The sequence below is a fragment of the Microbacterium sp. 2216-1 genome, from assembly GCF_046507855.1.
Classification (GTDB): domain Bacteria; phylum Actinomycetota; class Actinomycetes; order Actinomycetales; family Microbacteriaceae; genus Microbacterium; species Microbacterium esteraromaticum_C.
The window spans coordinates 916,155-1,143,346 of the sequence record NZ_JBKFTM010000001.1 but is presented as its reverse complement, the minus strand read 5'-3'; the positions used below and the strand labels follow the sequence as shown (position 1 = coordinate 1,143,346).

Genomic DNA, 227,192 nt, shown 5'->3' with positions numbered 1-227,192 from the left:
GAGGACGGCGAACGGCTCGCTACCGCCGTGCTCGTCGGCGAGGATCGTCATGCTCGACAGGCGCAACGAGCGGATGATGTCGACCGCCGCATCACCGCTGATGTCGACCAGGATGTCTTCCAGTTCGTCGCCATACGCCTCCTGCTGCTGCAGGACGTACTCGGTGACTTCACTGGTGCGGTCATCGACCTCGGTGAGCATCGCGCGGCGCACGACGTCGTCGAGCCCTTCGATGCTGCCGATCAGTGCGGCCGCCGCGTCCAATGCCGCCGCGGAGACGTCGTCCTGGTCGGGCGCGGTGAGGTCGACCGTCACCGACTGGTCGCCGAACTCGACCCGCTCGGTCCAGAAGATGGCCCCGTCGGGTCCGGAAGAGAGAACTCCGAAGTAGTCGTGTTCGATCGCCATATCGCTATGAAACCAGCCTCTGTGTCGCCGCGGTAGTCCTACGCGCCGACCAGCGACTGGACGAACACGTGCGGGGTGAAACCGGTGAGGTCGTCGATGCCCTCACCCTGGCCGAGTAGCTTGACCGGGATGCCGGTGCGCTCCTGCACGGCCAGCACGAAGCCGCCCTTCGCAGAACCATCGAGCTTGGTGATCACCAGCCCCGTGACGCCGGCGTGCTGCAGGAAGGACTCGGCCTGCATGACGCCGTTCTGACCCGTGGTGGCGTCGAGCACGAGCAGCACCTCGCTGATCGGCGCCTGCTTCTCGACCACGCGGCGTACCTTGGACAGTTCGTCCATCAGCCCGCTCTTGGTGTGCAGACGGCCGGCCGTGTCGATGATGGCGATCTCGACGCCCTGGTTCTTCGCGTACTCGACGGTCTGGAAGGCGACCGAGGCGGGATCCTGCCCCTCGTGCTGGGGGCGCACGATCGCCGCTCCCCCGCGCTGCGCCCAGGTGGCGAGCTGTTCGACGGCCGCGGCGCGGAAGGTATCGGCGGCGCCGACGACCACGCTGCGCTCGTATCCGCGCAGGAACTTGGTGAACTTGCCGATCGTGGTCGTCTTGCCGACGCCATTGACACCGACGACGAGCACGACGGCCGGCCGCTCGGTGAGCTTGAGCGTCGTGTCGAACTTCGCGAAGCGCTCTTCGAGGGTTTCACGCAGCATCCGCTGCAGGTCGCGCGGGTCGGTCGTGCGGAAGCGCTCGACCTGCTCGCGCAGCTCATCGAGCAGCTGTTCGGTGATGTCCGGACCGAAGTCGGCCGTGATCAGCGCGGTCTCCAGGTCCTCCCATGTCGTCTCATCGATCGTGGGCTTGACGAACATGCCGCGCAGCGCGCGACCGAGGGACCAGGACTTCTCCGCCATGCCTCCAGCCTACGATGACGGCATGCCCCTCTGACGCCTGCACGTGGCTGCCCCGGGCGTGGCGCCGCCGACGTCTGGCCGTGCGCCCGCGAGCGGGCACTGGCCTGGCCCGCGCATCCACGCGTCGGAAATCTCAGACGCGCACGGCGCGTCGCAGGGCGGATGCTGCAGACACGCCGTCAGGCGAGCGAAGGCTCTGGGATTTCCGACAAGCGAAACCCCGCTGGCACGCGCCGGCGAACTCAGGCGCCGGCTGCGGCGCGGTCACCCACGCGCTGCCCGACCACGGCCGACACGCCATCCTGGCGCATGGAGACGCCGTAGAGCGCATCGGCGATCTCCATCGTGCGCTTCTGATGCGTGATCACCAGGAGCTGCGAACTCTCACGCAGCTGCTCGAACACGGTCAGCAGGCGGCCGAGGTTCGCGTCGTCGAGCGCCGCCTCGACCTCGTCGAGGATGTAGAACGGGCTCGGACGCGCCTTGAAGATCGCGACGAGCAACGCCACCGCGGCCAGTGACCGCTCGCCACCCGACAGCAGCGACAATCGCTCGATCTTCTTGCCCACGGGCCGCACAGCGACGTCGATGCCCGTGGTGAGCATGTCGTCCGGATTGGTCAGCGAGATGCTGCCGGTTCCTCCGGGGAACAGCAGCGGGAACACCTCGCTGAAGGCCTGCTTGGTGTCTTCGAAAGCGCTGGCGAAGATGGTCTCCATGCGTTCGTCGAGCTCGGCGATGATGGTCAGCAGGTCCTGCCGGGTCTTGGTGAGGTCGGCCAGTTGCTCGGTGAGGAACGCGTGCCGTTGCTCCAGCGCCGCGAACTCCTCCAGCGCCAGCGGGTTGACACGACCGAGTTGGGCGAGCTTGCGCTCGGCCTCCTTCAGCCGTCGCTCTTGGATGCGGCGGTCGAACGGAACAGCCGCATCATCGTCGCTGTCCTCAGCGCCCGGATCGCGCGGAACCGGCTGATCCGGACCGTATTCCGCAATCAGAATATCTTCGTCGAGCGCGAGTTCGGATGCGACGCGTTCGAGCAGCCCGTGCAGGTGCAGCTTCTTCTCGTGGATCTGCAGCTCGAGACCGTGGACGCTCTCGGTCAGGCCCGCGAGGCGTTCGCGCAGCGATCCTTCCTGGGAGCGCAGCACCGTGAGCTCCTCGTTCTGCGCGGAGCGCTCGGCCTCAGCGGATGCCAACGCGACGCGGGCCTCGCTGACCGAGCGGTCGATCGAGTCGAGCACCCGCGGCAGTTCGTCCGCCACCGCCGATGCAGCCTCGCGCTGAGCACGCCGGATCACAGCCCGTCGTGCGGCCTCAGCGGCGGCGTCGCGCTCCTGCTCACGTTGGCGTTCCAGCGACGCCACCCGGGCTTGAGCGGCACGCACGCGCTCGCGCAGCGTCTCGATCTCCAGTCGAGCGCGCACCTCGCCCTCGCGCGCGGTCTCGAGCGCTTCGAGTAGCCCGTCGCGCGCCGAGGCGTCGAGCACTGGGCGGGGTTCGGCCTCTGCTGTTGCGACTTCTGCCTTCGCCGTGTCGGCGTTCTGCTCAGCATCCGACACCGCGGACTGCGCCTGCGCGAGTGCGGCCTCCAGACGTTCGCACTCGGCGACTGCGGCCTCGTGCTGCACGGTGACGCGGTTGAGCTGCTCGGCGTGAGAGGCCAGCGCGGCGTCGTGTTCGCGCAGCGCTCGCAAGGCGTCCTTCGCCGTGCGCCTGGCCGCCTCGACGCGGTCGGTCGCATCGACGCGCGAGCCGCGCAGTTCCTCGACCGCGATCTGCACCTCGGCAAGTCGCTCGGTGGCCGCGTCGCGTTCGGCCGCCAGCTCGAGCCGCGAGGTCTCACCCGAACCGGCGCGCAGGGTGTGTGCCGTGATCACCTCACCGCTGCCGGTCACAATCGTCGTCAGCGTGTCGCCCGCGGCATCAAGCGCGCTTCGCGCGGCGCGCCCCGCATCCAGGTCATCGGCGATCAGCACAGGGGCGAGCAGCGCGAGCACGCCTGCGGGCGCTTCGACGACATCGACGGCGCGCGTGGTGCCTGTGATCTGAGAGACCACCTCACGGGCGACGCCGCCCTCGGCGATCACGAAGTCGACCGTGCCGCGCGCGCCGGCCGCGACGAGCGCGTAGGCCTGATCGGCACGATCTACCAGAACGCCCTCGGCCAGCGATCCCAGCACGGCGGCGATCGCCGCCTCGTAGCCCGCGCGCACCTGTACGGCGTCGCCGACGAGTCCGCGCACGCCTTCTGCGCCCGCCGCGACGATCTCGGCAGCACCGCCGGAGAGGGCCAGCGCACTGCCGAGGGCAGCGGCCTTCGCCATCAGGGCGTCGGCTTCGCGTTCGGAGTCGTGCAGTTTCTCGCGCAGCGCATCACGATCGGCTTCGGCGGCGGTCAGCGCCTTTTGTGCCTCGTCGTACGCGGCGGCGAACTCTGCCGCGGTGCCGTCCGGCGCCTCGGCATCGTCGATCGATTCCAGTGCGGCGGCGGCTTCTCGACGACGGCTATGCGCCGATTCGAGTGCCTGTTCCTGCCGCAAGACACCGCCGCGTACCGCGGCCAAGGCGGATGCTGCGGAATCGGCGTTGCCGCGGAGCGTGTTCATCCGCATGTCGTAGGCCGAGACCAGTGCGCTCTGCTCGGCGATATCGACGTCGAGCGTGTCCAGTTCGGCGCGCGCGGCGATGACGTCACGGCTCGCCGCTGCGGCGGCGTCCTGCGCGTCACCGAGCCCTTCAGAGATCCGCGTGATCTCGTCCTTGGCCTCGTCGATCGTGTCTTGTGTGACGGTGATCGCGGTCACGACGTCGTCCTCTTCGGCCCCCAGCAGCGCCAGACGCTGATTGGCGAGGGTGAACAGGCTGCGCATGCGCTCCTGCGTCTGCTCAAGGCCGAACGACACGCGCCGTGCCTCATCGACGGCGGCCGACGTCTGTTCCTTCTCGAGGCGCTGGATGCCCGCACGCACTGCATCCGCCTGCTCCGCGAGCACGAGCCGCTCGGTGTGACGCTCCTGCTCGGTGCGCGTATGGTCGGCCAGCGCGGTGCGCAGCGTGACCACGTCGTCGGCGAAGATCCGCGCCTTGGCATCACGCACCACCGCCGCGATCGTCTGCGCCTCGCGGGCGATCTCGGCCTGCCGTCCGAGTGGCTTGAGCTGACGCCTGATCTCGCCGGCGAGATCGCTGAGGCGCGTGAGGTTGGTCTCCATCGCGTCGAGCTTGCGCAGGGTCTTCTCTTTGCGCCGGCGGTGTTTGAGGATGCCCGCGGCCTCTTCGATGAAGCCGCGACGATCCTCGGGTGAGGCCTGCAACACGGTGTCCAGCCGGCCCTGCCCGACGATGACGTGCATCTCGCGTCCGAGCCCCGAGTCGCTCAGCAGTTCCTGCACATCGAGCAGTCGGCAGGTCGAGCCGTTGATGGCGTACTCGCTGGAGCCGTTCCGGAACAGTGTGCGGCTGATGGTGACTTCGGCGTAGTCGATGGGCAGAGCTCCATCGCTGTTGTCGATGGTGAGCTGCACCTCGGCACGCCCGAGCGGTCCGCGGGTCGAGGTGCCGGCGAAGATGACGTCTTCCATCTTTCCGCCGCGCAGGGTCTTGGCCCCTTGCTCGCCCATCACCCACGCGAGTGCATCGACGACGTTCGACTTGCCCGAGCCGTTGGGACCTACGATGCACGTCACACCAGGCTCGAAGACGAAGCTCGTCGGCTGCGCGAACGACTTGAAGCCCTTGAGCGTCAGGCTCTTCAGGTGCATGCGGGCGCCTTCGCGGTCGGGTGAATCACGCCCATACGCTACCGGAACGGTCGACGACGGCGTGGAGCCCGCGCGGTGTCAGGCGTGATGGATTTCGGTGCGACACGCCGAGAGAAGCGAAATTGTCTTGACGTCTCGCCTCAGCGTCACTAACGTGACACACCGGACTTATGAGAGGAGGCCGCCGATGATGATCACGAAGCTTGACGCCCGGTTCGATACCGCGTCGCACGTGTCAGCGCTTGTCGCCGTCTCCGCGGCCTCCGTCTACGTGCTCGGCTAGAACCGCACCGCCTCTCCCGATCTCTCGGGCCCTCGTGGCCTGATCGATGATCCGCATCCCTGTGCCCGTCGGGCGCTCACGATGCACCGCCCCGCCACGGGGTCGTCTCCCTCGCCATCTCGCGAGGTTCCTCGGCTCGCTGACGCAACTCTGCGTCGCCACCGGGCCATCATCCTCATCACCAGAAAGCACACGCATCGTGCGCATCACTGTGTTGACCGACCAAGGTCAGCGTTCCCTGTCCACCCACCCACCGATATCCCACGGTCGCGAGGTTCTCACCCTGCCCGGCAATGAAGAGCTGCGCCGGTTGACCCTCACCGACCGGCTCGGGCTGCGCTTCGCGCTCTGGTTGCTCGAGCGGAGCCTGCGGGGAAACCGCTCCCCTGCCGCCGGAGCACCCGACCTGCAGTACGCGCAGCTCCAGGCACTCAACGAGCGGCAGGCAGTCGCGTTGCTCACCTACGGCCTGCAACGCGGAATGTACTGAGGAGGCTGGCGATGAGCATCCTTCTCCCTGCCGGTGCCGTGCTGCGTCGGCTCGAGCTTCCTGCTCGGGTCGACGCAGCACCCACCCCTCTCATCCGCGAGTACACCGCCGTGCGCAACGCCTGTGTGGCTGAGGAGACCGGCCGCGACGACGAGGCGCAGACGCCCGAGGCGATGCTCGCGGTGCTGCGCGGCGACGCCGACGTCACACGCACGCAGTGGTATGTCGAGCTCGACGGCCGCATCGTCGGATGCGTGCCGCTGAACATCTCGCACGACGGCGACGGCGGCATGGCCGTCGGCACGATCGCCCTGCTCAAGGAGCACTGGGGGCGCGGCATCGGCACCGCGGTACTGCGGTTCGTCGAAGAGCAGGCCCGCACCGCGGGCGTGCGGCGGCTGCTGTGCTGGAATCAGCACCGCGGTGCGGATGCGCGCGGCGAGGTGGCCTCACCGACGGGTTTCGGTGCCGTGCCGAATGACCACGCGGCGCGCTTTCTGCAGCGTCACGACTTCCGCCTCGAGCAGGTCGAGCGCGCGAGCGAACTGCGTTGGACGTCTGACAGCGAGGATCACCTGCGCTCGCTGCAGCACGAGGCGCAGACGCACGCCCCCGACTACCGCGTCGTGCAGTGGATGCTGCCGACCCCGTCGGAGCATCTCGATGGCTACGCCTGGCTGAAGTCGCGGATGTCGACGGACGTGCCCGACGCGGCGCTGGACATGCCGGTCGAACGCTGGGATGCCGAGCGCGTGCACCGACACGACGCGCGGTACGCCGCACGCGGAGCCCGCGTGCTGGTGACGGCCGCGCAGCATATCGCCACGGGCGAGCTGTGCGCTTTCAACGAGCTCGCGATCATCGGCACCGACGCCGCGAAGACCGATCAAGAGGACACCCTCGTGCTCGCTGAGCATCGCGGGCGCCGCCTGGGAATGCTGGTGAAGACGGCGGGCTTGCTGTCGTGGCGCGCCCGCTACCCCGAATCACCGTACGTCGTGACGTACAACGCCGAGGAGAACCGGCCCATGCTCTCCATCAACGAAGCCATCGGCTTCACCCCGGTCGCCTACGAGGGCGCCTGGCGGAAGGATCTCACATGAGCACGATCGCCTCACCGGGCGTGACGATCTCACCGATGCACGTCCCTGCTCGGCTCGATGCCGACGATGCCGCGGACTTCCACGCGGTGGTGGCGTTGAGCAACGCCGTCTATCGGGCCGAAACCGGCTTGGACGACTACGACACCACTGCCGAAGAACTGCTGCCGCGCTGGCGGGAGAGCACCGATGCGGTCAATCGCACGCTGGTCGCGCGCGAGAACGCCGAGATCGTCGGTGCGGTGACGATCGGCCATGCGGTCGCCGAGCCGACCAGCGCCGAGATCGAGGTGCTCGTGCTGCCCGACCAGTGGGGGCGCGGAATCGAGCAGATGCTCGTCGACGCCGCCGAGGACGCAGTGCGGACCCTCGGGCGCCACGTCATGCAGACGTACTCCCTGCACCGTCCCGATCCCGGCACGTCACCGCTCACCCCGGCCACGGGGTGGGGACGCATCTCGACGTCGCCACTCGCTCGTCTGCTCGGTGGCAACGGATACGTGCTCGAGCAGGTCGAGCGCAGCAGCGCGTTCGATCTGCAGGCGGACCCGGCACCACTGCAGCGGATGCTCGCTGAGGCGACGGCCATTGCCGGCCAGGATTACCGGGTCGTTGCGTGGTCACTGCCGACGCCGAGTCATCTGCAAGACGGGTATGCGTGGGTGCTGTCACGGATGTCGACCGATGTGCCGAGCGGTGGTCTGGCCATCGACGAGGAGATCTGGGACGCGGAGCGCGTTGCCCGACGGGATCAGCAACTGCTCGACGGCGGTCAGACGGTCTCAGTCGTCGGGGTCGAACATGTTCCGACCGGCACCCTTGCCGCGTTCAACGAGCTCGTGATCGGCGACGATCCCGCGGGTGTGACGCACCAGTACAACACGCTGGTGCTCAAGGAGCACCGCGGGCACCGGCTGGGCCAGATCGTCAAGTGCGCGAACATCCTGCGCTGGCGCGAACTGGCGCCGCACTCTCCGCGCATCGTGACGTTCAACGCCGAGGAGAACCGGCCCATGCTCGGGATCAATGAGGCGATGGGCTTCCGACCGATCGCCTACGCCGGGGCGTGGCAGAAGAAGCTGTCGTGAGTGCAGGGCAAGATGGGGCGATGATCCTGAGCACGCCCCGTCTTGCCCTGCGCGAACTGACCGCGGACGACCTCCCGGCGCTGCGCGCCATCCTTCAGGATGCTGAGACGATGCGCGCCTACGAGGGTGCCTTCGACGAGCCGATGGTGCAGGCCTGGCTCGCACGCATGCACGATCGCTATCGCGAGGATGGCTTCGGCCTGTGGGCCGTGGTGCTGCGCGAGACCGGAGAGATGATCGGCCAGTGCGGGCTGACGATGCAGCACATTCTGGATCAGGACGTGATCGAGGTCGGCTACCTGTTCCAGCGGGCGTTCTGGCATCGGGGCTATGCGGTCGAGGCCGCCGCTGCGTGCCGTGACCATGCGTTCGACGTGCTCGGTGCCCAGCGGGTGTACGCGCAGATCCGTGACACGAACATCGCGTCGATGAACGTTGCGATCCGTCTCGGAATGACGGTGCGAGGACGCTTCATCAAGCACTACCGCGGAGTCGAGATGCCGCACCTGGCGTTCGCCGTCGACCGCCACGAGCGCACCCTCACGGCGCGCGCTGATCGGCGGGGATGAGTCAGCGTGCCTCGCGTCTGCGCTGGCACCGCGGGCAGTAGTGCGACGACCGGTTCATGAACGCGTCGCGCCTGATCGCTCCGCCGCAACGCGGACACGCTTCTCCCCCGCGCCCGTACGCGTTCAGCGAGTGCGCGAAGTACCCCGCCTGTCCGTTGACGTTGACGTACTGGGCGTCGAAGCTCGTTCCCCCCTCGGCCAGCGCCTTCTGCAGCACAAGCCGCACCTCGCCCAGCAGGCGGCGTACGGCCTGCGGAGATAGCGCTCGCCCGTGCGTCTCGGGGTGAATCCGTGCAGCCCAAAGCGCCTCATCGGCGTAGATGTTGCCGATACCGCTGACCAGAGTCTGGTCGAGCATGATGCGCTTGACCGCACTCGACCGGCGACGCACAGCGTCGACGAACAGACGATCATCGAAGGCCTGATCCAGCGGGTCTCTGGCGATGTGCGCCGCCTGAGACGGCACCAACGCGAGGTCGCTCCCCCAGCCGCCGGCCGCGCCGTCCGCGGTCGCCAGCAGGGCATCGACCGCGAGAGAACCGAAGGTGCGCTGGTCAGCAAATGCCACTGCGAGCCTGCCGTGACGCGGATGCTCGATGTGCACGCGAACGCGCTCATGGCGCTCGCGGTCGGCATCCGACTCACGCAACAGCATCTGCCCGCTCATGCCGAGATGCGCGATCAGCGCATCCGTTTCCCCTGCCAACGGCATCCAGAGGAACTTGCCACGACGGACGGCTGCGCGTACGCGTTGCCCTTCCAGACGCGCGACGAAGTCAGCCGCGCCCGCAGAATGGCGCGTGAGTGCGCGCTCGTCGAGCACCTCGACGGCCGCGATCGTCGCATCGACGATCGCCGGCGCCAGGCCGGCACGAACGACCTCGACCTCAGGCAGCTCCGGCACGCAGGGTCAGTCCCGGTCGCTGAGCTGACGCCATGCGGTCAGTGCAGCCGCCATCTCGGCGGTCTTCTTGCTGCTGCCGACACCCGTGCAGGCGAGTTCGCCAACGCGTACCGTCGCCGTGAACACACGATCGTGATCCGGACCGGCTGACTCGATGGAGTAGCTCGGCGGCGTCCTGCCCAGACGAGCTGCAAGCTCCTGCAGGCTGGTCTTAGGATCCATCGCCGCGCCGTACCGTTCCGGGTCGGCGAGCAAGGGCTTCGTCAGCCGCAGCACCAGATCGGTGGCCGCATCGGGACCTGCCGACAGGAAGACAGCACCGAACACCGCTTCCATGGTGTCGGCGAGGATCGAGTCCTTGTCTCGCCCACCGGTCTGTTCCTCACCCCTGCCGAGGCGGAGGTGCTCTCCCAGACCGATACCGCGAGCGACCTCGGCGAGGGCGACCGTGGAGACGACGCTTGCGCGCCGTTTTGCCAGATCACCCTCGTCGAGGTCGGGAAGCGTTGTGAAGAGCATCACGGTCACCGCAAGTCCGAGGACGGAGTCTCCAAGAAACTCCAGCCGCTCGTTGTTGGGGATGCCGCCGTGCTCGTATGCGTACGAACGGTGCGTGAGCGCCCGTTCCAGCAACGCAGAGTCGATCTCAACGCCGAGCTTCTCAGTGAGCGGAATTTCTCCCGTGAGAATCTCGGACATGAGTCAGCCGATCAGACGTCGGCGACCTTGCGGCCCTTGTACTCAAGGAACAGCTCGGTGCCCTGCGAGTCGGTGACGACCTTCGCCTGGTGGGGACGGCTGTAGACGACCTTGCCGTTCTCGACGGTCTTCACCAGAGCGGTGGGGGTCGCCTTCCACTGCGCGCGGCGCGAGCGGGTGTTCGAACGGGAGACCTTGCGCTTCGGGGGGTTACCGGCCATGACTAGCTCTCTTCTTTCTCGGCGGCGCGGCGCTCTGCCGTGCCGTCCTGGTCTGTGATCTGTCGGAGCGCACTCCACCGAGGATCGATGGGGGTGTCACTCTCTGCACCGGCGCTCTCGGTCAGCTTCTCGCCCGTCACAGGGTCGAGCCCCAGGCAGTCCGGCTGACACACCGGCTGAAATGGAAGCGACAATACGATCGCATCCCTGACAAGAGTTTCAAGATCCACGTGGTCGTCTTGAACTTCGAAGTCAGTTTCTTCCTCACCAGGATACGCGAAAAGCTCCTGGAACTCGACTTCGACAGGCGCAGAGATGTCGGTGAGGCAGCGACCGCACACTCCGACGTAGTCGGTATCTGCGGTTCCGGACACCAGGATGCCCTCGTGAACCGCCTCGAGTCGCACATCGAGGCCGAGCGACTCGCCGGCTTCGACCGTGACGATGCCCTCACCCCATTTGTCGGTGAGCGTCACCTCGAATCGATGCTCGCGCATCTCTCCCGGCTTGCGGATGATGTCGCGGACGGGCAGGAAAAACGGTCCGTTCACTCGGGATTTCACCCCGCCATGCTACCTGCCCTGACGATGCGTCGGGGCCGACCGGGTATCAGAGGCCGCGCGCGCCGGTGTCGAGGAAGGACGCGACGACAGGCGGGACGAAGGGAGACACGTCGCCGCCCAGCGCGGCCACCTGCCGCACCAGCGAGCTCGACACCAGGGCGTGTGCCGGGTCGGGCAGCAGGAACACCGTCTCGATGTCGGCAAGGTGACGGTTCACGATCGCCATGGGCGATTCGTACGCCACATCGACCTGTGAGCGGATGCCCTTGACCAGCACTCCGGCATTGACATCGCGCGCATAGTCGACGAGCAGGCCCATGCTCCATGAGCCCACGATGATGTGCCCTTCGAGCCCGGCCTCGGCGATCGACTGCTCCAGCAGCGTCATCCGCTGGGCGATCGGCAGCATCGCCTCTTTGCCCGGGTTGTGCACGACGAGCACATGCAGCTCGTCATACAGGCGCGCGGCACGCGCGATCACATCGAGGTGACCGAGCGTGGGTGGGTCGAAAGACCCCGGAACGACGGCGATTCGACTGTTCACTTCGACTCCCTCTGGTCGCTCAGTACGGCGCACTTCGACTCCCTCTGGTCGCTCAGTACGGCGCACTTCGACGAGCCCGTCCGCGCGACCCAACGCATGCGAACAGCCTACCGGTCAGTTCTTTCCCAACGCCGCGCGGTCGGCGTCGCTCACCCGCCGGTTAATCGCGCCGCGCAACCCCGGGTGCTCATCGAGCGACGGATCCGCGATGAGGATGCTCTCGGCGAGATCACGGGCATGGGCGATCAGTCCGGCATCCTTCACCACGCGGAGCAACCGCAGCGACGACTTGACCCCGGCCTGCGAGGCTCCGAGCACGTCGCCCTCGCCACGCAGGTCGAGATCGACCTCGGCGAGTTCGAAACCATCGAGAGTCGCGGCGACGGCTTCGACGCGCTCCCGTGCCGGGGTTCCTGCTTCTGCCTCGGTGACCAGCAGGCACAGCCCCGCATGCTCACCGCGTCCGACCCGACCGCGTACCTGGTGCAGTTGCGACACGCCGAAGCGATCGGCGTCCATGATGACCATCATCGAGGCGTTGGGCACGTCGACCCCGACCTCGATGACCGTCGTCGCGATCAGCAGGTCGAGCTCTCCTCGAGCGAAGGCCTGCATCACGGCATCCTTCTGCTCGGACGGCATCTTGCCGTGCAGTACCGCGCTGCGCACCTTCGACAGAGTCGGGTGCGTCGCCAGCGCCTCGGCGAGCTGCACCACACCCCATTTCGGCCCCTTGCCCTCGACGTCCGGCGGCGGTGCCTCATCGGATTCGACGGACTCCTTGGCCGTGTCGATGGCGGCACACACGGCGAAGACCTGGCGCCCCTGGGCGATCTCCTCGCCAGCACGTTCCCACACCCTCCCGAACCACTCGGGCTTCTCGGCGAGCGGCGCGACGAAAGTCTGGATGCCGGCCCGGCCCGCCGGCATCGAACGGATCACCGACGTGTCGAGGTCACCGAACACCGTCATGGCGACCGTGCGCGGAATCGGTGTCGCGGTGAGCACGATCGCGTGCGGCGCGGTGCCTTTGGCCCGCAGGCTCTCACGCTGTTCCACGCCGAAACGGTGCTGCTCGTCGACGACGACGAGGGCGAGGTCGGCGAACGTCGTCTTCTCGGAAAGCAGAGCGTGCGTGCCGATCACGATCAAGGACTGACCGGATGCCACGCGCAGCGCAGCCCGGCGCCGCTCGGGCACCGTCATCTGGCCCGTGAGCAGCGTCGGAATGACCTCGGCCGACAGGTCGGGCCCCAGCATGCGGGTGATCGACCGCAGGTGCTGCGCTGCGAGCACCTCGGTCGGGGCGATCAGCGCTGCCTGCCCGCCCGACTCTGCGACCTGCAGCATGGCGCGCAGCGCCACGAGCGTCTTGCCCGATCCGACTTCACCCTGGATCAGCCTGTTCATGGGGCGGTCTGCGACCAGATCGGTGGCGATCTCGTCCCCCACGCGCTGCTGATCGGGGGTCAGCGTGAACGGCAGCGCCGCGTCGAAACGCTCAAGCAACCCACCCTCAGTCGCACGACGCGGTGTGGCCGTCAGCGACCGCACCTGTTCGCGTTGCTGCAGCAGTGCGGTCTGCAGCACCAGCGCCTCGTGCATGCGCAGCGTGCGCACCGCGGGGTCGACATCGCCACGGCGCCTAGGACGGTGGATCTGCTCCAGTGCCTGGCGTGCCGTGAGCAGCCCCTCACGCTCGCGCAGGTGGTCCGGCAGCGGATCGGGCACCTCGCCGAGCTTGTCGAGCACCGACGCCACCATCTTGGCGAACTGCCAGCTCTGCACCGCCGATGTAGCCGGGTAGATGGTGATCGGCACGTCCTTGTGCGCGTCGGCCTGCCGGTACGCCGCCTCGGTGTCATCGAACAGCTCGTAGTCGGGGTGCGCGAACTGCAGGGTGTTGTTGAACACACTCACCTTGCCCGAGAAGATGCCGCGCCGGCCCACTGCCAGCTCTTTCGCGCGCCATTCCGCCTGCCCGACATTCTTCGCGAAGAAGGTCAGCGACATGCGGCCGATGCCGTCACCGATCGTGACCTCGGTCATCGCGCCGCGCCGGTTGCGCATCGGGCGCGCGCCCGACGAGAGCACTTCAGCGACGATCGTGACGGTTTCACCGATGGGCAACTGGATAATCGGCGTCAGTTCACCGCGGTCGGCATAGCGACGCGGGTAGTGACCGAGCAGCTGCCCGACCGTGCTCATACCGAACGCGCGTTGCAGAGAACGTGCGGTCGATGTGCCGAGAGCCTCGGTCAGCGGCGTGTCGAGCTCGAAGGACATGCTCCGAGTCTAGGGATGCCCACCGACGCGGCGACGCGTCGCGGGGCGGCCGTATGCGTGTCGTATCGTGAACGGATGACCAGGATCATCGCCGGCGGAGCCCGCGGCGCACGGCTCAGCGTTCCCGGCACCGGCACCCGCCCCACCAGTGATCGCGTGCGCGAATCGCTGTTCGGGGCGCTGGAGTCGATGGATGCCCTCGACGGGGCGCGCGTGCTCGATCTGTATGCCGGCAGCGGCGCACTCGGCCTGGAGGCCTGGAGCCGCGGCGCGGAGTCGGTCGAACTGGTCGAGCTGTCCCGCCCCGCGGCGACAGTCGCAGGACGCAACGCGGCGGTCGTGGCGAAAGCGCTCGGCACACCGACGACTGCGAAAGTCCACCAGAGCGCCGTGCACGCCTTCCTGACGCGTACACAGGGACCGTTCGACCTCGTCTTCATCGACCCGCCCTACGACCTCGACGATGCGGCGATGACCGCGGATCTGGTCGCGCTCACACCCGTGCTGAGCGATGACGCCGTGGTCGTCATCGAGCGCGGCAAGCGCGCCACTCCCCCTGACCTGGATGCCGCGGGCTTGGACCTGCTGCGCAGCAAGACCTACGGCGACACGACGCTGTGGTGGGCGACGCCCGCGATGTGAGCAAAGGCGGATGCCCGAGACGTCAGTGCTCCAGCATCCGCGCCGCGGCAACCCTGGCCTGCACGGCGGCGACTGGGTCGCCGTCGATCCCCGCGGTCACCATGCACCCTTCGGCGAGCAGGAAGACGGCGTCCGCGGCAGACCGGGGCGCGCCCGTCTCGCTCACCGCGCGGTCGATGAGCTCCCGCAGCCGAGCCTTGTGGCGGCGGACGGCGGCGACCACATCCGGTGATGTCCCACCGAGTTCGCCGAACGCGTTGATCCAGGCGCATCCGCGGTGCCCCTCGTCGGCAAGCCACTCGGCCAGCCAATCGAAGATCGCCAACACGCGTGCCTGCGGATCGGCGTGCTCGTCGACGTGGGCCGCCAGCGCCGCATGCCAGCGCTCGTCACGGCGGTCGAGCATCGCAACCGCGATAGCTTCCTTGCCGCCGAACAGCGCATAGATATGTTTCAGCGGCAGGCCTGACGCCGAACGCAGGGCGTCCATGCCGACGGCCTGGTATCCGCGCTCGTAGAACAGCTCTTCGGCCGCGTCGAGCAGTCGATCCGCGTCAGAGTCCTGTTTCATGGCCGCCACCTGTCCGATTTGGTGCGAGAACGATCGTTCTCTACGCTACCAGACGAGAAGAGAACGATCGTTCTCACACAGTGGAGGAAAGCACATGTCGTCGCACACCGGACTGATCCCCGCCAGCCAGGCACCCGCACGCCCCGGGCTGCCGACCGTACTGATGGCAACCCTGACGGCGGCCGCCGCCCTCGCCGCGCTCGTCGGCCTCGGTGCCGCCTCCGGCCAGTTGCTGCTGATCCCGCCCATGGCTGCCAGTATGGCGCTCATCGCCGGGGCCCCGACGCTGCCGCTCTCGCAACCCCGCCACGTCATCGGTGGCCAAGTGATCTCGGCAGTCGCGGGCGTACTCGTCGGCTTCGCCAGTCACTCGCTCTGGGCGGGCGCCATAGCCGGTGGCGTCGCCCTCGCCGCCATGATGCTCACGCGCACATCGCACTCACCGGCCGCGGCAACCGCGGTGATCGGGGCGATGACCGCCGAGGGGCGGGTCGAGTTCGTCATCTGCGCCGGACTCTCGGCGGTCGTGCTCGTGCTGTTCGGTGTGCTGCGCAGCGCACTCACGCGCACGGCATACCCGGCGTACTGGTGGTGAGCTACAGCGAGCCGTCCCAATCCCGATACGGATCCCATCCCCTGTGCTCGATCGGCTCACCGTCCAGCAGCACGCCGTCCGCCGCGCGGTCGGTGACGACACCGATCGGGCGGAAACCATTCGGCATGGTGCCGAGCGGGAAGGTCGCCAACAGGCCGTGATCCTCTCCCCCGCCGATCGCGCGAGAGATATCGATCCCACCGGTCAGTGCATCGAGCGCCGTCGTCGACAGCGCGATCGTCACGCCCGAGGCATCCGCCATGCGCGACGCATCGAGCGCGAGTCCGTCGGAGACATCCATCATCGCAGTCGCACCGGCATCCGCCGCCACCGCCCCCAGGGCGATCGGCGGAGACGGGCGCAGCTGCACGTCCAATGCCCGCTGCTCGGCAGCGTCCAGCATGCTCCGGTCCACCGCGATCGGCGTCTCGCCGTCGCGGAAGCGCCCGAACAGCAGCGCCAACCCCGCGGCCGCGGCCCCGAGGTCGCCGGCGAGGGCGACGACGTCGCCGGGACGTGCCCCGGCGCGCGTGACGGCCGTACGACCACCGAGATCGCCGAGCGCCGTCACAGCGATCATCAGCAGCTCCGAGACCGTCAAGTCACCGCCGATCACCGAACATCCGGGGGCGAGCTGCGCGCACGCCTCGCGGAAGCCATCGGCCATCTGCTCGACGAACGACAGACGCGTCTCGAGCGGTACGGCCAGCGAGACCAACAGGCCCGTCGGTACCGCCCCCATCGCCGCGACGTCGGCGAGGTTCACGGCCGCGGCCTTCCAGCCCAAGTCGTAGCCGCTCGACCAGGCGGCACGAAAATCAGGGCCCGACACGAGCGTGTCGGCCGTGGCGACCACCGAACCCGACGGCGCCGCGAGCACGGCGGCGTCATCACCCGGACCCAGCACCGAATGCGCTGCCGGTGCCGTGCGAGCGAGGATCGCCCGTAGCACCGTCCCCTCAGAGATATCGCCGATGCGCGGGTCGTCGTCCGAAGCGGATGCCATGCCGACAACGGTAGCCTGGAATCATGCTCCGTCGTCTCGCCCTCGTCGCTGGAGCCTTCTCGCTCCTCACCCTGACCGCCTGCTCGAGCACGGTCGCCCTGGAACCGGCGAAGGACGCGAACAACCCCCTGTGCGCCGAGGTGACCGTGCGCCTGCCCGATGCCGTCGCCGGCGAGGACCGCCGCTGGACCGACGCGCAGGCGACCGGCGCCTACGGCGACCCGGCAAGCGTCTTCGTCTCGTGCGGCGTGACGGTGCCCGGACCGACGAGCGAACTGCAGTGCATCACGCTCGAGGGCATCGACTGGCTCGTCGACGAGTCGCAGGCACCGATGATGCGCATGACGACCTACGGTCGCAACCCCGCCGTCCAGGTGTTCGTCGACACCGAGGTCGTCAGCGCGAACGACGCACTGTCGAACGCCGGCATCGTCTCAGGAGTGCGAATGATCCCCGCGACCAGCGCATGCACCGAACCGAACGAGCTGCCCGAATAGGGCAGCCCGCCGGCATCGATCAACGGTGCAGACCGGCCTCGATCAGCTCGGTGATGAGGTCGCGATAACTCAGCCCCGAGGCGATCCAGCACTTCGGGAACATCGAGATCGGCGTGAACCCGGGCATCGTGTTCAGCTCGTTGACGACCAACCGTCCTTCGGGCGTCACGAAGAAGTCCACCCGGGCCAACCCCCGGCCGTCGACCGCTTCGAACGCGCGGACCGCGGCTTCCTGGAGCTCAGCGATCAGCGACTCATCGACCTCGGCCGGGCAGACGATGTCGACACCGTCACCGCCGAGGTACTTGCCCTCGAAATCGTAGAAACTGCGCGTGGTCAGCACGACCTCACCAGGCAGAGAAGCCCGGGCCCGAGCGCCGTCTCGACCCGCGAGCACACCCACTTCGATCTCGCGGCCCGAAACCTGCTTCTCGATGAGCACCTTCGGGCTCTCGGCGAACGCGATGCGCAGAGCCTCGTCGAGCCCCTCACCGCCATCGACGCGTGAGACGCCCACGCTCGAACCGGCGTCGGACGGCTTGACGAACACGACATCGCCCAGCTCGGCCACCGCACGACGAATGCTCTCGGGATCGCTCTCCCAATCGCTCTGGCGCACGGTGATGCCCGGTGCCACTGCGATCCCCGCCGCCGACAGCGCGAGCTTGGTGAAGTGCTTGTCGAGGCACACGGCAGAATCAAGGATGCCACCGCCGGCGTAGGGCACGTCCAGAACGTCGAAGAAGCCCTGGATCGCGCCGTCCTCGCCGTGCAGACCGTGCAGCAGCGGCAGCACCACGTCGATCCGCCCGAGGTCGACCGTCGAGCCGTCCGGAGCGGCGACGCGCAGCATCCGATCTCCCCCCGGTTCGGGCCACCGCACCCGGGTGCCGTTGTCGACGACCTCGGGCAGGTGGTCGGCGTCGAGAGGGAACTTCTCGGGTCGGTCCTCTTCGAGCACGAAGGCGCCGTCGCGGGTGATCCCGACCGGGATCACCTCGTAGCGCTCGCGATCAATCGCGCCCAGCACTCCGCCCGCCGTTGCGGAACTGATCGAATGCTCGCTGGAGCGTCCGCCGAAGAGCACCACCACCGTCTGCTTGTCCATGATTGGTTCTCTCCTCCTGCGGAGTGTCGTCGTCCGTCGTCAGATGCGGGGCAATATCGCGGGGGTCCATGCGTCCGTCGAGCACCATCTTCACCTGCTCGACGATGGGCATGTGCACCTCGGACTCACGGGCCAACTGCAGCACGGGAGCCACCGAGGCGAGCCCTTCGGCGGTCTGCTCCATCTGCTTGATGACGTCCTGAAAGCTGTACCCCTGGCCGAGCAACCGGCCCGCGGTGTTGTTACGGCTGAGGGGTGACTGGCACGTGGCGATCAGATCGCCGAGCCCCGCGAGCCCCTGCAGCGTCTCGGGCCGGGCACCGTTGGCGACCGCGAAGTCGGTCATCTCGACGAGCCCGCGGGTGATGATCGATGCCTTGGTGTTCTCGCCGTATCCAACACCGTCGACGATGCCGATCGCCACGGCGATGAGGTTCTTCAGCACCCCGCCGAACTCGGTGCCGATGACATCGGTGTTCACGAAGGAGCGGAAGTACCGGTTGCGCGCCGTGCGCGCGACAGCATCCGCCGTCTCCTGACTACGCGAGGCGATGACAGCCGCGGTCGGGTGCTCGCGCGCGATCTCGAGCGCGAGGTTGGGTCCGGATGCCACGGCGATGCGTTCAGGATCGCAGCGCAGCTCTTGCTCGATCACCTGGCTCATACGCAGCCCCGACGAGCGTTCGACGCCCTTCATCAGACTGACGATCGGTGCGTCGCCCTCGGCCAGCAGCGGACGCAGCGCCTTGAGGTTCTCGCGCAACGACTGGCTCGGCACCGAGAGGTACACCTGGTCGGCGCCCTCGAGTGCCCGGGACAGATCGTGTGTGGCGAGCATCGTGCGCGGTAGGTTGATGCCCGGCAGGTACTTCGAGTTGCGCTTGGCCTCGGAGATCTCGTGTGCCAGCTCGGGACGACGCGCCCACATGGTGACCTGGGCCCCGCCGTCGGCGAGAATCTTGCCGAATGTCGTGCCCCAGCTTCCGGCACCGATGATGGTGGCGCGCGTGGCCGCGCCCGGTCTCTTACGGTTCAAGGCGCCCCGTCTCGTTCTGGCCGTGCTGCGCGGGGTTCCAGCGCTGCGCGGGTGCCTGCTCGCCGCGCAGCTCTTCGAGCAGCACCGTGATGGCGGCCATCAACCGGTCGGTGGCTTCGGCAAGCACGCCCGGCTCACCGGCGCGGCCCCGCAGATCCGAGAGGTCGACGGGGTCGCCGTACAGCACGTACACGGGCTTGCGCGGCGGCCACAGACTCAGGCCCTTCTGGTAGCGGCCCATGATCTTCTGCGTTCCCCAGTGCGCGACCGGGATCAGCGGGATGTCACCGGTCAGCGCCAGGCGCACCGCGCCCGACTTGCCGCGCATCGGCCACAGGTCGGGGTCACGCGTCAGCGTGCCTTCGGGATACACGATCACACCGCGGCCGTGTTCGACCAGCTCGCGTGACTGCGTCATCGTCTGCTTCGCCGCGGATGCCGACGACGTGCGCGCCACGGGGATCATGCCACTTTTGCGCAGGACCCACCCGACCACGGGCACCCGGAACAGGCTCTCTTTGGCCATGAACCGCGGCAAGCGACCTGTGCGGAACACCGCGAGCGCGATGATCAGCGGGTCGAACTCCGAGTAGTGGTTGGGCGCGAGCACGAAGGCTCCCTGCCGGGGCAGCTTCTCGTCGCCTCGCACGGTGACCTTGGCGATCAGACCGAGCACCGGCACCACGATCGCCGCGAGCGGCCAGAAGATGCTGGGACGACTGCGTTCGGATACTGCCATCAGATCACCGGACGACGTCGAAGTCCGCGCCCAGCGCCTCGAGCTTGTCGAGGAACTTCTCGTAGCCGCGGCTGAGGATGTCGACGCCGGAGACCTGCGACTCGCCCTCAGCGGTCAGCGCGGCGATGACATGGCTGTACCCGCCGCGCAGGTCGGGCACGACGATGTCGGCCGCGTGCAACGGCGTGGGGCCGGTGATGACCGCAGCCTGCTCCAGCTCACGACGCGGAACGCGACGGGGACCATCCTGCAGACCGTGCGGGTGCACGACGATGTCGGCGCCCATCTTCACGAGTGCCTGTGTGAAGCCGAAGCGGTTCTCGTACACGGTCTCGTGCACGGTGGAACGGCCGTGCGCCTGCGTCAGCGCGACGATCAGCGGCTGCTGCCAGTCGGTCATGAAGCCGGGGTGCACATCGGTCTCGACGATGACCGGCTTGATCTGCCCGTCGCGACGGAACAGGATGCCGTCCTCCTGCACATCGAACCAGCCGCCGGCCTTGCGGAACACATTCAGGAAGGTCAGCATCTCTTGCTGCTTCGCGCCGCCGACGAAGATCTCGCCGTCGGTGGCCAGCGCTGCGGCTGCCCACGAGGCGGCCTCGTTGCGGTCGAAGATGCAGCGGTGGTCGTAGCCGCGCAGGTGCTCGACGCCTTCGATCAGGATCACTCGGTTGGGCTCGTACGAGATGATCGCGCCCATCTTCTGCAGCACGGCGATCAGGTCCATGATCTCGGGCTCGATGGCCGCATTGCGCAGCTCGGTCACGCCCTTGGCACGTACAGCGGTCAGCAGCACCTGCTCGGTGGCGCCGACGCTCGGGTACGGCAGGTGGATGTTCGCGCCCTTGAGCCCGTTGGGAGCCGACAGACGGATACCGTTGGGCTCCTTCTCGACGACGGCGCCGAACTTGCGCAGCGCATCGAGGTGGAAGTCGATCGGACGATCACCGATGCGGCAACCTCCGAGGTCGGGGATGAACGCCTGACCGAGACGGTGCAGCAGCGGGCCGCAGAAGAGGATCGGGATGCGGGAGGCCCCGGCATGCGCGTCGATCTCTTCGTAGTGAGCGGACTCGACCGCACTCGGGTCGAGCACGATCGCACCGGGCTCGTCACCCTCGGTGACGGTCACTCCGTGCACCTCGAGCAGAGACCGCACCACGGCGACATCGCTGAGATCCGGCACATCACGCAGCGTGCTGGCGGTCTCGCCGAGCAGCGTCGCCACCATCGCCTTGGTGGCGAGGTTCTTCGCGCCCTTCACGTCGACCCGGCCGCGCAGCGGCCTGCCTCCTCGGATCGCGAGCACGGATGCGGTGGGAACCGTGGTCGGCTCAACTGCTGCTTCGTGCGCGGATGTCGTCATTCGGGCCTCTTCTTCGTCTGAGCAGACGCAGCGGTCGCCGCGTCCGGTTTGATCACGGCGGATGCCGCGGGGGCTTGTGACCCCCGGCCCACCCCGCTCCTCGTCTATCGGACGGGGAGCGTGCGTGGCCGCCACGACGCGCGGCGGGCCTCGAACTGAGCGATCTTGTCTTCGTTGCGCAGCGTGAGCCCGATGTCATCGAGCCCTTCGAGGAGCCGCCATCTAGTGTAATCGTCGATGCCGATGGAGGCCTGGAAGCCCCCGATCGTGGCGGTGCGCGCTTCGAGGTCGACCGTGATCTCACGACCGGGCTCCTCATCGATCAGCGCCCAGATGCGCTCGATATCCGCGTCATCGACAGTGGCGGCGAGCAGCCCCTGCTTTCCGGCGTTGCCGCGGAAGATGTCAGCGAACCGCGGGCTGAGCACGACCTTGAAACCGTAATCGCGCAGCGCCCACACGGCGTGCTCGCGGCTGGACCCGGTGCCGAAGTCCGGACCGGCGACGAGCACCGATGCCTGCTGGAAGGGCTGCTGGTTGAGCACGAACTCGGGGTCCTGGCGCCAGGCGTGGAACAGAGCGTCGTCGAAACCGGTCTTGGTGACCCGCTTGAGGAACACCGCCGGGATGATCTGGTCGGTGTCGACGTTGGAGCGCTTCAGGGGCGCTGCCACTCCGGTGTGCGTGGTGAACTTCTCCATCAGTTGCTCCCCTCCAGGTCTGCGGGACTCGACAATGTGCCTCGGACGGCGGTCGCGGCGGCGACCAGCGGCGACACGAGGTGGGTGCGCCCACCCTTGCCCTGGCGCCCCTCGAAGTTGCGGTTGGATGTCGACGCGCAGCGCTCGCCCGGCTCCAGCTGGTCGGGGTTCATCCCCAGGCACATCGAGCACCCGGCGAAGCGCCATTCGGCGCCGAACTCCTCGACGATCCGGTCGATGCCCTCAGCCTCGGCCTCCAGGCGCACGCGGGCCGAGCCCGGCACGACCATGACGCGCACACCGTCAGCCTTCTTCTTGCCCTTGATGACCGAGGCGAATGCGCGCAGGTCCTCGATCCGGCTGTTCGTGCACGACCCCATGAAGACCGCGTCGACCTTGACCTCCTTCAACGGAGTGCCCGGAGTGAGGTCCATGTACTCGAGCGCCCGCTCGGCGGCGGCGCGCTCGTTGGCATCCGAGATCGCGGCCGGGTCGGGAACCGCAGCCGACAGCGAACTGCCCTGACCGGGATTCGTTCCCCACGTCACGAACGGCTCCAGCTCGTTCGCGTCGATGAACACCTCGGCGTCGAAGACGGCACCCTCGTCGGTCGGCAGAGTGCGCCAGTACGCGACCGCGTCCTCCCAGTCCTGGCCCTGCGGCGCGTGCGGCTTGTCCTTGACGTATGCGAACGTCGTCTCGTCGGGGGCGACCATGCCGGCACGGGCGCCGGCCTCGATCGACATGTTGCAGATCGTCATGCGCCCCTCCATGGAGAGGGCGCGGATCGCGCTGCCGCGGAACTCGAGCACGTAGCCCTGACCGCCGCCCGTGCCGATCTTGGCGATGACGGCGAGGATGATGTCTTTTGCCGTGACGCCGGGGCGCAGCTCGCCCTCGACGGTGATCGCCATGGTCTTGAACGGCTTCAGCGGCAGCGTCTGCGTGGCCATGACGTGCTCGACCTCGCTGGTGCCGATTCCGAAGGCCATGGCGCCGAACGCCCCGTGCGTCGATGTGTGCGAGTCACCGCACACCACGGTGACACCGGGCATCGTCAGCCCCAGCTGCGGACCGACCACGTGCACGATGCCCTGCTCGGCGTCGCCCAGCGAATGCAGGCGCACACCGAACTCCTCCGCATTGCGGCGCAGCGTCTCGATCTGCGTGCGACTGGTGAGGTCGGCGATCGGCTTGTCGATGTTCAGCGTCGGCGTGTTGTGATCCTCGGTGGCGATGGTCAGATCCCGCCGCCGCAGGGGCCGCCCCTCGGTGCGCAGGCCGTCGAACGCCTGCGGGCTGGTGACCTCATGCAGCAGGTGCAGGTCGATGTAGATCAGATCGGGCTCGCCGTTCTCGCCCTGTACGACGAGGTGATCGTCCCAGACTTTCTGCGCGAGAGTCCTGGGCTGCGTAATGCTGGTCATGCGGTGTGTTCCTTCTGGCTCGATGGGTCGGCCCGCATTGAACGCCGCGACGAGGAAGGCCTGGATCAGATCCCGTCGCGGCTGCTAAGAAGAAGAACCACCCGCCGCATGCCGGTCAGTTTACACGGCGGCGACGGGTGGTTCTGCGCGTATGTCAGCGGGCCCGAGCGGGAACGATCAGCGCTTCAACGCTGCGCGCTTCTCACGGTTCGATGCGATCAGGCTCGCGATCGTGGCGACGGCCATCGACGAGATGATCACACCGAGCGAGACCCAGTTGCTGATCTCAGGTGCCCAGGCGATCGACTCGCCGCCGTTGATGAACGGCAACTCGTTCTCGTGCATGGCGTGCAGGATCAGCTTGATACCGATGAAGCCGAGGATGAAGGCGACGCCGTAGTGCAGGTACTTGAGCTTCTCGAGCAGGTCGCCGAGCAGGAAGTACAGCTGGCGCAGACCCATCAGCGCAAACAGGTTCGCCGTGAACACGATGAACGGGTCGGTGGTGACACCGAAGATGGCGGGGATCGAGTCGACGGCGAACATCAGGTCGGTGATGCCGAGTGAGACGAAGACGATCAGCATCGGCGTCCACATCTTCTTGCCGTTGACGACGGTGCGCAGCTTGGGTCCGTCGTACTCGTCGCTGATCGGGATGACGCGGCGCACCATGCGCACGATGAAGCCCTCGGTCTGCTGATCGTTGTCGTGCTTCTCGGGCAGCGCCTGCCGCACCGCCGTGAACACGAGGAACGCACCGAAGATGTAGAAGATCGGGCTGAGGTGCTCGACGGCGGCACCGACGATGATGATGAAGATCGCGCGGAGCACCAGCGCGATGATGATGCCCACCATCAGCGCCTCCTGCTGATAGCGACGCGGCACCGAGAACTGCGTCATGATCAGCACGAACACGAAGAGGTTGTCGATGGAGAGGCTGTATTCCATCGCCCAGCCGGTGAGGAAGTCCAGTGAGGTCTTCGAATCACCGATGAAGTAGAGCACGCCCGCGAAGATCAGCGCGAGCGAGACGTAGAACGCCACCCACAAGCTCGATTCCTTGGTCGAGGGGATGTGGGGGCGCTTGAGAATCAGCAGCAGGTCGGCGATGAGGATCACCGTCAGGACCACCAGGGCGGTGATCTCGAACCAGACAGGAATGGTCAAGGTCGAAGTGCCTTTCGAAAGGGTATGGCGTGAGCCGAAAGTCTCTCCCCGCACGATGTGCGTCGCGCGGCCGGAGCAGCTTTGATGGTGCTCGTGATGACGATCCGCGCGAAGACGGGATACTCCCTTTCGCTCGAACGATCGTACCCGAGTCTGAGACGATGAGTGCGCCGATGACACTCAGTCAGTGAGAGACAGTTCTGCACGACGACGATCGGATGGGATATGCCGGGCACCGACGACCGCGACCTGGCGGCACGAGCCGCATCCGGCGACCAGGACGCCTTCCGCGCGATCTTCCGCACCCATGTCAAGCCGGTGTACTGGATCGCGCACGGCATCCTCGGATCGCCGGCGGATGCTGAGGACGTCACCCAGGAGACGTTCGTGGTGGCGTGGCGCCGGTTGCCCGGGCTGGAGCTGGTCAACGACTCGCTGCTGCCCTGGTTGGCGACCATCTGCCGGTTCCAGGCCGCCAATCGCCTGCGCGTGCTGCGCCGGGATCGGCGGAACACCGCGGATGCCGTCGATGAGACGGTCGCCGACACCGTGAGCGTCGAGGATCAGGTCATCACCGCGACGCTCGCAGAGCGCATCGCCACGGAGGTGAACCTGCTCGATGACGTGGATCGCAAGATCTTCGCGCTGTGCGCCGTCGAGGGCTACAGCTATCAGGCGGCCGCCGAGCAGCTCGGTGTCAGCCATGCCGTCGTGCGCAACCGTCTCTCCCGAGTCCGCACGCGCCTGCGCGGTGCTGCGGGGGAAGTGAGAGACGCATGAACGACAACGACAACCCGACGCTTCCGCCCCTGAGCGACGCCGGTATCGCGCGCATCGAGCACGAGGTGTTCGCTCAGGTCGCCGATGAGCCGCGCGAGGCGCCCGCACCGCGGACGGACATGGATCGCGCGCGTCGACGCCGTCGCCGCTGGGTGACCGGCGTCTCCATCGCCGCGGCGTTCGTCGGTGGCATCCTGATCGCTCCCCCGTTGCTCACCGCCGTCTCGCCATTGGCGGTCAACGAATCCATGTCTGATGATGCGGGCTGGCAGGAAGGACCGGTTGCGGCGACCGACGAGATGGTGGCGTCGGATGCCGCCATGGAGTCCATGGACTCCGCGGCGGGGTCGGCTGACATGGCGACGGACGGCCGCGAGATCATCTCGATGGCCGATATCGGCCTGCAGGTGACCGATGTCGGCGCGTCGGTGGAATCGATCGGTGCGCTGGCGGCTGAGTACGGTGGGTACGTCGAGGCGACGGATGTCGGGATGTCGCCGGATGCTGCCATGACCGAGCCGGGAATGCCGAGCTTCGGCGGGAACGGCTGGATCAGCATCCGCGTTCCCGCCGAGGACCTCACCGCCGTCATGGAGGCTCTGGGTGATGAGGGCGAGGTGCTGCGCTCGTCGGTGTCGCGGCAGGACGTGACTTCGGTGGTCGTCGACCTGCAGGCCAGGGCGGATGCCGCTCGCGCCTCGGTCGAGCGTCTCACCGAGCTGATGGCGCAGTCCGGTTCGGTGGGCGATCTGATCGCTGCGGAGTCCGCGCTCAGCGAGCGCCAGGCGCAGCTGGAGAGCTATGAGCAGCAGCTGAAGGGTCTCGATGAGCAGGTGACGATGGCCACGGTGTCGATCTCGCTGACCGAGACGCCCCGGACGACCGCTGACCCGGCTGGATTCGTGGACGGTCTGATCGCCGGCTGGAACGGCCTGATCGTCTCGCTCAACGCGATCGTGGTGGCATTCGGCTTCATCCTGCCGTGGCTGGCGATCGTCGGCGTGGCGGGCCTGCTGATCTGGTGGGTGCTGCGGCGTCGGCGGACTCGCGCGGCGACCGGCGAGAAGGCAGAGACCGCAACCGAGTCCGCGTGATGCGACGCCCCGCCGCGTTTTCACGCGGCGGGGCGCGCGACCCTATCCCCCGGGCGCGCGCTTCGGTAGCGTTCCCCCATGGCAGCGCAGCTCTTCTCGCCACGGCGGGCGATCGTGACAGCATCCGACTCGGGCATCGGCGCGGCGACGGCCATCGCCCTCGCCGACGCGGGCATGGATGTCGGCATCACGTGGCACAGCGACGAGACCGGGGCGCAGCGGACCGCGGCGGCGGTGCGAGAGCGCGGCCGCCGCGCGGCCGTGTCACGCTTCGACGCGACCGATCTCGACCGGGTCGCGGGAGTGATCGACGGACTGGCCGATGAACTCGGCGGACTCGATGTGTTCGTCAACAACGCCGGCGCGAGCGTGCGCAGACCGGTGCTCGACGTGCCTCTCGCAGAATGGCGGCACACGATCGCGTTGAACCTCGATGGTGCCTTCGCGGGCTTGCAGGCAGCCGCACGTGGCATGGTCACGGCCGGTCGTGGCGGGCGGCTGATCGCTGTGACGAGTGTGCATGCGCAGCAGCCGCGTGTCGGCCTGTCGGCGTACATCGCCGCCAAGCACGGCCTGTCGGGGTTGATCAAGAACCTCGCGCAAGAGCTGGGCGCGCACGGCATCACGGCGAATGCGGTCGCGCCCGGCGAGATCGCCACACCCGCGACCGGCATGACGTCGGCCGATGCCGACCGCACGCACCGCCCCGGCGTTCCCCTGGGGCGACCGGGCAAGGCCGAGGAGGTCGCTGCGGTCGTCGCGTTCCTGGCCTCACCCGAAGCGTCGTACGTCACGGGTGCCGAGTGGGTCGTGGACGGCGGGATGCTGCAGATGGGCCCGCAGGGCGGCTCGCACCTTCTCGACGACGCCTGGCGCCGCGGCTGATCCGGATACGAAGAAAGCCCCCCGATGAATCGGGGGGCTTTCTTCGTGTTGTGACCCCAGCGGGATTCGAACCCGCGTTACCGCCGTGAGAGGGCGGCGTACTAGGCCGCTATACGATGGGGCCGTCCCGGCCCGTTTTTTCCGGGCCGTTCCTGCAACTGTTCAAGTATGACACGACGATTCCAGGCGATCCAAATCGGGGCCCTAATACCGTGCATCGCGGGCGTGTCGCACTGATGAACCTTGCCTGTCGAAGCGACTCGGAGTTGACTGCGGGCATGCGCATCACCAGACACGAGCACGCCGCGCTGCGCTTGGAGCACGACGGCCAGACCCTGCTGATCGACCCGGGAGCATTCACCGCTCCCCTGGACGGCCTGTCGGATGTCGTCGGCGTCGTCATCACTCATGAGCACCCGGATCATTGGACTGCGGTGCACCTGGATCGGATCCTGCAGGCGGCTCCCGGCACGCCGATCTTCAGCACGGCAGCCGTCGCCGCGGCCGCCGACCACCTCGTGACGACTGTTGCCCCCGGTCAGACGTACGCGGTCGGCGCGTTCTCGTTGCGCTTCTTCGGAGGGGAGCACGCGGTGATCCACTCGTCGCTCCCCACGATCGAGAACCTTGGGGTGCTCGTCAACGACACGTTCTACTATCCCGGCGACTCGTACGCTCTCCCCGACGACGTCGCCGTCGATATGCTCGCCGCACCCCTCGGAGCGCCCTGGCTCAAGATCGGCGAGGCAATGGACTTCGTGCTCGCTGTCGCTCCCCGGCGCTGCTTCGGCACCCATGACATGACGCTGTCGCCGATCGGGCGCAACATGCACCGCGAGAGACTGCGATGGGCCACCGAGCAGCACAACGGGGAGTTCTACGACCTCGATCCCGGGATGTCCGTCGACGCCTGACGACGCTACTGCGCGGCGCGCACGCGCAGATCGCGCGCGAGGCCGTCGCGCTGCTCGATCACGAGACGCCGCAGTGATGCCGGCGCCGCCGGGTGAGCCTCGAGCCACGCGTCGACGTCGTCGAGCGAGTCAGCCGCCGGGAACAGACCGATCACGAGACGCCGCGCGATCTCGATGCTGCGCTCCTGCCAGGCCGTCAGGATGCGCTCGAAGTAGCCGGCATCGAGCGCGCTGACAAGGTCGCGTCGGCCGCCCGCCTGCACCCCGTCGATCGTGGCGCTCAAGTGATCGTTGCTGAGCTCGTGGTCCTCCCACGCGGAGTGCCATGCGGCGGTGCGCGACTCGATGACAGGCTTCGACCACAGCGCGCGGATCGATGCCGTTCGGCCGCTCGCGGTGTCGTCTCGCTCGAGTTCGGCTTCGATCTCCTCCCCCGCCGCGTTGCCCGTCGTGCTCAGCGCTGTCAGCAGCGCCCAGCGCAGGTCCGGATCGACCGGCAGCCCCTCGGGTGCGTCACCGTCGAGGATGGCCCTGACCTGCGCGGCACGGGCGTCGTCGTACGCAGACGCCGAGGCGAAAGCCCGCGCCCAGGACTGCTGTGCGTCGCTTGCCGGATCTGCCGCGGTGAGAGCCTCCCACGTCGTGTCGAGCCATTCCCGACGCTGCTGAGGGCGCCGCGCGTCCGGCACGTAGTGGCCGATAGCGTAGGCAGTGTTGGCGAGTACGCCGGCGAGAAGGCCACCGTTGTGCTCCGCCGGCGCGTGCGCAGCGACGATCCGCAGATACCGTTCAACGGAAAGCTCGCCGTCGCGTGCGGCGTTCCACAGCGACGACCACACGAGCGCCCGCGGCAACGGTTCGAGCGTCGAGAGCGCCTGTTCGACAGCATCCAACGAACGCTCGTCGAGCCGCGCCTTCGCGTACGTGAGGTCGTCGTCGTTGAGCAGCACCAGGTCAGCGTTCGGGAAGCTCACGGGCGTGGACTCGTCGACGATGTCAAGCTCGACGATCTCGCGGCGCGTGAGCCGCCCCTCGACGAGGTCGTAGAGTCCGACGCGAAGACGATGCGGGCGCGGGTCGCTCTGCACGAGCACCCGCGAACCGTCGACAGCGGTCTCCAACCAGAGGGTCGACACTCCGCTGGTCTGCAACCACGCACGCGACCAGCTGCGCACGTCGCGACCCGAGACCTCCTCCAGCTGCACGAGCAGGTCCTCGAGCGTTGTGTTGCCGAAGGCGTGCGCGGCGAAGTAGCGGCGCGCCCCCTCGAAGAAGTGCTCTTCGCCGACGAATGCCACGAGCTGCTTGAGCACCGAGGCGCCCTTGGCGTACGTGATGCCATCGAAGTTGAGCTTCGCGGCCTCGAGGTCGGTGATATCAGCGACGATAGGATGCGTCGTGGGCAGCTGATCCTGCTGGTAGGCCCAGGCCTTGCGGTTGGCGGCGAAGCGCACCCAGGCATCGTCGTACCGCGTCGCGGCGGCCGATGCGTGTGCCCCCATGTAGTCGGCGAACGACTCTTTGAGCCACAGGTCGTCCCACCACCGCATGGTCACGAGGTCGCCGAACCACATGTGCGCCATCTCATGCAGGATCGTGTTCGCGCGACCACCGCGCTGTGCGTCGGTGGGTGCGCCGCGGTGGATGTAGGCCTCGGTGAACGTCACCAGCCCGGGGTTCTCCATGGCGCCGAGGTTGTACTCGGGTACGAAGATCTGGTCGTACTTGCCCCACGGGTAGGGGTAGGCGAACGCATCCGTGAAGAAATCAAGACCCTGCTGGGTGACCTCGATCACGTCGTCGGACTCGAGGTGTTCGAGCAGCGATGCGCGGCACAGCACGCCGAGCGCGATGCGCTGCTCGCCACGGGTCCACTCCGCGTCGATCCGCGCGTACGGACCGGCGGCGACCGAGGTGATGTAGCTGGAGATGGGGAGTGTCGGTGCGAACTCGACGCTCTGCACCCCGATGCCCTCGGTCACGGTCACCGGAGACTGGTTCGACAGCACCTGCCACCCGGCGGGAGCCGACACCTCGAACGTGAAGGCGGCCTTCATGTCGGGCTGCTCGAAGCAGGCCATCACCCGGCGCGAGTCGGCCGGCTCGTACTGCGTGTACAGGTAGGTCTGGCCGTCGACGGGGTCCTGAAAGCGGTGCATGCCCTCGCCGGAGCGACTGTACGTCGCGACCGCCTCGACGCGCACCGTGTTGCTGTCTGCCAGTCCGTCGACCTCGATGCGCGCACCGTCGTACCGCACCTCGCGCTGCTCGCCGTTGACCGTGACCGAGGTGACCGCTTCACCGATGAAGTCGAGCCAGGTCGAGTTCTCTCGGGCGTCGAAAGTCAGGGTCGTCACGGTCGGGAATCCGGTTCGCGCCTGTTCGGGCGCGCCGGTGAGGTCGAGTTCGACGCGCACCTCCCGCAGCGTGATCGACGCTGCGCGGTGGGCGGTCTCTTCCCTGGTGAGGTTGGCGGAGCTCATGCATCCATCGTGTCACGTCGCGGAACGCGCCACGGTCGCGCTCAGACGGCGGCGACCGCGGGCGCCTTGACGAGCGCCTGTTCGAGGTCGGCGATCAGATCGTCGACGTTCTCGAGCCCGATCGACAGGCGCACGATGTCGGCACCGGGCCGCGCCTCGGGCGCGACGGGTCGGTGCGTGAGCGCCGCCGGATGCTGGATGAGAGAGTCGACGCCACCGAGCGAGACGGCGTGCGTGAACAGGCGCACAGCGCCGGTGACCGCCTCGGCCGCCGCGTATCCACCGGCGAGCCGGATGGCGACCATGGCGCCGCCGCCGCGCATCTGACGGCCGATCAGGCCGCGCGTGTCGTCGAACTCGGGGTAGCGCACCTCGAGAACGGCCGGGTTGTCTTTGAGGCGCAGGGCGATCGCACGGGCCGCGGCCTGCTGGGTCTGCATGCGCACGGGCAGGGTGGGCAGTCCGCGGTGCAGCAGGTAGGCCCCCAGCGGATGCAGCAGCGCTCCGGTGATGGCACGGACCCGGCGGAGCGCCGCGGCCGTCTCTTCAGAGCACGCGATGACGCCCGCGATCACGTCGCCGTGACCACCGATGTACTTGGTGGCGCTGTGCAGCGACATCGCCGCCCCCAGATCGAGCGGATTCTGCAGCAGCGGTGTGGCGAAGGTGTTATCGACCATCACCGGCACGTCGCCCGCCTGGGCGACGACGGCGGCGATATCGGCGAGTTCCAGTGTGGGGTTGGCGGGTGTCTCGAGCACGACCAGACCCGTCTCGGGGCGGATGCTGGCGGCGACGGCGTTCTCATCGCAGAACGTCACTTCAGCACCGAGCAGTCCGGTGGCCAGCAGGTGGTCGGTGCCGCCGTAGAGCGGGCGCACCGCCACGATGTGACTCTTACCCGCACCCGTGGTGTGCGCCAGCACGGCCGCCGTGGTTGCGGCCATGCCCGAAGCGAACGCGACAGACGCCTCGGCGTGCTCCAGTTCGGCCAGCGCCTCTTCGAACCGTGCGACGGTCGGGTTCCACAGTCGCGCGTAGACGTTGCCGCCGTCAGGCAGCGGATGCCCGCCGTTCGCCATCGACTCGTACGAGTCGCCGCCGTGCAGGATGTCGGGCAGCGGGTTGGTCGACGACAGGTCGATGGGCGCGGCGTGCACGCCCAGGGCGCCGAAGTCGGAGCGTCCGGCGTGGACGGCGATGGTGTCGGGATGCAGCGGCTGGTCGGACATGACCCTATGGTGCGCCGTTTCGACAGTCCTTTCCAGATGGGTTGTCGAGGGAGGCGTAAGCTGGCGCTGATCTTGCTCGTTGAGCAACCAGCCATCCGGATGGGGAGTCGAACTTGGTCACAGCACAGCGGCCGGACAGCGGTGTCGACGCGCTCGACCTGCGCATCCTCGGCGCCCTCGTCGAACATCCCGAAGCCTCGGTGAAGGAACTCGCCGCGATCGTCGGCATTCCGGCATCCACATGCGCGTTCCGGCTGCGCACGCTGCGCGCGCGGGGCGTGGTCTCGCCGTCGCGGCCGCACATCGATCCGGCCGCCGTGGGCGCGCCGGTACAGGCGATGATCCGTGTGCGGCTCGGCAACCACAACAAGATCGGTGTCGAGGCGCTGTTCGACGCACTCACAGCGACGACGGGCGTGCTGCAGGTGTTTCACATCGCGGGTGCGGACGACTTCATCGTGCACGTGGCGGTGTCGGATGCCGCCGCGCTGCGCGACATCGTGCTCGAGCGGATCACCGTGCACGACGTCGTGCGCGCGACCGAGACACAACTGGTGTTCGAGTTGCGCGAAGGCGCCGGAGTCGTGCCGCGGCCCGGAATGTGATCGGATGCTGTTGACCCCCTCATGATTCAAGGAGAGAGCATGCGCCCGTACCTCGACAAGGCGTCCCCCGCGGCCTGGAAGGCAGCATCCGCGTATTCGGCGGCCATCGCCGAGGAGGCGGAGCGGCTGGGGCTGACCCTGCAGGAGGCCGAGCTGATCAAAGTGCGGGTCTCACAGCTCAACGCCTGCGCGTTCTGCCTCGATCTGCACTCGCGAGAAGCACGCAGCGCCGGCATCGTGCAGCAGCGCCTCGATCTGCTGCCCGCGTGGCGCGAGTCGGCGCTGTACTCCGAGCGTGAGCGCGCTGTGCTCGCGGTCGCCGAGGCGGCCACGCGCCTGCCGTTGAGCGAAGAGCTCAAGGCCGACCTCTCGGGCGCGCAGCACACGCTGGGCGACGAGTCGTTCGTCGCCGCCGAGTGGGTGGCGCTGACGATCAACATGTTCAACCGCGTATCGATCCTCAGCGAGCACCCGGTGCGTCCGCGCGATGCCGGTGGCGAGCCGATCACCCGGTCGTAGCCGGGTCGTGCCTCACGAGCGGGGTCGCAACCGTACGGTGGGGAGCGCCGGTGCCGGCAGCGGAGGTCGCTGTCCGTCGGCGAATGGTCCGAACAGCGAGGGCTTACCGGCATCCTGCGGGTCGACGGGGTCGAAGCCCAGTTCGGCCTGATACCGCCGACGGTACTCGGCGATCTCGTCGTGGCTGCGGCCCACGAAGTTCCACCACATCACGATCTGTTCCCCCAGCGGTACTCCGCCCAGCAGGATCGCCCGCGCGCCGTCCCGGCCCGCTGTGATGCGCAGCGTGTCTGCGCCGACCGGTGCATAGCCGAGCGAGCGATGAGCGACGGCGGTGCCGTTCAGGGTGATATCACCCGTCTCGGCGAGCACCGCGTGTTCGAAGTCACGGCGCGCGCTCAGCGTCACCTCGGCGTGTGGTGCGAGCACCAGTTCGGCGCCAAGCAGGTCGGGGGTGCGGGTATCGACTGGCGAGGTGGAACCGGCCAGGCTGCCGATGAACACGCGCACCGTCGCTCCGGGCAGTTCGACGGGCGGCGGCGCATAGTGCGTGAAGTGGTGCGGGGTGAACCGGGTGGCGTCGGGCAGTGCGTACCAGAGCTGCACACCGTGCAGCACATCCGTGTCGGGCGCGCTGATCTCTTGGTGGGTGATGCCCTGCCCCGCGATCATCAGATTCAGCTCACCCGGCAGCACCGCGGCGGACACACCGCTGGAGTCGAGATGGTCGATACGACCGGTGAACAGCCATGAAACGGTCGCCAGGCCGGTGTGCGGATGCCTGGGAACCACCATGCCGCCCGTGCGGGCCACGTCATCGGGCCCGTAATGATCGAGAAAGCACCAGGCCCCCACGAGGGAACGCTGCCGCTGCGGGAGCGTGCGGAACACCGTCATCGCACGGGGCCCGCCGAGCGGCACCTCGCGGGGCGTCAGCACCTCGACCTCGGTGCACGGCTCCCCCGCTGTGAGTACGGCCGGTTGCGGGTCCTGCTCGGGATTGGTCACCGGCGGCCTCCTCGATCTGCTGACGCCTGCGGTCAGCGTACCTCTCGTGGCGCGAGCCGCGGCAGGCTCATGGTGACGGCGGGTCGACGTGCGCGACGCTCTCGGCGGCATCCGTCCGATCGCCGCGCCCACGCAACAGGACGACGGCGGTGACCGAGGCGAGCACGACCAGCGCGCCGATCGCGAACCACCAGTCGGGGATGCTCGCCGCCATCGTCGATACGGACGACTCCAGCGCGAACTGGGTGTCGATGCCGACCAGTCCGCCGAGGTTGGCCGTGCCGTCGGTGAACAGCAGCAAGGCGCCCAGCGCGATCGACAGCGCTCCGGTGATGATCATGGTCCACGAGTTGCGCCACCTGCCGATGCGCAGCTCGCGCGGGCGCATCCAGGTCATCGCCTTCGCCCCGAACCGGCGCCACAGCAGCGCCAGGATCAGCAACGGCAGCACCATTCCGAGCGCATACACGGCAAGCAGCACGGCGCCGTAGACGGGCGAGCCACCGAGAGAGGCGATCAGCAGGACGGATCCGAGGATCGGCCCGGTGCACACGCCCGCGACCGCATACACGGCACCGAGCAGGAACACCGAGACCGCCGAGGTGCTGTCCTCTCCCCCGCGCCGCGAACGAGAGATCCCAGGTACGGGCACCCCCAGCAGCTGCACGAGACCGACCACGATCACCAGCACCGCCACCGTCGTGATCAACGCGCCGCGGTTCTCACCCAGCAGTGACCCGAACAGGCCCGAGAACACCCCGAGCGGGATCAGCGTGACCAGCAGCCCGAGAAAGAACACGCCGGTGCGCGAGATCAACTTCGTGGGCGAGGTGAAGGCGTAGGCGAAGAACGCGGGCAGCAGCATGACCGAGCACGGACTGAGCAATGAGAGGATGCCACCGAGAAACGCGCCGATGTAGCCGATGTCCACGGCGATCACTCCCCGACGCGTGCGAGTTCGCCGTCGATGACCTGGCGGAACACGTCGATGGGCTGGGCGCCCATCACGGGCGTCTGGCCGATCAGGAACGCCGGTGTGCTCTGCACACCGATGGCCTGGGCCTCTTGCGCATCGGCTGCGACGGCCTGCTGCAGCGCCGGGTCGTCGAGCGCCGTCTCGAATGCCGCCACGTCGGGCACACCGACCTCATCGGCGAGTGCGAGCAGCTGCTCGCGGGGCAGGTCTTTGCGCGAGTCGCCCTGGAACGCGTAGACGGCGTGGTGGTACTCCCAGAACAGGCCCTGCTGGCCGGCGGCACGGGCGGCGACGGCGGCGTTGAACGAGTCCTCGCCGAACAGCGGGACGTCGCGCCACTCGATGCGCAGCTTGCCGGTGTCGATGTAGTCGGCGACGAGCTGGGGCATGGTGTCGAGCGCGAACACACCGCAGTAGGGGCACCGGTAGTCGGCGTACTCGATCATCACGACCGGTGCGTCCACGGCGCCGAGTGCCGCCACGTCGCCATCGATGCGACGCGAGAGGTCGGGCACCCGGGGTGCTTCACTCTCTTCGGCTGATGGGGTCTGCTGGCCCGTCGGCGCCGTTGCGGTGGCATCGGGCTCTTCCTGACCCGGCCGGGTCAGTGAGGCGATCAGCAGCACGGCGATCAGCGCGACGCCCGCGAGGGCGATGATCAGAATCCGACGGCGGTTCCGCGGTGCGCGGGCGGTGGTCACGACAGCATCCTCCAGGGTTCGGATCAACCCTATCGGCGGATCACTATGGGGTGCCTGTCAGCACCCCGCCGTCGACGGGGATCACGCGAGATACGGCAGAGAGCGTCTCGCTTCGATGCGAGGCGATGAGCACCGTTCCGTGGTAGGCGGCGAGCGCATTCGAGATCACGCGCTCCGTTTCGGCGTCGAGGCTCGCGGTGACCTCATCGATGAGCAGGATGCGCGGCTGCCGTACCAGTGCCCTGGCCAGCGCGAGGCGTGCGCGCTGGCCGCCTGACAGTGCGAGGCCTCCCTGGCCGATCGACAGATCGAGCGGGGCCCAGCCGATGGCATCCACACGTTCGAGCGTGCGGCGCAGGGTGTCGTCCGAGACCGGAGCGGCGCCGCGCAGCAGGTTCTCGCGGACGGTTCCGTGGAACAGCGTCGCCTCCTGGTCGACGAAGGCGATGGTGTTGCGCAGTGCGTGTTCGTCGACGTCGCGCAGGGGCACGGTCTGACCATCGGCCGTGAACAGCTCGATCGTTCCCGACGTCGGCTGCCATAGGCGGGCGGCGAGCGCGATGAGTGTGCTTTTGCCCGACCCCGAGCGCCCGGCCAGCCCGACGTGCTCGCCGGGACCGATCTCGGCGGACCAGCCGCTGATCGCCTCGACCCGGTCGTCGTAGCTGAAAGTGATGTCGCGCAATCGCAGGCCGAGCGGACCGTTGGGGACGGGGCGCGCTTGCCCCGTGGCGGCGACGACGGGCGTGCGATGCAGGGCCCGGTCGACGCGCGCGGCGCTCGCGGTGAGCGGGTGCAGCTGGGTGAGGGTGGTCGCGGCATCTGCGACCGCGGCGACGCCGGCGAGGGCCAAGGCCACGAGCATCGGCAGGGTTGCGGGCGAGATGTGCGCGTCACCGCCGAGTACGCCCGCCGCTGTCGCGCTCACCAAGATGACGGCGAGCACGGTCGTGGTCACGATGAGGTCGCGGATGCCCGAGACGAGCTGCCCGATCGTGCCGCGTCGTCGTCCGGCGCGTGTCGCCCGGTGCGTGGTGCGCAGCGCCTGAGTCGTCACCGCTTCGGCGAGCCCGTAAGACAGAACCTCGCGCAGCGCCCCGAGCGCATCGACGATCTGGGTGGACAGTTCTGCGCGCTGCTGCTGTTCCTCGGCGCCGCGGCGGCGTGCAGCGCGCGCGAGCACCGGCACGGTGGCCACGACGAGCACGGCCCCGACCGCGAGCGCCGCACCGGCGGGCGGCAGTACGAGCAGGACGGCGACCAGCGCCGCGAGGAAGGCGGTCAGTGCGGCGGCGACCTGCGCGATGGTGTGGGCGTAGAAGAACTCGAGCTTCTCGATGTCGTCCATCGCGACCGCGGCAGCTCGACCGGAGTGCTCGCGCCGCCGGGCGGGCACGCTGCGGCTATAGGAGTCGAACAGCACCAGGCGCAGTCGCGCGAGAACACGGTAGGCGACGGCATGGGATCGATCCATCTCGTGCCAGGTGAGCACGGCCCGTGCGGCGACGAGCACCACCAGCCACACCCACCATGCCGTGCCGGGCAGAGTACGCTCGACAACGGCATGGCCGACTCCCCAGGCGGCGAGCGCGCCGAGCGCGCTGAGGGTCAGCGCGCTGGTCGTCGCACTGAGATAGACCGAGAAGATACGGCCGCGCTCGGGGGCCAGTGCGGGCAGCAGTGCGCTGAAGCTGCGTGGCGATCCGTCTGCGCTCACACCGGCACCTCCTGGGCGTAGTCGACGGGCGTGGTTCGCCCGTGTGCGAGTCGCACCACGGTGTCGGTCGACCGCAGGTCTTCGACCCGATGCGTGACCATCACCACGATGCGGACCTCGGCCACATGACGCAGCGTCGTCATCACGTCCGCCGCGCGGGCGGCATCCAACGCGCTCGTAGGTTCATCGACGAGCAGCACCGGGCGCCGCGCCAACAGGGCGCGCGCGAGCGCCAGCCGTTGCCTCTGCCCACCAGACAAGCTCATCCCCGCCTCGGACACCACGGCGTCGAACCCGCCGGGAAGCTCCCGCACTTCATCGAGCACCCCCGCGGCGCGGCAGGCATCCGCCAACTCTGCGTCGGTGCGCGCGCCGGTGACGCTCAGGTTCTCTCGCACCGTTCCGGCGAAGAGCACCGGACGTTGCGAAAGCACGGCCACGTCGTCGGGCCGTAGCGGACGCCCGTCGAGGGTGCTGCTGCCCTCATGGGGGCGGATCAGCCCAAGAAGCACGTCGAGCAGCGTCGACTTGCCGGCGCCGGATGCTCCGACGATCGCGGTCAGTGTCCCGGTACGGGCGACCAGGTCGACGCCGTCGAGCACATCGGCATCACCGCTCGGGTAGCGGTAGCGGACTCCGCGCACGTCGAGCCGATCGGCGGACCCGCGAAGCGCCGCCGGGCGCGGGCGATCGGATGCCAGCGGCTCGGCGGCCGGTGCGGTCGGGGGGTCTGCGTGGAAGGCGCCGAGGGACCGTAGCGCGGGTACCGCCGTCAGGCCGAGGAAGCCGGCATGCCACTGGCGGGACAAGTCACGGATCGGACGGAACGCCTCGGACACGAGAAGCAGGACGAGATAGGTCTCGAAGGCGGGTGGCTGACCCGATGCCGCCTGAACGACAGCGATCATGATGGCCGCAACAGTGCCACCCTGGATGGCGACATCGATCACGCCGGTCTCGGCGAGCGAGCCGCGCATCACCCGCTCGGTCGCCCTGCGAAGCGCCTCGGATCGCTCCTGCAGGCGGGCTCGGGTTCCGGGCACATCACCGAGAGCGCGCAGCATCGCCATGCCGCGGAGGGCATCGAGGTAGTCAGCACCCAGTGCCTCGTACGAGTCCCAGTGATCCAGCCCCCTGCGCGACATCATGCGCTTCCACGCCAGCGGCCCGATCAGCGCCAGTGCCACGGCGAGACCAGCGCTGAGCCCGGCCCAGGGGTTGACCGCGACGAGGATCGCAATGACCATCGGACATGCCAGGAACACGAGCGCCAGGGTCGGGATGTACTTCGACACATACGCGTCGGTCCCGTCCACGCCGTCCGTCAGTGCGCCGCGCAGCGCCCCATCCCGGCCGGTCGGATCATGCAGTCGTGTCGCCGTGAGCGCGGTCCGCAGCGTGCGCCGCCGCAGCACAACCCGCACGTGCCCGCCGAGGTGGGAGGCGAGCGCGTCCTGCAGCAGCATGAGCAGCATCCGCACCACTGCCAAGCCGACGATCGCGGCGAGGGCTGCGAGTACTCGCGAGCCATCGCCGGAGACGACGGCGGCGAGCGCCCCCGCGATGGCGAACGCCTGCGCGAGGTAGGTCGCCGAGGCGAGCAGCAGGCACAGTACGGTGCCCGCCAGAAGTGCGGGCGATCGGGCCGCCTCGCGCCACAGCTCGCGAACGATCATCATGCGGCGTGCTCCTGTTCGGTCGTCTGTGTGGTCGTTTGCTCGGTCGTCGATGGTGCCGTCATTGTTCGCTGCACCGTGTCGGAGCGTAGTTGAGAATGGTTCTCATTCGCAATAGGATCCGAGACCATGCCCCCTTCGCGTACCGAGACCCGTCAGCCGAGCCGTCCCGGCACCAAGGCCGCGACCATACTCGTTCCCGTGCTCTCGGTCGCTCTGCTGGGTGTGCTTCTGATCTCGGTGAGCATCGGCGCGATCAGCGTTTCTGCGCTGGACGCGCTGAAGATCGTCACCGGCCATCTGCTACCCGGCATGCCCTGGATGAGCGACGGATCGCTCACCACGATGCAGGACAACGCGGTGTGGCAGTTCCGTCTGCCGCGCGCTGCACTGGCTGCGCTGACGGGAGCCTCTCTGGCCTTGGCGGGGGCCCTCATCCAGGCCGTGGTGCACAATCCGCTCGCCGAGCCATACATCCTCGGCGTCTCGGCCGGAGCGGGGGTCGGTGCGGTCTCGTTCATCGTGCTCGGGCTGGGCATCAGCGCCCTCGGCATCAGCGCATCCGCCTTCGCCGGAGCGATGATCGCCACCGCCGCCGTCTACCTGCTGGCACGCAAGGCCGGGCGGATCGCCCCGCAGCGGCTCATCCTGGCCGGCGTCGCCCTGGGCGCCCTGTTCAGCGCGATCACCAGCTATCTGACGATCTCAACCGACGCGCAGAACGTCTACAGCATCATGTTCTTCCTGCTCGGCTCGGTCTCGGCCGCGACCATGCCGCAACTGCTGCTGCCGGCCCTGGCGCTGCTCACCGTCGCCGCCTTCGCAATGACCCACGCACGACAGCTCAACGCGCTGCTGGCCGGCGATGATGCGGCGCGCGCACTGGGCATCGACGTCAACCGGCTGCGTACGACGACACTCATCGCCACGGCGCTGTTGACGGGTGCGGTCGTCGCCGTCTCGGGCGGCATCGGCTTCGTCGGCCTGGTGGTGCCGCACGTGGCGCGGATCATCGTCGGCTCCGACCACCGCAGGATGCTGCCGGTGGCCGTGCTCGGCGGGGCCGTCTTCCTGGCCACGTGCGATCTGCTGGCGCGCACGCTGGCCGCGCCCTCCGAGATCCCCCTGGGCGTGCTGACGGCGCTCGTCGGAGCCCCGTTCTTCTTATGGCTGCTGCGTCGCGAACGCGCCGACCGGATGGGGATGAACCGATGAGGGTGCAGGTCGAGAAGCTCCAAGCCCGGCGCGGAGCGCGCACCGTGGTGCACGGCGTCTCGTTCGACGTGGCATCCGGATCCGTCCTGGGGCTATTGGGCCCGAACGGCAGCGGCAAGTCGAGCCTGCTGCGCGCGATCGCCGGCATCGATGCGCCGGCAGCGGGAGACGTGCGGTTCGACGGCGTCTCGGCGCACGACCTGACGCGCCGGCAGGTCGCACAGCGCGTCGCGGTGATGATGCAGGAGCACAGCGAGGAGTTCGAGATCCCCGTGCTCGAGCTCGTGCTGCTCGGGCGGATCCCGCACGGCAGTGGCTTCGGTCGCGACTCCGCCGCAGACGTCGCGATCGCGCTCGACGCACTGGAGCGGGTGGGCGCGCAGCATCTGGCATCCCGTGCGTTCTCGGCGTTGTCGGGCGGCGAGCGTCAACGCGTGCTGTTCGCGCGTGCGCTGACGCAGGACACCCCGGTGCTGGTGCTCGACGAGCCGACCAATCACCTCGACATCGCGCACCAACTGGAACTGCTCGAGTTGGTGCGTTCCAGCGGACGCACCGTTCTCGTCGCCCTGCACGATCTCAATCTCGCCGCGACCCACTGCGACGCGGTCGGCGTACTGGCGGCCGGAGAACTCGTCGCGTTCGGATCCCCCGACAGCATCCTCACCCCCGACCTGATCCGCACCGTCTTCGCGGTCGAGTCGACCGCCATCACCCACCCGGCGACAGCGCAACGCCATCTGCTGTTCGATGCACTCGCCCGCACGCCGGAACACCGTGCATCCACACGCACAGTGCATCCCTGATGCACAGCGCATCCCTGAGAAAGGAAACCACCCGATGAACACTCCCCCCTCGCACCCGCCGCGCGCTCGCTCCCGCGGCGGGCGCCGCACGGCACTGCTGGGTCTGCTCGTGATGACACCGATCGTGCTGACCGCCTGCGGATCGGCCGTCGCTCCTGCGGGTGACGACGCGCCGGAATCGCACGGAGAGGCGGTGACGATTGACAACTGCGGGCGTGAGCTCACGTTCGCGCACGCACCCGAAGCGGTCGTCGGGCTGATGCCGTCGCAGACCGATCTGCTGCTGCGCCTCGGTGCGCAGGATCAGCTGGCCGGGCAAGCGCAGGTGGCGACGTCAGAACTGCCCGCGGATGTCGCTTCGCTGGCCGCCGACGTTCCGGTGCTCAGCACCGATGCCCCGCCCGCGCGTGAGGATCTGCTGTCGGTCGCCCCCGATCTGGTGGTCTCACCCACCGAGTACGAGTTCACCGCCGAGCAGGGCTTCGCGAGCATCGAACAGCTCGCCGACAATGGCGCGCAGGCCTACGTGGCGACCGGCGGCTGCGCCGAACGCCGGTCGAGCGCCGAGGTCACCGATCTGCTCACCGACATCGAGAACCTGGGCAAGATTCTGCGCGCCGAGGATCTCGCCGCCGACCTCGCCGCCGACGCACAGGCGCGCCTGGATGCTGTCACTGAGGCTGTGCGCGATCAGGAGCCGTTGACGGTCGCCGAGATCTGGTCGGAGGGGAACATGCTCGGCGCGATCGGAGCCGGCATCGAGTACGACATCATCCGCACCGCCGGCGGAGACAACGTCTTCAACCCCGATGGCCCCGAGTTCGCCGACTTCTTCTCGGCCGAGATCACCCCTGAAGAGATCGTCAGCCGCAACCCCGACGCCATCGTGTTCGGCGTCACCAGCGACGCGCAACATGAACGTGTCGTCGAGTACCTGCGTGCGACGTTCCCCGACGTCACTGCCGTGCAGAACGACCTGCTGATCGCGGTGCCGCAGAGCGACTTCTACCCGGGCACGATCGGCAACATCGACGCCGTCGAGACGATCGCCCACCAGCTCTACCCCGACGCGTTCTGACACGTCGTGCGGGCGGCCCGGTGCCTGTGGCGTCGGGGCGCCCGCGCGGTGGTAGGTCGGCTAGATGCGGATCTCTGTGGCTCGGTCGGTGCATCGCCACGGCACGGGGAAGAGCGAGAGAAGAGCGCCCTGCTCGTACTCGGGTGCTATGCGTTCCTGGAACTCGTACGCCTCTGCTTCGTCGTCAAACACACCCAGAATATTGTTGTCGGGACTGCTGTCGTGGTAGACGATCCACACCTTCTTCATGACTTCCGAAGCTACCAACGATCGATCGCCATAGGAGAGCGCGCCCAGACGGCAGAATGTGGTTCGGTCGAGACACGCGAAGGCAACGTTGATCACCGTCGAGGTTCTCTCAGATGGGGAAGCTAGAGACTCCCCCCTGACGGAGACCTGGACACCCCCAATGGCCAACAACCCTGAGCCCCTAAGCCCTCATCGGCGAAGAGCCACGGACGTGATCAAGTCGGTTCCGGTAGCTCGCAGAGTCGTGACGCCCCAGTCCGATGTCACGCGTAGATTGTCGGCATGTCCGCCCCGCAGCTCTCTTACCGCATCTTCCCCGTCGTAGACAACGAACCAACGTTCACATGGGCCGCATACCGAGTCCTCCACGCCGGTGACCGTCTCAATGAACTCGAAGCGCTCCACGAGCAGACTGCTCAGGAGTGGCAGAGTCGCCTCACCGTGAGCGTGAACCCGAGCGACCCCGCCGCCGGTGTCGAGCTTGACTTCGCCGGCGTGCAAGACGACTTCGAAACGTTTGGGCATTCGTTAGCGGCGCATGCAAGCGAAGTCATTCACCATCTGCGCTCGGCGCTCGACTTCCTGGCATACAACGCAGCGTGGCGCGACTCAGGCGAGCAAAACAAGGACGCCTTGTTCCCACTCGATCTAAAGTCGGGCGAATGGAATAGGCGCGAGAAACGCCACACGCGCGGAATCAGCACGGAACACCGCGAGTGGATCCGCGAGGTCCAACCGTTCACAGGCGTGCTGTGGTCGCGACAACTCAAGTTGCTCAGCAACTCCGACAAGCACTTTCAACGTGTGCGTGTAGTACCCGCCTTGGAGACCATCGCGAGCGCAAACGTTCTGACCGGGCCGCACCCCAATCGGGCCGGTTTCTTCTTGCTCGAAGTCCAATCAGAGAGCATCCACCTTCTGATCGCTGACCCTCTGCGTGAGGAAGGGGGCGACGACGAGTACGTTGACGCCTCTCATTTCCTCTGGAACCTGATCGACAATGTCCGCAAGCTAGTGAATCGTTTCCTGGTCGACGAAGGTCACGAACCGGTTCAGCTTGTGTCCATGCCTCGTGCGACGCCCTAGAGAACCGTCACCGGGGACGGGTTCCGCTTGCACCACTAGCGGTCATGGCCAGTCGAACCAAATCCAAGCAGCCCCCAGGTAAGTCCCACGGCGCACAGGACAGACGAAGCTGAGAAACAGAAAACCCCCGCCGGAGCGGGGGTTCTTCTCTGCTGGGGTACCTGGACTCGAACCAAGAACAACTGAACCAGAATCAGCCGTGTTGCCAATTACACCATACCCCAAGGGCGGAACCTGGGCCCCGCACCGAGATACAAGCTTACCCGAGCTATGCCCGGATGGCGAATCGGTGCGCACAGCCCGGGCGCGTCGCGCGTGTGCGGCAACCACAGGCCATCACAGCTCCCCCATGCGGGCGGGGCGCACCCAGTATCGGAACACCGTCGAACGCGTGATCCGTGCCAGGTCGGCCAGCAGTGCGCCGACCTTCGTGCCGATGCACAGGCTCAAGAACATCATCGGCGCCGACGCCAGCGCCTGCGCGTCGAAGCTCGCCAGCGAGACCAACCCGATCGTTCCGGGCACCAGCAGCAGGAACGCCGGCTGGAACGACACGGTGGCCGGAATCGCCAGCGTCACACGCTCCAGCACACGCGCCGCGACGAACAAAATCGCCGCAGCGATACCCATCGCCACCACGTTGCCCACCTGCGCACTGAACGCGGCGAGCACCGCATACGTGCCGGTCATCACCACGATGCACACCACCGTCAGTCGCACGCCCGACCCGAAGGCCAGGCCGATGCCGATCGCCAGCACCACGACGGCGAACCACGACATCCACAGCGGCGGCAATGCCGTCCATCCCCCACCATCACCCGAAAGCTGCACGGCGTCGCCGACCAGCGCAGCCGACGCCGAATCGACACTCAGCCCCGTCAGCGCGGCACCCGAATAGACACCGGCCGCCATGAAGGCGAGCATGATGAGCCCGTACATCAGGCGCGACGCCCCGGTCACGATGTCGGTCGAGGTCAGCTCCAGCAGGGCGTTCGTGATCAGTGCGCCCGGCACGAGGATCGCGATCGGCGCGCACACCGCGAACAGCGGTACCGGCCCGAGATCCAGCAGCCCCGCCGCCCACCCCACGAGCACCGTCGACACGAACGCCGACACGAACGGGGCCACGGCCGCGGCCGCACGCACCCGCATCATCACCAGCATCAGGCCGCCGACGATGGCGCCAACGAGCATCGCCAGCACCGCCGCCCACCACGGGCAGCGGAACAGCACCGCCAGCCCCAACGACAGCAGCCCACAGCCCAGCACGCTCTGCACACCAGGCAGATGCCGGGGCGTCGCGCGGATGGCAGCGATACGCTGCGGGGCATCCTCCAACGCGACGGCACCCGACTCGAGGTCGCGCACCAGGCGGCTCGCCCGCGCCGACTGACGGAACGTCAGGGCCTCACCCTTGCCGATCACGGTCGTGGTCGCCGCAGAAGAACCCGGCCGGCTCACCATCACCATCTCCGGCAAGATGGCGAACTCCACCGACACCCCGGGCGCTGCAATACGGCTCACCTGTTCCAAGGTGCCGCGCACATCCGTGACGGACGTACCGCACTCCAGAAGCAGAACCCCCAGCTCACCGAGGATGACATCCGCCTCGGCCGTGGGAATCATGAGCTGCGCCGTCTCGTGCGTCACGCCAGGTGATCGGCGAGAGCGCGCAGTCGACGCAGCGTCTCGTCCTTGCCCAGCAGCTCCATCGACTCGAACAACGGCGGCGACACCCGGCGACCGCTCAGCGCGACCCGCGGCGGACCGTACGCCACGCGCGGCTTCAGCCCGAGCCCGTCGATCAGCGCCTCCGAGAGCGCCTGCTGCACAGCATCCGGAGTGAACTCCTCGACCGGCTCGAGAGCCGCGACGCACGCGGTCAGCACCTCGGCGGCGTTCGCCGGAAGCCCCTTCATGGCGTCGGGCTCATACGTCACCTCGTCGGTGAACAGGAAGCCGAGCATGCCCGGCGCGTCACCCAGCAGCTGCATGCGCTCCTGAACCAGCGGCGCCGCGCGGAAGGCCAGCACGATCTGCTCGTGCGTCGGCTCGGCACCACCGAACACACCGGCGTCGGCCAGGTACGGCAGCATCCGCTCGGCGAAGTCCTTGCCCTCGAGCATGCGGATGTGGTCGCCGTTGATCGACTCAGCCTTCTTCTGGTCGAAGCGTGCCGGGTTCGGGTTGACGTCGACGATGTCGAACGCCTCGATGAACTCGCTCAGCGAGAACACGTCGCGGTCGGGTGCGATCGACCAGCCCAGCAGCGCCAGGTAGTTCAGCAGGCCCTCGTGGATGAACCCACGCTCACGGTGCAGGAACAGATCTGCCTGCGGGTCACGCTTGGAGAGCTTCTTGTTGCCGGTCTCACCGAGCACCAGCGGCATGTGCGCGAAGCGCGGCACGAAAGCGGTGACGCCGGCCTGGATCAGCGCGTCGTACAGCGCCAGCTGACGGGCCGTCGACGGCATCAGGTCTTCACCGCGCAGCACGTGCGTGATGCCCATCAGGGCGTCGTCGACCGGGTTCACGAACGTGTACAGCGGCACACCGTTGGGGCGCACGACGACGAAGTCGGGGAACGAGCCGGCCGGGAAGGTCACCTCGCCGCGGATCAGGTCGTCGTAGGTCAGGTCCTCATCGGGCACGCGCAGGCGCAGGGCCGGCTGACGGCCCTCGGCACGGAACGCCGCGCGCTGCTCGTCCGTGAGATCGCGGTCGAAGTTGTCGTAGCCGAGCTGCTTGGCGCGGCCCGCCGCCTCGTTACGCGCGTCGATCTCTTCGGCCGTCGAGTAGCTCTCGTACAGCGCGCCCGTCGCCAGCAGCTTGTCGATGACCTCACGGTAGATGTCGTGGCGCTGCGACTGCCGATACGGGGCGTGCGGCCCGCCGACCTCGACCCCCTCATCCCAGTCGATCTTCATCCAGGTGAGCGCGTCGACCAGCTGGCGGAAGCTCTCCTCGCTGTCACGGGCCGCGTCGGTGTCTTCGATGCGGAAGATCAGCTTGCCGCCGTTGTGGCGCGCGTATGCCCAGTTGTACAGCGCCGTGCGCACCATGCCGACATGCGGCAGGCCGGTCGGCGAAGGACAGAAGCGCACGCGGACGTCGGAACCGGTCGCGGTGGTGGTGAGGGGATGCACAGTAGCCATATCCCCTCGATTCTATCCGTGCCCGATGCCTCTCACCGGGCCTGCCCGCCCCGATGATCCACCGCAACGGCCGCGGTCTGCACGTGCGGGATCACCTCACCGTCGCGGCGTTCGTCGATGACCGCGTCGAACGCCTGGCGATAGCGCCGACGGTCGGCATCCGACAGCGTCGCGTAGAGCGCGCCGGCCCCGGCAACTCCCCCGACGACCGATCGCCACAGCATCTCGGGCGTGGGACGCCACGTCCAGGTGTGCTCGGCAACGACGGGCTCCCAGCCCGCGCCGCGCAGCATGCGCTCGAAACCGGATGCCGTGCGCTCGAAGTCCTTGTCGGCAGGCAGCCGCGCCCCCGCCAGTGGCATCACCCCGGCCCGCGTGGTCACCTCGCCCCACAGCGACGCCGGCGACGCCGACCAGATCGACGCGGCCACGGTTCCCGCAGCCACACGGCGCAGCTCAGACGCCGCAGCAGACGGATCAGACACATGGTTCAGCACGAAGTTCGCGACGACGACGTCGAACGCGCCGTCGTCGAACGGCAGCGCGGGCAGGGCGTCCGCCGTGATCGTCAGGGTCGGATGCTGCCGCTCGGCCGCCCGGCGCATGCTCGCCTCAGGCTCCGCCGCGGTGACCCGCCATCCGGCATCCGACCAGGCCGCCGCGAGCGTACCGTCACCGGCGCCGACGTCGAGCAGCGACCGCCCGCCGGGCACACCGAGGTGCGCACGCAGCACTTCCCCCGTGCCCGCGCAGAGCTGCGCGTACGAGGCGGCGTACGCGTCGCCGGTTCCGACCCAGCTCACCGGCGTGGGTCCCCATGGAGGTCTGCGTAGCGACGGAGTTCGGCACAACATCGGATGCCACAGGCGTGGCGGTCCGAAGATATGCAGATCTCCGAAGCTGTGCCACGCCCCGCGGTGCGTGCCATCACGCCTCGCGGATCCGCCCGAGCGGCGAGAGCACGATGATCGCGATGACGATCACCAGCGCCACCACGCCGAGCCCGCCATACCCGAACTGCGTCAGCACGAGACCCGCACCCGCGGCGCCAGCCGCGGCGGTAAGGCTCATCAGCGAGTCGCTGAGCCCCTGACGACGCGGACGCATCTGCACGGTCGATGACTCGGTCAGCAAGGCCGCACCGGCCACCGTCGCCGCGCTCCATCCGAGCCCGAGCAGGATCAACGCGACGATCACACCGGCGGCATGCTCGCCCGCGAAGATCGCGAACAGCAACGAGACCACGAACATCCCCTGGCCGAGCAGCACCACCCGCACACGGCCCCACCTATCGGCGAGGATGCCGAACACCGGCGACAGGCCGTACATGCCGGCCACGTGCAACGCGATCGTCACGCCGACAAGCAATGTGACATCGGTGCTCGTCGTGGCATCACCACCGGCACGGTGCGCCATGTGCGAAAGGTGGATCGGCGTCATCGCCATCACCGACGCCATCACCGCATGCGACCCCGACACGGCGAAGATCGCGTAGCGCGCCGTGACCGGCCGATCAATGTCAGAGCCGAGCGCGGCGGCCTTCGAGGGCATCGCCGCCAGGTTCAGGGCCGTCAGCAGCGGGTCGGGCCGCAACGCGACCAGGTACAGCACGAGCGCCGCGGCCTGCGCCACGAGCGAGAACAGATATGCGCCGGTGAGCGGAGGCATGCCCACCATCTGCCCGAGCGCCTCACCGGGGGTCAGCAGCAGCGGCCCGGTCACGCCGCCGATCGTCGTCGACCAGACCACGATCGACAGATCGCGTCCGCGGTGCTCGGGCGCCGCCAGATCGGTCGCCGCGAAGCGGGACTGCAGATTGCCGGCGTTGCCCATGCCGATCATGATGATTCCCACGAGCAGCAGCGGGAACACCCGAAGCGCCGCCGCGAGGATCACCACCCCGATGCCGATCAGGGCGAACAGATTGCCGGCCGTCAGCGACAGTCGGCGCCCCCGACGCGCGGCGAAACGCGCCAGCGGGATCGCGAACGCAGCCGCCCCCAGAGTCACGGATGCCGTCGCCAGGCCCGACAGCGCATCATCGCCCGACAGGTCGGCAGCCAGCAGAGCACCGAGCGATACGGTCGCTCCGAAGGCGATGCCGCCGAGCACCTGGCCGAGCGAGAGGATGAGAACTGTACGGCGCTGCAGTCCCGGCAGCGCCTCGGCGGTGATCGCGCTCACGATCGGGGCGCCGCGTCGCGCACCGTGTTGCGCATGACACCCAGGCCGCTGATGTCCACCTCGACGACATCGCCCGCCACCAGCTCGCCGACGCCGGCCGGTGTGCCGGTCATGATGGCGTCACCGGGCAGCAGCGTGAATGCCGCCGACGCGTAGGCGATGATGTCGGCGACCGAGTGGATCATGTCGGTCAGCGGCGCCTGCTGGCGCACCTCACCATTCACCCGCGTCTCGAGCCGTGACGACGCCACATCGAGCTCGGTCTCGATCACGGGCCCGAGCGGGCAGAACGTGTCGAACCCCTTGCCCCGGGTCCACTGGCCGTCCTTGCGCTGCAGGTCGCGCGCCGTCACGTCGTTGCCCACGGTGTAACCGAACACGTAGTCGAGGGCATCCGCCGCGTCGACGTTCTTCGCGATGCGTCCGATCACAGCAACCAGCTCACCCTCGAACTCCACCCGCTCCGAGAGCGACGGGCGCACGATCGCGTCGCCCGGACCGATCACCGCCGTGTTCGGCTTGAGAAACAGCAACGGCTCCTCGGGGGCGACGTTGCCGAACTCGGCGGCGTGGTCGTGGTAGTTGCGCCCGACGCAGACGATCTTCGACCGCGGGATCACTGGCGCCAGCAGCGCGACGTCGGCGAGCGGGATGCGCTCGCCCGTCGGTTCGTAACCGGCGAACATCGGGTCGCCGTCGAGCACGACCAGGTCTGAATCGTCGAGGATGCCGTAGCGGATGCCATCGTTGTGGCTGAAGCGCGCGATCTTCACTCCGTCAGCCTATCCGCCACCCTCGCGCGCGGCGCGCCCCGCCCTCTCCTGGCCGGTCCCCGCTGTCCACCGCTCCCGCGTTCCACCGCCGACACCCCCACTTCGCGTCGACACCCCCAGTTATTGGCGCCCGCAGGTGGGGGTGTCGACGCCAGATGGGGGTGTCGGCGAACCCGGCGCGGCGGGGCGCGGCGGGGCGGGGTGCGACGAGCCGGGGCGCGGCGGGGCCGGCCTCACCCGGGCGGACGGACACCGAAGGCCGCGAGACGCGCCCCCAGAACATCCGCGGTGCGAATGTGATCGTGACCCCACCGGGCGAACCGCCACCCGGTGACGCCGCGCACGTCATCTTCGCGGCTCTTCTCGTCAAGCACCGCCTACTGTGCCGACGGAGCAGCTCTGAGCGCAGGCTCGGTGTACTTCGCCGCCCCGTCGAACTCGCCGAAGCACCGTGCACGCGGAAAGGCGAAGTCGAGCCAGTACTGCTGACCTTCCGAGCCGGTGACGGGTACCTGCAGGTCAAAGCCACGGAACCCGAGCGTGTGCAGGTGCGCCCTGCTGACGCTCTCGCCCGGCAGATCCGCGCGCCCGTCGGCGAACTCCAGCGCGCGACGAGCCTGCCGCACGCCGCGCAGCCCAGGGGTCGCGAGCCGCGCGGCGTCCTCACGCCATGCGGCGTCGGCTTCAGCATCCACGATGTATCCGTCGACCGCCGCACGGCGCAACGCGGCGTCGGCGCAGGCGACCGCCGTCGGGAACGGATACGTGCGCGCGACGTCCATCGCGGTGCGGGTCGGCGATGTGACGCGGATGCCGTCGATCTCGACGATGTCGGCGGGATCCACCTTCATGTCGCGGCGGATGACGTCCGCGATCACGCGACTGTGGCGTTGCCCGTCAACCAGCACCTGCACCGGTGCGGCCCCGACACGGTACAGCGGCAGACCCCACAGCGCCGCGGCCGAGGCATGGGTGAATACCGGGCCGGGCCCCGGGCTCGCGGCGTGCACCGCGAGCACGCGGAGCAGATGACGTCCCTCCCACCACAGTTCGTCCCAGATTTGCGCAGACACGTAGCTGCCACGGTGCAGACGAAGCAGCCGACCGGAGTCGAGATCCGAGCGCATCTGACGCTCGCTATAGACGGAGGCCAGCACCTGATGTCGAGACAGCACCAGCGCTCGTGCCTGCGGAATGTCGATACGGCGACGCATCCCCACAGGATGTACGCCGGTCTCCCCGAATCACGCGCTCTCCACAGCCGCTCACGCGATCCGCGCGAATCGGTGGATTGTGCAGAACGAGTCGCCACGCGCCGACACCCCCACTTCGCGCCGACACCCCCACCTGCGGGCGTCCACACCTGGGGGTGTGGGCGGCAAGTAGGGGTGTCGGCGAATCAGGCGCGCAATGCGAGACAGGCGAGCGCGCGTCAGGCACGCAGCGCGCGCTCAGTCCAGGCGGGTCAACCAGCCGTGCTTGTCTTCGCGGCGGCCGTACTGGATGTCGGTGAGCTCCTCGCGCAGCGACATCGCCAGCTCACCGAGAGGCTGCTCGTCCTCGAACTCGTCCGAGACGAGCGCGCCGATCGGAGTGACCACCGCGGCCGTGCCGCACGCGAACACCTCGACGATGTCGCCCGAGGCGACCCCCTGCCGCCACTCATCGAGCGAGACCGCTCGGCGCTCGACGGTCAGACCGCGATCCTCGGCAAGCTGCAGCAGTGAGTCGCGCGTGATTCCCTCGAGGATGCTGTCGGACTGCGGCGTGACCACGCGTCCGTCCTTGTACACGAACACGACGTTCATACCGCCGAGCTCCTCGACGTTGCCGTCCTGGTCAAGGAAGACCACCTGGTCGCAGCCCTTGGCGCTGGCCTCGGCCTGAGGCAGCAGGCTCGACGCGTAGTTGCCGCCGGTCTTGGCCGCGCCGGTGCCACCCTTGCCCGCACGGGCGTAGTTCGTCGACAGCCAAATGCGCACCGGCTTGACGCCACCGCTGAAGTAGGCGCCGGCGGGAGAGGCGATCACGTAGTACGCGACCTTCTTGGCGGGGCGCACACCGAGGAAGGCCTCTTTGGCGAACATGAACGGCCGCAGGTACAGGCTCTGGTCGGCACCCGATGGCACCCAGGCACCGTCGACGGCGATCAGCTCACGCAGCGACTGCACGAAGTACTCGGTGGGCAGTTCGGGCAGCGCGAGCCGGCGAGCACTGCGCTGCAGCCGGGCCGCATTGCGGTCGGGGCGGAACGTGTGCACCGACCCGTCGGCGTGGCGATACGCCTTGATGCCCTCGAAGATCTCCTGACCGTAGTGCAGCACGGCCGCGGCCGGGTCGAGCGGGATCGGCCCGTAGGGCTGCACCCGCGGACGGTGCCAGCCGCCCTTCTCAGACCAGCAGATGTCAACCATGTGGTCGGTGAAGTCGGTGCCGAACCCCGGGTTGGCCAGCACCTCGTCGCGCTGAGCAGGGCTCTTCGCGGCCAGGTTCTTGGTCACCGTGAACGTGAGCGCTGCGGTGTCGGCGGGAGTGGAGCTGTCGGTCATGTTCGTCCTCTGTCGGGAAGCCGCGGGATCGTCGGATGCTGCGGCGGTGCGCATAGTGTCAGATTACGCCTGCAGCAGCGCGATGATGGCGTCGCCGGTCTCGGTGGTGCTGCGGGCGCGGTCACGGCTCGCGATGTCGGCCTCGACCGCACGCTGCACGCGCGCCGCCTCGTCGCTGAGTCCGAGGTGGTCGAGCAGCATGGCGACCGAGAGGATCGCGGCCGTCGGATCCGCCTTCTGCTGACCGGCGATGTCGGGCGCCGAACCGTGCACGGGCTCGAACATCGACGGGAAGGCGCCGTCGGGGTTGATGTTTCCCGAGGCTGCGAGGCCGATACCGCCGGTGACGGCGCCTGCCAGATCCGTGATGATGTCGCCGAAGAGGTTGTCGGTGACGATCACGTCGAAGCGAGAGGGGTCCGTCACGAGGAAGATCGTGGCCGCATCGACGTGCAGGTAGTCTACGGCCACATCGGGGTGCTCTGCGGCGACGGCGTCGACGACGCGCCGCCAGATCGCGCCGGCGTGCACGAGCACGTTGGTCTTGTGCACGAGCGTGAGCTTCTGGCGCCGGCGCTCGGCCAGCTCGAACGCGTAGCGCACGACGCGCTCGACGCCGAAGGCCGTGTTGACGCTGGTCTCATTGGCGACCTCATGCGGGGTGCCGGTGCGGATGCTGCCGCCATTGCCGACATACGGCCCTTCGGTGCCCTCGCGCACGACGACGAAGTCGATCTCGCCGGGGTTGGCGAGCGGACCGGATGCGCCCGCGAACAGCTTGGCCGGACGCAGGTTGACGTAGTGGTCGAGTCCGAACCGCAGCTTGAGCAGCAGACCGCGCTCGATGTTGGCGTTCTTCAGACGCGGGTCTCCGGGGACACCGCCGACCGCGCCGACGAGGATCGCGTCGTGCGCGCGGATGGCGTCGAAGTCCTCGTCCGAGAGGGTGTCACCGGTGGCGAGGTAGCGGTCCGCGCCGAGCGAGAACGGCGTCTTCTCGAACGTCACCTCGCTGTCGGCGGTGACAGTGTCGAGCACTCGCTCGGCCTGTGCGATGACCTCACGGCCGATCCCGTCGCCGGGGATGACAGCCAACTTCACGACGCGCGACATGTGTCTCCTTGACAGTGCGGGTCGGCGACGCGGGTCGCCGCCGACACTGCTTCCCAGCGTAGCGCCGGCGACGACACTCCCCTGTCCTCATGTCGCCCGGTTGGCATGTCGCGTGATCAGCGCTTGACGTCGCGGCTCGGTCGCAGGGTGATCGCGCTGATCACCATTGCGGATGCCACCAGCAGGGCGCCGATCAGCGAGGTCGTCACGATGCCGCTGTCGAACGCATGGATCGCCGCCTGCCAGAGGGAATCGCCCACGGCCGGCGGCAGGCCCTCTGCCGCCGCGTATGCCCCGGCAAGGGTCTCACGCGCCTGGTCCGCCGTCTCGGCGGGCACGTTCTCGGGAATCACCAGCGCACCACGGTAGAAGGCCGTGATGATGCCACCGAGCACGGCGGTGCCGAGCACGGCGCCGAGCTCATAGGCGGTCTCGGAGACGGCGCTGGCCGCTCCCGCCTTCGCCGGAGGGGCGTGCGAGAGGATCAGCTCATTCGACACGGTCTCGGCGGCGCCGATGCCCATCCCGAGCACCACGAACGCCGCCATCAGCCATGCGACGCTGTTCAGCTGTGCCGTCATGGCGACGATCACGTACCCGAGTACCGAGAGCGAGAGCCCGACGGGAACGACGATGTGCGGTGACACCCGGCGCGAGATCGGCACCACGCTGAGCCCCGCGACGATCATCATCGCCATACCGGGCACCAACGCGAGCCCGGCGACCATCGGCGACAGCCCGAGCACGAGCTGCAGTTGCTGAGGCACGAAGTAGAGGAAGCCCACCAGCGCGACGACGCTGAGCAGGTTCACAAGGATCGCACCGCTGAACCCACCGCGTCGGAAGAGCGCCATGTCGAGCATCGGCACCTCGGCGCGCAGCTGGCGCCGCACGAACAGGAAGCCCACGAAGACACCCACCAGCGCGAGCACGCCGGCAAGTGCATTGGGGCCGTCGACGGCGAACGACTTGATCGCGTAGACAACGGGCACCATCGCACCCATCGACATGAGGATGCCGAGCGGGTCGATCCGGCCCGGGTTCGGGTCGCGGCTCTCGGGCAGCAGCCAGAAGCCTCCGATCAGGAGCGGGATGAGCATCGGCACGGCGAGCAGGAACACGGAGCCCCAGGCGAAGTGCTCGAGCAGGAATCCACCGACCACCGGACCGAGTGCCGAACCGGCAGAGAAGGCCGAGGCCCAGATGGCGATCGCCAGTCGACGCTGATCACGGTTGGGGAACACCGACCGCAGCAGCGAGAGCGTCGAGGGCATCAGCATGGCGCCGAAGAATCCGAGCCCGACACGGGCGGCGATGAGCAACCCCGCCGTCGGCGCGAACGCGGCCAGCACCGAGACTGTGGCGAACCCTGTGGCGCCGATGAACAGCATCCGACGGCGACCGAAGCGATCGCCCAGCACTCCCATGGTGACCAGGAGGCCGGCCAGCACCAGCGCGTATGAATCGATGATCCAGAGCTGCTCTGCACCCGTCGGGGCGAGCGCAAGCGAGATCTCGGGCAGCGCGAAGCTCAGCACTGTGTTGTCGATCGAGACCAGCAGCACCGGCAGCATCAGCACGGCGAGCGCGGCCCAGCCGCGGACGCCGACGCGCGGGCCGTCCTCGGAAGTGAGTCGGATCGTCGCGGTTGTGGACATGAGGTGCCTTTCGATTACTGAACCGTCCGGATGGTACAGTAACACGTATCGCCCCACCGACGCACGCTGAGGAGAGAGAAATGTCCCGCCCCCCTTTGGCCCGAGAGCGCGTCCTCGACGCGTACGTGCAGATCCTGATCGCCGACGGTGAACGCGCTGCGACGCTCGATGCCGTCGCCCGGGCTGCCGGCGTCTCGAAGGGCGGACTCCTCTACCACTTCGCCTCGAAGGATGACCTCGCCGCCGCGCTGATCGAGCGGCTGCTGAGCCTGACCGATGACGATCTCGACCGCATGCGTCAGTCACCCGAGCACCCGATCGCGTACTACGTGCGCACCTCGGTGATGGAGGACGACGCCCTCGACCGGGCATTGATCGCTGTGACCCGCCTGGCTCAGGGCGGCTCAGTCCCAGCATCCGACGCCCTGCGCGAGTCCCGCCGGCTGTGGACCGAGGCCATCCGCCCGCACGTGCGTGACGACACCGCGCTCGAGCTGGTCATGCTGCTCAGCGATGGGCTCTATTTCAACAACTCACTGATGAACCACAGCAACGCACCCGAGCACTTCAGCGACTTCGTGCCCACCGGGCGGGCTCTTGCCGATCTCGTCGAGCGTGTCACAACGACGACGCGGGCCCCGGAAGCCCCGGAGCCCGCGTGACATACGCCGTGAGAGGGTTTATGCCTCGACGATCTCGATCTGACGGAACAGGTCGGCCTCGATCGCGGCACTGACGTCTTCGAGCAGTTCGTCCGAGACGGGCGAATCGAGCGTCAGCACGCTCAGCGCCTGCGCACCGGCGGCCTCGCGCGCGATCTGCATACCCGCGATGTTGATGCCCGCCTCGCCGAACTTCTGCCCGTACACGGCCACGATGCCGGGCCGGTCGGTGTACATCATCACGACGTGGTGCTTCTCGATCGGCAGTTCGATGCCGTGGCCGTTGATCGCGACGAGCTTCTCGATCTGCTTCGGTCCGGTGAGCGTTCCCGAGACCGAGAGCTGCGTGCCGTCGGAGAGCGCGCCGCGCAGGGTGATGACGTTGCGGTACTCCTCGCTGATGTCATCCTGCAGCATCCGCACCGCGACGCCACGCTGCTCTGCCAACAGCGGCGCGTTCACGTACGAGACGGTGTCGCCGACGATGTTGGTGAACACTCCCTTCAGCGCTGCCAGACGCAGCACGCTGACGTCATAGTTGTTGAGTTCGCCGTGCACCTCGATGTCGAGGCTGGTCAGCGGCGCCTGCGCGAGGGCCGAGAAGATCTGACCGAGCTTCTCGACGAGCGGGATGCCGGGGCGCACGTACGGGTCGATGACTCCCCCGGCGACGTTGACCGCGTCCGGCACAAGGTCTCCGCCGAGCGCGAGCCGCACCGATCGGGCGACCGAGACGCCCGCCTTCTCCTGCGCCTCTTCGGTGCTCGCACCCAGGTGGGGGGTCACCACGACATTGGGCAGACCGAGAAGCGCCTGCGCGGTGCTGCCCTCGGCGGGCGGCTCCGAGGTGAAGACGTCGAGTCCGGCGCCGGCGATCTCGCCGGCGACGAGGGCCTCGTGCAGATCGGCCTCGTCAATCAGACCGCCGCGGGCGACGTTGATCACGAACGCCGTCGACTTCATCGCGGCGAACTGCTCGGCGCCGATCATTCCCGTCGTCTCGGGGGTCTTCGGCATGTGGATGGTCAGGAAGTCCGCCTCGGCGACCAGTTCGTCGAGCGTGACCAGCTGCACCCCGAGCTGCTGCGCACGGGCGCTGGTCACGTAGGGGTCGTAGGCGATCACACGCATGTCGAACGCGTTCAGCCGGGCCGCGACGAGAGCGCCGATCCGGCCGAGCCCGACGATGCCGACGGTCTTCTCGAACAGTTCCGCACCCGTGAACGAGCTGCGCTTCCAGGCGCCGGCCGACAGCGAGGCATGGGCGGCGGGGATGCGGCGGGCGAGGCTCAGCACGTGTCCGACGGTGAGCTCGGCGGCCGAGACGATGTTCGACGTCGGTGCGTTCACCACCATCACACCGGCCGTCGTGGCCGCCTTGATGTCGACGTTGTCCAGGCCGACACCGGCACGGGCGACGACCTTCAGCTTCGGAGCGTGCGCCAGCGCCTCGGCATCGATGCGGGTCGCGGAGCGGACCAGAACCGCGTCGGCATCGGCGAGCGCCGCGAACAGCGCCTCTCGATCGGTGCCGTCGACCTCACGTACATCGAAATCGGGCCCGAGCGCCGCGACCGTCGCAGGCGAGAGGACTTCGGCGAGCAGGACGACGGGCTTGGTGATTGTCTGATTCGGCACGGGGATCCTTCGGGGCAGCGCGGCAGGGAGGGGTCAGACGATGCGCCGCACGCCTTCGGGGCGCAATCGGGACACACTTTACCCGAGCAACCGAGTGCGTCCCGACCGTGTGACACGACGTCCGCCCCGGCTCTGGCCGCGGCACAGGTCGGGTCAGGTCAGCGGTCAGCGGTCAGCTCAGCAACGAAGCACCGTTGCGCAGCGCGTAGCTGAGTGTGTCGAGCCAGAACACTGCGCTCAGGCCGAGACCGGCGAGCATCACGAGGGTGAATGCGCCGAGTGAGCGCCGTCGACTGAGCGACAAAGCGATGACGAAGACGACCATGGGCACCAGTGCGGGCAGCAGCAGCACCGCCCATCCATAGCCGCTGAGCCCGGCCTGCGCCATCTGTGTCAGGTAGAAGATCGCGGTCCACACCAGAAACGCGTAGGCCATACCGAACAGCCCGACGAGGGCGCCGTGCATCGCCGACCTGAGCTTGCCCGGCGCGGTCTGCTGAGGTGTCGTGCTCTCGCTCACAGCGCAGCACCTCCCCCGGCGACGACGAACGGCCACGGCACCAGCAGCAGCGCTCCCACGATCAGGCCCGTGAAACGCACCCAGGTCTTGGAGTCGCGCGTCAGGACGAGCACGGCGGCGAACCACAGCGCCGGCGCGAGCACGGCGATCCCCAGACTGCCGAAGTAGAACGGCGCGGGCAGCATGAACATGGCTTTCGACAGCATCCCGGCACCGCCGACGAACCAGCCCACCGAGTACAGCAGGTAGACACCGCCGAGGATGCCGAGCATGAGCAGCGCGACGGTTCCGATGCTCTCGTCGCCGTCATCCTCCATCGCGTCCGCAGACGTCGCCGGGTCGGATGCCACCGCCGACGCTTCTGCGGACTTCGGTCGGCCTGCCGGCGTCGCCTTCGGCGTGCGCTGCTCCGGGCGTCGCGCTTCGAGCGCGTCGTCTCCGGCCCAGCTGAGGGCGTCGTCCTCGGGATCGGAACTCATGGCTCCAGCGTACCGATCCGCACCACCTCTCCCCACTAAACTCGGGGCGACACCCCTGGGAGGCACGCGTGACCGACAGCGCTGACGAGACGACGAACACCGAGGCGCCGGCGCGCTCCGAGCACCGCGAGTGGACGCCCTCCCCCGCGGGGAAGAAGAAGGCGACCACATTCCGATGGATCGCGATGGCGCTGTGGATCGTGGCCATCGCCGGCGAGGCCATGGCGATCTTCTGGCTTCTGCCGCAGCGCGTGGTCACCGGCGCTGACGGCACTCTGCTGCGCGATGCCGACACCGGCCTGCTCGAGCAGCAGGGTGCGACGGTCGAGTTCCCGCAGTGGGCGTTCATCACCCTGCTGGTGATGCTGGTCGTGATCGCGGCTCTCGCCATCACCGGTTCGGTGCTGTGGAAGAAGGCCAACCGCCTCGACCCCGCGCGGCGCTCCGACACCGTGCGCTTCTTCGTGCAGAACCAGCTCGGCGCGATCATCGCGATCATCGCCTTCCTGCCGCTGGTGATCCTGATCTTCCTGAACAAGGACATGGACAAGGGCCAGAAGGCCACCGCCGGCATCCTCGGTGTCGTGCTCGCGGGTGTCGCCGTGTTCGTCGGCGCCGACTTCAACCCATCGTCGGTCGAGCAGTACACCGCGGACCAGTCGACGGTCATCATGCTGCTCGGCGAGGACGAGGTCACGTGGGTGGACGGCGGCTCGGTGTACCACGTGTGCGACACGGTCTCGGATATCCAGACCGGCAGCGAGATCCGCTACGGCACCACCGGCGAGGCCATCGAAGCGCGAAAGGAGCGCCTGACGCTGAAGTTCGTGTCGGAGCTGCAGAAGTGCGGCCTGCCCGTTCCTGAGAACGCCGACGAGATCACCGACGCACTCCGCTCCATTCAGGCCGGCGACGTCGTGACGCTGCCCGCGCCGGTCTGGGCAGACGGCGACGCACCGGTGATGATCGAGGATGCCCCCGCGGGCGAGTGATCGGCTACGCCGCACTCACCGCACGGTCGAGAGCGGCACGCGCCGCGGAGGCGATGGCGGGGTCGGTCACGTCGTACCCCGCCGTTCCGCCGCCCGGACCGCTCGGCGATGCATCGGTCGAGCGCCCTCGCGCCGACAGGTGCACAGCATCGGCTCCCGCCGCCACGAAAGCGGCGATGTCGTCGGCACGGACGCCCCCACCCGGCATGATCTGCATCCGCCCCGCCGACTGACGCACGAGCGCGGTGATCGTGTCGAGTCCGTCGATGCTGCGCGCGGCGCCGCCGCTGGTCAGCACTCGGCGCACGCCGAGATCGATCAGCTGCTCGACGACCGACACCGGATCAGCAAGCGTGTCGATGGCGCGGTGGAACACGACATCCGCGTCACCTGCGGCATCCGCCCACCGCGACATCGCTTCGACGTCGATCTCACCCCGACGGTCGAGAGCGCCGACGACGACCGCGCCGGCGCCGCGACGCACGGCATCGCGAACGTCGGAGGCAACCAGTGCGATCTCTTCCGCGTCGTAGACGAACCCACCCGACCGGGGCCGCACCAGGACGGCCAGTCGTTCGGGCCGACCGGCCGCCGCCAGCACGGCATCCACCGTGCCGGCCGACGGCGTGAGACCGCCCGTCTCCGCGAGCGCCTGACACAGCTCGACCCGATCGGCGCCGGCCGCGAACGCCGCACGGGCGCCCGCGGCGTCCTGCACCGCGATCTCGAGCTGAACGGCCGATCCGCCAGGCTCAGCCGTCATCGCAGAGTCGCGACCGCGACGGCGTCACCACGCAGCGCGTCGGGGATGACCAGCGTCGACGTGCCGTCGCTTGCCGGCACGCTCTCGGCAATCGAACCGTCCGCCCAGCGAGCCTCGCGTTCGGCCAGCTCTGCGGGCACGATCAGCTCACCGGATGCCGGCTCGAGGGCGTGCACGTGCACTCCCTCCGACGAGGTCGTGTAACGCACCGGGCGCAGCGGTTCGCCGAAGCGCACCCACGGCCGCGTGCCGTAGATCACGCTGCCATTCTCTGTCAGCCACGCGCCCATGGCGCGCATCGCCTCCAGCTGCAGCGCCGGGATCGAGCCGTCGGCGGCAGGTCCGACGTTGATGAGCAGGTTGCCGTTCTTGGAGACGACATCGACGAGCATGCGGATCAGCTCGGCGCCGGAGAGCGAGTGCCGATCGTCTTCGGCCTGGTTGAAACCGAACGAATACCCCAGACCGCGCGTGGACTCCCACGGGTGCTCGAGGATGTCGGGGATGTGGCGGTACTCGCGGGTCAGGAAGCCGTGGTACGGCACTCCCCAACGGTCGTTCACGACCCCCTCGGGCACAGCATCGAAGTATCGGCTCAGCAGTGCGGCGACGGCGTAGTCGTCAGCGCCCTTTCCCCCATCGGGCCACTCGATGTCGTTCCAGAGCACGTCGGGCGAGAACTTCTCGACCAGTTCCTCCAGCTGGGCGGCCGAGTAGCGGGAGAAGTGCTCGTCGTGACGACGGAAGCGGAACAGATCGGTGTCGGACTCGATCGCGGGAAAGTCGCTGACGTGCCAGTCGAGCGCCCCCGAGTAGTAGACCCCGAACCGCGCGCCGGCACGACGCGTCGCATCGTGGAACTCGGAGATGAGGTCACGCTTCGGACCGCGGGCCACCGAGTTGAACCCTGTGGTCGCGGTGTTCCAGAGGCAGAAGCCCTCGTGGTGCTTGGTGGTGGGGATCACGTACTTCGCGCCGGCACCGACCAGCTCGCCGACGAACGCATCAGCGTCGAACGCCGAGGCATCCCAGAGGTCCGCGAGGTCTTCGTACGACGTTCCGGGGCCGTAGACCTGCTGGTGACGTTCCCAGGTTGGGCTGCCGGCGATCCGCACGGTGTTTCCGTACCATTCGGCGTACTGGTGCCACGCGTACGCATCCTCAGCGGGGATGTTCACGCCCTCACCGTGCTGCACCGCCCATGCAGGGACCGAGTACAGGCCCCAGTGCACGAAGAACCCGAGCTTCGCGTCGCGGTACCACTCGGGAACGCCCTGGGTCGGGTACGACGGGGCAGCGGCGCCGAAGTCGGGGCCGGTACGGGTCTCGAAGTTCAACATGCTCAGCTCTCCTGACGTCGGCTCACGTGCGCCGTGAGTGCGGGGTTTCCGGTGGTGTCAAACGGGTAGACGCCGGGTGCGAGGTCGCTGTGTCCAAGGCGCAGCAGATCCTGGTCGACCCCGCCCGGTGTGAGCGCCAGCGTCCAGTCCGCGGCGAGGTCATAGAGCTCCGGCTCCAGATAGCCGATCTTGACCACGACGATGTCGGCGTTCTCGGGGTCGAGCCCCAGCATGCGGAAGTCGTCGAGGTGATGGAACGGCTTGCGGCGAGAGGTGATGATCGCGTGCAGACCGCCGACGCTGATGACCGCCTGGGTGCCGGCATCCGCGTCGCCCTCGGTGATCGAGAAGACCTCACCGCTGATGCGCACCGGGCCCGCCGGGCCCGCGTCGACCCCGGCACCGGCCTCGAGCACGATCTCAGCGCCGACGCCGGCCGCCTCGGCGGCTTTGACCGCGTCCGCGTCGAAGATCGAGGCGACGAGCGTCGTGACCGATCCGTCGGTGAGTTCTGGACGCCCCAGCAGTTCGGTGAGCGTCCAGGTGACATCTCCTGCGCCGCCGGCCGTCGGGTTGTCGCCCGAGTCCGAGATCAGGTACGGACGGGCGGCGCCCGGTGCGAGCGCCTTCTGCAGCGCACCGTCGAGCGTCGCCGTCGGTGCGACGAACACGAAGTCCTCGCGCGCGTCCCAGAACATGCGAGCGACGCGCTCGGCCTCCTGGGCGATGAGCTGCTGGTCGTCGCCCATCACCATCACGTACGCCTGGCAGCGCGGTTCGTCGGCCCACGCGTATCCGATCCAGACCGACGCGTCGATCACGCCATCCATGGCCTCGATCCCGGGCAGCTCGGCGTAGATGCCGGCGGCGGGCTCCAGGCGCGTGCTGGTCTTCTCACCGGGCAGCAGCACCGGAACCGGCACCCAGGCCCGATACGGGCGACGCCGCAGCGGGTCGGCACCATGCTCGCCGCGCAGACGCGCGAGCAGGTTCCACACCGCTCGCTCCTTCGTGTTCATCCAGTCCTCGTGCGGCGCCATGCGGTAGCAGGTGAGCATGTCGACCTCGTCACGCAGGACCTCCGACACGTTGCCGTGCAGATCCATCGACGATGAGATCAGCGTCGCGGGACCGAGCGCCTCGCGGACGGCGACGGCGAGGTCGCCTTCGGCGTCCTTCATGCCGATCACACTCATCGCGCCGTGGATGTCGAAGAAGAAGCCATCGAAGGGTCCGTCACGACGGATGCTGTCGCGGATGCCCTCAACGATCGCATCCTTCATCCGCTGGTACGTCTGCGGTGCCACCGCTCCCCCGGGAAGGGATCGCCCGTGGTAGATCGGGGTCCACCGTGCCGCCGCCCTGAGCTCGCGTCCCTCGTCGAGGAACGGGTAGTACCCGAGGAGGTCCTCATCCGTGCGGATCGTGAACGCCTCGTCACCCGAGACGTGCGGCGAGAAGGTGCTGGACTCGATGGAGATGCCGGCGATGCCGATGCGGGGCGCGGTGAGTCCGCGCTCGTGCGCATCGGGCAGCGCGCCCATCCAGATCTGACTGGCGTCGAGACGGTCGGTCATGGTGCTCTTTCTGTACGGGTGGAGGACGGATCAGGCGACGGGAACGAGGGCCAGGGCTCGCGCCGAGGCGATCGCGCCGAGCGCGACGGCATCGGCACCGTGGGTGGCGGGGCGGATGCGCAACGGGATGCCCGTGACAGGGGCATCGGTGCGCAGGGCATCGTCGATCCCCGGCTGCAGCAGGTGCCACGCGCGTGCCACACCACCGCCGACGATCGCGTCGGAGATATCGAGCAACGCCGCGGCACTGGCACACGCCGTACCGAGCGCGCGCCCCGCATCATGGAATACCGCCAGCGCATCGGCATCCCCCGCATCCGCCAGCGCGGCGACCTCACGCGAACCGGCAACAGTTCGCCCGGTGCGCGCCGTGTAGCGCAATGCGATGGACGTGCCCGATGCCAGGGTCTCGAGGTGCCCGGTCTGACCGCACGTGCAGAGGAGGTCTCCGTAACCAGGCGTGTGACCGATCTCTCCGGCCGCGCCATGCGGCCCTCGACGCAGTTCGCCGTCCATCAGCACAGCGCCGCCCACTCCGGTGCCGAGCATCACACCGAGCACGTCCTGCTCGTGCGGCGATGCCTCACCGAGCAGGAAGGCGTTGACGTCGTTCTCGACCGTGACCACACAACCGAGACGATCCGCGAGCTCGCTGGCGAGCGGAAAGCCGACCCAGTCGGTGAACGTGGCGGATGCCGCACGAATGGAGCCGGACTCATGGTCGATCACTCCCGCGGCGCCCACCCCGGCCGCACGAACGGTGCGGCCGGATGTGAGCTGGTGCACCAGACGCGCGGCAGCGTCGGCCACGGCCGATCCCCCGTCGGCGACGGGAGCCGGTGCCTCGCCGCGGGCGAGCACGCGTCTGCTCTCATCGCAGACGAGGACGGCGATCTTGGTACCGCCGATATCGATACCGACGAGCAGCGGCCCCTCGAAAGAAGGCATGGTTGTGCCGTGATGGTCTGTCATAACAGTGTCAGCGTCCTCCGAGGCCGGCCATGGCGATGCCCTTGACCAGGTGCTTCTGCAGCGCGATCACGAGGATCGTCGTCGGGATCATCGAGATGATCGACGCGGCCATCTGCAGATCCCATCGAGTTCCGGTCAGGCCCGAGAAGCTCGCCAGACCCACAGGCAGGGTGCCGAGGTTGTTGTAGTCGACCGTGACGATCAGCGGCCACAGGTACGAGTTCCAGAACGAGAGGAAGGTGAACACCGCCAGCACAGCGACCGCCGACTTCGACAGCGGCAGGATGATCTGCAGGAATGTGCGCACGGGGCCGGCACCATCGACGCGAGCGGCTTCTTCGAGCTCATACGGGATGCCGCGGAAGAACTGCCGCATCAAGAACGTACCGAACGCGCCGAACGCGAACGGGAAGATCAGTGCTTGGTACGTGTCGACCCAACCGAACCACTGCATGACCTGGAACATGGGGATGACCAGCACCTCGGCCGGCACCATCAGCGTCGCCAGGAACAGGACGAAGACCGCGTCGCGGCCCTTCCACCGCAAGCGCCCGAAGGCGTAGCCGGCGGTCGTCGACACCACCAGGACGACGAGGGTTCCGGCGACCGAGGTGAACAGCGAGTTGCCGATGTAGGTCCAGAACGGACCGTACTCGAAAACCTCGGCGAAGTTCGACCAGCGGATCTCAGAACCGAACAGCGACGGCGGCATCGCGAACATCTCGCCATTGGGTTTGAGCGCCGAGAAGAACGCGTAGACCAGAGGCAACATGAACAGCAGCGCAGCCACGTAGATGGTGATGTGTGCGAGCACCAGGCGCACGCGCTCCCAGGGTGTCATCGGCGCACGCCCCGAGCGACGCTCGACCTCGACGTGCTCTTCGCCGTCGCGGGTCACCAGCGTCCGGGTGTCGGACTCTGCGACGTCAATGCTCATAGTGCACCCACCTCTTCTGCGCCTTGAACTGGATCGCGGTGACGGTGATGATCAGCGCGAACAGGATCCACGCGCCGGCAGCGGCCAGACCGAGGTCCTGGAACTTGAAGCCCTGGTTGTAGATCCACATCACCAGCGGTTGTGTGGCATTGCCAGGGCCACCACCGGTGAGCATCTGGGGTTGGACGAACACCTGCAACGAGGTGATCATCGTCATGATCGTGGCGAAGAAGATCGCCGGCGAGATCATCGGAACCATGATGCTCCACGTCATCCGGAACCCGCGGGCACCGTCGATACGCGCGGCCTCCATCACGCTTTCGGGCAGCTGCTCCAGGGCAGCCGAGAAGATCAGCATGTTGTAGCCGATCCCCTGCCAGACGCTCATGACGACGACCATGATCATCGCCCAGTTCTTGTCTGCCAGGAAGTTCGGCAGCTCGACGCCGAACCAGGTCTGCGCCAGGCCGTTGAACAGCCCCTGCGGTTGCAGCAGCATCTTCCACACCAGCACGTTGGCCACCATCGGGGTGACGACGGGGATGAAGAAGAGCACACGCAGCGCACCGCGTCCGCGAATGCGGGGTCCGAGGCCGATGGCCAGCGCCAGCGAGAACACAACGCTCAACGGCACGTACAGCAACGTGAACACAATCGTGTTGCGCAGTGCGGGGAGGAAGTTGGGGTCCTCGAAGAGGCGGGCGTAGTTCGCCCCGCCGTTGAAGGTGCGCTCGCCGAACGTCGGCCAGTCGAAGAAGCTCATCACGATGGACAAGACGACCGGCACGATCGTGAAAAGGGCGAGGCCCACCAGGGCTGGGCTTGCGAAGCCCAGCGCCTGGCGCGCCTCGACCTTGGCGAGCGACCCCGAGCGCCGCTTGGGCGCGTTCGTGATCGTCATCTCTCGCTGTTTCTGTTGGGTGTGGTCAGTTGCCGAACTGCTGCTGAGCGGACTCGAGCACTGCCGACATGGACTCCTGGCCGTTGTAGATGCTCACCAGCGACGGCTGGACGAACGTGCCGACCTTGGCCCAGTTGTCAGACACGTACTGACCCTGGACGTTCTCGAAGGCGGCGACGAAGGTGGCCTCGACCTGCTCACGGTATGCCTCGTCGAGCGACTCGAAGTAGAGCGGCTGGCTCTCGGCGCGTGCCGGGTAGCTGCGGCCCGAGGAAGCGATGTAGTCCTGTGCGTCCTTGCTGAGCAGGGAACCGAGCACCTTCAACGCGTCTTCCTTGTTCTCGCAGCTCTCGGCGATGCCGTAGCCCGAGCCGAGGATCAGGCTGAGGTTGCCGTTCTCACCCGTCGGCAGCGGTGCCATACCAGCGGCGAACCCCGCGTCGTTGGTGAGGTATCCGACGGCGTTCCAGGTGCCGTCGACGGCCATCGCGGCGTTCTCGCTGGTGAACTGGTTCTCGCCCCAGCCACCATCCGAGGCGGATGCCACGGGCGCGGCGACCTTCTGCTCGGTCACCAGACCGGCGTACCACTCCGCGGCGTCCGCGAAGGCGGGGTCGGTGAGCTGCAGCGTGCCATCCTGTGCGACCGGCTGCACGCCGCCCTTGGCGATCGGGAGCGCCTGCCACTGGAAGTCGCCCATGCCGATGCCGAAGCCGTACTTGCCATCGGTGGTGGCCTTGGCCGCGATCGCTTCGAAGTCGTCGAAGGTCCAGCCGATGCTCGGCAGGTCGGCGCCCGCGGCGGTGAGCTGGTCCTCGTTGTAGTACGTCAGCATCGTTGCGACATCGAAGGGCACACCGTACATGTCGCCCTTGTTCGAGAGGATCTCGAGGCTGCCCTCTGCGAAGTCAGACGCGGCCAGGCCGGCAGTGGCGAGGTCGTCGTCGGTCAGCTTGGTGAAGCCCGAGGTGTAGCTGGCGAGCATGCCGGAGTTCATGCCGGTGACGCAGGCCATGTTGCCGGAGGCCATGTTGGTGGTGAGCTTGGTGAAGAAGTCACCCCACGGTGCCGTGCGCAGCTCGACCTTGATGTCCGGGTTCTGCTCGCGCACGACATCCATCTGCGCCTCCAGCGCAGCCGTGTCGTCCTCGCTGCCGGCCCACATGTCGACGACGATCGTGTCGCCGTCCGCTGCACCACCACCTGCACTGGTGCAACCCGTCAGTGCAACCGCTACGCCAGCAACGGCGACCACTGCACCCACACGCATCTTCTTCATTGAATGTCTCCTCGCGGAAAGGTCATTTGATTCGGGTATCGAAACAACTTAGTGTTTCTCTGTACGAAGATACGCTGTCATAGTTCGCGACATGCCGCAACCCGAACATCCGATCTTTAGCCCCCGCACGCGGCATCCGCGTTGCCGGTAGCCTGACCAGCACCGACTCCAGAAAGCGAGCACATGAGCCCCACTCCTGACCACACGTCGGAGGATGCCGCCGTCCGGCTGATCCTCGACCTCGTCGCCCGCGGCGAGGCCGATTCCCGCAGCGAGCTCGCTGCGCGGCTCGGGATCGCCCCCTCGACGGTAGGGCTGCGCGTGCAGCGCCTGCTCGATGCCGGCCTTCTCGTCGAGGCCGGCGACGGCGCCTCGCGCGGTGGACGCCGCCCGCGCGTTCTGCGGCTCGCCCCCGACAGCGGCGTCGTGCTCTCGGTCGATCTCGGCGGTGGTCACGCCCGCATCGGCCGACACGACCTCAGCGGCGCGCTGCAGCAGGTGCACACCTTCGACATCGATCTCTCCGACGGCCCCGTCGCCACCCTTGACACGCTCGTGCCCGCCCTGCGTGAGCTGACGGGCGAACATCGACTGCACGCCGTCGGTGTCGGTCTGCCCGGCCCGGTGGACATCACCACCGGCTCCGTCGATCAGCCCTCGCGCATGCCCGGCTGGCCCGCGTTCCGAGTCGGCGAACACCTGCGGGCGAGCCTAGACGTGCCGGTCGTCGTCGACAACGACGCCAACCTCGCGGCGCTCGGCGAACATCGCGCACAGCTGGGCACCACGGGGCACAGCATCACCGTGAAGGCCGGAACCGCCGTTGGCAGTGGGATCATCGTGGCCGGCGACGTGCACCGCGGCGCGACGTCCGCAGCCGGAGACATCACCCATACGCGCATCGACGGCAGCGGCGACATCCCCTGTTCCTGCGGCAACACGGGGTGCCTGGAGACGGTCGCGAGCGGCGCCAGCCTCGTTCGCCAAATGCGCGAGCGCGGGCGGTCCGATGTCGCCACCACGAACGACGTACTCCTGCTCGCACGCGATGCCGACCCGGTCGCGACCACGCTCGTGCGCACGGCGGGCACGCATCTCGGCCAGGCACTGTCCGGCGTGGTGAACTTCTTCAACCCGCATGCGGTCTTCCTCACCGGCAGCATGAGCGCCTCAGAGCCCTTCATCGCCGCGGTGCGCAGCCGCGTGTACGAGGCGTGCCACCCCCTGGCGACGCAGACCCTGCGCATCGAGGCCGCCGTCACGGGCGCCGACGCGATCCTGCACGGCGCCGCACGCCTCGCGCTCGATAGCCTGGAGTTCTCGGCCACCGCCGCCTGAGCGGCGCTCAGAGCCCTTTCAAGGTGAGCTCGATCACGGGCATCAGTACGTCGGGGCGCCGTACCGGAAGGTGCACGGTGAGAGTGCCCGCCGCCTCACCCGCGGGCGTCATGTGCGACGCCTGCTGCTCCGGATCGGAGACGGTTGTCTTCAACCACGAACCATCGTTGAGCAGACGCGCGAACGAAACCTTGTCACCGAGGTCGGGCAGGTGCACGAAGCCGAGCGGCCAGCTGAACAGATGCAGGTACAACCGGTCGCCACGCCGGGTGTACACACCCTCACGAGGGGGCGTGAAGTCGGCGTGCCCGGCACCGACGATGGCGTCACGATGCAGCAGCATCCACTGCCCGATCTCGTCGAGCGTGTGCGCGTCGCGCGGCGCGATCGCACCGCGTCCGTCCGGCCCGATGTTCAGCAGCATGTTGCCGTCCATCGACACCGAATCGGCGAGCATCTGAACCAGCAGCGTCGGCGACTTCTGGTCCATGTTGTCGCGGTGGTAGCCCCACGATCCGTTGAGCGTCTGGCAGGCCTCCCAGACCTGCGGCACACCACCCACGGTCAGCGGAGCCGTCGGCTGGTACTGCTCGGGAGTGACGAAGTCGGCCGGGATGCCCAACCGGTCATTCACCAGCATGTCCGGCTGCAGCTCTCGGCACATCGCCAGCAGCTCGGACGCCGCCCAGTCCTCAGGGCCCTTGCCCGCCCAGCCGTCCTTGTGCTCCGGGTAGGTGAAGTCGAAGAACAGGTAGTCGATCTGCCCGTACTCGGTCAGCAGCTCCCGCACCTGCCCGTGCAGGTACGCGCGATACCGTGCCATGTCGCGGCCCGCGTTGAGCTCGCCGGCGTTCGGGTCATCGCGTCGGGGGTGCACCCAGTCCACCGTGAAGTCGGGGTGATGCCAGTCGATCAACGAGTGATACAGCCCCACCTTGAGGCCCTCGGCGCGTAGCGCGCCGACGTACTCGCGCACCAGATCACGTCCACACGCGTCGACCGATGTGAAGTCCGTGAGCTTCGAGTCCCACAGGCAGAAGCCGTCGTGGTGCTTCGTGGTGAGCACCACATAGCCCATGCCGGCCTCTTTGGCGGTGCGGGCGATCTGCGCAGCATCGAATCGGTCGGGATCGAAATGATCGAAGTACGGCCGGTAGTCGGCGTCGGTGATCCGCTCGTAGTTCTGGACCCACTCGTGGCGCGCTGCCACGCTGTAGATGCCGAAGTGCACGAACAAGCCGAACCGGGCGTCATCGAACCATTGCTGTCGCATGCCTCAAGTCTGGCACAGACATCCGATGTCTATGCCCGCAGAGACAGAAATGGGCACCCCGCGGGGTGCCCATTTCTGTGGTTGAAGGATCAGCGTGCGGCGCTGCCCTCGACGTAGTCCTCGTCCTGCGACTTCCAGGCGAACAGCGAACGCAGTTCCTTGCCGGTGACCTCAATGGGGTGACCCTGCTCCTTCTCACGAAGGGCCAGGAACTCCTCGGCACCGTTGTCCTGGTCGTCGATGAAGCGCTTCGCGAACGCACCCGACTGGATGTCGGACAGCACGGCCTTCATGCTCTCCTTGACGCGCTCGTCCACGACGCGCGGGCCCGAGACGTAGTCACCGAACTCAGCGGTGTCGGAGATCGACCAGCGCTGCTTGGCGATGCCGCCCTCCCACATCAGGTCGACGATGAGCTTGAGCTCGTGCAGCACCTCGAAGTACGCGATCTGCGGCTGGTAGCCCGCCTCGACGAGCGTCTCGAAACCGGCCTGCACGAGGTGGCTCATGCCACCGCAGAGAACGGCCTGCTCGCCGAACAGGTCGGTCTCGGTCTCTTCGGTGAAGGTCGTCTTGATCACACCGGCGCGGGTGCCGCCGATCGCCTTCGCGTACGACAGCGCGGTCTGCCAGGCCGAACCCGACGCGTCGCGCTCGACGGCGATGATGTCCGGGATGCCACGACCTGCGACGAACTCACGGCGCACGGTGTGGCCGGGCGCCTTCGGGGCGATCAGGATCACGTCGACGCCCTCGGGCGCGTCGATGTAGCCGAAGCGGATGTTGAAGCCGTGCGCGAAGGCAAGCGTCTTGCCCGCGGTCAGCTTGTCCTTGATCGAGTCGGTGTAGATCGTGCGCTGGTGCTGGTCCGGCGCGAGGATCATGATGACGTCCGCCCACTCGGCAGCGTCGGCGACCGTCTTGACGGCGAAGCCGGCCTCTTCGGCCTTGGCGATCGACTTCGAGCCCTCCTTGAGGGCGATCGCGACCTCGACGCCCGAGTCGCGCAGGTTCATCGCGTGCGCGTGGCCCTGCGAGCCGTAGCCGACGATGGCGACCTTCTTGCCCTGGATGATCGAGAGGTCGGCGTCGTCGTCGTAGAAGATCTCGGTGCTCACTTGTGTTTCTCCTTGATAGTGGTTCGGATGTGGGCCCGGCACGGGACGTCGGGCCCTGAGTCGGTTGTCTAGCCGCGCAGGACGCGCTCGGTGATGCTCTTGCTTCCGCGGCCGATGGCCAGAAGGCCGGACTGCGCCAGTTCCTTGATGCCGAACGGCTCGAGCGCCCGCAGCAGTGCCTGCACCTTGCCCTTGTCGCCGGTGACCTCGATCACCACGGCGTCGGGTGCGTAGTCGACGACCGAGGCGCGGAAGAGGTTGACGACCTCGAGAACGTTGGAGCGGGTGTTGTTGTCGGTGCGCACCTTCACGAGCATGTGCTCGCGCTGCACCGACGACGACTGCTCCAGCTCGACGATCTTGATCACGTTCACGAGCTTGTTCAACTGCTTCGTGACCTGCTCCAGCGGCAGTGCGTCGACATCCACGACGACGGTGATGCGCGAGATGCCGGGCACCTCGGTCACGCCCACCGCGAGGGACTCGATGTTGAACCCGCGACGGGCGAACAGGCCCGCCACCCGGGTCAGCAGACCAGGCGTGTCCTCGACCAGGAGGCTCAGCACGTGTGTCGACATGGCTCAGATCTCCTCATCGAAGGCGGGGGCGTGATCACGGGCGTACTGCACGTAGCTGTTGCTGACGCCCTGCGGCACCATCGGCCAGACCATGGCGTCGGCGCTCACCACGAAGTCGATGACGACGGGGCGGTCGTTGGTCTCCAGTGCGGTCTGGATGGCGGCATCCACGTCCTCCTCCTTCTCAACGCGCAACGCGAGGCAGCCGTACGCCTCGGCGAGCTTGACGAAGTCGGGGATGCGCACCGTGCCGTGGCCGGTGTTCAGGTCGGTGTTCGAGTGCCGACCGTCGTAGAACAGCGTCTGCCACTGCCGCACCATGCCCAGGGACGAGTTGTTGATGATCGCGACCTTGATCGGGATGTTGTTGATGACGCAGGTCGCCAGCTCCTGGTTGGTCATCTGGAAACACCCGTCGCCGTCGATCGCCCACACGACACGATCCGGCTCGGCGACCTTTGCCCCCATGGCGGCCGGCACCGAGTAGCCCATCGTGCCCGCGCCGCCCGAGTTGAGCCACGAGTTCGGGCGCTCGTACTTGATGAACTGCGCCGCCCACATCTGGTGCTGGCCGACGCCCGCCGCGTAGATCGCGTCCGGCCCGGTCAGCTCGCCGATGCGCTGGATCACGTGCTGAGGCGCCAGCAGACCATCATCCGTCGACGCGTAGCCGAGGGGGAACTCAGCCTTCAGCCCATCGAGATACGACCACCACTCCTCGGTGTCGGGACGGCTGCCCGAGATCGCACCGCGGAAAGCGGTGTCGAGGTCGACCAGCACGTCACGCACGTCGCCGACGATGGGCACATCCGCCGTGCGGATCTTCGAGATCTCGGCCGGGTCGATGTCGACGTGCACGACCTGGGCATTCGGCGCGAACAGCGACGCCTTGCCGGTGACGCGGTCGTCGAAGCGGGCACCGAGCGACACGATCAGATCGGACTCCTGCAGCGCCAGCACGGCAGGAACCGTGCCATGCATGCCGGGCATGCCCAGGTGCTGCGGGTGCGAGTCAGGGAAAGCACCCCGCGCCATCAGCGTGGTGACCACGGGGGCCCCCGTCGACTCGGCGAGCACACGCAGCTCGGCTGCGGCGCCACCGCGGATCACACCGCCGCCGACGTACAGCACCGGCTTCTTCGCGTCGGCGAGCAGCCGGGCCGCGGCCTGGATCTGCTTGCCGTGCGCCTTGGTGACCGGGCGGTAGCCGGGCAGATCGATCTTGGGCGGCCAGATGAAGGGGGCGACCGTCTGCTGAGCGTCCTTCGTGATATCGACCAGCACCGGACCAGGACGGCCCGTCGAGGCGATCTCGAACGCCGCCGCGATCGCACCCGGGATGTCTTCGGCACGCCGCACCAGGAACGAGTGCTTCGTGACGGGCATCGTGATCCCCACGATGTCGGCTTCCTGGAAGGCGTCGGTTCCCATCAGCGTCGAGAACACCTGGCCGGTGATCGCGACCAGCGGCACCGAGTCCATGTAGGCGTCGGCGATCGCCGTGACGAGGTTCGTCGCGCCGGGGCCCGATGTCGCGATGCACACGCCCACCTTGCCGGTGGCCGCGGCATACCCCTCGGCCGCGTGTCCGGCACCCTGCTCGTGGCGCACAAGCACGTGCCGCAGGCCCGAGGCGTCCATCAGCGGGTCGTAGACCGGCATGATGGCGCCGCCGGGAATGCCGAACACGTCGGTCACGCCGAGCTTCTCGAGCGAGCGGACAACCGCCTCAGCACCGGAGATCTCGGGCGCCGAGGCAGCGCGTGCGGGTGGCCGGGGCACGGCCGGAGCGGAATCAGCAGTCATGTCATTCCTTGTGATCGATATGCCCGAAGAGCGGTTGCGTCCCTGAACTCGTCGCAGGGTCAACCGGTCGTCGCGCCCTCCGCTGCGGAGCGCACGAGACGGGAGTACTTGGCGAGGACGCCACGGGTATAGCGCGGGGGTAGGGGCTCCCAGCCAGAGCGGCGGGAGCTCAACTCGTCCTCCTCGACGAGTAGCTCGAGGGAGCGAGCCGCGATATCGACCCGTATCAGATCACCATCGCGCACGAAGGCGATGGGACCAGCGTCCACCGCTTCGGGTGCTATGTGGCCGATGCACAGGCCGGTTGTGCCGCCTGAGAATCGTCCGTCCGTCAAGAGTAGTACATCTTTTCCGAGGCCCGCGCCCTTGATGGCTCCGGTGATGGCGAGCATCTCGCGCATACCCGGCCCACCCTTGGGTCCCTCGTAGCGGATGACCACCACGTCACCGGCGCTGATCTCGCCGGCCGCCAGCGCATCCATGGCCGCGCGCTCGCGCTCGAACACGCGGGCGGGCCCCTCGAACACGTCGGCGTCGAAGCCGGCTGACTTCACCACGGCACCTTCGGGAGCCATCGAGCCGTGCAGGATCGTGATGCCACCCGAGGCGTGGATCGGGTTGTCGAACGTGTGGATGACGTCACCGTCGACGGGGTCGGGGTTCAGGTCGCGCAGGTTCTCGGCGACCGTCTTGCCGGTGACGGTCAGTGCGTCGCCGTGGATGAGGCCCTCGTCGAGCATGGCCTTCATCACGACGGGGATGCCACCGTGACGGTCGACGTCGTTCATGACGTACTTGCCGAAGGGCTTCATGTCGGCGATGTGCGGCGTCTTGTCACCGATGCGGTTGAAGTCGTGCAGGGTCAGGTCGACGCCCGCCTCGCGGGCGATCGCCAGAAGGTGCAGCACGACGTTGGTCGATCCGCCCAGTGCCATCGCCAGGGCGACGGCGTTCTCGAACGACTCCTTGGTGAGGATGTCCTTGGTGGTGATGCCCTGGCGCAGCAGTTCGACGACGGCCTCACCCGAGCGGTGCGCGAAGTAGTCGCGGCGGCGGTCGGCCGAGGGCGGCGCCGCCGAGCCCGGCAGGCTCAGTCCGAGTGCCTCGGCGACGGATGCCATCGTGTTGGCCGTGTACATGCCGCCGCAGGCGCCTTCGCCGGGCGCGAAGGCGCATTCGATGCGCTTGAGGTCCTCTTCGGTCATGCGACCCGCTCGACAGGCACCAACGCCCTCGAACGAGTCGATGATCGTGATCTCTTTCTCGGTGCCGTCCGAGAGCTTGACCCAGCCGGGTGCGATCGACCCGGCGTACAGGAAGACGCTCGACAGGCCGAGGCGGGCGCTGGCCATGAGCATGCCGGGGATGGACTTGTCGCAGCCGGCGAGCAGCACGCTGCCGTCGAGGCGCTCGGCCATCATCACCGTCTCGACGGAGTCGGCGATGACCTCGCGCGAGACGAGCGAGAAGTGCATGCCCTCGTGCCCCATCGAGATGCCGTCCGACACCGAGATGGTGCCGAACTGCAGCGGGTAACCGCCACCCGAGTGCACGCCTTCTTTGGCGCCCTGTGCGAGCCGGTCAAGGCTCAGGTTGCAGGGGGTGATCTCGTTCCAGCTCGAGGCGATGCCGATCTGGGGCTTGTCCCAGTCGGCGTCGCCCATGCCGACGGCACGGAGCATGCCTCGCGAGGTGGTCGCCTCGATGCCGTCGGTCACGACGCGGCTGCGGGGCTTGATGTCGATGTCAGAGGTGGCGCCGGGCGCGCCGGTGTGAGCTTCGGGGGTGGCCATGACGGCAGTCTATTCCCGACTGGCGCCCCGCTCGGTCGCGATGACGCGCAGAAGCTCCGCGATCTGCTGCGGAGACTCCACCCGAAGGGTTGCTGCGCTCGGTCCGGCGCCGACCCGAACGCCCAGATCACCCGTCTGCAGCACCTGCAGCGCATCCTCGTCGGTGACGTCGTCACCGGCGAACAGCACCCCCGTCGCACCGGTGTGCGCGCGCAGCACGCCGATGGCGGCGTCCTTCCCCTCGTCGCGCGACGAGAACTCGAGGATCCGATCGCCGGTGCGGCGTCGCCAGTGCGGCGCGCGGCGTGCGAGCACCTCATCCGCCTGTGAGAACGCCGCGCGCTCGACGGTGGGCTCGGCGGGGCGTCCGTGGATGCCGATGCCGAAGGTCTTGGTCTCCAGCGCGACTCCTGCGTATTGAGCCATCAGCGGCGCGAGCTCGTCGAGCAGCGCGTCGCGCAACGCGGTCTCGTCGGCGGTCGGCACGATGTCCTGCTCGCCCTCGCCGGGGTACCAGTACTGCGCGCCGTGGGATCCGGCGAGCACGACCGGCGAGTCGTCGAGGTGTTCGGCGATCTCGCGCAGGTGCGCGAGGCTTCGGCCTGAGACGAACGCCACCGTGGTGTGCGGCAGTGCCGTCAGGCGCGCGATGGCATCCGATACCTCGGGAACGGCGCGGGCCGACATCGGTTCGTGCACCAGCTCGGATGCCGTGCCGTCGAAGTCCAGAGCGACCAGCAGCCGCGGGGTGCGCGCGATCGCGACGACGTCCGGGTCGGTCGAAGCAGGGTCCCAGGTGCGCGTCATCGGCTCGCCGCCGCTCCGTCGCGCTCGCGCGAGGCCTCGTCCAGGGCCGACAGGAACGACTGCGACCAGGCGCTGACGTCGTGCTCGAGCACGCGCCTGCGCAGCGAGCGCATGCGCTTGGACTGTTCAGAGCGCGGCATCTCGATCGCGGTCATGATCGCGTCCTTCAGCCCCTCGATGTCATGCGGATTGACGCGCACCGCCTGGCGCAGCTCGTCGGCAGCCCCGGTGAACTCACTGAGCACGAGAACGCCCCGATTGTCGCCGCGTGTGGCGATGTACTCCTTGGCCACCAGGTTCATGCCGTCGCGCAACGCCGTGACGAGCATGACGTCGGCCGCCAGGTACATCGCGACCATCTCCTCGCGCGGATACCCCTGGTGCAGGTAGCGGATGGCGGTGTGGCCGAGAGTGTCGTGGTCTCCGTTGATGCGGCCGATGGCGAGCTCGACCTCGTCGCGAAGGTGCATGTACGCGTCGACACGTTCACGGCTGGGACTGGCGACCTGGATGAACGCCGCGTCCTCGACCGAGATATGGCCCTGATCGAGCAGTTCGCCGTATGCCTTGATGCGATGGCGGATGCCCTTGGTGTAGTCGAGCCGGTCAACACCGAGCAGAATGCGCTTCGGGTTCCCCAGTCCCTCGCGGATCTCCTGCGCGCGCGCCTGGATGTCGGGCCGTGCTGCGAGCTCGCGGTACGGGGTGGTGTCGATCGAGATCGGGAAGGCCTTGACCAACGGGCGACGCCCATCGGGCAGTGCGATCGTCGTGGCCTTGGTCTCGTAGCCCAGTCTGCGCTTGGCCGCCGCGAGAAAGTTGGTGGCATCCTGCGCGCGCTGGAAACCGATCACGTCGGCACCCAGCAGGCCGCGCAGCACTTGGTCGCGCCACGGCAGCTGTGCGTACAACCCGTGGGCCGGGAACGGAATGTGGTGGAAGTAGCCGATCGTGACGTCGGGTCGCAGGTTGCGCACCATCTCGGGAACGAGCTGCAGCTGATAGTCGTGCACCCAGACGGTACCGCCCTTCGACACCGCCGTCGCGGCGGCCTCGGCGAAGCGCAGGTTCACCGACACGTACGCCTCCCACCACTCCCGGTGGTACTGGGGCGGGGCGATCACATCGTGGTACAGGGGCCAGATGGTGTCGTTCGAGAAACCTTCGTAGTACTGCTCGACCTCGTCAGCGCTCAGCCGCACCGGCAGCAGCCGGATGCCGTCGGCGGTGAACGGTGAGATGTCGAGGTCGGGCTGACCGGCCCAGCCGACCCAGGCACCGTCGACACTGCGCATCATCGGCTCGAGCGCCGCGACCAGACCGCCCGGGGAGGTGCGCCAGATCTCGTCGCCGTCGGGGGTCAGAATCCGATCCACGGGCAGACGGTTGGCTACGACGACGAACTCTGCGGTGGTCACTGGGCGACTCCTCTGCTCGGAGCCTCCAGGCTACCCAGTGCCGCCGATCAGCGTCGGATCGGTGTCATGAAGCGATTCGCGATACCCGCGGCCAGGACGATCGACGACGCCACCAACGGCATCATCAGCGCCGCCTGCGTGCCGACGGACTCAGCGAGCTCGCCCGTCACGGCCGACGCCAGGGCCTGCCCGACCACGACCCCCGAGCCGAGCATGGTCATGACGGTCGCAGAGCGTCCGAGAGGGCTGCGCGAGGCGCCGAGACTGTACTGCGTGACCAGGGTCGGCCCGACGCCGATCCCCAGCAACGCGAGCGCGAGCGTCATCATGCCCACGCTCGACGCGGTGACGACCAGCGCCGACCCGGCGAGCAGGATGCCACCGAAGACGAGCCATCTCGCGGCCAGGGTGAACCGTGCCGGTAGCCACGCGACCCCCAGGGCGAGGATGGCCGAGCCGATGCCCATCACGCCATAGAGCAAGCCGGCCTGCTCGGGCGCACCGCGGTCGGCCATGAACGCGGTCAAAGCGGTCAGCGTCGATCCGAAGAACAGCCCGACGCCGAAGATCCCGACCACGACCGTCAGCAGTGCCGGGTGGAACAGTTCCGACACGGCGGATGGCGCCGCTCCCCCCGGCGTCCGCGTCGCCGACACATGCCGGCCGGTCGGGTGCAGGGCGAACGCTCCCACGAACACGAGCGTCAGCACTGCGGCGAGCACGATCGGCGCCCACGGTGCGATGAACGAAGCCAGGATGCCGACGAGGAACGGCCCGAAGACGAAGACCGTCTCATCCGCCGCTGACTCGTACGACATCGTCGCCGAGGTGGTTCGGGCGCGGCGCGCCTCGGGCATCCGCTCGTCGATGATGGTGACCAGGCGCGAACGCGACATCGGCGACACCTGCGGGGCGCTCGCGCCGATCGCGAAGCCGGCGGCGAGCACCGCGACGTCGGTGGCGGGGCTGTAGACCACCAGCGCGAACACCGCGAGCATGGCGGAGTTGACGACGGCCGCTGCCACCAGCACCGGTCGCTGACCATACCGGTCAGCCGCAGCGCCCAGAAACGGACCGATCAGCGCGGTACCCGCGCCGACCGCCGCCGACGACAGGCCACCGAGCGACAGCGATCCGCGGGCGGTGACCACCATCGTGAGCACGCCGACCACCATCATCGCGAAAGGCAGTCGGGCCACGAAGGCGATGAGGAAGTATGGCCAGCCTGCCATCGTGAACAGGCTCGGTGACGTCGTAGGAGATGTCTGTGTCATGGCTCTCGCGCGTCGAGGACGCGGGTCGGGTGCCGCCGATTTCCGCCGGGATGCCGACGGCCGGTAGATACACAGGTGAAGGCGCGGAGGCGCCGTACAGAAGTGTAGTCGAGCCGACCGATATTAACCTGAAGGCCAGGATAGGTTAGGCTCACCTAGCCCCACCCGATGCAAGAAGAAGCGACACCCGTGAGCACCGCCTCCCCCACCACCGTCGTCGACCTGCTCCGCGGCCACCCGACGGCCACCGCCGTGTGCACGGACGACGGCGATCTCACCTACGCAGAACTCGCCAACCTGGTCGGCGCCGCACGCGAAGCGCTCGGCACGACACGACGACTCGTGCTCGTCAAGGGCGCGAACACAGTGTCCGCGCTCACCGCGTACCTGGGTGCTCTCGCCGGCGGCCACCCGGTGCTGCTGGCCCCCGGTGGCGACGATGAATCGGCCGTGCGCACGCGGCAGACGCTCATCGAGCGTTTCGACCCGGACATCCTCACCGGCGACGGGACGATCATCGAGCGCAGGCCGGGCACCGCGCACACCCTGCACGAAGATCTCGCGCTCCTCACCAGCACATCCGGTTCCACGGGCTCGCCGAAGCTCGTCCGCATCTCAGCCGACGCTCTGCTGTCCAACGCCGCCGCGATCGCCGAGTACCTGCGACTCGAGCACGACGACCGCGCGATCACCACCCTCCCGATGCACTACTGCTACGGACTGTCGGTCATCAACAGTCACCTGCTCGCCGGAGGCAGCCTGGTGCTCTCGGACCTCTCCGTCACCGACGAGCGATTCTGGCCACGCGCAGCGCAGACGAGCATCACCGGTCTCGCCGGCGTGCCCTACACATTCGATCTGATCGACGCCGTCGGCGGTACCGAAAGGCTGCCCCGCAGCATCCGCTATCTGACGCAGGCCGGCGGGCGTCTGCCCGCCGAGCGCGTGCGCGCGCTCGCCCGGGCCGGACGCGCGCAGGGCTTCGAGTTCTTCAGCATGTACGGGCAGACCGAGGCAACGGCCCGGATGTCGTACGTGCCGTCCGAGGACGCCGAACGGGCAGCGGGCTCGATCGGCCGACCGATCCCCGGCGGATCATTCCGTATCGACGCCCACGACGGCGAGTCGGGTGAACTGGTGTACTCCGGCCCGAACGTCATGCTCGGCTACGCCGAACAACCTGCCGACCTCGCGCTGGGTCGGTCGGTGCACGAGCTGCGCACCGGCGATCTCGCGCGATGGCGACCGGATGGCTATGTCGAGATCGTCGGCCGGATGAACCGCTTCGTGAAGGTCTTCGGGCTGCGCGTGGATCTCGACGCCGTACAGAGTCACCTCGACGACGTCGGGATTCCGTCGCGCGCTGCGGCCGACGGCGAGGAACTGCTCGTCTTCGTCCGACACGGTCGCGACGCGACCCGAGCGCGCGACGAGGTGTCACAGCGTGTCGGTCTGCCCGCGACGGCGGTGACCGTGCACGTCGTGGACGCGTTCCCGGTGACCTCATCGGGCAAGCCTGACAATGCTGCGCTCGTCGCGCACCACCGCGCCGAGCGCGCCGCCGCGCCGTCGTCGGAGGCGCGCTCGGCTGAGGAGATCACTCCCGCTCGCGTGCGCGACGTCCTCGCCGTGTGCACGGGCAGAGCGGATGCCACGATCGACGACAGCTTCGCCGGGCTCAGCGGCGACTCCTTGAGCTACGTCGAGGCCGCCGTGCGCCTGGAGGATCTGCTCGGTCCGCTCCCCCGCGACTGGCCGTCGCGATCAGGCACCGAGCTCGCCGCCCTCGGCGCGACGGGCCGCGCACCCGGCACGGATGCTGCCCGCGTGGCAGACTCCGCCCAGGGCGGCCCCACTGCGCAAGAGGCGACGCCCCGCCGCGCCATCGCCGCGCTCGAGACGCCCGTGCTTCTGCGCGCGATCGCGATCGTCCTGGTCGTGGGCACGCACGCGGACCTGTTCCTCGGCGACGGCTTCTCGCTCAAGGGCGGCGCTCATCTGCTGCTCGTGGTCGCCGGGTACAACCTCGCCCGGTTCGCACTGTCACCGTCGGCACGGGACCGCCCGCGCCGACTGCTCACCGCGGTGGCGCAGATCGCTGTCCCGGCCGTGCTGTGGATCGGCGCCGTCGGACTGCTCAGTGGCAAGTACGACCCGACGACCGCCCTGCTCGTGAACAACGCCGTGCCCGCGGACGGCCTGTGGAACGAACAGTGGCAGTTCTGGTTCCTCGAGGCGGTGGTGTGGACCATGCTGCTGCTCTCAGCGGCCTTCGCGATACCGGCCGTCGATCGGCTCGAACGTCGAACCCCCTGGGCCTTCGCGCTGGGTGCTCTCTTCGTGACCGTCGCCGTGCGCTTCGCACTGCTCGGCCTGGACCCCGCTCAGCACGTGGAACGATATGCCATCGCCACCGTGCTCTGGTGCATCGCGCTCGGGGCCGTCATCGCGCGTGCCGACAGCACACGCCGGCGCGCTCTGGCGACGGTGATCGCGGTCGCCCTCATCCCCGGGTTCTTCGGCGATCCACTGCGCGAGGCCATCGTGGCCCTCGGTGTGCTCGCGCTGATCTGGGTGCCGGCCGTACCGGTGCCGACCGCGGTGCGTCCCGTGCTCACCACACTCGCCTCGGCCTCGCTGTTCATCTACCTCACCCACTGGGTGGTGTACCCGCCGTTCGAGCTGACCGCGCCCGCGGTCGGGACGGTCCTCTCCCTCGCGGTCGGTGTCGTCGTCTGGGCCCTGTACCGCCGCGCGCAGCGCGCCGTCAGCGCGCGGGATAGAGCACAGCGCCACCGCCGACGCGCAGGGTGATGACGTCGCCGTCGTTGGTCTCGGCAGCGCGGTGCGTAGGCACCTGCAACCAGACGCGGGTGCGGTCCTCCCCCATGATGTCGACACGCAGCTCCGTGCGGGCGCCGACGGCGCGCCGTGCCGTGATCGTCGCCGAGCCCGCGATGGTCCCCTCGGCGCCGGTCGCGTCAGAGACCATCTCCAGCTGGCTGGGGCGCACCATGGCGAGGATCTCGGGGGCACCTGCCGACAGATCATGCCGCACGGACACCGTTCCGAGCGCGCACGTGATCGTGCCGGAATTCTCCCTGCGCGCGCGCAGGTACAGCGCGTCTCCGAGGAAGTCCGCCGTGGCCCGATCGGCCGGCGCATCGAACACGGCCCCGGGCTCACCGTGCTGAGCGAGTCTGCCCGCCGTGACCACACCGATAAGGTTCCCGAACGACAGCGCTTCGTCCTGATCGTGGGTGACCAGCACCGTAGTCACCCGGGCGTGCTCGAGGATGTCGATCGTCGCCTCACGCGTCTGCGCGCGCAGGCCCGCATCGAGGGCGCTGAACGGCTCGTCCAGCAGCAGCACGCCGGGCGCGGGCGCGAGCGCTCGGGCCAGTGCCACCCGCTGCTGTTGACCGCCCGACAGCTCGTGCGGACGGCGATCGGCGAGTTCCGGCGCCAGCGAGGTGAGCTCCATCATCTCGCGCACCCGCTGCGCCCGCCCCGGTCCACGCGACAGGCCGAAGGCGATGTTGGCGGCCACCGTGAGGTGCGGAAAGAGCGCACCGTCCTGCGGCACGTATCCGATGCCTCGGCGGTGGGCGGGCACCGAGGTGCGGGGGTCGGCGAGCAGCGTGTCACCGAGCACGATGCTGCCTCTGTCGGGCCGCTCGAATCCGGCGATCAGCCGCAACAGCGTGCTCTTGCCGCTGCCGGATGCTCCCACGAGTGCCATCCGCGCACCGTCCGGTACGGCGAAGTCGACGTCTCGGAGTACCTCGGTCGCACCGAAGGACTTGCCCACACGTTCGAGTCGAAGAGTCATGCACGCCCCGTCGCTTCAGAGAACATCAGATGCACGGCCGGTACCGACAGTGCGATCAGCGTCAGCGCGTAGGGAGCGGCCGACACGTAGTCGAGGGCTGAGGCTGCCGACCAGAACCCGGTCGCAACGGTCTCGGTGCCGATCGGCGCGAGGAGCAGCGTGGCCGTCAGCTCGTTCGAGGCGCCGAGCGCCACCAGCGCCGCTCCGCTGGCGGCGGCGGGCACGAGCAACGGCACGGTGACGCGCAGGCGGGCCCGCCAGGGCGGGACGCCCAACGAACGGGCTGACTCTTCCCAGGCGGGCGAGATCTGGGCGAGCCCGGCGCGCAACGGCACGAGTAGCCGCGGCAGGAACAGGATCGCGTACGCCACGATCACGGTGACGGCCGTTTGGTACAGCATCGGGGCGACCGTGAGTGTGACCCCCACCAGTGCCAGCGCCACGATGATTGCAGGAAAGCTCCCGGCGACATAGAAGGCGCCCTCCAGCGTGCCGCTGATCCGTCCGCGGTGACGTACCGCCAGCCAAACGACAGGCAGTGCCACGAGCAGGCACACCAGCGCTCCACCCACCGATAGCAGCACCGTCTGGCCGGCCGCGGGCACGACCGACGTCCAGTCGTCGAGTCCGCTGCTCAGCGACCATCGCAGCACCGAAGACAGCGGGACGAGCACCGCTGCACTGAGGAAGACGAGCAGGGCGAGCACCGCCGGCGCGGTCCAGCGACCGAGGTCCGCGCGTCCGCCGGGGCGGGATGCGGCGCTGCGCGACAGCCGCGACGTGCCCCGCAGGCGGTTCTCACCGATCACGAGCAGAAGGCACAGAGCGGCAAGCACTACTCCGAGGGCGGCCGCGAGAGCACCGCCGAAGTTCGCACGGTAGGCGTCCATGATCGCGGTGGTGAACGTGCCGAACTCGAGGAACGCGAACGCGCCGTACTCCGCGAGGAGGTGCAGTCCGACCACGAGGCCACCGCCGATGGCGGCCATCCTCAGCTGTGGCAGCACCACACGCGCGAACACCCGCCATGGACCGAGCCCGAGCGAGCGAGCGCTCTCTTCGAGCGCAGGGTCAAGGCCGCGCAGGGCCGCGACCGCCGGCAGGTACACCAGCGGTGAGTACGCGCAGGCGGCGATCAGCACCGCACCGCCGAGCCCGCCCAGCCAGGGGGCGACGCTCGCCCAGCCGTAGCTGGTCACGAACGCGGGGATCGCCAAGGGCGCCGCCAACGCGATCGCGAAGAACCGGCGCAGCGGCAACGACGTTCGCTCGACCAGCCATGCCCCGCCGATGCCCACGACGAGCGTGGCGGCCACTCCCAGAACCACGAGCAGCACCGTGTTGACGGTCAGCTCGGCGACTTTCGGGCGCACGAGCAGCTCGACCAGTCGAGGAAGGCCCGTCTGGATCGACGACACGACCACATAACCGACGGGGATCAGTGCGATCGCAGCGGCCGCGGCGACGCCGATTGCCAGCATCCAGGGGTACGACCGTGCGCCGCGCGGACGCACTGTACCCGCCTGGCGCTCGGCTGTGGGTGTCAGAGCAGTCCCGCCTCGGTCATGAGGTCGATCACGGTCGGGCCGTTCAGCGTGGACGGGTCGATCTCGGGCGCACCGAGCGAATCGAGCGCGGGAAGGGGTGCGCGGGCGGGGATGCCGGTGGCCACCGGGTACTCGTAGCTGTAGCCCTCGCCCAGGATCGTCTGCCCTTGCTCTCCGACCAGCCAGGTGAGGAACTGCTGCGCCTCGTCGGAGCGATCGCTGGATGCCAGGACGCCGCCGCCCGAGATGCTGACGAAGGCTCCCGGATCGCCCGGCTCGAACAGATGCAGCGCCGTATTGCCGCTGTTCTCCTTGGTGCTCGCCTGGTCGCGGTACCAGTAGTAGTGGTAGATGATGCCCATCGGCACCTCGCCGGCGTTGACAGCCTTCATCGTCACGATGTTGTTGCGGTAGATCTCGGCGTTGCGCTGCATACCGGCGAGCCAGTCGGCGGTCGCGTCGTCGCCCTCCGACGCGAGGATGGCCGAGACGATGGCCTGGAAGTCGGCGCCACCGGGCGCGGCTCCCCACTGGCCCTGCCACTTCTCATCCTGCAGCTCGAGGATCGACGCGGGCAGCTCGTCCTCAGAGATCAGCTCGGGGTTGTAGACGAGTACCGTGTCGCGTGCGGCGATGCCGGTCCAGGAGCCGGTGCTGGGCCGGAACTGCTCGGGCACCCGCTGCAGCGTCGCCTCGTCGATGGGGGCGAAGAGTCCGGCATCCTCGACGAGTGCCATCGCGGGCGAGTTCTCGGTGAGGAACACATCGGCGGGCGAGGCGTCGCCCTCCTGCACGATCTGGTTCGCGAGTTCGCTGTCGCCACCGTGACGCAGTTTGACCTCGATACCCGTCTCTGCGGTGAACGCGGCCGTCCACTCCTCAGTGAGCTGCTCGTGCTGAGCGTTGTAGATGATCAACGCGTCGTCACCGCCGCCGGGAGTGCATCCGACGAGCAGCGCGGCGACGGCGATTCCGACGACGGGTGCGATCCGGCGCGTGCGGATGACAGGCATATGGTTCCCTTCGGGCAGGTTAGGCTCACCTATTTTACGCGACGAGCCGCCGCCCGCGTGACGCGATCCGTTTGACGCCCCCTTCGCCGTCTGCGCGAGTGCTCGACTACCGTAGACGCATGCGCTACCTCTTCGGATCCGGACTCATCGGCGCGATCACCGCCGGCCTCTCTCTGTTGCGCGGCACCCGCGATGCCCCGATCACGTGGCGTGCGGTTCTCGCCTGGATCAGCTGGGGCATCACCCTCGCATTGGCGATCGGCGCGGTCGTCGACATGCGCCGCGACGCCAACGGAATCACCGTCGCCGCGGATTCGCCACTGGCGCCCAAGCAGAACAAGCGCGCCGATAAGCAGCTCAAGGCCATCGAAAAAGCCGCCAAGGCCACCCAGCGCTGACACGCTCCTCGTGTCAGCGGGGCACCCCTCGGCGACCACCTTCGCCGAGACCCCCATCTATCGCCGAGACCCCCAGGTGCGGATGTCCGCACCTGGGGGTCTCGGCGATACGTAGGGGTGTCGGCGACGCGATCTGACTCAGCAGGCCAGGACCTCAACCGGCCAGGACGTCAACGGGTCAGGACCAGAGCCTCTCCCTGACCGCCGCCGCCGCACAGCGCGGCCACCGCGGTACCGGATCCGCGCGCGGCGAGCTGGTGCGCGAGGTGCACCACGAGGCGAGCGCCGCTCGCACCGATCGGATGCCCGATGGCGATGCCGCCGCCGTGCGCATTGACGATGTCGCTGGAGAGGCCGAGCTCCTGCTGCGAGCGGGCCACGACGGCCCCGAAGGCCTCGTTGATCTCGACCAGGTCGAGGTCGTCGGTCGTGAGACCCTGCTTCTCGAGGGCGCGTTCGATGGCACGCGCGGGCTGAGCCTGCAGCGAGTTGTCGGGGCCGGCGGTCTGGCCGTTGGCTCCGATTACGGCCAGTACCGGCCAGCCACGGGCATCCGCATTCTCGCGCGTCGTGACGATGACCGCGGCCGCACCGTCGGAGATCTGCGAGGCGTTGCCCGCGGTGATCGTGCCACCCTCGGCGAACGCGGGGCGCAGGCCGGCGAGCGACTCGACCGTGGTGTCGGGGCGCACGCCCTCGTCCTGCGTGAGCACCACCGGGTCGCCCTTGCGCTGCGGAACGGTGACCTCGACGATCTCGGCGAAGAACGCCCCGTCGCGCTGGCCGGCGGCGGCGCGCTGGTGCGACAGCGCGGCAACCGTGTCCTGCAGCTCGCGCGTCATCTCGTAGCGCGGGTTGTGGCGCTCGGTCGACGCACCCATGCTCTCGCGGTCGTACGCGTCGGTGAGGCCGTCGTGAGCCATGTGGTCGAGCACCTCGACGCTGCCGTAGGTCCAGCCGTCGCGCGACCCCATCAGCAGGTGAGGTGCGCGGGTCATCGACTCCATGCCGCCGGCGACGACGGTCGTCGCATCACCCGTGCGGATCATGCGGGCGGCATCGATGATGGCCGTCAGACCCGACAGGCACACCTTGTTGACCGAGCTGGCCGGAACGTCCCAGCCGATGCCCGCGCCGATGGCGGCCTGGCGGGCCGCGTTCTGGCCGGAGCCCGCCGCGAGCACCTGGCCCATGATCACCGCGTCGATGTCGGTGGGCGAGATGGCGGACTGCTCCATGGCGCCGCGGATGGCGAACGCGCCGAGCTGGGGTGCGGTGAACGAGGCCAGTTGCCCCTTCAGACGTCCCTGCGGAGTGCGTGCTGCGGCGACGATGACGATGTCGCTCATGAGTTCTCCTTCAGTGATTCCGAGATGGTGAGCGGCGGCTCGGTGGCGTCGATGACGTCCTGCACGCTCACGCCGGGTGCCGTCTCGACGAGCACGAGTCCCTGCTCGGTGACGTCGATCACGGCGAGATCGGTGATGATGCGGTCGACCACTCCCCTGCCGGTGAGGGGCAGAGAGCACTCGTTGACGATCTTGGCGCTGCCGTTCTTGGCGACGTGCTCCATCAGCACGATGAGTCGACCTGCGCCGTGCACCAGGTCCATCGCGCCACCGGGGCCCTTGACCATTTTTCCGGGGATCATCCAGTTGGCCAGGTCGCCGCCGACCGACACCTGCATCGCACCCAGGATCGCCGCGTCGATCTTGCCGCCGCGAATCATGCCGAAGCTGGTTGCAGAGTCGAAGAACGCCGCGCCCGGCAGCAGGGTGATGGTCTCCTTACCGGCATTGATCAGGTCGGGGTCGACGTTCTGCTCGGTCGGGTACGGGCCGACGCCGAGGATGCCGTTCTCGGACTGCAGCACGACCGTGACGTCGGCCGGCACATGGTTGGGCACCAGCGTCGGAAGGCCGATACCAAGGTTGACGTGCGAGCCGTCGGTGAGCTCCTGAGCGGCACGTGCCGCCATCTGGTCACGGGTGAGCGCCATGTTCAGGCCCCTTCCTGGCGTACGGTGCGTCGTTCGATGCGCTTCTCGATGTCGGTGCCGACCTCGACCACGCGGTGCACGAAGACGCCGGGCAGGTGGATGCAGTCGGGGTCGAGCTCGCCGGGTTCGACGAGTTCCTCGACCTGGGCGACGCACACGCGGCCGGCCATGGCGGCGAGCGGGTTGAAGTTGCGGGCCGCCTTGTTGAAGATCAGGTTGCCGTGGCGGTCGCCCTTCATGGCGTGCACGAGCGCGAAGTCGGTGGTGATCGCCTCCTCGAGCACGAACTCGCTCGGCTTGCCGAGGAAGTCGAAGGTGCGCACCTCCTTGACCGGCGAGGCGACGGCGATGGTGCCATCGGCGTTGTAGCGACGCGGCAGACCGCCTTCGGCGACCTGCGTGCCCACACCCGTCTGCGTGAAGAACGCGGCGATGCCCGAGCCACCGGCGCGGAGCTTCTCGGCGAGGGTGCCCTGCGGGGTGAGCTCGAGTTCGAGATCGCCCTCGAGGAACTGACGCTCGAACTCCTTGTTCTCGCCGACGTACGACGAGGTCATCTTGCGGATGCGCTGCGAGGCGAGCAGGATGCCCAGGCCCCAGTCGTCGACGCCGCAGTTGTTGCTGACGACGCTCAGATCGGCGGTGCCCTGTGCGTGCAGGGCCTCGATCAGCTTCATGGGATTGCCGGAGAGTCCGAAGCCGCCGACGGCCAGCGACGCTCCGTCCGGGATGTCGGCGACGGCCTCGGCCGCGGATGCGAACTGTTTGTCGATCAAGACCACTCCTTCGTGACGGGTCATCTCCAGCATCCGCCCGTGCCGTGCGCGCGGCAACCCGATGCTTGCGATGTGGTCGCACGAACCGCTAGCGTCCACATTATGGAACAGCAGGATGATCGCCGTCGCAGCGTGCCCGGCGCGCAGGCCATCGCCCGCGCCTCTTCGCTGCTGCGGCTGGTGACGGCGTCTCCCGACGGTGCCTCGTTGCAGTCCCTGGCGCAGCGTGCCGAGTTGAGCCGCTCGACCGCACACCGACTGCTGACCGCGCTGCGGGTGGAGGGACTCGTCGACCAGGACGAGACGTCGGCGCGATGGATGCCCGGCCCTGAGCTCTATCTGATGGGAACCGTCGCCGCGGCGCGTTATGACGTGACTGAGCTGTCGCGCGACATCGTGCGCTCACTCGCGGTGAAGACCGAGGAGAGCGCGTTCCTGTCGACGCGCCGCGCGGATGAGACCGTGTGCCTCGTACGCGAAGAGGGATCCTTCCCCATCCGCTCGTTCGTCCTCAGCGAGGGCGTGCGGTTCCCCCTCGGCGTCGCCAGCGCCGGTCTCGCGATCCTGGCATTCCTACCTGACCACGATGTGGATGCCTACCTGGAGCGGCACCCCGAGATCGAGGAGCGCTGGGGGCACGCGCACGGCACGGCACCGATGCGGCGCCGCCTGCACGAGACGAAGGCGCGCGGCTATGCCGTCAACCCGGGGCTGGTGGTCGAGGGGTCGTTCGGCATCGGCGCCGCGGTCTTCGATCGACATGGACGCCCGGAGTGGGCGCTGAGCCTGACCGGCGTCGAGTTCCGTTTCGGCCCCGACCGTCTGCCGCAACTCGGACGCACGCTGCTCGCGCACGCCCACCAGCTGTCGTCGCGTCTCGCCGGCGCGCGTCGCTGACCCGCCGGCGAGACGCCGCGGTCAGACGAGGACCGGCCGCACCAGGTCGGCGAGCGCGACAGCACCGCGCGGACTCATCACGACCGTGTAGTGGTTGAGGTCGTCAAGGTGCACGTGTTCCACCGCGGGGTACCTCTGCAGCAGATCCGCGAGGTGCGCCGGCGCGTACAACCCCGGCGTCTCGTTCTGCAGCCCCCGGGGCACGGTGATGAAGAGCGTCGGCACCGACAACGCCGCCAGCGCATCGGGCAGCGCAGAACCGGTGTTCATGTCGATGACGTCGTCGGCCATGATGTCCGAGCTCGTCGCCGCGCGAAGCACATCGCCATCCGGCACGAGGTCGTAGGCGATGTACGCGTCGAGCTCGGCACTCCAGTCGTCTGCGAAGGCCGGATGCCGGCGCCAGAACTCCTCGGTGTACGCCTCGACGTGCGGCCAACGGCGCGAGAGCCGTTCGGCGACCGGGCCGAGGATCAGCGGGACGAGTTGTTCGGGGTCGACCCCGGCGGGCACGTTCAGCGGCAGGCCGCCGTCGACGAGCACAAGGCGGCTCACACGCTGCGGATGCCGGTGCGCGAGCACGACGGCCACGAAGGCGCCCATCGAGTGCCCGACGACGCTGACGGCGTCGACATCGAATGCGTCGAGCACGGCAGCCAGGTCATCGGCGTGTGCCGCCATGCCCGCGGGACCGGGCAGCGTGTTGCTGGCGCCGCGACCGCGCAGGTCGGGGGCGATCACGCGCACACCCGGCAGTTGCTGCACGACGAACGGCCAAGCCAGGTGCGACGACGTCACCCCGTGGATGGCAAGCACCGTGTGCTGCACCTCACCCTGTGGCTCCCAGACGGCCACCCGAAGGTCGCCTCCGGCGACAGGCACATCCGTGGTGCGGTAGTCGTGGTGGGTCATCGTGCGCTCCAGCCGCCGTCCATCGTGTACGAGGCGCCCGTGACCATGCCGGCGGCGTCCGACACCAGCCAGCCGGCCAGCGAGGCGACCTCGTCGGCTTCGACGAGCCGCTTGATCGCGCTCTCGGTGAGCATGATCGTCTCAACGACCTCGCTCTCGGGGATGCCGTGCACCTTCGCCTGGTCGGCGATCTGCTTCTCGACCAGGGGCGTGCGCACGTAGCCGGGGTTGATGCAGTTGCTGGTGACGCCGTGCGGGCCGCCCTCCAGTGCGGTGACCTTCGACAGGCCTTCCAGTCCGTGCTTGGCAGCCACATAAGCGGACTTGAACGGGCTGGCGCGCAGACCGTGCACGCTGGAGATGTTGATGATTCGCCCCCAGCCGCGCTCGTACATTCCGGGGAGTACCGCGCGGATGAGCAGGAACGGTGCCTCGAGCATGATCCGCTGGATCAGACGGAAGGCATCGGGGTCGAAATCCACGATCGGGCTGACGCGCTGGATCCCGGCGTTGTTGACCAGGATGTCGGCGTCGAGGGCGAGGTCGTCCAGTGCCGCGGTGTCGGACAGGTCGACGGCCCAGGCCTCTCCCCCGATCTGCTCTGCTGCGGCAGCGGCCGCAGCAGCGTCGATGTCGGCGATCACCACGTGTGCCCCACGGCGCACGAACTCGGCGGCGCAGGCATGCCCGATACCGCTCGCTCCCCCGGTGATCACTGCACGCCGACCGGCGAGATCCTGTTCAGACATCGTTCTCTTCCTCTCTGAGGCTCTCTGTGACGTGCGGCCGCGCACCCGGCGCGGGGTTCTCCGCGTGGTCGGGGCGCAGCGCGCGGGTGATGAAGTCCGACATGCCGTCGAGCACTGCGGGGTTGATCTGCGCGGGCGGTTTTCCTGCGGCATCCCGCTCCCAGAGCAGGTAGCGCATGCCGATCAGCTCACCGGCACCCATCAGCGCCCAGGCGACGACGTCGGTGTCGAGCTCGGCTGCGATCTCGCCGTCGCGCTGCGCGGCCGCAAGTCCGGCGCGGTAGCCATCGACGATGCGCTCGTAGTGCAGGCGCAGCATGGTCGGCGAGACGAACTCGGCCTCGCGGACGACACGGTACAGCGCCGGATGCGCGGCAGTGAACCGGAAGAATCCCTCGAACCCGAGGCGTTCGGCCTCGATACGGTTCGTGGCGGATGCCATCGACTCGGACATCGAGTGGCGCACCCGGCTGTTGAGGTCGAGCACGAGCTCATCGAAGATCGCCTGCTTGCCGTCGAAGTACAGGTAGAAGGTGCCCAGTGCAACGCCGGCGTGCTCGGTGATCTTGACGATCGAGGCCTCGTGATATCCGAGGTCTGCGAAGACCTGCTCGGCCGCTTCGAGCAGGCGACGCCGGGTCTGCTGTCCGCGTTTGGTGAGGGGACGTCCGGTCGCGGACGAAACGGGCGGTTCCTCTGCTGGTGGGTTCTCAGTGGGCAGCATCCTGGTGCTCCTCCCTCAGCGCCATCCGGCGCAGTCGTGCGCGGGCGACCTTCTCGATCGTGGATCTGGGCAGCTCGTCGAGAAACTCGATCCGCGACGGCAGTTTGAACGTCGCCAGCCGTTCGGCGGCGAATGCGCGCAGCTCTTCGCGCGACACCGGTCCCCCCGGAACGATGAAAGCCACCCCGCGCTCTCCCCACACCGGGTCGGGTACGCCGACGACAGCGCATTCCGCGACCAGCGGATGGGCAGCGAAAGCGCGCTCCACCTCGGCGGGGGCGACGTTCTCACCTCCGGAGACGTAGATGTCCTTGAGTCGATCGACGACGCGGTGGATGCCGTCGGCGTCGCGGTGCACGAGATCGCCGGTGCGCAGCCATTCGCCGTGCATCGCACGCTGGGTCGCTTCATGATCATCGAGGTAGCCGGCGAAGACGCTCGCGCCACGCACCCAGAGCTCGCCGGTGGCCGCTCCCTGCAGTTCAAGTCCGGTCTCGGGGTCGGTGATGCGCACGTCGACGCCCGGGTAGGGGCGTCCGACCGCCCCCGGGTGCGCGGCGACGAGGTCTGCGGCCAGGTGCAGCACGTTGGGTCCTGCTTCGGTCAGCCCGTATCCCTGGGTGAAGGCGAGACCGCGCGTCGCCCATGTGCGCACCAGATCCTCTGGGATGGTGGCCCCGCCGACCACAACGCGGTTCAGGGCGGTGAGGTCGGCACTCTCCCACAGCGGATGCTGCTGCAGCATGCGGTACTGCGTGGGCACACCCATCATCGCGGTGACGCCACGGTCGGCGATGAGCTGCAGCACGCGACCGGGGTCGAATCCGCGCTCGAGGACGACCGTTGCTCCTCGCCACCAGGCCTGCAGTGGCTGCACGTTCCACGCGGCGACGTGGTACTGCGGCAGCATCGCCAGCACCACGTCGTCGGCGTCGAGCGGCATGGCTCGATCGAGAGCGAGGTTGTTCCAGAAGCAGTTCTCGTGCGTGAGCACGACGCCCTTCGGCGCCGCCTCACTGCCCGAGGTGTAGATCACCAGCAGCGGATCGGTGTCGCGCGCCGCGCGGCGGTGCGCGCTCTCCCGCGCGGCCGGTGCCTCGGCCTCGACGCCGGCGACGCCGAGAGCGGCGTGCACGGGGGCATCCGCAATGTTCTCCAGCGCCGCCGACGCGAGGGCCGCGTGCTCATCCTCGATCAGCAGCAGGTCCGGCCCGGTGCGGGAGATCAGGTCGGCCAGCTCGGTCGGAGTCAGCCGCCACGACAGCGGCACCAACGCGATGCCCAGCTGCGCGCAGGCGAAGAACACCACGACCTGGTCGGTCGAGTTGCCCGAGATCGTCGCGACCCGCTGCCCCGCACCGTACCCGGCGTCGCTCAGACGCTCCGCCAGTCGCGTCACACGCGCCGCGAGCGCGCGGTAATCGGTACGCACACCGCGGTCGTCGACGGCGACGCGCGCCGGATCCGACACGGCCCGGTCGTGCAACCACCGTCCGATGGTGTGCGCGCCGGCGGCGTCTGTCATCGCGCCATCTCCGGCACCTGCTCCGCCTCGTCCATCGCGGCGAGCCCGCTCTCGGGCGCACCGCGTCCGCGACGACGACGGACCCAGGAGTCCACGGTTCCGGCGATGCCGCCGGGAAGGAACATCACGACGAGAATGAACAGGACACCGAGGATGAACAGCGGCTCCGACAGCGGCACGCGCAGCACATCGGGAAGCTGCTGGATGCCCTCGGCGCGGGCGAGCACCGTCAGGCGCTGGTCAAGGATCGTGTAAAGCACACCTCCGAGGATCGCACCCCAACGGAACCCGACGCCACCGAGCACCACCATCACCAGGACCGTGATCGTCAGATCTGCGCTGACCGCAGTGGGCTGTGTGCCCGACTGCAGCAGCAGGTAGGCGATGCCCGCAAGCGATGCGCACAGCGCGGCGATCACGAAGACGATGAGCTTGGCCCGGGTGGGCTGCAGCCCGAGAACGCGCACGCGCAGGTCGTTCTCGCGGGCGGCCGCGGCGAGATGCCCCAGGCGCGAACGATCGACCCACAGCACGATCAGATAGACGATGACGACCACGGCGAGCGAGATCCAGTACAGGTTGCGCGTGTTCACGACGCCGACGAGCCAGTCGGGCACACCCTCGGTGTGCAGGCTGAGCCCCTCTTCACCGCCCGTGATCGCCTGGTTGCGTCGTACGAGCACCGAGCCCGCCTGGGCGAAGGCGAGTGTCACCATCGCGAACGGGATGCCGTTGACGCGCATGGCCACGGCGCCGGTGACGACGGCGATCACCAGTCCCCCCAGCAGCGCGACGAAGATTCCCGGTACGAGCGGAAGTCGCGCAGCCTCCAGCACGATACCCAGACCGTACGCCCCGGCACCGAAGTACAGTGCGTGCCCGAACGAGAGCATGCCGGCCGTGCCGAGCAGCAGGTTGTACGACAGCGCGAGCGCGGCGAACACCATGCACAGCGACATCAGCGCGAGCGAACCCGGCGTGTACGTCGCACCGGGCAGGATGCCCGGCAATGACAGGTTGAGCATCGGCAGCAGCGCCAGGACGGTGACGAGGACGACACCGACGCCGACCGGGAGCCAGCGGTTGCGGTTCGTGGCGTTCATGTCAGGCCTTCCTTCCCATGAGACCGGCCGGACGCACCAGCAGGACGACAGCCAGCAGGATCACGACGATGAAGTCACCGGTTCCGCCGAGGTATGTGTTGGCGACCTGCTGCATCACCGCGACCAGCACCGAGGCGATCGCCGCGCCGGTCAGCGACCCGAGTCCACCGACCACAGTGACGATGAATGCGAAGATCAGCAGCGTCGACCCCAGATGGGCCGAGACGTAGGTCAGGGCGTGCATGGCGAGCACACCACCGATGCCGGCGGCCGCACCGCCGATGGCGAAGACGAGCGTGAACGAGCGTCGCACGTCGATGCCGAGCGCGGTGACCATGGACCGGTTCTCGACACCGGCGCGGATGATCATGCCGTAGCGCGTCTTCTTGAGGAACAGCACGAGCCCGGCGAGCACGAGTGCCGCGGCGATGATGAGCACCCAGTACTTGTTCGGGATGCTGGCGCCGAGCACCGGGGTGGTCTCGCTCAGCCACGCCGGGCCGCGCACGTTGACCGGGTCAGTGCCCCAGATTCCCTCGAACAGGGCGATCGCTGCGAAGGACAGACCGACGGTGACCAGCACCTGTTCGATATGGCGCTCGTAGAGCGGCCTGATCAGCAAGAGCTCGGTGGCCGCCGCGAACGCCGCGCCGACCGCGCCGCCGACCAGAACCGACAGCACGAAGCCGCCCCAGCTGTCGACGCCGACGGCCTGCGCGACCGCCCAGCCGACGAAGGCGCTGAGAGTGAGGAACGCGCCGTGGGCGAAGTTCAGCACATGCATGAGGCCGTAGATCAGGCTCAGGCCGCTGGCGACGAGGAAGTACAGTGCGCCGAGTCCGAGCCCGATGACGAGGGTGAGTACCAGGGTGCTCATACGTGCTCCTCCGCACTGACGCCGAGCAGGCGTCTGGTCAGGTCGGCATCGTCGAGGATGTCGACGGCGCGTCCGGTGTGCACGACTCGTCCGTCGGCGATCACGATCGCCTGGTCGGCCAGGCGCCGCACGACATCGAGGTTCTGTTCCACGAGCAGCATCGGCACTGTCGTAGCGGCCTCGGCGAGAGCATCCGCCACCTCAGTGACGATCTTGGGCGCGAGGCCCTTGGTCGGTTCGTCCACGAGAAGCAGGCGGTTGTCGTTGAGCATGGCGCGAGCGACCGAGACCATCTGCTGCTGGCCGCCCGAGAGGGTTCCGGCGCGCTGGTCACGGCGGGCGACCAGGTCGGGGAACAGCTGATCCACGAACTCGCGTCGCGGATTGCGCTGCCGTTCGGCGAGGGCAAGGTTCTCGGCGACGGTGAGGCCGGCGAAGACCTCACGGTCCTCGGGCACGTACCCGACGCCGCGCTGGACGATGCGGTGCGTGCTGAGCGCATCGATGCGCTCGCCGTCGAGGATCACCTCGCCCTTGCGTGAGATGAGTCCGAGGATGCCGCGCAGGGTCGAGGTCTTTCCTGCACCGTTGCGACCGAGCACGGCTGTGATGCCGACGGCGGGCACATCGAAGGTGACGCTCTCGACGACCTGCTGTCCGGCGATGGATGCGCGCAGGTTCTTCACCTGCAGGATCGGGGCGCTCACTTCGACTCCCTTCGGTCGCTCAGCGCACCGCATGCGCCGGTCCCGAGATAGGCGCTCTGCACGGTGGGGTTCTCCATGATCTGCTGCGGGGTGTCGACAGCGATGATGCTGCCGAAGTACATCACCGCGACGAGGTCGACGAAGCCCATCAGGACTTCGATGTGGTGTTCGACCATCAGCACGGTGCATCCGGTCTCGGCCTGCAGTCCGCGGATGTTCTCGACGAGCCCGGCGACGTCGCCCGAGGCGACGCCTGCCATCGGCTCGTCGAGAAGGACGAGCCGTGAACGAGTGGCCAGCAGCACGGCGATCTCGAGCTTGCGCTTGTCACCGTGGCTGATGTCGCCGGCTCTGGCATCCAGACGATGTCCGAGGCCGACGGAGCGCAGCAGTTCCTCGGCGCGGATGCTGATCGCGTCAGATCGCTTCGGGAAGTGCAGCAGCGAGTAGCTGCCGCCTTCGGCCGCCTGCACCGCGATGCGCACGTTCTCGTGGACGGTGAGCTGCGGGAACAGGCTGGATGTCTGGAAGGTGCGTCCCAGCCCCGCCCTGGCGCGCTGGGGCACGCTGGTGCGGGTGATGTCGGTGCCGTCCATCAGGATGCGGCCGGCGGTGGGCCTGATCACACCCGAGATGGCGTTGAACAGCGTGGTCTTGCCGGCGCCGTTCGGCCCGATCACTCCGACCAGCGAGCCGGGCTCGACAGCGAGGTCGACGTCCTTGAGGATCGTCGCTCCTCCGATGTCGAGGCCGAGTCCTTCGACGCGGAGCGATGCGCCTGCGGTGGGCGGGGCTGGGATGTTCACTTCTTCGACCTCCTGGTCATGATGCCCGGGGTCACGGTGCGACGTCGGCGGCCGGAACCGTCGCGACCAGCTCAGGGGTGAACGTGTCACCGTCGGCGATGAGCTTGGCCTGGTACATGTCCTGCAGGAGCGCGTGGTCATCGGCGCGCACGGTGTTCGTGCCCTTGGGGCCCTCGAACTCGAAGCCCTCCAGTGCCGCGATCATCGCGTCGACGTCACCCTTGCCCTCCTTGACCGCCTGGACGAGCATGATCGCAGCGTTGAAGCCGTCGGGGCTGAACAGATCAGCCTCGGCACCAGCGGCCTCGAGTCCCTCGAGCATCGCCGTGTTCACCGCGTTGTCGGGCGCGGCGCCGAAGTAGTGGTTCAGGAAGTTGATCTGCTCGGAGGCGACGCCGTAGGCGCCGAACGTGGCACGGTCGCCGAGGCCGGTGACGACGGGAATCTCGTCGAGAACGGCCTGCTGGCTCATGGCCTGCCACATCGCACCCGAGGTGGCACCGGCCCAGGCGACGAAGACCAGGTCGGGCTCGGCGGTCAGCACCTGCTGGGCGAACGGGGTGAACTCGGTGACGTCTTCGGCCACGAGCAGCGGCTCGACCGTTGCACCCTTGCCGCCGAGGATCGCCTCGACGGCCGCGACGTTGCCCTGGCCGAACGCGTTGTTCTGACCGAACACGACGATCTTCTTGCCCTCGATGTCATCGAGGAACATTCCGGCCGTGGCGACGTCCTGCGCCGACTGGCGTCCGGAACGGAACGTGTAGTCGTTGATGCCCGTGACGGCGTCGGCCGCCGCGGGACCCGAGATGAAGAGCACCTTGTTCTGCTCCGCCTGCTCGGCCATCGCGAGTGCGACACCGGACGAGGCGCTGCCCATCAGGATGTTCACGCCGTCGCCGATCAGCTCTTTGGCGGCGGTCACCGCGGTGTCGGCGTCGCCGGCGTCGTCGCGGTTCTCGATGACGATCTTGATGCCGTCGACTTCACCGGTGCCGTCGGTTGCGTAGTCGAGCCCAACCGCGAACGCGTCGAGGTACTGCTTGCCGTAGCCGCCCAGCGGCCCGGTCTCGCTGGTGATCATGCCAACGCGCACCTCCGCGGGCGCGCTGTCGCCGGAGTCAGCCCCACTGACATCCGACTGCGGCGCACAGGCCGACATGACAAGGGCGGCGGTTGCGAGAACCGACCCCAGGAGCAACTTCTTCGTAACCCGCATCTGGATGCCTTTCATCGATGGAAGGTCGGGAACATGAAACCCGATTCAGGTATTGGAATGCTAAGCCCGCCGCCCCACGACGTCAAGTGGGCGACGGAGAGGCACGCGGCGCCGGAACCGCGCCGGTTATCCTCGTGATGGCTGCGACCCGCAGCATCCGAGCGAAGGAGCCCGACCCCCGTGACCGCCGCAGACTCCCTTCCGGCCCGCAGCCGCATCGTGCACGACCAGCTCGCCGACGCAGGAATCGAGGGACGCATCGTCATCCTTCCCGACTCCGCCCGCACGGCCGCGCTCGCCGCAGCGGCCATCGGATGCCCGGTAGGAGCCATCGCGAACAGCCTCGTCCTCGTCGCCGACGGGGACCCCCTCCTGGTGATGACGAGCGGCGCCCATCGCGTCGACTTCGGCGTACTGGCGGCGAGCATCGGCGCGGCCGAGGTCGCCATGGCACCCGCCGCGGTCGTGCGCTCCGCAACCGGGCAGGCGATCGGCGGCGTCGCGCCGATCGGGCATCCGACGCGGTTGCGCACCTACATCGATGAGGATCTGCGCGACTTCGCTGAGGTGTGGACCGCGGGCGGCACCCCCGACACGGTCATGCCGCTGAGTTTCGCTCAGCTGCAGCACCTGACCGCGGGCCGCGTCATCCGCGTCGCGTAGCGCTATTCGACCATCAGATCGTCGATCTCGAGATCCTCGTCGAGCAGGCAGTAGATCACGAGGTCGGGAAACTCGCTCGCTGCGACGTAGAGCAGTGTGAGCCCTCCGTCTCCGAACACGATCACGCCGTCGAGCACCAGGTCTTCCCTGATCGCCTGAAGCAGCTCGTCGTAGTCCAGATCCTCGTCATCCTCCTGCGCCGCATCCGCGAGCTCTTCTGCGACGTCGATCTCGCGGCCATCGAGGATCTCCTCGGTCAAGCGCGCCAGAGCGTGCTGAACCGTGTCCTGCATCGCATCCAGGTCGGGAAGGTCCTCGGGCTCGACGCCCTCGTCGTCGTCGTCGACCTCATCGACGTCGCCATCGTCGGGTCGCTCCAGCTCTTCATCGAACTCGTACTCGACAGTCACGCGGCGCTCGCCGGGCAACACCGCGGTGGCCGTCAATGCGCCGTCCTCGTCGGTGTCGACATCGTCCAGGTCGATCATGAGAACCTCCCTGTCGACATGCTCCCACCACGAGCCGCGGGATGGAAGGGCACCGACCGTGACCGAATCGTGAACATGAGAAAGCCCCGGAATCCGAGAGGGATTCCGGGGCTTCATCTGGTGCGCCCCCAGGGACTTGAACCCTGAACCCATTGATTAAGAGTCAATTGCTCTGCCGATTGAGCTAGAGGCGCATTTTTCGGTGAACCCGAACGAGGAATTACATTACCAGCGGCTGGGGGTCGCACCAAATCCAGGTCATCCCGGGCGCGTTGCAGCGCCCGTCACGGCCGGCCACCCCGTCTATCCTGGACAGGTGACCGTCTCCCCCACAGCCACGGACCACGCCGACGACCTCGCCCTCGCCCTGCGCCTGGCCGACGCGGCAGACGCGCAGTCCCTCCCCCGTTTCGACGCCGCCGACCTGCAGGTGTCGCTCAAGGCCGACCGCTCGCACGTCACCGATGCCGACCTCGCAACGGAGCGCGCGATCCGCACGCTGCTGGCCGAGGAACGCCCCCGCGATGGAATCTTCGGCGAGGAGTTCGGCGCCGAGGGCGACACGCATCGTCAGTGGATCATCGATCCGATCGACGGCACGGCGAACTTCCTGCGCGGCGTCCCGCTGTGGGGCACCATGATCGCGCTGGCCATCGACGGCATCCCCCAGGTCTCGGTGGTCAGCATGCCGGCACTCGGTCGCCGCTGGTGGGCCGCCACCTCGCACGGCGCCTGGACCGCGACCCCGCAGGGCCATCGACGTCTTCAGGTATCCACGGTCGACGCGCTCGAAGACGCGAGCGTCAGCTTTCAGAGCATCGGCCAGTGGGCGGATGCCGGGAGGCTCCCCGAGCTGATGGCCGTGGCCGATGCCGTGTGGCGCGATCGCGCCTACGGCGACGTCTACAGCTACATGCTGCTCGCTGAAGGCCGCATCGACATGGTCGCCGAGTTCGACGTCAAAGAGTACGACATCGCCGCGGCCGTGCCGATCGTACGAGAAGCCGGCGGCCGGATGACGGCATTCGACGGCACCGAGACCCTGTCGGCCCTGTCGACGCTCGCCACAAACGGCGCTCTGCACGACCCGTTCCTGTCCCTGTTCCGCGCCGCCCGCCGCCCCTGAGCGACGCGCGCACCCCTCCTCCCCAAGAGTCCTATGCGTATCCGTCTTCCCCTCGCCGCCGGCGCCCTGCTGGCATCACTGTCCCTCGCCTCGTGCGCCGCCGACGCGTCGCCGCAGAGCGCACCCACGTCCCCTGCTGCCCCCCAGACGACCGAGCCCGCCCCTGCTGCCACCGCGACGTCTGCACCCCCTGAAGAGTCGACGCCCGAGCCGGTCGCCGACCCGACGTGCGAAACGATCATCTCGTCGGGCACGGCCGAGGCTCTGACCGAGCAGGGCTGGACGTCCGAGCAGGAGGAGTTCCGCATCGGCGAGACCCTCGTCGAGGAGGGACTGCTGTGCATGTGGGCCGACTTCAGCACGGCATCCGACCATGGTCAGATGTACGCCTGGGGGCCGATCAGCGCACCGTCTGCGGAGACCGCTATGGCGGGTCTGCAACGCGACGGCTGGCTGCGTTCATCCGCAGGCGGGCGGCAGTACTTCACGGAGGATCCGGCCTACGCGCTGGCAACCGACTCCGACGGGTTCGGAATGACCTACGAGTTCGGCGACGGCTGGGTGAAGTTCGCCGACACCAAGCAGAGCCTGCTGCTCATCGATTGGGAGGGCTGAGGCAGGCCGAAGTGGCGCCGCCTGACGGCGGCGCCACGAGGCTCACTGCTGGTTCTGGTTCCAGTTGTCGGCGCGCTTGGTCGCCGACCCGCGCTGACGCATGACGTACGCCATGGCAAGGCTCACCAGAAGGATGCCCGCCGTGAAGGCGTATGCCTGACCGGTCGGGAGTTCGTGCGAGATCCCGAAGAGGACGAACCCTCCGAGGAACAGAACCAGGAACACGATGAAGTCGACCACGTCGAAGCCCTCCAGATCGTCGGATAACCTCTCCAGCTTAGTCTGCGCACCACCTGCCGGATGCCGCTCCACCGCACCCGACCGCAGTATCTTTGACGATATGCCGAAGAGGATGCCATGGGTGTGACCGGTGCGCGCCCCGCCCGTCGCGGGCGCCCGGGCCATGATCGTGCCGACGTGATCCGCGCCGGTGTGGAACTGTTCAACGAGCAAGGGTACGACGCGACCTCGGTCGCCGATCTGACCGGCCGGCTCGGGGTCACCAAGTCGGCGCTGTACCACCACGTCGATTCGAAGGCGCAGATCCTGCAGATCGCCCTCGATGAAGCACTCGGTGGGCTCGAGGAGGCGTTGGCGACCGCGTTGGACCAGCCCACGGCCGAGGATCGCCTGACCGCGATCATCGGCGGCGCCGTTCGCGTGCTGACCGCCCGTCAACCGCAGGTCACGCTGCTGTTGCGTCTGCGCGGCAACAGTGAGATCGAGATGAACGCCCTGGCTCGCCGACGACGCTTCGATCACACCGTGACCGAACTCGTCCGCGAGGCGCAGGCCGAAGGGCTCGTGCGCAAGGATCTGGACGCCGGCGTCGCCACCAGGCTCATCTTCGGGATGATCAACTCGGTCGTCGAGTGGTACCGACCCGACGGCGCGGTGGATCCAGACCTGCTCGCCCGTGAAGTGATCGCCGTCACGCTGGACGGGATCCGCCCGCGGACGTGAGACCCCTGCGAATGGCTGCGCAGACGAAAAAGCCCCGCGCCGCCGAAGGATCTCGGTGACGCGGGGCTTCCACAGTGACAGCGGTTGGTGGAGCTGGGGGGAATCGAACCCCCGTCCGACGCTGAAAATCCACGTCTTCTCCGGGCGCAGTCTGTAAGAGCGTTCTGCTCGGCTCCGACCTTTGTCACAGACACCTAAGTCGACGAGCCCAGCCTGGGAAGAGTCCCACGTGACGTCCAGACGCCATCACGCAGCAAGATCCCTAGATGACGCCAGGGTCCGTATCGGGATCACATACGGTCTGACGGACTATCGGGCTCGCTTAGGCAGCGAGGGCGAAGTCGTTGCGCTTGGATTCGGCAACTATGGTTTTGCAGGGAGCGTTCACGAGATAACCCTGCATCCTCGGCCCGCTTCTCGTCGATGTACAGGCGCCGTCGAAACCGATCAGCCCCGTGAACCTTCTCGCGAAGGAGCCGCTGTCACACTGTGGAGTTACCAACCGGGTACCGAAGCACCCGAGCATCAAAGAGTACAACGAATCCGACCCAGCCGCCATTCCTGCAGTTGCGTTCCCTCTTTGCACACCCGCGTGTCGTACAGTCACTGGCATGGCTGAAGTCACCATCACGGTCCGCGGCGAACACGAACTGCGCGTCGCGCCCGAGCGCGCGACGCTGCACCTCACCGTCTCCTGCGACGGCCCCGATCGCGCAACGGTCGTCGAGCACGCTCTGGCCCAGGCCACCCCTGTGCGCGACGGCATCACGACGCGCGAGCAGTCCGGCAGCATCACGGCCTGGACCAGCCAGCGGCTGAACGTCTATGCCGAACGCCCCTGGAACAGCGAAGGTAAGCGGCTCGCTCCGGTGTACCGCGCGAGCATCGACTTCACCGCCACCTTCTCGGACTTCCCGGAGCTGTCGGTCTGGGTCACCGAGCTATCGGTCACCGACGGCGTGGCGGTGGGCGACGTCGACTGGCATCTCACCCCCGAGACCGAACGCGAGGTCGAGCGCGAGGTCGCCACCCAGGCCGTCGCCGTCGCCGTCTCGCGCGCCCGCGCCTACGCCGAGGCCCTTGGTTTGCACGAGGTGACACCGGTCGAGATCGCCGACCGCGGCCTGATCTCGGCCGGTACTCCGCCGATGCCCATGGCCACGGCCCTGCGTGGCGGCGCCATGGCCATGGAGGCCGCCCCCGGCATGGAGTTCCAGGGTGAGGAGATCACCGTCGCCGCCGAGGTGGAGGGGCGCTTCACCGCGTCCTGAGGCGCACCGGAGCGGCTCAGGACATCGCGAACGGAGCCAATTCCGCAGCCAGCCGCTCGGATACGTGCGCATGCACCTCGGTACCCGTCTCGCGGTGCTCGGCCGAGATCAAGACACCGGTCTCGTGCACGGCTGCGACCAGGTCGCCGCGGTCGTACGGCACGAGGGCCTGAACCTCGACGGCCGGCATCGGCAGCATCCGCTCGATCGTCGCGCGCAGCTCATCGATGCCCTCGCCGGAGCGAGAGGAGACGAAGTGCGCGTCGGGCGCCAGCCCGCGCAGCACGAGCCGCTCGTCCTCACGGATCAGATCGGCCTTGTTGAAGACCACGATCTCGGGGATCTCACGACCACCGACGTCGCCGATCACATCCCGCACCGTCTGCAACTGAGCGGACGGGTCGGGGTGCGACCCGTCGACGACGTGCACCAACAGGTCGGCCTGCCCGACCTCCTCCAGGGTGGAACGGAACGCCTCGACCAGCTGATGCGGCAGGTTGCGCACGAACCCGACCGTGTCGGTGAGCGTATAGACACGCCCGTCGGCGGTCTCGGAACGGCGCACTGTGGCATCCAACGTCGCGAACAACGCGTTCTCGACGAGCACGCCGGCGCTGGTGAGAGCGTTGAGCAGGCTCGATTTGCCGGCGTTGGTGTAGCCGGCGATCGCCACAGACGGAATGGTGTTGCGCTTGCGTTCTGCCCGCTTCGCATCACGCGCCGGGGCGAAATCGCGGATCTGCTTGCGCAACTGCGCCATGCGGGTGCGGATGCGGCGGCGATCCAGCTCGATCTTCGTCTCACCAGGACCGCGCGAGCCCATACCCGCACCGCCGGCACCGACCTGGCCACCAGCCTGGCGGCTCATGGACTCACCCCAACCGCGCAGGCGCGGAAGCAGGTACTCAAGCTGGGCGAGTTCGACCTGGGCCTTGCCCTCGCGGCTCTTCGCATGCTGGCTGAAGATGTCGAGGATCACCGTCGTGCGGTCGATCACCTTGACCTTCACCACGTCTTCCAGAGCACGCCTCTGGCTGGAGGCCAACTCGGTGTCGGCGATCACGGTGTCGGCACCGACGGCAGCGACGATGTCTTTGAGTTCCTGCGCCTTGCCGCGGCCGAGGTAGGTGGCCGGATCGGGGTGCGGCCGTCGTTGCAGAAGCCCGTCGAGCACCACCGCACCGGCGGTCTCGGCCAGAGCGGCCAGCTCGCGCAGCGAGTTCTCGGCGTCATCGTGCGCGCCCTGCGGATACACGCCGATCAGCACGACGTTCTCCAGCCGCAGCGCGCGGTACTCGACCTCGGTGACATCCTCGAGCTCGGTGGACAGACCCACGACGCGCCGTAGCGCGTGCCGGTCATCCAGATCCCACTGCGCACCGTCCGCGTCGGTGTGCGCGGCGGTCGCGGTGTCCTGCAGCGCCTGCGCGGAGCCGAACACTCTCGGCTGCACACGCGGCTCTGCGTGCGACAGCACGCGATCCAGTGCGTCGTGTGCGGTGTTCTCGTCGTTGGTGTTCGTCATTCGGTACTGAACTCTGCCCTCTCTGAAACGGCGCCTTAACCTTAGCCCGCCCTATCCGGTACGCTCACTGAATGGCGTCCGACCACTACTTCACTGCGGCCCCGGCGAGCCCCGAGAACCTGCGGACGATCCGGGTGAACCTCGCCGGTCGCGATCTCGAACTCACCACTGCCGGCGGTGTGTTCAGCCCCGACCGTTTGGACGTCGGCACCTCGGTGCTTTTCGCCAACATGCCGCCGCTTCCGCCCGGCGGCGACTTCCTGGACCTCGGCTGCGGATGGGGGCCGATCAGCCTCACCATGGCGCTCTCCGCACCGCATGCCACGATCTGGGCAGTCGACGTCAACGAGCGCGCTCTTGACCTCACCCGCCGCAATGCGGCCAAGCTCGGGCTCACAAATGTCAACGCGGTGCTGCCCGAAGATGTTCCCGACGACGTGCGTTTCCGTACGATCCGGTCGAACCCACCGATCCGCATCGGCAAAGAGGCGCTGCACGGCATGCTCGAACGGTGGATACCCCGCCTCGACGAGCGCAGCGACGCCTGGATGGTCGTGCAGCGCAACCTGGGGTCGGACTCTCTGCAGCGTTGGATGGCAACCACGTTCGGTGCGGGCTACAGCGTGCAGCGGGCCGCGACGGGCAAGGGCTTCCGTGTGTTGAAGGTGCGCCGACACGGCACCCCGCCCACCGAGCCGATCGACGTGCCCGCGTAGCGCAACCGCGCCGCGCACATCCTGGGCACTCAGGCCAGGTCGATCTCACCTCGGTAGACCAGCTGTGCCGGACCGGACAGCCCTACGTGCTCGCCGTCCTCGGCGGCGAACATGCGAACGCCGAGCACACCACCGGGCACTTCGACCCACCACTGGTCGGGCGCGCGCGTGCCTGCCCAGTGCCGCACCGCCAGAGCCGTGGCTGCAGCGCCCGTGCCGCAGCTGAGCGTCTCGCCCACGCCCCGTTCGTGCACGCGCATCCGCACATGTCCGATGCCGTCGCGCACGAGCGGTTCTCCGGGCACGACGAATTCGACGTTCGCCCCGCCGACCGGAGCCGGCTCCAGCAGCGGCGACGGGTTCAGGTCGAGGCCATCCAGCTCCTCGTCGGATGCCAACGCCACGACCACGTGGGGGTTACCCAGGTCGAGACCGAGCCCCGGACGCGCGATCGAGAGACCGGCCGCGCGTGCGAGCGGTTCACCGCCGGCGAGATGCCAGCGCCCCAAGTCGACCTGGTAGCCGGTCTCGCTACGCATCACATCGCGGACACCGGCGCGAGTGCCGATGGGCACCGTCGACCCCGGTTCGAGAGTCGCAAGGCCGGCCCGCAAGAGGTAGTGCACGAAGACGCGGATGCCGTTGCCGCACATCTGCGCCGGGGAACCATCGGCGTTGCGGTAGTCCATGAACCACTCGGCGTCGGGCTCCTCAGCCAGCGAAGCAGCGCCCTCATCGATCGCGGCGGAACGCACCACTCGGAGCACACCATCTGCACCAATGCCGAAATTGCGGTCGCACAGCGCCTGCACTTGGGTCGCCGTGAGGTCGTTCTCGCCGTTGACGTCCTCGATGATCACGAAGTCGTTGCCGGTGCCGTGTCCCTTGGTGAATGCGACCATGGTCCCAGTCTATTCAGCGCGCCGCACACGATGACGCGCGCACACGAACGAACGGTTACGGGCGACGTCGATCAGTTCGAGGTCGAGCGCCCGCGGCAGCACGGGTGCTCCGGCGCCGAGCGTCACCGGCGCGTACTGAATCCATACTTCGTCGAGCAGGCCCGCGTCGGCGAACTGACCCGCCAGATCTCCCCCACCGACGATCCACACGTCCCGGCCACCTGCCGCCTCGACCATCTGTGCATGCACGTCGCGGACGTCCGCTCGGGTGAGACGCACGTCGGCACCCTCCGGCACATCAAGCTCACGCGTAGTGAACACCCAGGCCGGCTGCTCATACCCCCACCGTCCCTCATCGTTATCCATCACCCACTCGAACGTGTGCGCGCCCATCGCCAACGCACCGATCGAGGCGATGAACTCTCCGTACGCCATCGGCCCGTCCTCGTCGATCTCCTGCGCGAAGAGCCAGTCGAGCGAGTGGTCTTCGGTGGCGATGAAACCGTCGAGGCTGGAGGCAGTGTAGAAGTGCGTGGTCATGTAGCCATCATCACGCCGACCACCGACATGGCGGCGCTCAGCGCAGAACAGCCCCGCCGGAGGTGCCTGATTCGAGCCACTCGATGTCCGGATAGCGCTTGAACCATGACACCTGGCGCCGCGCGTAACGTCGCGTGAGCGCCTGAGTCTCGGCGATGGCATCCGCCTCGCTCTTCTCTCCGCGCACCTGCGCGAGCGCCTGGGCGTACCCGATGGCCCGCGCAGCCGTGGCGCCGCGCTCGAGGCCTCTCTCACGCAGCGCTTCGACCTCCTGCAGCATGCCGTCCCGCCACATCCGCTCCACGCGACGGTCAAGGCGCTCCACGAGCACCTCGCGCGGCGCATGCAATCCGATGATGCGGGTGTGCGGATGCCACATCTCGGGGCGTTCGGGAAGAGCCGCACCGTGAGTCTGCTCGCCCTGTTCAAGCACTTCCAGGGCGCGCACGATGCGCCGCGGATTCTTCGGATCGATCCGCGCGGCGGCGGCCGGATCCCGCTGAGTCAGACGCTCCAGGAGCACTCCGGGGCCGCGTTCGGCGAGTTCGGACTCCAGGCGCGCGCGCACGGCGGGGTCGCGGGGCGGGAACCGGAAGTCGAAGATCACGCTGGAGACGTACAGTCCAGACCCGCCGACGAGAATCGCATCGCCACCGCGGGAGTGGATATCAGCGACCGCCGCGCGCGCCAACGGCTGATACCAGGCGACGGCCGCCTCCTCGGTGACGTCGCGGACGTCGAACAGGTGATGCGGGATCCCCCGCCGCTCGGCCGGCGGCAGCTTCGCCGTGCCGATGTCCATGCCGCGATACAGCTGCATCGCGTCGACGTTCACGATCTCGGCAGGGTTGCCCTGCTGCCGCAGGGCCTCGGCGAGCTCAAGCGCGAACTCGCTCTTGCCGGTGCCGGTCGCGCCGACAACGGCCCACACCCGCGGGGATCGGATGCCCGTCACCCGTCGACGCGGAGCGTCGGCAGCCCCAGCGAGACGGCGCGCGGTGCACCTGACTGTCCGGACGGCGCCGGCACACCGCAGGTCTCGGCCTGGGCGCGGTCCCATGCGTCGCCGCCGCGCGTGCGACGGATGCGCAACGGCGCACCGGTCGGATCGTCCGCGAGCAGATGGAAGGGAGCACCGTGGGTGATCGTCACGGTCACCATGTCTCCGGGGCGTGGCAGCTCCGAACCGGGTGTCACCTCGAAGTGCACCAGGCGGTTGTCTTCCGCACGTCCCGTGAGGCGGTGGGTCTCGGCGTCCTTCTTGCCCTCGCCCACCGAGACCAGTACCTCGATCTCGCGACCGACCTGCTTCTCGTTCTCTTCGAGCGAGATGCGCTCCTGCAGCGCGATCAGCCGCTCGTAGCGCTCCTGCACGACGGCCTTGGGGACCTGGTTCTCCATCGTCGCGGCCGGCGTGCCCTCACGGATGGAGTACTGGAACGTGAACGCGCTCGAGAAGCGGGACTGCTCGACGACGCGCATGGTGTCTTCGAAGTCCTCGTCGGTCTCACCCGGGAAGCCCACGATGATGTCGGTGGTGATGGCTGCATGCGGGATCCGCTCGCGCACCCGATCGAGAATGCCGAGGTACTTCGAGCTGCGGTACGAGCGTCGCATGGACCGCAGGATGCTGTCACTTCCCGACTGCAACGGCATGTGCAATTGCGGCATCACGTTGGGCGTTTCGGCCATTGCGTCGATCACATCGTCGGTGAATGCGGCCGGGTGCGGGCTGGTGAAGCGGATGCGCTCCAGTCCTTCGATCTCGCCCGCGGCGCGCAGCAGCTTGCTGAACGCCTGTCGGTCGCCGAACTCCACACCGTACGAGTTCACGTTCTGCCCCAGCAGCGTGACCTCGATCGCGCCGTCCTCGACGAGCAGACGGATCTCGTTCAGGATGTCACCCGGTCGGCGGTCCTTCTCCTTGCCACGGAGGCTCGGGACGATGCAGAACGTGCAGGTGTTGTTGCAGCCGACCGAGATCGACACCCAGCCGCTGTGCGCCGAGTCGCGCTTGGTGGGCAGCGTCGAGGGGAAGATCTCGAGCGACTCGAGGATCTCGAGCTCGGCCTCGCCGTTGTGACGCGCGCGCTCGAGCAGACCGGGCAGCGATCCCATGTTGTGCGTGCCGAAGACCACGTCGACCCACGGCGCCTTGTCGAGGACGGCCTGCTGGTCCATCTGAGCGAGGCAGCCGCCGACGGCGATCTGCATGCCCTCATGCTTGTCCTTGCGGGACTTCAAGTGACCAAGCGTGCCGTAGAGCTTGCCCGCTGCGTTGTCGCGCACCGCGCAGGTGTTGATGATGACGACGTCGGCGTCCTCACCGGCATCCGAGCGAACATACCCCGCACTCTCCAGGGAACCCGAGAGTCGTTCGGAGTCGTGCACGTTCATCTGGCAACCGAAAGTACGCACCTCGTACGAGCGCCGGCGGCCGTCGGCGCCGACCGCCGCCGCCGAGGGCGCGATGATGGTCGGTTCACTGCGCGGAGTAGTCATGGTGACAGCTATTCTACGAGGCCTCGCGCCTATTGGGATCGGGGCCCGCCGTCTGCCGGCGCGCGCTCACTCCGAGTCCACGAAGCGCACACCCGAGCGGGCACCGCTCGCACCCCTGCCCGCTTCACGGAGCGCAGTACGAGCAGCGTTCATCGCCACCGATCCCCCGTACCCACGACGCGCGAGTTGGCCCAGCAGTCGGCGCAGGGCGGTGTCGGGCTCGAGCCGCGTCATGCCCGGTGCCTTGCTGCGTGCGAACTCCAGAGCCCGTTCGGCATCGTCATCAGGCAACTCCGACAGAGCCTCCTCGGCGATGTCGCGGGGAATCCCCCGCTGCGACAGCACCCGCGCGAGCGCGACCCGTCCCTGCCCTTTACGCTCTGCACCCGAGGTGACCAGTAGCTCGGCGAGTGTTCGATCGTCGATGTATCCGCGATCGCTGAACTCGTCGATGATCTCGTCGATGGTCTCCCGGTCGAGATCGTGCTCGCGCAGAACCGCCCGGGACTCGGCGACCGAGAGCGCCTTGGAGCGCAGCTTGCGTACAAGCGCCTCTTCGGCTCTCTCGCGCAGCTTCACGGACTCATCGTCCATGCTTTCCCGAGCGTCGTCCCGCGCGTCCCGCGCGTGCGCCGCGTTCAGAGCACGCAGCGCGACGGTGCGTTCCGCGTGGTCGAGTGCAGCGGCGGCGCGCGCCGCCGGAGACGTCTCGTCCAGCTGAGGGGCTGCAGGCTCTCGCGCGGGGCGTCCACGCTCGGCCCCGGCGGTGGGCCTGCCGACATCGACAGACCCACCGAAGATCGGGATGACCGGGGCCAGGTGTTCGCGGCCGTCGTCCTGACCAGTGCCGTTCATGATGATTAGGCCGGGCGACGCTCGGCGAGCTCATCGGCGGGCGCTTCAGCCTTGCCTCCGATACCGAGCTTCTGCTTGATCTGCTCTTCGATCGCCAGGGCGATGTCGTCGTTGTTGCGCAAGAAGTTCCGGGCGTTCTCCTTGCCCTGTCCGAGCTGATCCCCGTCGTAGGTGTACCACGATCCGGACTTCTTCACGATACCGTGCTCGACGCCGAAATCGATCAGGCTGCCTTCGCGCGAGATGCCGACGCCGTAGAGGATGTCGAACTCGGCCTGCTTGAACGGCGGCGCCATCTTGTTCTTGACGACCTTCACCCTGGTGCGGTTTCCGACCGCCTCGGTGCCATCCTTCAGTGTCTCGATGCGGCGAATGTCGAGGCGTACCGACGCGTAGAACTTCAGCGCCTTTCCACCCGCGGTGGTCTCGGGAGAGCCGAAGAACACACCGATCTTCTCGCGCAGCTGGTTGATGAAGATCGCGGTGGTCTTCGTCTGGTTCAGCCCACCAGTGAGCTTTCGCAGCGCCTGCGACATCAGTCGAGCCTGCAGACCGACGTGCGAATCACCCATGTCGCCCTTGATCTCAGCCTCGGGCACCAGCGCGGCGACGGAGTCGATCACGACCAGGTCGATGGCTCCGGAGCGGATCAGCATGTCGGCGATCTCGAGCGCTTGCTCACCCGTGTCGGGCTGCGAGACCAGCAGCTGATCGATGTCGACGCCGAGCTTGCGTGCGTACTCGGGGTCGAGCGCGTGCTCAGCGTCAATGAAGGCGGCGATACCACCGGCGCGCTGCGCGTTGGCGATCGCGTGCAGGGTCAACGTGGTCTTACCGGACGATTCCGGACCGTAGATCTCGATGATGCGCCCGCGGGGCAGCCCTCCGATTCCGAGGGCGCTGTCCAGCGCGATGGATCCGGTCGGGATGATCTCGACGGGTGCGCGCTCTTCGCTGCCCAGTCGCATGATCGATCCCTTGCCGAACTGGCGCTCGATGTGCGCGAGAGCGGAATCCAGGGCCTTCTCGCGGTCGTCGGTGGATGGCATGACGTGCTCCTCAGAATCTCGATTGCTGCCGCCTGTAGGCTGTCGCGGCCTCCCCCTCTGGGGCGGCTCTCCGACAAGGCGAGTGGTTCGTAACCACCTCTCACACCGTAGGCGGGGCCACCGACATCGCGTCGGCTATCCCGCGCACTGTGAAAAGAAAGCGCATCGGAACCACTTGTGCAGAACGATACGCCCTCATCGAACAGAGATTCGACGACACGCCGGAAAAGGCGCGGACATCTGTTCAGTGACGGCGTGGTTCGACCCTGCCCACGCCGTAGCGGCGCTCCGGCGGGACATCCGCCTCAGCGCACAGCGCGAGCCAGATCTGCCGAGGCGGAATGCCGGCTTCCAACGCATCATGCGCCGTCATTCCGACATCGCCGAGGAACAGATCGTGGGTCAACGCGTTCGCGCGCGCGCCGAACTCCTCGTCGACCGCGCGCAGGAACTCACTGCGTCGCACGCTTCGCCTCGTCGCTCAGTGCAGCGACAGCTCGGGCTCGACCGATGCCACCAGGTCGTCGGGAACGACGTCGGGGAAGGGGCTGAGTCCCTCGAGGACCGAGATCCGGTCGCCGACTTCGCGCATGATCGTCGAGATGGGCACATCGAGTGCTTCTGCCACCGACGCGAGGATCTCGCTGGATGCCTCTTTCTGGCCCCGCTCCACCTCGCTCAGGTAACCGAGCGCCACGGAGGCCTTGCCTGCGACCTGACGCAGAGTGCGCCCCTTCTGCAGGCGGAAGTCCCGCAGCACTTCGCCGATCTCTTGTCTGACAAGAATCATCGGAACCTCCCCTCCCACACATTCTCTGAATCCGAGTGGATCGCCAGTCTAACGCCACCGGGTACTGCTGAATCTACTGTTTCTGCCTGTGCCTCGGTTGTGAACCTTCGGCTGTGCAACGGATAGTCGCGTCGTGTGTTGCGCACATCACGTGGAACCCCACAACGAGCCGTGCTATTCCCGCACCGCCTCCAGCGCGGCGGCCAGGGCGGCATCCCGAGCCTGAGCACGGATCTGCGACCGATCCCCCGCGAACACGAACGAGCGCACCAGACGAACGACAGGCGTGACGACGCCCACATGCACGGTCCCGACGGGCTGACCGTCGGGCGAGTCGGGGCCCGCGATGCCGGTGGTGCTTACCCCCACCTCAGTGGCTCGTCCGTCGACGGCGACGGCGCGACGCACCCCGTCGGCCATCTGCTCCGCCACCTCGGGGTGCACCGGCCCGTGCTGCTCCAGCAGTTTCGCATCCACCCCGAGAAGCGTCTGCTTGACCGGCGTGGCGTACGCCACGACCGCTCCGTTGAGCACCCCAGATGCTCCGGGCACCGTCACGAGCTCCGCCGAGACGGCGCCGCCGGTCAGCGACTCAGCGACGCCTAGTCGCCATCCGCGCTCTGCCAAGAGAGTCAGCAGCTCGGCGGCGACCGTCATCTCCGGCGGCTTCCTCGCACCTGCGCCACCACGTAGTCGATCCCGCTGGCCACGGTGAGCACCAGGGCCACCACCATCAGCACCTGTGTCACGACGACCCACGGCTCAATGCCGATCACCGTGTGCAACGGCAGCAGCGCCCAACTCAGCGCCACGCCCTGCACCGCGGTCTTGAGCTTGCCCATCCATGCCGCGGCGACGACATGCTCGTGCACGATCACGAATCGGTGAACGGTGATCGCCCATTCCCGGACCAGGATGATGATCACGAGCCACCAGCCCACCTCGCCGAGGATGGCCAGGCCCAGAAATCCTGCGCCGGTGAGCAACTTGTCGGCGATCGGGTCCCACAACTTGCCGAAGTCGCTCACGATGTCGTACTTGCGGGCGAGATAGCCATCGACCCAGTCGGTCGAGATCGCGATCACGAACAACGCGCCTGCGATCCAGCGCATCACGATGTCGTCTTCGCCGAAGGGACCGGCGACCAGCAGCATCACGAAGAAGACGATCGCCAGAGGGATCCGCGCGATCGTGATCGCGTTGGGAAGCTGTCGTGGAATGCTCATCAGTCGCGTCCTGTCAATCCCCAGGCGTCTTCGTCGCCGTCGTCTTCGCTCTCCACTACGGGGAGCCCTTCGAACTGCTGCTCGATCGGATCGATCGGAGCGGCAGCAGTCTCGGCAGCCGCGGGTGCGGACGGTACGTCATCGCCGCGCAGCTTGGCGATCACCGCGGGCAGCTGCTCGGAGGTGACCAGAACGTCGCGCGCCTTCGAGCCCTCCGAGGGGCCGACGATCTCGCGCGATTCGAGCAGGTCCATCAACCGTCCCGCCTTCGCGAATCCGACCCGCAGCTTGCGTTGCAGCATCGACGTCGATCCGAACTGCGATGACACGATGAGCTCGGCGGCGGCCAGCAACAGCTCGAGATCGTCGCCGATGTCCTCGTCGACCTCTTTCTTCTTCGCCTCCGCGGACTCCTGCACGTCGGGCCGGTACTCGGGCCGCGCCTGTTGCGTCACGTGCTTGACGACCGACGAGATCTCGCTCTCATCGACCCACGCGCCCTGCAGACGGAACGGCTTGGACGAACCCATCGGCGAGAACAGGGCGTCACCCTGACCGATCAGCTTGTCAGCGCCCGGGGCGTCGAGGATCACGCGGCTATCGGTCACGCTGGTGACCGCGAAGGCCAGTCGCGATGGCACGTTCGCCTTGATCAATCCGGTGACCACGTCGACGCTGGGTCGCTGCGTGGCAAGAACCAGGTGGATGCCCGATGCACGTGCGAGCTGCGTGATACGCACGATCGAGTCTTCGACGTCTCGCGGCGCGACCATCATCAGGTCGGCGAGCTCATCGACGACGACCAGCAGGTACGGGTAGGGCTTGAGCACGCGCTCGCTGCCGACGGGGACCTCGACCTCACCGGCACGGACGGCCTTGTTGAAGTCGTCGATGTGGCGGAACCCGAACGACGCCAGGTCGTCGTAGCGCATGTCCATCTCTTTCACGACCCACTGCAGCGCCTCAGCCGCCTTCTTGGGGTTGGTGATGATGGGTGTGATCAGATGCGGAACACCCGCGTAGCTGGTCAACTCGACGCGTTTCGGGTCGATCAGCACCATGCGCACGTCGGCCGGACGAGCCCGCATCAGCAGGCTCGTGATCATCGAGTTGACGAAGCTCGACTTACCAGAGCCCGTGGAACCTGCCACGAGCAGGTGCGGCATCTTCGCGAGGTTGGCGACGACGATGTTGCCGCCGACATCCTTGCCGACGCCGATCGTGAGCGGATGCGTGCTCTTCTGCGCGGCCGACGACCGAAGCACGTCACCCAGGGCGACGGTCTCTTTGTCGACGTTGGGGATCTCGATACCGATCGCGCTCTTCCCCGGAATGGGCGACAGGATGCGCACGTCGTTGGACGCCACCGCGTAGGCGAAGTTGTTGCTGAGCTGCGTGATCTTCTCGACCTTGACGCCGTGTCCGACCTCGATCTCGTACTGCGTGACCGTCGGGCCGCGCGAAAACCCCGTGACCTTGGCATCCACCTTGAACTGCGTCAGCACGCTCGTGATCTGCTCGATCGTGCGGTCTGTGGCATCCGAACGCACCACCGGCGGCGGGCCAACCTTCAGCGCGGACGGGGACGGGAGCACGTACGGGGCCGCCGGCGGCTGCGGCGCGGACGCGCCGGGGCCGGCCGTGCCGAAACCATCCATGCCGGGCAGCTCACCGGTGTCGCCGTCATCGTCGAGCAGTGCAGTGGCACCCTGCTCACCCAGCTGCCCGGTGAGCGCGCTGAGATCGGTGAGCACCTCGGTGGCCGCGTCGTGCGGATCCGGCTGCGGCGTCTCGTCGACAATGACGGCCTGCTCGTAGGCCGCGTTACTGTCGCTCGGTTCATCGAACAGCGCGGTGATCGCCTGGGAGTCGACACCGTCGTCGGGGTCTTCCTCGCGGCCGGTCTTGTTGCGCCGCCACCACGGGAGCGAATCGTCGTTGGGCTCCGCGTCCTGCGGCGCCTCATCGACCGCCGGTGCGCGCATGGGGCGCTCGGCGCCGAACATCCAGGCGTACAGGTCACCCAACCGCTCGCCGATGCGATTCGGTGGAGTCTTCGTGAGAATCAGGATGCTGAGCACCATGAGCAGTGCAAGCACGATGTACGCGACCACGGGCGTCAGGAACGCCAATGGCTCGCCCAGCAGCCAGCCGAACAGCCCACCGGCCTCGCTCAGCGCCGGCATTCCGTCACGCGGTTGCGGACGGCTGCCGTCTGCGGCGCCGGACGCGACATGGCAGATGCCCGCGATCGACAGGACGAGTGTGCCGAAGCCGATGCCAATACGTCCGTTGTCGTGCACTGACGGAGGATGCCGGAACAGCCAGCCCGCCAGGAGCACCAGCAGCACCGGCATGAAGAACGCCGTGCGCCCCACCATCAAGCCAAAGCTGTAGGCGGAGATCTGCGCGGCGACCTCGTTGCCGATGAAGAACCACTCCACCACGGCGCCCATGCACGCCAGCAGCACGAGCAGGAACGGGAAACCGTCGCGACGCTGATCCTTCTCAAGGTTCTCAGGTCCGAACGCGCGGAAGAGACCGCCGACGCCGTGCGCGAGGCCAAGCCACATGCGCACAGCGAGCGGCGGTCTGTCGACCTCGTCGACGTACTTCTTCGGCGTCGGTGCGGCCTTCGCGGTCGACCGAGGTGTCGTCTGCCGTTTCGGGCGCGACGACGAGGCGCCCCCAGACGCGCGCTCGGACTTGGTAGTGCTCCTGGCCATGGGATCCAGGCTACGGCCGAGCGCCGACATCGGGCCGCAATGACGCGGCCTTGCGCGGTTTCCGCGGGGTCGTCAAGCCTCGATCACCAGCGGAACGATCATCGGACGACGACGCAGCTTCTGGTTCACCCAGCGACCGATCGTACGTCGGATGATCTGCGACAGCGCGTGGTTGTCGCGCACGCCGTTGCCGGCGGCCTCCTTCAGCGCCGCCACGATCTTCGGCGTGATGTCGTCGAACACCGCGTCGTCCTCCGCGACACCGCGGGCGTGGATCTCGGGCCCCGAGATGATCCGACCGGTCGAGGAGTCGACCACGACGATGACCGAGACGAAGCCCTCCTCACCGAGGATGCGGCGGTCCTTGAGGTCGGCATCCGTGATGCCGCCGACGGTCGATCCGTCGACGTAGACGAAGCCGATGTCGAGCTGGCCCGCGACGCGTGCCTCACCATCGCGCAGGTCGATGATCGTCCCGTTCCCGGCGATGATCGTGCGCTCCTCGGGGATGCCGGTGTCTTGCGCCAGCTTGGCGTTGGCGATGAGGTGGCGATACTCGCCGTGCACCGGGAGGACGTTCCTCGGACGCAGGATGTTGTAGCAGTAGATCAGCTCGCCGGCCGCCGCGTGACCTGAGACGTGCACCTTGGCGTTGGCCTTGTGAACGACGTTCGCGCCAAGCTTGGTCAGGCCGTCGATGACCCGGTAGACCGCGTTCTCGTTGCCGGGGATGAGACTCGACGCGAGGATGACGGTGTCGCCCTCGCCGGGCTCGATCGCGTGGTCGAGGTTCGCCATCCGACTGAGCACGGCCATCGGCTCACCCTGCGAACCGGTCGACATGTAGACGATCTGGTCCTCGGGGAGGTCGCGCGCCTTCTTGTAGTCGATCAGGAGCCCCTTGGGCACCTGCAGATACCCGAGCTGCTCGGCGATGGTCATGTTGCGCACCATGCTGCGGCCGAGGAACGCCACCCGCCGGCCGTGCGCGTGGGCGGCGTCGATGACCTGCTGCACACGGTGCACGTGGCTCGAGAAGCTGGCCACGATGACCCGGCGCGGCGCCTTGCCGATCACCTGGTCGAGCACGGGCCCGATCGAGCGTTCGGTGGGCGTGAAGCCGGGCACGTCGGCGTTGGTCGAATCGACCAGGAACAGGTCGACTCCCTCTTCGCCGAGCCGCGCGAAAGCGCGCAGGTCGGTGATGCGGCCGTCCAGCGGCAGCTGGTCCATCTTGAAGTCACCGGTGGCCAGCACCAGACCGGCCGGTGCGCGGATCGCGACGGCGAGGGCATCCGGGATCGAGTGGTTGACCGCGATGAACTCGAGGTCGAACGGGCCCACCTTCTCGTGCTGCCCCTCCTTCACCGTGAGGGTGAAGGGCTTGATGCGATGTTCCTTGAGCTTCGCCTCGACCAGTGCGAGGGTCAGTCCCGATCCGATCAGGGGGATGTCGGGCTTCAGGCGCAGCAGGTACGGCACGGCGCCGATGTGGTCTTCGTGGCCGTGCGTCAGCACCACGCCGACGATGTCATCGAGGCGGTCCTTGATGGGCTCGAAGTCGGGCAGGATCAGGTCGACACCCGGCTGGTGCTCCTCGGGGAAGAGCACACCACAGTCGACGATCAGGATCTTGCCGTCGAACTCGAACGTGGTCATGTTGCGGCCGACTTCGCCCAGGCCGCCCAGCGGGGTGACGCGGAGCGTGCCCTGTGCGAGCGGTTCGGGATCGGCGAGGGGAATGGACATGGATGTCTCCTCCGTCGGACACCTCGTGTCCGGTCTTGACGTGTCAGCGCATGGCAGCGCTCATCGTGTGGTGCCTGGCACCTTGGGCAGCGCGCCGCCGGCCGCAGCGTTGCGGTCGGGGCGGAAGTTCGAGAAGTCGGCGCCCGGTACGTCCTTCACCAGCGCGAGCTCGTCCTCGATGATGGCGGCTTCCCACTCCTCCGGGCCCACCAGAGGCAGACGCACGCGCGGGCTGCCGATGCGGCCGAGCCCGTGCAGGATGTACTTGGCCGAGACGGTTCCGGGCACGTGCGTCATGGTGGCGCGCACGAGGGGCTCCAGGCGGCGATGCTCGGCCGTCGCCGTGGCGAGGTCGCCACGGTTGACCGCGTCGACGATGGTGCGGTAGGGGGCCGAGGTGATGTTCGCCGTGACGCCGATCAGCCCGGTCGCACCGATCGCCAGGTGCGGGAGGACGTTCGCGTCGTCGCCGGAGAAGTACATCAGGTCGGTCTGGTTGAGCACACGGCTCACTTCGGAGAAGTCGCCCTTGGCGTCCTTGACGGCGAGGATGTTGGGGTGCTTGGCCAGCCGGAGGATGGTCTCGTACTTGATCGGCACGCCGGTGCGACCCGGGATGTCGTAGAGGATCACCGGCAGGTCGGTGGCGTCGGCGACGAGACGGAAGTGCGTGAGGATGCCCGCCTGTGTCGGCTTGTTGTAGTACGGGGTGACGATCATGATGCCGTCGGCTCCGGCCTTCTCGCTGGCGCGGTACAGCTCGATGGCGTGGGCGGTCTCGTTCGACCCACCGCCGGTGATGATCTTGGCGCGGCCCGCGGAGACGTCCTTGCCGACCTCGACGAGACGGATCTTCTCGGGGTCGGTGAGAGTCGAGGTCTCACCGGTGGTGCCGGTGACGACGATGCCGTCGGCCCCGTCGGAGATCACACGGTCCATGTGCTTCTCGACGGCGGGCCAGTCGACCTCGCCGTCGGCGGTCATCGGTGTGACCAGCGCGACAAGAACCTGTCCGAAGGGATTGTCGGTGTGCGTCATCCTCTCAGCGTAGCGTTTCGCAGGTCGTGCTCGGCACCCGTCGGATGCCCGTCACACCCGGCCTCGGCGCGCCACGCCCGATGTGAGCGACGGCGGCAGCACCTTGGTGATAGCGACGATCGCCTTGTACCGCCAGGACGGGATCGACACCGCCGTGCCCCGTGCCGCGTCGCGCAGCGCCTCGCGGACGACGTCGGAGGCGTTGAGCCACAGGATCGACGGGATCCCCTCGTGCCCCGGGGCCAGCCCCATCCGCTCATGGAATGTCGTGTGTGTGAAGCCGGGGCACACTGCGGTCACCGTGACGCCGTCACGCGCATACTCGGCATTCGCCCACCGGCTGAAGCCGATCAGCCATGACTTGCAGGCCGAGTAGGTGGACCGCGAGATGAAGCCGGCGACCGAGGAGACGTTGATGATGCGTCCGCCGCGGCCGCGCATCGCGCGGATGGCCGCGTGCATCAGCCGCATCGAGGCTTCCACGTGCACGCGCAGGTGACGCACCTCGTCGTCGATGTCGTTGTCGGCGAACTGCAGCGGCAGTCCGAACCCCGCGTTGTTGATCAACAGATCGATCGGCTGCCCGGCATCCGCGATACGGTCGGCGACGCGAGTGATGTCGTCCTCACTCGCCAGGTCGGCGGTGATCACCTCGACGGCGACGCCGTGATCATCGCGCAGCTGCTCCGCCAGGCTGTCGAGCGCCTCGGTGCTGCGGGCGACGAGCACGAGGTCGGCGCACCTGGCGGCCAGTTGACGGGCGAACTCCGCGCCGAGTCCCGCGCTGGCGCCGGTGATGAGTGCGGTGGGCATCAGCGCTCGTATCCCAGGAAGCGATAGCGGATGCCGGTGCTCGACGTCTGCCACTCCCCCTCGTCGACCAGACGCCAGCCGGTGCGCGCGGGCGCGAACGCATCGCCGTCGACGTCGAGGTCGAGTTCCGTGACCTCCAGCCGATCGGCCTGCCCGATCAGCTGGCGGAAGATCTCGGATCCACCGATGACCCATGCGCGTTCGAGGCCGCGCAACGCGTCGTGCACGGTGGCCGCCCGGCGGGCGCCTTCTGCGCTCCATCCCTGCTGTCGGGTGATGACGACGTTCTCGCGGCCGGGCAGCGGGCGGAAGCGCTCGGGAAGTGAGTCCCACGTCTTGCGTCCCATGACGACCGGGTCGCCGAGGGTCGTGCGCTTGAAGTGCGCGAGATCCTCGGGCACGTGCCAAGGCATACCACCCGCTGCACCGATGACTCCCCCGTTCGCCTCGGCCCAGATCAGCCCCACCCAGGGAACGACGGTAGCGGCGCTCATACGGCCACCGCCGCCCGGATCGCCGGGTGGTGCTGATAGTCGTCGACCGAGAAGTCCTCATAGACGTAGTCGAGGATCGACGCCGGCGTGCGGGTGATCCGCAACGTCGGATACGGGTAGGCATCGCGGCTGAGCTGCTCGCGCACCTGGTCGACGTGGTTGTCGTAGATGTGACAGTCGCCGCCGGTCCAGACGAAGTCACCGGGCTGTAGGCCGGCCTGCTGCGCGACCATCAGCGTCAGCAGCGCATAGGAGGCGATGTTGAACGGCACCCCGAGGAAAAGGTCGGCGCTGCGCTGGTACAACTGGCACGAGAGCTTGCCGTCGGCCACGTAGAACTGGAACAGTGCGTGGCAGGGGGCGAGCGCCATATCGGGGATATCGGCCGGGTTCCAGGCCGAGACGATCAGGCGCCTCGAATCGGGCGACGCCTTGATCTGCTCGATCACCTGCGAGAGCTGGTCGATGCTGCCGCCGTCCGGCGTCGGCCACGACCGCCATTGCACGCCGTAGACCGGGCCGAGATCTCCGTCGGCATCCGCCCACTCGTCCCAGATCGTCACGCCGTTCTGCTGCAGCCACCGCACGTTCGAGTCGCCCCGCAGGAACCACAGCAGTTCGTACGCGATCGACTTGAAGTGCACGCGCTTGGTAGTGATCAGCGGAAAGCCCTGCGACAGGTCGAAACGAATCTGACGTCCGAAGACGCTCGTCGTGCCGGTACCGGTGCGGTCGTCCTTGTGCGTGCCGTTCTCGAGCACGTCGCGGAGCAGATCTTCGTACGGCGTGGGGACAGCACTCATGACTGCAACGATACCTTTCGCTCCGGCATCCGTCGCCGTCATCCGGCGTCACATCCGGCCCGATTCCCACCTTCGGGACGTACCCTCGTCGCGTGCCCCTCTCCTCCGCCCTGATCGTGATCGTCGCCCTCGTCGCGACCGCCGTCGCCGCCGGCCTGGTGTGGCGCGCCCGCGACGGTCGCCGTCGCGACGCCCACGGCGAGCGGGTGGACGCCGCGGATGCCGGCATTCTCGGCGCCCGCGCCACACTCGTGCAGTTCAGCACCGAGATGTGCGCGCGCTGCCCGCAGGTGCGCCGGATGCTCGGCGGCGTGGCAGACGGACTCGACGGGGTCGAGCACGTCGACATCGACCTGACCCACCGCACCGACCTGGCAACGAAGTACCGGGTGCTGCAAACCCCGACCCTGCTGGTCGTGGATGGCGATGGCACCGTGCGGGCCCGGTTCAACGGCGTCCCGCACCGCTCCGACATCGAAAACGCGCTGGGCGATCTGCCCATGCTGCAGGAGGCATGATGAACACCCCGGTCGGCATAGATCCCCGTGGTCCGCGGTTCGCGGCATCCATCACTTCGTTGCTGCTGCTGCTCGCGGTGCTGCTCGGACTCACCGGCGCGGATGCCGCATTCGCGCTTCTCATCGCCATCGCGGTGCTCTTCGTGTGGGGCGTGGTCTCGCCGCGGACCCACCCGTGGAGCGTGCTGTTCCGCGCTCTCGTGCGGCCTCGACTCGCGCCGCCGACGGAACTGGAAGATCCCCGCCCGCCGCGCTTCGCGCAGGGTGTCGGACTCGTCGTGGTGGGCATCGGTCTCGCGCTGCACGCGCTGGGCGTGCCGGGAGCCCTGCCGATCGCCGCGGCCGCCGCTTTCTTCGCGGCATTCCTGAACGCCGCGTTCGGCTACTGCCTCGGATGCCAGATGTACCTTCTTCTGCGGCGCGCGGGGCTGTTCGGCCGCAGCACGGCGTAGCCGTATCGACGTTCCGCGCGGCTGAGTAGGCTGGCGGGACGACGCCGACACCCGGCGCTCGCGAGATGCGACCTGCGGAGGAACCATGCCCATCACCAGCGAAGCCACCACCACCTGGACCGGTTCCCTCATCGAGGGGTCGGGCACAGTCGCGTTCTCGTCGTCCAATCTCGGCACGTTCCCGATCGACTGGAAGGCACGGTCCGAGGGCTCGGACACCACCACGACGCCCGAAGAGCTGATCGCCGCGGCACACGCCTCGTGCTTCAGCATGGCCTTCTCGAACATGCTGGCGCAGAACGGCACCCCGCCCGAGCGGGTGAACACATCGGCCTCGGTGACCTTCAAGCCGGGCACCGGCATCACCGGCAGCCACCTCAACGTCAACGCGACCGTGCCGGGCATCACGCCGGAGCGGTTCCAGGAGATCGCCGATGAGGCCAAGGCCGGATGCCCGGTGTCGCAGGCACTCGCCGGCATCGAGATCACTCTCGAGGCCAGCCTGGCCTGAGATCCGGCCCGTCTGAGACGTCAGGCGCGGGCCCGTGAGAGCCGGATGGCCTCACGGATGCTCGCCCTGGCGTCTTTGCGTTGCCCCGCAGCGTCGAAGACGACGCCCAGGCGGTAATGCCGGCGCCAATCCTGCGGTGCGGCGTCGACCGCCTCCGAGTACTGCGCGACCAGGGGTTCGACGTCCTCGCGCCGTAGCCGTCCGCTCGGCATGAGCTCGTCGGGTGCCTCGGGCATGCCTCCCTCGGCGTCAAGTGTGCGCCCGAGTCGATCGGCAGCGAAGCCGAAGAGCAGTTCGCGGATCAGCGCCCACGCCCCGATCGGTGCGAGCACGATCAGGGCGATACCCATTCCAATGGCGACCGGCGTACCGACGGCGAAGAACATCACCGCGAGCCACACGGTCGCCAAGATGTACAGCAGCAGCGCGCCACCCATGACGCTGACGCCGACGCGCGAGGTCATGAACGCGGCCCGACGCCGATGTCGATGACGTTCTCGAGACCGACGACGATCCCGCGCACGTCGCGCGCGAACGGCACCGCCAGTCGGATGCCAGGGGCGTACGCCGCCGCAGAGTCCACCGTATCGTGCACGATCGACAACGACTCCCCCGCGCCCGACAGGATCGTCTCCTGACGCGCGATCACGCCGGGACGTCGCAGCGAGTGCACCGGGACACCGGCGACCTGCTGTCCCCGCGCACGCTGATCGACATGGGGTGCCTGGAACGGTCCCTGCGCCTCGCGGGCATCCGACATCAACTCAGCGGTGCGCACGGCCGTGCCGCTGGGCGAGTCGATCTTGCGGTCGTGGTGCGCTTCGATGATCTCGGCCGAGGCGAAGAACGGGGCGGCCGCCGCCGCGAGTGCCGATCCGAGCGCCGAGCCGAGCGAGAAGTTGGGAATGAAGAGGATTCCCGTTCCGGAGGCCGCCACCAGCGGGCGCACCAGCGCGATGCGCTCCTGCGACCAGCCGGAGGTGCCGACGAGTACGTTGATGCCGCGGTCGATGGCGCCACGCACGACATCGACGCTGACGGCGGGTGTGGACGCGTCGACCACGAGATCAGCACCGTCGAGTTCGCTCATCTCGCTGGTCGAGCCGAGCACGTTGCGCACCTCGAAGCCGTCGAGTCCGTCGATCACCTCGTTGATGATGCGTCCGAGCCTGCCTGTACCGCCGACGAGGGCAACCTGAGTGGTCATGTACCCAGTCTAGATTCGCCCGAGAGCGGTGACGCCCGCGTGTCAGACCAGCGGCGCGTCGGGCAGGCCGGTGCGCAGCTCCATCGGCAGGTGACCGAGGTCGTTGTGGCTCAGCAGTGTCCAGGGGCGCCCCTGCTTCTGTGCAATGACGGTCAGCCCGGCGTGAGCCTGGTTGAGTGTCATCCACCGCCAGTCGGGAGCGCCGAGCACCTCGCGCACGAACCAGGCGATCACGAAGTTGTGCGTGATGAGCACCTCGTGTACCTCACCGTTGCGGCGTCGCAGGAACTCGCCGACGGCATCCGCCATCTGCGCGGAGCCCGCCTCGATCTCAGCGTCGCTGACCGACCCGAAGAACGACTCGTACGCGGCCGGTGTCTCCTCTTCCATCCCGCTCGGCACGCAGTCGAACAGCAATGCCGACGGTTGGGGGTCGACCGACGGAAGACGTTCGGCGACGCTGCGGGCGGTCTCGGCGGCCCGCAGGAGCGGCGAATGCCAGATCGCGTCGAGCGGGAGTCCGGAGAGGCGGTCCGCGATGAGCTCGGCCTGTCGTTGTCCTCTCGGAGAGAGGGGTCCGTCGTCTACGCCGTGCTCGGCGTCCTGATGCTCGCCGTGTCTGACCAGATATATGTAATGCGTCACTGCCTGCTCACTCCATCCCCCGCTCTGGAGGGAGCTTCCAGCATAGTCAGTCGCTCGCGTGGGCGAGTTCGGCAAGCTGCGACCGCACCAAGGTGATTCCTGCCCCCTGCATGAGCTCTTCGATCTGCTGAGGCGAGAAGGTGTTCACGATGGGTGCGACGATGGTGCGTTGCGCGAGCAGCCAGGCGATGGACACCGCCGCAACCGGCACCGAGGTCTCATCGGCGATGCGGTCGAGCACGCGCAGCACGCGGATGCCCCGGCGATTGAGGTGCGCCCGCATCTGTTCGCCACGCACGCCCGACACCCGCGACCGGCTGCGGTGCTGGCCGGAGAGGAAGCCGTGCTCAAGCGCGTGTGAGGGCGTCACGGCGAGTCCCTGCGCGGCCGCGACCAAACGAAGGTCGCCTTCGAACCCGGTGCGCCGCACGAGGTTGTAGGGCTCATCGAGCACCTCGATGCGCGGATACCCCGCGGACGCCAGGATGCGTGCCTCGACAAGCCGCTCCGGCGTGAACCCGAAGCTACCGACCGCGTTGATCTTGCCGGCCTCACGCAACCACTCGACCGTGGCGAGAGTGTCTTCGAGATGCGTCGTGGCGTCGAGACTCGCATCGAGGTACAGCACGTCGATGCGATCGGTGCCCAGGCGCGTCAGCGATGCCTCCACGGCACGGACGAGGTTCACCGATCCGAGACCGGGGTTGTCCGGGTGCGATCCGACGCGGGCTGCCAGCACGACCCGTTCCCGCTGTCCGCGCGCCCGGAGCCACTGACCGACGATGTGCTCGCTGCGTCCCGCCGAGAAGCCGTCCGCGGTGTGGATCGCGTTGCCGCCGAACTCGACGTAGCGGTCGAGGATTCCGTGACTGGTAGGCAGATCGACGTTCCACCCGAACTCGGCGGCGCCGAGCATGAGCGGGAACACCGTGAGCTCGGACTCGCCGAGCGGGACGCGGATGCCCTCTCCCACCCCCGGGCCGACGATGGGAATCGGTGCCGACGGATGCTCCGAGGACGCGGTCTCTGCGCGCTCCTGGGGTTCAGCGGTGCCTACGCCGAACAGCCTCATGGTCTCACCCCCGCGGATCTTCGATCCGGTCCACCACACCCCCCGGTGCGTACCTCGAGCGTAAGGGAGCAGACGACAGCGGACGCGCTCTGCGACGGTCCGGCGTCCGATCTTTGCGTAACGATCCGATCACATCGGATACGACAGCGACCCGGTGCCCGTGATCGCTCACGGGCACCGGGTCGCTGTCAGAAGTCGGATGCCGGTGACCCGGCATCCGTGGGATCACGCCTCGGCGGTCTCCGCTGCGGCTTCGCCGTCGGCGGCGGCCTCTTCCAGCACCGGCTCCAGCGACAGCTTGCCGCGGTCGTCGATCTTGGTGATACGCACCAGCAGCTTCTGGCCGACCGAGAGCACGTCGTCGACGTTCTCGACGCGCTTGCCACCGGCGAGCTTGCGCACCTCGGTGACGTGCAGCAGGCCGTCCTTGCCGGGCAGCAGCGAGATGAAGGCGCCGAACGAGGCGATCTTCACGACGGTGCCGAGGAACTGCTCGCCGACCTCCGGGTTGGTGGGGTTGGCGATCGCGTTGACCTGCGCGCGGGCGGCCTCGGCCGACGGGCCGTCGGTCGCGCCGATGTAGACGGTGCCGTCCTCCTCGATGGAGATCTGCGCGCCGGTCTCATCCTGGATCGCGTTGATCGTCTTGCCCTTCGGGCCGATCAGCTCACCGATCTTGTCGACGGGGATCTGCACGCTGATCACGCGCGGAGCCGTCGGCGCCATCTCGTCGGGGACGTCGATGGCTGCGTTGAGCACGCCGAGGATCGTCAGACGCGCGTCGCGCGCCTGCGTCAGCGCGCCGGCGAGAACCGACGAGGGGATGCCGTCGAGCTTGGTGTCGAGCTGGATCGCGGTGATGAACTCGCTGGTACCGGCGACCTTGAAGTCCATGTCGCCCAGCGCGTCCTCGGCGCCCAGGATGTCGGTGAGCGCCGCGTAGCGGGTCTCACCGTCGACCTCGTCGGTGACCAGACCCATCGCGATACCGGCGACGGCCGCGCGCAGCGGCACACCGGCGTTCAGCAGCGACAGGGTCGAGGCGCACACCGAGCCCATCGACGTCGAACCGTTGGATCCGAGTGCCTCGGAGACCTGGCGGATCGCGTAGGGGAACTCCTCGCGGCTGGGCAGCACCGGCACGAGTGCGCGCTCGGCGAGGAAGCCGTGCCCGATCTCGCGACGCTTCGGCGACCCGACACGGCCGGTCTCACCGGTCGAGTAGGGCGGGAAGTTGTAGTGGTGCATGTAGCGCTTGCTCGTGGTGGGCGACAGCGAGTCGATCTGCTGCTCCATCTTGAGCATGTTCAGCGTGGTGACACCCATGATCTGGGTCTCGCCACGCTGGAAGATCGCCGATCCGTGCACGCGCGGGATGACCTGCACCTCGGCGTCGAGCGGGCGGATGTCGGCGAGACCGCGACCATCCATGCGGACGTTCTCGGAGAGGATGCGTCCGCGGACGATCTTCTTGGTGACGGACTTGTACGCGGCCGAGAACTCCAGCGGGGCACCGGCGGGCAGCTCGCCCGCCTCGACTGCGGCGATCAGCTCGGCCTTGACGCGGTCCTTGACCACGTCGTCAGCGTTCTGACGCTCGAGCTTGTCGGCGATCTGGTAGACGTCGCTGAGCTCGGCGAAGGCGCGCGACGAGACGAAGTCGTAGACCTCGTCGCTGTACGCGGGGAAGACCGGGTAGACGCCGGGCTCCTTCGACGCGGTCGCGGCCATCTCCTGCTGAGCCTTCACCAGCTGGGTCAGGAACGGCTTGGCAGCCTCGAGGCCCTGCGCGACGATGTCCTCGCTGGGCTTGGTGGCGCCGGCCTTGATCAGGTTCCAGCTGTTCTCGGTGGCCTCGGCCTCGACCATCATGATCGCGACGTCCTCGGTGCCGTCGGACTTGGTGACGACGCGGCCCGCGACAACGAGGTCGAAGACGGCCTGGTTGACCTGCTCGGCGTTGGGGAACGCGACCCACTGGTCGGCGTGCTCACCCTCGCCGGGGATGAACGCGAGGCGCACACCGGCGATCGGACCCGAGAACGGCAGGCCCGAGATCTGGGTGGATGCGGAGGCCGCATTGATGGCCAGCGCGTCGTAGTACTCACCGGGCGCGATCGAGAGCACGGTGATGACGATCTGTACCTCGTTGCGCAGACCTTCGACGAACGACGGGCGCAGCGGACGGTCAATCAGACGGCAGACGAGGATCGCCTCGGTCGAGGGACGCCCCTCGCGGCGGAAGAACGAGCCCGGGATCTTTCCGGCGGCGTACGAGCGCTCCTCGACGTCGACCGTCAGAGGGAAGAAGTCGAAGCCCTCACGCGGGTGCTTGCCCGCGCTGGTGGCCGAGAGGAGCATGGTCTCGTCGTCGAGGTAGGCCGCGACCGATCCCTGGGCCTGCTGTGCAAGGCGGCCGGTCTCGAAGCGGACGGTGCGGGTGCCGAAGCGGCCGTTGTCGAGAACGGCTTCAGCAGCAGTGATTTCAGGACCTTCCAAGAGGTCTCTCCTTCTTTGTTTAGGCTCGCACGCCCGTGTGGCGCGCGAGTTCTCGCGAAGAAGCGGATGCGGGCGGATACAGGCGCGCGGGCATCCCGCGAATCTCGCCTGTGCGCTGGCCACCAGTGGACGATCACTCGGCGTGCCGAGGAACCCACCACAGGGGACCAGCTTCTGCGCCGATCGCTCCGTGAATCGATGTTCGATTGTGCGGTCGACAGAAGGCGACCGCAATGATCCTATCAGCGCAGGCCTTCCCCTCCCCCGTCGCTCGCGCAAACCGCCCTGCCACCACCGTCCTGACACGCATCGGCCATGACGCGTTCACCCGACGGACGCGGATCGGAGAAGGCTGTCCGCTGTGGTGGCCTGATGCGCATGTCGGTGATCGGTTGTGGGTACTTGGGTGCTGTGCACGCGGCGGCGATGGCGTCGCTCGGACACGACGTCATCGGCATCGACGTCGACCGCGAGCGCGTCGAAACGCTCAGCGCAGGAGTCGCACCGTTCTACGAACCGCAGCTGACGGAGCTGCTGCGGGCCGGCCTGGAGGCGGGACGCCTGCGCTTCAGCACGTCGATGGCGGATGCCGCTGATGCCGCCGTGCACTTCCTCGCCGTCGGGACCCCTCAGGCGCAGAACGCGGATGCCGCGGATCTGCGCTACGTCGACGCCGCCATAGACGCACTGCTGCCGTATCTGCGCCCCGGCGGTGTTCTCGCGGGCAAGTCCACCGTGCCGGTCGGCACGGCCGCCCGTCTCGCAGAACGCGTCGCGGGCACCGGCGCGACGGTCGTGTGGAATCCTGAGTTCCTGCGCGAGGGGTGGGCTGTGCACGACACGATCACGCCGGATCGCATCGTGGTCGGCGCGGCCGACGACCCTGCGGGGCGACGCGCCGTCGACCTGCTCCGCGACGTGTACCGGGTCTCGACGGAGGCAGGTACGCCCTTTCTCGTCACCGATCTCGCCACGGCAGAACTCGTGAAGGGCGCCGCGAATGCCTTCCTCGCGACGAAGATCTCATTCATCAACGCGATGGCAGAGATCGCCGAAGCCTCAGGTGCGGATGTGACCCTGCTCGCGGATGCTCTCGGACACGACACTCGCATCGGGCGCCGCTATCTGGGCTCGGGCATCGGATTCGGCGGCGGTTGCCTGCCCAAGGACATCCGCGCCTTCGCCGCTCGGGCCGAGGAGCTTGGGCGCGGCTCGGCCGTCGGATTCCTGCGCGAGGTCGACGCGATCAACCTGCGGCGCCGCGACCGGGCCGTGCAGTTGGTGGTCGACGCGCTCGACGGCCAGGTGGTGGGCCGGCGCATCGCCGTGCTCGGCGCCGCATTCAAGCCCTTCAGTGACGACATCCGCGACTCCCCCGCTCTCGACGTCGCTGTGCGGTTGCGGGGGCTGGGCGCGGATGTGGTCGTCACCGACCCCGCCGCGCTCGACAACGCCGCTACCGCGCACCCGCAGCTGAACTACCGGGTGGAACGCGACGAGGCACTTCGCGATGCTGACGCCGTCGTCGTGGTGACCGAATGGGACGAGTACCGGCGCGAGATGTCACCCCAGCACGCCGCAGAACTGGTGACGGGTCGGATCATCGTCGACGGCCGCAACTGCCTCGATGCGGCCGCGTGGCGGGACGCCGGGTGGACGTACTACGGCATGGGGCGCCGCTGAACGTCAGCGGCTGTGGACATCGTGCGAGACGGCTGACCGTCCCACCCGCACGTACCCCGAGTGCTTCGCAGCGAGGCCGTCGCCTGCGGTGCGTCCGCGCATGCGGCGCCACAGCCACGGCAGTGCGTGCCGGCGCCACCACAGCCCCCGACTGAGTACCTCATCGGCATGCAGGACGGCGTCGAGCGCTCCCAGCTCATCCGCGAAGGGAACCCCGAGCAGTTCGCCGGCTCGATAGGCCAGAAAGCGATGCCCGCGACTGCTCAGATGCACCAGATCGTCGCCCCAGTTCGGCCGCTCGGGCAGCGATGGGTGCAAGTCGGAGTCCAACAGCACGGCACCGGTGCGCTCCGCCACCCGGGCGAGTTCGCTGGAGAACTGAGCGAATCGATGCGCGAAGATCGAGGCGGCCCACCGGCGCGGCAGGAACGGGGTGACCAGGAGCACATCGGCACCGGTCTCACGCAGACGCCGCACTGCCCTCTCGACCTCCGCGGCGAGCGCGACGGTGTCGGGGCGGGCGCCGACGAGGTCGTTCGCGCCGATGAGGATCGACACCAGGTCGGGTCGGAGTTCGACAGCGCGATCGAGCTGAGGTCCGCAGACGTCTCTGACACGTCGGGAACGGACCGCGAGGTTCGCGTAACGCAGTTCTCCTGAACCCGCCAGCAGCAGGGCGAGCCGATCGGCCCACCCGCGGAGCGTGCCGTCCGGGGCGGGGTCGCACAGCCCCTCGGTGAGCGAGTCACCCAGGGCGACGTAGCGCCGGGGGCGGTGCCGGGCAGGCGGCGCCGATGGCTCCGGGCGGATCGAGCGGCGCACCCGAGAGGCAGCATCGATCCGGCGGAGTGACCGTGCCTCGTCGAAGTAGCCGATCAACGTATCGCACACACTCGCCCAGCTTCGTGACTGGACCGCGTCGTGGCCGGCCGCCCCGTAGGCACGGCGCCGTCCTGCATCCGCGACGAGCGCGCCGACGCGGGAACGCAGGTCGTTCACGTCGCCGGGTGTGTACAGCCATCCGTCGATCCCAGGACGCACCAGATCGAGTGGACCGCCGCGGCCGGTTGCGACGACGGGGACGCCGCTGGCGTGCGCCTCCTGCAGCGTCTGTCCGAAGGTCTCGCTCTCGCCGGGGTGCACGAAGACGTCGAGGGAGGCCATCGCCGCCGCGAGCGCTTCGCCGCTCAGATGCCCGAGGAACAACGCGTTCGGCATCAGTGCCTGCAGGCGCCCTCGACTGGGGCCGTCTCCGATGATGATCAATCGGGCGCCGGGGATATCCTGCAGCACGGCGAGGTCCTCGACCTGTTTCTCCGGCGCGAGACGCCCGACGTAGCCGATCGCGACGCCCGCGCCCCATTCGGCGCGCATGGCGATGCTGCGCCGTGCAGGGTGGAACCTCTCGGCATCCACGCCCCGGCCCCAGCGTCGCACGCGGTCCACGCCCCAGGACTGCAGCTGGCGCGCGGACTCCTCAGAGGGTGCGAGGTTCAGCGTCGCGCGACGGTGAAGTCGCGCGATCCGCGCGACGGCTGCACCCGTGGTCAGGGGAACGCCGTACCGCTGCGTGTAGGCCGAGATGTCGGTCTGATATGCCGCCACGGCCCCGATTCCGAGGCGGTCTGCGGCGAGCGCGCCATGCCAGCCGAGCGCGAATGGGGATGCGAGGTGGATGACGTCGGGTCGGAAGCGCCGCAACGCGTTCTCGACCCGGTGGCCCGAGGCCGTGGCCACGCGCACGTCACGATACCCCGGCAGGGGCAGGCTCGGAAGCGCGTGCACGGGCGCACCGTGCGCGGCAGCCGGCATGCCTGCTGCTGCCGGTGCCAGCACCTGCGCCTCGTGGCCGTTTCGCTCGAGGTGCGTCAGGATCTGCAGCACAGATCCGGTGACTCCGTTCATGTGCGGCAGGAAGGACTCCGTCACGATCGCGACTCTCACGAGATCAGGATGGCGCGCGCCGCGTGTCGCGCACGCCGGAAACGAGCGGATGCACCGGATGTTGACCGGATGTTGGATCGGCGGTCACCGCATGGGCACGTGGTCGTTCCGCAACGGTCTGGACGCGGCAGTCAAGAGACCTGACCATGAGCGGTCGCAGTGGCTTAGGCTGACGGGCATGAGCACCGAAGAAGGCGCCGACTCCGCTGAGGAGATGAAGCGCAAGTTCAAGGAAGCACTCGACAAGAAGAACGCGCACCATCGCGATGGTGAGGCTCACCTGGACGGCGACTCCGCCGTGCACGCGACCCACGCCCCGCAGATGAAGCGCGAGTTCCGCCGCAAGAGCGGCTGAACCGATCGCAACGGGAGCACATCATGATCGATCGCAAGCCGGCCGAGTCCGACGACACGCAGGACGAGCAGGAGATCCTGCGTGAGGAACAGGCGTACCAGGACGCCCAGCGAGAGGCCGGCGCGGCGCTGGACGTGCAGAACGGCTTCGGAGTGGAATCGTTCGAAACGGGTCTGGAGGGCTGACCGCCACGACGCATGCAACGGGCCGGGTGACCTGAGGGCCACCCGGCCCGTTTGCGTTCACTCGCCCGACAGGCCACCCAGCAGGTGGCCGAACGAGCGTCCCTCCCCGAGGTAGCTCGCCGGGTCGAACGGATCGGTGTGCACTGTGGCTTCCCGCTGTGCAACGGCGTCGGCCAGTTCTTTCGCTCCGCGCTCGACTCTGGCGCCGAGCGGAGCCACCTCGTCGGCCGATGCTCCCCAGTCGCTGGAGGCCGCGAAGACCCCCGTGCTGACCGGCTCGGCGTGCAGATACGTGAACAGCGGGCGGATCGCATAGTCGATCGCCAAGGAGTGCCGGGCGGTTCCCGCATTGGCGCCGATCAGCACGGGCTTGCCGGTCAGTGCGTCCGGATCGATCACGTCGATGAACGATTTGAACAGTCCGCTGTAGCTCGTCGAGAAGATCGGAGTCACGGCGATCAGGGCATCCGCCGACACGACGCGGTTGATCGCTTCCTCCAGCGGTGCCGGGGCGAAGCCGGTCAAAAGATTGTTGGTGATGTCGTGCGCGAGATCGCGCAGTTCGATCACGTCGACCTTCGCGTCGATGCCACGGTCGGCGAGCGCGCCGAGGGTACTCGCCGCGAGCCGATCTGCCAGCATCCGCGTCGAGGAGGGGTTCGACAGGCCCGCCGAGACCACGGCGATACGACGTTCGCGCATGTCAGGCCCCCGTCCGGGTCGCGGCGCTGCCGAAGGCGGAACCCGTGCGCAGCGGGGTGTCCTGGTAGGGACCGCCCGCGGTGAGGTTGTCGCCCCGGTTGACTCCGGGGCGGGCCTCGCGCCCGGGGCCGTCGCCGAACATTGCCTTGACCCGTGCCGCATGAGTCGGGGCATTCGGTACGCTCGCCGGTCGGTTCTGCGCGAGTTCCTTGCGCAGAACCGGGACGACCTCGGAGCCGAGGATGTCGAGCTGCTCGAGCACCGTCTTCAGCGGCAGACCCGCGTGATCGATCAGGAACAGCTGACGCTGGAAGTCACCGTAGTGCTCGCGCATGCCCGCGTAGCGGTCGATGACCTGCTGCGGCGAACCGACCGTCAGCGGAGTCATCTCAGAGAAGTCCTCCATCGACGGACCGTGACCGTACACCGGGGCGTTGTCGAAGTACGGGCGGAACGTCTTGACCGCATCCTGCGAGTTCGCAGCCATGAACACCTGCCCTCCGATGCCGACGATCGCCTGCTCGGGTGTGCCGTGGCCGTAGTGGGCGTAGCGCTGACGGTACAGCTCGATCAGGCGCTGGTAGTGCTCCTTTGGCCAGAAGATGTTGTTCGCGAAGAAGCCGTCGCCGTAGTACGCCGCCTGCTCGGCGATCTCCGGTGTGCGAATCGAACCGTGCCAGACGAACGGTGCGACACCATCGAGCGGGCGCGGTGTCGAGGTGAAGCCCTGCAGGGGCGTGCGGAACTTGCCCTCCCAGTCGACGACGTCGTGCTCCCACAGCTGGCGTAGGAGTGCATAGTTCTCGATCGCCAGCGGCAGTCCCTGACGGATGTCCTGACCGAACCACGGGTAGACCGGCCCGGTGTTTCCTCGGCCGAGCATGAGATCGGTGCGACCGCCGGAGAGGTGCTGCAGCATCGCGTAGTCCTCGGCGATCTTGACCGGGTCGTTGGTCGTGATCAGCGTGGTCGACGTCGACAGCACCAGGCGTTCGGTCTGCGCGGCGATGTAGGCCAGTGTCGTCGTCGGGCTCGACGACCAGAACGGCGGATTGTGGTGCTCGCCGATGGCGAAGACGTCGAGCCCGACCTCCTCGGCGTGCTTGGCCATGGTGACCGTCGCCTGAATGCGCTCGCGCTCGCTGGGCGTGACGCCCGTGGTCGGGTCCTGCGTGATGTCGCTGACCGACATGACACCGAACTGGATCTGGCCCTGCTCGTTCATTTCTCTCCGCTCCGGATGCCGACAGCATCCGTTCTATTCAAGTGAATGTAATTGATGCAACGCCGCACGCGCAAACCTATTCCCCATGTCCGACCGATACCCTCTCCGAATGAGCAGTGCCGAGCAACACCCTCCCGCCACGACGACGGGAGCCATCCCCCGCCCGCGCCGCCGCGTCCCGTTCTGGGACAACGCCAGGTTCGCGTGCGTGATCCTGGTCGTCTTGGGGCATGGCATCCAGCGGTTGACCTACGACTCCGAGATCGCCGAGTCGCTGTACCTGGTGATCTACGCGTTCCACATGCCGGCGTTCGCGATCATCTCGGGGTACTTCTCGAAGTCCATCAGCCCGAATCGACGGCAGATGGCACGCGTGATCACCGACATCCTCGTTCCCTACGTCATCTTCGAGATGCTGTGGATGCTGACCAAATGGCTCGTCGAGGGTCAGGCCGACCCCAACCTCACGCAGCCGTCATGGACCCTGTGGTTCTTGCTCGCACTGGGGATCTTCCGGCTGGTGCTCCCCTACCTCGCCCTATTGCGCTGGCCGCTGGTGTGGGCGCTCGCCATCTCGATCGGCGTCGGCTACATGAGCAACGTCGACAGCACGTTCTCGCTCTCGCGCACCCTCGGGCTGCTGTTCTTCTTCACCCTCGGCTGGTGGCTCAGCGAACACGACATCGTGCAACGGTTCCAGCTGATCGACTACCGGCCGTGGTGGCTGCGCGCGGGAGCGGTCGCTGTGCTCGCCGCCTGGTCGTTCGTGGTGTGGAACTGGGTCGACGTCTGGCATGCGGTCGATCTGCGGCAGTGGTTCTTCTACGACGACTCCTACGCGGAGCTCACCGGCGGACTGACCTGGTGGGCCGGCGGCGTGCGGCTCGTGGTCATGACGTTGGCGATCGTGCTCAGCGCAGCGTTCTTCGTGCTGATCCCGCGCCGCGGCCAGTGGTGGACGACGCTGGGCCAGTACACGATGTACGTCTATCTGCTGCACTCGTTCGTGCTGTATCCGTTCCGCGAGTCGGGCGTGCTGCGCGGTCTCGACCCCACCTGGTTCTGGCTGCCGGCCGTGACTCTGCTGTCGGTGGCGACGACGTTCGTGCTGGCCTCGAAGCCGGTGCGCAGACTGTTCCGCCCGCTCATCGAGCCGCGACCGCGGTGGATGTTCGCCGATCCTGATGTGATCGGGTCAGGCCACCGCAACGATCCGACGGGTTCCCGGCGCAGCGGGTGAGGTAAGACAGCGCAACATTCCTGTACGGCGAGGGCTGCAGCACCTACCGTCGACGCATGGTCGCTTCCACCCTTCCTGTTCTGGATCTCTCGCAGCTCGATCGCGGTCCTGATGCGGCAGCGCGCTTTCGCGATGATCTGCGTGCCGCCACCCGGGACGTCGGCTTCTTCTACCTCACCGGAACCGGCGTTTCCGCCGGACTCGAGCAGCGTCTGCATCGCACCGCTCGCGCGTTCTTCGCACTGCCCGAGACCGAGAAGCTCGCCATCGAGAACGTCAAGAGTCCGCACTTCCGCGGGTACACGCGCGTTGGCGGTGAACGCACCGGAGGGCGCGTGGACTGGCGCGAGCAGATCGATATCGGCCCCGAGCGCGAGGCGGTCACCGGCGGCCCCGGCTATCAGCGGCTGATCGGCCCGAATCTGTGGCCGTCGGCGCAGCCGGAGCTGCGCGAGGTCGTCAGCGAGTGGCACGCCGCACTGTCGGATGTCTCCCGGCGGCTGTTGCGTGCGTGGGCGCAGTCGTTGGGGGCGGATGCCGGATACTTCGACGAACACTTCGGCGAACCGTCGACGCTGATCAAGATCATCCGCTACCCGGGCACCGACGAGCCAGAGCCTCAGCAGGGTGTCGGAGCACACAAGGATTCCGGCGTGCTGACCCTGCTCTGGGTCGAACCCGGCGCGGGCGGATTGCAGGTCGAGCAGGATGGTGCCTGGGTGGATGCGCCGCCCGTGCCGGGGGCATTCGTCGTCAACATCGGCGAGCTGCTCGAGTACGCGACCGGCGGGTATCTGCGCGCGACGAACCATCGCGTGCTGTCGCCGAGGGCGCCACACGACCGCATCTCGATCCCGTTCTTCTTCAATCCCGCACTGGATCGCACGCTGCCACTCATCGACCTGCCGGCCGAACTCGCGCAGCACGCCCGGGGCATGACCGAGGATCCGTCTAATCCGATCCACAGTCTCTACGGCGAGAACGCGCTCAAGTCGCGCCTGCGCGCCCACCCCGATGTCGCGGCGATCCATCACACCGATCTGGTGGGTGCCTAAGCGCTATCAGTCGCTCTGACCGGTACCGAAGTCGACGATCGCCTGCAGCGCGGCGAGGTGGGCGCGGAAGGCGTCGCGCCCGACTGTCGTGCTGCTCACCCACGTGCGACGACGGATTCCATCATTGAACGCCTTGCGCACTCGGACGTAACCGACGCTCTCCAGCGCGGCGATCCCCTTACTCAGCGCCGAGTCACCGGCCTGCAGAATGCTCGCGAGGGTGCCGAAGTCGAGCTCCAGATCGTCCGATAACGCGGCCATCAGTGAGAACCGGATCGGGCTGGCGAAACTGTCGTCGAGCCGCAGCCGCGGGTGGTCGCGCGGGGACTCAGTCACGCCTGCCTCCTCGGAGTGCGATCAGGACGAACCCGACAGCAACGAGCGCGCCCAGCACGATGCGCACGACCAGACCCACCGGATGCCCGAGGTACTCCAGCATCATCAAGACGACGAGAGTTATGGCGCTGGCAGTGTAGAGCGACCAGGCCCGCGGCCCCCACGCTGCCCCCCACCGCGGGCGCGGTTCCCGACATCACCTTAACGCTCCAGATGACGAAGCCGCACATGACGACCGCGTAGACGAGATACGCCAGCGCCTCCCACTCAGCACCGACCAGCACGACCGACCCACCAAACGCCAGGCCGATCGCCGCGGTGACCACCCTGGTCGGGCGATCGAATGGGGCGCGCTGACGCGTGACCTTTCGTGCCGGAACATCTCGCCGCCACTCCTGCACAGCGAGAACCGTGAACAGGATCAGCCCTACCGCACCCGGCAGTACCCGCACCCACGCTGTGATCTCAACTCCTGCGAGCACCGCCGCAATAACCCCGAAGACGGCCACCAGCAAGGTGAGCATGACGGCAGTGCGGACGCGTGCTTCCCTCCCCCGAGGCAGGTATCCGTAGCGGTCGCGCAGCGACCCGGCCAGCACACTCCAGCTCAGCAGAGTCAGCATCAGCGGCATGGCTGCCGAGAGGCTCAAGGGGAACAGGAAGAGAAGCACCGTGGTTCCCAGTGCGAACACGATGCCGTCGAGCAACAGCATCCGCGCGGTCGCCCGACGGTCGATGTGTGCGGCGCGGCGCTGCGCGACGTCGTCCCTCTCGGCCAGGTACTGCCTCGCGAGCTGCGCGGACGGCGGCTGGTACGCGGGTTGCCCCGGCTCGGATCGCTGTTCCATCATTCTCACTTTCCTCTCGGAAACCATGCGACTTTCCTGCTGGAAAGTCATCCTGGGGATCTGAAGAGAAACAACGAAGGCCTCCCCACACCGTGGGGAGGCCTTCTCAAGAATGTTCTGCGCGATTGAACGCTGGTCGATGCCTTATCGACGCAGTCCGAGTCGCTCGATGAGCGAACGGTACCGGTTGATGTCGACGTCCTGCAGGTAACCCAGCAGGCGGCGGCGCTGACCGACGAGCAGGAACAGACCACGACGCGAGTGGTGGTCGTGCTTGTGCTCCTTCAGGTGCTCGGTGAGGTCCTTGATGCGCTGCGACAGCATAGCGACCTGCACCTCGGGGGATCCGGTGTCACCGGGGTGCGTCGCGTACTCTTCGATGATCGCCTTCTTGACGTCTGCTTCGAGTGCCATAGATTCGATCCCCTTTCTGGTTGCTGCGCGGTGCAGGTCGCCGATTGCGCCTGCTCTCTTCATCCGCGGCCGATCTAACGGCAACTGCTCAAGCTTACCAGCCGTTCAGGCCTGCAGTGCACCCTGCAGGTCGAGTCCGATCGTGATCTCCTTGCCGACCAGCACTCCCCCGGTCTCGAGCGCGGCATTCCAGGTGAGCCCGAAGTCCTCGCGGTTGATCACGGTCTTGGCCGAGGCGCCCGCCTTGTAGTTGCCGTACGGGTCCTGGGCGAACCCGCCGAAGTCGAACTCGAACGTGACCGGCTTGGTGATCCCGCGGATCGTCAGGTCGCCGTCGACGAGGAAGTCACCGTTCTCGACGCGCGTCGCCGTTGACCGGAACTCCATCGTCGGGTGATTGTCGGCGTCGAAGAAGTCGGCCGAGCGCAGGTGCGCATCCCGGTTCTCGTCGCTGGTGTCAATGGATGCGACATCCACGTTCGCCTCGACGGTGGCCTCCAGCGGGTTCTCCGGCGCGACGAAGGTGGCGCTCTTGATGCCGAACGAGCCGCGCACCTTCGAGATCATCATGTGCCGCACACTGAAGGTGACCTCACTGTGCGCGGGGTCAAGGGTCCAGGTGCCGGGACGGTAGCCGGGGATATCGATCGTCATGGGGCTTCTCCTCAGAGTCTTCGGTGGGAGCAGGTGCTCCACGGAAGGGAACTTACATTCAGGTGAATCTATTCCCTGGTTCGGAAAAACCCCCTCCGCGATACGCGAAGGGGGTTCCGATCACCGGGTTCGGGTCAGCCGACCGCCACCAGATCGATGATGAAGATGAGGGTCTTGCCCGACAGGAAGTGCCCGGCACCGGCGGGACCGTATGCGAGGTGCGGCGGGATGACCAGCTCGCGACGTCCACCGACCTTCATGCCGGGGATGCCCTCCTGCCAGCCCTGGATCAGACCGCGCAGCGGGAACTGAATGGTCTCGCCGCGGCCCCACGAGGAGTCGAACTCCTCGCCGGAGTCGAACTCGACGCCCGCGTAGTGAACGGTGACGGTGTCACCGGGCTTGGCCTCGGCACCGTCGCCCGCGATCAGGTCGCGGATGACGAGCTCAGCGGGTGCGGGTCCGGTGGGTGCGTCGAACTCGGGCTTTGTGCGATCAGTCATGATTACATCCAACCCGAGGCGCGGACCGCGGTCAACGTGGCCACGCCGATCAGTCCCGCTCGCTGACATCGCGGGAGAGCCGTTGCGAAACCCACACCGGGATGAACGACAGCACGATCACCACGGTGGCGACGACGTTGACGACGTTCGCCTCGTTCGGACGCGCCATCTGATTCATGATCCACAGCGGCAGCGTGTCGACCCCTGGCGGTGCCGTGAAGATCGTCACGTACACCTCGTCGAAACTCAACGCGAACGCGAGGATCGCACCGGCCACGAGCGCACTGCGGAACTGCGGGAAGGTCACCATGCGGAACGTCTGCCATGGCGTCGCACCGAGATCCTTCGAGGCCTCCTCGAGACTCGGGTTCATCCGACGCAACCGCGCCAGCACGTTGTTGAAGACCATCACGATGCAGAAGGTGCCATGCGCGATGATCATCCCCCAGAACCCGACGTGAATCCCGATCGGCTCCAGCAGCCGGTTGTAGGTGTTGTTCAGGGCGACACCGGTGACGATGCCGGGCAACGCGATCGGGAGCACCACGAGCAGGTTCACCGCGCGCTGCCCGAAGAACCGGTACCGCTGGAGCGCGAACGACACCAGCGTTCCCAGAATGATCGCGATGACCGTGGCTCCCGTCGCCACCAGCACCGAGTTCAGCAGGGCGTCGCGCACCGGTTGACTGGTGAACGCCTTCACCCACCACTCCAGCGAGAAGCCCGACACCGGCCAGCTGGCGATGCGCGCAGAGTTGAAGGAGTTCAGCACGACGAGCATCAGCGGGATGTACAGGAACGCGAGGATGATCGCGACCACGACCCCCAGCACGATCTTGGATGAGCGGGACAATCTCAGCATCCGAGCTCACATCCTTTCGAGTGCGCCGGTGCGCTGCACGCTGACGAGGTAGATCACGACGAACGCGATCGGCACGAGCGAGAAGGCGGCCGCCAGCGGCGGGTTGAGGTTGATGTTGGAGGCGATGACGCTGCCGATCATCTGCGTGTCGCCGCCGACGAACTTCGCCACCAGGTAGTCGCCCAGGCTGAGCGAGAAGGTGAAGACCGACCCGGCGATCACGGCCGGCTTGATCAGCGGCAGCACCACCGTGCGGATCGTGCGCCATGCGCCCGCCCCGAGGTCGGCCGCAGCATCGAAGAGGTTCGGCGGCAGCTGACGGATGGCGGTGTACACCGGCACCGCCATGTAGGGCAGCCAGAGATACGTCAGCGTCAACACCACGGTGAAGGTCGAGAAACCCGGCCCCTCGATCCCGAGCGGGCCGACCAGCCAGTTGAAGAAGCCCTCCTGTGTGAACGTGATGCGCATGGCGATCACCTTCACGAGGTATCCCGCCCACAACGGCAGGGTGATCGAGACGGCGAGCACGGCACGCAGCCAGGGCGAGGCGACCTTCGCCATGAAGATGCCCAGCGGGATCGAGATCGCGATGGCCAGCGCAGTCACCCCGAGAGCGATCGCGAGGGTGCGCACCGAGGTGGTCAGATATGCGGGGTTGGTGATCAGCTGCTCGAAGTTGCGCAGGGTGAAACCCGGCTTCACCTTGGAGGTGAACGGGTCAGTGACCCAGAACGCAGTCACCAGCAACATGACCAGCGAGAAGATGTAGATGCCGATGAGCCAGGTCATCGGCAGGGCCAGCAGGCCTGCGATCCGTGCACGACGGTTCATGTCGATCCTGTCTTCGTGAGGGGATGCCGGAGGCGGGAGATGGCCCCACCCCCGGCATGCGGGGTCAGCCCTTGACCGTCACCCAGGCGTCGGTCCACTGCTGGAAGTTGGTGCAGGTCACGTCGGTGCGTCCGTCGATGCACTGCTCGATCGGCGTGGTCCAGAACCAGACCTTCTCGAAGTACTCCTCGTCCGTGGCGTTGTAGTAGTCGCAGTGCGCCTTCGCCTCATCGCTGGTGTCGCAGAAGGCGGCGTTGGCCGGTGCCATGCCGAAGTTCATGGCGATGGCACCATTGACCTCGGGAGAGGACGCGTAGTCCATCCACGCGTACGCGCAGTTGGGGTTGTTCGACTCGGTCGCCAGCATCCAGGCATCCGACCACCCGGTCGAGCCCTCTTCGGGCAGCACGCTCTTGAAACGCTCGTCCTCGGAGAGCTTGCGCAGCACCTCCCACGACGTGCCGAGCACGGTCGTGCCCCCTGCGAACGACGTGATCTGCGCGGCGGGGTCCGACCAGTACTCCGAGACGATGCCGTTCTGCTGCTTGAGCAGGTCGATCGCCGCAGCCAGCTGGTCCTCGTCGAGCGCGTACGGGTTGGTGATGCCCAGGTCGGGCTCGTGCGCCATCAGGTAGACGGCCGCGTCGGCGATGTAGATCGGAGCGTCGTAGGCGATGACCTTGCCGGCGTACGGGGTGTCCGCCTCCCACGCGACGTCCCAGCTGGTGGGCTCCTCGGTGACGACCTCGCTGTTGTACTGCAGGATGTTCGCGCCGCGCCCGATCGGGATGCCGTAGGACTGACCGTTGATGGTGTCGTAGATCTGCCCCTTCATGCCCTCGACGATGTCGTCGCCGAAGTTCGGGATCAGGTCGAGGTTGAGCGGCTGCACATCACCACCGGCGATGAGGCGCAGGCTGGCGTCGCCAGATGCCGAGACGAGATCGTAGTCACCGGTGCGCATGAGCTGCACCATCTCGTCGCTGGTACCGGCGACGCGGCGGTTCACGGTGCATCCGGTCTGCTCGGTGAAGGCATCCGTCCACGCCGGCTCGACGAAGCCCGACCACGCGACGATGTTCACCTCGCTCTCGGTGTCGCCGAGCTCGGCGAGCATGGGGACGTCGGGAACGTCGATGGCGAGTCCGCCGCCGGAGTCGGATGCCCCGGAGCATCCGGTCAGGGCCAGTGCGGTCGCTGCAGAGATGGCCGTGACGGCCAGGATCTTCTTACGCATGTGATCTCTCCTTCGTGATCAGTGGGTACTGCGATAGGTGCTGCGATGGGACGGGTGGAACAGTTTCAGGGCAGGCGTGCGGCGTCGGCCGGACTCCATGCGGCACGCACGCGATCACCACGGCGGAGTCCCGCGCCGGCGAGGTCGCGGGCGTTGGGCTGCTCGGCGAGCAGATCGACACCGGCGTCGGTGGTGATCAGAAAGCGCGTCGCCGGGCCTGTGTAGACGACCTCGGAGATCGTCCCGACGAGGCCGATCTCACCGTCGGCGAGCGCATCGGTGTCCGATTGCAGGCGCACCCGCTCGGGGCGGATGCTCATCGTGTGCCGATCACCGGTGAGCTCATGGGCGAGGTCTGCGGCGATGAGGTTCGACAAGCCGAGGAAGCGTGCGACGAACTCGGTCTGCGGGCTTTCGTAGACCTCCCGCGCGCTGCCGACCTGCTCGATGCGGCCATTGTTGAAGACGGCGACGCGGTCGCTGAGAGTCAGCGCCTCTTCCTGATCGTGGGTGACGAAGATGAACGTGATGCCGACCTCACGCTGGATCTGCTTGAGCTCGATCTGCATCTGCTCGCGCAGCTGCTTGTCGAGCGCGCCGAGCGGCTCGTCGAGCAGCAGCACCTGCGGACGCATGATCAGCGCTCGCGCGAGGGCGATCCGCTGACGCTGTCCACCCGAGAGCTGGTGCGGGAGCCGGTCGGCGACATGGTCCAGCCGCACACGGCGCAGCGAATCCCCCACCTGCTGCGCCCGCTCGGCCTTGCCCGCACCCTGGACGCGCAGTCCGTAGCCGACGTTGTCGGCAATGCTCATGTGCGGGAACAGGGCGTAGTCCTGGAACACCGTATTGACGTCGCGGGAGTGCGGTGGCGTGCGGGTGACGTCCTTGCCGGACAGGCGCACGGTTCCGGATGTCGCCTCTTCGAAACCGGCGATGATCCGCAGAACCGTGGTCTTTCCCGACCCGGACGGGCCGAGCATCGAGACGAACTCCCCCGGTTCGACACGGAGGTCGAGGTCGCGCACAGCGGTGAACTCGCCGAACGACTTGGTCAAGCCCGTCAGCGTCACGCTGCCACGGTCGGCGATCTCGCCGTTCGCGCTCTGCGCCGTGGGTGCGGCAATGCTCATGTCGTGCTCCTGGATCTTCGTCGAACTCGGGAAGGATTCGGTAAACATATAAAACCGTAGGACATATTTCAAGTCTTCCCCTCATCGGGATCCAGATGAGAGAATCGGGCCATGGAGTCGCTGACGTCACCCACCGGGGCCCTCCCCGTCGTCGGGGCGTCCGTCGCCGAGCCCGCCGGCCACCGTGGCACCCGCCCGCACAGGCTGCACGGCGCACTCTTCCAATCGATCGGTGACGAAGGGCGCGCCGAACTCGTCGAACGCCGCCTCGTCGATGCGATCCACCGCGGACACCTGCGCGCCGGGGAGCGACTCCCCTCTGAATCCGAACTCGCCCGCAGTTTCGGCGTCGCACCGGTCACCGTGCGCGAAGCTCTGCTTGCCGTCCGCGGACGTGGCCTCATCGTCACCAAGCGCGGCCGCAACGGCGGGAGCTTCGTCGTCGACGATGCCGACCCGCTGGTGTTCGCGCGCCGCACACTGGCGGCGACATCGCGCCTGACTCTGCGCGATCTCGGCGCGCACTACGCCGCCATCACCGCGTCCGCCGTGCGCCTGGCCGCGCGACGTGCCGACAGCAGCGAGACCTTGCGCGTACTGCGGCGCCTGGACCGCCTCGACGATCTCGATGCGGATCAGCAACGTCGGCTGCTCGACGACGTTCAGGTCGAACTCGTCTCACTCAGCCAGTCCGCACGACTCACCCGCGAGCAGATGCGTCTGCAAGCCGAGTTCTCGCCCTATCTGCGTCTGGCCGCACCGGACACCCCGAGCATGCACCAGCAGGCGCAGACACTCACCGGCATCATCTGGGCCGTCGAGGCGGGCGACCCCGATGAGGCGGGCCGCCGCACCGAAGCGATGACAACGGACGTGATCGACACACTCATCCATCTGCAGAGCTCACCCGAGACCTCTGCCTGACACGGCAACATCGACGTGCACTGGAGGACGCGATGACAACTACCCTGACCACGGCCCCCGCCGAGGCCGCCCGAATCGTCGAGGCTTACTTTGACGCGCCCATCCGCTGTCTGCAGAACTGGGTCGAGCCGTGCGCGCACAGACTCTCGTCCACGCTGCGATCCGAACCGCTCGTGCGTGCAACGCTGGATGCCGTCGTCGAACCGTACGCGGCGCAGACGCTGAGCCTTCCGGGCGTTCCGGTGTTCGGCGCCGGATTCATCGCCGCGATCGACCTGCTGTCGGACGCGCACAGCCACCTCGCCTGGTGGCAGGGCGACGACCACCGCAAGCTGGTGCTCGCCTCGCAGTCCGTCAACAAGGAGCACATCGACTACAGCGAGCTGGAATGGTATCGGGTGCCGATGCAGACGTTCCAGCCGCACGTCGCCGGCCCCTACGTCGACTACCTGTGCAGCGACGAGTACACCATCACGATCGCGGTCCCCGCCCTCGCCGACGGACGCTTCCTGGGCGTCGCAGGACTCGACCTGCTCGTCGCGGCCGTCGAACGAGAGCTCACTCCCCGCTTCGCGGCTCTCAACCAGCAGGTCACCCTCGTCAACGGCGTCGGCCGCGTCGTGGTGTCGACCGATCCGCGCGTCGCGACCGGCGACTCGGTGCGCGGAACACGCCTAGCCGAACTGACGCGCATCTCGTGCGCCGGTATCGCTCTCGATGTGATCGTCGAGGACCGCTGAGCAGTAGATGCACGACGGCCGACTCTTGACTTACCCGGCCCGTCGGTGCACCCTTGCATTAGGCCAACTCAGCGCTCGGGAGACTCGCAGGCATTGCCGCAGCACCGGGCGCTGAGTTCTGTTGTCACCCCTGCCGCACGCGCTCAGTACGCCAGCAATTGCGCACGCGTGTTGCGGGAACGCATGAGCAGGGCGTACTCGTCGGCGGCCGCGTGCGGATCGCGCCCGGTGAGCGAGCGTTGACGCACGGCGGCGAGCTCAGTCGCATCCTTGATGAACGAGCGCATCAGCGGGCGCCGATCCCCGCGCAGGCCGGCAGCCCACTGCAGCCCCGCCTTGCGCCCCGCGGGTGTCGCGAGCATGACGATCTCCTGCGGCGTGAACCACCCCGCAGCCGCATAGTCGCCGAGGCGATGCCGGGTCAGACGCGCTTCTTCCCTGCGCAGGCCGATGATCGCCAGGATGAACCCCACGAACAAAGGGATCTGCGTCGTCAGATACAGGAACAGAAAGTCTCCCAACAGCGACGAGCCGTTCCAATAGGCGTGCAACGCGATCGCGCCGATCAGGCCGAGGACGCCCGACCTCAGGGCCTGCCCCGCCGTGGCTCCCCGGCGTGCTGCCAGACCGATCGCGAAGCCAGTGAGCGCTGTGAACATGGCATGCGCGAACGGCGAGACCAACCCGCGCAGGATGAACGTCAGCGTCAAGTCGCTCGCGCCACCGGTGAGCAGGCTGATACCGAAGTACTGGATGTTCTCGGTGAACGCGAAGCCCGCGCCGATCAGCGCCCCGTAGACGACCCCGTCGACCGGGCCATCGAACGCCCGACGTCCGATCACGAAGATCAGAAAGACACCGAGGCCCTTCGCTATCTCCTCGACCACGGGCGCCTGGATCACGGCGCCGAAGAACTCGGAGCGCGCACCGACCGCCATGGCCAGCAGCAGGTCGACGAGAAGGGTGATGCCCACCGATACGACGGCTCCCCAACCGAGCGCGAACACGACCAGGCTCTTCGGCTCGGGCTCCCAGCGGTCGATCAGTCGCACGCCGAACAGCACGATCCCCAGGGGGATCAGCGCGAGCACCAGTCCGACGGCCGATGCGCCGGCGCCGATGAACACCGTGAAATAGGCGATCAGCGCGATCAGCGCGAACACAAGCACGCCGTACACCCAGATCGAGACCGTCCGCCCCTTGCGCACCGGCATCGGCAGCTCGGGCATCGCCGGCGCCGGTGAAGGCGCAGCCGGGGCGGACGAGGCGTGGGCGGCGGGTCGATCGAGCGCCGATGCGAACTCCGCGCGGCGGTCGGCTCCAAAGGTCATGCCAAAAGCCTAGAGGGAGCCTCGGTCGTGACCGTCATCGCTGCCGGTAGCGTAGAGACATGCGTTTCGCCCATCTGAGCACACGCGCTTCCGAGACCCCGCACCTCGCCGTCATCGACGGTGACCATGCTGTCCTCGTCAGCGATCTCCTCTCCCCCGCCCCGGACACGCTCCAGCAACTCATCGAGGGCGGTGATGAGCTGCTCGATCGTGTACGCGCGGCACTCTCTGCGAGCACGGCACCGCGGCATCCGCTCGATGCCCTCCAGTTCGGCTCCGCCGTCCTCGCGCCGCCCGCGATCCTCGCGGTCGGCCTGAACTACGCCGCCCACTCCAGCGAACTCGGTCTTAAGACCGACACGGCACCGACCGTGTTCACCCTGTGGCCCAATTCGCTCACCGGGCACGGCTGCACCACGTCATGGCCGCGCTCGCTCAGCGAGTCGATCGACTACGAGGCCGAGCTCGGGGTCATCATCGGCCGTCCCACCAAGGACGTTTCCGCCGAAGACGCCCTGGACTCCGTATGGGGCTACACCGTCGTCAACGACATCACGGCACGCGACATCCAGTTCGCCGAGGCGCAGTGGTCGCGGTGCAAGTCGTTCGACGGGTTCACACCCACCGGGCCCGTCGTCGTGACCGCCGACGAGATCGCCGATCCGCAGGACCTGCACATCTGGGCGGTCGTCGACGGCCACACGGTGCAGGATGCCAGCACCGGGCAGATGGTGCGCTCTGTCGCGACACTGATCGCCCACCTGTCGACGTCAGTCACTCTGCAGCCCGGCACGCTGATCTCAACGGGCAGCCCCGGCGGAGCCGGCTACTCGCGCGACCCGCAGATCTTCCTGCGCGACCGTTCCACGGTGACTGTCGGCATCGCCGGAATCGGCGAACTGACAACACACTGCCGCATTCTGGACTGATCGCGAAGACGACGAAGGCGGTACCCCGGCTGGGGTACCGCCTTCGTCGTCTCTGCGATCAGTTCTCGGGCAGATCCTCGGCCGCGATCACGGGGATCGCCGCCGTCACGGTCTCAAGACCCGACAGGCGTGCGGGCGAGATCTGCTTCATGACCTCTTCGCGCGTCATCAGGCCCGCCTCGACCACGAGGTCGGCGACGTTGCGGTTCGTCAGCAATGCCGTCTTGGCGAGCGCAGCCGACGCGGCGTAGCCGATGAAGGGCGTCAGCGCGGTCACGACACCGACCGACGCACCGACCATCGCGCCGAGCCGGTCGCGGTTGGCGGTGATGCCGTCGACGCAGTTGACGCGCAGCGTCCACATCGCCTGCTGCATCCAGGTGATCGACTGGAAGATCGAGTGCGCGATCACGGGCTCGAAGGCGTTGAGCTGCAACTGCCCGCCCTCGACGGCCATCGTCACCGTGGTGTCGGCACCGGCGACGGCGAACGCCACCTGGTTGACGACCTCCGGGATCACCGGATTGACCTTGCCCGGCATGATGCTGGAACCCGCCTGCTTGGCCGGCAGGTTGATCTCACCCAGGCCCGCCTGCGGACCCGACGAGAGCAGGCGCAGGTCGTTGCAGATCTTCGACAGCTTGATGGCGTTGCGCTTGAGGCTCGACGAGAAAGACATGAACGAGCCGGTGTCACTGGTCGACTCGACCAGGTCGTCGGCGGTCTTCAGGTCGAGTCCGGAGATCTCGCGCAGGTGGTACAGCACCGCCGACGCGTACGCGGGGTGCGTGGTGATGCCCGTGCCGATGGCCGTGGCGCCCATGTTGATCTCGAACAGCAGCGAGGCGTTCTCGGTCAGGCGCTTGTGGTCGTAGCCGAGGGTCGAAGCGAAGCCGTTGAACTCCTGGCCGAGCGTCATCGGAACGGCGTCCTGCAGCTGCGTGCGACCGACCTTGAGCACGTCGTGGAACTCCGCCGCCTTGCCGAGGAACGAGCGGCGCAGCAGGTCGAGCTCGTCCAACAGCGACCGCAGGTTCAGCGACAGGCCGATCTTGATCGCCGTCGGGTAGACGTCGTTGGTCGACTGGCTGCGGTTGGTGTGGTCGATCGGCGACAGGTACGCGTAGTCGCCCTTCTGCCGGCCGGCCATCTCGAGCGCGATATTGGTGATGACCTCGTTCGCGTTCATGTTGGTCGACGTCCCGGCGCCGCCCTGGATGACGCCGACGATGAACTGGTCGTGGAACTCACCGTCGATCACGCGCTGAGCGGCAGCGTCGATGAGGTCCGCGCGCTCGGCGTCGAGGGTGCCGATCTGCTTGTTGGCGCGGGCGCTGGCCTGCTTGACCATCGCCAGGCCCCGGATCATGTCCGGATAGACCGAGATCGGACGCTTGGTGATCGGGAAGTTCTCTTCAGCGCGAGCCGTGTGCACCCCCCAGTACGCGTCTGCCGGGATCTCGAGGCTTCCCAGCGAATCGGTCTCGGTGCGGGTCGGAGCGGGCGCGTCAGCGGCCATGTCACTTCCTTGTGGGTGGTGGCGAAAGGGAAATCGGGGGATGCCACCAGTCTACGCCGAATGGGGATCGGGCTTTCTTGAGAACGCCTCCAGACGCTCCTGCGGTGAGAGCCGGGCCATCCGCTCTGCCCAGTCCGGACCGAAGAACGCGCCCGTGGGAGCGTCCGTGACCGGGACGACAGTGTGCGTGATGGTGTCGGGATGCACGTGCACCAGCTGGAATGCCTGCGCGGCGTCCATCCCGTTGACCGCAGCCGCCGGTCGCGCGACGTTCATCGTGTAGCAGGTGGCAGATGCCACGCTGACCGGCACGCCGGCGAACACGCCGTGCGCCGAGTAGTGCAGGTGGCCGGCGAGGATGCCGCGCACATCCGTTCCGCGGATGACATCGGCGAGCTCGTCCTGATGCCGCAGCTCGAGGATGTCGAACAGCGGTACATGACTCGGCAAGGGCGGGTGATGCATCGCCAACAGGGTGCCGTGTGGAGCGGGCTTCCGCAGCTGGTCGCGCAGCCAGTCCAGCTGCTCTCGATCGAGATCCCCGTGATGCCATCCGGGAACGCTCGTATCGAGCGCGATAACGCGCAGGCCGTCCAGATCCCAGGTGCCCGTGACGGGCATCTGGGTGGGTGCGAGATCGAGCAGGTGCTCACGCATCGCCGGGCGCTCGTCGTGATTGCCGGCCACCCAGATGACGGGGCAGTCGAGCTCAGCCGCGAGCGGCTCAACGGCGGACCGCAACCGAAGGTACGCGTCAGGTTCGCCGAGGTCGGCGAGGTCGCCGGTCATGACGATCGCAGACGGTCGCGCCTGCGTATCGCGGATGGCCGCCAGCGTTCGCGCCAGACCGGCATCGACGTCGTAACGCTCCCCCAGCCGTTCACCCCCGGCGAGCAGATGCGGATCGCTGACGTGCACCAGCACGTGGGATGCCGGAGCGTGCCGACCGAACGCGTAGGAAGCGGGCATGCGTCCAGCGTAGGTCCGCGTTCGGTCCCGAACGCCTGTGCCGCGGCGCGTCGTGTCAGTGCGCGATGACGATCACCAGCACGCCGCCGATCACTGCGGCCCCGCAGACCGCGAAGCACGTGTACGCGCCCACGCGCGCCAGCATCCGCTGTCCCTCTGTCAGAGGGCTGCGCTTGGCTGCCTTCGCAGCCGCTTTCTCGGCGCGGCGGATCTCCTTGTCAGAGACGATCGTGATGGCATCCGTGAACTCCACCGGCCCGACAACGGGCGCGCGCCCGCCGCGCACGAGCAGACGCAGCCCCAGCGCGTAGAAGGTGACGACGATACCGGCCCCGGCCAGTGCGGCCAGGAACACACTCAGGAACGCACCCCAATCGATGTCGACGCTCATCGCTGCACCTCCTCATCGGCAGAAGAATCCCACTCGGCGAGTTCGGCCCGAGCACGCCGGCTGGCGCTGAGCACCTCCCACTCCTGAGCCGCCTGCTGCGCTTCGGCGTGTTTGGACGCTGCGCGATCGGCCGCCTTCCGCGCCGCCTTGAGCTCAGAGGGCGAGCCGCCGTTCTTCTTCAGCTTCTTGGCTCGGCGCGCGGCCTTCTCGGCCTCATCGGCCTTGCGCTCGGCACGGTCGAGAGCACGGACCAGCTCCATGCGGCTGGCACGGCGTGTGGGGCCGGGCACCTCGGGAACGTCCACGGCGTGACCGGAGTCGGCGACGTCGCTCATGGCATTCGAGGCGTTGACCTCGTCGCGGCGCGAGTACAGATAGAGACCCACGATGATCACGAGGGCGAGAATCGCGTCGATCAGCACGCCGACGTTGCCCCAGAGCACGACCAGCCAGGCGGCAAGGCCGCCGACGGCGCCGGCCGCAGGGAGCGTGAGCAGCCACCCGATGCCGATGCGACCGACGGTGCGCCAGCGCACGATCGCGCCGCGACGCCCCAGACCAGAACCGATCACCGAACCGGAGGCGACCTGCGTGGTCGAGAGCGCGAAACCGAGCGCGCTCGAGGCGAGGATCGTCGCGGACGTGGAACTCTCGGCCGCGAAGCCCTGCGCGGGCTTGACCTCGGTCAGCCCCTTGCCGAGCGTGCGGATGATGCGCCATCCGCCCAGGTAGGTACCGAGCGCGATCGTGAACGCGCATGCCGCGATCACCCAGAACTCGGGGTTGTGATAGTCGTCGGACGTCGGGTCGCCCGTCTGCCAGCCCACCGTGATCAGAGCGAGGGTGATGACACCCATCGTCTTCTGCGCGTCGTTGGTGCCGTGGGCGAGGGCGACCAGCGACGAGGTGAAGATCTGCCCCCACCGGAATCCATCGCGCCCGTCGGGCTTGCCGTCGTAGCGGCGCGTGATCGAGTACGCGATCTTGGTCGCGAGGAACGCGATGATGCCGGCGGTCAGCGGGGCGATCAGCGCGGGCAGGATGACCTTCGACATCACGACGCCGAAGTTGATTCCGCTCAGGCCGACACCCACGAGCGTCGAGCCGATGAGACCGCCGAACAGGGCGTGCGACGAGCTGGAGGGCAACCCCAGCAGCCAGGTGAGCATGTTCCACGTGATCGCGCCGATCAGGCCGGCGAAGATCAATTGCGGCATGATCGACAAGTCGATCTGGTCCTCGCGCACGATGCCACCCGAGACGGTCTTGGCGACCTCCGTCGACAAGAACGCGCCGACGAGGTTGAGCAGCGCCGCCAGGAGCACCGCTGTCTTCGGCTTGAGCGCTCCGGTGGCGATCGGTGTCGCCATGGCGTTCGCGGTGTCGTGGAATCCGTTCGTGAAGTCGAAGAACAGTGCCAGCGCGATGACCAGCACGACGATGAGGGCTGCGGTTTCCACCGGTCTCTTTCGTTGGGGCTTGAGGGACGTGCCGAGGAGTCGGCGTGACGAACGAAGAGTTCACCGTGGGTTCAGCGTGTGTTAACCCGTGAGAATCCTCCCACCCCGACCGGAGCCGGTCAACTCGCCTCCGGTAGCGTGGAGCGGTGAGCGAATCCAGCATCCAGCCGCCGGTCGCGGCCCGACGCCCCATCACCCGCACTCATCACGGCGACGTCTTCGTCGACGACTACGAATGGCTCCGCGCAAAGGACGACGCCGAGGTGCGCAACCACCTCGACGCCGAGAACGCGCACACCGACGCCCGTACCGCGCACCTCGCGCCACTGCGTGAGCGCCTGTTCGACGAGGTTCGCGCCCGCGTACTCGAGACCGATCTGTCGGTGCCGACACGGCGTGGCGACTGGTGGTTCTACGGCCGCACCGAAGAGGGCGCGCAATACGGCATCCAGTGCCGTACCGCGGCGACCGGCGACGACTGGACTCCCCCGGTACTCGAACCCGGCGTACCGGTCCCCGGCGAAGAGGTGCTGCTCGACGGCAACGCCGAGGCCGAAGGGCACGACTTCTTCTCGTTGGGCGCCTTCGACGCCTCTGACGATGGCCGCAGGCTGCTGTGGTCAGTCGACGTCGAGGGCTCCGAGCTCTACACCGTGCATGTGCGTGACCTCGCCACCGGTGAGGCGCTCATCACGCCGATCGAGAACACCGCGCAGGCGTTCTTCACGCCCGACGGCACCGGCGTCCTGTACACCACTCGCGACGAGGCGTGGCGTCCGGACGCGCTGTGGCTGCGCCGGATCGGCACGGACGCTGATGCGGATGTGCGGCTGTTCCACGAGCCCGACGAGAGGTTCTGGCTGGGCGCCGGGATCACGCGCAGCAAGAAGTACCTGCTGATCGACGTCGGCTCGAAGATCTCCTCGGAGGAACTGCTGGTCGACCTCGCCGACCTCACCGCCGAGCCGCGCGTGATCTGGCCACGACGCGACGGCGTCGAGTACGCCGCCGACCACGCTGTCGTCGACGGCGAGGACCGGCTGCTGATCCTGCACAATGACGGCGCCCTCGATTTCGAGCTTGTCTCGGTGGCCGTCGATGCTCCCGACGGTGCACGTCAGGTGCTGCTTCCGCACACCCCGGGGCGACGCCTGCTGGATGTCGACTGCTTCCGCGATTTCGCGACCGTCGAGTACCGCAGCGAGGGTCTGCCCCGCACCGCGCTGATGGACCTGCGCACCGGCGAACTGCAGCAGATCACCTTCGAAGAGCCGCTGTACGCGGCCTATTTCGGCGGCAATCCCGAATGGCACCAGCCGTTCCTGCGAATGGGCTACACCTCGTTCGTGACGCCGTCGACGGTGCTCGAACTCGACGTCGCGACCGGTGAGCAGCACATCCGCAAGCAGCAGCCTGTGCTCGGCGGGTACGACGCCGAGCAGTACGGCCAGCGTCGGGTGTGGGCCACCGCGCCCGATGGTGTGCAGGTGCCGATCTCGCTGGTGTGGAAACGCTCGTTCGGCGAACCCGGCGACGGCATCCGCCCCGTGCACCTGTACGGCTACGGATCGTACGAGCACTCCATCGACCCCGGATTCTCATCCATGCGCCTGTCGATGCTGGACCGCGGTGTGGTCTTCGCCGTGGCGCACGTGCGCGGCGGCGGCGAGATGGGACGGCACTGGTACGAGGACGGCAAGGAGCTGCACAAGCGCAACACCTTCACCGACTTCGTCGCGTGCGCCCGGCACCTGATCGACACGGACGTGACGACGCCCGAGCGCATGGTCGCCGAGGGCGGCAGCGCCGGCGGCCTGCTGATGGGCGCCGTCGCCAACCTGGCGCCCGAGCTGTTCGCCGGCATCGTGGCGGGCGTGCCGTTCGTCGACGCGCTGACGTCGATCCTCGACCCGTCGCTGCCGCTCACCGTGGTGGAGTGGGACGAGTGGGGCGACCCGCTGCACAACGCCGATGTGTACGCGTACATGAAGTCGTACACGCCCTACGAGAACGTCCGCGACGGTATCGACTACCCGCGCATCCTTGCGGTGACCTCGTTGAACGACACCCGCGTGCTCTACGTCGAGCCCGCTAAGTGGGTGGCTCGGCTGCGCGAGGCGGGCGCCTCGGACGTGCTGATGCGCTGTGAGATGTCCGCCGGCCACGGCGGCGTCAGCGGCCGCTACAACGCGTGGAAGGATCGTGCGTTCGAACTGGCGTGGATGCTGGACGTACTCGGCCTGGCCGATACCGACCAGGCCGGCACCGACCAGGAGGACTGAGACCCGACGACGGGGCGGCGGATGCTGGAACGCCAGGCGCTCAGCCGAACAGCGCCGCCGCCTCTTCGTAGCGGGCCACCGGAACGGTGTTGAGCTCACCGAGAGCCTCTGCGAACGGCACCCGGACGATGTCGGTGCCGCGCAGCGCAACCATCTGCCCCCAGTCGCCGTCGACCAGGGCGTCTGCGGTGTGCAGGCCCAGTCGCGTGGCGAGCACCCGGTCGAAGCCGGACGGCGAACCTCCGCGCTGGATGTGCCCGAGCACGGTCGACCGCGTCTCGATGCCCGTGCGTCGCTCGATCTCGGGAGCCAGAATCTCGCTGATGCCGCCGAGACGCGGCCGGTTGAACGCGTCAAGACCCTTGTCGCTGTAGGCCTCTTCCATGCCCGTCAGGGTGAACCCCTCCGAGACGACGACGAGCGGAGCGCGGCCGCGATCGGAGGCGCTGGTGACCAGGGCGCAGATCTCGTCCATCGACATCGGCACCTCGGGGATGCAGATGACATGCGCACCCGCCGCCATGCCGGCGTGCAGCGCGATCCAGCCCACGTGGCGGCCCATCACCTCGGCCACCATGCAGCGCTGGTGCGAGTCACCCGTGGTGCGCAGCCGATCCATCGCATCGGTGGCGATGTTCACGGCCGTGTCGAAGCCGAACGAGTAATCGGTGGCGCGTAGATCGTTGTCGATGGTCTTCGGGACGCCGAGTACGTTGATGCCGTCCTTGGCGAGGCGGTCGGCCGCGGCGAGCGTGCCCTCACCGCCGATCGCGACGATGCCGTCGATCCCGTGATCGGCAAGGGTGCGGGCGATGTTCTCCGCACCGCCACGCGGTCCTTCGTAGGGGTTGGTGCGGCTGGTGCCGAGGATCGTGCCGCCGACCTTGGACAGGCCTTTGACCTCATGACGGGTGAGCGGGAACATGTCGCCGTCGACGACGCCGCGCCAGCCGTCGCGGATACCCACGAACTCGAGGTCGTACGCGGTCGTGCCTTTGAGGACGATTCCACGGATGACGGCGTTCAGGCCGGGGCAGTCGCCGCCACTGGTGAGAATACCGATCTTCATGCTGCCGCCTTCGCGCTTCAGGAATGGAAAAGAGATGAGGCGACGCTGCCCGCTCTCGACACTAGTGGGCAGAACGGGTGGATGCCATTCCAGAGGCGATGAAAACCGATGATCTTGCACGACAACATGCATCGATCCCCACTTCTTGAGCGAATCCTCCGCATGAGACGCAAAGAGGGCGTCAAGAACAATTGTTCTTAACGCCCTCTCGGAGTGCTGTGACGATCAGGCGGCGCCGAGCGCCTCGCGCAGCAGATGCATCAGCGCGGCCATCTGCACCGACTCGCTCGGCTCGGCGGATGCCGCCTCGCCGTCGAGAGCCCTGGCAGCCAGCCCCTGCTTCTGGTCGATCAGCTCAGCGATCTTCGTGTCGAGAGTGTGGGCGGCGATGATGCGCCATGCCGTCACCGGTTCGTCCTGACCGATGCGGTGCACGCGGTCGATCGCCTGGGTCTGCTCGGCAGCCGTCCAGCTCAGTTCAGCCAGCACGACGTTCGATGCCACCTGGAGGTTCACACCGACACCCGCCGCAGTCAGCGAACACACGGCGATGCCGACCTCCGGGTCGGTGTTGAACGCATCGATCGCCTGCTGCCGCGCCGGAGTGCTCTGGTCACCGCGGATCGAAACGGCCTTGATGCCCGACGCGGCGAAGTGCGCCTCTGCCTGGTCCATGACGTCGACGTGCTTGGCGAAGAAGACGACCTTCTGCACCGAGCGCTGCAGCTGTGCGGCGTAGTCGGCCGCCAGCTGCGCCTTGGCCTGGCCGATCCGCCGCACCATCGTGAAGACGTTGTCGCCGCCGGTGCCGGCGGCCTTCGACTCTTCGAGCTCATTGTGGGCGACCAGGCGCACGATGTCGTCATCGATCTCGCCGTGCGCGACGGCGCCGGGCCGGTCTCCGCGCGCCTCAATGATGCGCCGGTACTTCGCGGCCATCCGCTCGCCCAGCTCACGTTCGGCCTGGCGGATGCTGCGGCCGAACTCGTCGTCCAGCTGCACGGGCAGATCGGCGACGAGCTTGTCGGGCAGGTCCGCTGCGACGTCCTTCTTCTTGCGGCGGACGATACCCATCGAGATCACGGCCTCGCGTGCCTCGGCGTAGAAGGTCTTGTCGGCGGGCGTCAGGCCCGTGGCGTCCAGCTTCTCCATCAGCTCGGGTCCCGGCTTCTCACCGTTCGTCCAGCCGAGGAAGCGCCAGATCGCGTCGAAGTCCTCGACGTCGTTGATCAGCGGGGTACCGGTCAGTGCCAGCGTCAGCGGGTTGCGCTCGCGCTCACGGATGCGCGAGGCCAGGGCCAGCACGTTCTGGGAACGCTGTGACGAGAGGTTCTTGATGAAGTGCGCCTCGTCGACCACCATGCCCTTCAGCCCGATGGAGCCCAGCCAGGAGAGGTGGCGGTCGAGGATCTCGTAGTTGACGATGAACACATCGGCGAAGGCATCGATGTCGGCACCGTCACCCGCGATCACGGTCGCACGCCGCTGCGGCGTCCACCGCTCGACTTCACGGGCCCAGTTCATCTTCACCACGTTCGGCACGACGACCAGCAACGGATACGCGCCCGCCACCGACGCGGCGAGCACCGATTGCGCGGTCTTGCCCAGTCCGGGTTCGTCGGCAAGCAAGAAGCTGCGGTGTCCCGCGCGCACGGCCTCGACGAAGCGAGATTGGTGCACCATCACCTCGCGCCCCTTCGGCGAGATGTGATCGTACTCGGGCGTGGGCGGCAGATCCATGGTCGCCGCTCCCCCGCCGGCCCCGGACTCGAACGCCTTGTACAGCGGGCCCATGAGCTCCCAGCCGTCCAGCCGCCGACGCGGCACCGCGGCGGGGCGCGGCGTCAGGTCGGGCGCGAGGAACGGGTTGGCGAGTTGGCGCGACTCGACCGAGGGCGGCGTCACCTGCTTCTCGGCGATCGCCGCGGGCACGATGGGCGCGCGCGTCGGCGCCACGTCGGTGATGACGAGCTCCTCGGGCGCCAGCTCGGCGCCCGACTCCAGCAACCAATCGCGACGCATGCGCTTTGCCACCGGGGACGTCGCCTGGTCGGCCTCCAGCAGCTGGATCAGCGAGGTGTCACGAGCCGCGGTCTTCGCCAGGATCGTGGCCACGCCGTCGAGGCGCTTGAGCAGTTCGACACGGGCCGCGTCGGTCAGTTCCGCATCAGCCTTGACCCGGGCGCGCTCCTCGCGCACCAGAAAGGCTATGACCTGGAACTTGACGCGGTTAGTGGGGCCGAGCTTCGAACGCTGGGCCTTCGCCTCGATCTCGCGCACCTTGCGCGCCAGGATCGGGATCAGTGGTGCCTCGTCGTCGCGACGAGAGGTCTTCTTGCGCCGCGGTGCGGCGGTTGCCGTGGTCGGCATGCTCCTCCTGAGCGTGTGTGCCGAAGCGCCGAAGGGGCCTTCGGTTCCGTTGCGGTCATCCGCGTGTGGCGCCAGCCAGGACCGTGCGGATGCAGGTGCTCGATCTGCGCGTTGCGCGTCCGTCGATCAGCACCGGTACCAAGTTTACGACATGTGCGCCGGATATCGACAGAACTGACACCGCGCCGCCCATGGAACCACGGCTCAGAACGTGATCAGAGGCCGAGGCGCGCTCGTGCGTCCGCGACGTCCGCTGCGATCTGATCGATCAGCGCGGCCATGCCCTCGAAGGCGACCATGCCGCGCAGATGAGCGGTGAACTCCACCGTGACGCGATGACCGTACAAATCGAGACCGTCCTGGTCGAGCACGTGCGCCTCGACCTGCCGGCGCGACACGTCGTCGAAGGTCGGATTGGTGCCCACCGAGATCGCGGCGGGATACCGCACCCCGGTCGTATGGTCTGTCATCCAGCCGGCGTAGATCCCGTCTGCGGGGATCAGCGCATCCACCGTCTCGGACAGGTTCGCCGTCGGGAAGCCGAGCTCGCGCCCGCGCTTGAGACCGTGCACGACCTCACCCGAGACGGCGATCGGGCGTCCGAGCACGTTCGCAGCCTGCGCCACGTCGCCGGCCGCGAGCAGTTCGCGGATCCACGTCGACGAGACCCGTCGCCCCTCCCCCTGCGGGAACACATCGCCGATGACATCCACCGAGAAGTCGTGCTCCGGCCCCATGTGCTTCAGCAGCTCGGGTGTTCCCGCACCGCCGTTGCCGAATCGGAAGTCCTCGCCGACGAGCACCGTGGCGACGCGCAGCGCATCGACGAGGATCGTGCGGACGAACTCGTCGGCAGGGACCGACGCCAGTGCGCTGTCGAAGGTCAGCACGAGCGTTGCGTCCAGCCCGCTCTCTCCGAGCAGTTCGAGCTTGCGATCCAGCGACACCACATTGTCGGGGCAGAGCTGGGGGCGCAGGACCTCGAGGGGGTTGCGGTCGAAGGTCACCGCGACGGCACGTGCGCCGATGGCGCGGGCATCCTCTTGCACCTTGCGGATGATCGCCTGGTGTCCGACGTGCACGCCATCGAACTTGCCGATGGCGACGACGGTGCGACCGAAATCGGCCGGAACCTCGGCGGGGTCACGGAAGACGATCACGAATGCTCCTCACCGACCGCGACGGGGCGCTGACGGCTGCGTCGCAACCACCAGATACCGAAGACCGGCAGCACGAGCGGGACAAACACGTATCCCATGCCGAAGTACGACCACACGCTGTCGTGTCCGAACAGCGACGGCACGAGCAGACTCAACGCTCCCACCACAAGCACGCCGGTGAGTTCGAAGACGATAGCCACCCACGCCACCTGGTACCACCCGGGTCGATCCGCGAGCACGAGAGCGAGGGTGGCAAGGATGTAGACCGCCGCGGCAACGGCGGAAAGGGTATAGGCGAGCGGGGCCTCGTCGAAGCGGCGGACGATCTGGACGAAGCTGCGCCCGGTGGCCGCCAGCGCCATCACGGCGTACACGATGACGAGCACTCGGCCGACGCCCGTCATGCGGTTGCGTGTGGCGGTGTGGGACATTGCGTGCTCCATTCTAGGCGGCCGGCAGCGTCCAGATCGTCTGCATGCGCCAGAGCATGATCGCCAGCGAGACGGCGACGACACCGAGCACGACGGTGCTCCAGCGCCCGCGCTCCAGCAGCGCCCAGGCGATCCCGCCGATCGGCAGCAGCACCGCGGCGATCAGGTAGACCCAGAACTCCAGCAGATCGCCGGTGGGCGGGTTCCCCGCGAACGGGGCGATGATCGCGATCACCACTTGCGCGATCAGCAGCACCTCGACCAGCAGCAGGCTGCCGACCGTGTAGTCACTCGGACGACGACCGGCGAACCCGGCGATCAGGCAGAACAGCCCCGCCGCGAGCGCCACGACGATCTGGACCACGGTGAACCACAGGATCATCCCTGCACCTCCGGCATGTTCATTGCACTCTTGATATCGGCACCGCGCGTCTCGACGACGCCGATCAACGCACCGTGCGGGTCGATTGCGGCGACTTCGGATGCCGTCAGCCGGGACGACTGCCCGTGCAGGCGCTTCCCGTGTCTGAGGTCCCGCGCCTCCTGTTCAGTGACGTGCAGCACGGGCATCACGCGGGCCGCCGCTGCGGCTGCGGTCAGGGTTGAGGCTCCTTCCAACGCGTCGATGCCCACGGCATCCGCCACGTCGAACTCGCCGACGCGCGTGCGCCGAAGTGCCGTGAGGTGCCCGCCGACGCCGAGAGCCGCACCGAGGTCCCGCGCGAGCGCGCGGATGTACGTGCCCGACGAGCAATCGACGATGACGTCGAGATCGATGAAGCCGTCGGTGTCACGGCGCGCAAGCACGTCGAAGCGCGACACAGTCACCTGACGCGCTGCCAGCTCGACCTCCTCGCCCGCGCGTACACGGTCATAGGCGCGCTTGCCGTCGACCTTGATCGCCGAGACGGCGCTCGGCACCTGTGCGATCGGGCCCGTCAGATCCGCGATGCCCGCCGCGATGCGTTCCGCGGTGATAGCCGCGACGGCGTCGTGAGCTGCACGTTCGAGCATCTCGCCCTCGGCGTCGTCGGTGGTGGTCGCCGCGCCCAGACGGATGGTCGCCGAGTATGTCTTGTCAGCCCCGACGATGTAGGTCAGCAGACGCGTCGCGCCCTCGATGCCGATCACGAGCAGCCCGGTCGCCATCGGATCCAGCGTTCCGGCGTGCCCCACCTTCCTCGTGCCGAATGCGCGTCGCGTGCGGGCGACGACGTCGTGGCTGGTGAGGCCACCGGGCTTGTCGACGAGCAGGATGCCGGGGGTGAGCATCCCTCCAGTTTAGGCCGCGTCGCTGACCCTCCCCGCCGCAGCAACGCCCCGTGACCGCAATAGGCTGAGAGGATGCCCGCACCGACCTCGCCGCCTGCCTGGAGCGATGCTCTCTCCGACTGGTACGGGCGTACCGCACGGGACCTGCCCTGGCGCCGCGCGGACTTCTCCGAACAGTACGGCGCGTGGGGAACGCTGGTGAGCGAGTTCATGCTGCAGCAGACGCCTGTCGCGCGCGTGATCCCGCATCTGGAGGCCTGGTTGGAGCGCTGGCCCACGCCGGCGGCGATGGCGACGGCCACCCCGGCGCAGGTCGTGCACCAGTGGGCGAACCTCGGCTACCCGCGCAGGGCGCTGTGGCTGCACCGCGCAGCCGTGCAGGTCGTGGAGCATCACGACGGGGTCGTGCCCCGAGAGGTGTCGAAGCTGCTGGAGCTGTCCGGGATCGGTGACTACACCGCGCGCGCCGTGGCCGTCTTTCACTACGGCGACCGCCACCCCGTCGTCGACACCAACACCCGCCGGGTGATCGCTCGTCTCGTCGAGGGGCTGTCTGCTCCGGAACCTCCGTCCGCGCGCGACCTGACGCGGATGAGCACGCTGCTGCCCGAAGCGCGCGCCGCATCCGCGGTGTTCAACGCCGCCATGATGGAGCTCGGCGCAGTCGTCTGCACGGCACGCTCCCCGAAGTGCGAGGTCTGCCCACTGGCATCCGACTGCGCCTGGCTCAGAGCGGGTCAGCCGCAAACGGGCGATCGTCGGCGCCGGCAGGCGCGCTACGAAGGCTCGGATCGCCAGGCGCGCGGCGCACTGCTGCGCATGTTGCGCGAGGCGCCCGAGCACCGCGTACCCGCGGGTGTCGCCGCCGAGTATTGGCCCGATGGCGGTCAGCGTGACCGGGCGATCGACTCGCTCGTCGCAGATGGACTCATCGAGGCATCCGACGGCGAGTTGCGCCTCCCGGCGTGAGACGCGTCAGGACTCGTCGTCCTCGTCCCGGCGATACGGGTCGGTCTCGCCTGCGTGGGTTGCGGACGACGCGAGCTTGGCCACCTCGGCGTCGCGCTCGCGGGCTTCGCGCAGCAGGTCGGCGATGTGCCCGGCGTTCTCGGGCAACGCGTCCGGGATGAACTCCAACGTCGGCACGAGGCGGATGTTCAGCTGGCGGCCGACCTCCTTGCGCAGCAGGCCCGTGGCCGAGGTCAGCGCCGCGCCGCTGGACGCACGCTCCTCGTCGGTGCCGAGCACGGTGTAGAACACCGATGCGTGCTGCAGGTCACCGGAGACGCGCACGTCGGTGATCGTGACGAACCCGAGGCGCGGGTCACGCAGCCCCTTTTCAAGACGCTCGGCGAGGATGACGCGGATGCGATCCGCAAGTCGTGCCTGTCGTTCTCCGGCCATGTCCGGTTCTCTTTTCCGTGTGAGGGGTGAGGGGCACCCGCAGGCGCCCCTCACCGTTCAGATCAGCCTCGCGGCTTCTCGACCATCTCGGTGGTCTCGATCTCGTCGCCCACCTGGATGTCGTTGTACTTGCCCAGGCCGATACCGGCTTCGAAGTCGGTACGGACCTCGGTGACGTCATCCTTGAAGCGACGCAGCGACTCGATGGCCAGGCCATCGGCGATGACGACACCGTCGCGGATGACGCGCGCCTTGGCGTTGCGCGTGATCGTGCCGGAACGGACGATGACACCGGCGATGTTGCCGAACTTCGAGGAACGGAACACCTCGCGGATCTCGGCGACGCCCGACTGGACCTCTTCGAACTCGGGCTTGAGCATGCCCTTGAGCGAGTTCTCGATCTCGTCGATCGCCGAGTAGATGACCGAGTAGAACCGCACGTCGACGCCCTCGCGGGACGCAGCCTCGCGGGCCTTGGTGTCGGGACGGACGTTGAAGCCCACGATGATCGCGTTGTCGATCGTCGCCAGGTTCACATCCGACTCGGTGATCGCACCCACACCGCGGTGGATGATGCGCAGCTGCACCGAGTCGTCGACCTCGATCTTGAGCAGCGACTCCTCCAGCGCCTCAACGGCACCCGAGACGTCACCCTTGATGATGAGGTTGAGCGTCTCGACCTTGCCCTCTTCGAGCGCACGGGTGAAGTCCTCGAGCGAGATGCGCTTGCGTGCCTTGGCCAGCTGAGCGTTGCGCTCCACGGCCTCACGCTTCTCGGCGATCTGACGGGCCATGCGGTCCTCTTCAGTGACGATGAAGACGTCACCGGCGCGGGGCACCGAGTTCAGACCCTGCACCTGCACGGGACGCGACGGAGCAGCAGCCGAAACAGACTCGCCGTTCTCGTCGAGCATCGCACGCACACGGCCGTAGGCGGTGCCGGCGACGATCGCGTCACCGACGCGCAGCGTTCCGGACTGGATGAGCACCGTAGCGACCGAACCGCGGCCCTTGTCGAGCTTGGCCTCGATCGCGACACCACGGGCAGCCTTGTTCGGGTTGGCCGTGAGGTCGAGACCAGCGTCCGCGGTGAGCAGCACCGCGTCGATGAGCTCCTGGATTCCGGTACCGCCGCGAGCCGAGACGTCGACGAACATGACGTCGCCGCCGTACTCCTCGGCGACGAGACCGTACTCGGTGAGCTGCTGACGCACCTTGGCCGGGTTGGCCTCCGGCTTGTCGACCTTGTTGACCGCGACCACGATCGGCACGTCGGCCGCCTGTGCGTGGTTCAGCGCCTCGACCGTCTGCGGCATGATGCCGTCGTCGGCCGCGACGACGAGGATCGCGATGTCGGTGACCTGCGCACCACGGGCACGCATGGCGGTGAACGCCTCGTGACCGGGGGTGTCGATGAAGGTCACCGCGCGCTCGACGCCGTCGTGCTCGGTCCAGATCTGGTACGCACCGATGTGCTGGGTGATACCGCCGGCCTCGCCCTCGATGACGTTCGTCTGACGGATCGCGTCGAGCAGTCGGGTCTTACCGTGGTCGACGTGACCCATGACGGTGACCACCGGCGGGCGGATCTCGAGGTCTTCGTCGTCTTCTTCAGCGAGCTCCTGCTCGAGGTTGAGACCGAAGCCCTCGAGGAGCTCCTTGTCCTCGTCCTCGGGCGAGACCATCTGAATCTTGTAGCCGAGCTCGGCACCGAGGACCTCGAAGGTGGCCTCGTCCAGCGACTCGGTGGCCGTAGCCATCTCGCCGAGGTTGAAGAGGATGGTGACGAGCGTTCCGGGCTGAACCGTGTAACCGTTCAGTGCTTCGAGCTTGTCGGCGAAGTCTGCGATCGAGGCGCCACGACGCAGACGGATCGTCTCGCCGTTGCCCTTCTGAACATTGACGCCGCCGACGATCGGCGCCGACCGCATCTCGAACTCTTGACGCTTCGCCCGCCGCGACTTGCGCTGCTTGCTCTTGCCGCCGCCCTTACCGAACGCACCCGCGGTACCACCGCCGGGTCCGCGACCACGGCCACCGCCGCCACCGGGACGACCTGCGAAGCCGCCACCGGGACGTGCACCGGGACCGGCACCGGGGGCACCGGCACCGCCGGGACGACCGGGACCGCCCGTGCGCTGCTGGAACGGTGCGCCGGGACGACCGCCCTGGCCACCGCGACCGCCACCACCGGGACGACCCGGACGGGGTGCGCCGACGCGCGGCGAACCGGGACGCGGCGCCTGCGGCCGGGGGATGTTGCCAGGCGTGGGACGCTGGCCCATACCCTGCTGCGAAGCGAAGGGGTTGTTGCCCGGGCGGGGGCCGGCGGGGCGCTGTCCCATGCCCTGCTGGTTCGAGAACGGGCTGTTGCCGGGGCGCGGCGCGCCGGGCTTGGGGGCGTTGCCTCCGGGCTTGGGGGCATTGCCTCCGGGCTTGGGGGCATTACTACCGGGCTTGGGAGCGGTACCGCCCGGCTTGGGGGCGTTACCGCCGGGCTTCGGAGCCTCTGCACCCGGCTTCGGCGTGCTCGCCGCGGGCGCAGCGGTCTCGGGCTTCGCCGCAGGGGCGGGTGCCTCGGGAGTCTTGGCGGGTCCCGGCTTGGGACCGGGCGTCGGTGCCTTCGGCGCTGCGGGGCCGGGCTTGGGTGCGGCCTTCGCGGCCGGCTTGGCCTCGGCCTTGTCGCCGCCCTTTGCGGTGGGGTCGGCCTCGATCGCAGCGCGCAGCTTGCGCGCCACCGGGGGCTCGACCGTCGAGGACGGACTCTTCACGAACTCGCCGAGCTCCTTGAGCTTGGCGAGCGCGAACTTGCTGTCGACACCGAGTTCGGCAGCGATCTCATGCACACGTGGTTTGGCAGCCACAATTCTCCTGTCTGGGTCGGTCCACCCAGGCAGGGCAGACCACTAGTCGCGGACGGGTCTCATTTCGAGCCGTTCACTTTGTTTCCATAGCCGTTCAGCCTTTGTTTCTCGGACTGTGTCGTTCGACGTTCCTCACGTCCGACGCCTGCGGGAATCCGAAGGTGGCCGGTACGCGAAGTGCACGTGCGAAGGCCCGCCGCCGCAGAGCGGCTTGCAGGCATTCGACTGTCGGATGCAACCACGCCCCTCGCCCCGGCAGAACCGCTCGCTCGTCGAAGACGAGTTCACCGTTCTGCGCTGCCACCCTGATGAGGGCGGATCGAGAGGCACGAGCGCGACAACCGACACACGTTCGTACGGGTTCCATCTTACACCTCGCCCCTGAACAGCCGAATCAGCGCGCCGGGTGTCGCGTGCTCAGGAATCACCCATCACGCTGTCGGGCTGAATGTCGATCTTCGCCCCGGTCAGCTTGGCAGCGAGGCGGGCGTTCTGCCCCTCCTTGCCGATCGCCAGCGACAGCTGGTAATCGGGAACCAGTGCACGCACGGCCTTGGTGCTGGCATCCAGCACGAACGCCGAGGTGACCTTGGCGGGCGAGAGCGCGTGGGCCACGAACGTGGCAAGGTCGGGGTGGTGGTCGACGATGTCGATCTTCTCACCGGCCAGCTCCTCGGTCACCGCGCGCACGCGTCGACCCATCTCACCGATGCACGAGCCCTTGGCGTTGACCGACGGGTCGTTCGCCTTGACCGCGATCTTGGTGCGATGGCCGGCCTCACGGGCCAGCGAGACGATCTCGACGAGGCCGCCGGCGATCTCGGGAACCTCGAGTGCGAACAGCTTGCGCACGAGCCCCGGGTGCGTGCGCGAGACGGTGATCTGCGGGCCCTTCATGCCCTTCGCCACACTCGTGACGTACACACGCATGCGCTTGCCGTGCGTGTACTCCTCGCCGGGCACCTGCTCCTCGGGCGGCAGGATGGCCTCGACAGCGCCGAGGTCGACGTGGATCATGCGCGGGTTCGGGCCCTGCTGGATGACACCGGCGACGATGTCGCCCTCCTTGCCGCGGAACTCGCCCAGCACCGCGTCGTCGGCGATGTCACGCAGGCGCTGGCCGATAACCTGCTTGGCGGCGTACGCGGCGATGCGGCCGAAGTCTTCGGGGGTGGTCTCTTCCTCACCGATGATCGCGCCCTCTTCGTCGCGCACCGGCTGCAGCACCGACACACCACCGCTGACGCGGTCGAGCTCGACGCGGACCCCCTCGGGTACGGCGCCGTCCTCAGAGACGTGCTTGCCGTAGGCGGTCAGGATCGCCTGTTCGATGATCGAAACGAGTTCATCGAAGGGGATCGCCTTCTCCTTCTCGATTCCGCGCAGCAGTGCGAGTTCGATCTTCATCAGCGGCCTCCCTATTCAGCTCTCCCCGCGTGAGAACGCTCCGCGGGCATCAGAACAGAATAGCGGAAACCCAGGCGGATGCGGATGCTGGACGCAATGTCGCGGTTGCCCGCATACTGACCACATGCAGCAAGTGGATACCGTCATCATCGGCGCCGGCATGGCCGGGGTCACCTGCGCACGGCTGCTGACCGACGCCGGGCAGCGTGTCGTCGTGCTCGAGGCGCGCGACCGCGTGGGTGGGCGGATGCTCACCGAACGGTCGCCGGGCTTCCCGGTCGACCTCGGTGCGTCATGGATCCACGGCATCGACGACTCACCGTTGTGGGAACTGGTGCAGACGTTGCGCATCCCCACGCTGGAGTACACGGTCGGGAGTTTTCAGGCCGGCGGACGCCCGATGATGCACTTCGACGGCGAGGGCCGGCCGATGTCGGCCGCGGAAAGCGCCCGCTGGGTCGACGACGTTGCGTCCGTCGATCATGCACTGCACGCCGAGATCGCGCGCTCCTCCCCCGGCGATACCTACCTGGATGTCACCGAACGCGCCCTCGACGCATCCGGTCTCGACGCGGAGCGCATCGACGAGGTCCGCGAGTTCTTCCGTCATCGTGTTGAGGAGCAGTGCGGCGCGTGGATCGGAGACCTTGACGCGCACGGGCTCGACGAGGATGCCATCGACGGCGACGAGGTGATCTTCCCTCGCGGCTACGACGAGATCCCCGCACGCCTCGCCGCCGGACTCGACGTCCGGTTCGCGCACGAGGTCTCGCGGGTGGATCGTGACGCCGACGGTGTGACGGTCACGACCGAGCAGGGCGTCTTCACCGGGGCATCCGCTGTTGTCACGGTGCCGCTCGGCGTACTCAAAGCGGGGGACATCGCGTTCACTCCCCCGTTGCCGACCGACGTCTCCGGCCCAATCGAACGACTGGGCATGGGGGTGTTCAACAAGATCTTCCTGCAGTTCCCCGAACGGTTCTGGCCCGACGACAGCTATCTGCTGCGCGCCCTCGGCGAAGCCGGTGAACGCTGGCACTCGTGGTACGACGTCTCGGCGATCAGCGGGCTCCCCACCCTGCTGACCTTCGCGGCCGGCCCCCTGGGACGGCACATGCAGACGCTGACCGACGACGAGATCGTCGCCGATGTTCTGCTGGCGCTGCGCGCCCTCTACGGTGACGCCGTGCGGCAGCCGATCGCCCACTGGGTGACGCGCTGGGGGCTCGATCCCCACGCACGCGGTTCGTACTCGCACCTCGCATTGGGCTCCAGCCACGACGACCACGACGCCCTCGCGGGCCCCGTCGATGGCATCCTGCACTTCGCCGGCGAGGCCACGTGGGGCGCGGAGCCCGCCACCGTGGGCGCCGCCTACTATTCCGGGCACCGCGCCGCGGAACGCGTGCTCGGACGCCCCGTCGACCTCACGGCAGCAGCAGCCGCCGCTGTCATCGCACGCGAGCGCGCCCGCTGACGAAGCGGACGCCGGCGGCTCAGCCCGCCGACGGAAGATCGTTGATCGCGCGGATCAGCCGGAACAGCGAGCCCACCCGACGCTGCTCGAGGTGCAGGGCCAGACGCGGGAGCTCGATGACGTCATCATCGGCGCGCTCCACCTCCAGCGCCTCGATGCGTTCTATCCGGCCGTGCTCGCAGAGGTCCCCGAAACGGTCGTTGAGGTCGGCGACCTCGGCATCGGTCGGCGGGTGCACGAGCCGCAGCACAAGCCGGTCGCCGACCCACCGCAGCGAGTCGTAGTTGTGCCAGAACCCGGTGATGTTCGCGACGGCGTCGCTGACCGAGTCGGTGATCAGCACCCGGTCCATGTCGCCGGGTGAGATCACGCCGGCCGGCACGAGATGGTCATCGACGTAGGTCTTCAGCCCCTGCCAGAACGACCCGCCCGGCGAGTCGAGCAGAACGATCGGCGTGGGCTCGGCCTTGCCCGTCTGCTGCAGGGTGAGCAGTTCGAACATCTCGTCCATCGTGCCGAACCCCCCGGGCAGGCAGATGAACCCCCGTGACTCCTTGACGAGCATCAGCTTGCGCGTGAAGAAGTACTTCATCGCGACGACCTGCGCGTCCTCCGAAACGATCGCGTTCGCGCGTTCCTCGAACGGCAGACGGATCGATACACCGAGCGACATCTTCGACCCTGCGCCTTCGGCTGCGGCCTGCATGATGCCGGGCCCGGCGCCGGTGACGACCATCCATCCCTCGGCCGACAGCGCCGCGGCGACGTCCCGAGCGTGCAGGTACAACGGATCGTCGTGCTGGGTGCGGGCCGATCCGAACACCGTGACCTTGGGCACCGTCTCGAACGGACGGAACAGCCGGAAGGCCTGGTGCATCTCGCGCAGCGCCGCCGACGCGATCTTCAGGTCCAGCCGATCCATGTCCTCGATGCCCAGCAGAAGCGAAGTCTGCAGCATCCGCGTGATGAGGCCGCGCTCGGCGACGATTCCCGCGTCGTCGAGGAGGGCGGAGATCCGGTCGCGAAGGTCGGGGTCGAGCGATGCGTCGGTCATGCTGACAGCCTGTCATGTCTGCGACGATGGGATGCGCGCGCCGCGCGCACACCCGAGGAGGCACGATGGTTCCGAAGCCGCGAACGCAACGCCCGCCGCGCACGCACAGCAGCGAGCTGAAGGGCACCGCGTACGAGATCTTCATCGGCATCCTCTCGGTGATGTCGATCGTGAACCTGGTACTCGTGCTCGTGTTCACCGGCTACGAAGCCCTTCAGCTGGTCCTCGCGCTGATGAACGGTCTGTTCAACGTCATCTTCCTGATCGACTTCATCTATCGATTCACCACGTCAGAGGCCCGAGGTCGCTACTTCTTCCGACGGTTCGGATGGGCTGATCTGCTCGCGAGCGTTCCCCTGCCGCAGTTCAACATCCTGCGGGTGTTCCGCTTGCATCGCGTCTACCAGCTGTTGCGGGCACTCGGCTGGCGCGAGATCGTGCGCACCCTCATCCACGACCGCGCGAACAGCACGCTGATGAGCTTGCTGATGATGGGCATCCTGGTGCTGCAGTTGGGCAGCCTGGCAATCCTCGCCGTCGAAGACGGCGCGGAGGGCGCCAACATCGACACGGCTTCCGACGCCATCTGGTACACGCTCGTGACCATCTCGACGGTCGGATACGGCGATCAGTACCCGGTGACCAACGCCGGCCGCCTGATCGGCGTGGTCATCATCATCGTGGGCGTCGGCATCTTCGGAACGTTCACCGGCTACCTCGCCAATCTCTTCCTCGGCCCGTCGAAGAAGAACTCCGAAGCACCGGATGAGACGGCACCTGATACGTCGGCGGATGCCGCGGGCACAGCCAGCGCGAAGGACTCCTCCGATATCGGCAAGAGCGCCGCTGCCGGCGTCGCCGCGGGTGCGGCGTCGGGCGCGGTGAGGAAGGGTGCCGCGCATGCAGCATCCGGCGGCGCGGCTGCAGACGACGGGGGCAGTTCTTCGGACAGCGAGGACGATCGGGAGCGTCTGGAACGCCTGCTCGCGCAGTCCGAGCGCCTGAGCGCCGAGCTGCGCCAGCTGCTCGAGGAACGACGCTGAGATCGCGTTGAGCCGCCCCGGGGACCGGGGCGGCTCAACGCGTTGCGAGGGTTCGCAGGTGGGCTTGATTCAGCGGGTCAGGCGCGCGATGGCATCCGCCGCGGACATCGCCTCGCGGTCGCCACTCGCGCGGTCCCAGAGCTCAACCTGGCCGTCGGCGGCGCCGCGCCCGACGATGACGATCTTCGGCACGCCGACGAGTTCGGCGTCACCGAACTTCACGCCCGGCGATACCTTCACGCGGTCGTCGTACAGCACATCGAGTCGGGCTGCCTCCAACTGGTTCGCGATGTCCTCGGCCACGTCGAAGGCGACCTGGTCGCGCCCCGCGGCCACGACCTGCACGTCGAACGGCGCCACCGACGCCGGCCAGATCAGACCGCGATCGTCGTTGTTGAGCTCGGCGATGATCGCGAGGATGCGCGTGACGCCGATGCCGTACGAGCCCATCGTGACGGTGACGAGCTTGCCGTTCTGATCGAGCACCTTGAGACCCAGCGCCTCGGCGTACTTGCGCCCGAGCTGGAACACGTGTCCGATCTCCATGCCGCGTGCGATGGTGACGGGGCCCGAGCCGTCGGGGGCCGGGTCGCCGTCGCGCACGTTCGCGACCTCGGCGGTGCCGTCGGCGACGAAGTCGCGCCCGGCGACCACCGAGTGCGCGTGCTTCTGATCGATGTTGGCGCCGGTGATCCACCGGGTTCCGTCGGCGACGCGCGGGTCGACGACGTAGCGGATGCCGGTGGCCGACTCCTCACCGAGCACCGCGCCGGTCTGCGACCAGGGACCGATGTACCCGCGCACCAGCAGCGGGTGGCGCTCGAAGTCGGCATCCGTGGCCGGCTCGACCTCGGCCGGCGCGAAGGCCACCTCGGCGCGCTTCATGTCGACGTCGCGGTCACCGGGCATGCCGACGACGACCACCTCGCGGGTGCCGTCGAGGTGGGTCAGCGCGAGAACGACGTTCTTCAACGTGTCAGCGGCGGTGTACTCGCCGTCCAGGACGGCGTTCGAGTGCGCCACGAGCGTGTCGATCGTGGGCGTGTTCGGCGAGTCGAACACCGTGGCCGCGGGCGCGTCATCCCACGAGACGGCCGCGGGGGCCGTGGTCGTGTAGGCCTCGACGTTGGCGGCGTAGCCGCCCTCGCTGCGCACGAAGGTGTCTTCACCGACGGGCGTCGGGTGCAGGAACTCCTCGCTCCGCGAACCGCCCATGGCGCCGGCATCCGCCTGCACGATGACGTACTCGAGTCCGAGGCGCTGGAAGATCCGCTCGTAGGCGTCGCGCTGGGCCGCGTAGCTCGCGTCGAGCCCCTCGTCCGACGCGTCGAACGAGTAGGCGTCCTTCATCGTGAACTCGCGGCCGCGCAGCAGGCCGGCGCGGGGGCGCGCCTCGTCGCGGTACTTGTCCTGGATCTGGTAGATCGTCAGGGGCAGGTCCTTGTAGGACGAGTAGAGGTCCTTGACCAGCAGCGTGAACGCCTCTTCGTGCGTGGGCGCGAGCAGGTAGTCGCCGCCCTTGCGGTCCTGCAGACGGAACAGCAGATCGCCGTACTCGCCCCACCGGCCGCTCTGCTCGTAGGGCTCGCGCGGCATGAGCGCCGGGAAGTGCACCTCCTGGGCACCCGCGGCCGACATCTCCTCGCGCACGATGCGCTCGATCCGCTCCTTCACCCGGAGGCCCAGTGGCAGCCAGGCGAAGATGCCGGCTGCCTGCGGCCGGATGTACCCGGCGCGGATCAGCAGCTTGTGACTGATGACCTCGGCGCCGGCGGGGTCTTCACGGAGCGTACGGAGGAAGAAGTTCGAAAGACGAGTGACCACGGGTCGATCCTAGTTGAGCGCCCGCCGCGGTGAGCGCCCACGTTTCGCGCGCAACACCACCGCACTGACGGCGACATGTACGCGGATGCGTAGGGTGGGTGGCATGCCGCAGCGCCGATCCCACGTCGCCCCATCCGCCGCGCAGAGCGAGTTGGCCGCCGCCCTGGCCGATCTCCGCACCGACATCGACGCGCCGACGGAGTTCTCACCGGAGGTGCTGGCCGAAGCCGAGACGGCGAGCGCGCCTGCACCCGACCTCGACCTGCGCGACGTGCCCTTCGTCACCCTCGACCCGGTGGGATCCCGCGACCTCGATCAGGCCTTCCACCTGGAAGCGCGTGGCAGCGGATACCAGGTGCGGTACGCGATCGCCGACGTGCCGGCGTTCGTCGAGCCGGGTGGCGCGATGGATGCCGAGGCACGCCGCCGCGGACAGACCCTGTATCTCGCCGACGGGGCCATCCCCTTGCATCCGCGGGTGCTGTCCGAGGACCGCGCCTCTCTGCTCGCCGGGCAGAAACGCCCCGCTCTGGTGTGGACGTTCGCGCTGGACGACGCGGGAATCGTGTCATCGCATCGGGTGGAACGCGCGCTGATCCGTTCGCGGGAGCAGTTGGACTACACATCGGCGCAACGGATGCTGGATGCCGGCGACCCCGGCCCGCTCGCGCTGCTCCCCCGGATCGGCGCCGCGCGACTCGCTCAAGAACAGGACCGCGGCGGGGCGAGCCTGAACCTGCCCGACGACGAAGTCGTGCAGCGCCCGGATGGGCGCTACGACATCGAACGGCGCGAGCCACTGCCCGTCGAGGAGTGGAACGCGCAGCTGTCACTCATGACGGGCATGGCGGCGGCCGAGCGGATGCTCGATGCGAAAGTGGGTGTGCTGCGCACCATGCCAGCGCCCGATGAGCAGGCGTTCGAGCGATTCCGCTTGCAGACCGAGGCCCTGGGGCGTCCGTGGCGACAGGGACGCTACGGCGACTACCTGCGGGAGCTCGACCGCTCGGATCCGCTGACCCTCCCTGTGCTGGAGGCCGCGGCGTCGTTGTTCCGCGGTGCGGGCTACGTCGTCTTCGACGGACAGGTGCCGACCGATATCGAGCAGGCCGCGATCGCCGCGCCCTACGCGCACGCGACCGCTCCCCTGCGCCGATTGGTCGATCGGTGGGCGCTCGCGATCTGCCTGGCCGTCTCGAACGGGGCTCCCGCACCGAGCTGGGCCCGGGACTCGCTGTCGGAGCTCCCTGGCCTCATGCAGCAGTCCGGGCAACGCGCTTCGCGGCTGAACGCCGACACGGTGAACCGCGTCGAAGCGGCTCTGTTGCATCCGTTGATCGGGCAGCCCGTGGAGGCGACCGTGATCGAACTGCGCGGCGAGAACCGCGCCGCCGTTCAGATCGCCGACCCCGCCGTGACCGCGACCGCACCCGTTCCGCCCGGCACGCGGCCCGGCGAGACGGTGCGCCTGCGGCTCACCGGTACCGACATCGCCGCCGGCACCGTCGAGTTCGCCGCGTGAACGCGCTGCTGAGCGACCGGTTGTCGGTCCCGCAGGCCGCTTGGGTACAACAGCGGATGCCGGACGCCGTGATCGTGCGAGACATGTCGTGGCACCTGGTCGCGTCGATTGTGCTGCATGTTCGCGGCTCGCTGGGCGGCGAGACGATTGATGCGGTCGTGAAAGCGGGCGATGTGACGAATCATCACATCGCCCGGGAGATCGCCGCGCACACACGATGGACGCACGACCTCGTGTCCACACAGCACAGCGCACGCCTGATCGATGCCGACTCCGACGAACGCGTGATGCTGTTCGAATTCCTGCCCGGTGCGCTCGTGGAGGCGACCAATGCGGAGGGGGAAACCGGCACATATACGCAGGCCGGGGCGCTGTTGCGGCGTCTGCATAGTCAAGACCGCCGCATGGATGCAGAGCACGAGGCACGCGCGAACGCCCGGGCGATCCAGTGGCTCGACGGAGAGCACCGGGTGACTCCGGCCATCGCCACGCGGGCGCGCGGCATCCTCGCCGATGATCCGGCGCCGCCGGTCGAGGTCGTGCCGACCCACGGCGATTGGCAGCCACGCAACTGGCTGATCCACGACGCTGTCGTTCGGGTGATCGACTTCGGACGCTTCGCGTTCCGTCCGCCATCGACGGACCTCCTGCGTCTTGCCGCGCAGCAGTGGCGCGGGCGCCCTGATCTGGAGTCCGCGTTCTTCGAAGCGTACGGGCCAGATCCGCGAGAGCCGGATCGCTCACGCATCAGTGCGCTGCGCGAAGCCGTTGGCACCGCGTGCTGGGCACATCACGTAGGCGAGGAGCGATTCGAGGCGCAGGGGCATCGGATGCTGGCAGAGGCCCTACGGGCGTTCTGAACTCAACCGGAACCGGCGCGTCTGCGCACGTGACTCCGGAAATCTGGCGAGAAGCGGCGGGAAAAGGGACCTAACCGCCCGCGTACTGCGAGTTTTTCCGGAGTTGTGTACGTGTTGCCTTTGTATCAACTCATCGGTACATTGTGGGCCACGACAGCCCGACAGGAGAGGCGACGCGATGGTCATGATGTGGGTGTTGCTCTGGGGGCCGCTCGTCTTGGCGGCGATGGTCGGCCTCGCGATCCATCTGAGCGCCCGGCGGGTCATTCCCCGCCAGCTGGGCGTGATCGGCGTCTTCTGTGCGATCGCCGGCGGTGTGCCCATTCTCGTGATCGGTTCCCTGCGTGTAGCGCACCTCATGCCGTGGGGTCCGATCGGATTCGATCTCGGAATGCGCGCGGCGCTGCCCATCACCCTCGGCATCGGAGCGATTGCGCTTCTGCTGATCCGGCCCAGTACGCCTCGCCCAGCCGCGACCGCCAGCCTCGCGCCGCGCACGATGCGCACGTTCACCTCACTGGCTTGGATCATCACCCTCGCGGGTTTGGTGCTGGTGATCGTCGCTCTCACGTGGGCAGCAGGCGCCGCTTCGGTCTCTGACCACGAGGGCTATCGAACGATGTACGAGGTCACCGTGGGTACCGCGGGATCGGTCGGCACGACAATCTACGGCTGGTACTACTCGTTGCCCTCGCTCTTGCTGCTCACGGCGCTGGTCGCGCTCACGATCTTCGCGTGGTGGTGGATTCCTCGTCGAGCCTGGGACGGTGACGTCGAACGGGACACCGCGTTCCGACGTCTGCAGGCATCCAACATCGGGCGCGCTGCGTGCGGCGCGCTGCTCGTACATCTTGGCGTCGTCTTGTCATCACTCGCTGCGACGTCAGAGCTGGGGGGCGTATTCTCGTCCGATGATCTCGGCACGGTCCGTGTCGGTGCATCATTCGCGGCGATCGGTACATTGCTGTGGTGGTCCGGTGAGATCGCGCGCGTCGCGGGACTCGCGATGTGGGTCGTCATCGCGCTCACCGGCATGCCCACGGCCGAACGGCGTGCCAGCGCCCATCATCGGACACTCAGGCCATGAGAATCACCATCTCGACCTCAGGCGGCACGCCGGCCGAACAGGTGTACGACCAGCTGAGGGGGCTGATCACCACCGGCGGCCTCGCCGCCGACGAACGGTTGCCCTCTGTACGCCGCTTGGCAGCCGATCTCGGTGTGGCCCCCGGGACCATCGCAAAGGCGTACAGGCGACTCGAAGAAGACGAGCTCGTCGTCTCACGCACGGGGGCGGGCACTCGCGTCAGCCCACAGGCATCGGCTGTCTCCCGGAGCGTCGCCCGGGCTGCGCGTTCCTTGATCGTCGCGGCGAAACACGACGGGCTCACATACGAGGACACCCAGCGCGCACTACGCGCGATGTGGATGTCGGATCGGTGATCGGGCCGTCTGCATCCCGTCGCCCGCTGCAGTTCCTCGGAGATCTGCGCAGGCTCGGACGGGATCTGTCCGGGTCTCCGAGACTGAGCAGATTCCCGAAGGTGCGCAGCCGGTTCGCGGCGGATGCGCTCAGTTCCCGCCGAAGAACTCGGGCAACGCCGCGCAGAACTCGTCGAAGTGGCTGTACCAGACGGAGTGTGCCGCGTCAGCGATGTCGCGCACGAGGACGCCGCGCGACGCGGCCTGCGCCGCGTCCTTATCGGAGACGAAGCCGCTCGGCCTCGCGCGTACGAGTATCGATCCTGGTTCGAGCTCATGCGCGACGTCGCCGCCTGCAGAGATCGACGCCGCCGTCATCGGATCGAAACGTTCGGCCGCGCGCGACTCGACGACCGCATCCGTCGCGCTGTAGAACGGGCGGGTACGACGCAACCAGGCCGGGTCCGTCCGTCTGCGACGATCGACCTCGTACTCGGCGGCCAGCGCGCGCTGATCAGCACCACCGGTGAAGGCACAGGCCGTGTCGACATACGCGGCGACTGTCACCGGCATCCGCTCGGCGACGGCGGCGAGAACGGTACCGCCGTACGAGTGGCCAATCCCCCGAACCGACGCGCCCGGCGCACGCGACACAAGGGTCTCGACGACGTCGTCGGCGGCGGATGCCACCGTGCAGCGCTCATCGCGGGGCGACAGCCCGTGGCCCGGCAGATCGACCGCGATGACCCGGTTCCCGTTCGCGGCCAACGGCGACATGACCCGCCACCAGCTCTCGGCCGACCCCATCATGCCGTGCAGGAGCAGCACGACCCGATCGCCGGCACCGGCCTCGATGGCGTTCAAGAGCATTCCGACAGTCAAGCAGACCCGGTCAGGACGCTCCTGATGCCGGCGCGTCAGCGCACGTAACTCCGGAGATCTGGCGAGAAGCGGCGGGAAAAGGGGCCCAACCGCCCGCGTACTGCCCGTTTTTCCGGAGTTATGAACGTCTTGTCCACCCCTCCTGCGGCGCACTGCAGTTCCGCGGAGATCTGCGCAGGATCGGACGAGTTCTGTCCGGGTCTCCGAGATTGTGCAGATCTCCGACGCTGTGCACCTCCGAAGGCGCGCGATCAGTCGCGCGGCGGTGTGACGCGCGTGGTCATCACCAGCAGCTGCGGGTCCGACAGGTCGAGGGTCACGCTGACCGCGCCGAGCTCCGACAGCGCGTGCACATGCGTACCACCGCAGGGGAAGCCGACCTCGCCCTCGGGCAGCGCGCAGCGCCATGCCCGACGATCGATGATCGTCTCACCTTCGGTGTCGACCCGGCTCTCGGCATCGGATGCCACCCACGTCGCCAGCTGCTCATTGATGCGCGCCTGACGTTCGGCCAGTGTCGCCGCGAAGCCCTCCGAGTCGAACCCCGCCTTGCGCAGGCTCTTGCCCAGCCGGTACTCGTCGACGCTGCCGTCCTCGACGATGCGGCTGGACTGGTTCGCCCGCCCCTCGAAGTCGGGATTGCCCAGCGGGTCGGTGCCGATCTCCTTGCGCCACAGATCAGCCAGTGCGGCGTCCAGTGCGAGCGACGCGAGGTGGCATGCCGAGTGGCCACGGCTCAGAGCGGCCCGGCGGTCAGCATCCGCCTCCAGCACGGCGGCAGCGCCGACGGTGACCTCCGCGGGGATCTCGCCCTCGATACGGTGCCCCACCAGCCACGTCCACCCCTCACCACCGCGCTTGACGGGGATGTCCGAGCCCACGGCCAACGCTCCGTCATCGCTGACGGCGGCCATGACTGCTTCGCCGACGGCGAGCGTGACGTCGCCGGCGCGGATGGTCCCGCTGTCGCCGGGCTGGTCGGGCCAGGTGTGATCGACCGGGTGGAACGGAGTGGCATCGACGACGACGATAGAGGCCTCCCGATCGATCAGGAGCACCTCACCCTCGCCCGTCGTGGAACCGTCAGAGAACGACACGCGCGTGGACTGCATACGCCCACGCTACGCGAACCGGGCTCAGCCGGTGATCACCTGAGCGGTACCGATCGGCGCGTCGACGCCCATCTCGGCGGCGATGCGGTTCGCCTCCTCGATCAGCGTCTGCACGATGTCTTCCTCGGGCACCGTCTTGATGACCTCGCCCTTGACGAAGATCTGTCCCTTGCCGTTGCCGGAGGCGACACCGAGGTCGGCCTCGCGGGCCTCGCCCGGGCCATTGACGACACAGCCCATGACGGCGACGCGCAGCGGCACGGTCATGTCCTTGAGTCCCTCGGTCACACTGTCGGCGAGCGAGTACACGTCGACCTGAGCGCGGCCGCACGACGGGCACGACACGATCTCGAGCGTGCGCTCGCGCAGGTTCAGCGACTGCAAGATCTGGTGACCGACCTTGACCTCTTCGGCCGGCGGAGCCGACAGCGACACGCGGATGGTGTCGCCGATGCCCTCGCTGAGCAGGATGCCGAATGCCGTGGCGCTCTTGATCGTGCCCTGGAAGGCGGGGCCTGCCTCGGTGACACCCAAGTGCAGCGGCCAGTCACCACGCTCAGCGAGCTGACGGTAGGCCTTGACCATGACGATCGGGTCGTTGTGCTTGACCGAGATCTTGAAGTCGTGGAAGTCGTGCTCCTCGAACAGCGAGGCCTCCCAGACAGCGCTCTCGACGAGTGCCTCGGCGGTCGCCTTGCCGTACTTCTGCAGCAGACGGGGGTCGAGCGAGCCCGCGTTCACGCCGATGCGCAGTGACACACCCGCGGCCTTCGCCGCAGCGGCGATCGCTCCCACCTGATCGTCGAACTTGCGGATGTTGCCCGGGTTGACGCGCACCGCGCCGCAGCCGGCGTCAATGGCCTGGAAGACGTACTTCGGCTGGAAGTGGATGTCGGCGATCACGGGGATCTGACTCTTCTTCGCGATGATGTGCAGCACATCGGCGTCGTCCTGGCTGGGGACGGCGACGCGCACGATCTCGCAGCCGGATGCCGTCAACTCGGCGATCTGCTGCAGAGTGCCGTTGATGTCGGTGGTCTTCGTCGTGGTCATCGATTGCACGCTGACCGGTGCATCGCCGCCGACGAGCACCTTGCCGACCCGGATCTGACGGGACTTGCGACGAGGGGCGAGGACTTCGGGGACGCGCGGCATCCCAAGATTCACTGCGGGCACGACTCCAGGCTACCCCGGTCGGATCGGCCCCGGCTGGAAGTCCGTAGGATGTGCGGGTGTCCACGATCCTGCTCACCGGCTTCGAGCCCTTCGGGGGTGACTCGCGCAATCCCTCGGCAGAAGCCGTGAACCGCGTTGCCGCCGCGTACGACGGACCGCACGAACTCGTCACCGCGACGCTTCCCGTCTCTTTCGCCGGCTCTGCAGCCGAGCTCGGCCGGCTCATCGATGCGCACCGCCCCGACGCCGTCGTCGCGACCGGGCTCGCCGGCGGCAGCGCCCGCATCGCCGTGGAGCGCATCGGGGTGAATCTGATGGATGCCCGGATCGCCGACAACGACGGGCACCAGCCCACCGACGAGGCCTGCGAGCCCGGCGGACCGGCCGCGCGCTTCGCAACCCTTCCCGTCAAGCGCATCGTGCAGGCGCTGAGCGACGGGGGTATCCCCGCCCACGCCTCGCTGACAGCGGGCTCGTTCGTCTGCAACCACGTGCTGTACACGGCTCTCGCCGCCGCAGAACGCGCCGCGGCCGGAACCGTCCCGGTCGGCTTCGTGCACGTGCCCTGGTCGACGCCCACGGCACCCGAGGGGGCGCCGCATCTGTCTGAGAGCGACATCGCCCGTGGCATCCGCATCGTCCTCGATCAGGTCTTCGAAACGGAGCAGCGCGCCGTCGGCGGCACCGTCTGGTGACGTCATCGCGCCGAGCCGCCGAGCGCGGATGTGGTAATTTCGGCGCATGTCCGTGAACCGCACCTGGTGGCCCGCCTGTTAGGCGGTGTGTTCGCGAACCCAGAACCAGACCGCCTTCCGGGGCGGTCTTCGTCTTTCCGTGCCGGATGCTCGAAATCAGGAGACATCGATGACCTCTGCCGCGCCCGACCGCATCCGGGACCTCGCCGCTGATCCGCACGCTTCGTTCGTGCTGATCGCCCGTGACGGCGGCGCCGAGCTGCTCACCGGTGACGTCATCGACGTCGATGCCCTCGCCGACATCCCGCTCGACGGGCCGGAGGGGCCGCGCGAGGTGTTCGCCATGGTGCCGTACCGCCAAGTGCGCGAGCGCGGTTTCGATGCGCAGGACGACGGCACGCCGCTGCGCTGCCTGCTCGTCGACGCGCACGACCGCCTCGACGTCGCCGAGCTGATGGCATCACTGCCGACGGATGCCATCGCACTGCGCGATGGCGGGTTCGACATCTCCGACGACGAGTACGGGCAGATCGTGGAACGCGTGATCGCCGAAGAGATCGGCCGCGGCGAGGGGGCCAACTTCGTCATCCGCCGTGACTATCGCGCAGGCTTCGATGTCGACGACCGCACCGCCGCGCTCACCTGGTTCCGCGCCCTGCTGCAGCACGAACGCGGGGCGTACTGGACCTTCGCCGTCGTCACGCCGGGGCACATCGCGGTCGGCGCCAGTCCCGAGGCCCATGTCGTCGCGCAGGACGGCATCGTCACCATGAACCCGATCTCGGGGACGTTCCGTCACCCGGCCGGTGGCGCGACCCGGGCCTCACTGATCGAGTTCCTGTCCTCCACGAAGGAGACCGAAGAACTGTTCATGGTGGTCGACGAGGAGCTCAAGATGATGAGCCAGGTGTGTTCGGACGGTGGACGCATCACCGGCCCACATCTGAAAGAGATGTCGCGCCTCACCCACACCGAGTACATGCTGCGCGGCCGCAGCCGCCTCGACCCGCGCGACATCCTGCGCGAGACGATGTTCGCCCCGACCGTCACCGGCTCACCCATGCAGAACGCCTGCGCCGTGATCGGACGCCACGAGCGGACGCCCCGCGGATACTACTCCGGCGTCGCCGCCCTGTTCTCACCCAATGCCGACGGCGGGCACGACCTGGACGCCCCGATCCTGATCCGCACCCTGTACATCGACCAGGGTCACGTGCGCGTGCCCGTGGGCGCCACGCTCGTGCGGCACTCCGACCCTCTCGGCGAGGTCGGCGAGACCCACGGCAAGGCCGCCGGCGTGCTCGGCGCGATCGGGGCGATCGACCGAGACGTCGCCGCCGAGACGCGCGACGATGACGCCCCCGGTGGCGCCTCGCTCGCCGACGATCCCGAGATCGCGGCGCTGCTGGCTTCGCGCAACACGCGCCTCGCCGATTTCTGGATCCAGCCGCAGGACTCCCACGTGTCGCACCACTTCGACGGGCGGCGCGCACTCGTCGTGGATGCCGAGGACCGGTTCACCACGATGCTGGCGCACCAGTTGCGCCACCTCGGCCTCGACGTCGAGATCGCCGCGTGGGACGCCGTGACCGATGATGCCGTGGATGCTGCGGACCTCGTCGTCGCCGGCCCTGGACCCGGAGACCCGCGCGACACCGCATCGCCGCGCATCGCCCGGATGCGTGAGGTCGTCGCTCGACGCCGCGCGACCGGAGCGCCCCTGCTGGCCGTCTGCTTGAGCCATCAGATCCTCGCCGACAGCCTCGGTATCGGCCTGGCTCCACTGGATGCCCCGCACCAGGGCGTGCAGAAGACGGTGCCGGTGTTCGAGCACGACGCGTCGATCGGCTTCTACAACACCTTCACCGCACGCGTGGCTCCGGGAACGACGCGCGTCGGCGATGCAGAGATCTCTGCCGAGACCGACACCGGCGATGTGCATGCGCTCCGCGGCGATCGCTTCGCATCGATCCAGGGGCACCTGGAGTCGATCCTGTCTCGCGACGGCATCGCGACGCTCGAGCGCCTGGTCGCCCACACGCTGGCCTGAGTCACGCAGGCCCAGCCACCCGACTGCGCAGCAATCGCCGCTCCGCCTCGTTGTCGGCGAGGGCGAGGGCCGCGCGATCGGACACGTCCGCTGCGGCGACGTCTCCGATGCGTCGCAGCAACGCGGCGCGCACAGCGTGCCAGAGGCGGTCCTCCCGAAGTTCATCGGCCAACGCCTCGGTTTCACGCAGTGCGGCCTCCGCGCCGGCCACCTCGGCGAGCGCGACCACACGGTTCAGCCGCACGATCGGCGATCGGTCGAACGTCAGCAGCATGTCGTACAGCACCAGGATCTGCGGCCAGTCCGTCGCCGCCGCTTCGGTGGCATCCGCGTGGCAGGCCGCGATCGCGGCGTGCAGTTGCCATCGACCGGGGTCACGTAGCCTCGCCGCCTGCTCAAGCACGTCGCGCGCCCGTCGAATGAGCGCGTCGTCCCACAGCCGGCGCTCCTGCGCCGGCAGGGGCACCAGTTCGCCCCCGGCGGTGCGCGCGGCATCGCGGGCACGATGGAACAGCAGCAGCGCCTGCAGCCCGTATGCCTCGGCCGCTGCGGACTGATACGCGACGACGGCGGCGAGCCAGAGCGCGTCCTCGGCGACGTCGCGGTCGGTGGCGGCGTCCGCGCCGTCCCGCAAGTGCGCCGCGTCGTACATCACCGAGATCGCGGTGAGCACCAGGTCGAGCCGAGCGGCGCGGTCGGCACCGACCGGCACCCGCAGCGGGATGCCGGACGTGGCGATCTTGCGCTTCGCGCGCGAGATGCGCTGCCCCACCGTCGCCGTAGGCTCCCGCATGGCCCGGGCGATCTGGGCCGTGGTCATCCCGACCACGGCCCGCAGCATGAGCGCCAGCTGCGCCTCGGGCGACAGCGCCGGGTGACAGCATCCGAAGATCAGTGCAAGTCGCTCGTCGGGACCGGCGACGGCCGGGACGGGCTCGCGCTCAAGGAGCGCCAGCCTGTCCCGGAGCCGCGCATCGCGACGCACCGCGTCGAGAGCGTTGTGCCGTGCCGCCGTCATCAGCCAGGCACCGGGACGCGGGGGTACTCCCCCGCGCCGCCAGTCGCGCAGCGCCTCTTCGATCGCTGCGGCCACCGCCTCCTCTGCGATGTCGAAACGACCGAACGCCCGGGTGAGCGCGGCGACGATCCGCCCGGTCTCCTCACGCACCACGGCGCCGAGCACCGCATCGGATGCGGTCACTGGCCGAACAGCTCCTCGTCGTCGTACATCGCGCGGATCTCCACGGCGTTGCCGGGGAGGTCCAGCGACGGCCAGGTGCGCGCCAGCGCGATGGCGGCGTCAAGATCGGGCACGTCGATGATCGAGAACCCGCCGATCACCTCTTTCGCCTCCGAGAACGGGCCGTCGATCACGACCGGCGCTCCTCGATCGGCGCGAACCGTCGTCGCCGTGTCCGCACCGTGCAGAGCGGCGCCGCCGTCGACGATGTGCGCGTCGTTGGTCGTGAACCACTCGTACATGCGCTCCATGTCGGCCTGCGAGCGCTCCTCCGGCACGGCGGCGTCGAGTTCGGGGTTGGACGTGAACATCAGGACGTACTTCATTGCGGTCTTCCTCTCAGATGGATCGATGCGGCGAGTTCGTGTGAACCGTCGCATGATGACAGCGATCAGACAAGACGTTCTTCGACATCCATGCGAAAAATCGATCGGCGATTCGTTCGCCCCGGCGCGAGCCTCGGCTCAGCCGAACAGCCGCATCGGTTTGAAGATGTCCGCCATCAGCAGCAGCGCCCCCATGCCGATCAGCAACACCGCGACGACGATCGTCAACGGCACCAGCCGTGTCGCGTCCACCGGTCGCGGCTCCGGCCGGCGCGTGAGCTTCGCCCAGAAGCGTCGGATGCCATCCCACAGCGCCACGACGATGTGCCCGCCATCCAGCGGCAGCAACGGCACGAGGTTGAATACGAACAGGGCGATGTTCAGGGCCGCCAGCAGGTTCATCAACACGACCAGGCGGTTCAGCACCGAGGCATCCGCCGCCGCGACCTCCCCCGCGATCCGGCCGACGCCGACCACGCTCAGCGGCCCGTTCGGGTCGCGCTCCTGGTCGGTGAACAGCGCGGTGCCGACATCCCAGAGCTTTTCGGGAAGGTGCACGATCAGCGAGGTCACGGCTCCCGCCTGCTGCATCGCCAGGTCGGTACCCGTACCGATCGGCTGCTGCACATACTCGAGCTGCGCGGTGATGCCCGCGTATCCGACGGTGTGGGTGACCGGCTCACCATCGGCATCCGTCACCACCTGCCCGTTCGCGTCGAGCTGCGCGCGTTCGGCGGGCTCGGGCGTGAGGCTCAGCAGCACCTCGGTGTCGTCCCGCTGGACGACGACGTCGATCGCCTCATTCGGGGACGCCTGAATGATCGCCGAGGCATCGGCGAACGTCTGAACAGACTGCCCATCCAGACTCACCAGCACGTCGCCGGGCTCGAAACCGGCCGCGGCCGCCGGAGAGGCGGGGTCGGCCGGCGTGCACTCCTGCTGGGTCGACCCCGCCGGCAGCATGCACTCGCTGACGGAGCTGACCGTCGTACTGGCCTGCTGCACGCCGATACCCGAAGCCATCAGGGTGAAGATGAAGATCGCCAGCAGCAGGTTCATCACGGGCCCGCCGAGCATCACGATGATCCGCTTCCAGACCGGGAGGCGGTAGAACACCCGTTTCTCGTCGCCATCGGCGATGGTCTCGTCGTTGGCGGATCGGGCATCCTGAACGAGCGAGGCGAACACGCCCTTGGCGGGTCCGGTCTTCGACGAGGGCGGGTACATGCCCGACATCGAGATGAAACCGCCGAGCGGCAACGCCTTGAACCCGTACTCGGTCTCGCCGAAGCGCTTCGACCACACACGCGGCCCGAAGCCGATCATGTACTGGCCTACGCGCACGCCGAACAGCTTCGCGGGCACCAGATGGCCCACCTCATGCAACCCGATCGACACGCCGAGACCGACGAGCATGAACAGGATGCCGCCCAGATACAGCAGGATCTCCACCCGACCACGCTACTGGCACCGCTGAGGAATCGGCTGTACCGGCGTGAGATCATGGAGGCGATATGACCACCTCATCGCTTCCCCCTGTGCTCCGTCCGGCCGACCCACCCCGTCGTGCGCTGACCGAGCTGGCAGATCGCTTCGCCCGTGACGTCCGCGGTGACCTCGAAGGCGTCCATCTCAGCGGCATCACCCTCGCCACGGCCGATCTGCGCGCCGGCGAGGCCTTCGTCGCCATTCAGGGCGTGAACCGGCACGGCGCCGAATTCGCCCCGACCGCCGCCGAGCAGGGTGCGGTCGCGATCATCACCGATGCCGCCGGTGCCGATATCGCCGCATCCGCCGGCCTGCCGATCATCGTCGTCGACGACCCGCGCGCCGTGCTCGGTGACCTCAGCGCCTGGGTTTACGGCACCGGTGCCGCCGACCGCCTTCCGGTGCTGCTGGGCACCACGGGAACCAACGGCAAGACCAGCGTGTCGCACCTGCTGCAGGGCATCCTCGATCAGATCGGCGTCGTGTCGGGGTTGTCCTCCACCGCCGAACGCCACATCGCCGGTCAGGTGATCGTCTCGCGGCTGACCACGCCCGAGGCATCCGAGATGCACGCGCTGCTCGCGCTGATGCGCGAGCGCGATGTCGAGGCGGTCGCGGTCGAGGTCAGCGCTCAGGCGCTGTCGCGTCACCGCGTCGACGGCATCGTCTTCGACGTCGCCGGATTCACGAACCTCTCGCACGATCATCTCGATGACTACGCCGACATGACCGAGTACTTCGAGGCGAAGCTGCCGCTGTTCACGCCCGAGCGCGCGCGTCGTGGCGTGATCAGCCTGGACTCGCCGTTCGGCGCCCGTGTGGTCGAGCACGCGTCGATCCCGGTCGTCACCGTGGGTACGCCGGCGATCGCTCCCGATGCGGATGCCGCCGAGCGCGCCGACTGGGTCGTCACGATCGACGACGAGCGCCAGAACGGCACGGTGTTCACCCTCGCCGGGCCCGAGGGTCGCACGCTGACGACGCTCGTGCCGGTGATCGGCCCGCACATGGCGGCCAACGCCGGGCTGGCGATCGTGATGCTGCTCGAAGGTGGCTACGACTGGGATCGCATCGTGTCGGCGCTCGCCCGCGACGGACAGATCATGGCGCATCTACCGGGTCGCACGCAGTTCGTCTCGGGCGACTCGGGCCCTGCCGTGTATGTCGATTTCGGGCACACGCCCGATGCGTTCGAGAAGACCCTCGCCGCGGTGCGCCGCGTGACGCCCGGCAAGGTGCTCATGCTGTTCGGCGCCGACGGCGACCGTGACGCGACCAAGCGGCTCGATATGGGCGGTGCCGCAGCCCGGGGCAGCGACATCGTGGTCGTCACCGACCACCACCCGCGTTTTGAGGATCCCACCTCGATCCGGCAGACGCTGCTGGAGGGTGCGCGCCGTGCCCGACCGGATGTCGAGATCCACGAGTTCTCGCCGCCCGAGGACGCGATCGTCGCGGCCGTCGGCATGGTCGGCGACGGCGACGCCATTCTGTGGGCGGGTCCCGGACACCAGGACTACCGCGATATCCGCGGTCAGCGCACCCCGTACTCGGCGCGCGAGCTCGCGCGCCGCGCTCTGCAGGCGGCCGGCTGGCCGGTGCCCGCCGAGCGCCACTGGCTCAACCCCTACACCGACTGACCCCCGCGCATCCCGCATCCGTCTATTTGTCACAAACCGGTGCTATTCCGGACCGGAAGCCCCGGTTTGTGACGAATAGACGGGAGCGTCGCGAGAGGCGAGGCGGGCGTGGGAGCGTCAGGCGGATGCTGCGATCAGGGCGTCCGCCTTCTCGCGCGCCCAGCGCTCGGCCTCGGCGAGCGTCTCGGGAGTCAGCTCACCGGGAGCGTCATGCGCGTCGACCACGCGAGCGATCGTGTCGACGATGCCCAGGAACGGCAGGCGCCCGTCGTGGAACGCGTGCACGGCCTGCTCATTCGCCGCGTTGTACACCGCGGGGAACGTCGCCCCGGCACGTCCGACGGCCTTCGCCAGGGCCACAGCCGGGAACACCTCATCGTCGAGCGGCGAGAACTCCCAGCTGCTGGCCTGTCGCCAATCCAGCGGGCGCCCGACGCCGCCGACCCGGTTCGGCCAATCCAGACCGAGTGAGATCGGCAGCCGCATGTCCGGCGGAGAAGCCTGCGCGATCGTCGACCCGTCGACGAACTCGACCATCGAGTGCACGATCGACTGCGGATGAACGACCACCTCGATGTCGTCATAGGTCACGTCGAACAGCAGGTGCGCCTCAATCACCTCAAGGCCCTTGTTCACGAGCGTCGCAGAGTTCGTCGTGACCATGCGCCCCATGTCCCACGTCGGGTGCGCCAGCGCCTGTGCGGGCGTCACGTCAGCCAGCTCGTCACGACCGCGCCCGCGGAACGGACCACCGGATGCTGTCACGATGAGCCTGCGGACTTCACCGGCCGCTCCTGCGCGCAATGCCTGCGCGATCGCCGAGTGCTCGGAGTCGACCGGGACGATCTGGTCCTTCGCGGCGGCGGAACGCACGAGCTCACCGCCGACGATCAGAGATTCCTTGTTGGCGAGCGCCAGAGTGCGCCCTGCCTTCAGGGTGGCCAAGGTGGCGCCCAATCCGATCGAACCGGTGATGGCGTTGAGGACGACGTCGGCCTCGACGTCGCGCACGAGTTGTTCGGCTTCGGTCGCACCGAGCGCGGTGTGCTCGACGTGGAACTCCGCAGCCTGCTCGGCGACGAGTTCGGCATTGCTGCCCGCCGCGATCCCGACCAGATCGAACCGTCGAGGATTGGCGCGGATCACATCCAGCGCCTGAGTGCCGATAGAGCCAGTGGAGCCGAGGACGATGACGCGACGCATGCCCTCAGCCTATGCCGAGGGCATGCGTCGTTCGCTCACATCCGGCGGCCGGTCACTGCGCGGCCGGAGCGTGCTGTGTCGCGAGGATGTCGATGACGAAGACGAGGGTCTTGCCGCCGAGGTCGTGCGCCTCGGGGTCTTCGCCGTAGCCGAGTGCCGGCGGAATGACGACGAGCACCTGGGAACCGACCTTCTGCCCGGCCAGCGCCTCGACGAAACCGGGGACGTAGGTGTTGCCGGGGATCGAGATCGGCGCGCCGCGCGACCAGGAGGAGTCGAAGCTCTCGCCGCTCTCCCAGTCCACACCGTAGTAGTGCAGCAGGGTCGTGTCGCCGTCGGCGACGGCGGCGCCATCCCCCTCCTTGAGCACGGCGACCTGCAGCTCAGTGGGAGCGTCGCCGTCCGGAATGGCGATGTCGGGCTCACCGTCTGCGGCGAGCGTCACCTCGGGCATCCCCTCGACGGCGGCCTTGGTCTCGCCCCACGCCGAGGTGGGAACGGTCTGCAGGATGTCGAGGATGTACACCTGACCCGGTGCACCGTTCTCTGCGGGGAAGGCCACGGACAGGCGCGAGCCCACGTTGGCGCAACCGATCACCTGCGTCAGGGTGGGGTTGGCCAGCACGTCCTGCGGCAGCGCCTCACCCTCGGCGTATCCGATGTCGACAACCCGCTCGCCCGACGTCGCGTCGAACACGCTGAGCGCGTAGCTGACGAGGTCGCCCTCTGAGATCGCGTCGCCGTCGCCCTCGCTGACGACGGTGCGCTGCAGCTCTGTCAGTTCCTGGGCGAGTTCGAAGGTCGCCTCTGACGGCGTGCCGAACTCGCCCTCGATCGTGACGCTGTCCGAAACGGCGCCGGGTGCGGCGACCTGCGCGCACAGGTCCGGATTCGCACTCGCGTCCTCCGAGGGCGATGCCTCGGGGTCGCCGGCGCAACCAGCGAGCATCAGCGCCGACACGGCGATGGTGGATACAACGGCAAGGGGGCGCAGGCGCACGATAGAACCTCGAAGCTCGTGGACGGGAGACCTCCATCCTGGCCCACCCGGCTTTGTCGCCGCTGAACGCGCCGCTGAACGCGCACGGCAGGCGTCATTCCCGGTTCGGCATACGCGCTGGGTAGGATCATTCGAGTGAGTTCTGAGCAGACGGCATCGTCCCCCGAAGAATCGGAGTCCTCAGAAGAGGCGGAGAACAGCTCCCCGAGGCACGCGGGATTCAAGTACGCCGTCGGGCGTTCCATCGCCGCGCCACTGGCGCGACTGATCTACCGCCCCCGCATCGAGGGACGTGAGAACGTGCCCCGTGACGGCGCGGTGATCCTCGCGAGCAACCACCTCTCATTCATCGATTCGATGGCCATTCCCGTCGCGGCCCCTCGCCCGGTGCACTTCCTCGCGAAGTCCAGCTACTTCGAGGGCACCGGGTTCAAGGGAGCCCTGTCCCGGGAGTTCTTCACTTCGGTCGGTGCGATCCCGGTACGCCGCGGAGCCGGACAGGCGGCGCTGGACGCACTGGATCAGCAGCGCCAGCTGCTGGACGAGGGGCTGGCCGTCGCCCTGTACCCCGAGGGCACCCGCTCGACCGACGGGCGCCTGTACAAGGGCCGCACCGGCGTCGCTTTCCTTGCTCTGCAGACCGGCGCTCCTGTCGTACCCGTGGGCTTGATCGGCACCGACCGGGTGATGCCCGTCGGCGCCACGATGCCGTCCGTGAAGGAGCGCGTCACGGTCAAGTTCGGTGAACCGCTGGACCTGTCCAAGCACGGCCCAGCCACCAGTGGCAAGGCCCGGCGTCATGCGACCGACGAGATCATGGCGGCGATCCACGCGCTGAGTGGTCAGGAACTGGCGGGCGTGTACAACGAGCCGCCCGCGGCCACCCCGATCGAGAAGATCAAGCAGGCGCTCCCCCACGAGCGGCGCTGAGCGCACTCACGCTGTCACGACGGCTTCGTGGAGCACGGGGAAGTTGACCGAGTTCGCGATGAAGCACCACTGGTTGGCCTGATGGTGGGCCTGCTGCGCGGCTTCGATCATCGATGGGTCGGCCACGCGCACGTGCGGGCGCAGCGTCACTTCGACGAACGCGCCGCCGCCCCGGCCGTCCTCGCGCATGAGTCCGGTCGCCTCATCGCGGTACTCGGTCACGACGACTCCGGCGGACACACAGGCGTGCAGGTATGAGAGCAGGTGGCATTCCGACAGTGCCGCCAAGAGAAGGTCCTCGGGGTTCCAGCGGCTGCGGTCGCCGCGAAACGGCCGATCGGCGGATGCCAGCAGTTCGGGCTTTCCGTCGATGCTGATCGTGACGTCGCGCGCGTAGTCGCGGTAGCCGGACGTACCTGTGCCGCGGTTGCCGGTCCAGGTGGCGGTCAGTGCGTAGCGGTGATCTCCGAGGGGCATGCAGTCAGTCTGCCACCGACCGAGAGTCGCAGCGCGAGCCCGCGTTAGGCTGGTGTGGTGCTGGAGACTCTGACTGTTCGTGATGCTGTCGAACTCGCCGTCGTGGAGCGCAGCGGCTTCGTGGAATCCCGCCATGCGGGCGCCGCGGTCGTGCTCTCCCCCGATGGCGACGTCGTCGCCGTCCACGGCGCCGCGGATGCCCTCATCCTCCCCCGTTCGAGCCTGAAGCCCCTGCAGGCGATCGCCGCCGTCACGGCGGGCGCCGCGCTGAGCGGTGATGAGCTCGCGCTGGGTACGGCGAGCCACAGCGGCACCGACCGCCACGTCGAGGTGGTGCGTGAGATGCTCGCTGCCGGCGGACTCACCGAGGATGACCTCGGATGCCCGCCCGCCTGGCCGTCGGATGCCGCCACGCGCCGCGACATGGTGCGCGACCACGGCGAGGCGTCTCGCATCCGGATGAACTGCTCGGGTAAGCACGCCCTGATGCTGCGTGCGTGCGTCGCGACCGGCTGGCCGACCCAGGGGTACCTGGACGCCGAGCATCCGCTGCAGGTGCACATCCGCGAGGTCGTCGAACGACTCGCCGGCGAGAAGGTCGCACACACCTCGGTGGACGGCTGCGGCGCACCGGTGCACGCGATCACGCTCACGGGGCTGGCGCGCGCCATCCATCGCATCGGTTCAGCCTCGGAACGCTCACCGTTCGCCCTGCACCGGGTGGCCGGCACGCTGGTACGCGCCGTGCGCGAGAGCCCGTGGACCATCGCCGGTCCGGGCGAGCCAGACACGATCGCCATCGAGACGCTCGGTGTCTTCGCCAAGGGCGGCGCGGAGGGAATCATGGTCATGGTCGCCCCGAACGGCACGACCGTGGCGTTGAAGATGCTCGATGGCAACGGACGCGCGGCGACCCTCGTCGCGGCTCACCTGCTTTCCCGCGCCGGCGCACTCACCGAGTCGGATGTGCAGACACTGGCATCCGCTCTTCCGCTTTCCGTGCTCGGTGGCGGCCAGCCGGTCGGCATGCTCCGGGTGGCTCCCGGCCTCTGACCCGGACTCCTACCCGAGCAGGACACGCCGCGGTCGTTGTCCGGCACTGACCGTCCAGGCGCGATCGGCGTGCATCCGCGCGAACGGCGGCAGCTCACGTGCTCCCGCCAGCTGTCGCAGTTCGGCGGCGTGTTCGGCCGCCACGACCAGTTCGCCGCCGGTGCGCACGTTCTGCAGCAGCGCCCACTTCGCCCGCCATTCCTCCGGATCGCCGATGAGGATCGTCGGCGACGCCGGGTCGCCGGGCATCGGATGCCCGAGTGCGTCGGCGTCGGCCAGACCGAGCACGCGGTGGTCGGGGTGCGCTGCGGTGAGCATCCGTCTGGTCGCATCGACTGCCCCGGTGACGACCCCGGCGAGGATTCCCGAGGACCGCCAGGTCGGCGGCTCTCCCGTGTGGCCGCCGTGCTCGTTGCGCCCTTCCCCGCTCTGCGGCGGGACGCACAACTGCACCTCTCGTCCCTCCAACCACGCGCGTCCCGCCGGTCGGGCGCGGTCGAAGGCATCCGGTTCTCCCCCGGACGCGATGTGCTCGACCTTGCTCGTCATGCGCAGCAACGCGCGCTTCGGCAGCGCGTCGACGAGCCGACCCACCGGGCCCGACACCCGCGACAGTGTGATCACCGCGCCGTGCGGCAACCGGACGATACGCTCCCACCTGCTGAGGAACAGCTGCGCATAGTCCGGCGGATACGACGACACGAGCACGTCGAGGTCGTCACACAGCACAGGTCCCGCTGCCCCTGCCGTCGCCTCGGCGAGCCGCTCCACGTGGTCCCATGCCTGCTCGGGATCGGAAGAGATCACCGCGGCTCGGCTCGACTGCGCGGCCAGCATGGCGACCGCGCTGCTCTTGCCCGCACCGGGTCCGCCGATCACCGCCAGCCCATCGCCCGGTCGGAGAGTCACCCACGGCTGACGCTGCCGTTCAGGTTCATCGGCCACGCCCAGCACGATGGCATCCGCCGGCGGCGACGCAGGCAGCGCGAGCGTCGATGGAAGCGGCGGCAGCCACGGACTCACGGGCGCGACGTGCCCGGCCCAGTGCTCGGTCGCCTCACGCAGGTCATCGGGCGCGGTCAGCGCGATGCGCGCAGCGTGCGCCTCGCCGTCGCTGGGGCGCCGCACGAACGCGAGCCCCCGTGAAGCGGTGCCACCGGGCAACTGGGCGGCATCGTCGGACCCGATGACGAATCTGCTGTCGGCGGACTCGGCCACCCGCAGGCTCATCCGCAGCGGACAATTCGCAGCCAGCGCATCACGGATCACGCCGCTCGCGCGCTGCGTGCCCAGCACGAGATGCATGCCCAGCGCGCGGCCGCGCGCCGCGACATCGGTGAACACCGCGCCGAGGTCGGGATGCTCCGACATCAGAAAGCACAGTCTCTTTGAAGATCGCCCTCCACGCCCGTATGAGAAAAGAGGAGGCAGTGATGAACCAGACGAAGACAGCCGCGATCTACGCGAGAATCAGCCTGAAGGATCGCGACGTACCCAAGACCGCACAGCAGGTAGAACAGTGTCGCAAGATGGCTGAGACGTTCGGCTACGACGTGACGCGAGTCTACGAGGATGACGGGATCAGCGGCTACTCTGCCGATGTCGAGCGGCAGGGGTACGAAGAACTTCTGGCCGACATCCGCGCCGGTCACTACCAAGTAGTTCTTGCCGTGGAAGAGTCTCGTTTCACCCGTCAAGGCGTAGCCGACAAGGAACGTCTGATCCTCGCGTGCATCCAAGGCGGGGCATGTTGGCACACCACCCGCGAAGGATTTCTTGATCCCTCCACAGACTCGGGGGAGTTCATGGCCGGTCTGCGTGCCCTCATGGATCAGCAGGAGATCCGAAAGAAAACCCGACGCCAGAAAGACCGCTATGCGGAGGAGCGCGCCAAGGGTCGGCCTCTGTGGGGAGGGAGGCCGTTCGGGTACCAGGGCGACCGCATCACGATTGAGCCTGTAGAGGCCGATGCGATCCGCGATTGCGTGCGCATGATCCTGGAGGAGGACGCCAGCATCTACCGTTGCGTGCGATACCTAAACGATGAGCTAGGGCTGAAGACCCCCCGAGGTAACAACTGGGGCACCAACACGGTCAAGGAACTTCTGACGCGACCGCGCAATGCGGGAATCTACATCGTGGACGGGCACGAATTGGATGTAGCGGCCGCATGGGAACCTATCGTGAGCCGGGACACGCATGAAGCCCTTCTTGCCCATCTCGGCGCTAAGAACAACAGCACGCCGGGGAGAAAGCCTAGGCACGTCGGAAACATGCTCATCTTGTGCGGGGTCTGCGGCGAACGGATGCGCTCTGCCAGTGATGGACGTGGGATCGCGCTGTACCGGTGCAAATCCAAGGCCGTGGACTCTCACCCCAACTACACCGACAACGTGCGGCACAGTTGCATTCGCGCGAAGTTCGTAGAAGAAGTTCTTCGCGAGGAGATCGTCAACGCGTTCTTCGTCGGGCACAGCCTTCTGTCTTCATCGACTGCGATAGGGAAAGACCTGAGCACACTGCACAAGAAAATCTCTACTCTCAGGGTCAAGCGGCAGAGCCTTGTCGATGCCGTGGCCGATGAGGATTCTCCCCTGACGGCGGCTGACATCGCCGGGGCGGTCAAGCGGCTGGATGCGTCGCTGAAGGATGCGGAAAGTACGCTTCAGAGTCTTCTTGCCGAGAAAGCCCATGCTCAGATGCTCGACGAAATCAGAAGGTCGATGGGGTACCTGAACCTCACTACTCATCGTGTGGATGAGGATCGGGCTGTAGACGTTCGGAAGGCTCTTACAGAGCGCTATGACGCCCTTACGCTGGACACGAAGAGAGTACTCATCGAAGACCTTCTTGAGGTCAGAATCGGGGCGGGGCGGGGCCGCAAGAAGGTGCTCGTGCGGCACAAGGTCGTTACTACCCTGAACTGCGACGAGGATCCCGCGTAAGAGTAGGAGAGGTTCCGCCGTGCGCCGTTTGGATTTATCGCGGCAAGTCTGGACGGAACCTCTCAACCCTGAGGATACCCCCTAAGCCAGCCTGACGGCTCCACAACTAGGACACTCCCAGCGCTCGCCACGTGGCGTCGCACGGGCGTCCATGGCAACGAGGCACTTGTCACAGTTCGGCGCGGCTCCGTCGAAATCATCCGCGTCTGACATCGGGATATCGGCATCGATGGGTGGAAGGATCATCGTCGACACGGTACCCGTTGAGCTTCCCTGCAATCGATGAGTTGGGCATAGCCTGTGGATAACTACACAGATGTAGTTCCCGTTACCAAATCGTTAAGCTTGGACGCTGATCCGCATGATTCCGTACCGCTGGGAGCTACTGGGAACCGCTGGGAGACTATGGGAACCGCTTAGCGGGTCGGACATATCCGATATTTCGCCCTTGAGCCATCGCAACAGCACTCCTCCCCCACCACGAGAAACTCAATCGCACGTAGAATGGGTGACAGCGAGAAAGCCCCCTTCTCTTCGCGGGATCGGGGGGCTTCTCGTCAACATAGGTGTCACTGCCTTTACAGTGACTGGCGACCTCTGCCTTAGCGGCGGGGCCAAGAGCCGTCCGTAGCTACCAACTGCGGGCGGCTCTTTACAGTCTACGGCACCAGATGCGTCGAGAGTACCCCAACGGCTACCTACCGAGATCACTAGTTGGCGACGTTCTAGCTACATAGATGCCCACTACCTCAAGCGCTCGGCTCCAGTGCCCGGTAGATCGTGGGGCGGCTCACCTTGAAATCCTCGGCAAGCTCAGAAACGGTCGTGCCGCTCGCGTACAGCGCGCGAATGCGCCCGGCTTGCTTGGCGGCCAGGGTCGGCTTCCCCCCCCACCTGAAAACGCTGGCCAGCCGAACACACTCCGCACTAAGCGCCGGGGTCGGTTGCAAGAGCCTCTAGGTTGGCGACTATCTGTGAAGCAAATCTAGACTCGCAAAGGATCAAGCCGTTGCGCGCCGAGTACTTCTTGACTTCACCGCTAACGTCATGGCCAACTTTTCCAGTCACACAAACCACAACGGCGTCGCTCGGCAACCCCTGTATCGTGTCCTTGAGATTACGCGCGCGTTTGTTCTTCTCACTCTTGATCCACCTCAGCCGTTCCGCGGTAACCCCAAGCTCAGATTCGAGCGATGCCTCCACGGCACCATCTCGTTGCCCTCCGACAATGAGAACACGGCGGCCATCAAACCAACTCACTCGCCGAGATTTCAGCTCTTCACGAGTTGGCAAATGAGGGTGGGCGTGCAGTGCGATGTCGGTCGGCGGTGGCGGTAGACACGAAAGCTTCGATAACCCGCTCTCCCAAAACTCGCTATCTGTGCCGAGAGCGCCGTCTACTCCTGAAACATGGATCCCGATCAAGTCTGCGATGATCATTGATCGGTGTGCTTCAACTCCGCCGTAGTCAGCGGATAACTCGGCATCCGAGCTGGACACAGAATGGACGAAAGGCTCTCGTGTCAGCAAGTCACCGTACGTTCGATGCGAGATCTGTTTAAGAGGCCCTGGCATCTCTGAGCACCCTGTGGCGTACAAATCCGCCAACTTTTGCCAGGTCTGTTCCCCCAATCGCACACGCCCGTCGGTAACCCATTCCTGGAGCCGCTTGAGCCCGTTGCCACTCGAATCGAGGGCCACACCGGGATCGAGCACTACAACCGCCGTCAAAGTCGCTCTTTCGTCAGTCGGTCCGCAACAGCTCGAACGATGTATCGCGTGTCCGTTTCTTGCGCGTCGAAGAAGCCAACTGGCCACTCATCGAAGTCCCCTCCGTTGCTTAGCGGGAGGGTGCGAACTACGGTGGCTCCGCTTCGGCGTTCGGCAAACATCACCTGCACGGAAGCAGGCTGAATTCTTCGCTCCGCAATTCGCCGTCGAAGACGTGTGATGAGGTACTCGCTATGAGTCTCAACGATGAACCTGACGTCGGGCCGTGCGAAGGCGAAGAAATCTGCCAAACGAGACTGAACACTCGGGTGAAGATGCAACTCTGGCTGCTCGATGAGGACTATCGATCCACGCGCAACCGCGAGGCACGCGACAAGGATCGGAAGCAACTGGCTCGCTCCGACGCCGATCCTGGTTAGGTCACGGTCAGCACCGTTGACGCGAAGCGTGATACCCCGACCGAGCTTTCCGAGGTCGAGAACCGTGATCTTGTCGCCCATCTCGAAGTAGTCACACCAAAGTGCGACCGCATCGGGGAGTGATTCCTGTCGAGGCTGATCGTCCCAATCTCTGAAACTAATGCGCCGGTCCTTCTCGCGCGTCAGAACCTCCGCAGTGAGTTCACCTCGAATGCCCACGGGAAGTGCATCGACACGCTCATCCCAAGCGCCCTGCACTACCCGGGGTTCCTCTCGGAGTGGACCAAGGTATCGGATACTGGTCCCGAACTCCTCAATCGCGACAGCAGCGGACGTCAGATATTGAAGATCTACAGCATATTCGTCAGACAGGTGCGATTCAATCAGTCCGCCTTCATGATAGGATCGGCGTCCGATCCGATTCGACACTCCGAGATATCCAAACCCTGGCCCCACGACGGCCCAGTCATCTTCTGCACGCTTCTTTGATGCCGCGTCGATGAGCTCTCCGAGGTGTTCACTGGAGAGTCCCCCTATTTCTCGTTTCGTCCAGAAGCTCCGGCTAAGAGGAACACCGGTTGAGCGTTCGGGTTGAGAGATGTATCCGTTCTGGTGCAGGAAGTCAGCCTTCGGCACCAATTGCGCAAGCTCGCGGGACAGCTCATACGCCAGCCGATCCTGGTGAATGGCTTCAGTCAGCGCTTGACGCGTCTTGTTCTCGATAGTTCGGGGATCAATATGTCGTGCAAGAAGAACCGGCGTCAGCCCCAGGAATCCTACATACATACGGTTTGGGGCCCGACGGCCACCCAAGACCGTGACCCGCAGGAACGACGTATCGAACCCTGGCAAACGCTGATTCAATGCGTCAAGGTCTGCGCCCTTCATTCGGTCGGACGTGGCTGCGAGCGCAAGGTCACCGTCGCCGTCGATCACCTCGAATGAGGAAGGGCGCAAAGTTGTAGCATCGGGCGACGGAACCAACGACATCGATACATTGATGTTCGGCGTTCGAGGCGGTAAGGCCGAATGGCTCATCTGAACTTCAAATGAGAGTTCGACCGCGGACTGCCCTTCTCGAACGACGTCCCGCGGCTCACCTAGGCGCACCAGCGCGCCGTTCATCACAAGAGGACCACCTCGGTTGGTGGACTGAGCAAGGAGGAGCAATGATTGGAGGAGCGATGACTTGCCGGAGCTGTTGGCCCCCGCCAGGACAGTCAAAGGAGCCAGGGTCAGATCTGCGCTGCCGAGGGACTTGAAGTCGGCGATGCTCCAACTTTGGATGCTAACCATCGATACTCCGCGAGTTCTATTCTGGGTCCAGGGGGCGGTTGCAACCCTATGGCACTCGGGACACTCTCAGCTACCAGATTTGACTCCGCCAGGCCGGTCGAGGGTGGGGACGCTGTAGCCATTCCGAAGCCCCCGTCCTTCGTTGGCTGCACGAGTTGCACTCGCCCACCGGCGCAGTGTCCGCTGAAGACAGCTACGTTCGCGGGACAGAAACTGTCACAGAGGCCGAGGCGGCGAGCCCAAACGCTGTCAAGCTGACGGCTCCCACGCTTCTCTGCATGCCCAGCGCTCGCCGCGTGGCGTCGTACGGGCGTCCATCGATACAAGGCATCGGTCACAGTTGGGCACGGCTTCGTCGAGATCATCCCTCGCCGGTCCGGGGAGGCCACCGAGCAGACGCGGCAGGCTCACGCGGGGAGAACGGACGCCCTAGGCTGTGCTCATGCGCACCAAGACGTGTGACAGTTGCGGAAGAACGTTCACAGCTAAGCGCAAGGATGCGCGCACCTGTACACCCAACTGCCGAAAGGCCATACAGAGGGCCAAGAAAGCGGCGAGTCAACCAATAGAGCCGCGCCTGAGCGGCGCTGTATCGAGGTTGGACACGGCATCGCGGGTTCTGCTCAAGCTCAGCACTGACAGCCGGTTTCCTGCATGGTCGGCGTCGATGTCAGGGAAGCTCTCGCACGCCCAGCTTGAGGAGAGCTACAAGGCACTGGGCTTGGTGCTGGAGGTGATGCGTCCCGAAAAACAAGAAAAGGAAGTGTGACACCTGTTCCCAGTTGGTCACACTTCATTTTCTAGAATCTGACGTCAGGCGCTCACCTTGCCCTTTGTGATCCTGTAAACGGTCGCAATGCTGACCCCCAACGTCTTGGCGATCTCAGGCACGCTTTCGCCGGAATCCCTGAGCGCCTGCGCCTGTCGAGCCTGCTTAGAGTCGGTGACCTTCGGACGGCCACCTGTGCGCCCCTGAGCCTTAGCGGCGGCGAGTCCTGCGGTCGTCCGTTCTTGGATGAAGGACCGCTCCATCTCCGCGAAGATGGCGAGCATCTGGAGCATGGCGCGCCCGGTTGGCGTGGATGAGTTGAGGCCATCGCTCACGCTCTCGATGTCGATACCGCGCTCGGTAAGGTCTGCGATCAGCGCGGCTACGTGAGCCGTGGAGCGCCCAAGGCGGTCGAGCTTGTAGACGACGATGGAATCCCCCGACTGAGCGTCTGCGAGGAGGTCAGCGAGCGCGGGGCGCTCGGTCTTGGCACCGGAGACGCCGTGATCGGTGTACCTGTTCCGCTTAAGCACCCCCGCCGCGTCGAGGGCGTCATGCTGGAGTTGCTCGTCTTGCTTGCCCGTCGAGACGCGAACGTAGCCGAGCCGGGTGCCTGTCGAGGATGTCATGGCCACAGGTTCTCATAAACCCATAGGTTTTCGCAACTCACTAAGGCATGGGTTTTGAGGATTAAGAATCGCGCGAGCTTGCTTGGTTTCTCGGCACCCGCTCGCGCTCGCCGCATCTCTCATCTGAGCATCGTTTTTGACAGAGCAACGCCCCTTCCGGAGATCCGACAGAAGGGGCGTTGTGGCCTCGCGTTGTCCTGCTGTTGGGCGCGAGGGGTTCGGGGGTCAGCGGTGGCGCTGGGATTCGTTCTGCTGAGCAACAAGGGCGGCGATGCGCTCGTCGTCGCTACCGTGAACGCGGGCGACGTACTCGGCCTCCTGCTGGGGCGTCCACTGCGCCGGGGCGTGCTCGGTGTCGGCGCTCACCGCCGGGTTTGTACGTGCGTTCCGTAGTGAATCGTTGACTACGGCCAGTAGTCGGTCATCGTTGTTCATTTAGTTGCTCCTCGTCGGCTTCGGCGTCGCGTTCCCACGCGGCCCAATGGGAAAGATGGGCGGCCACCACTACATACGACTCTCGGACGCTTTCTGTCGTCCAAAAGCGGCCAGGCATCGCCCTGAGGGCGTCCCTCAGGCCCCTGCTCAGCTCGGCCAGTTGTTTTGCGTTCATCGTTCAGTTTCCGCTCAGCGTCCATTGGGTCTGCGCGACATGCTCCGGAAAATCCTTCTTCACCTGTTTCAGCGCGGCGGCGCGTTCGGCGGGGTCGCTCGTCGCCTCGGCCAGTTTGCGCGCGCGCTGCCATTGCCTGTACCTACGGCCATGGGTGTCGTCCTCGCCAACGACGATGCCCTCGCTACGATCACCAAGCGCAAACTTGACCCCGCCCCATCGCGTTCGCTGGGCGTCGTCGTCCAGGTCGAGCCATGTCTGCCCGTCGCGGTCGCGGGTGTCGTCCACTTGCTCGGGGGTCAACGTGATGACCTCGCCGCGAAAGGCGACGCGATTTGAGTACCGGTCGTGCGGCACCGTGAAACCGGTTTCAAGCACCGTAATCACTACAGCTTCGGTCGTCTTACTCATTTCGTACTCCTGTTCTGCGCCTTCAGCGCCTCGCGTAGATCATCTAGTTCTGGGTGCTCGCTCAAGGCGGCATAGACCTCGCGAGGGTGGGTGCGAGCGAGCGCTTGAATCACCTTGACCATGAGACCGGCGGCCTGCGTGAGTCGCACGATTTCCGTGTCCGTGATGGCGAGCTTTGTTAGACGGTCAAGCACTGCGAGTTCGGCTGAGATCGCCCGTGCCCTCACCTGAGGGGAGGATGAGGTGTCCGCAAGTTTTCGAGTGATGCGGGCGCTCTCGGCCAGGTCTGCGAGTCTTCCCAAAATCTCGGTCGGGTCGTCGGCGTCTTGATTGAGAACCTGTGTGAGCATGGTCTGCCGCGAGATCTTGTATCTAGAAATTGCGGATTGGGAGACACCGTATTGTCGCGCGATCTCGGCACCACTTGCACCATTGCCAATCATTTCTACGATCCGCTCACGGTCAGGGTGCCGGTCGATACTGGATTTCGTGCCCATCGGTTTCTCCACTAAGTTCTAGGGGGAAATGCAGGGAACCAAATTTTTCGAAAAGCACACCCCAAGGAAGTCCGCTAAAACTAAGTGTGCTCCACGCCCTGCATTTCCTTACTACTTACTATCGGTCGTTATCCCGCACGATGTGCGAGAAAGTGGAAGAAATCTCCAAGTTTTTTCAAGTTTTTCCGCTAATTCAAGAAATAGCCTGGATGTCGAGTCCTGACGTGTCCACGATGTACTCTGACAGACTTCCTCCCACGTAAATCACGGCCAGGAGTCCAGACGGGGGAACATCTGCCGTAAACATCCGGCGATCACCTGGGAACCCTAAAGTGTGTAGCTTGGCTTCCCATTTCGATTTCGCCCAAAAGATGCCCTCTCCATCTTCAGCGTGCCGAAATAGTTGTTTTTGGGCGAAGGTACGCGGCGATGCCGCTTCGACGGGGCGTGCCACGCTCATAATGCATGCTCAAGTCTGCTACAACGATGCGATGCTGACGAAGGGCGGCCACGGCTTCGCCGTGATTCCCCATCTCGCGCGTCTCGTTTTTTAGAACTTCCACTGCCACACTTAGTTTCATAGCTCACCATCGAAAAGGTCTAGATTCTCCAAGATAAATTCGTCCACGTCAAAATCATCTTCCTTAGTTACCTCTGTCGCGCCGTCGCTCGCCGTAGGCGGAGCGACGACAGGCGCGCGTGAGGGCGATTCTTCGACCTCACTTTCCTTTCTTTCCTTATGGTTCCTATTGTGGTTCTCCGCTTTCCCCTCAGTGGTTCTCTGCTTTCCACTGAGTGGCTCTCTGCTTTCCCCTGAGGGCGTTGCAGTGGTTCCCTGCTTTCCACTCCTAACGTTGCGATCCTTCAAGCTGAGCACCTCGTCAACTACGCCCGAACGGTAAAGGCGGTACTCCGTCACTGGCGATCCGCCGCCTGCGTTGCGATGCTCGCCCGTTTTTACGATGGCGTCAAGTTTTTTCAAGAATGCCAGCACTCGCCTTACCGTGGGTTTACTGACGCCCGCTTCATCGGCAAGAGTCCCAACGCTGGGACGCACACGCATTCCGGTCGCAAAATCGCCGTGTCGGGATAACATCATTGCAACGGACACGAAGGCAGAGCGCTTAAGTTGCGCCTTCGTGAGCGCCGCATCGGGAAAGTGCTGGACGAATTCTTGGAATTCGAAAGGCAGAAGGGTTCCGGGGTCGGCAGGTCTTTTCTTCGGGGTTGGTTTGTAAACCATTTCTTGATCCATCTTCTCTATCCCGTGTCGGCGGGAGTGGAGCCGGTCGGTGCGGAGAAAAATGGAAAACGCAACCCGACCGGCTCACACTTGCACGGTTTCCGACATCCGCTGACGTACTTATACGTCTGATTTTTACTATCGTCCAAAAAGTCACCGACTTTTTCGGGCACGGCTTGCGGCGCGTTTGCAGTCATCGCACCTGCAACCTCTCCTGTACGCGCGAGTCGTGCGAGAGTCCAAACAAAGTTCCTTGCAGGCTTCCTACAACTGTGCTTCTCACCCGACTGTCAGGGCGTTAAGCTGTCCAATCAGAGCTTGGAGTGCTCCTGAAGCAGCGCCGCGAACTCGTCGACGACGATCACGAGCCGCGCGAGATCCGGACATTCGTTGACATCCCGCGCGCCACTGTCGGCGAGGGCCGCCTCGCGCCGGCGCAGCTCCGCAGAGAGACTGCCGACACCGCGCCGGGCCCCGTCCGCATCAAGATCGGTGACGACCGCGACGACATGCGGGAGCACACGCAGTGGATCGAATGCCGTACCGCCCTTGAAGTCGATCAGGACGAACGCGACCTGCTCGGGCGGATGCGCGGCCGCGATCGCCGCCACCCAGCTGATCAACAGCTCGCTCTTGCCCGTTCCCGTCATACCGGTGACGATCGCGTGCGGGCCGTCATCGATCAGATCGATCACGAGGTCACCGCGCTCGCCACGGCCGAAGATCGCGGCGAGCCCGCGCTGGTGTGCCGTGTCGAGCTCATCGAGCGCGACACGGTCGGGTACCTGTGCCTCGGTATACGCACGGGCGGCGATGCCAGCCCCCAACGCGAGCGCCTGCTGCGCCGACAGCGCTTCCGTCACCAACTCGATGCTGCCCTGCGGCGTGCGGGCACGTGCTCGCGCCGGCACCCCGCAATCGATCACGGTGGTCACGCCGTCCGGTGGCTCCTCCCCCGGAGCGCGAACGCAGATCATCGCGTCCGCCCGGTCGCCGTCCTCTCCCAGACGCAGCCGGAACCGCGCTCGGCGACGCCCGGCATGCGGGAGCTCCGCGAGCCCCCAACGGCTGACACCGTCTCCGGTGAGGCCGAGCTGAGCCGGCCCGAATCGCAGGCACAACTGCATCACCAGCGCGCGCACCACCGCGGCTGCCACGGGCTCCGCCGCCCGCACGCAGATCCCACCGCCGAGCGGTACGCAGATGGGGGCGTCGTCGAGCCGCGCCGCGCGTTCCCGAAACGACCGCGAGCGATCATCGTCGCCGCCCGTGGCGCGCACCCGACTGCGGGCCTGTCCCCGACCGATCACGACCGCCGTGTCGCAGTCAAGATCCGTGTGCCCACGCAAGGGCGGTTCGTCCACAGCACTCGCGACATCCGGGTCGCTGCGCCACACCGAGGTGTGCTCCTCGAGGTGCAGACGCTCCAGTTCCGCCTCGGCGCGCTCCCAGGCGGCATCCGCCTCGAGCTGCGCCCGCTTGCGCTCCCGGCCCCGCGACCGCAGCCCATCGAAGAACGACGCCACCAGCATCAGCGGCCCCAGCGCGGCGAAGCACAGCGCGAACAACGACCCCGTCACGAGCCACAGCACGACGCCGGCGATCACGGGGACGATGGCCGCCAGCAACGGCAGCGACGGCTTGCGCGGCGGGGCGGGATCCGAGGGCAGAACGATGGTGGTGGCATCCATGCTCCCCATTCGAGCGCATCGGATGCCCGAGAAACGGCCTGTCCACAGGCCGATGGCGCTACGGCTGGATGTCGTCCTCTGTGGACGACGAGTCGGCAGCATCCGCCGAGGTCATCTCAACACGCACGATGATCATGGTGACGTTGTCGCGACCGCCGTTCTCGAGCGCGGCATCGACCATCGCATCAACAGCGGCGGCCGGGTCGGTGTTCTCGCGCAAGAAGTGCAGGATGCCGTAATCGGTGAGCTCCTTGGTGAGCCCGTCCGAGCAGATCACCAGACGGTCCTGGTCTTGAAGGGGAACCGTCACGTAGTCCGGCGGAACAAGCTCGCTCGCCCCGACTGCGCGGGTGATGACGTTGCTGTAGGGATGTCCATCCGCTTCTTCCGGGCTGATCTTGCCCGACGCGATCAGCTCCTGCACCACCGAGTGATCCGTCGTGACCTGCAGCAAACGGTTCTCGCGCTCCAGATACACACGGGAATCGCCGATGTTCAACACGACCCACTGCCACCGGTCGTCCTCATCGTGCGTGAGGTAGGCGCCGGTCAGGGTCGTTCCCGTGCCCTCATCGGTGGTCTCCGGATGGGAGCGGATGTCGTCGACCGCGCTGTGCAGCGACTGCTCGATGGCCTCCGGCGATACATCTCCGGCGTCAACCATCTCGCCCAGTCGCGCGACCGTGCTCTGGCTCGCGATCTCTCCCCCGGCATGGCCACCCATGCCATCCGCCACCACGAAGAGAGGGTACTTGACCAGGAACGCATCCTGATTGTTGTCCCGCCGGCGGCCACGGTCGGTGGTTCCCGCCCACGAGAGCTGCAGGTCGTCGCTGACGCGATACGTCTGCGTTGTCGTCTCAGGCACGAGTGTCTCCGTCAGGCCGGCGGGCGGCACCTGGCCGCGGGGCATTCATCCATCGTATCGGTGCTGCCGGTCACATCCGCGCCGCAGGATCCTCCGGCAACGGGAAGAGTGCGTCGATTATGGCGAGATCGGCTGCATCCGGCGTCCATGCGTCCGCAGCCGCGGCATTGGCCTCGACCTGCGCCGGAGTCGTCGCGCCCGCGATTACGCTCGCGACGGCAGGGCGCGCCAGCAGCCATCCAAACGTCGCTTGAAGCATCGTGATGCCGCGCTCGTCGCAGAACCGCTGATACCCCTCCAGTGCATCCCACGGCGCATCGGCCCAGATATGCCGGCGCGTCTCCATGATGCGGGTCCCCGCAGGCCCGCCTTCGCGGGTGAATTTGCCCGTGAGAAGCCCGTTCTTCAGCGGGAAGTACGGAAAGAAGCCCAGCCCGAAGCGCTCGGCAGCCGGAAGCACCTCACGTTCGGCGGCTCTCGCGAGCAGTGAGTAATGGTTCTGCGCCGAGATGAACCGACCGGTCGAGCGGGTCGCGGCGGTGAAATCGGCCTCGGCGATCTGCCAGCCGTCGAAGTTGGAGTGCCCGTAGTACCGGATCTTGCCCTCCGCGACAAGCTCGTCAAGGGCATCGATCGTCTCGGCGATCGGCGTCTGCGGATCCGGCAGATGCAGCTGGTACAGATCGATCCAGTCGGTGCGCAGCCGTCGCAGTGACTGCTCGACGGCATGCCGCACATAGCGTCGCGAACCTCGTCCACCGGGGAAGCCGTAGCCCATGTCGCGCTCATGCCCGAACTTGGTCGCGAGCACGGCCCGGTCGCGGCGCCCTTCGAGCACCTGCCCCATCAGGTCTTCGCTGCGGCCGGCCTCGGCGCCGTACATGTCGGCGGTGTCGAAGAAGAACACACCATTGGCCAGAGCGGCATCGATCACGGCCCGGGTGCCATCCAGCGTCTCAGTCACCGTGCCGGCACGACCGAAGTTGTTGCATCCGAGTCCTGCCGCCGACACGACCAGACCGGATGCGCCGACGTGGCGCTGCGAAGTTGCCATGGCTCCACCGTATCGAATCACGTGCCCGCAAAGACAAAACGCCCCCGAACGAATCGGGGGCGTCTTGCTGATCAAGCCTGGGGCTGATTCGGGTCGCGGGGCTCTTCGGGAGCGGCTGCGGGAGGAGCAGGCGGCGCGGCCGGGGGTGCGGGCGGTGCCGTCGGAGGTGCCGGCGGCGCGGCGGGCGGCGGCACGGGTGCACCGGGCGCGGGCGGCACCGGAGCGCCGTACCCGGGCTGCGCAGGAGCTGCCTGACCGGGCTGCGGCGGAGCCGAGTAGCCGGGCTGAGCGGGCGGCTGGTAGCCCTGCGGGGGCGCGTACCCCTGGGGCGCAGCACCGTAGCCAGGAGCCGGCGGAGCGATGTTCTGCCCAGGCTGAGCGGGCACGCCCTCCCAGGTGGTCTTGTCGGCGAAGAACGCGTTGCCGGCCCACGGGGCGGGTGCGATCATGGCGTTCCATCGCGACTTGTCGAAGGCGAGAATGCCGAGCCAGACGGGGCTGAGGAACACGTAGAGGAGAACCCAGACGGCTTCCTTCTGCAGCTTCAGTCCCACGCGCCAGGCGGCCAGCGCTGACAGCGCGAACGCCGCGAGGCCCACGAGCTGACCGATCACGGGGATCCAGCTCAGGAACAGGCTCGCGCCAATGGCGTAGAGCACCAGCCACGGGCTCAGGTCACCGAGCTTGAACAGGATCATCGTGTTGTAGACGGGCACCCAGGCGCGCCACTTGCCCTCGACGCCGGCCTTTTCGAAGACCTTCATCAGGAAGAGCGAGACGACCACGTACATGATCGGGCCCAGGATCAGCAGCAGCAGGCTGACCAAGGCGATCATCGCCGAGAACGCCCCGTAGCCGTACGGATCGTAGTCCATGAGTCTTTTCACATCCCTTGTTAGGCGGAAGCCGGGTCGCTCCCGGGCGACGTCTGCCGCATCGGCCCCATGGTAGCGGGACGCGCACGCGGCGGGCAACGCACGACACGCGCTCGATACCGACCGGATATCACGCGGTGACGACGAGTTCCCAAACGCGAGGGACGTCGGATGCCCGCAGGATGACGTCATTGTGCTCTGCCCAGGCCAGCAGGTCGGACGTGCCTGTGATGACGGCGCCGGTCGTCGCGAGCGCCCGCACAAGCTCGCCCTTCGCCTTCTTGTTGAAGTGGTTCAGGGCGCGACCTGCCGCGGTGACGACACGAATGTACGCCGATTCGGCGCCGTCCGGCACCGGCCCAAGAGCGACATAGGCCTCGCTTCTGAGATCGAGCAGGAAACCGGCATCTGCCAAGGCCGCCGAGGTCGGCTCGGCCCAGAATCTGCGCAGCGGCGGAACGCCCGGCAGCGCGATTCCCGCAGCAAGGCGGTACGGCGGAATCTCGTCGAGAGCCGAGACCGGTCCGAACGGGGCCGAGTGGATCAGCACCTGGCGTCCGAGCCACGCACGGGACTGTTCGTCGAGGGTGGCCGCATCGAGCGCATCGAACAAGACACCCGTATAGCGATCCACGGCCGGCATCGTGGGCGCATCGAACAGCATCCGGTTGTGCTCGATATCGCCGACCTGCCGGTCACTCAGCTTCAGCACGCGTTGCGCCTCAGCGGGGTCACCGGCAAGGGTGACCAGGGCGCGCGTCACCGCAAGGCGCTGGTCGAGCAATGACGATAGCGCGAGCGCATCGAGCCGCAACGGCGCACCGCTGCCCCCCGGGCGCTTCGTCTCGGACGGCGGCAGAAGGACCTTCATACTCTCCCCTACAGACAAAGACGTCCGCCCCGGCCCGTGCATGTACACGGTGCCGAGGCGGACGCCTCAGTGCTTTATCGTCAGGCGATCAGCGCGGCATTGCCGGCCACGATCGTCAGGGCGTCGCCCTCCATGGAGAGGAAGCCGTCCTGCGCGTTGGCGAGCACCTTGCTGCCGTCGGTCTTGGTGATCCGGACCTGGCCCTCGGCGAGGATGGCCAGCACCGGCTCATGACCGGACATGAAGCCGATCTCGCCCTCGACGGTCTTGGCGACGACGAGCGACGCCTCTCCCGTCCAGACCTCCGCGTCGGCGGAGACCAGACTGACATGCAGTGAGCTGGCAGAGTGCGCCATGATCAGGCGTTCTCCTTCTGAATCTTCGCCCATGCCTCTTCGACGTCCGAGATGCCACCGACGTTGAAGAAGGCCTGCTCGGCGACGTGGTCGAAGTCACCGCGGCAGATCGCATCGAACGACTCGATGGTCTCCTTCAGCGGAACCGTCGAACCCTCGACACCGGTGAACTTCTTCGCCATGTAGGTGTTCTGCGAGAGGAACTGCTGGATGCGGCGTGCACGCGACACGACGATCTTGTCCTCTTCCGACAGCTCGTCAACACCGAGGATCGCGATGATCTCCTGCAGCTCCTTGTTCTTCTGCAGGATCTGCTTGACCGTGGTGGCGACGCGGTAGTGGTCCTCACCCAGGTAACGCGGGTCCATGATCCGCGACGTCGAGGTCAGCGGGTCAATGGCCGGGTACAGACCCTTCGACGCGATCTCACGCGAGAGCTCGGTCGTCGCGTCAAGGTGCGCGAAGGTCGTCGCCGGAGCGGGGTCGGTGTAGTCGTCAGCGGGGACGTAGATCGCCTGCAGCGACGTGATCGAGTGACCACGCGTCGAGGTGATGCGCTCCTGCAGCAGACCCATCTCGTCGGCCAGGTTCGGCTGGTAACCCACGGCCGAGGGCATGCGGCCCAGCAGGGTGGAGACCTCAGAACCGGCCTGCGTGAAGCGGAAGATGTTGTCGATGAACAGCAGCACGTCCTGCTTCTGCACGTCACGGAAGTACTCCGCCATCGTCAGAGCCGAAAGGGCCACGCGCAGACGCGTCCCCGGGGGCTCGTCCATCTGGCCGAACACCAGCGCGGTCTTGTCGAAGACGCCGGCCTCTTCCATCTCGTGGATCAGGTCGTTGCCCTCACGGGTACGCTCACCGACACCGGCGAACACCGACACACCACCGTGGTCCTGCGCGACGCGCTGGATCATCTCCTGGATAAGAACGGTCTTGCCGACACCGGCGCCACCGAACAGACCGATCTTTCCACCCAGAACGTAGGGCGTGAGGAGGTCGATCGACTTGATGCCGGTCTCGAACATCTGGGTCTTCGACTCCAGCTGGTCGAAGCTCGGAGCGTTGCGGTGGATCGGCCACCGCTCGCTGACCTCGATGGTCTCACCGGGCTCGAGGTTGAGCACCTCGCCGATCACGTTGAACACCTTGCCCTTGGTGACGTCGCCGACGGGAACCGAGATCGCCTCGCCGGTGTCGCGCACCTCCTGGCCGCGGACGATGCCGTCGGTGGGCTTCAGAGCAATGGCGCGGACGAGGTCGTCGCCGAGGTGCTGTGCGACCTCGAGCGTGATCTCGGTGGACTCCTCGCCCAGCGTGATCGTGGTCTTCAGCGCGTTGTAGATGTCGGGGATCGAGTCGTGCGGGAACTCGATGTCCACAACCGGACCGTTGACGCGTGCGACGCGCCCGACGACCGCGGTCGCGGCCTGGTCAGCCGTTGCGGTGGGGGTCATTTCTTCGTCTCTTTCCTGAGGGTCTGTCAGCTCGAAGCCAGAGCGTCGGCGCCACCGACGATCTCGGCGATCTGCTGGGTGATCTCGGCCTGGCGCGCGTTGTTGCGCAGGCGGGTGTAGTCGGTGATCAGCTTGTCGGCGTTGTCGCTGGCCGACTTCATCGCCTTCTGCGTCGCCGCCTGCTTGGCCGCGGACGACTGCAGCAGGGCGTTGAACACGCGGCTCTGGATGTAGACCGGCAGGATCGCATCCAGCACGGTCTCGGCGTCCGGTTCGAACTCGTAGAGCGGGTAGACGGTCTTACCCGCCTCCGACTCGTCGGACTCCGCGATCTCCAGAGGCAACAGACGCACGTTCTCAGGCGTCTGCGTCATCATGCTGACGAAACGGTTGTACACGAGGGTGATCTCGTCGACACCGCCTGCCTCTCCCCCGCGGGAGAAGGCATCCAGCAGAGTCTGAGAGATCTCCTCGGCGGTGTGGAACGACGGCGTGTCGGTGTCGCCGGTCCACTCGGCAGCCGATGCGATGCGGCGGAACTGGAAGTACCCGACGGCCTTGCGGCCGACCAGGTAGAACACCGGCTCCTTGCCCTGCTCGCGCAGGAGCTCGGCAACTTCGAGACCCTCACGGAGGATCTGCGAGTTGAAGGCTCCGGCGAGACCGCGGTCCGACGAGAAGATGACCACCGCGGAGCGGCGGATGTTCTCGGGCTCGCGGGTGAGCGGGTGATCGACGTTCGAGTGCGTCGCGACGGCTGAGACGGCCCTCGTCACGGCCCGCGCGAAGGGGGTGGACGCCTTGACGCGTGCCATCGCCTTCTGGATGCGCGAAGCCGCGATGAGTTCCATCGCCTTCGTGATCTTCTTGGTCGTCTGAGCAGAAGAGATCTTCTGCTTGTAGACCCTGAGTTGAGCGCCCATGAATCAGTACCTCACGCGATTACGCGCGACGACCCTTGACGATCTTCTCCTGGTTGACGTCCTCCGCGTCCGCGGCGGCGTGCTCCTCGTGGCCGGGAGCGCCGATCGCGTGCCCCTTGCCACCCTGGAACTCCAGGATGAAGGCGTCCGTCTGCTTGTCCAGCTCAGCAACCGTTGCGTCGTCGAGGACGTTCGTCTCGCGCAGCGTGTCGAGGATGCTGGTGTTGCGACGCAGGTAGTCGAGCAGGTCGCGCTCGAAGCGCAGCACATCTTCGACCTCGATGGTGTCGAGCTTGCCGTTCGTTCCGGCCCAGATCGAGACGACCTGCTCCTCGACGGGGTACGGCGAGTACTGCGGCTGCTTGAGCAGCTCGGTCAGACGGGCACCGCGCGACAGCTGACGACGCGAGGCCGCGTCGAGGTCGGATGCGAACATCGCGAACGCCTCGAGCGAGCGGTACTGAGCCAGCTCGAGCTTCAGTGTTCCGGAGACCTTCTTGATCGACTTGACCTGTGCGTCACCACCGACTCGCGAAACCGAGATACCCACGTCGACTGCGGGGCGCTGGTTGGCGTTGAACAGGTCGGACTGCAGGAAGATCTGGCCGTCGGTGATCGAGATCACGTTGGTCGGGATGTACGCCGAGACGTCGTTGGCCTTGGTCTCGATGATGGGCAGACCCGTCATCGAGCCGGCACCGAGCTCGTCGGACAGCTTGGCGCAACGCTCCAGCAGACGGGAGTGCAGGTAGAAGACGTCACCCGGGTAAGCCTCGCGGCCCGGCGGGCGGCGCAGCAGAAGCGACACGGCGCGGTAAGCCTCAGCCTGCTTCGACAGGTCATCGAAGATGATCAGGACGTGCTTGCCGCCGTACATCCAGTGCTGGCCGATGGCAGAACCCGTGTAGGGCGCCAGGTACTTGAAGCCGGCGGGGTCGGATGCGGGAGCGGCCACGATCGTGGTGTACTCCAGGGCACCGGCCTCTTCCAGCGCGCCCTTCACGGAGGCGATGGTCGAGCCCTTCTGACCGATGGCGACGTAGATGCAGCGCACCTGCTTGTTGACGTCGCCCGACTCCCAGTTGGCCTTCTGGTTGATGATCGTGTCGATCGCGATCGCCGTCTTACCGGTCTGGCGGTCACCGATGATCAGCTGGCGCTGGCCACGGCCGACGGGGATCATGGCGTCGATCGCCTTGATACCGGTCTGCATCGGCTCGTGCACCGACTTACGCTGCATGACGCCGGGCGCCTGCAGCTCCAGCTCGCGGACACCCTCGGACTCGATGGCGCCCAGGCCGTCGATCGGGTTGCCGAGCGGGTCGACCACGCGGCCGAGGTAGTTGTCGCCGACAGGAACGGAGAGGACCTCTCCGGTGCGGGTGACTTCCTGACCCGCTTCGATGCCGGTGAAGTCACCGAGCACGACGACGCCGATCTCGTGCTCGTCGAGGTTCAGCGCGAGGCCCTTGGTGCCATCGGCGAAGGTGACGAGCTCGTTGGCCATGACGCCCGGCAGTCCTTCGACGTGCGCGATGCCATCGGCCGCGTCGATGACGGTGCCGACCTCGGTCGCCGCGGCCCCGGTGGGCTCGTAGGCGTCGGCGAAGTTCTTCAGCGCGTCACGGATGACGTCGGGGCTGATCGATAGTTCTGCCATTGTCTTCCCTTTATGTGTCTGGGTGTGCGCGGTTCCCCGCGGCGAGTAGTTCAGCTCGCGAGCTTCTGGCGAAGATCGGCGAGTCGGGCGGAGATGCTGCCGTCGATGACGTCATCGGCGATCTGCACACGCAGACCTCCGACAACCGTGGAGTCGATCACCTGGTTGATGGAGATCTCCCCGCCATAACGACCTGCGAGCGCATCACGGAGACGGGTCTCCTGTGCGGCGTTGAGCGGTGCTGCGGTGTAGACCGTGGCGACGGTGCGGCCGTCCTGTGCCGATACGATGCGGATCGCACGGCTCAGCAGCTGGCGTACGCGACGCTCACGGGGCCGGCGCACGAGCGATGACACGATCAACACCGTGGCAGGCGCTGCCGACGCACCGAGAACGCGCTCGACGAGCGCGCCCTTCGCGTCGGCGTCGCCGAGCCGGCTGCCGAGTGCGAGCTCGAGCTCGGGGTTTGCCGCGACGACGCGCGAGAAGCCGAACAGCTCACCGGAGACGTCGACGCCGGTCGAGGCGATCGCCGCTGCGCGGATCGCGAGCTCCTCGACACCGTCGACGAGATCGGATGCCGATGACCAGCGCTGTGCCGCCACGGCGGTCAGCAGCGCGCGCACCGGAGCCGAAGCCCCGGCGAACACGCCGTCGACCAGGGCCGTGCGCGCCTCGGCGGGAGCCGAAGGGTCGGCCAGCGCGCCGCTCAGCTGACCCGAGTCCCCGATGGCGCGGGCTGCTGCGAACAGCTCGGCCGCGCTATCGAGAGTCAGGGCCGACGCTGCGGCAAGGGCGTCCGTCGATGCCGCGAGTGCCTGAGTGGTCGCGCTGCCCATTACTTCGCCTTCTCGAGGTCGGCCAGGAAGCGGTCCACGACGGCCGTCGCACGCGTGTCGTCGGCGAGGGTCTCGCCCACGACGTTGCCTGCCAGGTCGATCGCCAGCGTGCCGACCTCGCTGCGGAGCGAGACGAACGCCGCCTGGCGCTCGGCCTCGATCTGCGTGTGAGCGGCCGCGGTGATGCGGTTCGCCTCGGCAGTGGCGGCGTCCTTCGCCTCGGTCACGATCTTCTTGCCGTCCTCACGGGCGGCCTCGCGGATCTCGCCGGCCTCAGTGCGCGCCTCGGCGAGCTGGCGGGTGTACTCCTCCAGCGCCTCCTCGGCCTGCTTCTGGGCCTCGTCGGCCTTGGCGATGTTGCCTTCGATGGCGGCCGAGCGCTCGTCGAGCATCGCGTTCAGTCGCGGAAGGGCGACCTTCCACACGACGACGAGGATGATGACGAACCACAGCCCCGACCAGATGATGTCGTACCACGCGGGAATCAGCGGGTTAGGCGCTGTCTCCGCGGCGAGGTTCGTGACAAGAGCGTTCAGCATCCTGTCTCCTTCAGAACTCGGTGCGGATTACGGGAAGGGGATGAATCCGACGGCGATGCCGACGAATGCAAGCGCCTCGGTGAAGGCGATACCGATCCACATGAGGACCTGCAGGCGACCGGCCAGCTCGGGCTGACGGGCGACGCCCTCGATCGTCTTGCCGACGACGATGCCCACACCGATGGCCGGACCGATCGCTGCGAGGCCGTAGCCGACAGCTGCGAGGTGACCGTTGATGTCAGCGAGAACCGTAGTTGCGTCCACGGGGGTGTTTCCTTTCGGTTTCGAACAGCGGGAAGCTGCTCAGATCAGTGCTCTTCTGCGACCGCGAGCTGGATGTAGATCGCGGTGAGGACGGTGAAGACGTAGGACTGCAGGACGACGACGAGCAGCTCGAAGACGGTGAACGCGCCGCCGAAGGCAAGCGTTCCGACACCGAGCAGGGCCCAGCCGCCACCCGCAGTGAAGAAGAAGAACTGGGTGGCAGCGAAGCACAGCACCAGAATCATGTGACCGACGACCAGGTTCATCATCAGACGCAGCGTCAGCGTGACGGGGCGGATGATGAAGGTCGAGATGAACTCCAGCGGCGTGACGATGATGTACACCGGCCACGGCACGCCCGACGGGAACAGCGAGTTCTTCCAGAACCCGAGCGGGCTCTTCTTCATGCCGGCGTAGATGAACGTCACGTAGCTGATGATCGCCAGCGTGAGCGGGACGGCGATGATCGCGGTACCCGGCATGTTCAGGAACGGAATGATCCCGGTGATGTTCATGAAGAGGATCATGAAGAACATCGTGGTCAGGATCGGCAGGAAGCGATCGCCGTCCTTGCGGCCGAGCAGGTCGTGGGCGATGCTGCCGCGGACGAAGCCGAGGCCCATCTCGACGAGGCTCTGGAAACGGCCGGGGACGACCTTCATGCGGCGGGTGCCGAGCCACAGCAGCAGAACCACGGCGGTGACCGAGAGCAACTGGATCAGGTGGATCCGGTTGACGTCGATCACGCCGAAGACCTGGAACAGCGTCTCGGGGAAGAACTCGTCCATCGAAGGACCGTGGAATTCACCGTCACCGGCAATAGGACGAAGGGTCATGGTCGCAGCGAGGTTCAACAGCGCGGGCTCCAGCTTCGGGTCACCGGTCAGAACCGGGGCGACGAGGGACGGTGTGCATCACGGCGCAAGCGCTCGCGGGACGAGCGGCGGGCACCTGTAGAACACTACCAGACTCATTTCCCGTCCGATGCCGCCGGCGGGGTCTCACCGGCCTGATCGGCGGGCTCATCCTCGGGATTCGTGGTCGGCAGGGTGATGTCGCTGACGTTCGGCAGCCGCATCCGCGTGAGGACGATGACGTCGACGATGAGCGACATCGCGACGCCCGCCACGATCGATAGGAAGAACACCAGCGGAACGACCCAGTCCTGGCTGCTGAGCAGCATCATCACGACCAAGAAGATGCCGAGCTTGAGCAGCCAGCCGCCCAGCACGATCGCGAAGAACAGCTGTACGTAGATCGGGTCGCCGAACCAGCGGTTGGCGAACAGGATGCTACCGGCGGTGATGCCGAGGAACAGCACGGCGAGCACCACGCCGAGCAGGCCGCTCCACAGGCCGTTGACGCCGGCCACGGCGAAGCCGATGCCCCCGGCGACAAGACCGAGCACCAGGGCGGAGATGGCCGACCAGATCAGGGTGCGGCGCAGGATCGGATTGCTTGAGACAGGGCTCGGGGTCATCGGGGCTCCAAGGGTTCGGGAGAGGCAGGTGCGGGCTCGCGGCCGGGCTTGCGGTGGCGCCCGGAGGGCAACAGGGTGACGACCAGGCAGGCGGCACTGCCCACCACGCCGAAGGCGATACCCATCAGGTATCCCCCGGGCCAGTCCTGGCGGGTGGCGATGTACATCAGCAGCACCGACAGCGAGATCACGGCCGTCCAGGCGTAGAAGATCAGGACCGCATCCCGATCGCGGTGGCCGAGATCGAGCATCCGGTGGTGGAGGTGCTTGCGGTCGGGCGAGAAAGGGGACTTCCCGGCGCGCATGCGCCGGAAGACGGCCAGTCCGAAATCGAGCAGGGGCAGCATGACGATCACCAATGGCAGCACGATCGGGATGAACGCACCGAGCAGCTGGGAGCGTCCGAACTGCTCCGGGTCGAACGCGTTGACGTCGCCCTGTCCGGTGAGCGCGATCGCGGATGTCGCCATGAGCAGGCCGAGCACGAGCGCGCCCGAGTCGCCCATGAACAGCTTTGCGGGGCTCCAGTTCAGCGGGAGGAATCCCAAGCACGCACCGATCAGCACGGCGGCCAGGAACGTCGCCAGGTTGAAGTACGTCGTCGCGCCGGAATCACGCGTGAGGATGTACGCGTACACGAAGAAGATGCCATTGGCGATGAGGCATACGCCGGCGACCAAGCCGTCGAGACCGTCGATGAAGTTCACGGCGTTCATCACGACGACGATCGCGAACATCGTGATCGAGATGCTCACCCAGCTGGAGACGAGGATCATGTCACCGACCGGCAACGTGAGGATCTGCAGACCACCACCGACGGTGATGATCCCTGCGGCCAGGAACTGCGCCGCGAGCTTGATCATCCAGTCGAGATCGACCAGGTCGTCCACGACGCCGATGACGGCGATCAGCACCGTCGCGGCCAGGATAGACCAGAGCGTCTGCGGCGGGATCCACATCCGCTCGAAGAAGGGGTTGGCGGCCGAGATCAGGATCGCCGAAGCGATCCCGAAGAACATCGCCACACCCCCCAGCCGCGGCGTGGGGGTCTTGTGCACATCCCGTTCACGGATGCCGGGGTAGAGCTTGAACTTCAGGCTCAACCGCCAGACCACCCATGACAGCGCGAAGGTGATCGACGCCGTCAGGATGATCGTGAACAGATACTGCTTCACTCTTCGTCGACCGGACCCTGGTCGACGGCGTCGGCCGGCATGACGTCGCCGGGCTGCTCCTCAGGCTCGAGCAGATCGCCGAGCACCTCGGCCAGTTGCTCCCTGCTGATCGCGCCCTCCCGCAGGATGCGCACGCTCGGGGTCTCGTCCTCAGTCGCGCCGACAAGCGAGGTCGCGTCGATGATCGTGGACGGGACGCCGTCATCGCTGTAGCCGTACTCGAGGTACACGGCGACGCTCTCACCGAGCATCTCCTGGGCGTCCGAGGCGATCACGGCAGCGGAGCGGCCGGTGAGGTTCGCGCTCGAGACAGCCAGCGGCCCGGTCTCGGCGAGCAGTTCCAGAGCGATGCGGTGATCGGGCATCCGCACCGCGACCGTGCCCTGCGTCTCACCGAGGTCCCACGTCAACGACGGCTGAGCGGGCAGTACGATCGTCAACCCGCCGGGCCAGAAGGCATCCACGAGCCTCGTGACGGGCTCGGGAACCGTCTCGACCAATGCGGTGAGCACGTCGCGTCCGGCGACCAGCACGGGCGGCGGCATATCGCGCCCGCGCCCCTTCGCGTCCAGCAGTCGCTGCACAGCGGCCGGCGCAAAGGCATCGGCCGCGAGGCCGTAGACGGTGTCGGTGGGCAGCACGACCAGCTCACCGCGGGCGATGGCCTGGCGCGCGTGGCGCATGCCGGCGAGGATCTCGGAATCGTCGCGGCAATCGAAGACAGTTGACATGGCGTGCCCATTCTACGGTGGTCGCCGGTGGACGCCCCCGACAAGGCCCGGTCGCGCTCAGCCGCGCAGCGCGGTGGTGACCCGATCGCGTCGGGTCAGATCCTCGTGCGTCGCCGCAGCGCGCCATCCGTCCGCGGTGAGGATGCCACGGATCGCCTCGCCCTGGAGCTCACCGTGCTCGAGCACGAGCAGTCCTCCCGCGTGCAGCAGGTCTGCCGCGCGTCGGCTGATGATGCGCACCACATCGAGCCCATCGGACCCGCCGTACAGAGCCGCCGCCGGGTCGTGGAGCCGCACCTCCGGGTCACGAGGAACCGCCTCGTCCGGGACGTAGGGCGGGTTGGAGATCACGACGTCGACGCGCCCGCTCAACTCGTCGAACGCCGTTGCGAGGTCGCCATGCACCAGCGTGAGGTTCTCGACACCCGTGACGTTGCGCTTCGCCCACGCGTACGCCTGCTCCGAACGCTCGACGGCGAACACCCTGGCATGGGGAACCTCTGTCGCCATGGCCAGCGCGATCGCACCACTGCCCGTGCCCAGGTCGATCGCCAGCGGCGAGTCCGAGGCGTTCTCCAGGAGTGCGTCGATCGCGTACTGCACGACGGTTTCGGTCTCGGGACGCGGTACGAACACCCCCGGACCGACAGCCAGTTCCAGGTTGCGGAAGGCGGCGAGTCCCGTGAGGTGCTGCAGGGGCTCACGATCGGCACGGCGGGACACCAACTGTGAGACGGCCTCGGCGGCCTCCGACGAGATCGCATCACCGCGCAGTGCGGCGGCCTGCACACCGCCCCGGCTCTGCCCGAGGACGTGACCGGTCAGCAGTTCGGCGTCCACCGACGGATCCGGCACTCCGGCCTCGGCGAGGCGCTGAGCGGCGGCACGAAGGAATGCGGCAAGGGAATCGGGCATCCACTCAGCGTATTTCGTTACGCGCGATCGGTCATATTCGTGCCTCCGACACCTGCGCGCCGTAGGCTTGTGCACGCTGCATCCGGCAACGAAAGGCCCGAACATGACCGGCATCCACTCCGACATCACGACTGCATTCGGCAACACCCCGCTGGTGCGCTTGAACCGGCTGACCGAGGGGCTGGACGCGACCGTACTCGTCAAGCTCGAGTCGTACAACCCCGCGTCGAGCGTGAAGGATCGCATCGGCATCGCGATCATCAACGCCGCCGAGGAGTCCGGTGACCTGCGGCCCGGTGGAACCATCGTCGAGGCCACCAGCGGAAACACCGGCATCGCACTGGCGATGGTCGGCGCGGCGCGCGGCTACCGGGTCATCCTCACGATGCCCGCGTCGATGTCGAAGGAGCGCCGCGTTCTGCTCAAGGCGTTCGGCGCCGAGCTCGTGCTGAGCGACCCGACCAAGGGCATGAGCGGTGCGATCGAGGCCGTCAAGGAGATCATCGACAGCACGCCGGGTGCGATCTGGGCTCGCCAGTTCGAGAACGCCGCGAACCCTCGCATCCACCGCGAGACCACGGCGCAGGAGATCCTGCGCGACACCGACGGCGACGTCGACGTCTTCATCGCCGGCGTCGGCACCGGCGGAACAGTGACCGGTGTCGGACAGGCACTCAAGGCCGCCAAGCCCGACGTGCGGATCATCGCTGTCGAGCCGACCGACTCCCCCGTGCTGACCGAGGGCCGCCCCGGTCCGCACAAGATCCAGGGCATCGGCCCGAACTTCGTTCCGGCTGTACTCGACCGCGATGTGATCGACGAGGTCATCACCGCCGGGTTCGAGGAGGCGCTGAGCACAGCACGCGATCTCGCCGCGAAGGAGGGCATGCTGGTCGGCATCTCCAGCGGCGCCGCGGTCGCACAGGCGCTGAAGGTCGCCGCGCGTCCCGAGAACGCCGGCAAGACCATCGTCGTCGTCGCCCCCGATACCGGGGAGCGCTATATCTCGACGGCACTGTTCGAAGACCTGCGCGAGGCGTGACCGACAGGTGAGCACGATCTCACGGATCCGCGAGGACATCGCGGCCGCCCGTCACCGCGACCCCGCTGCTCGCAGCGGGGTCGAGGTGGCTCTGCTGTACCCCGGACTGCATGCCATCTGGGCGCATCGGGTGTGGCATCGCCTGTGGCGCCGAGGCCTGCGGTTCCCGGCGCGCATGGGCTCACAGGTGACCAGGTGGTTCACCGGGATCGAGATCCACCCCGCCGCGCGTATCGGCCGACGGTTCTTCATCGATCACGGCATGGGCGTCGTCATCGGCGAGACCGCCGAGATCGGCGATGACGTGATGCTGTACCACGGCGTCACCCTCGGCGGCCGCGGTCCGTCGCACGGCAAGCGTCACCCGACGCTCGAGGACGGCGTGGCAGTCGGCGCCGGCGCCAAGGTGCTCGGTGCGATCACGGTCGGCGCGCGCTGCACGATCGGCGCGAACGCCGTGGTGACGAAGGACTCCCCAGCGGACAGCGTTCTGGTCGGAGTCCCGGCGAAGCCGCGCCCCCGCAAGCCGGAGCAACCCAGCCGGGCCGTGCTGACGGCGCCGGACTACACGATCTGACGTCTCTGCGTCTGAGGTCGCTGTGTCGGGGCACGCCCCGGCACAGAGCGGATCATTCGTCCGAGTTCTTCGCCTTCTGCACCGTCTTGCGCAGGAACAGCATCGGCAGAAGTAGCGTGGCCAGCGCCGTCACAGCCCAGATGATCACCGCGCTGAGCGTCCACGCCACGATTCCGCTGATGTGCAGCCCGTCGATCGGCAGCAGCACGACCACGATCAGGGCGATGAGCGTCGAGAAGATCCCGACTCCACCCAGCAGAGTCGGCGCATGGCGACGGGCGATCTTCACGACCCAAGGGCTCAGGATGCTCTGCAGCACCGCGAAGATCACAACGCACAGCACGAAGCCCCACCACCGGCTCCACACGATGGTGAAGTCAGGCAGAAGCAGGTCGGCGACGATCAGACCGAGCGCGGCGGAGGCGACGAACAGCACGCCCCGAATCAGAAGAGTGATCACCCGCTGAGCATAGCGCTCCGCGGTCGGGTTACGCGGCGTCGCCGCCGAGCGCGGCGAGCCGGGCCTCTTCATCGGCGTGGATCGCCGACTCGATGATCGGATCGAGCGCGCCGTCCATGACCTGATCCAGGTTGTAGGCCTTGTAGCCGGTGCGGTGATCCGCGATGCGGTTCTCGGGGAAGTTGTAGGTGCGGATCCGCTCGGAACGGTCCATCCCGCGGATCTGCGAGCGGCGGGCATCGGATGCTGCCGCGTCGAGCTCTTCCTGCTGCTTGGCGAGCAGGCGGGCACGCAGCACCCGCATGCCGGCTTCGCGGTTCTGCAGCTGCGACTTCTCGTTCTGCATGGACACGACGATCCCAGTGGGCACGTGGGTGATGCGCACGGCGGAGTCGGTGGTGTTCACCGACTGCCCGCCGGGCCCCGAGGAGCGGTAGACGTCGATCTTGAGGTCGTTCGGATCGATCTGGATCTCTTCGGGCTCATCGACCTCGGGGAACACCAGCACGCCGGTGGTCGAGGTGTGGATGCGTCCCTGCGATTCGGTGGCCGGCACGCGCTGCACGCGGTGCACGCCGCCCTCATACTTCAGATGCGCCCAGACGCCCTGCGACGGATCGGTCGAGGACCCCTTGATCGCCACCTGGACGTCCTTGTATCCGCCCAGATCAGACTCGTTGCGCTCGAGCAGTTCGGTCTTCCAGCCCCGGTGCGCCGCGTACTGGATGTACATGCGCAGCAGGTCCGCCGCGAAAAGCGCCGATTCGGCGCCGCCCTCCCCCGCCTTGATCTCCATGATCACGTCACGGGCGTCGTCGGGATCTCGTGGAATGAGCAGACGGCGCAGCTTCTCCTGCGCCACACGAAGCCCCTCTTCGAGGGCCGGGACCTCTTCGGCGAACGCATCGTCCTCGCGGGCGAGCTCGCGGGCCGCGTCAAGATCCTCGGATGCCGACAACCAGGCCTCGTGCGCAGCGACGATGCGGTTGAGTTCGGCGTAGCGACGATTGACCCGCTTGGCGCGGGCGGCGTCGGCGTGCACCGCCGGGTCGGAGAGCTCCTCCTGCACCCGGCGGTGTTCCTCGATGAGGGCGTGGACGGATTCGAACACGTCTCTGTTCCGTTGCTCGATCAGCTCCGCGGCCGGATCAGCGGATGCTGTTCTCGTGCGCGTGCGACGAACCGGTCGACGTCGGTGCCGGGATCGACTTCTGCATCTGGAACAGGAACTCGACGTTCGAGCCGGTTTCCTTCAGCTTGCCGAGGACGACCTCCAGTGCCTGCTGCGGGTCGAGGCCCGCCAGGGCGCGACGCAGCTTCCACGTGATCTTGACCTCGTCGGGCGAGAGCAGCATCTCTTCGCGGCGCGTGCTCGAGGCGTTGACGTCGACGGCGGGGAAGATCCGCTTGTCGGCCAGCGCACGAGACAGACGCAGCTCGCTGTTGCCGGTGCCCTTGAACTCCTCGAAGATCACCTCGTCCATCTTCGAGCCGGTCTCGACCAGAGCGGTGGCGAGGATGGTCAGCGATCCACCGTTCTCGATGTTGCGCGCGGCGCCGAAGAAGCGCTTGGGCGGGTAGAGCGCCGAGGCGTCGACACCACCGGTGAGCACACGGCCCGAGGCCGGTGCCGCGATGTTGTAGGCACGACCGAGGCGCGTGATCGAGTCGAGCAGCACGACCACGTCGCGGCCGAGCTCGACCAGGCGCTTTGCGCGCTCGATGGCGAGTTCGGCGACCGTGGTGTGGTCTTCGGCAGGGCGGTCGAAGGTCGAGGCGATGACCTCGCCCTTCACGGTGCGCTGCATGTCGGTGACCTCTTCGGGGCGCTCGTCGACGAGCACGACCATCAGGTGCACCTCGGGGTTGTTCTGCGCGATCGCATTCGCGATCTGCTGCAGCACGATGGTCTTGCCGGCCTTCGGCGGCGCGACGATCAGACCGCGCTGCCCCTTGCCGATCGGCGCCACCAGATCGATGATGCGCTGGGTGAGCTTCTCGGGCGCCGTCTCCAGTCGCAGGCGCTCCTGCGGGTAGAGCGGGGTCAGGTCGCCGAACTCCACGCGGGTCTCGGCATCGTCGGTTGACAGACCGTTGACCGAGTCGACCTTGACCAGCGCGTTGTACTTCTGGCGCCCCTGCTGCTCGCCCTCACGCGGCTGCTTGATGGCGCCGACGATCGCGTCGCCCTTGCGCAGGTTGTACTTCTTGACCTGGCCGAGCGACACGTACACGTCGCTGGGTCCGGCGAGGTAGCCGGTGGTGCGCACGAACGCATAGTTGTCGAGCACGTCGAGGATGCCCGCGATCGGGATGAGGACGTCGTCCTCGCCGATCTCGGTCTCGAACTCGTCGCCTGCCGCGTTGCCGCCGCCGCGGCGCTTGTTGCGCTGGCGGGTGCGTCCCGAGGACTGCTCGTCGTCGGAGTTGTCGGCGTTCGCGCCGCCGTGTCCGTTGCCGCTCTGCGTGGCGCCTCCGCGTCCGCGGCTGCGGCTGCGGCTACGGCTACGGCTGCGGCCACTGCCCTCGCCGTCCGACGAGTCGGCGTCCGAGGACTCGGCGCTGTCCACCTCATTGCCCTTGGCGTCGTTCTTGGGCTCGTTGTTCTTGGCGTCGCCCTTGGACGTGTTCTTGCTCGCGCCGCCCTTGGAACGCTGGTTGCCGCGCGGGGAGTCTGCTTCCGTCTCCTTGGCGCCGCTCTCCTGCTCGGCGTCGTCCGAGGCGCGCTCGGCGGTCTGCGCCGCGGTGCTCTCGCCTGCGGCATCCGTCGCCGTCTCGTCGGCCGGCTTATCTGCGGTCTTCGCGTTGCGACGACCGCGTGCGGGGCGCTTGGCGGGTGCCTCCGCGGCGGCGTCGGTCGCTGCCGCGTCGCCCGTCTGCTCCGCCTTGGGCGCGTCGGATGCCGCGGAATCGGATGCCGCGGAGTCGTCGGCCGTCGCCGCCGCAGTCTTGGCCCGCGACGGGCGCTTACGCGCCGGCTTGGCCGGAGCAGCGTCGGCGGGTGCCTCGGTAGCCGTCGCTTCCACCGCGGGTGCGTCGGCGGCCGGAAGGTCGAGCGTCTCGGCGTCGGCCTTCTTCGCCCGCGTGCGCCGCGGCGCCTTGGCCTTGGGCTCGGCGGGCACGTCGGACGCCGTCTGCTCAGCGGCGGGCGCCTCGGCGGGCTTCGCCTCGTTCGCCGGCTCGGCCGTTGCAGCAGCGGCGGCGGCTGAGGCGGTGGTCGCACGGCGCGGGGTGCGCTTGCGTGCCGGTGCCGCCTCAGCGGCGGGGGCGGCCGTCTCAGCGGCCGGAGTGTCGTTCTGGGTCTCGGAGAAGTTCTCCACGAGTACTCCCTCATATGTCGTGGGAAATGAGCAATCCGGTCAGCGCACGGCAACAGCCGCGCGCATCACACGCGCCGACGCAGAGCGTCTGCCAGCCGGTATCAGGATGATTCCAGGGTTTGCGTGCGGATTTCGCAGATGCGCGATGGGGCGAGATTCACGAAGTTACGTGGAGCCCTCCGCTCGATCCCTAACTGTACCACCACGCACGTCGACGGCCAGCATGTGCGCATCCCAGGGAGTGTCGGTCATCTCGTCGGCGACCTCGACAGCTCTGGCGCGCGCGCCCGGGCCGTCGGCGAGCACCAGCACGCTGGGGCCGGCGCCCGAGACGACCGCGGCGAAACCCGCCGCACGCAGCGCCTGCACCAGGCGCAAGGTCTCGGGCATGGCGGGACCGCGATAGTCCTGATGCAGACGGTCGGCCGTGGCGTCGAGCAGAAGCTCCGGACTCTGCATGAGAGCCGCCACGAGCAGGGCCGAGCGCGACACGTTGAACACCGCGTCCTCACGCGATACCTGCGGCGGTTGCAGCGATCGGGCGAGCGAGGTCGACATCGTGAAACCGGGCACGAAGACGACCGGTGCCACACCGCGGTGCACCAGCAGCTTCTTGTGCTGCGGCCCGCTGTCGCCCGTCCAGGCGATCGTGAGGCCGCCGAACAGTGCGGGCGCGACGTTGTCGGGGTGCCCTTCGAGCTCCGTGGCCAATCGCAACAGCGCGTCGTCATCGAGATCGACGTCGCCGGCCAGCAGGCCCTTGGCGATCAGCACGCCCGCCGCCACCGCGGCACCGGACGAGCCGAGCCCCCGGCCGTGCGGCACACCGTTCTCGGCGTGGATACGCAGGCCCGGCATCGTGCGACCGGCATCCGCGTATACGTGCGCGATCGCGCGCACCACGAGGTTGCTCGCATCCCGCGGGATCTCCTCGGCGCCTGAACCATGCACGTCGATCTCGAGCCGAGCATCGTCGAAAGCCGACACGGTGAGCGTGTCGTAGATGCTCAGTGCCAGTCCGAGCGTGTCGAACCCAGGTCCGAGGTTCGCGCTCGTCGCCGGTACGGTCACCGTCACCGTGCGCACCGCGCCGTCGACCGCCGGGGCGATAGAGACCACGGGTTCCAGGTCGGCGGGGACGACCGAGACGCCCACTCTCACTCCCCCTCGACGCGCAGCACCGAGACGACGCGCTCGACGACGTCGCTCGCGGTGAGGCGCTCGACCGCGGCGCTCAGGGCGCTGTCGGCAGCACGGTGCGTGCCGATGATGAGGCGGGCAGTGGTGCCCTCAGCGCCGTCCTCACCGGCGACAACGGTCTGCACCAGGGTCGCGACCGAGACGCCGCCTTCGCTGAGCAGACCGGCGATCGTGGCAAGCACACCGGGCTCATCGGCGACCTCGAGAGTGATCTGGTAGCGAGTCCAGACATGGCCGATCGGAACGACCGGCAGGTTCGCCCTGGTCGACTCGCCCACACCCGTGCCACCGGCGATGTGCCGGCGCGCGGCCGAGACGACATCGCCGAGCACGGCGGAGGCGGTCTGCACGCCACCGGCGCCGGCGCCGTAGAACATCAGCGATCCGGCAGCCTCGGCCTCGACGAACACGGCGTTGTTCGCACCGTGCACCGAAGCAAGCGGGTGCGTGCGCGGAACGAGTGCCGGGTAGACGCGCACCGAGATCGACTCGGTGTCCTCGCCGCTGAGTCGTTCGCAGACGGCGAGCAGCTTGATGACGAAGCCGGCGGCGCGCGCCTCTTCGATCATGGCCGCCGTGACGCCGGTGATGCCCTCACAGTGCACGGCGTCGAGCGGCACAGCAGTGTGGAAGGCGAGGGATGCCAGGATCGCTGCCTTCTGCGCGGCGTCATGCCCCTCGACATCGGCGGTCGGGTCGGCCTCGGCGTACCCCAGTCGCTGTGCGTCCGCGAGCACGTCGGCGAAGTCGGCGCCCTCGGAGTCCATCCGGTCGAGGATGTAGTTGGTGGTGCCGTTGACGATGCCCATGATCCGCACGACGCGGTCCCCCGCCAGCGAATCGCGTAGCGGACGGATGATCGGGATGGCCCCGGCGGCGGCGGCCTCGTAGTACACCGAAGCCCCGACCCGATCCGCCGCCTCGTAGATCTCGGGCCCGTGTGTGGCCAGCAGCGCCTTGTTGGCGGTGACCACGTCGGCGCCGGAGCCCAGCCCCAGCAGAATGTTCGAACGCGCCGGCTCGATGCCGCCCATCAGCTCGATGACGATGTCAGCACCGGTGATCAGCGCCTCGGCATCTGTCGTGAAGAGTTCACGCGGCAGGTCGACGTCGCGCGGCGCGTCGACATCGCGCACGGCGATGCCGACCAGCTCAAGCCGCGCCTCGGCGCGGTCGGCGAGCTCGTCACCGTGACGCAGCAACAGGGACGCCACCTGCGATCCCACGGCACCGGCACCCAGCAGGGCAACGCGAAGTCGGCGATAGTCAGTCATCTGGGCTCCTCAGCACATCGGATGTGTTGGTCGTCGGGCGCGGTCGCCGCGGACGTCCGCTCACGGGGTGATGCCGGCGTCGCGCGCCAGCAGGTCTGCCATGCTCTCGCCACGCACGATCACATGCGCGGCGCCGTCGCGCACGGCCACGATCGGCGGCCGGGTGACGTGGTTGTAGTTGCTCGACAGCGGCGCGCAGTAGGCGCCGGTGGCCGCGACGGCGAGCAGATCGCCCGGTGCGACGTCGCCGGGCAGATACTCGTGGTCGACGACGATGTCTCCGGATTCGCAGTGCTTGCCGACCACCCGTACCAGTGCGGGCGCCGCTTCACTCACGCGAGATGCGAGCCTCGCGGAGTACTGCGCGCCGTACAGCGCTGGTCGGGCGTTGTCGCTCATGCCGCCGTCCACGCTGACGTAGCGTCGGATGCCCTGATCGAGTGTGACGTCCTTGATCGTGCCGACTTCGTAGAGAGTGACTCCCGCGTTTCCGACGATCGCTCGGCCCGGCTCGAACGACAGCGCGGGCACCGCGATGCCGCGGCGTTCGCACGTCTCGGCGACCGCGGCGACGATCCCCTCGGCGAGTTCGGTGATCGGCACCGGGTCGTCGACGCGCGTGTAGGCGATGCCGAAACCTCCGCCGAGATTCAGCTGCGGCACGTCCCCGCCGGTCAGGAGCTGTTCGTGCAGCGCGAGCACGCGCTCGGCCGACTCGCGGAACCCGGCGACGCCGAAGATCTGCGAACCGATGTGGCAGTGCAGACCCGCGAAGATCAGGCCCGGTGTTCGCCGGATGAGGGCGACGGCCTCGGGGGCGTCGACGAGCGGGAAGCCGAACTTCTGATCCTCGTGCGCCGTGGCCAGGAAGTCGTGAGTCTCGGCGTGCACGCCGCTGTTGACGCGCAGCATCACGCGCTGCTCGGCACCGCGGTCGGCGACGACGCGGCCGAGCCGCTCGATCTCGACCGTGCTGTCGATGATGATCGTGCCGACGCCGGCCTCGACGGCCCGTTCCAGTTCGGCGACGGATTTGTTGTTCCCGTGGAAGCCCAGACGCGCAGCATCCGCCCCCGCGCGGAGCGCGACCTCGAGCTCGCCCCCCGTGCACACGTCGACATTCAGGCCCTCATCGAGCATCCACCGCACGATCGTCGTGTTCAGCAGCGCCTTGCCCGCGTAGTAGATGCGCGCGGAGGTGCCGTGCGCGGCAGTAGCCGCATCGAATGCGTCGCGCAGGGCGGCGGCTCGACGCCGCACCTCGCCCTCGTCGAGCACCTGCAGGGGCGTGCCGTGCTCACGCACCAGGTCGCTCGCGGGGACGCCGCCGATCACAAACTCGCCGTTCTCGGTGCGGTGCGCCGATGCCGGCCACACCGCCCTGGCGAGGTCGTTGGCGTCATCGGGAGTGACGAGCCACTCGGGGGCGGGTGAGGCGGAGGTGGAATGCACAGAGCACCGATCTATCGCGAGGGGGTCGTGGGCTCCTCGCGCGGTTCGCACGGCGAGGATGCCCCCGATTCTAAAGCACCCCACGTGCCCGTCCCGCGCAGATCACGGCGGGTGACGCACCTGTTCCGCGACCACGGCGTCTAGTGTGAAGACGATGGACAGCTCGACGGGCACCGATTCCCGCCCCGCAGGCATCAACAAGGTGGCGCGGGCGCGGTATCTGCTGGTGCGATGGTTGCTGCGTCAGCGTCTCGTCCGCGCAGCACTGCTCTACACCGGCAGCAGAGGCCCGGTTCTCGCCGACGCGGTGACCTACCGCGCCCTGTTCAGCGTGTTCGCCGGGGTGCTGCTGGGCTTCTCGCTCGCCGCGCTCTGGCTCACCCAGGACGACGCGGCGTGGGAGGCCGTCGTCGGTGCCGTGGATGCGGCGATCCCCGGCCTGCTCACGACCGCCGGCGGCGCGGGCATCGTCGACCCCGACACGATTCGCGCCCCGACAGGGCTCTCGCTCGCCGGCGCCATCTCGCTGGCCGGCCTGATCGGCTCGGCACTGGGCGCGATCAGCTCGTTGCGCACCGCCATCCGCACCGTGACCGGTACCGTGTCGGCGGATGTCGCCTGGTACCTGGTGGTGCTGCGCAACCTGCTGCTGGCCGCGTTGATCGGCCTCTCGTTCGCCGGCGCTGCGGCGCTGACCTTCTCCAGCGGTGTGCTGGTCGGTACGGCGTCGGATGTGCTGGGCGTGCCGGACGGCTCGGCGGTCGCGTTCTGGACGACCCGGGTGCTGTCCCTGCTGGTCGTGCTCTCGCTGAATGCGGTGCTCGTCGCCGCGGCGTTCCGCATCCTCTCCGGGGTGCGCGCATCAGCGCGGGCACTGTGGAGCGGCGCGTTGCTCGGCGCCATCGCGCTGCTCGTGCTGCAGGAGCTTTCGGGGCTGTTCGTCGGCGGGGCTCGTGCGAACCCACTGCTGACCTCGTTCGCGTCGCTACTGGCGCTCTTGCTGTGGCTGAACCTGTCGACGCAGGTGATTCTGTTGGCGAGCGCGTTCATCACCGTATCGGTGCGCGAGGAGCACGACCGCGTCGCCAGCAGGTTCGGTGCCGAGACGTTCGCCGAGGCAGCGTTGTACGGCGCCGAGCAGAACGTGCGGACTGCCACGGTCGCGCTGCGCGCGGCACAACGCGCGGTCGCCGAGGAACGCGACAAGGACTGAGCCTCGACGGCGCTGCGTGGCTACGGGCAGACGCCTGGTTCGAGAAGCGCCTCGTCGACGGCGATCCGACCGTCCGCCGAGATCTCGGCCACGATGCCCGTGCCGTCGATGCGCAGACCGGTCAGCGTGATCCCGGTCGGCAGCTGATCCGCGATGCACACTCGTTGCGGTCCCGCCAGGGCCGCACCGATGTCGCCGAACATGCCGGCCAGCCGCTGCAGGTCGACCTCGGCACCGGCCACCTCGACGGCGATCGGCGTGAGCATCAGATCGCCGTCATCGGCGCCCGGCGTCATGGTCAGCGCCAGCGGGATCTCGGCGCCGAGCACGGAGATGCCACCGTGAACGGTCACGTCGGGCTCGTCGAGGGTGATCTCGGTGATCGGCAACTCGACGCGTTCGAGCAGGCCGGCGAACTGCGACTGGTCGATAATGACCGTGCCCTCGGCGCCAGCGAGCGCACCACCACGTAGCGGAACCTGCGTCGCTGTCACCTGGGCCGCGCCGGTGACACCGCCGATCGTGACCTGATCGGATGACAGGCGCAGTTCATCGAGCGTGCCGCCGAGCAGCTGCGGCAGCAGCACGCCCTGCGTCTCGACATCGAGTTGCTGATCGGCCGGCAGGTCGAGCGCGTCGATCACCAGTCCCCGTACGGTCGCCGGGACGACCGCGCGGGCGATCACCTCTGCGGCGACCACGAACACGGCGAGCAGCGTCACGACGACGAGCACGACCCACGGCCACCG

At 67.6% G+C, this 227,192-nt stretch carries 221 protein-coding genes, 3 tRNA genes and 1 other RNA gene (2 of these 225 cut by a window edge); 58 read left to right on the top strand and 167 right to left on the bottom strand.

Going from position 1 to position 227,192, the window contains the following annotated elements; translation table 11 throughout:
• The 3 genes from ACLD0U_RS05260 to smc form a co-directional block, all read right to left on the bottom strand.
• Nucleotides 1-408, bottom strand: partial view of a DUF2004 domain-containing protein gene (locus ACLD0U_RS05260; protein ID WP_410340021.1) — the 5' portion only. 93 nt of this gene lie to the left of the window's left edge; the window shows 408 of its 501 coding nt (coding positions 1-408); it begins with the start codon at nt 406-408; the stop codon falls past the left edge of the window.
• Between the two features lie 38 nt (nt 409-446).
• A complete protein-coding gene (gene ftsY, locus ACLD0U_RS05255) occupies nt 447-1,322 on the bottom strand; it encodes a signal recognition particle-docking protein FtsY (RefSeq protein WP_206549955.1) in 876 nt (291 codons plus the stop codon).
• A gap of 242 nt (nt 1,323-1,564) precedes the next feature.
• A complete protein-coding gene (gene smc / locus ACLD0U_RS05250; RefSeq protein ID WP_410340020.1) occupies nt 1,565-5,083 on the bottom strand; it encodes a chromosome segregation protein SMC in 3,519 nt (1,172 codons plus the stop codon).
• 482 nt (nt 5,084-5,565) lie between these two features.
• Between smc and ACLD0U_RS05245 the strand changes: the two genes are divergently transcribed.
• Genes ACLD0U_RS05245 through ACLD0U_RS05230 form a run of 4 tightly spaced genes read left to right on the top strand, consistent with a single transcriptional unit; the run spans nt 5,566 to nt 8,613 of the window.
• The gene (locus ACLD0U_RS05245) at nt 5,566-5,856 is read left to right on the top strand and encodes a hypothetical protein (RefSeq protein ID WP_410340019.1); all 291 of its coding nucleotides are present in this window, start codon (nt 5,566-5,568) and stop codon (nt 5,854-5,856) included.
• An 11-nt stretch (nt 5,857-5,867) separates the two neighbouring features.
• Nucleotides 5,868-6,959 (top strand): GNAT family N-acetyltransferase, encoded by a 1,092-nt coding sequence (locus ACLD0U_RS05240; RefSeq protein ID WP_410340018.1) that lies wholly within the window; start codon nt 5,868-5,870, stop codon nt 6,957-6,959.
• Complete coding sequence (locus tag ACLD0U_RS05235) at nt 6,956-8,044, top strand: N-acetyltransferase family protein (RefSeq protein ID WP_410340017.1); 1,089 nt, start codon at nt 6,956-6,958, stop codon at nt 8,042-8,044. The genes ACLD0U_RS05240 and ACLD0U_RS05235 overlap by 4 nt, the downstream gene beginning before the upstream one ends.
• Nucleotides 8,041-8,613 carry a GNAT family N-acetyltransferase gene (locus ACLD0U_RS05230; RefSeq protein ID WP_410340016.1) on the top strand — a complete coding sequence of 191 codons (573 nt, stop codon included), beginning with the start codon at nt 8,041-8,043 and terminating at the stop codon, nt 8,611-8,613. The genes ACLD0U_RS05235 and ACLD0U_RS05230 overlap by 4 nt, the downstream gene beginning before the upstream one ends.
• 1 nt (nt 8,614) lies before the next feature.
• Here ACLD0U_RS05230 and mutM read toward each other — a convergent pair whose 3' ends face one another.
• From mutM to ACLD0U_RS05200, 6 genes are all read right to left on the bottom strand, one after another.
• Nucleotides 8,615-9,517: a bifunctional DNA-formamidopyrimidine glycosylase/DNA-(apurinic or apyrimidinic site) lyase gene (gene mutM, locus ACLD0U_RS05225; RefSeq protein ID WP_410340015.1), complete on the bottom strand. Its 903-nt coding sequence runs from the start codon at nt 9,515-9,517 to the stop codon at nt 8,615-8,617.
• A gap of 6 nt (nt 9,518-9,523) precedes the next feature.
• Nucleotides 9,524-10,216, bottom strand: a complete 693-nt coding sequence (gene rnc, locus ACLD0U_RS05220) for a ribonuclease III (protein ID WP_179411001.1) — start codon at nt 10,214-10,216, stop codon at nt 9,524-9,526.
• An 11-nt stretch (nt 10,217-10,227) separates the two neighbouring features.
• On the bottom strand, nt 10,228-10,437 hold the full coding sequence (gene rpmF / locus ACLD0U_RS05215; RefSeq protein WP_179411002.1) for a 50S ribosomal protein L32: 210 nt from the start codon (nt 10,435-10,437) through the stop codon (nt 10,228-10,230).
• 2 nt (nt 10,438-10,439) lie between these two features.
• Nucleotides 10,440-10,988, bottom strand: a complete 549-nt coding sequence (locus ACLD0U_RS05210) for a YceD family protein (RefSeq protein ID WP_179411873.1) — start codon at nt 10,986-10,988, stop codon at nt 10,440-10,442.
• A gap of 58 nt (nt 10,989-11,046) precedes the next feature.
• Entirely contained in the window at nt 11,047-11,544 is a 498-nt protein-coding gene (gene coaD, locus ACLD0U_RS05205; RefSeq protein ID WP_179411003.1) for a pantetheine-phosphate adenylyltransferase, read from the bottom strand.
• A gap of 114 nt (nt 11,545-11,658) precedes the next feature.
• Nucleotides 11,659-13,830 (bottom strand): ATP-dependent DNA helicase RecG, encoded by a 2,172-nt coding sequence (locus tag ACLD0U_RS05200; protein ID WP_179411004.1) that lies wholly within the window; start codon nt 13,828-13,830, stop codon nt 11,659-11,661.
• Nucleotides 13,831-13,905: 75 nt separating this feature from the next.
• Here ACLD0U_RS05200 and rsmD point away from each other — a divergent pair, with 75 nt between their 5' ends.
• Nucleotides 13,906-14,472, top strand: a complete 567-nt coding sequence (gene rsmD, locus ACLD0U_RS05195; protein ID WP_206549962.1) for a 16S rRNA (guanine(966)-N(2))-methyltransferase RsmD — start codon at nt 13,906-13,908, stop codon at nt 14,470-14,472.
• Between the two features lie 22 nt (nt 14,473-14,494).
• Here rsmD and ACLD0U_RS05190 read toward each other — a convergent pair whose 3' ends face one another.
• Nucleotides 14,495-15,043, bottom strand: coding sequence for a TetR/AcrR family transcriptional regulator (locus ACLD0U_RS05190; RefSeq protein WP_410340014.1), 549 nt, complete (start codon nt 15,041-15,043; stop codon nt 14,495-14,497).
• Nucleotides 15,044-15,137: 94 nt separating this feature from the next.
• Between ACLD0U_RS05190 and ACLD0U_RS05185 the strand changes: the two genes are divergently transcribed.
• Nucleotides 15,138-15,638 carry an HPP family protein gene (locus tag ACLD0U_RS05185; RefSeq protein ID WP_179411007.1) on the top strand — a complete coding sequence of 167 codons (501 nt, stop codon included), beginning with the start codon at nt 15,138-15,140 and terminating at the stop codon, nt 15,636-15,638.
• A gap of 1 nt (nt 15,639) precedes the next feature.
• On the opposite strand, the gene thiL is transcribed toward ACLD0U_RS05185, so the two are convergent.
• Nucleotides 15,640-16,644, bottom strand: coding sequence for a thiamine-phosphate kinase (gene thiL / locus ACLD0U_RS05180; protein WP_410340013.1), 1,005 nt, complete (start codon nt 16,642-16,644; stop codon nt 15,640-15,642).
• Nucleotides 16,645-16,667: 23 nt separating this feature from the next.
• On the opposite strand from thiL, the gene ACLD0U_RS05175 reads away from it, so the two are divergent.
• Nucleotides 16,668-17,141 carry a DUF3515 family protein gene (locus ACLD0U_RS05175; RefSeq protein ID WP_224817753.1) on the top strand — a complete coding sequence of 158 codons (474 nt, stop codon included), beginning with the start codon at nt 16,668-16,670 and terminating at the stop codon, nt 17,139-17,141.
• A gap of 19 nt (nt 17,142-17,160) precedes the next feature.
• Here ACLD0U_RS05175 and ACLD0U_RS05170 read toward each other — a convergent pair whose 3' ends face one another.
• The 7 genes from ACLD0U_RS05170 to ACLD0U_RS05140 form a co-directional block, all read right to left on the bottom strand.
• Nucleotides 17,161-18,249: a D-alanine--D-alanine ligase family protein gene (locus ACLD0U_RS05170; protein ID WP_410340012.1), complete on the bottom strand. Its 1,089-nt coding sequence runs from the start codon at nt 18,247-18,249 to the stop codon at nt 17,161-17,163.
• Nucleotides 18,155-19,285 (bottom strand): NAD(P)H-dependent glycerol-3-phosphate dehydrogenase, encoded by a 1,131-nt coding sequence (locus tag ACLD0U_RS05165; protein ID WP_218847956.1) that lies wholly within the window; start codon nt 19,283-19,285, stop codon nt 18,155-18,157. Before ACLD0U_RS05165 ends, ACLD0U_RS05170 begins: the two co-directional genes overlap by 95 nt.
• Nucleotides 19,275-20,024, bottom strand: coding sequence for a lysophospholipid acyltransferase family protein (locus ACLD0U_RS05160; protein ID WP_410340011.1), 750 nt, complete (start codon nt 20,022-20,024; stop codon nt 19,275-19,277). The genes ACLD0U_RS05165 and ACLD0U_RS05160 overlap by 11 nt, the downstream gene beginning before the upstream one ends.
• 4 nt (nt 20,025-20,028) lie before the next feature.
• Nucleotides 20,029-21,393 carry a UDP-N-acetylglucosamine 1-carboxyvinyltransferase gene (murA, locus tag ACLD0U_RS05155; protein WP_179411012.1) on the bottom strand — a complete coding sequence of 455 codons (1,365 nt, stop codon included), beginning with the start codon at nt 21,391-21,393 and terminating at the stop codon, nt 20,029-20,031.
• A gap of 104 nt (nt 21,394-21,497) precedes the next feature.
• The gene (gene leuD, locus ACLD0U_RS05150) at nt 21,498-22,094 is read right to left on the bottom strand and encodes a 3-isopropylmalate dehydratase small subunit (protein WP_179411013.1); all 597 of its coding nucleotides are present in this window, start codon (nt 22,092-22,094) and stop codon (nt 21,498-21,500) included.
• Nucleotides 22,094-23,521 (bottom strand): 3-isopropylmalate dehydratase large subunit, encoded by a 1,428-nt coding sequence (leuC, locus tag ACLD0U_RS05145; RefSeq protein WP_224817749.1) that lies wholly within the window; start codon nt 23,519-23,521, stop codon nt 22,094-22,096. The genes leuD and leuC overlap by 1 nt, the downstream gene beginning before the upstream one ends.
• Before the next feature lie 177 nt (nt 23,522-23,698).
• A complete protein-coding gene (locus tag ACLD0U_RS05140) occupies nt 23,699-24,688 on the bottom strand; it encodes a TerC family protein (protein WP_179411015.1) in 990 nt (329 codons plus the stop codon).
• Nucleotides 24,689-24,913: 225 nt separating this feature from the next.
• Here ACLD0U_RS05140 and ACLD0U_RS05135 point away from each other — a divergent pair, with 225 nt between their 5' ends.
• The 3 genes from ACLD0U_RS05135 to ACLD0U_RS05125 all read left to right on the top strand — a co-directional run bounded on the left by ACLD0U_RS05135 (nt 24,914) and on the right by ACLD0U_RS05125 (nt 27,447).
• Nucleotides 24,914-25,468 (top strand): RNA polymerase sigma factor, encoded by a 555-nt coding sequence (locus ACLD0U_RS05135; RefSeq protein WP_179411016.1) that lies wholly within the window; start codon nt 24,914-24,916, stop codon nt 25,466-25,468.
• Entirely contained in the window at nt 25,465-26,562 is a 1,098-nt protein-coding gene (locus tag ACLD0U_RS05130) for a DUF4349 domain-containing protein (protein ID WP_410340010.1), read from the top strand. The genes ACLD0U_RS05135 and ACLD0U_RS05130 overlap by 4 nt, the downstream gene beginning before the upstream one ends.
• A gap of 78 nt (nt 26,563-26,640) precedes the next feature.
• Nucleotides 26,641-27,447 carry an SDR family oxidoreductase gene (locus ACLD0U_RS05125; protein ID WP_224817746.1) on the top strand — a complete coding sequence of 269 codons (807 nt, stop codon included), beginning with the start codon at nt 26,641-26,643 and terminating at the stop codon, nt 27,445-27,447.
• A 51-nt stretch (nt 27,448-27,498) separates the two neighbouring features.
• Here the strand turns inward: ACLD0U_RS05125 and ACLD0U_RS05120 are convergent.
• A tRNA-Glu gene (locus tag ACLD0U_RS05120) sits at nt 27,499-27,571 on the bottom strand.
• A 154-nt stretch (nt 27,572-27,725) separates the two neighbouring features.
• Between ACLD0U_RS05120 and ACLD0U_RS05115 the strand changes: the two genes are divergently transcribed.
• The gene (locus tag ACLD0U_RS05115) at nt 27,726-28,361 is read left to right on the top strand and encodes an MBL fold metallo-hydrolase (RefSeq protein WP_410340009.1); all 636 of its coding nucleotides are present in this window, start codon (nt 27,726-27,728) and stop codon (nt 28,359-28,361) included.
• A gap of 5 nt (nt 28,362-28,366) precedes the next feature.
• Here the strand turns inward: ACLD0U_RS05115 and pepN are convergent, their stop codons facing one another.
• Nucleotides 28,367-30,844: an aminopeptidase N gene (pepN, locus tag ACLD0U_RS05110; RefSeq protein ID WP_410340008.1), complete on the bottom strand. Its 2,478-nt coding sequence runs from the start codon at nt 30,842-30,844 to the stop codon at nt 28,367-28,369.
• 41 nt (nt 30,845-30,885) lie between these two features.
• Nucleotides 30,886-32,076 carry a trans-sulfuration enzyme family protein gene (locus ACLD0U_RS05105; RefSeq protein WP_206820617.1) on the bottom strand — a complete coding sequence of 397 codons (1,191 nt, stop codon included), beginning with the start codon at nt 32,074-32,076 and terminating at the stop codon, nt 30,886-30,888.
• A 113-nt stretch (nt 32,077-32,189) separates the two neighbouring features.
• On the opposite strand from ACLD0U_RS05105, the gene ACLD0U_RS05100 reads away from it, so the two are divergent.
• The gene (locus tag ACLD0U_RS05100) at nt 32,190-32,681 is read left to right on the top strand and encodes an Lrp/AsnC family transcriptional regulator (RefSeq protein ID WP_410340007.1); all 492 of its coding nucleotides are present in this window, start codon (nt 32,190-32,192) and stop codon (nt 32,679-32,681) included.
• Nucleotides 32,682-32,720: 39 nt separating this feature from the next.
• Nucleotides 32,721-33,200, top strand: a complete 480-nt coding sequence (locus tag ACLD0U_RS05095; protein WP_206820619.1) for a carboxymuconolactone decarboxylase family protein — start codon at nt 32,721-32,723, stop codon at nt 33,198-33,200.
• Between the two features lie 12 nt (nt 33,201-33,212).
• Here ACLD0U_RS05095 and ACLD0U_RS05090 read toward each other — a convergent pair whose 3' ends face one another.
• The 5 genes from ACLD0U_RS05090 to ACLD0U_RS05070 form a co-directional block, all read right to left on the bottom strand.
• A complete protein-coding gene (locus ACLD0U_RS05090) occupies nt 33,213-34,208 on the bottom strand; it encodes a pirin family protein (RefSeq protein WP_410340006.1) in 996 nt (331 codons plus the stop codon).
• Nucleotides 34,209-34,275: 67 nt separating this feature from the next.
• Nucleotides 34,276-35,148 (bottom strand): cytochrome c biogenesis CcdA family protein, encoded by an 873-nt coding sequence (locus tag ACLD0U_RS05085; protein ID WP_274368865.1) that lies wholly within the window; start codon nt 35,146-35,148, stop codon nt 34,276-34,278.
• A complete protein-coding gene (locus tag ACLD0U_RS05080; RefSeq protein ID WP_206820621.1) occupies nt 35,145-35,885 on the bottom strand; it encodes a thioredoxin domain-containing protein in 741 nt (246 codons plus the stop codon). Before ACLD0U_RS05080 ends, ACLD0U_RS05085 begins: the two co-directional genes overlap by 4 nt.
• 43 nt (nt 35,886-35,928) lie before the next feature.
• Complete coding sequence (locus ACLD0U_RS05075) at nt 35,929-37,602, bottom strand: ATP-binding cassette domain-containing protein (protein WP_410340005.1); 1,674 nt, start codon at nt 37,600-37,602, stop codon at nt 35,929-35,931.
• Nucleotides 37,599-39,281 (bottom strand): ATP-binding cassette domain-containing protein, encoded by a 1,683-nt coding sequence (locus tag ACLD0U_RS05070; protein ID WP_410340004.1) that lies wholly within the window; start codon nt 39,279-39,281, stop codon nt 37,599-37,601. The genes ACLD0U_RS05075 and ACLD0U_RS05070 overlap by 4 nt, the downstream gene beginning before the upstream one ends.
• Before the next feature lie 126 nt (nt 39,282-39,407).
• Between ACLD0U_RS05070 and ACLD0U_RS05065 the strand changes: the two genes are divergently transcribed.
• Genes ACLD0U_RS05065 through ACLD0U_RS05055 form a run of 3 tightly spaced genes read left to right on the top strand, consistent with a single transcriptional unit; the run spans nt 39,408 to nt 42,377 of the window.
• Entirely contained in the window at nt 39,408-40,493 is a 1,086-nt protein-coding gene (locus ACLD0U_RS05065; protein ID WP_410340003.1) for a FecCD family ABC transporter permease, read from the top strand.
• The gene (locus ACLD0U_RS05060) at nt 40,490-41,299 is read left to right on the top strand and encodes an ABC transporter ATP-binding protein (RefSeq protein WP_410340002.1); all 810 of its coding nucleotides are present in this window, start codon (nt 40,490-40,492) and stop codon (nt 41,297-41,299) included. The genes ACLD0U_RS05065 and ACLD0U_RS05060 overlap by 4 nt, the downstream gene beginning before the upstream one ends.
• 34 nt (nt 41,300-41,333) lie before the next feature.
• A complete protein-coding gene (locus ACLD0U_RS05055) occupies nt 41,334-42,377 on the top strand; it encodes an ABC transporter substrate-binding protein (RefSeq protein ID WP_410340001.1) in 1,044 nt (347 codons plus the stop codon).
• A 60-nt stretch (nt 42,378-42,437) separates the two neighbouring features.
• Here the strand turns inward: ACLD0U_RS05055 and ACLD0U_RS05050 are convergent, their stop codons facing one another.
• On the bottom strand, nt 42,438-42,722 hold the full coding sequence (locus ACLD0U_RS05050; protein ID WP_410340000.1) for a hypothetical protein: 285 nt from the start codon (nt 42,720-42,722) through the stop codon (nt 42,438-42,440).
• Between the two features lie 186 nt (nt 42,723-42,908).
• Between ACLD0U_RS05050 and ACLD0U_RS05045 the strand changes: the two genes are divergently transcribed.
• Entirely contained in the window at nt 42,909-43,712 is an 804-nt protein-coding gene (locus tag ACLD0U_RS05045) for a hypothetical protein (protein ID WP_410339999.1), read from the top strand.
• 152 nt (nt 43,713-43,864) lie between these two features.
• On the opposite strand, the gene ACLD0U_RS05040 is transcribed toward ACLD0U_RS05045, so the two are convergent.
• The 10 genes from ACLD0U_RS05040 to ACLD0U_RS04995 all read right to left on the bottom strand — a co-directional run bounded on the left by ACLD0U_RS05040 (nt 43,865) and on the right by ACLD0U_RS04995 (nt 55,144).
• Nucleotides 43,865-43,936, bottom strand: a tRNA-Gln gene (locus tag ACLD0U_RS05040).
• A gap of 112 nt (nt 43,937-44,048) precedes the next feature.
• Nucleotides 44,049-45,362 carry a threonine/serine exporter family protein gene (locus ACLD0U_RS05035; RefSeq protein WP_206823705.1) on the bottom strand — a complete coding sequence of 438 codons (1,314 nt, stop codon included), beginning with the start codon at nt 45,360-45,362 and terminating at the stop codon, nt 44,049-44,051.
• Nucleotides 45,359-46,867 (bottom strand): glutamate--tRNA ligase, encoded by a 1,509-nt coding sequence (gltX, locus tag ACLD0U_RS05030; protein ID WP_410339998.1) that lies wholly within the window; start codon nt 46,865-46,867, stop codon nt 45,359-45,361. Before gltX ends, ACLD0U_RS05035 begins: the two co-directional genes overlap by 4 nt.
• Before the next feature lie 32 nt (nt 46,868-46,899).
• Entirely contained in the window at nt 46,900-47,670 is a 771-nt protein-coding gene (locus ACLD0U_RS05025; protein ID WP_410339997.1) for a class I SAM-dependent methyltransferase, read from the bottom strand.
• A 124-nt stretch (nt 47,671-47,794) separates the two neighbouring features.
• On the bottom strand, nt 47,795-49,042 hold the full coding sequence (locus ACLD0U_RS05020; protein ID WP_410340269.1) for an MFS transporter: 1,248 nt from the start codon (nt 49,040-49,042) through the stop codon (nt 47,795-47,797).
• A gap of 5 nt (nt 49,043-49,047) precedes the next feature.
• On the bottom strand, nt 49,048-49,824 hold the full coding sequence (locus ACLD0U_RS05015; RefSeq protein WP_179411033.1) for a fumarylacetoacetate hydrolase family protein: 777 nt from the start codon (nt 49,822-49,824) through the stop codon (nt 49,048-49,050).
• A 377-nt stretch (nt 49,825-50,201) separates the two neighbouring features.
• Nucleotides 50,202-51,038 carry a hypothetical protein gene (locus ACLD0U_RS05010; protein ID WP_410339996.1) on the bottom strand — a complete coding sequence of 279 codons (837 nt, stop codon included), beginning with the start codon at nt 51,036-51,038 and terminating at the stop codon, nt 50,202-50,204.
• A gap of 237 nt (nt 51,039-51,275) precedes the next feature.
• Nucleotides 51,276-52,373, bottom strand: a complete 1,098-nt coding sequence (locus ACLD0U_RS05005; protein ID WP_179411035.1) for a branched-chain amino acid aminotransferase — start codon at nt 52,371-52,373, stop codon at nt 51,276-51,278.
• A 63-nt stretch (nt 52,374-52,436) separates the two neighbouring features.
• The gene (locus tag ACLD0U_RS05000) at nt 52,437-53,486 is read right to left on the bottom strand and encodes a 3-isopropylmalate dehydrogenase (protein ID WP_179411036.1); all 1,050 of its coding nucleotides are present in this window, start codon (nt 53,484-53,486) and stop codon (nt 52,437-52,439) included.
• A 116-nt stretch (nt 53,487-53,602) separates the two neighbouring features.
• Nucleotides 53,603-55,144, bottom strand: coding sequence for an MFS transporter (locus ACLD0U_RS04995; RefSeq protein WP_224817726.1), 1,542 nt, complete (start codon nt 55,142-55,144; stop codon nt 53,603-53,605).
• An 80-nt stretch (nt 55,145-55,224) separates the two neighbouring features.
• Between ACLD0U_RS04995 and ACLD0U_RS04990 the strand changes: the two genes are divergently transcribed.
• Nucleotides 55,225-55,806 (top strand): TetR/AcrR family transcriptional regulator, encoded by a 582-nt coding sequence (locus ACLD0U_RS04990; RefSeq protein WP_410339995.1) that lies wholly within the window; start codon nt 55,225-55,227, stop codon nt 55,804-55,806.
• An 18-nt stretch (nt 55,807-55,824) separates the two neighbouring features.
• Here ACLD0U_RS04990 and serA read toward each other — a convergent pair whose 3' ends face one another.
• The 3 genes from serA to ACLD0U_RS04975 all read right to left on the bottom strand — a co-directional run bounded on the left by serA (nt 55,825) and on the right by ACLD0U_RS04975 (nt 58,443).
• Nucleotides 55,825-57,429: a phosphoglycerate dehydrogenase gene (gene serA, locus ACLD0U_RS04985; protein WP_206551218.1), complete on the bottom strand. Its 1,605-nt coding sequence runs from the start codon at nt 57,427-57,429 to the stop codon at nt 55,825-55,827.
• A gap of 187 nt (nt 57,430-57,616) precedes the next feature.
• Nucleotides 57,617-57,964 (bottom strand): hypothetical protein, encoded by a 348-nt coding sequence (locus ACLD0U_RS04980; RefSeq protein WP_179411039.1) that lies wholly within the window; start codon nt 57,962-57,964, stop codon nt 57,617-57,619.
• Entirely contained in the window at nt 57,961-58,443 is a 483-nt protein-coding gene (locus ACLD0U_RS04975; RefSeq protein ID WP_179411040.1) for a hypothetical protein, read from the bottom strand. Before ACLD0U_RS04975 ends, ACLD0U_RS04980 begins: the two co-directional genes overlap by 4 nt.
• Before the next feature lie 68 nt (nt 58,444-58,511).
• Between ACLD0U_RS04975 and ACLD0U_RS04970 the strand changes: the two genes are divergently transcribed.
• Nucleotides 58,512-59,435, top strand: coding sequence for a hypothetical protein (locus tag ACLD0U_RS04970; protein ID WP_410339994.1), 924 nt, complete (start codon nt 58,512-58,514; stop codon nt 59,433-59,435).
• Between the two features lie 4 nt (nt 59,436-59,439).
• On the opposite strand, the gene ACLD0U_RS04965 is transcribed toward ACLD0U_RS04970, so the two are convergent.
• From ACLD0U_RS04965 to ACLD0U_RS04935, 7 genes are read right to left on the bottom strand one after another with little or no spacing between them, the layout of a single operon-like run.
• Nucleotides 59,440-60,198 carry a copper homeostasis protein CutC gene (locus ACLD0U_RS04965; protein WP_410339993.1) on the bottom strand — a complete coding sequence of 253 codons (759 nt, stop codon included), beginning with the start codon at nt 60,196-60,198 and terminating at the stop codon, nt 59,440-59,442.
• On the bottom strand, nt 60,195-61,538 hold the full coding sequence (locus ACLD0U_RS04960; protein WP_410339992.1) for an alpha-L-fucosidase: 1,344 nt from the start codon (nt 61,536-61,538) through the stop codon (nt 60,195-60,197). Before ACLD0U_RS04960 ends, ACLD0U_RS04965 begins: the two co-directional genes overlap by 4 nt.
• 2 nt (nt 61,539-61,540) lie before the next feature.
• Nucleotides 61,541-63,115, bottom strand: a complete 1,575-nt coding sequence (locus ACLD0U_RS04955) for a M81 family metallopeptidase (RefSeq protein WP_410339991.1) — start codon at nt 63,113-63,115, stop codon at nt 61,541-61,543.
• A 30-nt stretch (nt 63,116-63,145) separates the two neighbouring features.
• The gene (locus ACLD0U_RS04950; RefSeq protein WP_410339990.1) at nt 63,146-64,063 is read right to left on the bottom strand and encodes an ROK family protein; all 918 of its coding nucleotides are present in this window, start codon (nt 64,061-64,063) and stop codon (nt 63,146-63,148) included.
• A gap of 31 nt (nt 64,064-64,094) precedes the next feature.
• Entirely contained in the window at nt 64,095-65,024 is a 930-nt protein-coding gene (locus tag ACLD0U_RS04945) for a carbohydrate ABC transporter permease (RefSeq protein ID WP_224817718.1), read from the bottom strand.
• Nucleotides 65,014-65,925, bottom strand: coding sequence for a carbohydrate ABC transporter permease (locus ACLD0U_RS04940; protein ID WP_179411046.1), 912 nt, complete (start codon nt 65,923-65,925; stop codon nt 65,014-65,016). Before ACLD0U_RS04940 ends, ACLD0U_RS04945 begins: the two co-directional genes overlap by 11 nt.
• A 25-nt stretch (nt 65,926-65,950) precedes the next feature.
• Nucleotides 65,951-67,204, bottom strand: a complete 1,254-nt coding sequence (locus tag ACLD0U_RS04935) for an ABC transporter substrate-binding protein (RefSeq protein ID WP_224817717.1) — start codon at nt 67,202-67,204, stop codon at nt 65,951-65,953.
• Between the two features lie 183 nt (nt 67,205-67,387).
• Between ACLD0U_RS04935 and ACLD0U_RS04930 the strand changes: the two genes are divergently transcribed.
• A complete protein-coding gene (locus ACLD0U_RS04930) occupies nt 67,388-68,542 on the top strand; it encodes an ROK family transcriptional regulator (protein WP_179411047.1) in 1,155 nt (384 codons plus the stop codon).
• A 7-nt stretch (nt 68,543-68,549) separates the two neighbouring features.
• Here ACLD0U_RS04930 and ACLD0U_RS04925 read toward each other — a convergent pair whose 3' ends face one another.
• The 8 genes from ACLD0U_RS04925 to ACLD0U_RS04890 form a co-directional block, all read right to left on the bottom strand.
• Nucleotides 68,550-69,815 (bottom strand): alpha-L-fucosidase, encoded by a 1,266-nt coding sequence (locus ACLD0U_RS04925; RefSeq protein WP_410339989.1) that lies wholly within the window; start codon nt 69,813-69,815, stop codon nt 68,550-68,552.
• Nucleotides 69,816-69,904: 89 nt separating this feature from the next.
• Entirely contained in the window at nt 69,905-70,975 is a 1,071-nt protein-coding gene (ilvC, locus tag ACLD0U_RS04920; protein WP_274368842.1) for a ketol-acid reductoisomerase, read from the bottom strand.
• 26 nt (nt 70,976-71,001) lie between these two features.
• Entirely contained in the window at nt 71,002-71,511 is a 510-nt protein-coding gene (ilvN, locus tag ACLD0U_RS04915; protein WP_179411050.1) for an acetolactate synthase small subunit, read from the bottom strand.
• Nucleotides 71,512-71,514: 3 nt separating this feature from the next.
• Entirely contained in the window at nt 71,515-73,317 is a 1,803-nt protein-coding gene (locus ACLD0U_RS04910) for an acetolactate synthase large subunit (RefSeq protein WP_179411051.1), read from the bottom strand.
• A 59-nt stretch (nt 73,318-73,376) separates the two neighbouring features.
• Nucleotides 73,377-75,110, bottom strand: coding sequence for a dihydroxy-acid dehydratase (gene ilvD, locus ACLD0U_RS04905; RefSeq protein WP_179411052.1), 1,734 nt, complete (start codon nt 75,108-75,110; stop codon nt 73,377-73,379).
• Nucleotides 75,111-75,119: 9 nt separating this feature from the next.
• A complete protein-coding gene (gene otsB, locus ACLD0U_RS04900) occupies nt 75,120-75,917 on the bottom strand; it encodes a trehalose-phosphatase (protein ID WP_410339988.1) in 798 nt (265 codons plus the stop codon).
• Entirely contained in the window at nt 75,914-77,335 is a 1,422-nt protein-coding gene (locus tag ACLD0U_RS04895) for a trehalose-6-phosphate synthase (protein WP_222445762.1), read from the bottom strand. Before ACLD0U_RS04895 ends, otsB begins: the two co-directional genes overlap by 4 nt.
• Before the next feature lie 47 nt (nt 77,336-77,382).
• Nucleotides 77,383-78,567, bottom strand: a complete 1,185-nt coding sequence (locus tag ACLD0U_RS04890) for an MFS transporter (protein ID WP_242519417.1) — start codon at nt 78,565-78,567, stop codon at nt 77,383-77,385.
• A 231-nt stretch (nt 78,568-78,798) separates the two neighbouring features.
• Here ACLD0U_RS04890 and ACLD0U_RS04885 point away from each other — a divergent pair, with 231 nt between their 5' ends.
• Nucleotides 78,799-81,423 carry an AMP-binding protein gene (locus ACLD0U_RS04885; RefSeq protein ID WP_179411056.1) on the top strand — a complete coding sequence of 875 codons (2,625 nt, stop codon included), beginning with the start codon at nt 78,799-78,801 and terminating at the stop codon, nt 81,421-81,423.
• On the opposite strand, the gene ACLD0U_RS04880 is transcribed toward ACLD0U_RS04885, so the two are convergent.
• Genes ACLD0U_RS04880 through ACLD0U_RS04870 form a run of 3 tightly spaced genes read right to left on the bottom strand, consistent with a single transcriptional unit; the run spans nt 81,377 to nt 85,001 of the window.
• Complete coding sequence (locus ACLD0U_RS04880) at nt 81,377-82,441, bottom strand: ABC transporter ATP-binding protein (protein ID WP_206823682.1); 1,065 nt, start codon at nt 82,439-82,441, stop codon at nt 81,377-81,379. The genes ACLD0U_RS04885 and ACLD0U_RS04880 overlap by 47 nt on opposite strands.
• Nucleotides 82,438-83,955 carry an ABC transporter permease gene (locus ACLD0U_RS04875; RefSeq protein WP_410339987.1) on the bottom strand — a complete coding sequence of 506 codons (1,518 nt, stop codon included), beginning with the start codon at nt 83,953-83,955 and terminating at the stop codon, nt 82,438-82,440. Before ACLD0U_RS04875 ends, ACLD0U_RS04880 begins: the two co-directional genes overlap by 4 nt.
• Before the next feature lie 29 nt (nt 83,956-83,984).
• On the bottom strand, nt 83,985-85,001 hold the full coding sequence (locus ACLD0U_RS04870; RefSeq protein ID WP_206823678.1) for an iron ABC transporter substrate-binding protein: 1,017 nt from the start codon (nt 84,999-85,001) through the stop codon (nt 83,985-83,987).
• 119 nt (nt 85,002-85,120) lie between these two features.
• On the opposite strand from ACLD0U_RS04870, the gene ACLD0U_RS04865 reads away from it, so the two are divergent.
• Nucleotides 85,121-85,399, top strand: coding sequence for a hypothetical protein (locus ACLD0U_RS04865; RefSeq protein ID WP_179411059.1), 279 nt, complete (start codon nt 85,121-85,123; stop codon nt 85,397-85,399).
• Nucleotides 85,400-85,569: 170 nt separating this feature from the next.
• Here ACLD0U_RS04865 and ACLD0U_RS04860 read toward each other — a convergent pair whose 3' ends face one another.
• From ACLD0U_RS04860 to ACLD0U_RS04850, 3 genes are read right to left on the bottom strand one after another with little or no spacing between them, the layout of a single operon-like run.
• Nucleotides 85,570-86,748 carry an acetyl-CoA C-acetyltransferase gene (locus ACLD0U_RS04860; RefSeq protein WP_206550009.1) on the bottom strand — a complete coding sequence of 393 codons (1,179 nt, stop codon included), beginning with the start codon at nt 86,746-86,748 and terminating at the stop codon, nt 85,570-85,572.
• Nucleotides 86,745-87,398 (bottom strand): CoA transferase subunit B, encoded by a 654-nt coding sequence (locus ACLD0U_RS04855; protein WP_410339986.1) that lies wholly within the window; start codon nt 87,396-87,398, stop codon nt 86,745-86,747. The genes ACLD0U_RS04860 and ACLD0U_RS04855 overlap by 4 nt, the downstream gene beginning before the upstream one ends.
• A gap of 2 nt (nt 87,399-87,400) precedes the next feature.
• Nucleotides 87,401-88,174, bottom strand: a complete 774-nt coding sequence (locus ACLD0U_RS04850; protein WP_179411062.1) for a CoA transferase subunit A — start codon at nt 88,172-88,174, stop codon at nt 87,401-87,403.
• 102 nt (nt 88,175-88,276) lie between these two features.
• On the opposite strand from ACLD0U_RS04850, the gene ACLD0U_RS04845 reads away from it, so the two are divergent.
• A complete protein-coding gene (locus ACLD0U_RS04845) occupies nt 88,277-89,071 on the top strand; it encodes an IclR family transcriptional regulator (RefSeq protein WP_179411063.1) in 795 nt (264 codons plus the stop codon).
• Between the two features lie 21 nt (nt 89,072-89,092).
• On the opposite strand, the gene ACLD0U_RS04840 is transcribed toward ACLD0U_RS04845, so the two are convergent.
• Genes ACLD0U_RS04840 through ACLD0U_RS04800 form a run of 9 tightly spaced genes read right to left on the bottom strand, consistent with a single transcriptional unit; the run spans nt 89,093 to nt 97,693 of the window.
• A complete protein-coding gene (locus ACLD0U_RS04840; RefSeq protein WP_410339985.1) occupies nt 89,093-89,983 on the bottom strand; it encodes an alpha/beta hydrolase in 891 nt (296 codons plus the stop codon).
• Nucleotides 89,980-90,732, bottom strand: a complete 753-nt coding sequence (locus ACLD0U_RS04835) for a 3-hydroxybutyrate dehydrogenase (protein WP_206550011.1) — start codon at nt 90,730-90,732, stop codon at nt 89,980-89,982. The genes ACLD0U_RS04840 and ACLD0U_RS04835 overlap by 4 nt, the downstream gene beginning before the upstream one ends.
• Nucleotides 90,725-91,456, bottom strand: a complete 732-nt coding sequence (locus ACLD0U_RS04830) for a TetR/AcrR family transcriptional regulator (RefSeq protein WP_179411066.1) — start codon at nt 91,454-91,456, stop codon at nt 90,725-90,727. The genes ACLD0U_RS04835 and ACLD0U_RS04830 overlap by 8 nt, the downstream gene beginning before the upstream one ends.
• Complete coding sequence (locus ACLD0U_RS04825; RefSeq protein WP_179411067.1) at nt 91,443-92,981, bottom strand: class I adenylate-forming enzyme family protein; 1,539 nt, start codon at nt 92,979-92,981, stop codon at nt 91,443-91,445. Before ACLD0U_RS04825 ends, ACLD0U_RS04830 begins: the two co-directional genes overlap by 14 nt.
• Nucleotides 92,978-94,084 (bottom strand): branched-chain amino acid ABC transporter permease, encoded by a 1,107-nt coding sequence (locus tag ACLD0U_RS04820; protein WP_179411068.1) that lies wholly within the window; start codon nt 94,082-94,084, stop codon nt 92,978-92,980. Before ACLD0U_RS04820 ends, ACLD0U_RS04825 begins: the two co-directional genes overlap by 4 nt.
• A gap of 1 nt (nt 94,085) precedes the next feature.
• Complete coding sequence (locus ACLD0U_RS04815; RefSeq protein WP_206550014.1) at nt 94,086-94,961, bottom strand: branched-chain amino acid ABC transporter permease; 876 nt, start codon at nt 94,959-94,961, stop codon at nt 94,086-94,088.
• The gene (locus ACLD0U_RS04810; protein ID WP_206550015.1) at nt 94,958-95,701 is read right to left on the bottom strand and encodes an ABC transporter ATP-binding protein; all 744 of its coding nucleotides are present in this window, start codon (nt 95,699-95,701) and stop codon (nt 94,958-94,960) included. Before ACLD0U_RS04810 ends, ACLD0U_RS04815 begins: the two co-directional genes overlap by 4 nt.
• Nucleotides 95,665-96,474 carry an ABC transporter ATP-binding protein gene (locus ACLD0U_RS04805; protein WP_410339984.1) on the bottom strand — a complete coding sequence of 270 codons (810 nt, stop codon included), beginning with the start codon at nt 96,472-96,474 and terminating at the stop codon, nt 95,665-95,667. Before ACLD0U_RS04805 ends, ACLD0U_RS04810 begins: the two co-directional genes overlap by 37 nt.
• A 31-nt stretch (nt 96,475-96,505) precedes the next feature.
• Nucleotides 96,506-97,693, bottom strand: coding sequence for a substrate-binding domain-containing protein (locus ACLD0U_RS04800; RefSeq protein ID WP_179411071.1), 1,188 nt, complete (start codon nt 97,691-97,693; stop codon nt 96,506-96,508).
• Between the two features lie 180 nt (nt 97,694-97,873).
• Here ACLD0U_RS04800 and ACLD0U_RS04795 point away from each other — a divergent pair, with 180 nt between their 5' ends.
• Entirely contained in the window at nt 97,874-98,356 is a 483-nt protein-coding gene (locus ACLD0U_RS04795) for a YbaK/EbsC family protein (RefSeq protein WP_347401196.1), read from the top strand.
• A 2-nt stretch (nt 98,357-98,358) separates the two neighbouring features.
• Here ACLD0U_RS04795 and ACLD0U_RS04790 read toward each other — a convergent pair whose 3' ends face one another.
• Entirely contained in the window at nt 98,359-98,844 is a 486-nt protein-coding gene (locus ACLD0U_RS04790) for a hypothetical protein (protein WP_206550017.1), read from the bottom strand.
• Nucleotides 98,845-98,962: 118 nt separating this feature from the next.
• Nucleotides 98,963-99,038: transfer RNA gene (locus ACLD0U_RS04785), tRNA-Lys, on the bottom strand.
• A 122-nt stretch (nt 99,039-99,160) separates the two neighbouring features.
• Here ACLD0U_RS04785 and ACLD0U_RS04780 point away from each other — a divergent pair.
• Both ACLD0U_RS04780 and ACLD0U_RS04775 read left to right on the top strand, forming a co-directional pair.
• Nucleotides 99,161-99,970, top strand: coding sequence for an inositol monophosphatase family protein (locus tag ACLD0U_RS04780; RefSeq protein ID WP_410339983.1), 810 nt, complete (start codon nt 99,161-99,163; stop codon nt 99,968-99,970).
• Nucleotides 99,971-100,003: 33 nt separating this feature from the next.
• Complete coding sequence (locus tag ACLD0U_RS04775) at nt 100,004-100,585, top strand: hypothetical protein (RefSeq protein WP_410339982.1); 582 nt, start codon at nt 100,004-100,006, stop codon at nt 100,583-100,585.
• Nucleotides 100,586-100,627: 42 nt separating this feature from the next.
• Here the strand turns inward: ACLD0U_RS04775 and ACLD0U_RS04770 are convergent, their stop codons facing one another.
• Nucleotides 100,628-100,990, bottom strand: a complete 363-nt coding sequence (locus ACLD0U_RS04770; RefSeq protein WP_410339981.1) for a hypothetical protein — start codon at nt 100,988-100,990, stop codon at nt 100,628-100,630.
• Between the two features lie 12 nt (nt 100,991-101,002).
• Between ACLD0U_RS04770 and ACLD0U_RS04765 the strand changes: the two genes are divergently transcribed.
• Nucleotides 101,003-101,548, top strand: a complete 546-nt coding sequence (locus ACLD0U_RS04765) for a TetR/AcrR family transcriptional regulator (RefSeq protein ID WP_410339980.1) — start codon at nt 101,003-101,005, stop codon at nt 101,546-101,548.
• A gap of 85 nt (nt 101,549-101,633) precedes the next feature.
• Here the strand turns inward: ACLD0U_RS04765 and ssrA are convergent.
• Nucleotides 101,634-102,003: a transfer-messenger RNA gene (ssrA, locus tag ACLD0U_RS04760) on the bottom strand.
• Between the two features lie 156 nt (nt 102,004-102,159).
• Here ssrA and ACLD0U_RS04755 point away from each other — a divergent pair.
• Nucleotides 102,160-102,819, top strand: coding sequence for an SIMPL domain-containing protein (locus ACLD0U_RS04755; protein ID WP_410339979.1), 660 nt, complete (start codon nt 102,160-102,162; stop codon nt 102,817-102,819).
• A 16-nt stretch (nt 102,820-102,835) separates the two neighbouring features.
• On the opposite strand, the gene hflX is transcribed toward ACLD0U_RS04755, so the two are convergent.
• Nucleotides 102,836-104,344: a GTPase HflX gene (gene hflX / locus ACLD0U_RS04750; protein WP_410339978.1), complete on the bottom strand. Its 1,509-nt coding sequence runs from the start codon at nt 104,342-104,344 to the stop codon at nt 102,836-102,838.
• Nucleotides 104,345-104,415: 71 nt separating this feature from the next.
• On the opposite strand from hflX, the gene ACLD0U_RS04745 reads away from it, so the two are divergent.
• Complete coding sequence (locus ACLD0U_RS04745; protein ID WP_179411082.1) at nt 104,416-105,060, top strand: class I SAM-dependent methyltransferase; 645 nt, start codon at nt 104,416-104,418, stop codon at nt 105,058-105,060.
• 29 nt (nt 105,061-105,089) lie between these two features.
• Here ACLD0U_RS04745 and dapF read toward each other — a convergent pair whose 3' ends face one another.
• The 16 genes from dapF to ACLD0U_RS04665 all read right to left on the bottom strand — a co-directional run bounded on the left by dapF (nt 105,090) and on the right by ACLD0U_RS04665 (nt 120,547).
• Nucleotides 105,090-105,962 (bottom strand): diaminopimelate epimerase, encoded by an 873-nt coding sequence (gene dapF, locus ACLD0U_RS04740; protein ID WP_410339977.1) that lies wholly within the window; start codon nt 105,960-105,962, stop codon nt 105,090-105,092.
• Nucleotides 105,963-105,971: 9 nt separating this feature from the next.
• Nucleotides 105,972-106,502: a dihydrofolate reductase family protein gene (locus tag ACLD0U_RS04735; protein WP_206823647.1), complete on the bottom strand. Its 531-nt coding sequence runs from the start codon at nt 106,500-106,502 to the stop codon at nt 105,972-105,974.
• A gap of 37 nt (nt 106,503-106,539) precedes the next feature.
• Nucleotides 106,540-107,448 (bottom strand): tRNA (adenosine(37)-N6)-dimethylallyltransferase MiaA, encoded by a 909-nt coding sequence (gene miaA, locus ACLD0U_RS04730; RefSeq protein ID WP_410340268.1) that lies wholly within the window; start codon nt 107,446-107,448, stop codon nt 106,540-106,542.
• Between the two features lie 5 nt (nt 107,449-107,453).
• Nucleotides 107,454-109,004, bottom strand: coding sequence for a tRNA (N6-isopentenyl adenosine(37)-C2)-methylthiotransferase MiaB (miaB, locus tag ACLD0U_RS04725; protein ID WP_410339976.1), 1,551 nt, complete (start codon nt 109,002-109,004; stop codon nt 107,454-107,456).
• Between the two features lie 66 nt (nt 109,005-109,070).
• Nucleotides 109,071-109,859 (bottom strand): regulatory protein RecX, encoded by a 789-nt coding sequence (locus ACLD0U_RS04720; RefSeq protein ID WP_410339975.1) that lies wholly within the window; start codon nt 109,857-109,859, stop codon nt 109,071-109,073.
• 5 nt (nt 109,860-109,864) lie between these two features.
• Nucleotides 109,865-110,908: a recombinase RecA gene (recA, locus tag ACLD0U_RS04715; RefSeq protein WP_410339974.1), complete on the bottom strand. Its 1,044-nt coding sequence runs from the start codon at nt 110,906-110,908 to the stop codon at nt 109,865-109,867.
• A gap of 244 nt (nt 110,909-111,152) precedes the next feature.
• The gene (locus tag ACLD0U_RS04710; protein WP_179411089.1) at nt 111,153-111,374 is read right to left on the bottom strand and encodes a DUF3046 domain-containing protein; all 222 of its coding nucleotides are present in this window, start codon (nt 111,372-111,374) and stop codon (nt 111,153-111,155) included.
• A 15-nt stretch (nt 111,375-111,389) separates the two neighbouring features.
• Nucleotides 111,390-111,698 (bottom strand): helix-turn-helix domain-containing protein, encoded by a 309-nt coding sequence (locus tag ACLD0U_RS04705; protein ID WP_179411090.1) that lies wholly within the window; start codon nt 111,696-111,698, stop codon nt 111,390-111,392.
• A 174-nt stretch (nt 111,699-111,872) separates the two neighbouring features.
• A complete protein-coding gene (locus ACLD0U_RS04700; RefSeq protein WP_410339973.1) occupies nt 111,873-112,355 on the bottom strand; it encodes a CinA family protein in 483 nt (160 codons plus the stop codon).
• On the bottom strand, nt 112,352-112,924 hold the full coding sequence (gene pgsA, locus ACLD0U_RS04695) for a CDP-diacylglycerol--glycerol-3-phosphate 3-phosphatidyltransferase (protein WP_410339972.1): 573 nt from the start codon (nt 112,922-112,924) through the stop codon (nt 112,352-112,354). Before pgsA ends, ACLD0U_RS04700 begins: the two co-directional genes overlap by 4 nt.
• The gene (locus tag ACLD0U_RS04690) at nt 112,924-115,650 is read right to left on the bottom strand and encodes an FtsK/SpoIIIE family DNA translocase (RefSeq protein ID WP_222445747.1); all 2,727 of its coding nucleotides are present in this window, start codon (nt 115,648-115,650) and stop codon (nt 112,924-112,926) included. The genes pgsA and ACLD0U_RS04690 overlap by 1 nt, the downstream gene beginning before the upstream one ends.
• 72 nt (nt 115,651-115,722) lie before the next feature.
• Complete coding sequence (locus ACLD0U_RS04685) at nt 115,723-117,399, bottom strand: ribonuclease J (protein WP_410339971.1); 1,677 nt, start codon at nt 117,397-117,399, stop codon at nt 115,723-115,725.
• 60 nt (nt 117,400-117,459) lie between these two features.
• Nucleotides 117,460-118,437, bottom strand: a complete 978-nt coding sequence (gene dapA, locus ACLD0U_RS04680; RefSeq protein WP_179411095.1) for a 4-hydroxy-tetrahydrodipicolinate synthase — start codon at nt 118,435-118,437, stop codon at nt 117,460-117,462.
• A 51-nt stretch (nt 118,438-118,488) separates the two neighbouring features.
• On the bottom strand, nt 118,489-119,250 hold the full coding sequence (locus tag ACLD0U_RS04675) for an SDR family NAD(P)-dependent oxidoreductase (protein WP_410339970.1): 762 nt from the start codon (nt 119,248-119,250) through the stop codon (nt 118,489-118,491).
• The gene (locus ACLD0U_RS04670; RefSeq protein WP_224817667.1) at nt 119,250-119,744 is read right to left on the bottom strand and encodes a dihydrofolate reductase; all 495 of its coding nucleotides are present in this window, start codon (nt 119,742-119,744) and stop codon (nt 119,250-119,252) included. Before ACLD0U_RS04670 ends, ACLD0U_RS04675 begins: the two co-directional genes overlap by 1 nt.
• On the bottom strand, nt 119,741-120,547 hold the full coding sequence (locus ACLD0U_RS04665) for a thymidylate synthase (protein ID WP_410339969.1): 807 nt from the start codon (nt 120,545-120,547) through the stop codon (nt 119,741-119,743). Before ACLD0U_RS04665 ends, ACLD0U_RS04670 begins: the two co-directional genes overlap by 4 nt.
• Nucleotides 120,548-120,639: 92 nt before the next feature.
• Here ACLD0U_RS04665 and ACLD0U_RS04660 point away from each other — a divergent pair, with 92 nt between their 5' ends.
• The 3 genes from ACLD0U_RS04660 to ACLD0U_RS04650 all read left to right on the top strand — a co-directional run bounded on the left by ACLD0U_RS04660 (nt 120,640) and on the right by ACLD0U_RS04650 (nt 122,028).
• The gene (locus tag ACLD0U_RS04660) at nt 120,640-121,065 is read left to right on the top strand and encodes a thioredoxin family protein (protein ID WP_410339968.1); all 426 of its coding nucleotides are present in this window, start codon (nt 120,640-120,642) and stop codon (nt 121,063-121,065) included.
• Nucleotides 121,065-121,517: a DUF4395 domain-containing protein gene (locus ACLD0U_RS04655; protein WP_410339967.1), complete on the top strand. Its 453-nt coding sequence runs from the start codon at nt 121,065-121,067 to the stop codon at nt 121,515-121,517. The genes ACLD0U_RS04660 and ACLD0U_RS04655 overlap by 1 nt, the downstream gene beginning before the upstream one ends.
• A gap of 85 nt (nt 121,518-121,602) precedes the next feature.
• The gene (locus ACLD0U_RS04650) at nt 121,603-122,028 is read left to right on the top strand and encodes an OsmC family protein (protein ID WP_410339966.1); all 426 of its coding nucleotides are present in this window, start codon (nt 121,603-121,605) and stop codon (nt 122,026-122,028) included.
• Nucleotides 122,029-122,048: 20 nt separating this feature from the next.
• Here the strand turns inward: ACLD0U_RS04650 and ACLD0U_RS04645 are convergent, their stop codons facing one another.
• The 5 genes from ACLD0U_RS04645 to ACLD0U_RS04625 form a co-directional block, all read right to left on the bottom strand.
• Entirely contained in the window at nt 122,049-122,492 is a 444-nt protein-coding gene (locus ACLD0U_RS04645; RefSeq protein ID WP_179411101.1) for a hypothetical protein, read from the bottom strand.
• On the bottom strand, nt 122,489-123,235 hold the full coding sequence (gene dapB / locus ACLD0U_RS04640) for a 4-hydroxy-tetrahydrodipicolinate reductase (protein WP_410339965.1): 747 nt from the start codon (nt 123,233-123,235) through the stop codon (nt 122,489-122,491). Before dapB ends, ACLD0U_RS04645 begins: the two co-directional genes overlap by 4 nt.
• A gap of 42 nt (nt 123,236-123,277) precedes the next feature.
• Nucleotides 123,278-123,880: a histidine phosphatase family protein gene (locus ACLD0U_RS04635; RefSeq protein WP_179411103.1), complete on the bottom strand. Its 603-nt coding sequence runs from the start codon at nt 123,878-123,880 to the stop codon at nt 123,278-123,280.
• Between the two features lie 46 nt (nt 123,881-123,926).
• The gene (locus tag ACLD0U_RS04630) at nt 123,927-124,952 is read right to left on the bottom strand and encodes an aldo/keto reductase (RefSeq protein ID WP_410339964.1); all 1,026 of its coding nucleotides are present in this window, start codon (nt 124,950-124,952) and stop codon (nt 123,927-123,929) included.
• Nucleotides 124,953-125,177: 225 nt separating this feature from the next.
• Nucleotides 125,178-127,451 (bottom strand): polyribonucleotide nucleotidyltransferase, encoded by a 2,274-nt coding sequence (locus tag ACLD0U_RS04625; RefSeq protein WP_410339963.1) that lies wholly within the window; start codon nt 127,449-127,451, stop codon nt 125,178-125,180.
• A 372-nt stretch (nt 127,452-127,823) separates the two neighbouring features.
• Here ACLD0U_RS04625 and ACLD0U_RS04620 point away from each other — a divergent pair, with 372 nt between their 5' ends.
• Complete coding sequence (locus ACLD0U_RS04620) at nt 127,824-129,134, top strand: UDP-glucose dehydrogenase family protein (RefSeq protein ID WP_206551224.1); 1,311 nt, start codon at nt 127,824-127,826, stop codon at nt 129,132-129,134.
• A 3-nt stretch (nt 129,135-129,137) separates the two neighbouring features.
• On the opposite strand, the gene ACLD0U_RS04615 is transcribed toward ACLD0U_RS04620, so the two are convergent.
• Nucleotides 129,138-131,063, bottom strand: coding sequence for a GDSL-type esterase/lipase family protein (locus ACLD0U_RS04615; RefSeq protein WP_410339962.1), 1,926 nt, complete (start codon nt 131,061-131,063; stop codon nt 129,138-129,140).
• A gap of 193 nt (nt 131,064-131,256) precedes the next feature.
• On the opposite strand from ACLD0U_RS04615, the gene ACLD0U_RS04610 reads away from it, so the two are divergent.
• The gene (locus tag ACLD0U_RS04610) at nt 131,257-131,433 is read left to right on the top strand and encodes a DUF5302 domain-containing protein (RefSeq protein WP_179411107.1); all 177 of its coding nucleotides are present in this window, start codon (nt 131,257-131,259) and stop codon (nt 131,431-131,433) included.
• A 23-nt stretch (nt 131,434-131,456) separates the two neighbouring features.
• Nucleotides 131,457-131,618 (top strand): hypothetical protein, encoded by a 162-nt coding sequence (locus tag ACLD0U_RS04605; RefSeq protein WP_222445740.1) that lies wholly within the window; start codon nt 131,457-131,459, stop codon nt 131,616-131,618.
• Nucleotides 131,619-131,675: 57 nt separating this feature from the next.
• On the opposite strand, the gene ACLD0U_RS04600 is transcribed toward ACLD0U_RS04605, so the two are convergent.
• Together ACLD0U_RS04600 and ACLD0U_RS04595 are read right to left on the bottom strand one after the other, a co-directional pair.
• A complete protein-coding gene (locus ACLD0U_RS04600; RefSeq protein WP_410339961.1) occupies nt 131,676-132,320 on the bottom strand; it encodes an FMN reductase in 645 nt (214 codons plus the stop codon).
• Nucleotide 132,321: 1 nt separating this feature from the next.
• Nucleotides 132,322-133,545 carry an LLM class flavin-dependent oxidoreductase gene (locus ACLD0U_RS04595; protein WP_410339960.1) on the bottom strand — a complete coding sequence of 408 codons (1,224 nt, stop codon included), beginning with the start codon at nt 133,543-133,545 and terminating at the stop codon, nt 132,322-132,324.
• A gap of 109 nt (nt 133,546-133,654) precedes the next feature.
• Between ACLD0U_RS04595 and ACLD0U_RS04590 the strand changes: the two genes are divergently transcribed.
• Together ACLD0U_RS04590 and ACLD0U_RS04585 are read left to right on the top strand one after the other, a co-directional pair.
• Nucleotides 133,655-134,785: an acyltransferase family protein gene (locus tag ACLD0U_RS04590; RefSeq protein WP_224817658.1), complete on the top strand. Its 1,131-nt coding sequence runs from the start codon at nt 133,655-133,657 to the stop codon at nt 134,783-134,785.
• Between the two features lie 56 nt (nt 134,786-134,841).
• Nucleotides 134,842-135,840, top strand: a complete 999-nt coding sequence (locus ACLD0U_RS04585; RefSeq protein WP_410339959.1) for an isopenicillin N synthase family dioxygenase — start codon at nt 134,842-134,844, stop codon at nt 135,838-135,840.
• 6 nt (nt 135,841-135,846) lie between these two features.
• On the opposite strand, the gene ACLD0U_RS04580 is transcribed toward ACLD0U_RS04585, so the two are convergent.
• The 9 genes from ACLD0U_RS04580 to ACLD0U_RS04540 all read right to left on the bottom strand — a co-directional run bounded on the left by ACLD0U_RS04580 (nt 135,847) and on the right by ACLD0U_RS04540 (nt 142,661).
• The gene (locus ACLD0U_RS04580) at nt 135,847-136,176 is read right to left on the bottom strand and encodes a transcriptional regulator (RefSeq protein ID WP_224817656.1); all 330 of its coding nucleotides are present in this window, start codon (nt 136,174-136,176) and stop codon (nt 135,847-135,849) included.
• Nucleotides 136,173-137,027, bottom strand: coding sequence for a hypothetical protein (locus ACLD0U_RS04575; protein ID WP_410339958.1), 855 nt, complete (start codon nt 137,025-137,027; stop codon nt 136,173-136,175). Before ACLD0U_RS04575 ends, ACLD0U_RS04580 begins: the two co-directional genes overlap by 4 nt.
• 141 nt (nt 137,028-137,168) lie before the next feature.
• Complete coding sequence (gene rpsO, locus ACLD0U_RS04570; protein ID WP_040163368.1) at nt 137,169-137,438, bottom strand: 30S ribosomal protein S15; 270 nt, start codon at nt 137,436-137,438, stop codon at nt 137,169-137,171.
• 105 nt (nt 137,439-137,543) lie between these two features.
• Entirely contained in the window at nt 137,544-138,092 is a 549-nt protein-coding gene (locus ACLD0U_RS04565; RefSeq protein ID WP_206550044.1) for a YceI family protein, read from the bottom strand.
• A gap of 134 nt (nt 138,093-138,226) precedes the next feature.
• Entirely contained in the window at nt 138,227-138,595 is a 369-nt protein-coding gene (locus tag ACLD0U_RS04560; protein ID WP_179411115.1) for an FKBP-type peptidyl-prolyl cis-trans isomerase, read from the bottom strand.
• A 49-nt stretch (nt 138,596-138,644) separates the two neighbouring features.
• Nucleotides 138,645-139,457, bottom strand: coding sequence for an ABC transporter permease (locus ACLD0U_RS04555; protein ID WP_179411116.1), 813 nt, complete (start codon nt 139,455-139,457; stop codon nt 138,645-138,647).
• A gap of 6 nt (nt 139,458-139,463) precedes the next feature.
• On the bottom strand, nt 139,464-140,291 hold the full coding sequence (locus tag ACLD0U_RS04550; RefSeq protein ID WP_206550046.1) for an ABC transporter permease: 828 nt from the start codon (nt 140,289-140,291) through the stop codon (nt 139,464-139,466).
• A 64-nt stretch (nt 140,292-140,355) separates the two neighbouring features.
• Nucleotides 140,356-141,528, bottom strand: a complete 1,173-nt coding sequence (locus ACLD0U_RS04545; RefSeq protein WP_206550047.1) for an extracellular solute-binding protein — start codon at nt 141,526-141,528, stop codon at nt 140,356-140,358.
• Nucleotides 141,529-141,593: 65 nt separating this feature from the next.
• Nucleotides 141,594-142,661, bottom strand: a complete 1,068-nt coding sequence (locus ACLD0U_RS04540; RefSeq protein WP_179411119.1) for an ABC transporter ATP-binding protein — start codon at nt 142,659-142,661, stop codon at nt 141,594-141,596.
• 111 nt (nt 142,662-142,772) lie between these two features.
• Here ACLD0U_RS04540 and ACLD0U_RS04535 point away from each other — a divergent pair, with 111 nt between their 5' ends.
• On the top strand, nt 142,773-143,585 hold the full coding sequence (locus ACLD0U_RS04535; RefSeq protein WP_410339957.1) for a FadR/GntR family transcriptional regulator: 813 nt from the start codon (nt 142,773-142,775) through the stop codon (nt 143,583-143,585).
• Between the two features lie 32 nt (nt 143,586-143,617).
• Nucleotides 143,618-144,325: a cache domain-containing protein gene (locus ACLD0U_RS04530; RefSeq protein ID WP_410339956.1), complete on the top strand. Its 708-nt coding sequence runs from the start codon at nt 143,618-143,620 to the stop codon at nt 144,323-144,325.
• A gap of 143 nt (nt 144,326-144,468) precedes the next feature.
• On the opposite strand, the gene ACLD0U_RS04525 is transcribed toward ACLD0U_RS04530, so the two are convergent.
• Nucleotides 144,469-145,656, bottom strand: coding sequence for a PrsW family intramembrane metalloprotease (locus ACLD0U_RS04525; RefSeq protein ID WP_410339955.1), 1,188 nt, complete (start codon nt 145,654-145,656; stop codon nt 144,469-144,471).
• 59 nt (nt 145,657-145,715) lie between these two features.
• Between ACLD0U_RS04525 and ACLD0U_RS04520 the strand changes: the two genes are divergently transcribed.
• Entirely contained in the window at nt 145,716-146,585 is an 870-nt protein-coding gene (locus tag ACLD0U_RS04520) for a fumarylacetoacetate hydrolase family protein (RefSeq protein WP_410339954.1), read from the top strand.
• Between the two features lie 58 nt (nt 146,586-146,643).
• Here the strand turns inward: ACLD0U_RS04520 and ACLD0U_RS04515 are convergent, their stop codons facing one another.
• From ACLD0U_RS04515 to ACLD0U_RS04500, 4 genes are read right to left on the bottom strand one after another with little or no spacing between them, the layout of a single operon-like run.
• Nucleotides 146,644-148,104 carry an aspartate ammonia-lyase gene (locus ACLD0U_RS04515; protein ID WP_179411123.1) on the bottom strand — a complete coding sequence of 487 codons (1,461 nt, stop codon included), beginning with the start codon at nt 148,102-148,104 and terminating at the stop codon, nt 146,644-146,646.
• A 51-nt stretch (nt 148,105-148,155) separates the two neighbouring features.
• A complete protein-coding gene (locus ACLD0U_RS04510; protein WP_410339953.1) occupies nt 148,156-149,073 on the bottom strand; it encodes a phosphodiesterase in 918 nt (305 codons plus the stop codon).
• A 55-nt stretch (nt 149,074-149,128) separates the two neighbouring features.
• Entirely contained in the window at nt 149,129-149,464 is a 336-nt protein-coding gene (locus ACLD0U_RS04505; RefSeq protein WP_179411125.1) for a peptidase, read from the bottom strand.
• Complete coding sequence (locus ACLD0U_RS04500) at nt 149,461-150,924, bottom strand: inorganic phosphate transporter (RefSeq protein WP_206550053.1); 1,464 nt, start codon at nt 150,922-150,924, stop codon at nt 149,461-149,463. The genes ACLD0U_RS04505 and ACLD0U_RS04500 overlap by 4 nt, the downstream gene beginning before the upstream one ends.
• Before the next feature lie 146 nt (nt 150,925-151,070).
• Here ACLD0U_RS04500 and ACLD0U_RS04495 point away from each other — a divergent pair, with 146 nt between their 5' ends.
• On the top strand, nt 151,071-153,206 hold the full coding sequence (locus ACLD0U_RS04495; RefSeq protein ID WP_410339952.1) for a S9 family peptidase: 2,136 nt from the start codon (nt 151,071-151,073) through the stop codon (nt 153,204-153,206).
• Between the two features lie 40 nt (nt 153,207-153,246).
• Here ACLD0U_RS04495 and ACLD0U_RS04490 read toward each other — a convergent pair whose 3' ends face one another.
• The 6 genes from ACLD0U_RS04490 to truB form a co-directional block, all read right to left on the bottom strand.
• A complete protein-coding gene (locus ACLD0U_RS04490) occupies nt 153,247-154,275 on the bottom strand; it encodes a 6-phosphofructokinase (RefSeq protein WP_179411127.1) in 1,029 nt (342 codons plus the stop codon).
• 225 nt (nt 154,276-154,500) lie between these two features.
• Nucleotides 154,501-156,645, bottom strand: coding sequence for a DEAD/DEAH box helicase (locus ACLD0U_RS04485; protein WP_410339951.1), 2,145 nt, complete (start codon nt 156,643-156,645; stop codon nt 154,501-154,503).
• A 215-nt stretch (nt 156,646-156,860) separates the two neighbouring features.
• On the bottom strand, nt 156,861-157,805 hold the full coding sequence (locus ACLD0U_RS04480) for a bifunctional riboflavin kinase/FAD synthetase (protein WP_410339950.1): 945 nt from the start codon (nt 157,803-157,805) through the stop codon (nt 156,861-156,863).
• The gene (locus tag ACLD0U_RS04475; protein WP_206551228.1) at nt 157,802-158,209 is read right to left on the bottom strand and encodes a hypothetical protein; all 408 of its coding nucleotides are present in this window, start codon (nt 158,207-158,209) and stop codon (nt 157,802-157,804) included. The genes ACLD0U_RS04480 and ACLD0U_RS04475 overlap by 4 nt, the downstream gene beginning before the upstream one ends.
• 40 nt (nt 158,210-158,249) lie before the next feature.
• Complete coding sequence (locus tag ACLD0U_RS04470) at nt 158,250-158,618, bottom strand: hypothetical protein (RefSeq protein ID WP_274368792.1); 369 nt, start codon at nt 158,616-158,618, stop codon at nt 158,250-158,252.
• Nucleotides 158,615-159,508, bottom strand: coding sequence for a tRNA pseudouridine(55) synthase TruB (gene truB, locus ACLD0U_RS04465; protein ID WP_206820670.1), 894 nt, complete (start codon nt 159,506-159,508; stop codon nt 158,615-158,617). Before truB ends, ACLD0U_RS04470 begins: the two co-directional genes overlap by 4 nt.
• 72 nt (nt 159,509-159,580) lie before the next feature.
• Here truB and ACLD0U_RS04460 point away from each other — a divergent pair, with 72 nt between their 5' ends.
• On the top strand, nt 159,581-160,477 hold the full coding sequence (locus ACLD0U_RS04460) for an A/G-specific adenine glycosylase (RefSeq protein WP_410339949.1): 897 nt from the start codon (nt 159,581-159,583) through the stop codon (nt 160,475-160,477).
• A 6-nt stretch (nt 160,478-160,483) separates the two neighbouring features.
• Here ACLD0U_RS04460 and rbfA read toward each other — a convergent pair whose 3' ends face one another.
• From rbfA to nusA, 4 genes are all read right to left on the bottom strand, one after another.
• Nucleotides 160,484-160,912: a 30S ribosome-binding factor RbfA gene (gene rbfA, locus ACLD0U_RS04455; RefSeq protein ID WP_179411133.1), complete on the bottom strand. Its 429-nt coding sequence runs from the start codon at nt 160,910-160,912 to the stop codon at nt 160,484-160,486.
• A gap of 62 nt (nt 160,913-160,974) precedes the next feature.
• On the bottom strand, nt 160,975-163,776 hold the full coding sequence (gene infB, locus ACLD0U_RS04450; RefSeq protein WP_410339948.1) for a translation initiation factor IF-2: 2,802 nt from the start codon (nt 163,774-163,776) through the stop codon (nt 160,975-160,977).
• A gap of 94 nt (nt 163,777-163,870) precedes the next feature.
• On the bottom strand, nt 163,871-164,143 hold the full coding sequence (locus tag ACLD0U_RS04445) for a YlxR family protein (protein WP_206820672.1): 273 nt from the start codon (nt 164,141-164,143) through the stop codon (nt 163,871-163,873).
• 50 nt (nt 164,144-164,193) lie between these two features.
• Nucleotides 164,194-165,183 (bottom strand): transcription termination factor NusA, encoded by a 990-nt coding sequence (gene nusA / locus ACLD0U_RS04440; RefSeq protein ID WP_179411135.1) that lies wholly within the window; start codon nt 165,181-165,183, stop codon nt 164,194-164,196.
• 124 nt (nt 165,184-165,307) lie between these two features.
• On the opposite strand from nusA, the gene ACLD0U_RS04435 reads away from it, so the two are divergent.
• Nucleotides 165,308-166,660, top strand: a complete 1,353-nt coding sequence (locus tag ACLD0U_RS04435; protein WP_410339947.1) for a flavin monoamine oxidase family protein — start codon at nt 165,308-165,310, stop codon at nt 166,658-166,660.
• A 19-nt stretch (nt 166,661-166,679) separates the two neighbouring features.
• Here ACLD0U_RS04435 and ACLD0U_RS04430 read toward each other — a convergent pair whose 3' ends face one another.
• On the bottom strand, nt 166,680-167,714 hold the full coding sequence (locus ACLD0U_RS04430; protein ID WP_179411137.1) for a TIGR00730 family Rossman fold protein: 1,035 nt from the start codon (nt 167,712-167,714) through the stop codon (nt 166,680-166,682).
• Nucleotides 167,715-167,779: 65 nt separating this feature from the next.
• Between ACLD0U_RS04430 and ACLD0U_RS04425 the strand changes: the two genes are divergently transcribed.
• The gene (locus tag ACLD0U_RS04425; RefSeq protein WP_410339946.1) at nt 167,780-168,757 is read left to right on the top strand and encodes an ion transporter; all 978 of its coding nucleotides are present in this window, start codon (nt 167,780-167,782) and stop codon (nt 168,755-168,757) included.
• A 69-nt stretch (nt 168,758-168,826) separates the two neighbouring features.
• Here the strand turns inward: ACLD0U_RS04425 and ACLD0U_RS04420 are convergent, their stop codons facing one another.
• Nucleotides 168,827-170,581 (bottom strand): proline--tRNA ligase, encoded by a 1,755-nt coding sequence (locus tag ACLD0U_RS04420; RefSeq protein ID WP_410339945.1) that lies wholly within the window; start codon nt 170,579-170,581, stop codon nt 168,827-168,829.
• Nucleotides 170,582-170,684: 103 nt separating this feature from the next.
• Here ACLD0U_RS04420 and ACLD0U_RS04415 point away from each other — a divergent pair, with 103 nt between their 5' ends.
• The 4 genes from ACLD0U_RS04415 (at nt 170,685) to ACLD0U_RS04400 (ending at nt 174,406) form a co-directional block, all read left to right on the top strand.
• A complete protein-coding gene (locus ACLD0U_RS04415) occupies nt 170,685-172,103 on the top strand; it encodes an RNB domain-containing ribonuclease (protein ID WP_410339944.1) in 1,419 nt (472 codons plus the stop codon).
• On the top strand, nt 172,100-172,963 hold the full coding sequence (locus tag ACLD0U_RS04410; protein WP_410339943.1) for a phosphotransferase family protein: 864 nt from the start codon (nt 172,100-172,102) through the stop codon (nt 172,961-172,963). The genes ACLD0U_RS04415 and ACLD0U_RS04410 overlap by 4 nt, the downstream gene beginning before the upstream one ends.
• Nucleotides 172,964-173,141: 178 nt before the next feature.
• Entirely contained in the window at nt 173,142-174,050 is a 909-nt protein-coding gene (locus ACLD0U_RS04405) for a hypothetical protein (protein WP_410339942.1), read from the top strand.
• Entirely contained in the window at nt 174,047-174,406 is a 360-nt protein-coding gene (locus ACLD0U_RS04400) for a GntR family transcriptional regulator (RefSeq protein ID WP_410339941.1), read from the top strand. Before ACLD0U_RS04405 ends, ACLD0U_RS04400 begins: the two co-directional genes overlap by 4 nt.
• A 129-nt stretch (nt 174,407-174,535) precedes the next feature.
• On the opposite strand, the gene ACLD0U_RS04395 is transcribed toward ACLD0U_RS04400, so the two are convergent.
• From ACLD0U_RS04395 to ispG, 3 genes are all read right to left on the bottom strand, one after another.
• Nucleotides 174,536-175,255 carry an alpha/beta fold hydrolase gene (locus tag ACLD0U_RS04395; RefSeq protein ID WP_410339940.1) on the bottom strand — a complete coding sequence of 240 codons (720 nt, stop codon included), beginning with the start codon at nt 175,253-175,255 and terminating at the stop codon, nt 174,536-174,538.
• A gap of 263 nt (nt 175,256-175,518) precedes the next feature.
• Nucleotides 175,519-176,379 (bottom strand): hypothetical protein, encoded by an 861-nt coding sequence (locus ACLD0U_RS04390; protein ID WP_410339939.1) that lies wholly within the window; start codon nt 176,377-176,379, stop codon nt 175,519-175,521.
• Between the two features lie 24 nt (nt 176,380-176,403).
• A complete protein-coding gene (ispG, locus tag ACLD0U_RS04385) occupies nt 176,404-177,555 on the bottom strand; it encodes a flavodoxin-dependent (E)-4-hydroxy-3-methylbut-2-enyl-diphosphate synthase (RefSeq protein ID WP_179411145.1) in 1,152 nt (383 codons plus the stop codon).
• Nucleotides 177,556-177,611: 56 nt separating this feature from the next.
• Here ispG and ACLD0U_RS04380 point away from each other — a divergent pair, with 56 nt between their 5' ends.
• Nucleotides 177,612-178,250: a pyroglutamyl-peptidase I gene (locus tag ACLD0U_RS04380; RefSeq protein ID WP_410339938.1), complete on the top strand. Its 639-nt coding sequence runs from the start codon at nt 177,612-177,614 to the stop codon at nt 178,248-178,250.
• 169 nt (nt 178,251-178,419) lie between these two features.
• On the top strand, nt 178,420-180,300 hold the full coding sequence (locus ACLD0U_RS04375) for a chorismate-binding protein (RefSeq protein WP_410339937.1): 1,881 nt from the start codon (nt 178,420-178,422) through the stop codon (nt 180,298-180,300).
• Nucleotide 180,301: 1 nt separating this feature from the next.
• On the opposite strand, the gene ACLD0U_RS04370 is transcribed toward ACLD0U_RS04375, so the two are convergent.
• The 3 genes from ACLD0U_RS04370 to ACLD0U_RS04360 form a co-directional block, all read right to left on the bottom strand.
• Nucleotides 180,302-181,501: an RNA polymerase sigma factor gene (locus ACLD0U_RS04370; protein WP_410339936.1), complete on the bottom strand. Its 1,200-nt coding sequence runs from the start codon at nt 181,499-181,501 to the stop codon at nt 180,302-180,304.
• Complete coding sequence (locus ACLD0U_RS04365) at nt 181,498-181,866, bottom strand: YciI family protein (RefSeq protein WP_179411149.1); 369 nt, start codon at nt 181,864-181,866, stop codon at nt 181,498-181,500. Before ACLD0U_RS04365 ends, ACLD0U_RS04370 begins: the two co-directional genes overlap by 4 nt.
• A gap of 138 nt (nt 181,867-182,004) precedes the next feature.
• On the bottom strand, nt 182,005-183,318 hold the full coding sequence (locus ACLD0U_RS04360) for a M50 family metallopeptidase (protein WP_179411150.1): 1,314 nt from the start codon (nt 183,316-183,318) through the stop codon (nt 182,005-182,007).
• A 62-nt stretch (nt 183,319-183,380) separates the two neighbouring features.
• Between ACLD0U_RS04360 and ACLD0U_RS04355 the strand changes: the two genes are divergently transcribed.
• Entirely contained in the window at nt 183,381-184,994 is a 1,614-nt protein-coding gene (locus ACLD0U_RS04355) for a Mur ligase family protein (RefSeq protein WP_410339935.1), read from the top strand.
• A 117-nt stretch (nt 184,995-185,111) separates the two neighbouring features.
• On the opposite strand, the gene dxr is transcribed toward ACLD0U_RS04355, so the two are convergent.
• Complete coding sequence (gene dxr, locus ACLD0U_RS04350; RefSeq protein ID WP_179411152.1) at nt 185,112-186,197, bottom strand: 1-deoxy-D-xylulose-5-phosphate reductoisomerase; 1,086 nt, start codon at nt 186,195-186,197, stop codon at nt 185,112-185,114.
• 52 nt (nt 186,198-186,249) lie between these two features.
• The gene (locus ACLD0U_RS04345) at nt 186,250-187,197 is read right to left on the bottom strand and encodes an FKBP-type peptidyl-prolyl cis-trans isomerase (protein ID WP_179411153.1); all 948 of its coding nucleotides are present in this window, start codon (nt 187,195-187,197) and stop codon (nt 186,250-186,252) included.
• Between the two features lie 135 nt (nt 187,198-187,332).
• Here ACLD0U_RS04345 and ACLD0U_RS04340 point away from each other — a divergent pair, with 135 nt between their 5' ends.
• The gene (locus ACLD0U_RS04340; protein ID WP_179411154.1) at nt 187,333-188,127 is read left to right on the top strand and encodes a lysophospholipid acyltransferase family protein; all 795 of its coding nucleotides are present in this window, start codon (nt 187,333-187,335) and stop codon (nt 188,125-188,127) included.
• Between the two features lie 6 nt (nt 188,128-188,133).
• On the opposite strand, the gene ACLD0U_RS04335 is transcribed toward ACLD0U_RS04340, so the two are convergent.
• Complete coding sequence (locus ACLD0U_RS04335; RefSeq protein ID WP_224817631.1) at nt 188,134-188,604, bottom strand: OsmC family protein; 471 nt, start codon at nt 188,602-188,604, stop codon at nt 188,134-188,136.
• Between the two features lie 57 nt (nt 188,605-188,661).
• On the opposite strand from ACLD0U_RS04335, the gene ACLD0U_RS04330 reads away from it, so the two are divergent.
• Nucleotides 188,662-189,657: an asparaginase gene (locus tag ACLD0U_RS04330; protein ID WP_206823562.1), complete on the top strand. Its 996-nt coding sequence runs from the start codon at nt 188,662-188,664 to the stop codon at nt 189,655-189,657.
• A gap of 9 nt (nt 189,658-189,666) precedes the next feature.
• Here the strand turns inward: ACLD0U_RS04330 and ACLD0U_RS04325 are convergent, their stop codons facing one another.
• Nucleotides 189,667-191,028, bottom strand: coding sequence for a hypothetical protein (locus tag ACLD0U_RS04325; protein ID WP_410339934.1), 1,362 nt, complete (start codon nt 191,026-191,028; stop codon nt 189,667-189,669).
• Between the two features lie 62 nt (nt 191,029-191,090).
• On the opposite strand from ACLD0U_RS04325, the gene ACLD0U_RS04320 reads away from it, so the two are divergent.
• Nucleotides 191,091-192,602 (top strand): recombinase family protein, encoded by a 1,512-nt coding sequence (locus ACLD0U_RS04320; protein ID WP_410339933.1) that lies wholly within the window; start codon nt 191,091-191,093, stop codon nt 192,600-192,602.
• Between the two features lie 749 nt (nt 192,603-193,351).
• On the opposite strand, the gene ACLD0U_RS04315 is transcribed toward ACLD0U_RS04320, so the two are convergent.
• The 3 genes from ACLD0U_RS04315 to ACLD0U_RS04305 form a co-directional block, all read right to left on the bottom strand.
• Nucleotides 193,352-193,552: a helix-turn-helix domain-containing protein gene (locus tag ACLD0U_RS04315; RefSeq protein ID WP_410339932.1), complete on the bottom strand. Its 201-nt coding sequence runs from the start codon at nt 193,550-193,552 to the stop codon at nt 193,352-193,354.
• On the bottom strand, nt 193,530-194,042 hold the full coding sequence (locus tag ACLD0U_RS04310) for a hypothetical protein (protein ID WP_410340284.1): 513 nt from the start codon (nt 194,040-194,042) through the stop codon (nt 193,530-193,532). The genes ACLD0U_RS04315 and ACLD0U_RS04310 overlap by 23 nt, the downstream gene beginning before the upstream one ends.
• Nucleotides 194,043-194,329: 287 nt before the next feature.
• Nucleotides 194,330-196,048, bottom strand: a complete 1,719-nt coding sequence (locus tag ACLD0U_RS04305; protein WP_410339931.1) for an AAA family ATPase — start codon at nt 196,046-196,048, stop codon at nt 194,330-194,332.
• 442 nt (nt 196,049-196,490) lie between these two features.
• Here ACLD0U_RS04305 and ACLD0U_RS04300 point away from each other — a divergent pair, with 442 nt between their 5' ends.
• A complete protein-coding gene (locus ACLD0U_RS04300; RefSeq protein ID WP_410339930.1) occupies nt 196,491-196,817 on the top strand; it encodes a hypothetical protein in 327 nt (108 codons plus the stop codon).
• Nucleotides 196,818-196,861: 44 nt separating this feature from the next.
• Here ACLD0U_RS04300 and ACLD0U_RS04295 read toward each other — a convergent pair whose 3' ends face one another.
• The 22 genes from ACLD0U_RS04295 to prmC all read right to left on the bottom strand — a co-directional run bounded on the left by ACLD0U_RS04295 (nt 196,862) and on the right by prmC (nt 215,905).
• On the bottom strand, nt 196,862-197,446 hold the full coding sequence (locus tag ACLD0U_RS04295) for a recombinase family protein (protein ID WP_410339929.1): 585 nt from the start codon (nt 197,444-197,446) through the stop codon (nt 196,862-196,864).
• A gap of 225 nt (nt 197,447-197,671) precedes the next feature.
• Nucleotides 197,672-197,812, bottom strand: coding sequence for a hypothetical protein (locus ACLD0U_RS04290; RefSeq protein WP_410339928.1), 141 nt, complete (start codon nt 197,810-197,812; stop codon nt 197,672-197,674).
• A 247-nt stretch (nt 197,813-198,059) separates the two neighbouring features.
• Nucleotides 198,060-198,467: a hypothetical protein gene (locus ACLD0U_RS04285; protein ID WP_410339927.1), complete on the bottom strand. Its 408-nt coding sequence runs from the start codon at nt 198,465-198,467 to the stop codon at nt 198,060-198,062.
• Nucleotides 198,464-198,964: a hypothetical protein gene (locus ACLD0U_RS04280; protein ID WP_410339926.1), complete on the bottom strand. Its 501-nt coding sequence runs from the start codon at nt 198,962-198,964 to the stop codon at nt 198,464-198,466. The genes ACLD0U_RS04285 and ACLD0U_RS04280 overlap by 4 nt, the downstream gene beginning before the upstream one ends.
• A gap of 577 nt (nt 198,965-199,541) precedes the next feature.
• Nucleotides 199,542-200,207, bottom strand: a complete 666-nt coding sequence (locus tag ACLD0U_RS04275; RefSeq protein ID WP_410339925.1) for a hypothetical protein — start codon at nt 200,205-200,207, stop codon at nt 199,542-199,544.
• Between the two features lie 311 nt (nt 200,208-200,518).
• Nucleotides 200,519-201,898, bottom strand: coding sequence for an FtsK/SpoIIIE domain-containing protein (locus ACLD0U_RS04270; protein ID WP_410339924.1), 1,380 nt, complete (start codon nt 201,896-201,898; stop codon nt 200,519-200,521).
• Nucleotides 201,899-201,956: 58 nt separating this feature from the next.
• Nucleotides 201,957-202,766 (bottom strand): PP2C family protein-serine/threonine phosphatase, encoded by an 810-nt coding sequence (locus tag ACLD0U_RS04265; protein WP_347401120.1) that lies wholly within the window; start codon nt 202,764-202,766, stop codon nt 201,957-201,959.
• Nucleotides 202,767-202,836: 70 nt separating this feature from the next.
• Nucleotides 202,837-203,820 carry an aldo/keto reductase gene (locus ACLD0U_RS04260; RefSeq protein WP_410339923.1) on the bottom strand — a complete coding sequence of 328 codons (984 nt, stop codon included), beginning with the start codon at nt 203,818-203,820 and terminating at the stop codon, nt 202,837-202,839.
• Nucleotides 203,821-203,891: 71 nt separating this feature from the next.
• Nucleotides 203,892-204,695 (bottom strand): large exoprotein, encoded by an 804-nt coding sequence (locus tag ACLD0U_RS04255; protein ID WP_410339922.1) that lies wholly within the window; start codon nt 204,693-204,695, stop codon nt 203,892-203,894.
• A 130-nt stretch (nt 204,696-204,825) separates the two neighbouring features.
• A complete protein-coding gene (locus ACLD0U_RS04250; RefSeq protein WP_224817625.1) occupies nt 204,826-205,566 on the bottom strand; it encodes a YaaA family protein in 741 nt (246 codons plus the stop codon).
• Nucleotides 205,567-205,646: 80 nt separating this feature from the next.
• A complete protein-coding gene (locus ACLD0U_RS04245; RefSeq protein ID WP_179411162.1) occupies nt 205,647-205,922 on the bottom strand; it encodes a F0F1 ATP synthase subunit epsilon in 276 nt (91 codons plus the stop codon).
• Between the two features lie 2 nt (nt 205,923-205,924).
• Nucleotides 205,925-207,379: a F0F1 ATP synthase subunit beta gene (gene atpD / locus ACLD0U_RS04240; protein ID WP_206550082.1), complete on the bottom strand. Its 1,455-nt coding sequence runs from the start codon at nt 207,377-207,379 to the stop codon at nt 205,925-205,927.
• 26 nt (nt 207,380-207,405) lie between these two features.
• Complete coding sequence (locus tag ACLD0U_RS04235; RefSeq protein ID WP_179411164.1) at nt 207,406-208,302, bottom strand: F0F1 ATP synthase subunit gamma; 897 nt, start codon at nt 208,300-208,302, stop codon at nt 207,406-207,408.
• A 19-nt stretch (nt 208,303-208,321) separates the two neighbouring features.
• Nucleotides 208,322-209,962 (bottom strand): F0F1 ATP synthase subunit alpha, encoded by a 1,641-nt coding sequence (atpA, locus tag ACLD0U_RS04230; protein ID WP_179411165.1) that lies wholly within the window; start codon nt 209,960-209,962, stop codon nt 208,322-208,324.
• Between the two features lie 50 nt (nt 209,963-210,012).
• Entirely contained in the window at nt 210,013-210,801 is a 789-nt protein-coding gene (locus tag ACLD0U_RS04225) for a F0F1 ATP synthase subunit delta (RefSeq protein ID WP_206550083.1), read from the bottom strand.
• On the bottom strand, nt 210,801-211,340 hold the full coding sequence (locus ACLD0U_RS04220; protein ID WP_179411167.1) for a F0F1 ATP synthase subunit B: 540 nt from the start codon (nt 211,338-211,340) through the stop codon (nt 210,801-210,803). Before ACLD0U_RS04220 ends, ACLD0U_RS04225 begins: the two co-directional genes overlap by 1 nt.
• A 27-nt stretch (nt 211,341-211,367) precedes the next feature.
• A complete protein-coding gene (gene atpE, locus ACLD0U_RS04215; protein ID WP_067198640.1) occupies nt 211,368-211,604 on the bottom strand; it encodes an ATP synthase F0 subunit C in 237 nt (78 codons plus the stop codon).
• Between the two features lie 44 nt (nt 211,605-211,648).
• Entirely contained in the window at nt 211,649-212,440 is a 792-nt protein-coding gene (gene atpB / locus ACLD0U_RS04210; RefSeq protein ID WP_179411168.1) for a F0F1 ATP synthase subunit A, read from the bottom strand.
• 134 nt (nt 212,441-212,574) lie between these two features.
• Nucleotides 212,575-213,084, bottom strand: coding sequence for a hypothetical protein (locus ACLD0U_RS04205; protein ID WP_179411169.1), 510 nt, complete (start codon nt 213,082-213,084; stop codon nt 212,575-212,577).
• Nucleotides 213,081-214,259, bottom strand: coding sequence for an MraY family glycosyltransferase (locus tag ACLD0U_RS04200; protein ID WP_410339921.1), 1,179 nt, complete (start codon nt 214,257-214,259; stop codon nt 213,081-213,083). Before ACLD0U_RS04200 ends, ACLD0U_RS04205 begins: the two co-directional genes overlap by 4 nt.
• The gene (locus tag ACLD0U_RS04195) at nt 214,256-214,990 is read right to left on the bottom strand and encodes an L-threonylcarbamoyladenylate synthase (RefSeq protein ID WP_179411171.1); all 735 of its coding nucleotides are present in this window, start codon (nt 214,988-214,990) and stop codon (nt 214,256-214,258) included. Before ACLD0U_RS04195 ends, ACLD0U_RS04200 begins: the two co-directional genes overlap by 4 nt.
• 57 nt (nt 214,991-215,047) lie before the next feature.
• Nucleotides 215,048-215,905, bottom strand: coding sequence for a peptide chain release factor N(5)-glutamine methyltransferase (gene prmC / locus ACLD0U_RS04190; RefSeq protein WP_410339920.1), 858 nt, complete (start codon nt 215,903-215,905; stop codon nt 215,048-215,050).
• A gap of 103 nt (nt 215,906-216,008) precedes the next feature.
• Here prmC and cysK point away from each other — a divergent pair, with 103 nt between their 5' ends.
• Together cysK and epsC are read left to right on the top strand one after the other, a co-directional pair.
• Nucleotides 216,009-216,947, top strand: a complete 939-nt coding sequence (cysK, locus tag ACLD0U_RS04185) for a cysteine synthase A (protein ID WP_179411173.1) — start codon at nt 216,009-216,011, stop codon at nt 216,945-216,947.
• Between the two features lie 7 nt (nt 216,948-216,954).
• Nucleotides 216,955-217,524 (top strand): serine O-acetyltransferase EpsC, encoded by a 570-nt coding sequence (gene epsC, locus ACLD0U_RS04180; protein ID WP_206820697.1) that lies wholly within the window; start codon nt 216,955-216,957, stop codon nt 217,522-217,524.
• Between the two features lie 52 nt (nt 217,525-217,576).
• On the opposite strand, the gene ACLD0U_RS04175 is transcribed toward epsC, so the two are convergent.
• The 6 genes from ACLD0U_RS04175 to lysA all read right to left on the bottom strand — a co-directional run bounded on the left by ACLD0U_RS04175 (nt 217,577) and on the right by lysA (nt 225,230).
• Entirely contained in the window at nt 217,577-217,984 is a 408-nt protein-coding gene (locus ACLD0U_RS04175) for a hypothetical protein (protein WP_206823547.1), read from the bottom strand.
• 28 nt (nt 217,985-218,012) lie between these two features.
• Nucleotides 218,013-219,095, bottom strand: coding sequence for a peptide chain release factor 1 (prfA, locus tag ACLD0U_RS04170; protein ID WP_206550089.1), 1,083 nt, complete (start codon nt 219,093-219,095; stop codon nt 218,013-218,015).
• 37 nt (nt 219,096-219,132) lie between these two features.
• The gene (gene rho, locus ACLD0U_RS04165) at nt 219,133-221,304 is read right to left on the bottom strand and encodes a transcription termination factor Rho (RefSeq protein ID WP_410339919.1); all 2,172 of its coding nucleotides are present in this window, start codon (nt 221,302-221,304) and stop codon (nt 219,133-219,135) included.
• A gap of 165 nt (nt 221,305-221,469) precedes the next feature.
• On the bottom strand, nt 221,470-222,432 hold the full coding sequence (gene thrB / locus ACLD0U_RS04160; RefSeq protein ID WP_263621662.1) for a homoserine kinase: 963 nt from the start codon (nt 222,430-222,432) through the stop codon (nt 221,470-221,472).
• 29 nt (nt 222,433-222,461) lie between these two features.
• A complete protein-coding gene (locus ACLD0U_RS04155; RefSeq protein ID WP_179411178.1) occupies nt 222,462-223,778 on the bottom strand; it encodes a homoserine dehydrogenase in 1,317 nt (438 codons plus the stop codon).
• Between the two features lie 60 nt (nt 223,779-223,838).
• Nucleotides 223,839-225,230 carry a diaminopimelate decarboxylase gene (gene lysA / locus ACLD0U_RS04150; protein WP_410339918.1) on the bottom strand — a complete coding sequence of 464 codons (1,392 nt, stop codon included), beginning with the start codon at nt 225,228-225,230 and terminating at the stop codon, nt 223,839-223,841.
• Between the two features lie 154 nt (nt 225,231-225,384).
• On the opposite strand from lysA, the gene ACLD0U_RS04145 reads away from it, so the two are divergent.
• The gene (locus ACLD0U_RS04145; RefSeq protein WP_410339917.1) at nt 225,385-226,443 is read left to right on the top strand and encodes a YhjD/YihY/BrkB family envelope integrity protein; all 1,059 of its coding nucleotides are present in this window, start codon (nt 225,385-225,387) and stop codon (nt 226,441-226,443) included.
• 20 nt (nt 226,444-226,463) lie between these two features.
• On the opposite strand, the gene ACLD0U_RS04140 is transcribed toward ACLD0U_RS04145, so the two are convergent.
• On the bottom strand, nt 226,464-227,192 hold the 3' portion of the coding sequence (locus tag ACLD0U_RS04140) for an LmeA family phospholipid-binding protein (RefSeq protein WP_410339916.1). The gene runs 42 nt beyond the window's last position; the window shows 729 of its 771 coding nt (coding positions 43-771); the start codon falls outside the window, past its right edge; its stop codon occupies nt 226,464-226,466.

Bases quoted from the DNA above. Each gene is read 5' to 3' on its own strand.
- ftsY (WP_206549955.1), bottom strand. From the start codon at position 1,322: ATGGCGGAGAAGTCCTGGTCCCTCGGTCGCGCGCTGCGCGGCATGTTC.
- smc (WP_410340020.1), bottom strand. From the start codon at position 5,083: ATGCACCTGAAGAGCCTGACGCTCAAGGGCTTCAAGTCGTTCGCGCAG.
- ACLD0U_RS05240 (WP_410340018.1), top strand. From the start codon at position 5,868: ATGAGCATCCTTCTCCCTGCCGGTGCCGTGCTGCGTCGGCTCGAGCTT.
- ACLD0U_RS05235 (WP_410340017.1), top strand. From the start codon at position 6,956: ATGAGCACGATCGCCTCACCGGGCGTGACGATCTCACCGATGCACGTC.
- rnc (WP_179411001.1), bottom strand. From the start codon at position 10,216: ATGTCCGAGATTCTCACGGGAGAAATTCCGCTCACTGAGAAGCTCGGC.
- rpmF (WP_179411002.1), bottom strand. From the start codon at position 10,437: ATGGCCGGTAACCCCCCGAAGCGCAAGGTCTCCCGTTCGAACACCCGC.
- ACLD0U_RS05200 (WP_179411004.1), bottom strand. From the start codon at position 13,830: ATGTCCTTCGAGCTCGACACGCCGCTGACCGAGGCTCTCGGCACATCG.
- rsmD (WP_206549962.1), top strand. From the start codon at position 13,906: ATGACCAGGATCATCGCCGGCGGAGCCCGCGGCGCACGGCTCAGCGTT.
- ACLD0U_RS05190 (WP_410340014.1), bottom strand. From the start codon at position 15,043: ATGAAACAGGACTCTGACGCGGATCGACTGCTCGACGCGGCCGAAGAG.
- ACLD0U_RS05185 (WP_179411007.1), top strand. From the start codon at position 15,138: ATGTCGTCGCACACCGGACTGATCCCCGCCAGCCAGGCACCCGCACGC.
- thiL (WP_410340013.1), bottom strand. From the start codon at position 16,644: ATGGCATCCGCTTCGGACGACGACCCGCGCATCGGCGATATCTCTGAG.
- ACLD0U_RS05175 (WP_224817753.1), top strand. From the start codon at position 16,668: ATGCTCCGTCGTCTCGCCCTCGTCGCTGGAGCCTTCTCGCTCCTCACC.
- ACLD0U_RS05170 (WP_410340012.1), bottom strand. From the start codon at position 18,249: ATGGACAAGCAGACGGTGGTGGTGCTCTTCGGCGGACGCTCCAGCGAG.
- ACLD0U_RS05160 (WP_410340011.1), bottom strand. From the start codon at position 20,024: ATGGCAGTATCCGAACGCAGTCGTCCCAGCATCTTCTGGCCGCTCGCG.
- murA (WP_179411012.1), bottom strand. From the start codon at position 21,393: ATGACGACATCCGCGCACGAAGCAGCAGTTGAGCCGACCACGGTTCCC.
- leuD (WP_179411013.1), bottom strand. From the start codon at position 22,094: ATGGAGAAGTTCACCACGCACACCGGAGTGGCAGCGCCCCTGAAGCGC.
- leuC (WP_224817749.1), bottom strand. From the start codon at position 23,521: ATGACCAGCATTACGCAGCCCAGGACTCTCGCGCAGAAAGTCTGGGAC.
- ACLD0U_RS05135 (WP_179411016.1), top strand. From the start codon at position 24,914: ATGCCGGGCACCGACGACCGCGACCTGGCGGCACGAGCCGCATCCGGC.
- ACLD0U_RS05130 (WP_410340010.1), top strand. From the start codon at position 25,465: ATGAACGACAACGACAACCCGACGCTTCCGCCCCTGAGCGACGCCGGT.
- ACLD0U_RS05125 (WP_224817746.1), top strand. From the start codon at position 26,641: ATGGCAGCGCAGCTCTTCTCGCCACGGCGGGCGATCGTGACAGCATCC.
- ACLD0U_RS05115 (WP_410340009.1), top strand. From the start codon at position 27,726: ATGCGCATCACCAGACACGAGCACGCCGCGCTGCGCTTGGAGCACGAC.
- pepN (WP_410340008.1), bottom strand. From the start codon at position 30,844: ATGAGCTCCGCCAACCTCACCAGGGAAGAGACCGCCCACCGCGCAGCG.
- ACLD0U_RS05105 (WP_206820617.1), bottom strand. From the start codon at position 32,076: ATGTCCGACCAGCCGCTGCATCCCGACACCATCGCCGTCCACGCCGGA.
- ACLD0U_RS05095 (WP_206820619.1), top strand. From the start codon at position 32,721: ATGCGCCCGTACCTCGACAAGGCGTCCCCCGCGGCCTGGAAGGCAGCA.
- ACLD0U_RS05070 (WP_410340004.1), bottom strand. From the start codon at position 39,281: ATGATGATCGTTCGCGAGCTGTGGCGCGAGGCGGCCCGATCGCCCGCA.
- ACLD0U_RS05065 (WP_410340003.1), top strand. From the start codon at position 39,408: ATGCCCCCTTCGCGTACCGAGACCCGTCAGCCGAGCCGTCCCGGCACC.
- ACLD0U_RS05060 (WP_410340002.1), top strand. From the start codon at position 40,490: ATGAGGGTGCAGGTCGAGAAGCTCCAAGCCCGGCGCGGAGCGCGCACC.
- ACLD0U_RS05055 (WP_410340001.1), top strand. From the start codon at position 41,334: ATGAACACTCCCCCCTCGCACCCGCCGCGCGCTCGCTCCCGCGGCGGG.
- ACLD0U_RS05045 (WP_410339999.1), top strand. From the start codon at position 42,909: ATGTCCGCCCCGCAGCTCTCTTACCGCATCTTCCCCGTCGTAGACAAC.
- gltX (WP_410339998.1), bottom strand. From the start codon at position 46,867: ATGGCTACTGTGCATCCCCTCACCACCACCGCGACCGGTTCCGACGTC.
- ACLD0U_RS05010 (WP_410339996.1), bottom strand. From the start codon at position 51,038: ATGCGTCGCCGTATCGACATTCCGCAGGCACGAGCGCTGGTGCTGTCT.
- ACLD0U_RS05005 (WP_179411035.1), bottom strand. From the start codon at position 52,373: ATGACCGACAGCTCCACTCCCGCCGACACCGCAGCGCTCACGTTCACG.
- ACLD0U_RS05000 (WP_179411036.1), bottom strand. From the start codon at position 53,486: ATGTCGCGCGTCGTGAAGTTGGCTGTCATCCCCGGCGACGGGATCGGC.
- ACLD0U_RS04995 (WP_224817726.1), bottom strand. From the start codon at position 55,144: ATGTCCACAACCGCGACGATCCGACTCACTTCCGAGGACGGCCCGCGC.
- ACLD0U_RS04990 (WP_410339995.1), top strand. From the start codon at position 55,225: ATGTCCCGCCCCCCTTTGGCCCGAGAGCGCGTCCTCGACGCGTACGTG.
- ACLD0U_RS04975 (WP_179411040.1), bottom strand. From the start codon at position 58,443: ATGAGTTCCGATCCCGAGGACGACGCCCTCAGCTGGGCCGGAGACGAC.
- ACLD0U_RS04965 (WP_410339993.1), bottom strand. From the start codon at position 60,198: ATGACGGCTGAGCCTGGCGGATCGGCCGTTCAGCTCGAGATCGCGGTG.
- ACLD0U_RS04960 (WP_410339992.1), bottom strand. From the start codon at position 61,538: ATGTTGAACTTCGAGACCCGTACCGGCCCCGACTTCGGCGCCGCTGCC.
- ACLD0U_RS04955 (WP_410339991.1), bottom strand. From the start codon at position 63,115: ATGACCGACCGTCTCGACGCCAGTCAGATCTGGATGGGCGCGCTGCCC.
- ACLD0U_RS04950 (WP_410339990.1), bottom strand. From the start codon at position 64,063: ATGCCTTCTTTCGAGGGGCCGCTGCTCGTCGGTATCGATATCGGCGGT.
- ACLD0U_RS04945 (WP_224817718.1), bottom strand. From the start codon at position 65,024: ATGAGCATTGACGTCGCAGAGTCCGACACCCGGACGCTGGTGACCCGC.
- ACLD0U_RS04940 (WP_179411046.1), bottom strand. From the start codon at position 65,925: ATGACGATCACGAACGCGCCCAAGCGGCGCTCGGGGTCGCTCGCCAAG.
- ACLD0U_RS04935 (WP_224817717.1), bottom strand. From the start codon at position 67,204: ATGAAGAAGATGCGTGTGGGTGCAGTGGTCGCCGTTGCTGGCGTAGCG.
- ACLD0U_RS04930 (WP_179411047.1), top strand. From the start codon at position 67,388: ATGAGCCCCACTCCTGACCACACGTCGGAGGATGCCGCCGTCCGGCTG.
- ACLD0U_RS04925 (WP_410339989.1), bottom strand. From the start codon at position 69,815: ATGCGACAGCAATGGTTCGATGACGCCCGGTTCGGCTTGTTCGTGCAC.
- ilvN (WP_179411050.1), bottom strand. From the start codon at position 71,511: ATGTCGACACACGTGCTGAGCCTCCTGGTCGAGGACACGCCTGGTCTG.
- ACLD0U_RS04910 (WP_179411051.1), bottom strand. From the start codon at position 73,317: ATGACTGCTGATTCCGCTCCGGCCGTGCCCCGGCCACCCGCACGCGCT.
- ilvD (WP_179411052.1), bottom strand. From the start codon at position 75,110: ATGGCCACCCCCGAAGCTCACACCGGCGCGCCCGGCGCCACCTCTGAC.
- otsB (WP_410339988.1), bottom strand. From the start codon at position 75,917: ATGACGCGCACCTGGGACCCTGCTTCGACCGACCCGGACGTCGTCGCG.
- ACLD0U_RS04890 (WP_242519417.1), bottom strand. From the start codon at position 78,567: ATGGCAGGCTGGCCATACTTCCTCATCGCCTTCGTGGCCCGACTGCCT.
- ACLD0U_RS04880 (WP_206823682.1), bottom strand. From the start codon at position 82,441: ATGACTCTTCGACTCGAACGTGTGGGCAAGTCCTTCGGTGCGACCGAG.
- ACLD0U_RS04870 (WP_206823678.1), bottom strand. From the start codon at position 85,001: ATGCCTGTCATCCGCACGCGCCGGATCGCACCCGTCGTCGGAATCGCC.
- ACLD0U_RS04865 (WP_179411059.1), top strand. From the start codon at position 85,121: ATGCGCTACCTCTTCGGATCCGGACTCATCGGCGCGATCACCGCCGGC.
- ACLD0U_RS04860 (WP_206550009.1), bottom strand. From the start codon at position 86,748: ATGAGCGACATCGTCATCGTCGCCGCAGCACGCACTCCGCAGGGACGT.
- ACLD0U_RS04855 (WP_410339986.1), bottom strand. From the start codon at position 87,398: ATGGCGCTCACCCGTGACCAGATGGCGGCACGTGCCGCTCAGGAGCTC.
- ACLD0U_RS04845 (WP_179411063.1), top strand. From the start codon at position 88,277: ATGGAACAGCAGGATGATCGCCGTCGCAGCGTGCCCGGCGCGCAGGCC.
- ACLD0U_RS04840 (WP_410339985.1), bottom strand. From the start codon at position 89,983: ATGACCCACCACGACTACCGCACCACGGATGTGCCTGTCGCCGGAGGC.
- ACLD0U_RS04835 (WP_206550011.1), bottom strand. From the start codon at position 90,732: ATGTCTGAACAGGATCTCGCCGGTCGGCGTGCAGTGATCACCGGGGGA.
- ACLD0U_RS04830 (WP_179411066.1), bottom strand. From the start codon at position 91,456: ATGCTGCCCACTGAGAACCCACCAGCAGAGGAACCGCCCGTTTCGTCC.
- ACLD0U_RS04825 (WP_179411067.1), bottom strand. From the start codon at position 92,981: ATGACAGACGCCGCCGGCGCGCACACCATCGGACGGTGGTTGCACGAC.
- ACLD0U_RS04820 (WP_179411068.1), bottom strand. From the start codon at position 94,084: ATGAACGCCACGAACCGCAACCGCTGGCTCCCGGTCGGCGTCGGTGTC.
- ACLD0U_RS04815 (WP_206550014.1), bottom strand. From the start codon at position 94,961: ATGAGCACCCTGGTACTCACCCTCGTCATCGGGCTCGGACTCGGCGCA.
- ACLD0U_RS04810 (WP_206550015.1), bottom strand. From the start codon at position 95,701: ATGCGGTGCGCTGAGCGACCGAAGGGAGTCGAAGTGAGCGCCCCGATC.
- ACLD0U_RS04800 (WP_179411071.1), bottom strand. From the start codon at position 97,693: ATGCGGGTTACGAAGAAGTTGCTCCTGGGGTCGGTTCTCGCAACCGCC.
- ACLD0U_RS04790 (WP_206550017.1), bottom strand. From the start codon at position 98,844: ATGATCGACCTGGACGATGTCGACACCGACGAGGACGGCGCATTGACG.
- ACLD0U_RS04775 (WP_410339982.1), top strand. From the start codon at position 100,004: ATGCGTATCCGTCTTCCCCTCGCCGCCGGCGCCCTGCTGGCATCACTG.
- ACLD0U_RS04770 (WP_410339981.1), bottom strand. From the start codon at position 100,990: ATGGCCCGGGCGCCCGCGACGGGCGGGGCGCGCACCGGTCACACCCAT.
- ACLD0U_RS04755 (WP_410339979.1), top strand. From the start codon at position 102,160: ATGGCTGAAGTCACCATCACGGTCCGCGGCGAACACGAACTGCGCGTC.
- hflX (WP_410339978.1), bottom strand. From the start codon at position 104,344: ATGACGAACACCAACGACGAGAACACCGCACACGACGCACTGGATCGC.
- ACLD0U_RS04745 (WP_179411082.1), top strand. From the start codon at position 104,416: ATGGCGTCCGACCACTACTTCACTGCGGCCCCGGCGAGCCCCGAGAAC.
- dapF (WP_410339977.1), bottom strand. From the start codon at position 105,962: ATGGTCGCATTCACCAAGGGACACGGCACCGGCAACGACTTCGTGATC.
- ACLD0U_RS04735 (WP_206823647.1), bottom strand. From the start codon at position 106,502: ATGACCACGCACTTCTACACTGCCTCCAGCCTCGACGGTTTCATCGCC.
- miaB (WP_410339976.1), bottom strand. From the start codon at position 109,004: ATGACTACTCCGCGCAGTGAACCGACCATCATCGCGCCCTCGGCGGCG.
- ACLD0U_RS04720 (WP_410339975.1), bottom strand. From the start codon at position 109,859: ATGAACGGCACTGGTCAGGACGACGGCCGCGAACACCTGGCCCCGGTC.
- recA (WP_410339974.1), bottom strand. From the start codon at position 110,908: ATGCCATCCACCGACGACCGCGAGAAGGCCCTGGATTCCGCTCTCGCG.
- ACLD0U_RS04705 (WP_179411090.1), bottom strand. From the start codon at position 111,698: ATGATTCTTGTCAGACAAGAGATCGGCGAAGTGCTGCGGGACTTCCGC.
- ACLD0U_RS04700 (WP_410339973.1), bottom strand. From the start codon at position 112,355: ATGACGGTCGCCGCCGAGCTGCTGACTCTCTTGGCAGAGCGCGGATGG.
- pgsA (WP_410339972.1), bottom strand. From the start codon at position 112,924: ATGAGCATTCCACGACAGCTTCCCAACGCGATCACGATCGCGCGGATC.
- ACLD0U_RS04690 (WP_222445747.1), bottom strand. From the start codon at position 115,650: ATGGCCAGGAGCACTACCAAGTCCGAGCGCGCGTCTGGGGGCGCCTCG.
- ACLD0U_RS04685 (WP_410339971.1), bottom strand. From the start codon at position 117,399: ATGTCCATTCCCCTCGCCGATCCCGAACCGCTCGCACAGGGCACGCTC.
- dapA (WP_179411095.1), bottom strand. From the start codon at position 118,437: ATGACGCACACCGACAATCCCTTCGGACAGGTTCTTGTCGCGCTGGTC.
- ACLD0U_RS04675 (WP_410339970.1), bottom strand. From the start codon at position 119,250: ATGCCCACCGCACTCATCACCGGCGCCAGCGCGGGACTCGGCGCGGAG.
- ACLD0U_RS04670 (WP_224817667.1), bottom strand. From the start codon at position 119,744: ATGAGCGCCGCTACCGTCGTTCCCTGGGTGGGGCTGATCTGGGCCGAG.
- ACLD0U_RS04665 (WP_410339969.1), bottom strand. From the start codon at position 120,547: ATGAGTGCTGTCCCCACGCCGTACGAAGATCTGCTCCGCGACGTGCTC.
- ACLD0U_RS04655 (WP_410339967.1), top strand. From the start codon at position 121,065: ATGAACACCCCGGTCGGCATAGATCCCCGTGGTCCGCGGTTCGCGGCA.
- ACLD0U_RS04650 (WP_410339966.1), top strand. From the start codon at position 121,603: ATGCCCATCACCAGCGAAGCCACCACCACCTGGACCGGTTCCCTCATC.
- ACLD0U_RS04645 (WP_179411101.1), bottom strand. From the start codon at position 122,492: ATGACCTCGCGCGTCGGCGTCAGCGTCATGGGTGGCGCGCTGCTGCTG.
- dapB (WP_410339965.1), bottom strand. From the start codon at position 123,235: ATGACCACTCAGGTTGCCCTCGTCGGCGGTACAGGCAGGCTCGGACGC.
- ACLD0U_RS04630 (WP_410339964.1), bottom strand. From the start codon at position 124,952: ATGAGGCTGTTCGGCGTAGGCACCGCTGAACCCCAGGAGCGCGCAGAG.
- ACLD0U_RS04620 (WP_206551224.1), top strand. From the start codon at position 127,824: ATGCGCATGTCGGTGATCGGTTGTGGGTACTTGGGTGCTGTGCACGCG.
- ACLD0U_RS04610 (WP_179411107.1), top strand. From the start codon at position 131,257: ATGAGCACCGAAGAAGGCGCCGACTCCGCTGAGGAGATGAAGCGCAAG.
- ACLD0U_RS04605 (WP_222445740.1), top strand. From the start codon at position 131,457: ATGATCGATCGCAAGCCGGCCGAGTCCGACGACACGCAGGACGAGCAG.
- ACLD0U_RS04600 (WP_410339961.1), bottom strand. From the start codon at position 132,320: ATGCGCGAACGTCGTATCGCCGTGGTCTCGGCGGGCCTGTCGAACCCC.
- ACLD0U_RS04595 (WP_410339960.1), bottom strand. From the start codon at position 133,545: ATGAACGAGCAGGGCCAGATCCAGTTCGGTGTCATGTCGGTCAGCGAC.
- ACLD0U_RS04590 (WP_224817658.1), top strand. From the start codon at position 133,655: ATGAGCAGTGCCGAGCAACACCCTCCCGCCACGACGACGGGAGCCATC.
- ACLD0U_RS04585 (WP_410339959.1), top strand. From the start codon at position 134,842: ATGGTCGCTTCCACCCTTCCTGTTCTGGATCTCTCGCAGCTCGATCGC.
- ACLD0U_RS04575 (WP_410339958.1), bottom strand. From the start codon at position 137,027: ATGATGGAACAGCGATCCGAGCCGGGGCAACCCGCGTACCAGCCGCCG.
- rpsO (WP_040163368.1), bottom strand. From the start codon at position 137,438: ATGGCACTCGAAGCAGACGTCAAGAAGGCGATCATCGAAGAGTACGCG.
- ACLD0U_RS04565 (WP_206550044.1), bottom strand. From the start codon at position 138,092: ATGACGATCGATATCCCCGGCTACCGTCCCGGCACCTGGACCCTTGAC.
- ACLD0U_RS04560 (WP_179411115.1), bottom strand. From the start codon at position 138,595: ATGACTGATCGCACAAAGCCCGAGTTCGACGCACCCACCGGACCCGCA.
- ACLD0U_RS04555 (WP_179411116.1), bottom strand. From the start codon at position 139,457: ATGCTGAGATTGTCCCGCTCATCCAAGATCGTGCTGGGGGTCGTGGTC.
- ACLD0U_RS04550 (WP_206550046.1), bottom strand. From the start codon at position 140,291: ATGAACCGTCGTGCACGGATCGCAGGCCTGCTGGCCCTGCCGATGACC.
- ACLD0U_RS04545 (WP_206550047.1), bottom strand. From the start codon at position 141,528: ATGCGTAAGAAGATCCTGGCCGTCACGGCCATCTCTGCAGCGACCGCA.
- ACLD0U_RS04540 (WP_179411119.1), bottom strand. From the start codon at position 142,661: ATGAGCATTGCCGCACCCACGGCGCAGAGCGCGAACGGCGAGATCGCC.
- ACLD0U_RS04535 (WP_410339957.1), top strand. From the start codon at position 142,773: ATGGAGTCGCTGACGTCACCCACCGGGGCCCTCCCCGTCGTCGGGGCG.
- ACLD0U_RS04530 (WP_410339956.1), top strand. From the start codon at position 143,618: ATGACAACTACCCTGACCACGGCCCCCGCCGAGGCCGCCCGAATCGTC.
- ACLD0U_RS04525 (WP_410339955.1), bottom strand. From the start codon at position 145,656: ATGACCTTTGGAGCCGACCGCCGCGCGGAGTTCGCATCGGCGCTCGAT.
- ACLD0U_RS04520 (WP_410339954.1), top strand. From the start codon at position 145,716: ATGCGTTTCGCCCATCTGAGCACACGCGCTTCCGAGACCCCGCACCTC.
- ACLD0U_RS04515 (WP_179411123.1), bottom strand. From the start codon at position 148,104: ATGGCCGCTGACGCGCCCGCTCCGACCCGCACCGAGACCGATTCGCTG.
- ACLD0U_RS04510 (WP_410339953.1), bottom strand. From the start codon at position 149,073: ATGCCCGCTTCCTACGCGTTCGGTCGGCACGCTCCGGCATCCCACGTG.
- ACLD0U_RS04505 (WP_179411125.1), bottom strand. From the start codon at position 149,464: ATGAGCGTCGACATCGATTGGGGTGCGTTCCTGAGTGTGTTCCTGGCC.
- ACLD0U_RS04490 (WP_179411127.1), bottom strand. From the start codon at position 154,275: ATGAAGATCGGTATTCTCACCAGTGGCGGCGACTGCCCCGGCCTGAAC.
- ACLD0U_RS04485 (WP_410339951.1), bottom strand. From the start codon at position 156,645: ATGCCGACCACGGCAACCGCCGCACCGCGGCGCAAGAAGACCTCTCGT.
- ACLD0U_RS04475 (WP_206551228.1), bottom strand. From the start codon at position 158,209: ATGACGGGCGTCGGCCGAGTGCTCGTCATCGTGTACGCCGTGATGGCG.
- ACLD0U_RS04470 (WP_274368792.1), bottom strand. From the start codon at position 158,618: ATGATCCTGTGGTTCACCGTGGTCCAGATCGTCGTGGCGCTCGCGGCG.
- truB (WP_206820670.1), bottom strand. From the start codon at position 159,508: ATGCTCACCCCCGGCATCCTGCTCGTCGACAAGCCCGGTGGCCTCACC.
- ACLD0U_RS04460 (WP_410339949.1), top strand. From the start codon at position 159,581: ATGCCCGCACCGACCTCGCCGCCTGCCTGGAGCGATGCTCTCTCCGAC.
- rbfA (WP_179411133.1), bottom strand. From the start codon at position 160,912: ATGGCCGGAGAACGACAGGCACGACTTGCGGATCGCATCCGCGTCATC.
- ACLD0U_RS04445 (WP_206820672.1), bottom strand. From the start codon at position 164,143: ATGGAACCCGTACGAACGTGTGTCGGTTGTCGCGCTCGTGCCTCTCGA.
- nusA (WP_179411135.1), bottom strand. From the start codon at position 165,183: ATGAAGATCGAACTCGCACTGCTGCGCGGAATCGAGAAGGAGAAGGCG.
- ACLD0U_RS04435 (WP_410339947.1), top strand. From the start codon at position 165,308: ATGCAGCAAGTGGATACCGTCATCATCGGCGCCGGCATGGCCGGGGTC.
- ACLD0U_RS04430 (WP_179411137.1), bottom strand. From the start codon at position 167,714: ATGACCGACGCATCGCTCGACCCCGACCTTCGCGACCGGATCTCCGCC.
- ACLD0U_RS04425 (WP_410339946.1), top strand. From the start codon at position 167,780: ATGGTTCCGAAGCCGCGAACGCAACGCCCGCCGCGCACGCACAGCAGC.
- ACLD0U_RS04415 (WP_410339944.1), top strand. From the start codon at position 170,685: ATGCCGCAGCGCCGATCCCACGTCGCCCCATCCGCCGCGCAGAGCGAG.
- ACLD0U_RS04405 (WP_410339942.1), top strand. From the start codon at position 173,142: ATGGTCATGATGTGGGTGTTGCTCTGGGGGCCGCTCGTCTTGGCGGCG.
- ACLD0U_RS04400 (WP_410339941.1), top strand. From the start codon at position 174,047: ATGAGAATCACCATCTCGACCTCAGGCGGCACGCCGGCCGAACAGGTG.
- ACLD0U_RS04395 (WP_410339940.1), bottom strand. From the start codon at position 175,255: ATGCTCTTGAACGCCATCGAGGCCGGTGCCGGCGATCGGGTCGTGCTG.
- ACLD0U_RS04390 (WP_410339939.1), bottom strand. From the start codon at position 176,379: ATGCAGTCCACGCGCGTGTCGTTCTCTGACGGTTCCACGACGGGCGAG.
- ACLD0U_RS04375 (WP_410339937.1), top strand. From the start codon at position 178,420: ATGACCTCTGCCGCGCCCGACCGCATCCGGGACCTCGCCGCTGATCCG.
- ACLD0U_RS04365 (WP_179411149.1), bottom strand. From the start codon at position 181,866: ATGAAGTACGTCCTGATGTTCACGTCCAACCCCGAACTCGACGCCGCC.
- ACLD0U_RS04355 (WP_410339935.1), top strand. From the start codon at position 183,381: ATGACCACCTCATCGCTTCCCCCTGTGCTCCGTCCGGCCGACCCACCC.
- dxr (WP_179411152.1), bottom strand. From the start codon at position 186,197: ATGCGTCGCGTCATCGTCCTCGGCTCCACTGGCTCTATCGGCACTCAG.
- ACLD0U_RS04335 (WP_224817631.1), bottom strand. From the start codon at position 188,604: ATGCCCCTCGGAGATCACCGCTACGCACTGACCGCCACCTGGACCGGC.
- ACLD0U_RS04325 (WP_410339934.1), bottom strand. From the start codon at position 191,028: ATGTCGGAGCATCCCGACCTCGGCGCGGTGTTCACCGATGTCGCGGCG.
- ACLD0U_RS04320 (WP_410339933.1), top strand. From the start codon at position 191,091: ATGAACCAGACGAAGACAGCCGCGATCTACGCGAGAATCAGCCTGAAG.
- ACLD0U_RS04310 (WP_410340284.1), bottom strand. From the start codon at position 194,042: ATGATCATCGCAGACTTGATCGGGATCCATGTTTCAGGAGTAGACGGC.
- ACLD0U_RS04305 (WP_410339931.1), bottom strand. From the start codon at position 196,048: ATGGTTAGCATCCAAAGTTGGAGCATCGCCGACTTCAAGTCCCTCGGC.
- ACLD0U_RS04300 (WP_410339930.1), top strand. From the start codon at position 196,491: ATGCGCACCAAGACGTGTGACAGTTGCGGAAGAACGTTCACAGCTAAG.
- ACLD0U_RS04295 (WP_410339929.1), bottom strand. From the start codon at position 197,446: ATGACATCCTCGACAGGCACCCGGCTCGGCTACGTTCGCGTCTCGACG.
- ACLD0U_RS04285 (WP_410339927.1), bottom strand. From the start codon at position 198,467: ATGAGTAAGACGACCGAAGCTGTAGTGATTACGGTGCTTGAAACCGGT.
- ACLD0U_RS04280 (WP_410339926.1), bottom strand. From the start codon at position 198,964: ATGGGCACGAAATCCAGTATCGACCGGCACCCTGACCGTGAGCGGATC.
- ACLD0U_RS04275 (WP_410339925.1), bottom strand. From the start codon at position 200,207: ATGGTTTACAAACCAACCCCGAAGAAAAGACCTGCCGACCCCGGAACC.
- ACLD0U_RS04270 (WP_410339924.1), bottom strand. From the start codon at position 201,898: ATGGATGCCACCACCATCGTTCTGCCCTCGGATCCCGCCCCGCCGCGC.
- ACLD0U_RS04260 (WP_410339923.1), bottom strand. From the start codon at position 203,820: ATGGCAACTTCGCAGCGCCACGTCGGCGCATCCGGTCTGGTCGTGTCG.
- ACLD0U_RS04255 (WP_410339922.1), bottom strand. From the start codon at position 204,695: ATGGACTACGATCCGTACGGCTACGGGGCGTTCTCGGCGATGATCGCC.
- ACLD0U_RS04250 (WP_224817625.1), bottom strand. From the start codon at position 205,566: ATGAAGGTCCTTCTGCCGCCGTCCGAGACGAAGCGCCCGGGGGGCAGC.
- ACLD0U_RS04245 (WP_179411162.1), bottom strand. From the start codon at position 205,922: ATGGCGCACTCTGCCAGCTCACTGCATGTCAGTCTGGTCTCCGCCGAC.
- atpD (WP_206550082.1), bottom strand. From the start codon at position 207,379: ATGACCCCCACCGCAACGGCTGACCAGGCCGCGACCGCGGTCGTCGGG.
- ACLD0U_RS04235 (WP_179411164.1), bottom strand. From the start codon at position 208,302: ATGGGCGCTCAACTCAGGGTCTACAAGCAGAAGATCTCTTCTGCTCAG.
- atpA (WP_179411165.1), bottom strand. From the start codon at position 209,962: ATGGCAGAACTATCGATCAGCCCCGACGTCATCCGTGACGCGCTGAAG.
- ACLD0U_RS04225 (WP_206550083.1), bottom strand. From the start codon at position 210,801: ATGGGCAGCGCGACCACTCAGGCACTCGCGGCATCGACGGACGCCCTT.
- ACLD0U_RS04220 (WP_179411167.1), bottom strand. From the start codon at position 211,340: ATGCTGAACGCTCTTGTCACGAACCTCGCCGCGGAGACAGCGCCTAAC.
- atpB (WP_179411168.1), bottom strand. From the start codon at position 212,440: ATGACCCTTCGTCCTATTGCCGGTGACGGTGAATTCCACGGTCCTTCG.
- ACLD0U_RS04205 (WP_179411169.1), bottom strand. From the start codon at position 213,084: ATGACCCCGAGCCCTGTCTCAAGCAATCCGATCCTGCGCCGCACCCTG.
- ACLD0U_RS04195 (WP_179411171.1), bottom strand. From the start codon at position 214,990: ATGTCAACTGTCTTCGATTGCCGCGACGATTCCGAGATCCTCGCCGGC.
- prmC (WP_410339920.1), bottom strand. From the start codon at position 215,905: ATGCCCGATTCCCTTGCCGCATTCCTTCGTGCCGCCGCTCAGCGCCTC.
- cysK (WP_179411173.1), top strand. From the start codon at position 216,009: ATGACCGGCATCCACTCCGACATCACGACTGCATTCGGCAACACCCCG.
- ACLD0U_RS04155 (WP_179411178.1), bottom strand. From the start codon at position 223,778: ATGACTGACTATCGCCGACTTCGCGTTGCCCTGCTGGGTGCCGGTGCC.
- ACLD0U_RS04145 (WP_410339917.1), top strand. From the start codon at position 225,385: ATGGACAGCTCGACGGGCACCGATTCCCGCCCCGCAGGCATCAACAAG.